The 223,367-nt window shown below is 62.3% G+C and carries 217 protein-coding genes, 3 tRNA genes and 3 pseudogenes (1 of these 223 running past the window's edge); 107 read left to right on the top strand and 116 right to left on the bottom strand.

Annotated features, from left to right (window positions below; translation table 11 throughout):
- The 5 genes from LXM55_RS21210 to LXM55_RS21190 form a co-directional block, all read left to right on the top strand.
- Positions 1-1,274 carry the 3' portion of a hypothetical protein gene (locus tag LXM55_RS21210; protein ID WP_233322173.1) on the top strand. It extends 112 nt beyond the left edge of the window, so only the last 1,274 of its 1,386 coding nucleotides appear in the window; the start codon falls outside the window, past its left edge; it ends in the stop codon at positions 1,272-1,274.
- 109 nt (positions 1,275-1,383) lie between these two features.
- Positions 1,384-1,884, top strand: coding sequence for a sigma-70 family RNA polymerase sigma factor (locus LXM55_RS21205; protein WP_233322172.1), 501 nt, complete (start codon positions 1,384-1,386; stop codon positions 1,882-1,884).
- A gap of 40 nt (positions 1,885-1,924) precedes the next feature.
- On the top strand, positions 1,925-2,902 hold the full coding sequence (locus tag LXM55_RS21200) for a FecR family protein (RefSeq protein ID WP_233322171.1): 978 nt from the start codon (positions 1,925-1,927) through the stop codon (positions 2,900-2,902).
- Positions 2,903-2,999: 97 nt separating this feature from the next.
- Positions 3,000-5,444: a TonB-dependent siderophore receptor gene (locus tag LXM55_RS21195; RefSeq protein ID WP_233322170.1), complete on the top strand. Its 2,445-nt coding sequence runs from the start codon at positions 3,000-3,002 to the stop codon at positions 5,442-5,444.
- 427 nt (positions 5,445-5,871) lie between these two features.
- Positions 5,872-6,261, top strand: coding sequence for a hypothetical protein (locus tag LXM55_RS21190; RefSeq protein WP_233322169.1), 390 nt, complete (start codon positions 5,872-5,874; stop codon positions 6,259-6,261).
- Positions 6,262-6,334: 73 nt separating this feature from the next.
- On the opposite strand, the gene LXM55_RS21185 is transcribed toward LXM55_RS21190, so the two are convergent.
- Positions 6,335-7,486 (bottom strand): MFS transporter, encoded by a 1,152-nt coding sequence (locus tag LXM55_RS21185; RefSeq protein ID WP_233322168.1) that lies wholly within the window; start codon positions 7,484-7,486, stop codon positions 6,335-6,337.
- Positions 7,487-7,718: 232 nt separating this feature from the next.
- Here LXM55_RS21185 and LXM55_RS21180 point away from each other — a divergent pair, with 232 nt between their 5' ends.
- On the top strand, positions 7,719-8,189 hold the full coding sequence (locus tag LXM55_RS21180) for an Lrp/AsnC family transcriptional regulator (RefSeq protein WP_060840234.1): 471 nt from the start codon (positions 7,719-7,721) through the stop codon (positions 8,187-8,189).
- 3 nt (positions 8,190-8,192) lie between these two features.
- On the opposite strand, the gene LXM55_RS21175 is transcribed toward LXM55_RS21180, so the two are convergent.
- The gene (locus tag LXM55_RS21175) at positions 8,193-9,083 is read right to left on the bottom strand and encodes a LysR family transcriptional regulator (RefSeq protein WP_233322167.1); all 891 of its coding nucleotides are present in this window, start codon (positions 9,081-9,083) and stop codon (positions 8,193-8,195) included.
- A 98-nt stretch (positions 9,084-9,181) separates the two neighbouring features.
- Between LXM55_RS21175 and LXM55_RS21170 the strand changes: the two genes are divergently transcribed.
- From LXM55_RS21170 to LXM55_RS21155, 4 genes are all read left to right on the top strand, one after another.
- Positions 9,182-10,180, top strand: a complete 999-nt coding sequence (locus LXM55_RS21170; protein WP_233322166.1) for a cyclase family protein — start codon at positions 9,182-9,184, stop codon at positions 10,178-10,180.
- A 32-nt stretch (positions 10,181-10,212) separates the two neighbouring features.
- Positions 10,213-10,647, top strand: a complete 435-nt coding sequence (locus LXM55_RS21165; RefSeq protein ID WP_233322165.1) for a RidA family protein — start codon at positions 10,213-10,215, stop codon at positions 10,645-10,647.
- A gap of 75 nt (positions 10,648-10,722) precedes the next feature.
- Positions 10,723-11,718, top strand: a complete 996-nt coding sequence (locus LXM55_RS21160) for a diaminopimelate epimerase (RefSeq protein ID WP_233322164.1) — start codon at positions 10,723-10,725, stop codon at positions 11,716-11,718.
- A gap of 109 nt (positions 11,719-11,827) precedes the next feature.
- The gene (locus LXM55_RS21155; protein WP_233322163.1) at positions 11,828-12,487 is read left to right on the top strand and encodes a hypothetical protein; all 660 of its coding nucleotides are present in this window, start codon (positions 11,828-11,830) and stop codon (positions 12,485-12,487) included.
- A gap of 12 nt (positions 12,488-12,499) precedes the next feature.
- Here LXM55_RS21155 and codA read toward each other — a convergent pair whose 3' ends face one another.
- The 15 genes from codA to LXM55_RS21080 all read right to left on the bottom strand — a co-directional run bounded on the left by codA (position 12,500) and on the right by LXM55_RS21080 (position 26,155).
- Entirely contained in the window at positions 12,500-13,756 is a 1,257-nt protein-coding gene (gene codA, locus LXM55_RS21150; RefSeq protein WP_233322162.1) for a cytosine deaminase, read from the bottom strand.
- A gap of 179 nt (positions 13,757-13,935) precedes the next feature.
- On the bottom strand, positions 13,936-15,207 hold the full coding sequence (codB, locus tag LXM55_RS21145) for a cytosine permease (protein WP_233322161.1): 1,272 nt from the start codon (positions 15,205-15,207) through the stop codon (positions 13,936-13,938).
- A 166-nt stretch (positions 15,208-15,373) separates the two neighbouring features.
- The gene (locus tag LXM55_RS21140) at positions 15,374-15,571 is read right to left on the bottom strand and encodes a helix-turn-helix transcriptional regulator (RefSeq protein WP_060840226.1); all 198 of its coding nucleotides are present in this window, start codon (positions 15,569-15,571) and stop codon (positions 15,374-15,376) included.
- On the bottom strand, positions 15,568-15,942 hold the full coding sequence (locus LXM55_RS21135) for a hypothetical protein (protein WP_233322160.1): 375 nt from the start codon (positions 15,940-15,942) through the stop codon (positions 15,568-15,570). Before LXM55_RS21135 ends, LXM55_RS21140 begins: the two co-directional genes overlap by 4 nt.
- Positions 15,943-16,027: 85 nt before the next feature.
- On the bottom strand, positions 16,028-16,651 hold the full coding sequence (locus LXM55_RS21130; protein WP_233322159.1) for an NUDIX hydrolase: 624 nt from the start codon (positions 16,649-16,651) through the stop codon (positions 16,028-16,030).
- Positions 16,652-16,752: 101 nt separating this feature from the next.
- Entirely contained in the window at positions 16,753-17,724 is a 972-nt protein-coding gene (locus LXM55_RS21125) for an oligopeptide/dipeptide ABC transporter ATP-binding protein (RefSeq protein ID WP_233322158.1), read from the bottom strand.
- The gene (locus LXM55_RS21120) at positions 17,721-18,716 is read right to left on the bottom strand and encodes an ABC transporter ATP-binding protein (protein WP_233322157.1); all 996 of its coding nucleotides are present in this window, start codon (positions 18,714-18,716) and stop codon (positions 17,721-17,723) included. Before LXM55_RS21120 ends, LXM55_RS21125 begins: the two co-directional genes overlap by 4 nt.
- Positions 18,713-19,612, bottom strand: a complete 900-nt coding sequence (gene ddpC / locus LXM55_RS21115) for a D,D-dipeptide ABC transporter permease (protein ID WP_233322156.1) — start codon at positions 19,610-19,612, stop codon at positions 18,713-18,715. Before ddpC ends, LXM55_RS21120 begins: the two co-directional genes overlap by 4 nt.
- 1 nt (position 19,613) lies before the next feature.
- Positions 19,614-20,630 carry an ABC transporter permease gene (locus LXM55_RS21110; RefSeq protein ID WP_233322155.1) on the bottom strand — a complete coding sequence of 339 codons (1,017 nt, stop codon included), beginning with the start codon at positions 20,628-20,630 and terminating at the stop codon, positions 19,614-19,616.
- 118 nt (positions 20,631-20,748) lie between these two features.
- Entirely contained in the window at positions 20,749-22,326 is a 1,578-nt protein-coding gene (locus tag LXM55_RS21105) for an ABC transporter substrate-binding protein (protein WP_233322154.1), read from the bottom strand.
- Positions 22,327-22,475: 149 nt separating this feature from the next.
- The gene (gene ddpX / locus LXM55_RS21100) at positions 22,476-23,033 is read right to left on the bottom strand and encodes a D-alanyl-D-alanine dipeptidase (protein ID WP_233322153.1); all 558 of its coding nucleotides are present in this window, start codon (positions 23,031-23,033) and stop codon (positions 22,476-22,478) included.
- A gap of 32 nt (positions 23,034-23,065) precedes the next feature.
- Positions 23,066-23,926 carry a MurR/RpiR family transcriptional regulator gene (locus LXM55_RS21095; protein WP_233322152.1) on the bottom strand — a complete coding sequence of 287 codons (861 nt, stop codon included), beginning with the start codon at positions 23,924-23,926 and terminating at the stop codon, positions 23,066-23,068.
- Positions 23,927-24,067: 141 nt separating this feature from the next.
- Positions 24,068-24,574: a nucleoside 2-deoxyribosyltransferase gene (locus LXM55_RS21090; protein ID WP_233322151.1), complete on the bottom strand. Its 507-nt coding sequence runs from the start codon at positions 24,572-24,574 to the stop codon at positions 24,068-24,070.
- Between the two features lie 15 nt (positions 24,575-24,589).
- A complete protein-coding gene (gene queD / locus LXM55_RS21085; protein ID WP_011062303.1) occupies positions 24,590-24,946 on the bottom strand; it encodes a 6-carboxytetrahydropterin synthase QueD in 357 nt (118 codons plus the stop codon).
- Positions 24,947-25,075: 129 nt separating this feature from the next.
- A complete protein-coding gene (locus LXM55_RS21080) occupies positions 25,076-26,155 on the bottom strand; it encodes a patatin-like phospholipase family protein (RefSeq protein WP_233322150.1) in 1,080 nt (359 codons plus the stop codon).
- A 162-nt stretch (positions 26,156-26,317) separates the two neighbouring features.
- On the opposite strand from LXM55_RS21080, the gene LXM55_RS21075 reads away from it, so the two are divergent.
- From LXM55_RS21075 to LXM55_RS21060, 4 genes are read left to right on the top strand one after another with little or no spacing between them, the layout of a single operon-like run.
- Entirely contained in the window at positions 26,318-26,626 is a 309-nt protein-coding gene (locus tag LXM55_RS21075; RefSeq protein ID WP_060840214.1) for a PepSY domain-containing protein, read from the top strand.
- Positions 26,626-26,943 (top strand): PepSY domain-containing protein, encoded by a 318-nt coding sequence (locus tag LXM55_RS21070; protein WP_233322149.1) that lies wholly within the window; start codon positions 26,626-26,628, stop codon positions 26,941-26,943. The genes LXM55_RS21075 and LXM55_RS21070 overlap by 1 nt, the downstream gene beginning before the upstream one ends.
- Positions 26,943-27,611: a response regulator transcription factor gene (locus LXM55_RS21065; RefSeq protein WP_233322148.1), complete on the top strand. Its 669-nt coding sequence runs from the start codon at positions 26,943-26,945 to the stop codon at positions 27,609-27,611. The genes LXM55_RS21070 and LXM55_RS21065 overlap by 1 nt, the downstream gene beginning before the upstream one ends.
- Entirely contained in the window at positions 27,608-28,921 is a 1,314-nt protein-coding gene (locus LXM55_RS21060; protein WP_233322147.1) for a sensor histidine kinase, read from the top strand. Before LXM55_RS21065 ends, LXM55_RS21060 begins: the two co-directional genes overlap by 4 nt.
- 166 nt (positions 28,922-29,087) lie before the next feature.
- Here LXM55_RS21060 and LXM55_RS32780 read toward each other — a convergent pair whose 3' ends face one another.
- On the bottom strand, positions 29,088-29,843 hold the full coding sequence (locus LXM55_RS32780; protein ID WP_442799778.1) for a methyl-accepting chemotaxis protein: 756 nt from the start codon (positions 29,841-29,843) through the stop codon (positions 29,088-29,090).
- A gap of 102 nt (positions 29,844-29,945) precedes the next feature.
- Positions 29,946-30,092, bottom strand: a pseudogene (locus tag LXM55_RS32775) (HAMP domain-containing protein); the annotation flags it as partial.
- Between the two features lie 1,480 nt (positions 30,093-31,572).
- Between LXM55_RS32775 and LXM55_RS21050 the strand changes: the two are divergent.
- The 3 genes and pseudogenes from LXM55_RS21050 (at position 31,573) to LXM55_RS32765 (ending at position 34,705) form a co-directional block, all read left to right on the top strand.
- Positions 31,573-32,889, top strand: coding sequence for a Na+/H+ antiporter family protein (locus LXM55_RS21050; protein WP_233322271.1), 1,317 nt, complete (start codon positions 31,573-31,575; stop codon positions 32,887-32,889).
- A 136-nt stretch (positions 32,890-33,025) separates the two neighbouring features.
- Positions 33,026-33,799 (top strand): annotated as a pseudogene (locus tag LXM55_RS32770) (cache domain-containing protein); the annotation flags it as partial.
- Between the two features lie 84 nt (positions 33,800-33,883).
- Positions 33,884-34,705: a methyl-accepting chemotaxis protein gene (locus LXM55_RS32765; protein ID WP_371920316.1), complete on the top strand. Its 822-nt coding sequence runs from the start codon at positions 33,884-33,886 to the stop codon at positions 34,703-34,705.
- 51 nt (positions 34,706-34,756) lie between these two features.
- Here the strand turns inward: LXM55_RS32765 and trhP are convergent, their stop codons facing one another.
- The 3 genes from trhP to LXM55_RS21030 form a co-directional block, all read right to left on the bottom strand.
- Positions 34,757-36,082, bottom strand: a complete 1,326-nt coding sequence (trhP, locus tag LXM55_RS21040; protein ID WP_233322144.1) for a prephenate-dependent tRNA uridine(34) hydroxylase TrhP — start codon at positions 36,080-36,082, stop codon at positions 34,757-34,759.
- Between the two features lie 320 nt (positions 36,083-36,402).
- Positions 36,403-36,597, bottom strand: a complete 195-nt coding sequence (locus LXM55_RS21035) for a hypothetical protein (RefSeq protein WP_011062291.1) — start codon at positions 36,595-36,597, stop codon at positions 36,403-36,405.
- Positions 36,598-37,149: 552 nt separating this feature from the next.
- Positions 37,150-37,512 (bottom strand): hypothetical protein, encoded by a 363-nt coding sequence (locus tag LXM55_RS21030; RefSeq protein WP_233322143.1) that lies wholly within the window; start codon positions 37,510-37,512, stop codon positions 37,150-37,152.
- A gap of 255 nt (positions 37,513-37,767) precedes the next feature.
- Between LXM55_RS21030 and LXM55_RS21025 the strand changes: the two genes are divergently transcribed.
- Positions 37,768-38,589: a shikimate 5-dehydrogenase gene (locus LXM55_RS21025; protein ID WP_233322142.1), complete on the top strand. Its 822-nt coding sequence runs from the start codon at positions 37,768-37,770 to the stop codon at positions 38,587-38,589.
- 101 nt (positions 38,590-38,690) lie between these two features.
- Here the strand turns inward: LXM55_RS21025 and LXM55_RS21020 are convergent, their stop codons facing one another.
- A complete protein-coding gene (locus LXM55_RS21020) occupies positions 38,691-39,341 on the bottom strand; it encodes a YceH family protein (protein ID WP_233322141.1) in 651 nt (216 codons plus the stop codon).
- 219 nt (positions 39,342-39,560) lie between these two features.
- Positions 39,561-42,080, bottom strand: a complete 2,520-nt coding sequence (locus LXM55_RS21015; RefSeq protein ID WP_233322140.1) for a flavin-containing monooxygenase — start codon at positions 42,078-42,080, stop codon at positions 39,561-39,563.
- A gap of 177 nt (positions 42,081-42,257) precedes the next feature.
- Here LXM55_RS21015 and LXM55_RS21010 point away from each other — a divergent pair, with 177 nt between their 5' ends.
- Complete coding sequence (locus tag LXM55_RS21010; protein ID WP_233322139.1) at positions 42,258-43,286, top strand: AraC family transcriptional regulator; 1,029 nt, start codon at positions 42,258-42,260, stop codon at positions 43,284-43,286.
- Between the two features lie 71 nt (positions 43,287-43,357).
- Positions 43,358-43,867 (top strand): DUF1993 domain-containing protein, encoded by a 510-nt coding sequence (locus LXM55_RS21005; RefSeq protein WP_047337329.1) that lies wholly within the window; start codon positions 43,358-43,360, stop codon positions 43,865-43,867.
- A gap of 64 nt (positions 43,868-43,931) precedes the next feature.
- Here LXM55_RS21005 and sstT read toward each other — a convergent pair whose 3' ends face one another.
- Positions 43,932-45,164: a serine/threonine transporter SstT gene (gene sstT, locus LXM55_RS21000; RefSeq protein WP_233322138.1), complete on the bottom strand. Its 1,233-nt coding sequence runs from the start codon at positions 45,162-45,164 to the stop codon at positions 43,932-43,934.
- A gap of 325 nt (positions 45,165-45,489) precedes the next feature.
- On the opposite strand from sstT, the gene LXM55_RS20995 reads away from it, so the two are divergent.
- Entirely contained in the window at positions 45,490-46,647 is a 1,158-nt protein-coding gene (locus LXM55_RS20995) for an MFS transporter (RefSeq protein ID WP_233322137.1), read from the top strand.
- Here the strand turns inward: LXM55_RS20995 and nhaR are convergent, their stop codons facing one another.
- On the bottom strand, positions 46,648-47,553 hold the full coding sequence (nhaR, locus tag LXM55_RS20990; protein ID WP_233322136.1) for a transcriptional activator NhaR: 906 nt from the start codon (positions 47,551-47,553) through the stop codon (positions 46,648-46,650).
- A 134-nt stretch (positions 47,554-47,687) separates the two neighbouring features.
- On the opposite strand from nhaR, the gene LXM55_RS20985 reads away from it, so the two are divergent.
- Positions 47,688-47,939 carry a hypothetical protein gene (locus tag LXM55_RS20985; protein ID WP_233322135.1) on the top strand — a complete coding sequence of 84 codons (252 nt, stop codon included), beginning with the start codon at positions 47,688-47,690 and terminating at the stop codon, positions 47,937-47,939.
- Between the two features lie 30 nt (positions 47,940-47,969).
- The gene (locus LXM55_RS20980; RefSeq protein ID WP_233322134.1) at positions 47,970-48,722 is read left to right on the top strand and encodes a TerC family protein; all 753 of its coding nucleotides are present in this window, start codon (positions 47,970-47,972) and stop codon (positions 48,720-48,722) included.
- 80 nt (positions 48,723-48,802) lie between these two features.
- Here LXM55_RS20980 and LXM55_RS20975 read toward each other — a convergent pair whose 3' ends face one another.
- Positions 48,803-48,970 (bottom strand): hypothetical protein, encoded by a 168-nt coding sequence (locus tag LXM55_RS20975; RefSeq protein WP_233322133.1) that lies wholly within the window; start codon positions 48,968-48,970, stop codon positions 48,803-48,805.
- 224 nt (positions 48,971-49,194) lie between these two features.
- Here LXM55_RS20975 and LXM55_RS20970 point away from each other — a divergent pair, with 224 nt between their 5' ends.
- Complete coding sequence (locus LXM55_RS20970) at positions 49,195-49,866, top strand: PA2778 family cysteine peptidase (RefSeq protein WP_233322132.1); 672 nt, start codon at positions 49,195-49,197, stop codon at positions 49,864-49,866.
- 54 nt (positions 49,867-49,920) lie between these two features.
- Here the strand turns inward: LXM55_RS20970 and pbpG are convergent, their stop codons facing one another.
- The 6 genes from pbpG to LXM55_RS20940 all read right to left on the bottom strand — a co-directional run bounded on the left by pbpG (position 49,921) and on the right by LXM55_RS20940 (position 55,299).
- A complete protein-coding gene (gene pbpG, locus LXM55_RS20965; protein WP_233322131.1) occupies positions 49,921-50,859 on the bottom strand; it encodes a D-alanyl-D-alanine endopeptidase in 939 nt (312 codons plus the stop codon).
- A 124-nt stretch (positions 50,860-50,983) separates the two neighbouring features.
- Complete coding sequence (locus LXM55_RS20960) at positions 50,984-52,186, bottom strand: tyrosine-type recombinase/integrase (RefSeq protein ID WP_233322130.1); 1,203 nt, start codon at positions 52,184-52,186, stop codon at positions 50,984-50,986.
- A 590-nt stretch (positions 52,187-52,776) separates the two neighbouring features.
- A complete protein-coding gene (locus tag LXM55_RS20955; RefSeq protein WP_233322129.1) occupies positions 52,777-53,163 on the bottom strand; it encodes an ASCH domain-containing protein in 387 nt (128 codons plus the stop codon).
- Between the two features lie 387 nt (positions 53,164-53,550).
- On the bottom strand, positions 53,551-54,519 hold the full coding sequence (locus LXM55_RS20950) for a DUF2971 domain-containing protein (protein ID WP_233322128.1): 969 nt from the start codon (positions 54,517-54,519) through the stop codon (positions 53,551-53,553).
- 94 nt (positions 54,520-54,613) lie between these two features.
- A complete protein-coding gene (locus LXM55_RS20945; RefSeq protein ID WP_233322127.1) occupies positions 54,614-54,949 on the bottom strand; it encodes a hypothetical protein in 336 nt (111 codons plus the stop codon).
- Positions 54,950-54,993: 44 nt separating this feature from the next.
- Positions 54,994-55,299 (bottom strand): hypothetical protein, encoded by a 306-nt coding sequence (locus LXM55_RS20940; protein ID WP_233322126.1) that lies wholly within the window; start codon positions 55,297-55,299, stop codon positions 54,994-54,996.
- 83 nt (positions 55,300-55,382) lie between these two features.
- Between LXM55_RS20940 and LXM55_RS20935 the strand changes: the two genes are divergently transcribed.
- Entirely contained in the window at positions 55,383-56,411 is a 1,029-nt protein-coding gene (locus LXM55_RS20935; RefSeq protein ID WP_233322125.1) for a hypothetical protein, read from the top strand.
- Positions 56,412-56,567: 156 nt separating this feature from the next.
- Here LXM55_RS20935 and LXM55_RS20930 read toward each other — a convergent pair whose 3' ends face one another.
- From LXM55_RS20930 to LXM55_RS20870, 13 genes are all read right to left on the bottom strand, one after another.
- On the bottom strand, positions 56,568-57,011 hold the full coding sequence (locus tag LXM55_RS20930) for a 3'-5' exonuclease (RefSeq protein WP_233322124.1): 444 nt from the start codon (positions 57,009-57,011) through the stop codon (positions 56,568-56,570).
- A 61-nt stretch (positions 57,012-57,072) separates the two neighbouring features.
- Positions 57,073-58,836 (bottom strand): AAA family ATPase, encoded by a 1,764-nt coding sequence (locus LXM55_RS20925; RefSeq protein WP_233322123.1) that lies wholly within the window; start codon positions 58,834-58,836, stop codon positions 57,073-57,075.
- Between the two features lie 6 nt (positions 58,837-58,842).
- A complete protein-coding gene (locus LXM55_RS32760; RefSeq protein WP_442799776.1) occupies positions 58,843-59,916 on the bottom strand; it encodes a DNA translocase FtsK in 1,074 nt (357 codons plus the stop codon).
- Positions 59,917-59,928: 12 nt separating this feature from the next.
- Positions 59,929-60,129 (bottom strand): hypothetical protein, encoded by a 201-nt coding sequence (locus LXM55_RS20915; RefSeq protein ID WP_233322122.1) that lies wholly within the window; start codon positions 60,127-60,129, stop codon positions 59,929-59,931.
- A gap of 6 nt (positions 60,130-60,135) precedes the next feature.
- Positions 60,136-61,086, bottom strand: coding sequence for a hypothetical protein (locus tag LXM55_RS20910; protein WP_233322121.1), 951 nt, complete (start codon positions 61,084-61,086; stop codon positions 60,136-60,138).
- Entirely contained in the window at positions 61,083-61,292 is a 210-nt protein-coding gene (locus LXM55_RS20905; RefSeq protein ID WP_233322120.1) for a hypothetical protein, read from the bottom strand. Before LXM55_RS20905 ends, LXM55_RS20910 begins: the two co-directional genes overlap by 4 nt.
- Positions 61,293-61,298: 6 nt before the next feature.
- Complete coding sequence (locus LXM55_RS20900) at positions 61,299-62,105, bottom strand: RecB family exonuclease (protein WP_233322119.1); 807 nt, start codon at positions 62,103-62,105, stop codon at positions 61,299-61,301.
- Positions 62,102-62,620, bottom strand: coding sequence for a zinc-finger-containing protein (locus LXM55_RS20895; protein WP_233322118.1), 519 nt, complete (start codon positions 62,618-62,620; stop codon positions 62,102-62,104). The genes LXM55_RS20900 and LXM55_RS20895 overlap by 4 nt, the downstream gene beginning before the upstream one ends.
- A gap of 123 nt (positions 62,621-62,743) precedes the next feature.
- Positions 62,744-62,920 carry a hypothetical protein gene (locus LXM55_RS20890; RefSeq protein ID WP_233322117.1) on the bottom strand — a complete coding sequence of 59 codons (177 nt, stop codon included), beginning with the start codon at positions 62,918-62,920 and terminating at the stop codon, positions 62,744-62,746.
- A complete protein-coding gene (locus tag LXM55_RS20885) occupies positions 62,917-63,066 on the bottom strand; it encodes a hypothetical protein (RefSeq protein ID WP_233322116.1) in 150 nt (49 codons plus the stop codon). The genes LXM55_RS20890 and LXM55_RS20885 overlap by 4 nt, the downstream gene beginning before the upstream one ends.
- Positions 63,056-63,193: a hypothetical protein gene (locus tag LXM55_RS20880; protein ID WP_233322115.1), complete on the bottom strand. Its 138-nt coding sequence runs from the start codon at positions 63,191-63,193 to the stop codon at positions 63,056-63,058. The genes LXM55_RS20885 and LXM55_RS20880 overlap by 11 nt, the downstream gene beginning before the upstream one ends.
- Entirely contained in the window at positions 63,190-63,432 is a 243-nt protein-coding gene (locus tag LXM55_RS20875; RefSeq protein WP_233322114.1) for a hypothetical protein, read from the bottom strand. The genes LXM55_RS20880 and LXM55_RS20875 overlap by 4 nt, the downstream gene beginning before the upstream one ends.
- A 258-nt stretch (positions 63,433-63,690) precedes the next feature.
- A complete protein-coding gene (locus LXM55_RS20870; RefSeq protein ID WP_233322113.1) occupies positions 63,691-63,858 on the bottom strand; it encodes a hypothetical protein in 168 nt (55 codons plus the stop codon).
- 458 nt (positions 63,859-64,316) lie between these two features.
- On the opposite strand from LXM55_RS20870, the gene LXM55_RS20865 reads away from it, so the two are divergent.
- On the top strand, positions 64,317-64,577 hold the full coding sequence (locus tag LXM55_RS20865; RefSeq protein WP_233322112.1) for a hypothetical protein: 261 nt from the start codon (positions 64,317-64,319) through the stop codon (positions 64,575-64,577).
- A 146-nt stretch (positions 64,578-64,723) separates the two neighbouring features.
- Here LXM55_RS20865 and LXM55_RS20860 read toward each other — a convergent pair whose 3' ends face one another.
- Entirely contained in the window at positions 64,724-65,218 is a 495-nt protein-coding gene (locus LXM55_RS20860; protein ID WP_233322111.1) for a hypothetical protein, read from the bottom strand.
- A complete protein-coding gene (locus tag LXM55_RS20855) occupies positions 65,197-65,889 on the bottom strand; it encodes a LexA family transcriptional regulator (protein WP_233322110.1) in 693 nt (230 codons plus the stop codon). Before LXM55_RS20855 ends, LXM55_RS20860 begins: the two co-directional genes overlap by 22 nt.
- A gap of 97 nt (positions 65,890-65,986) precedes the next feature.
- On the opposite strand from LXM55_RS20855, the gene LXM55_RS20850 reads away from it, so the two are divergent.
- From LXM55_RS20850 to LXM55_RS20710, 29 genes are all read left to right on the top strand, one after another.
- A complete protein-coding gene (locus LXM55_RS20850; protein ID WP_233322109.1) occupies positions 65,987-66,208 on the top strand; it encodes a transcriptional regulator in 222 nt (73 codons plus the stop codon).
- A 2-nt stretch (positions 66,209-66,210) separates the two neighbouring features.
- On the top strand, positions 66,211-66,525 hold the full coding sequence (locus LXM55_RS20845) for a CII family transcriptional regulator (RefSeq protein ID WP_233322108.1): 315 nt from the start codon (positions 66,211-66,213) through the stop codon (positions 66,523-66,525).
- 29 nt (positions 66,526-66,554) lie between these two features.
- The gene (locus tag LXM55_RS20840) at positions 66,555-67,430 is read left to right on the top strand and encodes a DnaT-like ssDNA-binding domain-containing protein (RefSeq protein WP_233322107.1); all 876 of its coding nucleotides are present in this window, start codon (positions 66,555-66,557) and stop codon (positions 67,428-67,430) included.
- The gene (locus LXM55_RS20835) at positions 67,387-67,998 is read left to right on the top strand and encodes a hypothetical protein (protein WP_233322106.1); all 612 of its coding nucleotides are present in this window, start codon (positions 67,387-67,389) and stop codon (positions 67,996-67,998) included. The genes LXM55_RS20840 and LXM55_RS20835 overlap by 44 nt, the downstream gene beginning before the upstream one ends.
- Entirely contained in the window at positions 67,991-68,434 is a 444-nt protein-coding gene (locus LXM55_RS20830; protein ID WP_233322105.1) for a RusA family crossover junction endodeoxyribonuclease, read from the top strand. Before LXM55_RS20835 ends, LXM55_RS20830 begins: the two co-directional genes overlap by 8 nt.
- A 31-nt stretch (positions 68,435-68,465) precedes the next feature.
- The gene (locus tag LXM55_RS20825) at positions 68,466-69,095 is read left to right on the top strand and encodes a hypothetical protein (protein ID WP_233322104.1); all 630 of its coding nucleotides are present in this window, start codon (positions 68,466-68,468) and stop codon (positions 69,093-69,095) included.
- A 54-nt stretch (positions 69,096-69,149) separates the two neighbouring features.
- Complete coding sequence (gvpU, locus tag LXM55_RS20820) at positions 69,150-69,524, top strand: gas vesicle accessory protein GvpU (RefSeq protein ID WP_233322103.1); 375 nt, start codon at positions 69,150-69,152, stop codon at positions 69,522-69,524.
- A gap of 174 nt (positions 69,525-69,698) precedes the next feature.
- Positions 69,699-69,983 (top strand): holin, encoded by a 285-nt coding sequence (locus LXM55_RS20815; protein WP_233322102.1) that lies wholly within the window; start codon positions 69,699-69,701, stop codon positions 69,981-69,983.
- Positions 69,980-70,507 carry a glycoside hydrolase family protein gene (locus LXM55_RS20810; protein WP_233322101.1) on the top strand — a complete coding sequence of 176 codons (528 nt, stop codon included), beginning with the start codon at positions 69,980-69,982 and terminating at the stop codon, positions 70,505-70,507. The genes LXM55_RS20815 and LXM55_RS20810 overlap by 4 nt, the downstream gene beginning before the upstream one ends.
- Positions 70,508-70,758: 251 nt before the next feature.
- Positions 70,759-71,268, top strand: a complete 510-nt coding sequence (locus tag LXM55_RS20805) for a DUF2829 domain-containing protein (RefSeq protein ID WP_233322100.1) — start codon at positions 70,759-70,761, stop codon at positions 71,266-71,268.
- A gap of 12 nt (positions 71,269-71,280) precedes the next feature.
- Positions 71,281-71,733 carry a lysis system i-spanin subunit Rz gene (locus LXM55_RS20800; RefSeq protein WP_233322099.1) on the top strand — a complete coding sequence of 151 codons (453 nt, stop codon included), beginning with the start codon at positions 71,281-71,283 and terminating at the stop codon, positions 71,731-71,733.
- 2 nt (positions 71,734-71,735) lie between these two features.
- Positions 71,736-71,975: a hypothetical protein gene (locus LXM55_RS20795; RefSeq protein ID WP_233322098.1), complete on the top strand. Its 240-nt coding sequence runs from the start codon at positions 71,736-71,738 to the stop codon at positions 71,973-71,975.
- A 15-nt stretch (positions 71,976-71,990) separates the two neighbouring features.
- Entirely contained in the window at positions 71,991-72,530 is a 540-nt protein-coding gene (locus LXM55_RS20790) for a terminase small subunit (protein ID WP_233322097.1), read from the top strand.
- Positions 72,502-74,010: a terminase gene (locus tag LXM55_RS20785; protein ID WP_233322096.1), complete on the top strand. Its 1,509-nt coding sequence runs from the start codon at positions 72,502-72,504 to the stop codon at positions 74,008-74,010. Before LXM55_RS20790 ends, LXM55_RS20785 begins: the two co-directional genes overlap by 29 nt.
- Positions 74,011-74,012: 2 nt before the next feature.
- Entirely contained in the window at positions 74,013-74,330 is a 318-nt protein-coding gene (locus tag LXM55_RS20780; protein WP_233322095.1) for a hypothetical protein, read from the top strand.
- Between the two features lies 1 nt (position 74,331).
- Positions 74,332-76,026: a portal protein gene (locus tag LXM55_RS20775; RefSeq protein WP_233322094.1), complete on the top strand. Its 1,695-nt coding sequence runs from the start codon at positions 74,332-74,334 to the stop codon at positions 76,024-76,026.
- Entirely contained in the window at positions 76,026-76,361 is a 336-nt protein-coding gene (locus LXM55_RS20770) for a Bbp19 family protein (RefSeq protein ID WP_233322093.1), read from the top strand. Before LXM55_RS20775 ends, LXM55_RS20770 begins: the two co-directional genes overlap by 1 nt.
- The gene (locus tag LXM55_RS20765) at positions 76,358-77,101 is read left to right on the top strand and encodes a hypothetical protein (RefSeq protein WP_233322092.1); all 744 of its coding nucleotides are present in this window, start codon (positions 76,358-76,360) and stop codon (positions 77,099-77,101) included. The genes LXM55_RS20770 and LXM55_RS20765 overlap by 4 nt, the downstream gene beginning before the upstream one ends.
- A 19-nt stretch (positions 77,102-77,120) precedes the next feature.
- Positions 77,121-78,113 carry a major capsid protein gene (locus tag LXM55_RS20760; protein ID WP_233322091.1) on the top strand — a complete coding sequence of 331 codons (993 nt, stop codon included), beginning with the start codon at positions 77,121-77,123 and terminating at the stop codon, positions 78,111-78,113.
- A gap of 35 nt (positions 78,114-78,148) precedes the next feature.
- Positions 78,149-78,589 carry a Bbp16 family capsid cement protein gene (locus tag LXM55_RS20755; protein WP_233322090.1) on the top strand — a complete coding sequence of 147 codons (441 nt, stop codon included), beginning with the start codon at positions 78,149-78,151 and terminating at the stop codon, positions 78,587-78,589.
- A gap of 10 nt (positions 78,590-78,599) precedes the next feature.
- Entirely contained in the window at positions 78,600-78,956 is a 357-nt protein-coding gene (locus LXM55_RS20750; RefSeq protein WP_233322089.1) for a hypothetical protein, read from the top strand.
- A gap of 59 nt (positions 78,957-79,015) precedes the next feature.
- A complete protein-coding gene (locus LXM55_RS20745; RefSeq protein WP_233322088.1) occupies positions 79,016-79,615 on the top strand; it encodes a hypothetical protein in 600 nt (199 codons plus the stop codon).
- Entirely contained in the window at positions 79,612-81,954 is a 2,343-nt protein-coding gene (locus LXM55_RS20740; protein WP_233322087.1) for a hypothetical protein, read from the top strand. The genes LXM55_RS20745 and LXM55_RS20740 overlap by 4 nt, the downstream gene beginning before the upstream one ends.
- Positions 81,941-82,408, top strand: a complete 468-nt coding sequence (locus tag LXM55_RS20735; protein ID WP_233322086.1) for a hypothetical protein — start codon at positions 81,941-81,943, stop codon at positions 82,406-82,408. The genes LXM55_RS20740 and LXM55_RS20735 overlap by 14 nt, the downstream gene beginning before the upstream one ends.
- 2 nt (positions 82,409-82,410) lie before the next feature.
- The gene (locus tag LXM55_RS20730) at positions 82,411-82,974 is read left to right on the top strand and encodes a virion core protein, T7 gp14 family (RefSeq protein ID WP_442799775.1); all 564 of its coding nucleotides are present in this window, start codon (positions 82,411-82,413) and stop codon (positions 82,972-82,974) included.
- Positions 82,975-82,983: 9 nt separating this feature from the next.
- Positions 82,984-85,020 (top strand): hypothetical protein, encoded by a 2,037-nt coding sequence (locus tag LXM55_RS20725; protein WP_233322084.1) that lies wholly within the window; start codon positions 82,984-82,986, stop codon positions 85,018-85,020.
- Positions 85,017-87,014, top strand: coding sequence for a hypothetical protein (locus tag LXM55_RS20720; RefSeq protein WP_233322083.1), 1,998 nt, complete (start codon positions 85,017-85,019; stop codon positions 87,012-87,014). The genes LXM55_RS20725 and LXM55_RS20720 overlap by 4 nt, the downstream gene beginning before the upstream one ends.
- Positions 87,011-89,563 carry a hypothetical protein gene (locus LXM55_RS20715; RefSeq protein WP_233322082.1) on the top strand — a complete coding sequence of 851 codons (2,553 nt, stop codon included), beginning with the start codon at positions 87,011-87,013 and terminating at the stop codon, positions 89,561-89,563. The genes LXM55_RS20720 and LXM55_RS20715 overlap by 4 nt, the downstream gene beginning before the upstream one ends.
- A gap of 131 nt (positions 89,564-89,694) precedes the next feature.
- On the top strand, positions 89,695-92,259 hold the full coding sequence (locus LXM55_RS20710) for a hypothetical protein (RefSeq protein ID WP_233322081.1): 2,565 nt from the start codon (positions 89,695-89,697) through the stop codon (positions 92,257-92,259).
- A 49-nt stretch (positions 92,260-92,308) separates the two neighbouring features.
- Here LXM55_RS20710 and LXM55_RS20705 read toward each other — a convergent pair whose 3' ends face one another.
- Together LXM55_RS20705 and folD are read right to left on the bottom strand one after the other, a co-directional pair.
- Complete coding sequence (locus LXM55_RS20705; protein WP_233322080.1) at positions 92,309-92,668, bottom strand: hypothetical protein; 360 nt, start codon at positions 92,666-92,668, stop codon at positions 92,309-92,311.
- 453 nt (positions 92,669-93,121) lie between these two features.
- Entirely contained in the window at positions 93,122-93,976 is an 855-nt protein-coding gene (gene folD, locus LXM55_RS20700) for a bifunctional methylenetetrahydrofolate dehydrogenase/methenyltetrahydrofolate cyclohydrolase FolD (protein ID WP_011062276.1), read from the bottom strand.
- Positions 93,977-94,256: 280 nt separating this feature from the next.
- On the opposite strand from folD, the gene LXM55_RS20695 reads away from it, so the two are divergent.
- From LXM55_RS20695 to LXM55_RS20655, 9 genes are all read left to right on the top strand, one after another.
- Positions 94,257-94,333, top strand: a tRNA-Arg gene (locus LXM55_RS20695).
- 32 nt (positions 94,334-94,365) lie between these two features.
- Positions 94,366-94,441: transfer RNA gene (locus LXM55_RS20690), tRNA-His, on the top strand.
- Between the two features lie 57 nt (positions 94,442-94,498).
- A tRNA-Leu gene (locus LXM55_RS20685) sits at positions 94,499-94,583 on the top strand.
- 410 nt (positions 94,584-94,993) lie between these two features.
- A complete protein-coding gene (gene tig, locus LXM55_RS20680; protein WP_233322079.1) occupies positions 94,994-96,304 on the top strand; it encodes a trigger factor in 1,311 nt (436 codons plus the stop codon).
- Positions 96,305-96,396: 92 nt separating this feature from the next.
- Positions 96,397-97,032: an ATP-dependent Clp endopeptidase proteolytic subunit ClpP gene (gene clpP, locus LXM55_RS20675; RefSeq protein ID WP_011062274.1), complete on the top strand. Its 636-nt coding sequence runs from the start codon at positions 96,397-96,399 to the stop codon at positions 97,030-97,032.
- A gap of 112 nt (positions 97,033-97,144) precedes the next feature.
- Positions 97,145-98,428 (top strand): ATP-dependent Clp protease ATP-binding subunit ClpX, encoded by a 1,284-nt coding sequence (clpX, locus tag LXM55_RS20670; RefSeq protein ID WP_102864651.1) that lies wholly within the window; start codon positions 97,145-97,147, stop codon positions 98,426-98,428.
- Between the two features lie 162 nt (positions 98,429-98,590).
- Positions 98,591-100,987 carry an endopeptidase La gene (gene lon / locus LXM55_RS20665; RefSeq protein WP_233322078.1) on the top strand — a complete coding sequence of 799 codons (2,397 nt, stop codon included), beginning with the start codon at positions 98,591-98,593 and terminating at the stop codon, positions 100,985-100,987.
- Between the two features lie 148 nt (positions 100,988-101,135).
- The gene (locus tag LXM55_RS20660; protein WP_011062271.1) at positions 101,136-101,408 is read left to right on the top strand and encodes an HU family DNA-binding protein; all 273 of its coding nucleotides are present in this window, start codon (positions 101,136-101,138) and stop codon (positions 101,406-101,408) included.
- Between the two features lie 226 nt (positions 101,409-101,634).
- Positions 101,635-103,506, top strand: coding sequence for a SurA N-terminal domain-containing protein (locus LXM55_RS20655; protein WP_233322077.1), 1,872 nt, complete (start codon positions 101,635-101,637; stop codon positions 103,504-103,506).
- A 67-nt stretch (positions 103,507-103,573) separates the two neighbouring features.
- Here LXM55_RS20655 and LXM55_RS20650 read toward each other — a convergent pair whose 3' ends face one another.
- Positions 103,574-104,539 carry an AraC family transcriptional regulator ligand-binding domain-containing protein gene (locus tag LXM55_RS20650; RefSeq protein ID WP_233322076.1) on the bottom strand — a complete coding sequence of 322 codons (966 nt, stop codon included), beginning with the start codon at positions 104,537-104,539 and terminating at the stop codon, positions 103,574-103,576.
- Between the two features lie 66 nt (positions 104,540-104,605).
- Between LXM55_RS20650 and LXM55_RS20645 the strand changes: the two genes are divergently transcribed.
- Positions 104,606-105,484 (top strand): sterol desaturase family protein, encoded by an 879-nt coding sequence (locus LXM55_RS20645; RefSeq protein WP_233322075.1) that lies wholly within the window; start codon positions 104,606-104,608, stop codon positions 105,482-105,484.
- A 48-nt stretch (positions 105,485-105,532) separates the two neighbouring features.
- On the opposite strand, the pseudogene LXM55_RS20640 reads toward LXM55_RS20645, so the two are convergent.
- Positions 105,533-106,738 (bottom strand): annotated as a pseudogene (locus tag LXM55_RS20640) (MFS transporter).
- 123 nt (positions 106,739-106,861) lie between these two features.
- Between LXM55_RS20640 and LXM55_RS20635 the strand changes: the two are divergent.
- Together LXM55_RS20635 and LXM55_RS20630 are read left to right on the top strand one after the other, a co-directional pair.
- Complete coding sequence (locus tag LXM55_RS20635) at positions 106,862-107,761, top strand: LysR family transcriptional regulator (protein ID WP_233322074.1); 900 nt, start codon at positions 106,862-106,864, stop codon at positions 107,759-107,761.
- Positions 107,762-107,853: 92 nt separating this feature from the next.
- On the top strand, positions 107,854-108,726 hold the full coding sequence (locus LXM55_RS20630) for a DUF2242 domain-containing protein (RefSeq protein WP_233322073.1): 873 nt from the start codon (positions 107,854-107,856) through the stop codon (positions 108,724-108,726).
- 5 nt (positions 108,727-108,731) lie between these two features.
- On the opposite strand, the gene aceE is transcribed toward LXM55_RS20630, so the two are convergent.
- Positions 108,732-111,407 carry a pyruvate dehydrogenase (acetyl-transferring), homodimeric type gene (gene aceE, locus LXM55_RS20625; protein ID WP_233322072.1) on the bottom strand — a complete coding sequence of 892 codons (2,676 nt, stop codon included), beginning with the start codon at positions 111,405-111,407 and terminating at the stop codon, positions 108,732-108,734.
- 159 nt (positions 111,408-111,566) lie between these two features.
- On the opposite strand from aceE, the gene LXM55_RS20620 reads away from it, so the two are divergent.
- Complete coding sequence (locus tag LXM55_RS20620; RefSeq protein ID WP_233322071.1) at positions 111,567-112,037, top strand: MarR family winged helix-turn-helix transcriptional regulator; 471 nt, start codon at positions 111,567-111,569, stop codon at positions 112,035-112,037.
- 11 nt (positions 112,038-112,048) lie between these two features.
- Here the strand turns inward: LXM55_RS20620 and LXM55_RS20615 are convergent, their stop codons facing one another.
- From LXM55_RS20615 to LXM55_RS20605, 3 genes are all read right to left on the bottom strand, one after another.
- A complete protein-coding gene (locus LXM55_RS20615) occupies positions 112,049-113,137 on the bottom strand; it encodes a transketolase-like TK C-terminal-containing protein (RefSeq protein WP_233322070.1) in 1,089 nt (362 codons plus the stop codon).
- Positions 113,138-113,507: 370 nt separating this feature from the next.
- On the bottom strand, positions 113,508-114,548 hold the full coding sequence (locus LXM55_RS20610) for an AraC family transcriptional regulator (protein WP_233322069.1): 1,041 nt from the start codon (positions 114,546-114,548) through the stop codon (positions 113,508-113,510).
- Positions 114,549-114,552: 4 nt separating this feature from the next.
- Positions 114,553-115,683 (bottom strand): carbon-nitrogen hydrolase family protein, encoded by a 1,131-nt coding sequence (locus LXM55_RS20605; protein ID WP_233322068.1) that lies wholly within the window; start codon positions 115,681-115,683, stop codon positions 114,553-114,555.
- Positions 115,684-115,893: 210 nt separating this feature from the next.
- Here LXM55_RS20605 and LXM55_RS20600 point away from each other — a divergent pair, with 210 nt between their 5' ends.
- Both LXM55_RS20600 and LXM55_RS20595 read left to right on the top strand, forming a co-directional pair.
- Positions 115,894-117,933, top strand: a complete 2,040-nt coding sequence (locus tag LXM55_RS20600) for an NADPH-dependent 2,4-dienoyl-CoA reductase (RefSeq protein ID WP_233322067.1) — start codon at positions 115,894-115,896, stop codon at positions 117,931-117,933.
- A gap of 75 nt (positions 117,934-118,008) precedes the next feature.
- Positions 118,009-118,938, top strand: a complete 930-nt coding sequence (locus LXM55_RS20595; protein WP_233322066.1) for a 1-aminocyclopropane-1-carboxylate deaminase/D-cysteine desulfhydrase — start codon at positions 118,009-118,011, stop codon at positions 118,936-118,938.
- On the opposite strand, the gene LXM55_RS20590 is transcribed toward LXM55_RS20595, so the two are convergent.
- The 3 genes from LXM55_RS20590 to LXM55_RS20580 all read right to left on the bottom strand — a co-directional run bounded on the left by LXM55_RS20590 (position 118,929) and on the right by LXM55_RS20580 (position 121,722).
- On the bottom strand, positions 118,929-119,483 hold the full coding sequence (locus LXM55_RS20590) for a cytochrome b (RefSeq protein WP_233322065.1): 555 nt from the start codon (positions 119,481-119,483) through the stop codon (positions 118,929-118,931). The genes LXM55_RS20595 and LXM55_RS20590 overlap by 10 nt on opposite strands.
- A 197-nt stretch (positions 119,484-119,680) precedes the next feature.
- Entirely contained in the window at positions 119,681-120,508 is an 828-nt protein-coding gene (gene phnX, locus LXM55_RS20585) for a phosphonoacetaldehyde hydrolase (RefSeq protein WP_233322064.1), read from the bottom strand.
- Between the two features lie 104 nt (positions 120,509-120,612).
- Positions 120,613-121,722, bottom strand: a complete 1,110-nt coding sequence (locus LXM55_RS20580; RefSeq protein ID WP_233322063.1) for a 2-aminoethylphosphonate--pyruvate transaminase — start codon at positions 121,720-121,722, stop codon at positions 120,613-120,615.
- A 110-nt stretch (positions 121,723-121,832) separates the two neighbouring features.
- Between LXM55_RS20580 and LXM55_RS20575 the strand changes: the two genes are divergently transcribed.
- Both LXM55_RS20575 and LXM55_RS20570 read left to right on the top strand, forming a co-directional pair.
- Complete coding sequence (locus LXM55_RS20575; protein ID WP_233322062.1) at positions 121,833-122,753, top strand: LysR substrate-binding domain-containing protein; 921 nt, start codon at positions 121,833-121,835, stop codon at positions 122,751-122,753.
- Between the two features lie 57 nt (positions 122,754-122,810).
- Positions 122,811-123,515 carry a YebC/PmpR family DNA-binding transcriptional regulator gene (locus tag LXM55_RS20570; protein WP_233322061.1) on the top strand — a complete coding sequence of 235 codons (705 nt, stop codon included), beginning with the start codon at positions 122,811-122,813 and terminating at the stop codon, positions 123,513-123,515.
- Positions 123,516-123,584: 69 nt separating this feature from the next.
- Here the strand turns inward: LXM55_RS20570 and LXM55_RS20565 are convergent, their stop codons facing one another.
- From LXM55_RS20565 to zapE, 4 genes are all read right to left on the bottom strand, one after another.
- Positions 123,585-124,898: a leucine-rich repeat-containing protein kinase family protein gene (locus tag LXM55_RS20565; protein ID WP_233322060.1), complete on the bottom strand. Its 1,314-nt coding sequence runs from the start codon at positions 124,896-124,898 to the stop codon at positions 123,585-123,587.
- Positions 124,899-124,995: 97 nt separating this feature from the next.
- Entirely contained in the window at positions 124,996-125,367 is a 372-nt protein-coding gene (locus LXM55_RS20560) for a hypothetical protein (protein ID WP_233322059.1), read from the bottom strand.
- On the bottom strand, positions 125,357-125,968 hold the full coding sequence (locus LXM55_RS20555) for a hypothetical protein (protein ID WP_233322058.1): 612 nt from the start codon (positions 125,966-125,968) through the stop codon (positions 125,357-125,359). The genes LXM55_RS20560 and LXM55_RS20555 overlap by 11 nt, the downstream gene beginning before the upstream one ends.
- 22 nt (positions 125,969-125,990) lie before the next feature.
- Positions 125,991-127,109, bottom strand: coding sequence for a cell division protein ZapE (gene zapE, locus LXM55_RS20550; RefSeq protein ID WP_233322057.1), 1,119 nt, complete (start codon positions 127,107-127,109; stop codon positions 125,991-125,993).
- 242 nt (positions 127,110-127,351) lie between these two features.
- Between zapE and LXM55_RS20545 the strand changes: the two genes are divergently transcribed.
- The 7 genes from LXM55_RS20545 (at position 127,352) to LXM55_RS20515 (ending at position 133,888) form a co-directional block, all read left to right on the top strand.
- Positions 127,352-127,852, top strand: a complete 501-nt coding sequence (locus LXM55_RS20545; RefSeq protein ID WP_233322056.1) for a Csu type fimbrial protein — start codon at positions 127,352-127,354, stop codon at positions 127,850-127,852.
- 102 nt (positions 127,853-127,954) lie between these two features.
- Entirely contained in the window at positions 127,955-128,491 is a 537-nt protein-coding gene (locus LXM55_RS20540; protein WP_233322270.1) for a Csu type fimbrial protein, read from the top strand.
- A gap of 19 nt (positions 128,492-128,510) precedes the next feature.
- The gene (locus LXM55_RS20535) at positions 128,511-129,047 is read left to right on the top strand and encodes a Csu type fimbrial protein (protein ID WP_233322055.1); all 537 of its coding nucleotides are present in this window, start codon (positions 128,511-128,513) and stop codon (positions 129,045-129,047) included.
- Positions 129,048-129,051: 4 nt separating this feature from the next.
- Positions 129,052-129,552 carry a Csu type fimbrial protein gene (locus LXM55_RS20530; RefSeq protein WP_233322054.1) on the top strand — a complete coding sequence of 167 codons (501 nt, stop codon included), beginning with the start codon at positions 129,052-129,054 and terminating at the stop codon, positions 129,550-129,552.
- Between the two features lie 67 nt (positions 129,553-129,619).
- Positions 129,620-130,390 (top strand): fimbrial biogenesis chaperone, encoded by a 771-nt coding sequence (locus LXM55_RS20525; RefSeq protein WP_233322269.1) that lies wholly within the window; start codon positions 129,620-129,622, stop codon positions 130,388-130,390.
- Positions 130,391-130,508: 118 nt separating this feature from the next.
- On the top strand, positions 130,509-132,866 hold the full coding sequence (locus tag LXM55_RS20520) for a fimbria/pilus outer membrane usher protein (protein WP_233322053.1): 2,358 nt from the start codon (positions 130,509-130,511) through the stop codon (positions 132,864-132,866).
- Between the two features lie 44 nt (positions 132,867-132,910).
- The gene (locus LXM55_RS20515; RefSeq protein ID WP_233322268.1) at positions 132,911-133,888 is read left to right on the top strand and encodes a Csu type fimbrial protein; all 978 of its coding nucleotides are present in this window, start codon (positions 132,911-132,913) and stop codon (positions 133,886-133,888) included.
- A gap of 33 nt (positions 133,889-133,921) precedes the next feature.
- Here LXM55_RS20515 and LXM55_RS20510 read toward each other — a convergent pair whose 3' ends face one another.
- Positions 133,922-135,142, bottom strand: a complete 1,221-nt coding sequence (locus LXM55_RS20510) for an MFS transporter (RefSeq protein WP_233322052.1) — start codon at positions 135,140-135,142, stop codon at positions 133,922-133,924.
- Positions 135,143-135,247: 105 nt separating this feature from the next.
- Here LXM55_RS20510 and LXM55_RS20505 point away from each other — a divergent pair, with 105 nt between their 5' ends.
- Positions 135,248-135,703, top strand: a complete 456-nt coding sequence (locus tag LXM55_RS20505; protein ID WP_233322051.1) for a winged helix-turn-helix transcriptional regulator — start codon at positions 135,248-135,250, stop codon at positions 135,701-135,703.
- 36 nt (positions 135,704-135,739) lie between these two features.
- Here the strand turns inward: LXM55_RS20505 and LXM55_RS20500 are convergent, their stop codons facing one another.
- Together LXM55_RS20500 and LXM55_RS20495 are read right to left on the bottom strand one after the other, a co-directional pair.
- The gene (locus LXM55_RS20500) at positions 135,740-136,894 is read right to left on the bottom strand and encodes a M14 family metallopeptidase (protein ID WP_233322050.1); all 1,155 of its coding nucleotides are present in this window, start codon (positions 136,892-136,894) and stop codon (positions 135,740-135,742) included.
- A 480-nt stretch (positions 136,895-137,374) separates the two neighbouring features.
- A complete protein-coding gene (locus tag LXM55_RS20495) occupies positions 137,375-137,722 on the bottom strand; it encodes a DUF6124 family protein (protein ID WP_233322049.1) in 348 nt (115 codons plus the stop codon).
- Positions 137,723-137,853: 131 nt separating this feature from the next.
- Between LXM55_RS20495 and LXM55_RS20490 the strand changes: the two genes are divergently transcribed.
- Positions 137,854-138,519 (top strand): LexA family protein, encoded by a 666-nt coding sequence (locus tag LXM55_RS20490; RefSeq protein WP_233322048.1) that lies wholly within the window; start codon positions 137,854-137,856, stop codon positions 138,517-138,519.
- A gap of 264 nt (positions 138,520-138,783) precedes the next feature.
- On the opposite strand, the gene LXM55_RS20485 is transcribed toward LXM55_RS20490, so the two are convergent.
- The 4 genes from LXM55_RS20485 to LXM55_RS20470 all read right to left on the bottom strand — a co-directional run bounded on the left by LXM55_RS20485 (position 138,784) and on the right by LXM55_RS20470 (position 144,437).
- Positions 138,784-140,730 (bottom strand): acetyl/propionyl/methylcrotonyl-CoA carboxylase subunit alpha, encoded by a 1,947-nt coding sequence (locus tag LXM55_RS20485; RefSeq protein WP_233322047.1) that lies wholly within the window; start codon positions 140,728-140,730, stop codon positions 138,784-138,786.
- On the bottom strand, positions 140,730-141,545 hold the full coding sequence (locus LXM55_RS20480; protein WP_233322046.1) for a gamma-carboxygeranoyl-CoA hydratase: 816 nt from the start codon (positions 141,543-141,545) through the stop codon (positions 140,730-140,732). The genes LXM55_RS20485 and LXM55_RS20480 overlap by 1 nt, the downstream gene beginning before the upstream one ends.
- Before the next feature lie 17 nt (positions 141,546-141,562).
- A complete protein-coding gene (locus LXM55_RS20475) occupies positions 141,563-143,167 on the bottom strand; it encodes a carboxyl transferase domain-containing protein (RefSeq protein WP_233322045.1) in 1,605 nt (534 codons plus the stop codon).
- A gap of 106 nt (positions 143,168-143,273) precedes the next feature.
- Positions 143,274-144,437, bottom strand: coding sequence for an isovaleryl-CoA dehydrogenase (locus tag LXM55_RS20470; RefSeq protein ID WP_233322044.1), 1,164 nt, complete (start codon positions 144,435-144,437; stop codon positions 143,274-143,276).
- Between the two features lie 228 nt (positions 144,438-144,665).
- On the opposite strand from LXM55_RS20470, the gene LXM55_RS20465 reads away from it, so the two are divergent.
- Entirely contained in the window at positions 144,666-146,369 is a 1,704-nt protein-coding gene (locus LXM55_RS20465; protein WP_233322043.1) for an AMP-binding protein, read from the top strand.
- 610 nt (positions 146,370-146,979) lie between these two features.
- On the opposite strand, the gene LXM55_RS20460 is transcribed toward LXM55_RS20465, so the two are convergent.
- From LXM55_RS20460 to LXM55_RS20450, 3 genes are all read right to left on the bottom strand, one after another.
- Positions 146,980-147,879 (bottom strand): hydroxymethylglutaryl-CoA lyase, encoded by a 900-nt coding sequence (locus LXM55_RS20460; protein ID WP_233322042.1) that lies wholly within the window; start codon positions 147,877-147,879, stop codon positions 146,980-146,982.
- Between the two features lie 64 nt (positions 147,880-147,943).
- Positions 147,944-148,348 (bottom strand): MerR family transcriptional regulator, encoded by a 405-nt coding sequence (locus LXM55_RS20455; RefSeq protein ID WP_233322041.1) that lies wholly within the window; start codon positions 148,346-148,348, stop codon positions 147,944-147,946.
- A 125-nt stretch (positions 148,349-148,473) separates the two neighbouring features.
- The gene (locus LXM55_RS20450) at positions 148,474-149,409 is read right to left on the bottom strand and encodes a LysR family transcriptional regulator (RefSeq protein WP_072452706.1); all 936 of its coding nucleotides are present in this window, start codon (positions 149,407-149,409) and stop codon (positions 148,474-148,476) included.
- 180 nt (positions 149,410-149,589) lie between these two features.
- On the opposite strand from LXM55_RS20450, the gene LXM55_RS20445 reads away from it, so the two are divergent.
- Positions 149,590-150,819, top strand: coding sequence for an acyl-CoA dehydrogenase (locus LXM55_RS20445; RefSeq protein ID WP_233322040.1), 1,230 nt, complete (start codon positions 149,590-149,592; stop codon positions 150,817-150,819).
- Between the two features lie 43 nt (positions 150,820-150,862).
- Here the strand turns inward: LXM55_RS20445 and LXM55_RS20440 are convergent, their stop codons facing one another.
- Positions 150,863-152,245, bottom strand: a complete 1,383-nt coding sequence (locus tag LXM55_RS20440; protein ID WP_233322039.1) for a substrate-binding domain-containing protein — start codon at positions 152,243-152,245, stop codon at positions 150,863-150,865.
- Positions 152,246-152,540: 295 nt separating this feature from the next.
- On the opposite strand from LXM55_RS20440, the gene LXM55_RS20435 reads away from it, so the two are divergent.
- Positions 152,541-152,873: a DUF1508 domain-containing protein gene (locus LXM55_RS20435; protein ID WP_233322038.1), complete on the top strand. Its 333-nt coding sequence runs from the start codon at positions 152,541-152,543 to the stop codon at positions 152,871-152,873.
- Between the two features lie 52 nt (positions 152,874-152,925).
- Here LXM55_RS20435 and xthA read toward each other — a convergent pair whose 3' ends face one another.
- Positions 152,926-153,738 carry an exodeoxyribonuclease III gene (gene xthA, locus LXM55_RS20430; protein ID WP_233322037.1) on the bottom strand — a complete coding sequence of 271 codons (813 nt, stop codon included), beginning with the start codon at positions 153,736-153,738 and terminating at the stop codon, positions 152,926-152,928.
- Positions 153,739-153,914: 176 nt separating this feature from the next.
- On the opposite strand from xthA, the gene LXM55_RS20425 reads away from it, so the two are divergent.
- The 7 genes from LXM55_RS20425 (at position 153,915) to LXM55_RS20395 (ending at position 164,986) form a co-directional block, all read left to right on the top strand.
- Positions 153,915-154,565: a GNAT family N-acetyltransferase gene (locus tag LXM55_RS20425; protein WP_233322036.1), complete on the top strand. Its 651-nt coding sequence runs from the start codon at positions 153,915-153,917 to the stop codon at positions 154,563-154,565.
- A 65-nt stretch (positions 154,566-154,630) separates the two neighbouring features.
- Complete coding sequence (locus LXM55_RS20420) at positions 154,631-156,358, top strand: autotransporter assembly complex protein TamA (RefSeq protein ID WP_233322035.1); 1,728 nt, start codon at positions 154,631-154,633, stop codon at positions 156,356-156,358.
- Positions 156,355-160,032, top strand: a complete 3,678-nt coding sequence (locus tag LXM55_RS20415) for a translocation/assembly module TamB domain-containing protein (protein ID WP_233322034.1) — start codon at positions 156,355-156,357, stop codon at positions 160,030-160,032. The genes LXM55_RS20420 and LXM55_RS20415 overlap by 4 nt, the downstream gene beginning before the upstream one ends.
- Before the next feature lie 201 nt (positions 160,033-160,233).
- Positions 160,234-160,707 carry a MarR family winged helix-turn-helix transcriptional regulator gene (locus tag LXM55_RS20410; RefSeq protein WP_233322033.1) on the top strand — a complete coding sequence of 158 codons (474 nt, stop codon included), beginning with the start codon at positions 160,234-160,236 and terminating at the stop codon, positions 160,705-160,707.
- Complete coding sequence (locus LXM55_RS20405; RefSeq protein WP_233322032.1) at positions 160,704-162,173, top strand: efflux transporter outer membrane subunit; 1,470 nt, start codon at positions 160,704-160,706, stop codon at positions 162,171-162,173. The genes LXM55_RS20410 and LXM55_RS20405 overlap by 4 nt, the downstream gene beginning before the upstream one ends.
- 15 nt (positions 162,174-162,188) lie before the next feature.
- The gene (locus tag LXM55_RS20400; RefSeq protein WP_233322031.1) at positions 162,189-163,388 is read left to right on the top strand and encodes an efflux RND transporter periplasmic adaptor subunit; all 1,200 of its coding nucleotides are present in this window, start codon (positions 162,189-162,191) and stop codon (positions 163,386-163,388) included.
- A 68-nt stretch (positions 163,389-163,456) separates the two neighbouring features.
- Positions 163,457-164,986: a DHA2 family efflux MFS transporter permease subunit gene (locus tag LXM55_RS20395; protein WP_233322030.1), complete on the top strand. Its 1,530-nt coding sequence runs from the start codon at positions 163,457-163,459 to the stop codon at positions 164,984-164,986.
- A 77-nt stretch (positions 164,987-165,063) separates the two neighbouring features.
- Here LXM55_RS20395 and lpxH read toward each other — a convergent pair whose 3' ends face one another.
- The gene (lpxH, locus tag LXM55_RS20390) at positions 165,064-165,816 is read right to left on the bottom strand and encodes a UDP-2,3-diacylglucosamine diphosphatase (RefSeq protein WP_233322029.1); all 753 of its coding nucleotides are present in this window, start codon (positions 165,814-165,816) and stop codon (positions 165,064-165,066) included.
- Positions 165,813-166,316, bottom strand: a complete 504-nt coding sequence (locus LXM55_RS20385) for a peptidylprolyl isomerase (RefSeq protein WP_060840144.1) — start codon at positions 166,314-166,316, stop codon at positions 165,813-165,815. Before LXM55_RS20385 ends, lpxH begins: the two co-directional genes overlap by 4 nt.
- 269 nt (positions 166,317-166,585) lie before the next feature.
- On the opposite strand from LXM55_RS20385, the gene LXM55_RS20380 reads away from it, so the two are divergent.
- Positions 166,586-168,283, top strand: coding sequence for a glutamine--tRNA ligase/YqeY domain fusion protein (locus LXM55_RS20380; RefSeq protein WP_233322028.1), 1,698 nt, complete (start codon positions 166,586-166,588; stop codon positions 168,281-168,283).
- 18 nt (positions 168,284-168,301) lie between these two features.
- Positions 168,302-169,684 (top strand): cysteine--tRNA ligase, encoded by a 1,383-nt coding sequence (cysS, locus tag LXM55_RS20375; RefSeq protein ID WP_233322027.1) that lies wholly within the window; start codon positions 168,302-168,304, stop codon positions 169,682-169,684.
- Between the two features lie 68 nt (positions 169,685-169,752).
- Here the strand turns inward: cysS and LXM55_RS20370 are convergent, their stop codons facing one another.
- The 24 genes from LXM55_RS20370 to LXM55_RS20255 all read right to left on the bottom strand — a co-directional run bounded on the left by LXM55_RS20370 (position 169,753) and on the right by LXM55_RS20255 (position 196,803).
- The gene (locus tag LXM55_RS20370) at positions 169,753-170,070 is read right to left on the bottom strand and encodes a helix-turn-helix domain-containing protein (protein WP_102864712.1); all 318 of its coding nucleotides are present in this window, start codon (positions 170,068-170,070) and stop codon (positions 169,753-169,755) included.
- Positions 170,057-170,407, bottom strand: coding sequence for a toxin (locus LXM55_RS20365; RefSeq protein ID WP_233322026.1), 351 nt, complete (start codon positions 170,405-170,407; stop codon positions 170,057-170,059). Before LXM55_RS20365 ends, LXM55_RS20370 begins: the two co-directional genes overlap by 14 nt.
- Before the next feature lie 237 nt (positions 170,408-170,644).
- Complete coding sequence (gene nuoN / locus LXM55_RS20360) at positions 170,645-172,108, bottom strand: NADH-quinone oxidoreductase subunit NuoN (protein WP_015636299.1); 1,464 nt, start codon at positions 172,106-172,108, stop codon at positions 170,645-170,647.
- Positions 172,109-172,115: 7 nt separating this feature from the next.
- On the bottom strand, positions 172,116-173,648 hold the full coding sequence (gene nuoM / locus LXM55_RS20355) for an NADH-quinone oxidoreductase subunit M (RefSeq protein ID WP_233322025.1): 1,533 nt from the start codon (positions 173,646-173,648) through the stop codon (positions 172,116-172,118).
- A 39-nt stretch (positions 173,649-173,687) separates the two neighbouring features.
- A complete protein-coding gene (gene nuoL / locus LXM55_RS20350) occupies positions 173,688-175,541 on the bottom strand; it encodes an NADH-quinone oxidoreductase subunit L (protein WP_233322024.1) in 1,854 nt (617 codons plus the stop codon).
- The gene (nuoK, locus tag LXM55_RS20345) at positions 175,538-175,861 is read right to left on the bottom strand and encodes an NADH-quinone oxidoreductase subunit NuoK (RefSeq protein WP_011062193.1); all 324 of its coding nucleotides are present in this window, start codon (positions 175,859-175,861) and stop codon (positions 175,538-175,540) included. Before nuoK ends, nuoL begins: the two co-directional genes overlap by 4 nt.
- A gap of 4 nt (positions 175,862-175,865) precedes the next feature.
- On the bottom strand, positions 175,866-176,366 hold the full coding sequence (gene nuoJ, locus LXM55_RS20340) for an NADH-quinone oxidoreductase subunit J (RefSeq protein WP_233322023.1): 501 nt from the start codon (positions 176,364-176,366) through the stop codon (positions 175,866-175,868).
- A 9-nt stretch (positions 176,367-176,375) separates the two neighbouring features.
- Positions 176,376-176,924 carry an NADH-quinone oxidoreductase subunit NuoI gene (gene nuoI / locus LXM55_RS20335; RefSeq protein WP_016964782.1) on the bottom strand — a complete coding sequence of 183 codons (549 nt, stop codon included), beginning with the start codon at positions 176,922-176,924 and terminating at the stop codon, positions 176,376-176,378.
- An 11-nt stretch (positions 176,925-176,935) separates the two neighbouring features.
- A complete protein-coding gene (nuoH, locus tag LXM55_RS20330) occupies positions 176,936-177,943 on the bottom strand; it encodes an NADH-quinone oxidoreductase subunit NuoH (protein ID WP_233322022.1) in 1,008 nt (335 codons plus the stop codon).
- Positions 177,940-180,654: an NADH-quinone oxidoreductase subunit NuoG gene (nuoG, locus tag LXM55_RS20325; RefSeq protein ID WP_233322021.1), complete on the bottom strand. Its 2,715-nt coding sequence runs from the start codon at positions 180,652-180,654 to the stop codon at positions 177,940-177,942. Before nuoG ends, nuoH begins: the two co-directional genes overlap by 4 nt.
- Before the next feature lie 137 nt (positions 180,655-180,791).
- Entirely contained in the window at positions 180,792-182,147 is a 1,356-nt protein-coding gene (gene nuoF / locus LXM55_RS20320) for an NADH-quinone oxidoreductase subunit NuoF (RefSeq protein ID WP_233322020.1), read from the bottom strand.
- On the bottom strand, positions 182,144-182,641 hold the full coding sequence (nuoE, locus tag LXM55_RS20315; protein WP_011062188.1) for an NADH-quinone oxidoreductase subunit NuoE: 498 nt from the start codon (positions 182,639-182,641) through the stop codon (positions 182,144-182,146). The genes nuoF and nuoE overlap by 4 nt, the downstream gene beginning before the upstream one ends.
- Positions 182,642-182,643: 2 nt before the next feature.
- Positions 182,644-184,425 (bottom strand): NADH-quinone oxidoreductase subunit C/D, encoded by a 1,782-nt coding sequence (gene nuoC, locus LXM55_RS20310; RefSeq protein ID WP_233322019.1) that lies wholly within the window; start codon positions 184,423-184,425, stop codon positions 182,644-182,646.
- A gap of 70 nt (positions 184,426-184,495) precedes the next feature.
- Positions 184,496-185,170, bottom strand: a complete 675-nt coding sequence (locus LXM55_RS20305) for a NuoB/complex I 20 kDa subunit family protein (protein WP_011062186.1) — start codon at positions 185,168-185,170, stop codon at positions 184,496-184,498.
- A gap of 10 nt (positions 185,171-185,180) precedes the next feature.
- The gene (locus LXM55_RS20300; RefSeq protein WP_011062185.1) at positions 185,181-185,594 is read right to left on the bottom strand and encodes an NADH-quinone oxidoreductase subunit A; all 414 of its coding nucleotides are present in this window, start codon (positions 185,592-185,594) and stop codon (positions 185,181-185,183) included.
- 621 nt (positions 185,595-186,215) lie between these two features.
- Positions 186,216-187,541: an isocitrate lyase gene (gene aceA, locus LXM55_RS20295; protein ID WP_011062184.1), complete on the bottom strand. Its 1,326-nt coding sequence runs from the start codon at positions 187,539-187,541 to the stop codon at positions 186,216-186,218.
- 514 nt (positions 187,542-188,055) lie between these two features.
- Positions 188,056-188,811, bottom strand: coding sequence for a secretin N-terminal domain-containing protein (locus LXM55_RS20290; protein WP_233322018.1), 756 nt, complete (start codon positions 188,809-188,811; stop codon positions 188,056-188,058).
- 178 nt (positions 188,812-188,989) lie between these two features.
- Positions 188,990-189,412, bottom strand: a complete 423-nt coding sequence (locus tag LXM55_RS20285) for a GNAT family N-acetyltransferase (RefSeq protein ID WP_233322017.1) — start codon at positions 189,410-189,412, stop codon at positions 188,990-188,992.
- Positions 189,405-190,571: a ribosomal protein uL16 3-hydroxylase gene (locus tag LXM55_RS20280; protein ID WP_233322016.1), complete on the bottom strand. Its 1,167-nt coding sequence runs from the start codon at positions 190,569-190,571 to the stop codon at positions 189,405-189,407. Before LXM55_RS20280 ends, LXM55_RS20285 begins: the two co-directional genes overlap by 8 nt.
- Before the next feature lie 83 nt (positions 190,572-190,654).
- Positions 190,655-192,025 (bottom strand): adenylosuccinate lyase, encoded by a 1,371-nt coding sequence (gene purB, locus LXM55_RS20275; RefSeq protein ID WP_019092906.1) that lies wholly within the window; start codon positions 192,023-192,025, stop codon positions 190,655-190,657.
- Positions 192,026-192,144: 119 nt separating this feature from the next.
- Positions 192,145-192,768: a high frequency lysogenization protein HflD gene (hflD, locus tag LXM55_RS20270; protein WP_011062179.1), complete on the bottom strand. Its 624-nt coding sequence runs from the start codon at positions 192,766-192,768 to the stop codon at positions 192,145-192,147.
- Positions 192,765-193,898, bottom strand: a complete 1,134-nt coding sequence (gene mnmA / locus LXM55_RS20265) for a tRNA 2-thiouridine(34) synthase MnmA (protein WP_108545747.1) — start codon at positions 193,896-193,898, stop codon at positions 192,765-192,767. The genes hflD and mnmA overlap by 4 nt, the downstream gene beginning before the upstream one ends.
- 71 nt (positions 193,899-193,969) lie before the next feature.
- Positions 193,970-194,416, bottom strand: a complete 447-nt coding sequence (locus LXM55_RS20260) for an NUDIX hydrolase (RefSeq protein ID WP_108545746.1) — start codon at positions 194,414-194,416, stop codon at positions 193,970-193,972.
- Between the two features lie 161 nt (positions 194,417-194,577).
- Positions 194,578-196,803: an NADP-dependent isocitrate dehydrogenase gene (locus LXM55_RS20255; RefSeq protein WP_108545745.1), complete on the bottom strand. Its 2,226-nt coding sequence runs from the start codon at positions 196,801-196,803 to the stop codon at positions 194,578-194,580.
- Positions 196,804-197,307: 504 nt separating this feature from the next.
- On the opposite strand from LXM55_RS20255, the gene icd reads away from it, so the two are divergent.
- A complete protein-coding gene (gene icd, locus LXM55_RS20250; RefSeq protein WP_011062175.1) occupies positions 197,308-198,564 on the top strand; it encodes an NADP-dependent isocitrate dehydrogenase in 1,257 nt (418 codons plus the stop codon).
- A 79-nt stretch (positions 198,565-198,643) separates the two neighbouring features.
- On the opposite strand, the gene cspD is transcribed toward icd, so the two are convergent.
- Positions 198,644-198,907 carry a cold shock domain-containing protein CspD gene (gene cspD / locus LXM55_RS20245; protein ID WP_325169906.1) on the bottom strand — a complete coding sequence of 88 codons (264 nt, stop codon included), beginning with the start codon at positions 198,905-198,907 and terminating at the stop codon, positions 198,644-198,646.
- Positions 198,908-199,125: 218 nt separating this feature from the next.
- Between cspD and clpS the strand changes: the two genes are divergently transcribed.
- Positions 199,126-199,488, top strand: coding sequence for an ATP-dependent Clp protease adapter ClpS (gene clpS / locus LXM55_RS20240; RefSeq protein ID WP_011062173.1), 363 nt, complete (start codon positions 199,126-199,128; stop codon positions 199,486-199,488).
- Between the two features lie 29 nt (positions 199,489-199,517).
- Positions 199,518-201,788 carry an ATP-dependent Clp protease ATP-binding subunit ClpA gene (gene clpA / locus LXM55_RS20235; RefSeq protein WP_233322015.1) on the top strand — a complete coding sequence of 757 codons (2,271 nt, stop codon included), beginning with the start codon at positions 199,518-199,520 and terminating at the stop codon, positions 201,786-201,788.
- A 126-nt stretch (positions 201,789-201,914) separates the two neighbouring features.
- Here the strand turns inward: clpA and infA are convergent, their stop codons facing one another.
- From infA to trxB, 4 genes are all read right to left on the bottom strand, one after another.
- Positions 201,915-202,133: a translation initiation factor IF-1 gene (infA, locus tag LXM55_RS20230; protein WP_002553999.1), complete on the bottom strand. Its 219-nt coding sequence runs from the start codon at positions 202,131-202,133 to the stop codon at positions 201,915-201,917.
- A 100-nt stretch (positions 202,134-202,233) separates the two neighbouring features.
- Complete coding sequence (locus LXM55_RS20225; RefSeq protein WP_233322014.1) at positions 202,234-202,941, bottom strand: arginyltransferase; 708 nt, start codon at positions 202,939-202,941, stop codon at positions 202,234-202,236.
- Between the two features lie 58 nt (positions 202,942-202,999).
- Positions 203,000-203,680: a leucyl/phenylalanyl-tRNA--protein transferase gene (aat, locus tag LXM55_RS20220; RefSeq protein WP_233322013.1), complete on the bottom strand. Its 681-nt coding sequence runs from the start codon at positions 203,678-203,680 to the stop codon at positions 203,000-203,002.
- A 72-nt stretch (positions 203,681-203,752) separates the two neighbouring features.
- Positions 203,753-204,703, bottom strand: coding sequence for a thioredoxin-disulfide reductase (gene trxB, locus LXM55_RS20215; RefSeq protein ID WP_233322012.1), 951 nt, complete (start codon positions 204,701-204,703; stop codon positions 203,753-203,755).
- A 295-nt stretch (positions 204,704-204,998) separates the two neighbouring features.
- Here trxB and LXM55_RS20210 point away from each other — a divergent pair, with 295 nt between their 5' ends.
- From LXM55_RS20210 to cysG, 6 genes are all read left to right on the top strand, one after another.
- Positions 204,999-207,407: a DNA translocase FtsK gene (locus LXM55_RS20210; RefSeq protein ID WP_233322011.1), complete on the top strand. Its 2,409-nt coding sequence runs from the start codon at positions 204,999-205,001 to the stop codon at positions 207,405-207,407.
- A 67-nt stretch (positions 207,408-207,474) separates the two neighbouring features.
- Positions 207,475-208,098, top strand: a complete 624-nt coding sequence (gene lolA / locus LXM55_RS20205; RefSeq protein WP_011062167.1) for an outer membrane lipoprotein chaperone LolA — start codon at positions 207,475-207,477, stop codon at positions 208,096-208,098.
- Positions 208,099-208,131: 33 nt separating this feature from the next.
- On the top strand, positions 208,132-209,457 hold the full coding sequence (locus LXM55_RS20200) for a replication-associated recombination protein A (RefSeq protein ID WP_233322010.1): 1,326 nt from the start codon (positions 208,132-208,134) through the stop codon (positions 209,455-209,457).
- A complete protein-coding gene (crcB, locus tag LXM55_RS20195; protein WP_011062165.1) occupies positions 209,454-209,828 on the top strand; it encodes a fluoride efflux transporter CrcB in 375 nt (124 codons plus the stop codon). Before LXM55_RS20200 ends, crcB begins: the two co-directional genes overlap by 4 nt.
- A gap of 16 nt (positions 209,829-209,844) precedes the next feature.
- Entirely contained in the window at positions 209,845-211,125 is a 1,281-nt protein-coding gene (gene serS / locus LXM55_RS20190; protein ID WP_233322009.1) for a serine--tRNA ligase, read from the top strand.
- Positions 211,126-212,520, top strand: a complete 1,395-nt coding sequence (gene cysG, locus LXM55_RS20185; protein WP_233322008.1) for a siroheme synthase CysG — start codon at positions 211,126-211,128, stop codon at positions 212,518-212,520.
- Between the two features lie 70 nt (positions 212,521-212,590).
- Here cysG and LXM55_RS20180 read toward each other — a convergent pair whose 3' ends face one another.
- The 6 genes from LXM55_RS20180 to tusD form a co-directional block, all read right to left on the bottom strand.
- Positions 212,591-213,592 (bottom strand): glutathione S-transferase family protein, encoded by a 1,002-nt coding sequence (locus tag LXM55_RS20180; RefSeq protein ID WP_233322007.1) that lies wholly within the window; start codon positions 213,590-213,592, stop codon positions 212,591-212,593.
- An 88-nt stretch (positions 213,593-213,680) separates the two neighbouring features.
- A complete protein-coding gene (locus LXM55_RS20175; RefSeq protein ID WP_233322006.1) occupies positions 213,681-214,682 on the bottom strand; it encodes a glycosyl transferase family protein in 1,002 nt (333 codons plus the stop codon).
- Positions 214,679-215,014 carry a TusE/DsrC/DsvC family sulfur relay protein gene (locus LXM55_RS20170; protein WP_233322005.1) on the bottom strand — a complete coding sequence of 112 codons (336 nt, stop codon included), beginning with the start codon at positions 215,012-215,014 and terminating at the stop codon, positions 214,679-214,681. Before LXM55_RS20170 ends, LXM55_RS20175 begins: the two co-directional genes overlap by 4 nt.
- Entirely contained in the window at positions 215,011-215,307 is a 297-nt protein-coding gene (gene tusB, locus LXM55_RS20165; protein WP_233322004.1) for a sulfurtransferase complex subunit TusB, read from the bottom strand. The genes LXM55_RS20170 and tusB overlap by 4 nt, the downstream gene beginning before the upstream one ends.
- Complete coding sequence (tusC, locus tag LXM55_RS20160; protein WP_233322003.1) at positions 215,307-215,669, bottom strand: sulfurtransferase complex subunit TusC; 363 nt, start codon at positions 215,667-215,669, stop codon at positions 215,307-215,309. The genes tusB and tusC overlap by 1 nt, the downstream gene beginning before the upstream one ends.
- Before the next feature lies 1 nt (position 215,670).
- A complete protein-coding gene (gene tusD / locus LXM55_RS20155; protein WP_233322267.1) occupies positions 215,671-216,063 on the bottom strand; it encodes a sulfurtransferase complex subunit TusD in 393 nt (130 codons plus the stop codon).
- A 186-nt stretch (positions 216,064-216,249) separates the two neighbouring features.
- On the opposite strand from tusD, the gene LXM55_RS20150 reads away from it, so the two are divergent.
- Positions 216,250-216,999, top strand: coding sequence for an SDR family oxidoreductase (locus tag LXM55_RS20150; RefSeq protein ID WP_233322002.1), 750 nt, complete (start codon positions 216,250-216,252; stop codon positions 216,997-216,999).
- A 12-nt stretch (positions 217,000-217,011) separates the two neighbouring features.
- On the opposite strand, the gene LXM55_RS20145 is transcribed toward LXM55_RS20150, so the two are convergent.
- The 4 genes from LXM55_RS20145 to LXM55_RS20130 all read right to left on the bottom strand — a co-directional run bounded on the left by LXM55_RS20145 (position 217,012) and on the right by LXM55_RS20130 (position 219,590).
- Complete coding sequence (locus LXM55_RS20145; RefSeq protein ID WP_233322001.1) at positions 217,012-217,716, bottom strand: YoaK family protein; 705 nt, start codon at positions 217,714-217,716, stop codon at positions 217,012-217,014.
- A gap of 48 nt (positions 217,717-217,764) precedes the next feature.
- A complete protein-coding gene (locus LXM55_RS20140; RefSeq protein ID WP_233322000.1) occupies positions 217,765-218,094 on the bottom strand; it encodes a DUF6388 family protein in 330 nt (109 codons plus the stop codon).
- Between the two features lie 60 nt (positions 218,095-218,154).
- A complete protein-coding gene (locus LXM55_RS20135; protein WP_233321999.1) occupies positions 218,155-218,610 on the bottom strand; it encodes an RDD family protein in 456 nt (151 codons plus the stop codon).
- A 71-nt stretch (positions 218,611-218,681) separates the two neighbouring features.
- A complete protein-coding gene (locus tag LXM55_RS20130) occupies positions 218,682-219,590 on the bottom strand; it encodes a LysR family transcriptional regulator (protein ID WP_233321998.1) in 909 nt (302 codons plus the stop codon).
- 125 nt (positions 219,591-219,715) lie between these two features.
- On the opposite strand from LXM55_RS20130, the gene LXM55_RS20125 reads away from it, so the two are divergent.
- The 4 genes from LXM55_RS20125 (at position 219,716) to LXM55_RS20110 (ending at position 223,239) form a co-directional block, all read left to right on the top strand.
- Positions 219,716-220,864, top strand: coding sequence for a muconate cycloisomerase family protein (locus tag LXM55_RS20125; RefSeq protein WP_180988469.1), 1,149 nt, complete (start codon positions 219,716-219,718; stop codon positions 220,862-220,864).
- A gap of 10 nt (positions 220,865-220,874) precedes the next feature.
- Complete coding sequence (catC, locus tag LXM55_RS20120) at positions 220,875-221,165, top strand: muconolactone Delta-isomerase (RefSeq protein WP_011062149.1); 291 nt, start codon at positions 220,875-220,877, stop codon at positions 221,163-221,165.
- Between the two features lie 51 nt (positions 221,166-221,216).
- On the top strand, positions 221,217-222,146 hold the full coding sequence (catA, locus tag LXM55_RS20115) for a catechol 1,2-dioxygenase (protein ID WP_233321997.1): 930 nt from the start codon (positions 221,217-221,219) through the stop codon (positions 222,144-222,146).
- Positions 222,147-222,282: 136 nt separating this feature from the next.
- A complete protein-coding gene (locus tag LXM55_RS20110; protein WP_233321996.1) occupies positions 222,283-223,239 on the top strand; it encodes an AraC family transcriptional regulator in 957 nt (318 codons plus the stop codon).
- The last annotated feature ends 128 nt before the right edge of the window (positions 223,240-223,367 follow it).

Raw genomic sequence — 223,367 nt, 5'->3', positions numbered from 1 at the left:
ACTGGGCAACTGAAGATTTCCAAACCATGGAGTTCCTGTCAAAACGAGTCGAAATCTCTGGCCGTATTCATGAGAGCTACCATGAGACAGGAGGGCGAACCTCTGAGGCTCGTGTATCCCAGGAGCTCTTGCCAGTAGCATTGCTTTTGCTGCTCAAGGACTGCAGGCGTCTATCGAATGATGGCAGGCCTACCGATGCGGCAAAGAGACTCAATGCACTGCTCAAGCTTCTGGATTACCTGGACAGAGAAAAGGTTAGCCTGGATGAGAAGCTGGCCGTTTTCATCAACACTGAAGCCGAACACCTGCTCGAAAACTTTCCCCGTGCCGACAACCTGTCCAGCGACGCACCTCCAGGGGAGACCAACGGCAGCACGACAGACACCCTTCCTCTGACTGTTCTGTTCTGGGAGGGGCCCATCGCACGGGCCTACCTGGCAACCTTGAAAAACATGGGGTTGAAGATCTACAAGATAATTCACCTTGTCTCAAAGAATGATTTGTCGAGCAAGAAACCCGTTGGGCGCTTTCTTCCAGGAGCGGTGAGATTGGTCTATGCGCAGTCCAGGCAAAAGAACAGCATTCATCACTGGTCAAAAGTGCTTCAACGGACGGAAACAGCTTTGTACCAAGGCATAAGAGACGTCGTTGAACGCGGGTTGGACTTTTCACAGAGCGTAATCGACGATGCACTTGCTCTCAACGACCTGAATGAATACTCGTCGGACGTGGAAACACTGATGATCAGCGATCTTAAGGATGAGGCACTATACGACCGACTATCTAGACTGCCTGCGCTAACGCAGATTCTATTTACAGGCGGTGGAATCATTCCCAAGAGCCTGCTGCAGCTCGATGCACTCAAGTTTATTCACGTACACCCGGGCTACCTGCCAGACATACGGGGTGCGGATTGCGCTCTGTGGTCCCACCTTATAAAAGGTCGGACATCGGCGACGTGCTTCTACATGGCCCCCGGCATTGATGATGGCGACGTCATTTTCGCAAGCTATCTACCGCCCTTGCACTTCCCAACCTCGATAGCCGGCACCCACCTTAAGACACTCTACCGGGCTACATATGCGTTCTTTGATCCATGGATACGTGCGTGCATATTGCGAAGAGCAGTTCTGCTGACCCAGGGATTCACATGTGTTGAAGCCCGCCCACAAACAGAACAAGACAGCGTTACCTATCACTTCATGCACGAGCAGATTCAAAGAGTTGCATTCTCGCGACTGTTCTCGGGCACTGTAAATGTGGTGGTCAACTAGTTCCGGGCACTGCGTTGAGTTTTTCTTCGGCCGCCGCTGGTAGCGAGTCCATTGCCGATATTAATGCGAAGCATTACTATTCGAGCTTCCACTTTCCCAGCATCCCGCGATGACCGCCAAGCCGCCCCGCAGACCAGGCTTTTTCGAGCACTACGAAGAGTTGATCGGCACCTGGACCCGGCGCTTGCGCAATCGTCAGCAGGCCGAGGACCTGGCTCACGACACCTTTGTGCGGGTGCTGGAGTCCGATGCCGCCAAGGTCCAGCAGCCGCGGGCCTACCTGCATCAGACCGCGCGCAATATCGCCGTGGATGCCTTTCGCCGGGAAGACCGGCGCGGCGCCCTGGAGCCGCAGGAGGTGCACCTTGGCGAGTCGCCCAGCGGCGATCCGGAGCACTTCATGCACGCCATCCAGTTGGCCGACTCCATCGAGCGGGCGCTTGCCGAGTTGCCGCTCAACTGTCGCAAGGTGTTTGTCTGGCAGAAGATCGAGGGCCTGACCCAGGCCGAGATCGCCGAGCGCCTGGGGCTTTCAAAAAACATGGTGGAAAAGTATATGATCCGCACCCTGCGCCATCTGCGCGACCGTCTGGACGGGGCGGCGTCATGACTCGCGGAGCTTCTTCACCTTCTGCCACACAGGAATCTGCATGATGGACAGCCGCGATTGCGCTTGCGGGCAGACCAGGGTTCGCGATGACGCGGCGCAATGGTTCGTGCGGCTGCAAGAGCCCGACCTGAGCCAGGAGCAACAGCAGGACTTTGCCCGGTGGCTGGCCGAGCACCCGCAGCATGAACATGAAATGCAACTGCTCGACGCCCTGTGGGCCGCCAGCGACCTGCTGCCCAAGGTGCGCCTGCAAGCGCTGTGCGCGGGGGCGCCGGCCGGGAGCACGCGGCGCCCGCTGCTGCGCTACGGGCTGGTGGCCAGCCTGGCGGCCCTGGCCCTCGGCTTGTTCAGCGGCCTGGATCGGCCGGCCGCCTACAGCGCTGAGTTCTCCACGGCGTTCGGCGAGCGTCGGCATGTGGCGCTGCCGGACGGCTCGCAAATCGATCTCAACAGTCACAGTCGGTTGCGGGTGCGCTATGAGGCGCAGCAGCGGCTGATCGAACTGGTGGCTGGCGAAGCGCTGTTCAGCGTCGAGCACGATACGGAGCGGCCCTTTGTGGTGGCGGCCGGCGCGGGCAAGGTGACGGTGACCGGCACCCGTTTCGATGTGCGCCGCGAGGCCGCCGAGACTCGGGTGGCGGTGACCCAGGGCCGGGTCAAGGTCCAGGGCCGCGACGCTGCGGCAGACGACTTCATCAGCCTGACCCCGGGCCAGGGCAGCCATATCGATGAGCATGGCCAGGTGGCCGCGGCCTATGCGGTGAACCCCGAGGAACTCACGGCCTGGCGTAGCGGCAAGCTGGTGTTCAACAACGCGCGTCTGGCGGATGTGGTGGCCGAAGTCTCGCGCTATCGTGAACAACCCTTGCGGGTGGCCAGCGCCGCGGTGGGCGATTTGCGCCTGACCAGCGTGTTCAAGTCCGACGATACTCAGGCCCTGCTCAAGGCCTTGCCGAGCATCCTGCCGGTGACGGTGCGGACCCATGCCGACGGCAGCCAGGAAATTTTTCCTCGGTAGATTCAGGTTTTTTTTCAGTACAGCGTCTTCCTGTTCAACTGCAACTGGTTTGCATTAACAGACGCACCCTTGTGTGATCGACAGGACTGCCGCCCCCGTGAAAAAACTCGCCCTTGTTTGTGCCGTATCTCCGTTGCCCGCCCGCCGCTGGCTGCCCCTGGCTCTGGCCCTGGCGGTCAGCGCCGCCTTGCCCCAGGCCTATGCGGCGCCCGCCGTCGGGGCCATTCATATCCAGGCCCAGCCCTTGGGCCAGGCCCTGAGCCAGCTGGGTTTGCAGACCTCGTTGCAGCTATTCTTCAGCCCCGAGCTGGTGGCCGGCAAGCAGGCGCCGGCGGTGGACGGCAACCTGTCCGCGGAACAGGCGCTAGGCCAGTTGCTGCAGGGCAGTGGCCTGCAATACCGCATCGAAGGCAGTTCGGTGACCCTGAGTCCGGCGCCGGCCGCCAACGCCGGTACCCTGCAACTGGATACCAGCAATGTCAGCGTGGTGGGTGACTGGCTCGGTGATGCCGATGCCGAAAAGGTGCAGAACCACCCAGGAGCGCGCACGGTGATCCGCCGCGAGGCCATGGTCGAGCAGGGCGCGATGAACGTCGGCGACGTGCTGCGCCGGGTGCCGGGGGTGCAGGTGCAGGATGCCAACGGCACTGGCGGCAGCGATATCGCCCTCAATGTCGGCGTGCGCGGCCTGACCTCGCGCCTGTCGCCGCGCTCCACGGTGCTGATCGACGGCGTGCCGGCGGCCTTCGCCCCCTATGGCCAGCCGCAGCTGTCGATGGCGCCGATTTCCTCGGGCAACCTGGACAGCATCGATGTGGTGCGCGGCGCCGGCTCGGTGCGCTACGGGCCGCAGAACGTCGGCGGGGTGATCAACTTCGTCACCCGGGCAATCCCGGATAAAGCCACCGGGGAAATCGGCACCACCCTGGAAACCTCCCAGCACGGCGGCTGGAAGCATATCGACACGACCTTCCTCGGCGGCACTGCGGACAACGGCCTGGGGGTGGCGCTGCTGTATTCCGGAGTCAATGGCAACGGCTACCGCCAGCGCAACAATGGCAACGATATCGACGACGTGATGCTCAAGACCCATTGGACGCCGACGGATCAGGACGATTTCTCGCTGAATTTCCACTACTACGACGCCACTGCCGATATGCCCGGCGGCCTGACCCAGAAGCAGTACGACGCCAGCCCATATGACTCGGACCGTGACTGGGACAACTTCAGTGGCCGGCGCAAGGATGTGTCCTTCAAGTACCAGCGCCAGGTCGATGAGCGAACCCAGTTCGAAGTCCTGACCTACTACTCCGACAGCTTCCGTGGCAGCAACATTGCCGCCCGCGACCAGAAGACCCTGGTGTCCTACCCGCGCACCTACTACAGCTTCGGCATCGAACCGCGGGTGTCCCATGTGTTCGACCTGGGGCCTACTACCCAGGAAGTCAGCCTGGGTTATCGCTACCTGAAGGAAGGCATGCATGAAGAGGCCAGTCGCCTGGCCCTGGTCAACGACCAGCCGGTGGTGCGCCCGGGTTCCGACGGCCATGTGTATCAGGACCGTACCGGCGGCACCGAGGCCAATGCCTACTACATCGACGACAAGATCGATGTCGGCAACTGGACCATCACCCCGGGGATTCGCTTCGAGGACATCAGCACCAACTGGCACGACCGGCCGGTGCGCGGCACCAATGGCGTGCGGGTGCAGGAGAAGCGCCGCAGCATCGACAGCAACGAAGCGCTGCCGGCCCTGAGCGTGATGTATCACCTGTCCGATGCCTGGAAGCTGTTCGCCAACTACGAGACTTCCTTTGGCAGCCTGCAGTACTTCCAGCTGGGCCAGGGCGGCAATGGCGACCAGACCGCCGACGGCCTGAACCCGGAAAAGGCCAAGACCTACGAGGTCGGCACTCGCTACAACGATGATGTGTGGGGCGGTGAGGTGACGCTGTTCTACATCGACTTCGACGACGAGCTGCAATACATCAGCAACGATGTGGGCTGGACCAACCTGGGCGCCACTCAGCACCGGGGCCTGGAAACTTCCCTGCACTACAACCTGGGAGCCCTGGACCCGCGCCTCGACGGGCTGACCGCGAATGCCGGCTTCACTTACACCCGGGCCAGCTATGAAGGCGAGATTCCTGGCTTCAAGGGCCGTGACCTGCCGTTCTATTCGCGTCAGGTGGCGACCCTCGGCTTGCGTTACGACATCGACCGCTGGACCTACAACATCGACGCCTTTGCCCAGTCCAGGCAGCGTGCGCCGGGAACCGGGATCAATGCCGATGGCAGTTTCAATGGCAACTACATCACGGCCGGCAGTGCCGATGGCCAGTACGGCGATATGCCGGGTTATGTGCTGTGGAATATCCGCGGGGGTTACGACTTTGGTTCGCAGCTGTCGAACCTGAAGCTGGGGGCCGGGGTGAAAAACGTTTTCGACCGGCAGTATTTCACTCGTTCCAGTGACAATAACTCGGGGATTTATGTGGGGGCGCCGCGGACGTTCTTCGTCCAGGCCAGTGTGGGGTTCTAGGGGGCAGCTCCAAGCGGCAAGCTATCAGCCGCAAGCCGCAAGCCGCAAGTCGCAAGCCGCAAGCCGCAAGCCGCAAGCTTGGAGCTTATCGCTTGAAGCTTGCGCGGGGTTTGGTCGCTTTCTTTTGTAAGGCAAATCCGAGAAACTGCGGGCCGCTTGAATGCGCCTGGTGGGCGGGCTAGGGTGCCTGGGTCATCGCCAAATCGATGACTCGGATGTGCAAGTCCGAACTCTGCAAAGGCGCACAAGCGATCAGCACTGATTGGTCGTTTTCATGTCCGCTGCGTTATGGCGGCCGTGCGCGGGAGATCTTCGGATCTGCCGGGTGTCCTTGCAGACTCGGTCTTGCACACCTGCGTACGGCTGCCACCCTTATTCGTGTGCAAGCGAACGGTGTCGGCTCCTTTTATCTGTAAGGAGTTTGACCATGAAAAAGATCGTTCCCGATCCACCTACTTCCTATCGCGATCCCCAGCTCAAGGCCGCCAATGCTTCCGTGCGTGAAGCGCTGGCCCGGCATCCATTGGACCTGGCGATGTTCCAGTTCAAGACCACGGCCCAGGTCGTTGCTCTCGACTCGCTGTTCAGCGTGCGCCCGGATGTGGGCGTCGAGGAGGCGCTGGTGCATGTGGCGTTGCTGCTCAAATGCGCGGAGGAGGTCAGTGATGAAATCACCCGGCAGGGCAGTGGCCTGGAGACTGGGTTGATCTGGTCCATGGTGCATTCGGTGGAGATGGCGCGGGCGGTGGTGGAGGCGTTGCTTGATGGCGCTCCGGGAGACGCTGTTGGCCTGGGTTCTGCGGCGTTGTTGGAGTAGGGGCAGGAAGATCAAAGGCCACAGTCACAGCTGCAAGCTGCAAGCCGCAAGCCGCAAGTTTGGAGCTTGGCGCTTACAGCTTGAGCACCTTGCCGCTGGCGGCCACTGCCAGCAGCAGCACGGCGATCAGGCCGAAGGCCGCGCTCAGGCTGCTGCCATGGGCAATGAAACCGATCACCGCGGGGCCGGCAAGGATGCCGGCATAGCCCAGGGTGGTGATGGCCGGTACGGCGATGCTTTCCGGCATGACCTGCTGTTTGCCCACGGCGCTGTAGAGCACCGGCACGATGTTCGAGCAACCCGCGCCCACCAGGGCATAGCCCAACAGCGCCGCTTCCCAGGCCGGGGCCAGGGTTGCCAGCAGCAGGCCGGCGGCGGCGGTGCTGCCGCCGATGACGATCACCCGGCGCGCGCCCAGGCGATGGACGATGGCATCGCCGGTCAGGCGGCCCAGGGTCATGGTCAGGGCAAAGGCGGCGTAACCCAGGCCGGCGTAGGCTGCATCCAGGTCGCGCTCGGCGGTGAGAAACACGGCGCTCCAGTCCAGCACCGCGCCCTCGGCGAGGAATACCACGAAGCACAGGCAGCCGATGAACAGCACCACGCCATGGGGCACGGCAAAGGCCGGGCCCGAGCTCTGGCTGCCATAGGGCAGCATGTGCGGCGCGGCCTTGAGCAGCGCCAGCAGCGTCAGGACGATCACCACCAGGGTCGCGCCCAGCGGCGACAGGCCGAGGCCGAGCAAGGCGCTGACCCCCGCGGCGCCGACGATCCCGCCCAGGCTGAACAGCCCGTGAAAGCCCGACATCATGGTCTTGCCGCTGGCCCGTTCGACGATCACCGCTTGCAGGTTGACCGTGGAGTCCACGCCGCCTAGGCCCGCGCCGAACATGAACAGCGCCGCCATCAGCAGCGGGATCGAGCTCAGGGTCGCCAGCAGCGGCAGGGCCAGGCAGATCAGCAAGGTGCCACCGGCCATCACCCGGCGGCAGCCGAAGCGCCCGGCCAGGGCCCCGGCAATCGGCATCGCCAGGATCGAACCCACCCCCAGGCACAACAGCAGCAGGCCCAGGGTGGCTTCGTCGAGCCCGGCCCGAGCCTTGGCGTAGGGCACCAGCGGGGCCCAGGCGGCAATGCCGAAACCGGCGATGAAAAAGGCGATGCGGGTGGACATCTGTTCGAGGCGGCCGGGGGTGGCCTGTATGTGGGTGTTGCTGGCAGTCATAAAAATCCTTGGCGATGAAACTCGCTGCCGGCCACCTGATGCCCCCATGGCGTGATGGCGGCCGGGTCGGGGATTGTGACAAATCCAGCCAGTGAAGGTTGCAGTAATCGCCACGGCGCTGCGCCAGGGCCGGAAATAATAGTGCGCAAGCCGGCGCGTTGTTTCGCATAATCGGCCGCTTTGCACAAAAACATTGCAGCGCGTGCCGTCCGTCTCCGGAGTTTTCCTGCCCATGAATGCCAGTCTCGACGCCTATGACCTGAAGTTGCTCGCCGAGCTGCAGCGTGACGCCAGCACCGCGCAAAGCGAGCTCGGGCTGCGGGTCAACCTGTCCACCGCCGCGGTCAACCGGCGGCTCAAGCGTCTCAGCGACGAGGGCGTGATCGAGCGCTACAGCGCCATCGTGGCTCCCGATGCCCTGGGGCACGAGCTGAGCATCATCGTCGAGGTGGAAGTGGAGAGTGAGCGCATCGACCAGATCGACGCGCTCAAGCGCAGTTTCCAGGCCTGCCCCCAGGTCCAGCAGTGCTACTACGTGGCCGGCGAGTGCGACTTCGTGCTGATTTTCTGCGTGCGCAACATGGCCCAGTACACCCAGCTGACCCGCGAGCTGTTCTTCGACAACGCCAACGTCAAGCGCTTCAAGACCCTGGTGGCGATGAACCGGGTCAAGGTCGGCCTGGACGTGCCTACGTCCGGCTGAGGTTCAGGGCGCCTGCAGCGCTTGCACGAGAAAATCCACGAACACCCGGACCTTCTGCGACAGGTGGCGCTGGCTGGGGTACAGCGCATAGATATGACGCTCGGCCAAGTGCTGCTCCGGCAGCACCCGCAGCAGCTGGCCGCTGTCCAGCAACGGTTGGGCGACGAACCCGGGCAGCGCGCCGATGCCCAGGCCGGCCACCAGCATGTCGGCCAGCAACAGGCTGTTGTCCGCGGAGAAATGCACCGGCAGCTCCAGCCGGGTCTGGCCTTCGGGGCCTTGCAGTTGCCAGCGCCCCGGGTGTTCCGCCAGCCGGTAGGCCAGGCAGCGATGCTGATGCAGGTCGGCAATGCTCGCCGGCGTGCCGACTTCTTGCAGATAGCCCGGCGCGGCGCAGATGAGCTGTTCCACTTGCCCCAGGTGGCGGGCGATCAGCGACGAATCGTCCAGTTGCCGGCGAATCCGCAACGAGACGTCGAAGCCTTCGCCCACCACGTCCAGCACCTGGTCGTTGAGGGTCAGGTCCACCTGCAATTGCGGGTAGCGCTGCATGAAGGCCACGAGGATCGGCGACAGCACCTTGAGCCCGAAGGACAGCGGTGCATTGACCCGCAGGCGCCCGCCGGGTTCGTGCAGGCCGGCCTGGGTGGCCCGTTCCAGGGCGTCCAGCTCGTCGAGCAGGTGGCAGCATTCGCTGAAGTAGCGCTGCCCGGCCTCCGACAGGCTCATGCGCCGGGTGGTGCGCAGGATCAACAGGCTGCCCAGGCGTTCTTCCAGCTGGCGCACCTGTTTGCTCACCGCCGCCGTGGACTGCCCGAGGTCGGCGGCGGCCTGGCTGAAGCTGGAACGCTCCGCCACCCGGCGAAAGGTGCGCATGGCCATCAGCACGTCCATATTGTTTCTCCTGGGTTGAATATGTATCCACGAAACCGCTGATTATCTCTGATCGAGCACTCAATACCATGGCCACTTCATTTCACAGGAGTGTTGTCATGGCTCATCGCGCAATGTCGAAGATGGTTTCCGGGGTGTTGGCCCTGTCCCTGCTCAGTGGCCTGTGCAACGCCGCCACGGCGTCCCGGCCCGAGGTGGGCATCAGCCCCTGGGGGCCCAGGGACGAGATCGGTCGCCTGAACCTGATCACCCCCGAGTCCCGGGCGGCGATCATGGCCCGGGTCAGTGGCGCGCAGGCCTATGACCTGGCGGTGGACTACTTCGTCGGCATGCCCAGCTGGCAGGCCGCCGGCGACCCGCCGTACCAGATGTGGATGACCCACACCCCCCACGGCAACGTGATCGCCGACCCGATGCAGGTCGGTGAACCGATGAACCAGCACGTCAGCTACAGCGGTTCGGCGGTGTCGATGTACGCCCACATGGGCACCCATATCGATGCCCTCAACCACTTCGGCCTCAACGGCAAGATCTGGAACGGCTACCGCGCCGACCAGCACCTGGGGGACCGCGGCTGGAACGTCACCGGCGCGGAAAAACTGCCGCCGATCATTGCCCGCGGGGTGCTGATCGATGTCGCCGCGGCCAAGGGCCTGGAGCAATTGGCGGACAGCTACCGGGTGACCCGCGCCGACTTGCAGCAGGCCCTGGCCCGGCAGAACGTGGCCCTGGAAAAAGGCGATGTGGTGCTGATCCGCACCGGGCGCATGCGCGACTTCGACAATGCCCAGCGCTACATGGCCAACCCGCCGGGGCTGAGCCTGGACGCGGCCCGGTTTCTGGTGGAAGAGGGCGGCGCCATGGTGGTGGGGGCCGACAACCTGAGCTTTGAAACCTTCCCCTCCGAGGTCGAGGGCAACTACCTGCCGCTGCACACCTACCTGCTGGCCATGCAGGGCGCGCCGATCATGGAGCTGGTCAACCTGGAAGGCCTGTCCCGGGACAAGGTGTACCAGTTCGCTTTTATCGGGGCTTCACTGAAACTGCGCGGTGCGGACGCAGCGCCGATCCGCCCCATGGCCTTGCCCATTCGCTGAGTTGGCGGATGGCTTTTCTTCAGGAGATCACTATGTCCACCCAGCCTTCATCCCTGCCCGTGCTGGCGCTGTCCAACCCGGCCGGGCTCTATGACCCCAGCGCCAACGGTTATTCCCATGTGGCGCAAGTGGCCGCCGGTGCCCGCCTGGTGTTCGTCGCCGGGCAGGGCGGCGAGACCGCCGATGGCCAATTGTCGGCGGACTTTGCCACCCAGGTGCGCCAGGCCCTGGCCAACCTGCAGACTGCCCTGGCCAGCGCCAGCGCCGGCGCCGAGGTCGGCCAGGTGGCCAAGCTCACGGTGCTGATTGTCGACCACAGCCAAGAGCGGCTGGTGATCTTTGGTCGGCAGTTGCAACAGCTGTGGGGGGCTGCGCCGACCCCGGCCTGCACCCTGATCCCGGTGCCGCGCCTGGCCCTGGACGGCATGCTGTTCGAAATCGAGGCGATCGCTGCCTTGCCGTCCTGAGCCTGAGTTCCCCTCTGGTGGAGCCGCTGCATTCTCCGTAATGTCAGCGGCTCGGTTTTTTCTGGAGGCGGTGTCATGGCGGCGTTCTACGATGCACGGGGCAATATCTATGGGGTGGTGACGCCCGCTGCGCTGCGTGGCCTGGGCGTTGCCTTGCCCGGCAGCGCGGCCCAGGCGGCCCGGGACCGGCGCCTGTGGGCCGAACAGGCGATCGCCGCGCTCTGCGACTGGGCCCCGGGCACCCGGCCAGCCGGGGCCAAGGCCCACCGCAGCGACGGTCTGCTGGTGGGGCCGTTCCAGGCTCAGGCGCCGTTCGACCTGTTAATCGTCAACACCGACGGCACCCTGGCCGAGCGCAGCGGCAATGGCCTGACGATCTTTTCCCAGGCCCTGGCCGAACAGGGGCTGCTGGCAACCCAGGGGCCGACGCTGTTGCAGGTGCATCACGATCAAGCCACGGGCGCCTCGCCGGTGGCCACGCGGGTGGAGCCGGCGCAGGTGGCGGGGCAGCAGGGTTTCTGGCTGGATCTGGGCCAGCCGTCCTTCGGGCCCGAGGCGGTTGCGGCGATCGGTGTCGAGGCCGTGACTTTCAACGGTCGCGAGCTGAGCCGGGTGGCGCCGTTGCAGGCGCTGAACCCGCTGTGGGAGCACAGCCAGTTCGTGCGCATCGGCAACCCCCACTGCGTGACGCTGGTGGAAGAGGCCGATGCCTTGCCGAGCAACCCGCAGATGCTCGCGGCGCCGCTGGCCGAAGGGCTGACCGCTACGGCTTTTGCCTTGCCCCTGGGCAGCGGCGAGCCGTGCCCGGCGGGGGTCAACCTGCAGTGGGCGACGCGCGAGTCGGCGCAGCGCATCGTCGCCCGGGTGTTCGAGCGTGGCGAAGGACCGACCGCCTCGTCGGGCACCAGCGCCAGCGCTGTGGCTTGCGCGGCGTGGCGGGTGGGCTGGGTCAAGGCTGGCGAGGTGCAGGTGGTGATGCCCGGCGGCACCGCGCCGTTGCTGTTGCAAGAGCGCGACGGCGTGTTGACCCGGGTGAGTCTGTTCGGCACGGCGCTGGCGCTGGCTGAGTAAGGGCGGTGCCTATGCGGTGGCGGCGTGCAAAACGCCTGGCATTTCTATAGCGTGGCGGCAGTCGCGGCTCATCTCCCGCTACAGCCCACCTCTCTGGAAAGGATTCGACATGCAAAAAGGAATGCCCCGCCGAGCCTTGCTCAAAGGCTCGGTTATGGCTCTGGGGGCTTTAGTCGCTGGCAGCCTTGGCGGTTGCCTGACCAGCCAGCTGTACGAAAGCCGCGCCAGCAATGAGGTCTATACGGAAACCGTGAGCCAGTTCTATATCACGGCGGACGCGCAGAGCTTTGTCATCCTGGGCAAGAAGTACCACTACTTCGTGGTGGTCGATCCTGAATTGCTCAAGGCTATCCAGTCGGACCTGCACGGAAAAATGCAGGCCGAGTTTTCGCAGATCCTCATCAATGCGGGGCAGAACCTGGACGGTAACCTGCTCCTGAGAATTCCCGGGTTGGACCAGCTCGACGCCCAGCAGATCGAGGCAGCCAAGGCCTTGGGTTTCGTGGTGGAGAGGTCGCAGAACGCCCTGTTGCACAGCTATGCCATTCGCGGCAGCCGCTTTAAGTCCAAGCGGGATATCAGCGCCTATCAGGCCAACCCGTTGAACAGCACCTACACCTTGCAGTTCTCGGCGTACCGCGAGAAGAGCAAGGTCGGCCAGGTGCTGCTGACGCCGGTGACCCTCACCGCAGACGGCGTATTGACGATCCTCGCCCTGCCGCTGTTGCCGGTGGCGTTCATGGCGGCCCAGCCGTTTCGGGTCAAGTAAGCATCACCACCGTCAGTCGCCGGCCAGTTGCACCTGGGCCATCTGCCGTTGCATCAGCACCTTGCCGTGGCGGATCGAATACAGCGGCAGGCCTTGGCTGCGGATCATTTCGTAATCGCTGTCGGCCGAGAGGATCAGCAGGTTCGCCGGCCGACCTTCCTCAAGGCCGTAGCCCTCGCCCAGGGCCAGGGCCTTGGCGCTGTTGTCGGTGACCAGGTCCAGGGCGTTCTGCAGGTTGCGGTAGCCGAGCATGTGGCAGATGTGCAGGCCGGCTTCGAGCACCCGCAGGATGTTGCCGTTACCCAGGGGGTACCAGGGGTCGACAATCGAGTCCTGGCCGAAGCACACGTTCATTCCGGCTTCCAGCAGCTCGTTGACCCGGGTCACGCCGCGGCGTTTCGGGAAGCTGTCGAAGCGCCCCTGCAGGTGGATGCTTTCGGTGGGGCAGGAGACGAAGCTGATGCCCGAGTGCCCGAGCAGGCGGAACAGCTTGGCGCAGTAGGCGTTGTCGTAGGAGCCCATGGCGGTGGTGTGGCTGGCGCTGACCCGTGAGCCCATGCCACGGCTGCGGGCTTCTTCGGCCAGCACTTCGAGAAAGCGCGAGTGCGGGTCGTCGGTTTCGTCGCAGTGCACGTCCACCAGGCAACCCGTGCGTTCGGCCAGGTCCATGAGGAACTTCACCGAGCTCACGCCCTGGTCGCGGGTGTATTCGAAGTGCGGAATGCCGCCCACCACGTCGGCGCCCAGGCGGATGGCTTCTTCCATCAGTTCGCGACCGTTGCGAAACGATTCGATGCCCTCCTGGGGGAAGGCGACGATCTGCATATCGACCAGGTGCCCGGTCTGTTCGCGCACCTCGAGCATGGCCTTGAGGGCGGTGAGGTCGGGGTCGGTGACGTCGACGTGGGTGCGCACGTGCTGGATGCCGTGGGCGGCCAGGGCGCGAAGGGTCTTGTGGGCGCGGGCGCGGGTGTCTTCGGCGGTGATGGTGGCCTTGCGTTCACCCCAGCATTCGATGCCTTCGAACAGGGTGCCGCTCATGTTCCAGCGCGGCTCGCCGGCGGTGAGGGTGGCGTCCAGGTGAATGTGCGGTTCGACGAAGGGCGGCACCACCAGGTTGCCGCCGGCATCCAGGTGCTCGGGGCCGAAGGCCGGCGCGGCGGTGGGGGCGTCCGGGCCTTGCAGGACAATGCGGGCGATGCGGCCGTTTTCCAGGTGCAGTTGGTGCAGACCTTCACGGTGGCGCAGGCGGGCGTTGGTGATCAGCATCGGAGCGTTTCCTCGGGTCAGGCAATCAGCGTTCAGCCGTGGGATCTGGGCGCTGGCCCTTGCCCCACGGTCGTTGGGCTGTCCTTGCGCCGGCCGCGACAGGGCCGGTGGGAGGGACAGGGAGTTTCGTGACCGGGCCATGATAGACCCGGAACGCGTCGAGTAAGCAAGGCGCGGGTTCAGCCCCGAGCCTCGGCGGTGGCGGGCGAGCGGGCGCCCAGCCAGGCGCTGAGGAGGATATAGCTCAGGCTTGCGACGGCGATGCCCACCAGCGGTGCGACCCAGGGCGAGCAGAACGCCGCCAGGGTGCCCAGGCCGTAGGCGAGCAGGCCGGGCCAGTTCCAGGCGGGCAGCTGGCTGTCGGCCAGACGCGGGTAGCGGCCGCGCCAGCGGTAGAAGAAGTCGGCCATGATCACCCCGCCAATTGGCGGGATCACCGTGCCCAGCAGGATCAGGTAGGGCACCAGCAGGTCGTACATGCCGAGCATCGCCAGCAGGGTGCCGATCAGCGCGCCCACCAGGGTCACGGTCTTGCGCCGCTGGGTGCGCAGCAGGTTGCAGCCGGCCACCGCGAAGTTGTAGATGGTGTTGTCCTGGGTGCTCCAGATGTTCAACAGCAGCATGGCCATGGCGGCCGTGGCAAAGCCTTGCAGCAACAGCACTTCGACCACGTCCGGCTGCTGGTAGACGATGGCGCCGTAGGCGCCGATCAGCACCATCAGGCCATTGCCGATGAAGAAACCGATCAGGCTGGCGCTCACCGCCACCCGTGCCGAGCGGGAGAAACGGGTCCAGTTGGTGGCCTGGGTGGCGCCGCTGACAAAGGTGCCGAACACCAGGGTGATGGCGCTGGACAGGTCCAGGCTGGCGCTTGGCGTGACCCCCAGCAAACCGTCGAGGCCGCCGATCTGCCGGGTGGCCACCCACATCGACAGCACCAGCAGCAGGCCCATGGCCGGCACCGCGATCCACGACAGGATCTCCAGGCCGCGATACCCGACGTAGGCGGTGGCGCAGAAGGCCATGCCGAACAGCAGCATCAACCCCAGCACCGCGCCCGGATCGAGTTGGAAGTACTTGCCCAGCACCACCGCGGCGGTGGCGGTGCCCCAGGCGTACCAGCCGACCTGGGTCAGGCCGAGGATCAGGTCACTGAGCTTGCTGCCCCGTTCACCGAAGCAGAAGCGCCCCATCAGCACCGTGTTCAGCCCGCTCTTGAAGGCGATGTAGCCCAGGCTCGCGGCGTAGATCCCCAGCAGCAGGTTGCCGAGGACAATCACCGCCAGCAGGGTGGTGAAGTCGAACGCCACCCCCAGCTTGCCGCCGGCGAACATGGTGGCGGTGAAGAAGGTGAAACCCAGCAGCACCATGGCCATGGAGGCCAGGCCCTTGCGGGCGTGCTGCGGAACTTCGCTCAAGGGGTAGTCGTTGCCGGGTTCGTGCTGGGTCATGGGCCTGTCCCTGGTCGCAGTGGTGCCTCGCTGTTGCAGGCGCCGTGCCAAACGGGCCGCCGGAGCGGGTGCCCCAGCAGTTATAGCCGATGCCTGCGGGCCTGCCCCGGCTGCAGGCCGCGCCGGGGCGAAAATGGTGCACGGGCGCACTGCCTCGTGGCCGGGGTCAGTCCTGGTCGGGGTTGAAGATGCTTTCGATAGGCATCTGGAAGGCCCGGGCGATCTTGAACGCCAGGGGCAGGCTGGGGTCGTAGCGCCCGGTCTCGATGGCATTCACCGTCTGCCGGGACACCTCAAGCCGGGTGGCCAGCTCGGCCTGGGACCAGCCTTTGAGGGTGCGCAATTCGCGCAGTTGGTTGTTCATCGGTAGCGCCGCCAGCCGACCACCGTGGCCAGGGCCCAGACCAGGCCCATCACTGGCCACACGTAGAACATCGAGAGCCGGGGCAGGCCGGCGGTTTCCAGGAAGCCGTAGCTGAAGGTGATCAGCGCGGTGCAGACAAAGGACAGCCCCAGGGCTTCGAGCTGGATGCGCCGGGCCAGTTCGTCCATGCGCCGCAACTGGCGCACCACCGCCAGGGCCATGGCCACCATGGGGATCACCGGCACCAGGGCCAGGGTGATCTTGCCCGGGCCCGGGCTCATGTCAGCCAGCCAGTGGCTGCTCAAAATCACACAGGCGATATAGGCCAGCAAGGCCAGGCTGAATTCCCCGAAATAGCGTTTGGTGCCCATGGGCGATCTCCTTGAGTAAAGTGTCCTTTACATTAGGTGGGGCGATTTTTCATGTCAAGGGTACTTTACATTGACCGCGTCATGCTCAGTCGAACAGGGCCACGCTGCGCCGGCCTTCGTGGAAGTCGAAAGCCTCCTGGATATCCCGTTCCACGGTGCGGCCCTGGGACAGCGGCGGCAATTGGTCCGGGGCGAAGAACGCCGCGTCGCTGGTTTCGCTACCGGCCACCGGGGCCTCGGCGTCTTGCCGTTCACAGAGAAAGTACAGCTTGTAGAAGTCTCGGTGATCCGGCTTGTAGGGGCCCTTGGCCTTGTGCCGCAGGCCGTACAGCTGGCGCACCGAGACCTGGAGCCCGGCTTCCTCGTGGATTTCCTTGATGATGTTCTGCGCCGCCGACAGGCCCACATCGGCATAGCCCCCGGGCAGGGCCCAGAGGCCGTCGTGCTGCTCGCGCACCAGGAGGATCTTGCCGTCCTCGATCAGCGCGCCGCGCACTTCGACCATCGGCGTCGAGTAGCGCTGGGCAAAGTCCGAGACCAGATCGGTGATGCGCTCCACGGGCACGTTGCCCAATTGCGCGAGCATGTCGTGGGCAATGTCGGCGACTTCCTGGTAGCGCTCGCGATCATGCACGTCCCGGCAAAAATGCAGGCCGGTGGAGGCGATGGCTTGCAGGCGTTTGGCGTGGGTCAGCCAGCTGCTTTCCATGAGAGAGGTTCCTGCGACGTCAGAGAGAAGGCGCTTGTTTTAAGCCCTTGGCGCGCAGGGAGCAAGCACCACGCCGTGGCCGGCGGCGTGGTGCCGGTGGATCACCCTGCGAGGTCTTGCCGATGGCAACGCACTTGCTGCGCCGCGTTGCCCAGCAACGGTTGCGGCTGTTCGCAGCCCGAGCCACGGCGGTTGCAGCGGTCGAAGAAGAAACAGCCGCTGGGCAGCTTGCGGTTGCCCGGCAGTTCGGTGGGCGCCGAGACCTGGCTGTCCGCCAGGGGCGCGCCGAGGCGTGGCACCGCATCCAGCAGCAGTTGGGTGTAGGGATGGCGCGGCCGCTCCAGCACTTGCTCGGCGCTGCCCAGTTCGACGATCTGCCCCAGGTACATCACCGCCACTCGGTCGGCCATGTGCCGCACCACCGAGACGTTGTGCGAGATCAGCACGAAGGTCAGGCCGCGGCTGCGCTGCAGGTCCGCCAGCAGGTTGAGGATCTGCGCCTGCACCGAGATGTCCAGGGCCGAGGTCGGTTCATCGAGGACGATGATGTCCGGGTTCGACGCCAGGGCCCGGGCAATGGCGATGCGCTGGCGCTGGCCGCCGGAGAACTGGTGCGGGTAGCGCTCCAGGTATTCGCTGCGGATGCCCACCTGCTGCGCGACCTTGGCGGCGATCTCGCGCATCTGCGCGGCCGGGGTATTGCCCAGGGCGAACAGCGGCTCGGTGATGATCTTCCAGATCGGCAGGCGCGGGTCGAGGGACGATTGCGGGTCCTGGAACACGATCTGCACATGGCTGTGGCGTTCGCGGTCGCTGGCGTAGGCCCAGCGCAGGTCGCCGCTGCTGGGCTTGACCAGGCCCATCAGCAGTTGCGCCAGGGTGCTCTTGCCGCAGCCGGATTCGCCAACGATGCCCAGGGTTTCCCCGGGGCGCAGTTCCAGGTCGATGCCGTTCAGCGCGTGGGCGAAGGCCCGGGGCCGGCCCAGCCAGTCATTGCTCAGGGGGAAGCGTACCTGCACGTCGTTGAGGCGCAGCAGCGGCGCGTTGCCGGTTTGCGAGGCGGTGGCGGTCATTGGGCGGACTCCGGGGCGGCCAGCCAGCAGGCACTCTTGCGCTGCTCGCCGGCGTTGATCGAATGCAGCGGCGGCCGTTGGGCACACAGCGCCATGGCCTGGCTGCAGCGCTCGCGGAAGGTACAGCCGCCGGGCAGGTGGGCAAGGTTCGGCACCTGCCCGGGAATGGTCAGCAGCGGCGCGCCGGGAGTGACTTGTTCCGGCAGGCCGCTGAGCAGGCCGCGGGTGTAGGGATGCTGCGGGTCGAGCATGACCTGGGCGGTGCTGCCTTGCTCCACCACGGCGCCGGTGTACATCACGTAGACCCGGTCGCAGAACTGCGAGACCACCGCCATGTCGTGGGTGATCAGGAGGATCGCGGTGCCCCGTTGCCGGGCCTTCTCGCGCAGCAACAGCAGCACCTGGCGTTGCACCGTGACGTCCAGGGCAGTGGTCGGTTCGTCGGCGATCAGCAGTTGCGGGTCGCAGGAGAACGCCAGGGCGATCATCACCCGCTGGCGCATGCCGCCGGACAGCTCGAACGGGTAGGCCTGCAGCACCTGCTCGGGGTCGGCGATGTGCATGTCGCGCAGCAGGTCGATGGCCTTGGCCCGGGCCTGGTCCTGGCTCAGGCGCTGGTGATGGATGATCACGTCGAGCATCTGCCGGCCGATGCGCCGGGTCGGGTTGAGGGCGGTCATCGGCTCCTGGAAGATCATCGCCGCGTCGCGACCACGGATCTGCAGCAGCTGTTTTTCCGGGGTGGCGAGCATGTCGCGGCCCAGCAGCGAGAGGCTGCCGGAGGTGATGCGGTAGCTGCGCTCGGGCAGCAGGCGCAGGCTGAGCATGGCGGTCACTGACTTGCCCGAGCCGGACTCGCCGACCACGCCGACGATCTCCCCCGGGTTGACGTGCAGCGACACGCCGTTGAGGGCCTGCACATTGCTGCGGTAGGCGGGGAATTCCAGGCTCAGGTTATCGATGTTGAGAACGGCGGATGAACTCATGGTCATTTTCCCTGTTGCCGTGGGTCGAGCAGGTCACGGATGCCGTCACCCAGCAGGTTGAAACCGGTGGCGGTGAACAGGATCGCCAGCCCGGGAAAGGTCGAGTACCACCAGTTGTCGAGGATGAAGTTGCGCCCGGTGGCCACCATCGCCCCCCATTCGGCGGTGGGCTGCTGCGCGCCCAGGCCAATGAAGCCCAGGGCCGAGGCCATGAGGATAGCGCTGCCGATGTCCAGGCTCAGTTGCACCAGCAGCGGCGGCATGGCGTTGCGCCCCACGTGCCAGCTGACGATGTGCCAGCGCCCGGCGCCGTAGGTCTGGGCGGCCTTGACGTAGCCCATCTGGCGGATGCTCAGGGCCTGGCCCCGGGCCAGGCGCACGTAGAACGGAATGCGCACCAGGGTGATCGCCAGCATGGCGTTGAACAGGCTCGGGCCCAGGGCGGCGGCCAGGGCCATGATCAGTACCAGCGACGGCACCGAGAGCATGATGTCCATCAGGCGCATGATCAGGCTGTCGAAGCGCCCGCCGATGATCCCCGACAGGCAGCCCAAGAGGCCCCCGGCCAGGCACGAGGCGAAGGCCACGAACAGGCCCACGCCCACCGACTGGCGGCTGCCGTGGAGCACCCGGCTGAACAGGTCGCGGCCGACTTCGTCGGTGCCGAACCAGTGGCTGGCGCTGGGGGCGGCCAGGCGCTCGGCGAGGTTCAGGGCGTTGGGGTCATGGCTTGACAGCCAGGGGGCGAAGGCCATGCACAGCAGCACCAGCAGGGTCATGCACAGCCCGGCGATGGTCAGCGGGCTTTGCCGCACGCGGTAGCCCAGGTAGGCCAGGCGCGCGCGCCAGCCGTTGGCCTGGGCCACGGGCACCGGCAGGGGAATGTTCAAGGGAGCGGACATCTCAATTTACCTCGCCAATGCGCGGGTCGATCACCCGGTACAACAGGTCGATCGCCATGTTCAGCAGCACATAAATGAACGACACCAGGATGGCGAAGCCCATCACCGCCGGGAAATCCAGGGCCTGGATCGACTTCACCACGTAGGCGCCCATGCCTGGCCAGGCGAACACGGTTTCAGTCAGCACCGCGCCGTACAGCAGGTCGCCCAGGGTCAGGCCGAGCACCGTCACCGAGGGGATCAGCGCGTTGGGCAGGGCGTGGCGCAAAATCACCGCCCAGCGCGACAGGCCATAGGCCCGGGCGGTGCGGATGTAGTCCTCGCCGAGCTGGTCGAGCATCGCCGAGCGGATCTGCCGCGCCACCACCCCGAGGTTGACGAAGCCCAGGGTCACCGCCGGCAGGATCAGGTGCTGCAGGGCATTGAAAAACAGCGGGATGTCCCCGGCCAGCAACGCGTCGATCAGGTAGAAGCCGCTGATCGTCGGTGGCGGTTCCAGGCCCTCGTCCAGGCGCCCGCTGCCGGGCAGCCAGCCGAGGTGGCCGTAGAACAGCACGATCAGCCCCAGCCCCAGCCAGAACGCGGGGGTGGATATGCCGGTGACCGCCAGGGTGCGGGCGATCTGGTCGATGAAGCGGTTGTGGTAGACCGCCGACAGCACCCCCAGCGGCACGCCCACCAGCACCGACAGCAGCAGGGCGGCCAGGGCCAGTTCCAGGGTCGCCGGGAAGAAGCTCTGCAGGTCTTCCAGCACCGGGCGGCTGGTGCGGATCGAGGTGCCCAGGTCGCCGTGCAGCAGGTCGAGCATGTAGCGCCCGTACTGCTGGTACAGCGGCAGGTCCAGGCCCAGCTGGTGGCGGATGTTCTGCACGATGGCATCGCTGGCCCGGTCGCCGGCGATCAGCCGCGCCGGGTCACCGGGAATCAGGTGCGAGATGGTGAAGGTAATCAGCGAAACCCCGACCACGACCAGCAACAGGCCGAGCAGGCGTTTGCGCAACATATTCAGGAAGGCCATGAGGCAACCTCGTTAACGCTTGACGAACGGCGGGGGCAACAGCGGCGCCCCACCGGGGACACGGCAACCCGGCGCCGACCCGGTTCAGGGGCCGGCGACCGGGGGGGAACGGCCGGTCCTACTTGCTGATTTCAGCGATGTTGAACACCTGTTCCAGCATCGGATGGAACACGTAGCCCTTCACCGAATCACGCATCGGCAGGCTGTAGTTCTTCTGATACAGGTAGGCGTAGACGTTGTCCTTGAGGACGATCTTCTGCGCCTTCTGGTACAGCTCGATGCGCTTGGCGGTGTCGTTGGTGGCCGCCGCCTCGCGGATCAGGCCGTCGACTTCGGGGTTGCTGTAGAACGAGCGGTTGCCCGGCAAGCCCTGCAGGCTGGAGTCGAACCAGAAGTTCATGAACATGTAGGGGTCGGCGAAGTCCGGGCTCCAGGAGCCGATGGCCACGTCGTAGTCACCCTTGCCGACCCGTTCACGCATGGTGGCGTTGGCCAGTTTTTCCATCTTCAGGTTGATGCCCAGCGGCGCCAGGCCTGCTTGCAGGGTCAGGCCGATGGATTCCCAGTTGGCGTCCTTGTCCGAGTACAGGTAGGTCAGGTTGCTGATCTTCTGCGGGACCTTGGCCAGGCTGGCCTTGGCGCCGTCGAGGTTCTGCTGCATCAGCGGCAGGCTCGGGTCGTGGGCCCACATGCCGTCGGGGATCGGCCCGTTCATCAGCTTGGCCTGGCCCTTGAGGATGCCGTCGACGATGCCCTTGTAGTCGATGGCCTGGACCAGCGCCTGACGCGCCTCGACGTTGTTCAGCGGCGCGCGCTGGTTGTTCAGGTACAGGTAGTTGACCCGCAGCGAGGGGAAGGCCTGGATCACGATTCCGGACTTGCCGGCCAGGGTGCCGAGCTGGTCTTCGGGCATGTCCTCGATGATGTCCAGGTCGCCGCGTTCCAGTTGCAGGCGGCGCACCGAGGCTTCGCTGATGATCTTGATCACCACCTTGTTCAGGCTCGGCTTGGGGCCGGCGTAATAGCTGTTGGGCTCCAGCGTCAGTGCCTGGCCCTTCTGCCAGTTGCTCAGGCGGAAGGCCCCGGAGCCGGCGGTGTGGGTCGACAGGTAGGCGTTGACGTCCTCGCCCTTGTTGGCAACGTCCGGGTTGATGATGCCGCCGCCGTTGTGGGCCAGGGTGTAGAGGAAGGGCGCGTAGGGTTTTTTCAGGGTGAAGCGCACGGTCAGCGGGTCGACCACGGCCACGCTCATGTCATCCGGGAAGGCCCCGGACGGGCCTTGCTTGAGCTGCATCAGGCGGTCGAAGGAGAACTTCACCGCGGCCGCGTCCACCGGCTTGCCGTCATCGAACTGGTTGCCGGGCTTGAGCTTGAAGTCCCAGGTCAGGTTGTCGGCGGAGGTGCTCCAGCTTTCGGCCAGGTCGCCCTGGACTTCGGTGCTGCCCTTGCCGTTCTCGACCTTGTAGGTCACCAGCTTCTGATAGGCCGGGTAGGTCACGGCCCAGTCGTTGTTGTCGATGGTCACGGCCGGGTCGAGGGTCTGCGGGTCGGCGGCCTTGCCGATCATCAGGGTGTCCTTGGGCGCGGCGGCGCTGGCCGCCTGCCACGTGCCCAGGCTCAGGGCGGCGCACAGCAGCGACAGGGCGACACGGGTGGACAGACGCACATCAGGGTTATTGCGCAGATTGGGGGTCATGCCGGTTTCCTTGATCATTCGATGTTGGGAAGTTCGTCAGGTTTTTTATAAAAGCTATAACCGGGCAGTTGGAGCTGAAGCGGTGTTGCAGTACGACCGGCTTGGGGCAGTGGGCTGCCTGTTGTTGTGGCCGGCTGGGGAACGGGACATCAGTGTTCGAAGGGCTGGTCGTGCTCCTGGATCAGGGGGAAATCCTCGGCGTTGGGCAGCTCGTAGTGCCACCACTCGGTGGGAATCGCCTCGAAGCCGGCGCTGAGCATGATCCCCAGCAGCAGCAGGCGATTGCGCTGCACCTGGGGCGGCAGGTCGCTGTAGAACTGGTGCGACTTGGGCTCCATGGCGTCGAAGGCGGTGCCCATGTCCAGCGCCTGGCCGGTTTCATCCACCAGGGTCAGGTCCACCGCCACGCCGCGGGTGTGGTGCGAGCCCAGGCGCGGGTCGCGCACGTAGTCCGGGTCGGGCAGGGCCTGCCACAGCAGCTGCTGGGCGTAGGCCGGGCGGTAGGCGTCGTAGATGCGCAGGCCCAGGCCGGCCATGCGCGCCAGCTGGCTGGCCTTGTACAGGCAGGCGGCGGCGTCCTTGTGCAGCAGGCAGCGGGCGTTGCGGTAGATCACCTGGCCGGCCAGGTTGTCGGCGCTGGCGTAGACCAGGTCGATTTCCAGTTGGTGGCGCTGGGCGTCGATTTCGACAAGGGGGCTGTTGTTCACTCACTCACTCCATCTTGGGACAGGCTTGAAGGTCAGGATTCGAACTGGCCGAAGGCTTCCTGCAACGCTCGGTTCTTCGCCAGGCGTTCATCCAGGCGCTCGCCATAGCCCTCGGCCACCGCGGACACCATCAGGTTGAACAGGCAGGTCAGCGGCGCCAGGGAATCCCAGAACTGGCCGACATCGGTTTTCAGTTGCAGCAGGTCCAGCGGGTAGTCCCGGGCCCAGGGGCATTGCAGGTCGGTGACCAGGGCCAGGGGCAGGGCGTTGGCGTTGGCCACTTCGCAGAAGGTCTGGGTGATGGCGGAGTAGGCGCGAAAGTCGGAAATGATCGCGTAGGGCTTGGCGAAGCCCGAGTTCAGGGTTTCCGCGTAGATGCCCGACAGGCCGTCGACGTAATAGACCTTGGGCCGGATGTATTCCAGGTGGCTGTGGAAGGCGTTGAGGATGCCCCGGGTGGACTGGATGCCGATGATGAACACCGCGTCGGCCTCGACGATCTGCCGCACGATCGCGGCGAAGGCCGGGCTGCGGGCCAGGCCGTAGACGTGCTGGATGGCCTCGATCTCGCGGTGCATGGAGCGTTCCAGGGCGTCGTCCTGATGGGCTTCGCTGCGAAAGGCGCCGAGCCGGTCGGTGATCAGCCAGGAGGCCGGGGCATCGCCGCGCAGGCCTTGCTTGACGTCATCCAGGTTGCGGTAGCCCAGCGAGCGCAGGAAGCGCCCCACGGAAATGCCCGTGGTGCCGGCTTGCTGGGCGATGCTGTCGGCGGTCTCGAAGGGCAGCTGCTGGAGGTTGGCCAACAGGTAGGTGGCGATGCGCTTGCCGGTCGGCGTCAGGCTTGCAAACTGCTGTTCCAGGGTGACTTGGAAACTGTTCTTGTCCATGGCCATCTCGCAAGGCGTTCGCGGAAAATGTTATCGATGTTTCATTTTTGTGATTGGTGTTAGAAACATAACATCGTCCTTCGCGGCAAAACAAGGCTTTTGTGGTGCTGTGTCGTTTTCCGCAAGAAGTGTCGCGGTTGGTGGTTTTCAGCGAGGTGGGGCGGGGCTGTTCAACCAGTGGCCGAGGTCGATGATGGCGCTTTCCACGGTGCGGCTGCGGCCGCTCCAGGTGCAGGCCAGCATCAGGTTGCGCGGCAGGTTGAAGTCTTCCACCGCAAAGCCCTGGGCATCGCGGCCCTGGGCGTCGTGGGGCACCTGCTGGCGCAGGGTCGCGGGGCCGCTGAAGTAGGCCCACACCGGCTTGCCCAGGGCAATGGCTGCACCCACTTCGAAGGCGGTGCCGGAGTCCGGCTCCAGGCCGCGAAAGTCGTTGAGGTTGGCCAGCAGGGCGTCGCAGTCGCGGAGCATGGCCAGGTTCTGCTGGCAGATCCACTGCGCCGTGGCTTCTGGCGAGAGGTTCTGCGGGGCCTGGTTATCCAGGGGAAACAGACCGTGCAGGCCTTGGGCGCTGCACAGTTGCTTGAGGTATTCGCCATGGGCCGGGGCATCGTGGCGGAACACGTCGAAGCCGGCGAGGTAGATGCGTGGCGGCATGGGCAGTGGCTGGGCTTATTCGCCGCGGTAGATGCAGCCGCTGGTGCAGGTTTCGTGGATGCGGATCGCCGAGAGCTCCGGCAGCAGCGGCTTGAGCTCGTTCCAGATCCACTTGGCCAGGACTTCGCTGGTGGGGTTTTCCAGGCCGGGGATGTCGTTCAGGTAGTTGTGGTCCAGGCGCTCGTACAGCGGCTTGAAGATCGCCTTGATTTCCGAGAAGTCGCGGATCCAGCCGGTGTGCGCGTCGACCTCGCCACTGAGGTGGATCGCCACCTTGAACGAGTGGCCATGCAGGCGGCCGCACTTGTGGCCTTCGGGCACGAAGGGCAGGCGATGGGCGGATTCGAAGGTAAATTCTTTGAAGATTTCCACAGTGTCGGTCAGCTCTGTCAGGTGGCGTCGCCCGCGGGCGAGTTGAGGCAGGCGGCGAGTTTATCAGCTTGGCTCCCGGGCTGCGGAAAAACCCTGACTAAAGGGTCAGTCCGCCCCGCCGGTGCGTCTCTAGAGGCTTTGCAGGCGTTCGCCCAGGCGGTTCTGCGCCGCCAGTTCGAGGAACTCGTCGCCCAGGCGCCGGCTTTCGTCCATGGCGCTGCGCCAGTATTTTTGCCGGCTGGCGTCGTCGCCCATGAAGCGCTTGAAGTCGTTGCGGTCCGGCAGCTTGGCGTAGGGCAGGCGCGCCAGGTATTCCTTCGACGGCGCCAGCAGCAGGACGTCGCGCAGGCGTTCGGGGCTGGCCCGGCGCCAGGGCAGGGTCTTGTCGAACCAGCCGGGGATCACCCGGTCGGTGAAGTGCGGGTAGAGCACGATGTCGCTGCCGCTGTAGGGCAGGTCCAGGTGGTAGTCCAGCAGGCCGCCGTCGCGGAAGGTGCCGGTGCCGGCCCCGGGCAGTTCGCGCACGCCCTGCATGACCATCGGGATCGAGCCCGAGGCCAGCAGCGCCTGGCGCAGGTTGCCGCGATCCAGGGGCACGAAGCGCGAGGGAAAGTCCTCCAGCGCCTGCAGCGGCGGGGCCAGGCGCGGGTCGTGCAGCACCAGGCGCTCGAAGTGCCGCGACAGCCGCGCGCGGCCCCGCAGGTTGTCGGCGATCACCGAGGACAGGCCCAGGCCGAGGCGCCCGCGATGGTCGTCGGCGAGCAGGCCGTGGCTTTTGACCACCATGATGTTGAGCCGGTAGTGAGGGTTGTCGAGGATCGCGGCGTCGCGGCCATCGAGCAGGTCGTCGAGCATGCGCTGCGAGCTCTGGCTGATCTGCGCCATGCTCACGCCCTTGGCGAAGCTCTGGGCGTTGTACAGCTGGCCCAGGCGGCGGATGCCTTCGGCGGCGTCCGGCAGGCAGGCGCTGGCGAAGCGCCAGGAACCCACCGAGGCGCCGATCAGCGAGCGTTCGCGGGGCGCGGCGGGCAGCCATTCACCGAACAGCGCCAGGTCCAGGCCCTGAATGCCCAGGGCCTTGGGCCCGCCGGCGGCGCCGGGCAGGGTGCCGACTTCGCTGGGGTGCAGGCCTTGCTGGCGGATGCGCGCCAGGGCGCGGGGGCCGGCCTTGAGGGTCAGGGCGGGAAACTTGATATGGATGGCGGTCATACCGGGCTCACTCTTGAATCAGCCGCGCAGTATAGAGAACCTGGCTGGCGTGGGCCGAATGAAAGATGTGTCAGGCCCATGATGGCGATTCAGTTTCAATTAAGTTGCCTTGGGTATCGTCTGCGGCATCGGCCATTTGGCCAGCGACTTTGGAGAACTGCCATGAAAACCCTGACCGCGCTGTTCAGCGCCAGCCTGATCGCCCTGACCGCCAGCCTGGCCCATGCCCGCGACCTGGGCCCCGACGAAGCCCTGCGGCTGCGCGACGCTGGTACCATTGTGTCCTTTGAAAAACTCAATGCCACGGCCCTGTCCCGGCATCCTGGGGCGAGCATCAGTGAAACCGAGCTGGAAGAGGAGTACGGCAAGTACATCTACCAGGTTGAACTGCGCGACCCGCAGGGGCTGGAATGGGACCTGGAACTGGACGCGGTGAGCGGCCAGGTACTCAAGGATCATCAGGACACCTAATGAACTGGACTCTGCGCACCGTCGGCAGCCGTGCCGCCCTGGCGTTGCTGCTGTTCTGCTCCCTGGCCCTGGCCCGCGACCTGGACCAGGACGAGGCCCTGCGCCTGCGCCAGCAAGGGGTGATCCTGCCCCTGGAACAGTTGCTCAAGCAGGCCATGGACCGCTACCCCGGGGCCAAGCTGCTGGAAGCCGAGCTGGAAGAAAAACACGATGTGTACATCTATGAAGTCGAGCTCTTGACCGTGGACGGCGTGGTCCGCGAGCTGGACCTGGACGCCGCCACCGGGCGCCTGTTGAAAGATGAGGAAGACGACTGATGCGCCTGCTTGTGGTGGAAGATCATGTACCCCTGGCCGATGAACTGCTCGAAGGCCTGAAGCTGCAGGGCTACGCCGTGGACTGGCTGGCCGATGGCCGCGACGCGCTGTACCAGGGCGCCAGCGAACCCTACGACCTGATCATTCTCGACCTGGGCCTGCCCGGGGTGCCGGGCCTGGACGTATTGCGCCAGTGGCGCGCGGACGGGTTGGCGACCCCGGTGCTGATTCTCACCGCCCGCGGTTCCTGGGCCGAGCGCATCGAGGGCCTCAAGGCCGGTGCCGACGACTACCTGAGCAAACCCTTTCATCCGGAAGAGCTGCACCTGCGGGTCCAGGCCCTGCTGCGCCGTTCCCACGGCCAGGCCAACCAGCAGACCCTGCAGGCCGCCGGGCTGCACCTGGATGAGGGCCGCCAGTGCGTGGTGCGCGATGGCCAGGATGTGCTGCTGACCGCCGCCGAGTTTCGCCTGCTGCGCTATTTCATGCTGCACCCGCAGCAGATCCTGTCCAAAAGCCACTTGGCCGAACACCTCTACGACGGTGAAACCGAGCGCGACTCCAACGTCCTCGAAGTCCACGTCAACCACCTGCGGCGCAAGCTCGGCCGCGAGGTGATCGAAACCCGCCGCGGCCAGGGCTACCTGTTCGGCGGGACTGATTCGTGAGGTCGATCCAGCGGCGCCTGAGCCTGGGCCTGATCACGGTGATGCTGGTGGTCGGCCTGGTGCTGGCGCAGACCAGTCTGTGGCTGTTCGAAATGGGCCTGCAACGCTACCTGGAAGCCGGCCTGCGCAACGACAGCGAGAGCCTGCTGCTGGCCCTGGTGCGTGGCCCCCAGGGCTTGCAGCTGGATGAGCGGCGCCTGTCGCCGGCCTATCAGCGGCCGTTTTCCGGGCATTACTTTCGTATCGATTTTGCCGATGTGCACTGGCGTTCCCGTTCCCTGTGGGACCAGGAGCTGCCGCAGCTGGAGCGCGCCGGCCTGCAAGGCAACCTGCAACTGGGGCCCGAGGGCCAGCAACTGCTGGTGTTGCGCAGCGACTACAAGCGCCTGGGCCAGTCCATTTCCATCAGCGTGGCCCAGGACTACACCCCGGTGCGTGAAAGCTTCCAGCGCATGCGCCAGATCGGCCTCGGGCTGGGGCTGGCCGGGTTGCTGCTGATCCTGCTGCTGCAACGCCTGACCGTGCGCCGGGCCCTGCGGCCCCTGGAAACCGCGCGCGAGCAGATCGCCCAGTTGCAGCAGGGCCAGCGCTCGCAGCTCGATGCCCAGGTGCCGGTGGAACTGGAGCCTTTGGTGGCGCAGATCAACCACCTGCTGGCGCATACCGAAGACAGCCTCAACCGTTCCCGCAATGCCCTGGGCAACCTTGGCCATGCCCTGAAAACACCGCTGGCAGTGCTCCTGAGCCTGGCGTCGGGGCCCAGGCTCGACGGCCACCCCGAGCTGCGCAGGATTCTCCAGGAACAGCTGGAGCAGGTGCAGCAGCGTCTCAACCGTGAGCTCAATCGGGCGCGGCTGGCTGGGGATGCGCTGCCGGGGGCGCTGTTCGAGTGCGACACCGAACTGCCGGGCTTGCTGGCGACCCTGAACATGATCCATGGCCAGCACCTGGACCTGAGCTACCAGGCGCCGCCGGGGTTGCGCCTGCCCTGGGACCGCGAGGACCTGCTGGAGCTCTTGGGCAACCTGCTGGACAACGCCTGCAAATGGGCGGATGCGCAGGTGCGCCTGAGCGTCGAGGAGCGCGCCCAGGGCTATTGCCTGAGGGTGGATGACGACGGCCCGGGCATTCCCGAGGCACGGCGGGCGGAGGTGTTCAGTCGCGGTACCCGGCTGGATGAACAGACCGATGGCCATGGGCTGGGCCTGGGCATCGTGCGCGACATCGTCGACGCCTGTGGCGGCCGCCTGAGCCTGGGGGAAAGCGAGTGGGGCGGCTTGCGGGTGGAGATCGAGCTGCCCAAGCGCTGAACTCGGCCGGCGCTCGACCTTCGAACCTTGGAGGCCTCTATATCTTGGCGGCCCTGCGTGCCGTTCGCAGCCTGCGGCAGCGGCTACACCATTGGTTTGGTGCCGGTGTAGCCGTTGCCGAGCCATGGCGAGGCTGCGACAAGGCCCGAAGGGCCTTCGGACAGGGTCAGACGCGGAACTGATCCATCAGGCGCTGTTGCTGGTTGGCCAGGCTGTTGAGCGACTGGCTGACCCGCGCCGACTCGTTGGCCTGTTCCGACAGCGACTCGGTGACATCGCGAATGGTCGCCACGTTGCTGTTGATCTCTTCGGCCACCGCGCTCTGCTGTTCGGCGGCGCTGGCGATCTGCAGGTTCATGTCGCTGATCACGGTCACCGCATCGCCGATCTGGCGCAGGGCGGTGACCGCCTGCCCGACTTGCTCGACGCTGCCCTGGGCCTGGCGATGGCTGTTGTTCATCGAGCCCACCACGTCTCGGGTGCCGTTTTGCAGCTGCTCGATCACCTGGCGGGTTTCTTCCACCGATGCCTGGGTGCGCTGGGCCAGGTTGCGCACTTCATCGGCCACCACCGCAAAGCCGCGCCCGGCTTCCCCGGCACGGGCCGCCTCGATGGCCGCGTTCAGCGCCAGCAGGTTGGTCTGTTCGGCGATGGCGCGGATCACTTCCAGTACCGAACCGATCTGCTCGCTGTTGCTGGCCAGGCCTTCGACCTGGGTCATGGCGGTGCTCATGTCGGCGGCCAGCAGGTCGATGCTGCGGGTGGTGTGGTCGATCACGCTCAGGCCCTGCTGCGTGGCCTGGTCGGCGTCCCGTGCCGCCTGGGCGGCCTGGGCCGCACTGCGGGCGACGTCCTGGGCGGTGGCGCTCATTTCATGGGAAGCGGTAGCCACCTGGTCGACCTGGCGGTATTGCTGTTCCATGCCGGCGCTGGTCTGGGTGGCGATCGCCGAAGACTGGTCGGCGGTGCCGCGGGCGTCCTGCACCGAGCGCTTCACCTCGGCGATGATCGGTTGCAGCTTGTCGAGGAAGCGGTTGAACCAGCCGGCCAGCTGGCCCAGCTCGTCCTGCTTGTCGTAGGCCAGGCGCCGGGTCAGGTCGCCTTCGCCGCTGGCGATGTCTTCGAGCATGTGGGCCACGCCGAGGATCGGCCGGGTCACGCTGCGGGCCATCAGCCACACCAGCAGCAGGCCGACCACCGCGGCCAGCAGGCCGAGGCCGAGTTCGATCAGGGTGCCGCTGTTGTTGCGCGCGTCGAGCTCGCTCTTCAGCGCTTCGGCAGGGCCCACCAGGACCTTTTCCGGCACGTCCAGCAGCACGCCCCAGGCCTTGCCGCCGGGAATCGGGGTGAAGGGGGCCAGCACCTTGAGCTCGTTGTTGCTGTGCAGGCTCTGGGTCTGGGTGCTGCTGGACAGCAGGCGCAGCAGTTCGGCGCCGTTGGCCGTGTCGACACTGTCCAGGCGCTGGCTGAGCTTGCTGGCGTCCGGGCTGTAGCCGGCCAGCAGGCCCACCGGGCTCAGGATGCTGACGTTGGTCTGGCCGGCATAGAGGCGCTTGCTGGCGTTCTGGCTGACCGCCTGGAGGCTGTTGAGGTTGATGTCCACCGACAGCGAGGCGATGACTTTGCCGTTCACCAGCAGCGGGAAGACGATGCTGGTCATCAGCACCTTCTGGCCGTCGATGTCATAGAAGTAGGGTTCGATCACGCAGGGCTTGAGGGTGCTGCGCGGGCAGGTGAACCAGGCATTGGCCGGCTGGCCGCTGGGGCCGGTGCGGGTGTCGCTCATGTCGCTTTCCGGCAGCGACATGGCGGTCAGCTTGCCGGGGGTGGGCTGCGACCAGTACAGGGCGAAGCGACCCTTTTCGTTGCTGCCCAGCTCGCCCTGGCCGCTGAACAATTCGTCCTTGCCATCCAGGGCGTTGGCTTCGAACACCAGGGACAGGCCCAGCAGGTCGGGGTTGGCCTGCAGCGCCGACTTGACCTGGCGGGTCAGGTCCTCACGCAGGTCGAAGGCGTCGAGGAAGCGCTTTTCCGCCTGTTCGCGCAGGAACAGCACCTGGCGCGAGAAGCCGTGGCCGTACTGGTAGGCGTCCATGAACTGCTGGCGGATCCCCAGCGCCTGGACTTCACCCTGGGCCTCGATCCGCGCCTGGGCGGCTTCGTTGAGCATCTCCATGCTCGAGGCCTTCACCAGCTCGGAGTTGTGCTCCATGCGATACAGCGAAAGCCCCACCAACAGCGACACGATGCCCAACAGGCAGAGTCCGGCCAGCAGGGTGATCTTCCATTGGATGGAAAGTTGTCTGAGCGACATGGAGACGTCCTTTATTCGATAAATATCTGAGACTTTGCACTGTAGCGGCCGACGAACGGTGTTCTTTAAACGCTTGTTCGAAATAAACCGCGAAGCTTTGGGGCTGCTGCGCCGCCCAGCGGGAGCAAGCTCCCTCGCCACGGGGAGGGTGTGGGGCTTGGGAGCTTCGCTGGCATGGGGCTCGACAGGAGCCGGGTTTTGACAAGCCGGGCCTGCTGCTGCAAAGTGCGCGCCCCTAATAAGAACCTCTTTCATTTCGATGTCGGCAGCCCGCTGCCTTCCGGTCGGTCACAGGCTTTTGCGCCATTTTTGCTGGTGCAGTAATGAGGTAACGATGATTAACGCAGTAATTGCCGCGGTTGGCGTGATGTTGGTGCTCAGCCTGTCCCGCGTGCATGTAGTGATTGCCCTGATCGTTGGCGCGCTGGTGGGCGGCCTGACCGGCGGCCTGGGTATCGAGGCCACGCTCAAGGCGTTCAACAGTGGCCTGGGCGGCGGTGCCACCGTGGCCATGTCCTATGCCTTGCTCGGCGCGTTCGCCGTGGCCATCGCCAAATCCGGGCTGGCCCACGCCCTGGCGGACAAGATCCTGGTGCTGGTGGATCGCCAGGACGCCCACGGGGGTGGTCAGGTCAAGTGGCTGCTGATCGGCCTGCTGTGGGTGGTGGCGATTGCCTCGCAGAACATCCTGCCGATCCACATTGCCTTCATTCCGCTGCTGGTGCCGCCGCTGCTGTATGTGCTGACCAAGCTGCAATTGGACCGGCGGCTGATCGCCTGCGTCATCACCTTTGGCCTGATCACCCCCTACATGTTCCTGCCGGTCGGCTTTGGCAACATCTTCCTCAACGAGATCCTCCTGGCCAACGTGGCCCGCAGCGGGGTCGACATCAGTCAGGTCAACGTCACTCACGCCATGGGCATTCCGGCCCTGGGCATGCTTTGCGGTTTGCTGCTGGCCTTTGTCAGCTACCGCAAGAAGCGCGTGTATGACCTGGACCGGATCGAGAAGGTCGAGCAGGTGGCGGTGCAGTACAACCCGCGGACCTTGCTGGTGGCGGCGGTGGCCATCGTCGCTGCGTTCGTGATCCAGCTGCTGCTGGACTCGATGATTATCGGCGCATTGTGCGGGTTTCTGATTTTCTCGGTGTCGGGCATCGTGCGCTGGCGCGAGACCGACGACCTGTTCACCGAAGGCATGAAGATGATGGCCATGATCGGCTTCATCATGATCGCCGCCTCGGGCTTTGCCGAAGTGATGAAGGCCACCGGCGAGGTCAACTCGCTGGTCCAGGCCTCGGCGGCGTGGATCGGCCACAGCAAGGGCGTGGGCGCCTTGCTGATGTTGCTGGTGGGGCTGCTGGTGACCATGGGCATCGGCTCGTCGTTTTCCACGGTGCCGATCCTTGCGGCGATCTTCGTGCCGTTGTGCGTGCAGTTGGGCTTCAGCCCGCTGGCGATCGTCTGCATCGTGGGCACCGCCGGGGCGCTGGGTGACGCGGGCTCGCCGGCCTCGGACTCGACCCTGGGGCCGACCTCGGGCCTGAACATCGATGGCCAGCACCACCATATCTGGGACACCGTGGTCCCGACCTTCCTGCACTACAACCTGCCACTGCTGGCCTTCGGCTGGGTGGCCGCCATGGTCCTCTGATCATCTCGCGCTCGTAGTAGCCGGGGGGTGTTGCAGGCGCCGGCAAGCCGGCTGCTACGGGTTCAGGCTCAACTTTTGTTTTGGCGTGCCGCTAACGCGGATATCACGCCAATAAAAAACCAAGAGTGAGCCCACTATGCGCTTGAGCCTGAAGGCCAAAGTCCTGTCCCTGGCAGTCCTCCCGGTACTGTTGTTCGCCCTGGTGATCAGCCTGAGCACGGTGTTCATGCTGCGCCAGCAGGCGCAGAAGGAAGTCGAGGAAACCCGTCATCGGCTGCTGGGTGAGGCCAAGGCCACGCTGCAGAGCTATGTCGAAGTGGCCCTGAACACGGTCAAGCCACTGTACGACGCGGCGGCACCAGGGGATCAGGCGGCCCGGGCCGAGGTGGTCAAGCTGCTGTCGAACATCAGCTACGGCAAGGACGGCTACTTCTTCGGCTACGACTCCGAGACCGTGCGCCTGTTCAAGGGCAACAGCCCGGACGGCGTGGGCAAGAGCTTCAAGGACAACCGCGACCCCAACGGGGTCTACGTCAACCGCGAGCTGGTGCGCGTGGGCAAGGACGGCAGCCACTACGTGCAGTACAGCTCGACCCAGCCGGGCAGCGATGTGCTGGTGCCCAAGCTGGGCTACACCGAGTACCTGCCCAAGTGGGACATGGTGCTGGGCACCTCGGTCAACCTCGACGGCATCGACGCCCAGGTGGCGGCGGTGGAGAACAGCGTCAACCAGCGCATGGAAGGCATGGTCCTGAGCATTCTCGGGATCGCCGCGGTGGTGCTGCTGGTGATCGCGGGCCTGGGCATTCTGGTGGCCAACACCATGTTGCGGCCGCTGAACCTGATGAAGGCCAACCTGGATGACATCGCCGCCGGTGAGGGCGACCTGACCCGCCGCCTGGCGATCACCAGCCAGGACGAGCTGGGGCAACTGGCCGGTTCGTTCAACCGCTTTGTCGACAAGATCCACAGCCTGGTGCGGCAGATCACCGAGATGACCGGGCAGCTCACCGAGCTGGTGACCCAGGTGTCGGATCAGGCGCACCGTTCCGAGCAGGCCATGGAACGCCAGCGCCACGAGACCGATCAGGTGGCCACGGCGATCAATGAAATGTCGTCCGCCGCCCAGGAAGTGGCGCGCAGTGCCCAGGGCGCGGCGGTGGCGGCGCAGCAGACCGATGAAGAAGGCCAGGCGGCCAAGCGCGTGGTGGACGGCAGCATCCAGCAGATCCATTCCCTGGTCAGTGATATTCGCAACAGCGGCACTTCCCTGGACAGCCTGCAGCAGGACGTGTCGTCGATTGTCAGCGTGCTGGACGTGATCCGCTCGATTGCCGAACAGACCAACCTGCTGGCGCTCAACGCCGCCATCGAAGCGGCCCGGGCCGGGGAGGCCGGGCGCGGTTTTGCCGTGGTCGCCGACGAAGTGCGGGCCCTGGCCAGCCGCACCCAGCAGAGCACCCAGGAAATCCAGGGCATGATCGACCGTCTGCAGCAGGGCACCCGGGTGGCGGTGGACGCCATGCGCCGCTCCAGCGACGCCGGCGACGGTACCTCGGTCAAGGCCAACGAGGCCGGGGCTTCGCTGGACACCATGGCCCAGCTGATCGGCACCATCAATTCAATGAACGCGCAGATTGCCAGCGCTGCCGAAGAGCAGACTGCGGTGGCCGAAGAGATCAACCGCAGCGTGCATCAGATCGCCGTGGCGGTGGACAGCGTGGCCGATGAAACCCAGCGCGGGGCCCAGACGTCCCGCAGCCTGGCGGACCTGGGCCAGCGCCTGGGTCGATTGGTGGGGCAGTTCCGCATCTGACCCTGTGGCCGCTGCCGGGCCGGCGAGGTGGTCCGGCAGCGGCGAGGCGTATCAGTCGTTGATGTCGCGCATCAGCAGGGCGAAGCGCAGGTCCACTTGATCGGGGATCGGCAGGTACACCGTGTGGCCATCGCCCGGGGCGACTTCGATGGCTTCGCCCTTGGCGTTCTGCAGTTCGTGCAGGTCGAAGTGGAAGTTGCCCTTGGGGGTCATCAGTTCCATGTGGTTGCCCACGGCAAAACGGTTCTTCACCTTGACTTCGGCCAGGCGGTCACGGCGTTCGCCGGTCAGTTCGCCGACGAACTGCTGGCGCTCCGACACCGAGCTGCCGTTCTGGTAGTTCTGGTACTCGTCATGCACATGGCGCCGCAGGAAGCCTTCGGTGTAGCCGCGCTGGGCCAGGGACTCCAGGTCGTTCATCAGGCTGCGGTCGAACTCGCGCCCGGCCGCCGCGTCGTCGATCGCCCGGCGATACACCTGGGTGGTGCGCGCGCAGTAGAAGTGCGACTTGGTCCGGCCTTCGATTTTCAGTGAGTGCACGCCCATGCGGGTCAGGCGCTCCACGTGCTGCACCGCCCGCAGGTCCTTGGCGTTCATGATGTAGGTGCCGTGCTCGTCCTCGAAGGCTGGCATCAGCTCGTCCGGGCGGTTGGCTTCCTGCAGCAGGAACACCTGCTCGGTAGGGGCGCCCAGGCCCAGGGTCGGCTCCGGCTGGAAGGTCTGGACGATTTCCCCCAGGTCATTCTCGGTGGCTTGCTCGGCCTTGTATTTCCAGCGGCAGGCGTTGGTGCAGGTGCCCTGGTTGGCGTCGCGCTTGTTCATGTAGCCCGACAGCAGGCAGCGCCCGGAGTAGGCCATGCACAGCGCGCCGTGGACGAAGACTTCCAGCTCCATGGCCGGCACTTGCTGGCGGATTTCCTCGATCTCTTCCAGGGACAGTTCCCGGGACAGGATGATCCGCGTCAGACCCTGCTGCTGCCAGAATTCGGCGCTGGCCCAGTTCACCGTGTTGGCCTGCACCGAGAGGTGGATCGGCATGTGCGGGAAGTGCCGGCGCACCAGCATGATCAGGCCCGGGTCGGACATGATCAGCGCGTCCGGGGCCATGTCGATGACCGGTTGCAGGTCCTTGAGGAAGGTCTTGAGCTTGGCGTTGTGCGGGGCGATGTTGACCACCACGTAGAAACGCTTGCCCTGGGCCTGGGCCTCGCGAATGCCGAGGGCCAGGTTGGCGTGGTCGAATTCGTTGTTGCGCACCCGCAGGCTGTAGCGCGGCTGGCCGGCGTACACCGCATCGGCGCCGTAGGCGAAGGCGTAGCGCATGTTCTTCAGGGTGCCGGCGGGAGCCAGGAGTTCGGGTTTGGCGAGGAGCGTCATGGGGCTGTCGGTCGCAAAAGGTCGCGAGGGTAAGCCAGTGCGCCGGCGCATTCATTGATCTGGGTCTATGCCGCGTGCAGAAAAAACAGCACTTGGCGCCGCGGCTGCGGACTAAACCCGAGGACGCCGAGTTCACGACGGCTTTGTCATCGCTCCTTGAGCGATGCGAGGACGGCACTGCCGATGACGGACATGATCTGGACCTTGGGCATGGCAACCTCCTCGATTGGCGAGGGGTTACCTTACAAAGCCCCAAGTGCTACGAAAAATCACCCCATCCGAAAGTGGACATTGAGGCCAGTGCTACCGGCAGCGCTTGCTCAGTCCACCACCTGGTCGAGCATGTGCAGCACTTCCTGCTCGTTGAGCAGGCCCTTGCGCACCAGGTTCTGGGCCAGCAGCGAGAGGAACTTGGCGCTGCGGTGGCCTTCGAGGTGCTTGAGTTCGGTCAGGGCGTCATACACCCGGCTAGAGGTGCAGAGGCCGGCGACGCGGTGCGGGTTTTGCGTGGGCATGGGTTCGTCCTTGTTGTTATGGGCCAGGGGCGAGCGGACTGTGTCGATCTTGTCGTCCTTGAATGACACAAACATGACAGTTGCATGTTGCTCACGACGGCCGAGGGATCAGCACACTATTGCCGGATTTAAAGGCAAATACTGTTCCAGGCACGACATTATCCTGAATGATTCAGACATTCGAGTGATGGCAAAATGCAACAAGCCCCGCTTTGGGGGCGTAATGCTGTTCACTTAAGCGGCCGGACGAGCGGGGGGGCTTGTTGTAGTGACAAGGCCTGTTGTGGCGAGGGAGCTTGCTCCCGCTCGGCCGCGTAGCGGTCGTAAAACCTGCCGGCGCGGTTTACCAGGCTCACCGCGTGGACGCTACTGGGGGCGCTGCGCACCCCAGCGGGAGCAAGCTCCCTCGCCACAGGGTAATGCTCGTCTCTTTTGGGGTGGCAGCGAAGCCCAGGAAAAACGGCGCTTGCTCATCTTGAGGAAGCGCCGTTTTTGTTAAGTGAACAGCATTACGCTTTGGGGGCGGGGCCTGTGGTTTGATTCCGTTGCCTGTTACCAGCGGCCGGGACCTGGGCCGTAGTAGTAATGCGGGTGGCCGTAGTAGCCGCGAGGCGGCCCGTAGTACACCGGTGCCGGGCGGTAGTAGACCGGCTGCTGCACGTAGACCGGTGCCGACTGGTAGTAGACCGGTGGTGGTGGCGCGGCATACACCGGCTGCGGTTGCACATAGACCGGTGCCTGCTGCACATAGACCGGACGATCCTGGCTGGAGATCACCGAACCCACTACGGCAGCGCCGACAACAGCACCCAACGCGGCGGGCCCGACCCAGCCACCACCACCGTGGGCTGAAGCCTGGCCTGCGACAGCGAGTGCACCTATGAGCAAGGCTATCTTGGGGATTTTGGAGATCATGGTTTTTCCTCGGTTCAACCCCTGCGTTTATGGTCTGCACCAGACTCAAGAACTGACGCGGGGATACTTCTAAGACAGCGCTCCTGGCGAAATCTGCACAGCCGCTGAGTAAATATTGTGTAAGGTCTGTACCGGTCTCTTTACCGTCATCCCTGGGCGGTCGAGCGGGCCGGTGCACCCGCGTCGATATGATCAGGCCAAGCGGGGTATCAGACCAATCCCGTCCATCCGAAAGTGCCGAACGAGGAAAACACTATGCAAATGAACCCCAACAAAGACACTCAGCTGTGCATGTCCTTGTCCGGGCGTCCGGGGAATTTCGGCCTGCGCTTTCACAATCACCTGTACGAGCAACTGGGCCTGAATTTCTACTACAAGGCCTTCAGCAGCCAGGATCTGCCTGGCGCGGTTCGCGGGATTCGCGCACTGGGCATCCGCGGTTGCGGTGTGTCCATGCCGTTCAAGGAAGACTGCATCGCCCTGGTGGACGAACTGGATGCGTCGGCCAGGGCCATTGCCTCGATCAACACCATCGTCAACACCGACGGCCATCTGAAGGCCTACAACACCGATTACATCGCGGTGGCCCAGTTGCTGGCCGAGCACCAAGTGCCACGGCAATCGAGCTTCGCCCTGCTCGGCAGCGGCGGCATGGCCAAGGCGGTGGCCAGCGCCTTGCGTGATGGTGGTTATGCCAACGGGGTGATCGTGGCCCGCAACGAAGTGGCCGGGCGCGCCCTGGCCGGCGCCCTGGGTTATGAATGGCAGGCAGCGCTGGGCAGCCTGCGCCCGCAGATGCTGATCAATGTCACCCCGATTGGCATGGATGGCGGGCCGCAAGCGCAGCAGCTGGCGTTCGACGTCGAAGCCATCGCCGCGGCGCAAACGGTGTTCGACGTGGTGGCGGTGCCGCCGCAGACGCCATTGATCCTGCGGGCTATGGCCGAGGGCAAGCAGGTCATTACCGGGCTGGAGGTGATTGCCATCCAGGCGCTGGAGCAGTTTGTGCTGTATACCGGCGTGCGCCCGAGCGAGGAGCAGTTCCGCAAGGCCGTGGCCTTCGCCCGGGCCTTGTAGCCGCTGCCGCAGGCTGCGATCGACCCCGAAGGAGGCGCCGCCCTTTGGGGGCGCCGAAGGCCCTTCGGCCCTGTCGCAAGCGGCGACTGCGGCGACAGGGATCAGCCTTCGAGCTGGGCCAGACGCTCTTCCAGGGCGGCGATCCGGGCTTCCAGTTCTTCGATGCGTTCCACGGAAACCGCGCCGCCCGTGCTGCGTTCCGCCGGGTTGCCGCGGGCGGCGAGGATCGCTTCGATGTCTGCCGGGTCGCCCAGGGCGTGGGTGTAGCGGTCTTCGCGCTGCCCGGCCTGACGCGGGATGTGCAGGGCCAGGCCCCGGGCGATCAGACGTTCGAGCTGGTGCAGGACCTGTTCACTGTCTTCGAAATCATGCATGCGCCCGCTGCGGGTCAGCAGTTCATTGACTGTCTGCGGGCCGCGCAGAAACATCAGGCCGCACAGGATCAACTGCGCCGGTACCAGTTCCAGGGCCTTGTCCAGGCGCTGTTCCCAGCGGTCGGCGCGGCTGCCCATCACCAGCCGGGTGAAACCCCGGGCTTCGAGGGCGCGCAGGCTTTGCCCGACCTGGCCCTGGGTCAGGTTCATCACCGGTTCGCGGCTGGTTTTCTGGTTGCAGGCGATCACCAGGGCATTGAGGGTCAGGGGATAGGTTTCCGGGTTGGTGGCCTGCTTTTCGATCAACGAACCCAGGATGCGGATATCGGTACTGCTCAAGCGCAGTTCTTCGCCTGGGGTGTCGTGCTCGCTGCTCATAAGTGCTGGTCCCTTGGTCACTGATGGGTGGGTCGTGAAAAACCGCAACCGGGCGCTGGATAGCCCCGGCGGTTTTTCCGTGGCCCGGTGGGCCACCTTGGAGGGGCTCTGTTTTACCTTCAGAACCGGGATCTTGCCATCAGAACTTGACGCCACTCGGACAAACGCCGGCGTTGCCGCCGCGCCCCCGCCCGGGTGTTTCGGGCGAGGGCGGCCTGTTCAGCTCGGTTGCGGATCTGTTGCAGGCCGTGTCGCTTGCGTCGAACCCGTGGCCTGCGGGGGCTCGCCCGATGCCGCCAGGCATTGGCGGCTGAAGCGGGCGAGGCCGAGCAGGGCGTTCCTGGCGGAGCGCAGGGAGAACGCCTGCAATTGGAAGACGTGCCAGCGGCCCTCATGGATTTCCAGCTGGCAGCTCACCCCGGCCTGCCTGGCGCGCTCGGCAAGGCGAACGGAGTCGGACAGCAGCAGCTCCTGGTCGCCCACCTGGATCAGCATCGGCGGCAGGCCTCGCAGGTCTGCTTCCAACGGGCGCTGCAACAGCGTTTGCGCCGGCGCTGCGTAGGCCTTGAGGGCTTGTTCCAGCCAGTCGCGGCGGATCATCGGGTCGGCCTCCTGGCGCGATTGCATGCTGGCGCCGGCCAGGTCCGGGTCGGTGACCGGCGACAGCAGCATCATCCCGGCGGCAACCGCGTCGCCACGTTCCTTCAAGGCCAGGGCCACGGCCAACGCCAGGGCGCCACCAGCGGAATCACCGGCTATCAGCAACTGGTCTGTCGGGCAGCCCTGGGCGCGGATCGCCCCATGGCAGGCCAGGCAATCGTCCAGCGCGGCGGGGTAGGGGTGTTCGGGGGCCAGGCGGTAGTCCGGTACCCACACGGCGCAGCCACTGTCCCGGGCCAGGCGGCTGGTGATGCTGTAGTGGGAGCGCGGGCTGCCCAGGCAGAAGGCGCCACCGTGCAGGTAGAGAATCACCCCCTTGGCCGCTCCGGCCGCGGGTTCGACTATCTGCACCTGCAGCTCGCCCAGGTGCAGGTGCCGGCGGCTGACACCCAGGCAGCCGGGCATCAGCCATGACAGCCGGTCGACGATCCGGCGCTGGGCCTCCAGGGCCCGTGGCGGGCCGATCAGGGCCCTGAAGCTGGCCCGCAGAAAGAATCGCAGGATGGCCGCGCTACCCCGCTCCAAAACATCCCTGGGGGCGGCCACCCGTTGCCCGTGGCAGGCCGGCGACTGGGCGTCCAGCGGGCTGGACAAGCGATAGGCCGCCAGCCCGGCATAGCGCGCCAGCCAGCGATAGGACCAGGTGAAGCCCGGCCAGTTGGTGCTGTTGTGCCCTCGTTCGTCGACGTACCAGCTCTTGCAGCCGCTCCACACCGAAGTGGTCAGGCGGCGCTGGATGCGCAGTTGAAAGCGCTGGTGGCGGTGTTCGTCCACTTCCAGCTGGCGGGCGCCGCTGTCCAGCAGCGCCTGGCGGGCCTGCATGACGTGGGAGATCTGGCTTTCCAGCATATGGATGATGGAGTTGTGGCCCAGGTTGGTGTTGGGCCCGTAGAGCATGAAGAAGTTGGGGAAGCCCGGCACGCTGATGCCCAGGTAAGCCGCCGCGCCGCCTTGCCAGGCCTGGTTCAGGTCAAGCCCGTCGCGGCCGCTGATGCGCATCGGCGAGAGGAACTCGGTGGCGGCGAAACCGGTGCCATGGATGATCGCGTCGACGGTGTGCTGCTGGTCGTCGAGGGTCTCGATGCCGTGCTCGGTGATCCGCCGGATGCCCTCGGTCACCAGGTGTACGTGGGGTTGGTCGAAGGTCTTGAGGTAGTCGTTGGACAGCAGGATGCGCTTGCAGCCGATGGGGTAGTCCGGGGTCATCTGCCGGCGCAGTTCGGGGCTGGCGACCGAGGCGCGCAGCAGCTTCTGGAACGGGCCGCCGACCACCCACTTGGTCAGGCCCTGCAGGCGCGTGAAGCCCAGTGCCCGGGATTCGAAGTGCAGGTAGTGGGCCGCACGCACCAGCTTCATCCTCCAGGGTTGGCGTTGGAAGCGCTGCTTTTCCTCGGCGCTGTAGGGGCGATCAGCCTTGGGCATGATGTAGGCCGGTGAGCGCTGGAAGACCTTGAGTTCGGCCACCTGCGGGGCCACTTCCGGGACGAATTGGATGGCCGAGGCACCGGTGCCGATCACCGCCACTCGCTTGCCGGCCAGCGGGTATTGGTGGTCCCAGTGGGCGGAATGGAAGACCTGGCCCTGGAAGCTGTCCATGCCCGGCAGGTTGGGCAGGGCCGGGCGGCTCAACTGGCCGGTGGCGCTGATCAGCAGGCGAGCCACATGCTGCTGGCCATGGGCGCAGGTGACGCGCCAGCAGGCATTGGCGGCGTCGAATTGGGCATGCCGCACTTCACTGTCGAAGTGGATATGCGGCTTGAGGCCATAGGCATCGGCGCAGTGTTGCAGGTAGCCGTGGATTTCTGCCTGGGGGGCGAACACCCGGGACCAGTGCGGGTTGGGCTCGAAGGAAAACGAATACAGGTGCGAAGGCACGTCGCAGGCGGCGCCCGGGTAGTGGTTGTCACGCCAGACACCGCCTACGTCCTGGCCTTTTTCGAGGATGACGAAGCGGCTGACACCGGCTTTGCGCAAGGCAATCGCCATGCCCAGGCCGCCGAAGCCGCTGCCGATGATGATCGCCTCCAGCGGCGTCGCCGAGTGGGGTTGCGGGTATGTAGCGGGTGCGAATTCACGCATGACGACCTCGTTGTTATTGTTGTGCGGCGCAGGGTTGATGCTCCCGGGGCCACTGCCCTGTGTCTGTGGTGCGACCCCGATCAGTGAAGCATGCGGGGAATAACCCGTGGACCCCATGCTGCAACGGGACAAGTGCTTTAGTATTTGGGCCAATGCATTGCCTGGTGAGTCGCACCCATGAGCATTCAGTCATTTACCCGAGGGCCGTCCAGCGCCCAGCTGCTACTGAGTTTTGGCCGTGACCAGGGCGTGTCGCCAAGGCGCTTGCTGGCGGGCACCGGCCTTGGCCTGGAGCAACTGCAGGACCCCAACAGCCTGCTGCTGGCCGCTCAGGAGCTGCGCTTGGCCAGCAACCTGCTGGCGGCGCTGGGGCACCCGCAAGGCCTGGGATACGAAGTGGGTGCGCGCTATCACTTTTCCACCTACGGCCTGTTCGGTTATGGCCTGATCAGCAGTGCCACCCCGGCGGATGCCCTGGCCCTGGCCTTGCGTTTCCTGCCGCTGACTTACGCCTTCGCTGGCATCGGCTATCGACTGGAGGGTGGGCTGGGCGTGCTGAGCTTCAGCTTGCCGCCAGTCAAGGACTTGGCCCTGGGCGAGTTTCTGTTGCAACGGGACATGGCCGCCGCCGCGGTACTGATGCAAGAGATCGTCGGCGCCGATTTCCAGTTGAGCCGCTTCACGCGTGCCGGGGCTTGCCCCACGGGCATGGCGCAGGCGGCCAGGGGGCAGATTCTGGGGTTGCGTCCGGCCTACCAGGGTGGCGCCGACAGCCTGGCGTTTGCCGCACATTTCCTCGACCGGCCGTTGCCCCAGGCCAACCCCCTGACCGTGGCGATGTGTGAGCAGATGTGTGCGCAATTGCTGGCGCGGCGCCTGGCCCACCAGGGGGTCGCCGCGCGGGTGCGCCAGCAGCTCGACGGTTTGCCGGCCGGGGTGATGCCGTGTCTGCCAAGCCTGGCCCGCCTGAACCACACCAGCGTGCGTAGCTTGAAGCGCCGCTTGCAGGAGGAGGGCACCACGTACCGCCAGTTGCTGGCCCAGCAACGCAGCGCTCGGGCCCTGGAACTGCTTGGCGAGACGGCGCTGAGCCTGACGCAGATCGCCGAACGGCTGGGCTTCAGTGACTTGTCGAGTTTCTCCCAGAGTTTCAAGCGCTGGTTCGGCGTGGCCCCCAGCGCCTATCGCCAGGACCGCCCTGGATAAACCCACCGGGTGGGCCCTGTGCCGCTATAATCGCGGCTTGTTGTTTTCCCGCCATCCCAGTCGAGACTGTCATGACTATTTCCCTGTACGCCGCTTCCGTTCCTGTCTTCAAGCAAATGCTCAATGCCCTGAGCGATGTCCTGCACAAGGCCGAAGCCCACGCCACGGCGAAGAACATCGAGCCGAACGCCCTGTTGCAGGCGCGCCTGTACCCGGACATGTTCCCGCTGGTGCGTCAGGTGCAGATCGCCGTGGATTTCGCCAAGGGCGTTTCGGCGCGCCTGGCCGAGGTCGAGCTGCCCAAGTACGACGACACTGAAACCACCTTCGCCGACTTGCAGGCGTTGATCGCCAAGGTCCTGGCCTTTATCGACGGCCTCCAGCCGGCGCAGATCGATGGCAAGGAAGGCATCGAGATCGTGACCCGTCCGGGCACGCCGAAAGAGAAGCGCTTCAGCGGCCAGTCCTACCTGCTGACCTACGGCCTGCCGCAGTTCTTCTTCCACGTCACCACCACCTACGCGATCCTGCGTCACAACGGCGTGGAAGTGGGCAAGCGCGATTACATGGGCGCGTTCTAAAACCCCAGGTGATAAAAAAGCCCGGCCAGGTTGACCCTGGCCGGGCTTTTTAGTGGACGCAGGATCAGGCTGCGGCTTGCGCCTTGTCTTCCTGGGCCATGCACGCGGCGGCCGTGAAGAGTACGTCGGTGGAGGAGTTCAGCGCGGTTTCCGCCGAGTCCTGCAGCACGCCGATGATGAAACCCACGGCGACCACCTGCATGGCGATCTCGCTGGGAATGCCGAACAGGCTGCACGCCAGGGGAATCAGCAGCAGCGAGCCGCCGGCCACGCCGGAGGCGCCACAGGCACAGATGGCCGCGACCACGCTGAGCAGCACCGCGGTCGGCAGGTCCACGGCTATGCCCAGGGTGTGCACGGCGGCCAGGGTCAGCACGGTGATGGTGATCGCCGCGCCGGCCATGTTGATGGTGGCACCCAGCGGGATCGACACCGAGTAAGTGTCTTCATGCAGGCCCAGGCGCTTGCTCAGTTCCAGGTTGACCGGAATGTTGGCGGCCGAGCTGCGGGTGAAGAAGGCGGTGATGCCGCTCTCGCGCAGGCAGGTCAGCACCAGCGGGAAGGGGTTGCGGCGGATTTTCCAGAACACGATCAGCGGGTTCATCACCAGGGCCACGAACAGCATGCAGCCGATCAATACCGCCAGCAGGTGCAGGTAGCCGAGCAGGGCGTCGAAGCCCGAGGTGGCCAGGGTCGAGGCCACCAGGCCGAAGATCCCCAGGGGCGCGAAGCGGATCACCACACGCACGATGACGGTCACCCCGTTGGACAGGTCGTCGAGCACGGTGCGGGTGGTCTCGCCGGCATGGCGGATGGCCACGCCCATGCCGATGGCCCAGGCCAGGATGCCGATGAAGTTGGCGTTCATCAGGGCGCTGACCGGGTTGTCCACCACGCTCAGCAGCAGGCTTTGCAGCACCTCGGTGATACCGCCGGGCGCGCTGATGGCCACGTCGTGGGTGGACAGCACCAGGGCGGAAGGGAACAGGCTGCTGGCGATCACTGCGACCACGGCGGCGGCGAAGGTGCCCAGCAGGTAGAGCACCAGGATCGGCCGGATATGGGTTTCCTGGCCGTGCTTGTGGTTGGCGATGGAGGCCATGACCAGCACGAACACCAGGATCGGTGCCACGGCCTTGAGCGCCGAGACAAAGACCTTGCCGATAAAGGTGGTGGATTTCGCCACCTCGGGTGCCAGCAGTGCCAGGGCGATGCCGGCAATCAGGCCGATGACGATCTGCGTGACCAGGCTGAGGCGTTTGAGGGACTGCAGAAAGGAAGGAGGTGAAGCGCTCATAGCGGTATCTCTGTTTTTTTTTAATGTGCGGAGCCTGCCGGTCGCCAGCGACGGTGGTTGAGCCGGCAGGCACAGACGCAGTCTGAAAAGGCGACGGGCGATCGAGACGTTGGACAGGCAGACGAACTCGACAGGGCCTGTTTTTAGCAGGGAGCGGACTTTATCACAGCGGGCCGGGCTTACCGCGTCGATGTGACGATCTGCCACTTGCCTCTTCAGGGTTGCACGCAGCCATGGCCACTCTGTTAAGATTCGCCATCCCCTTTTCCATTCAGTCAGCGGGCCCTTCGGGCTGTCGCTGCTGTCGTTGTTGCTGGAGTTCTGCATGCTGTTGCCCATCCTGCTGTTGTCGGCCGCGGGTTTTACCGTGCTGACCACGGAATTCATCATTGTCGGCCTGTTGCCGTCGATTGCCCGCGACTTGCAGGTCAGCGTGTCCCAGGCTGGGCTGCTGGTGACCCTGTTCGCCTTCACCGTTGCTGCCTTCGGGCCATTCCTGACGGCGTACTTCGCGCGTTTTCCACGCAAGAAGCTGTTTATCAGCGTGCTGGTGATGTTCGGCCTGGCCAATACCCTGGCGGCGCTGGCGCCGAATATCTGGGTGATGTCCCTGGCGCGGTTGGTGCCGGCCCTGGGGTTGCCGGTGTTCTGGGCCCTGGCCAGCGAGACCGCGGTGGACATTGTCGGGCCGGACTACGCCGGGCGGGCGATTGCCAAGATCGGCTTCGGCATTGTCTGCGCCACGGTGTTCGGGATTCCCGTGGGCACCCTGATCGCTGATGCGTTCGGCTGGCGCAGCGCCTTCGGTATCCTCGCGGTGGTGGCCTTCGCCAAGGCCCTGTTGCTGTTCATCTACCTGCCCCAGACCCGTTCGCACAACGAGCAGGTAAGCCTGCGCGCGCAGTTTCGCATCCTGCGCAGCCCGCTGATGCAGGGGCATGTGCTGCTGTCGATCCTGGTGTTCAGCGGCATGTTCACGGCCTACACCTACCTGGCGGACATTCTCGAGCGCCTGGCCGGGTTCGACGGCACGCTGGTGGGCTGGTGCCTGATGGGCTTCGGCGCAGTGGGTTTGATCGGCAACTCCCTGGGCGGCCGGGCGGTGGACCGTCACCCGTTGATCGCTTCCATGGTGTTCTGCGCCCTGATGATCGGCGGCATGGTCGCGCTGGTGCCGAGCATCCATTCGACCCTGGGGCTGGCGGCGGCCATGGCCATCTGGGGCGTGACCCAGGCGGCGATGTTCCTGGTCAGCCATGTGCGCCTGATCAAGGCCGCGCCACAAGCGCCGGCCTTCGCCGCGTCGTTGAACATTGCCGGGGCCAACCTGGGGATTGGCCTGGGGGCGATGGTCGGCGGTCGGGTGATCGATACCCTGGGCCTGGGCAGCCTTGGGTTCGCGGCCTCGGGTTTCATTCTGCTGTCGATTGCCCTGGCGCTGTTGCTGATGAAGTTGAAAGCACCAAGCGTCTGCGCTTCCTGATCAGTGCTGGAGCGGGGTGAACAATTCCCGCCGCGCCCCTTCGGTAATGGCCACGATGCCCGGGTGCTTGACCTTGCGCTCCACGGAAATGGCGTAGAACGACTCGGCCACGGCATCGGTCTGGCCAATCAACTGCACCCCGTACTGCTGCCTGACTTCGTCGGCAATCACGCTGGGGGCGATGAAGATCCCACTGCCGGATTGGCCGAACGCCTGCATCAGGGCGCTGTCGTCGAATTCACCGATGATCCGTGGCTGTAGCTGTTGTTCGGCGAACCAGCGCAACAAGCGGCTGCGCACCACGGTTTCCTGTCCGGGAATCAGCAGCGGCGCGCCGTGCAGGCCGCGAGGAAAGTCGGCGCCGTGCAGCCGAGCCAGTTCCGCGGTGGCGAAGAAACTGATGCCACATTCCCCGAGTTTCTGGCTGTAGCCCTTGATGTCCAGGTGCGAGGGCATCGGGCTGTCGGAAATCACCAGGTCCAGGCGCTGGATGGCCAGATCGGCCAGCAGGCGTTCGAGCTTGTCTTCGCGGCAGGTCAGGCGGATCGGTTCGCTGAGCTCCATGGTCGGGGCGATCAGGCGGTAGACGATGGACTTGGGCACCACATCCGCCACGCCGACACGGAACTGGATCTGCTGTTCGTCGGGGCGCGCGCGGAGCATGGCTTCCAGTTCGCCGCCGAGTTGGAACATCTGCTCGGCGTAGGGCAGGGTCTGACGCCCGGCTTCGGTCAACTCCAACTGGCGGCCGACCCGGCGAAACAGTTCGATGCCGTAGGTCTGTTCCAGCAGGCTGATCTGCCCGCTGATGGTCTGTGGGGTCAGGTTGAGTTGCTCGCAGGCGCGGACGATGCTGCCGGTCTTGGCCACAACCCAGAAATAGTGCAGTTGGCGGTAGTTGAGCATGGGGGCATTCAGTTCGTAAAAACCGAAGTATAACTGCTAAAAAAACGAATTTTCCTGAAGTATCGAGCTCCTTAGAATGCCTCGCTATCGCCGGGGCCCTGCTGGGCCCCGTTCGTTCTATCGAGGAATACGGCATGTCATTCAAAACCTTGGGCGCAGCATCGCTGCTGGCCCTGTCTATGCTGGCCCTGGCGGGTTGTGACCAGGCGGAAAAAAGCGCTCAACAGATGCTGGGCAAGGCGGCGGAGTCGGCCAAGCAGGCGATCGACGACACCCACAAGGCGGCGGAACAGGCGCTCAGCGATGCCACGCAAAGCGTGACGGGCAAGGAAAAACCAGAAGACGACAGCGAGAAGCCACAAGCGCCGGCGTCCCAGGAAATCTGATCTTTCATCCAACCGAGTCAGGATTGACCCATGGAATACCTTTTACAGCTCGCTGCAAGCCCTACCGCCTGGGTCGCCCTGGCCACCCTGGTGGTGATGGAGATCGTGCTTGGCATCGACAACCTGATCTTTATCTCCATCCTCACCAACAAGTTGCCGGAAAAGCATCGGGCCAAGGCGCGGCGCATCGGTATCGGCATGGCCCTGTTCCTGCGCCTGGCGTTGCTCAGCACCATTGCCTTCATCGTCCAGCTCACCGAGCCGGTGATTGAAGTGATGGGGCAGAGCTTCTCCTGGAAAGACATGATCCTGATTGCCGGTGGCCTGTTCCTGGTGTGGAAAGCCACCACGGAAATCCACCACAGCATGGATCCCGAGCCTGAGCAGGCGAAGACCGAGACCCCGGGCGTGGCCATCGGCTTTGCTGCGGCGATCGGCCAGATCCTGTTGCTGGACATGGTGTTCTCCATCGACAGCATCATTACGGCGGTGGGCATGACCGAGCACTTGCCGATCATGATCATTGCCGTGGTGGTGTCGGTGCTGGTGATGCTGCTGGCTGCCGAGCCGCTGGCCAAGTTCATCAACGACAACCCGACCGTGGTGATGCTGGCCCTTGGCTTCTTGATCATGATCGGCATGACCCTGATCGCCGAAGGCTTCGGCGCCCATGTGCCCAAGGGCTATGTGTATGCGGCGATGGCGTTCTCGGCGGCCATCGAGAGCCTCAACATGCTGGCTCGCCGGGCCCGGCAGAAGCGTCAGGCACGCCACGACGCCTGATTTGCAGCCACGGCAAGCGGCCGCCTGTACTCGCTGGAGTCAGGCGGCCGTGTTGTTTTTGAACGAAGGAAAACCCCAGGTCAGTGGGCGGGGGCAGGACGCCGCGTGGTCTTTTCCGCCTTGGTCACGGGGGCTGGCTGCCGGGGCTGATGGTGGCGGCGGGTGATGCGCAGCACGCCCCAGAGCATCGCGGCGGCTACTGCCAGCCAGCCGAGGATCAGCAGCAGGATGGTGGTTGTCAGGCTCATCAGTGCCTCCTTTATGCCCGGTTCGGGGCATACACGCTTAACAATCGACAGTCTAGTAGCCGGTGTGTTTCAAGCTATTGACCAATAGTCGAGAGCCTTCGAACACTTCGCTCTATGGTTTTCAATTAACTGCCGCCTAACGCTATACCCTGGCCTGCGAGCGCCCTATTATCAGGGCCCCAGCCGGGAGTGGGTCGTCCGGCGTCTGAATAGAGAGCAAGAGAGTGCGGGTATTTCCTCGATTTCGAGCGGCGCTGCTGGCCAGTGCCTGTGTCTTGAGCCTGGCCGGTTGTGCCGGCAGTGTGCAGCCGGAGATCCAGCGTCTGCCGGAGCGGGTGGAACTCAACAGCGTGCCGTTTTTCCGTGGGGAGATGTATCAGAGCGGTCCTGGCGCTCTGGCCAGCATGTTGTCGCAGCAGGGCGTGGTGATCACGCCCGGTTTGCTCGACAAGCCCTTGCACTTGCCTGGTGGCGAGGCCCAGTTGCAGCACAACATGCAGAATCTGGCGCGGGAATACGGCATGGTCGTCTACCCCCTGGATAACCAGCTTTCGGCGCTGTTGACCCAGGTGGCGGCGGGTTACCCGGTGCTGGTGCGCTTTACCGAGGGGGCGACGTTCTGGGCCGAGCCGCGTTATGCGGTGCTGGCCGGTTATAACCGCGCCAAGCAAACGGTGCTGTTGCGCGGAGCGAAAAGCCGCCGGCAATTGATGAGCTTCAGTGGGTTCGAGTCATCCTGGAAGAGTGCCGGAAGCTTTGCCGTATTGATTCAGGCACCGAACCAGTTGCCGGCCCAGGTCGATCGCCAACGCTGGTTGAAGGCCGCCAATGAGCTGGCCCAGGCTGGCCAGGAGCAGGCCGCAGCCAGAGCGAGCAAGGCACTCGATAGCCATTGAGGGCTGTACAGACAACAACGGCGCCCATGGGCGCCGTTGTTGTTTGACCGAGTATCAGTGTGATGCCTGGGGAGCGGCGATCTGATGGTTCTTCAGATTCTTGTCGGCCTTGTAGCGCAGGGCGACGTCCGGTACCGAGCCGCTTTTGCCGGTTTCGACCCAATTGCGGATCCGGCTGGCATCGGCAAAGTGGGTGTATTTGCCAAAGGCATCGAGAATCACCAGGGCTACCGGGCGATTGCCCATGCTGGTAACCAGCACCAGGCAGTGGCCAGCCTGGTTGGTGAAGCCGGTCTTGGTGATCTTGATGTCCCATTTTTCCTTGTTGACCAGGTGGTCGGTGTTACGGAAACCCAGGGTGTAGTTGGGTTTGCGAAACGCCACGGTCTTTTCCTTGGTGGTACTCAACTCGCTGAGCAGTGGGTATTTGCGTGAGGCTACCAACAGCTTGCTCAGGTCGCGGGCGGTGGAAACGTTGTGGATCGACAGGCCCGTGGGTTCCACGTAGCGCGTGTGAGTCATGCCCAGGGACTTGGCCTTGGCGTTCATTGCCGCGATAAAGGCCGCGTAGCCGCCCGGGTAGTGGTGGGCCAGGCTGGCGGCGGCACGGTTTTCCGAGGACATCAGGGCAATCAGCAGTGTGTCCCGGCGGCTCAGTTCGCTGTTGAGCTTGACCCGGGAGAACACGCCCTTCATTTCCGGGGTGTCGCTGATGTTCATGGAAATGTATTCGTTCAGGGGCAGCTTGGCGTCCAGCACCACCATGGCGGTCATCAGCTTGGTCACCGAGGCGATGGGCACCACCACGTCCGGGTTGCTGGAATAGATGACTTTATTGGTTTGCAGATCCAGCAGCAGGGCGCTGCCGGAAGCGATATGCAGTTGTGAGGTGTCTCTTGGCGCCGCGGTGGTTTCGCTGGCGTCGACGCTGTGCGCGATCAAGGTGCCGGACACAGCAAACAACAAGCTGAGGATGGAGAGACGAATTTTCACGCGGGCGGACTCGATAAAGTATGGATATGCCGTTTGGCAACGGGCTTTTTTGGAAAAACGTTACATTTTATGAATATGGACGAGAAACTTGCTAGATGCCTTTAAATACAGGGCGAAACTATATTTATTTTTCACCCTGTACCAATTTCGTACCAATTCTGCTTTCGAGCTTCCCGAGTTCGGTCCAATCCGTTGTTGAGCTCAGCCAGCGAGCATAAGTCGAGAGCAACACCTGAACGCTATGCCCGAGCTGGCCGGCAATGAACGCAGGGTTCATGCCTGACATAAGGCACATCGTAGCGTAGGTGTGGCGGCAGTTGTATTGGTTGCGGGCCTTTATTTTCAAGGCCTCCAGCGCTTTTGCGAAGTGCCCAGATGTGGTGGTTGGTCCCTTAATGAAAGGGGAACTGCCGGATGGCTGGAACACGTAGGGCGATGACTTGCGTACTCGGCGCCGGTCGCTGTCTCTGTCCTGGGCAATTTCTTGCGCCTTGGCCAGGGCATTCATGGCGCGGGAGTTCAGCATTACTGTCCTCGCGTATTTGGTTTTCGTGCGTTCCTCAACGACTCCCCTCACAACAATCCGACAGACGTGCGCTGTCTTGGCCGCCAGGTCGATCTCGTCCCAGCGCAAGCCGAGCAGCTCTCCGGTCCGCATGCCGCTGTAGAAAGCGAATTCGAAGTAAGCCGCGTAGATTCTGGTCACCGGCCGGGTAAAGTTCGCGTACATCCATTCAATGACCGCATCGGCTTCTTCCGAGGTGAAGGGGTCGACGATCTTTTTCTTTCTTGCGGGCAACTTGATTGACGTCGCCGGATTGCGCGCAACGACCTCATCCTGCACCGCAGTATTGAACAAGGCATTCACCCGGGAGATAGCGGCGCGCTTCACCCCTGGGCTTGTCCAGTCTGTGGCCGCAATGATCTTCCGCAGGGCCATGGGGGTAATGTCGTTCATGGGGATGCCAGCAAGCGCCGGCATCCAGTAAAGGTTGAGTGTGCCCTTGTAGTTATCCCGGGTGCCCTTTACCACTTCCCGGCTGTCGAGCCAGGTCTGCGCGTACTCCCCGAACGTGACGACCCCTGACTCAGTTGTCGCCACGTAGCTGGAGTTAGGAAACAGCTCTGCATATTTCTCGTCGCTCAGGGCTCCGTGCTTGGCCAGGCTGATTACGTGAGCACGGAGGTCGGTGGCGGCCTTGATCCCCTTGGCCGTTTGAGGGTAGGGGAGTGTTTCGCAACGCCGGCGCTTCCAAGTGAATCGAATTCGGATTGAATCACCAGCGAATTCAACTCCTGTGGGCAGTCCCATTGGCTTTCTTGCCATGCCTCGTATCTCCTGATGCTGTAAAAAATTCGGTTGTCGATCTTGTTCCAGACGCCTTCGGGGATGATCCCGCGGGCCCGCTTGCTTTCGAGTGCTCGGGGGGTGGTGCCAACGAGTTGCGCCATGCGCTTCTCGGGCACTTTGTCGAAGGGGTACGTTTCGGGTAGTTCGTCTTTCTCGGACATGTGCCTATCCCGCCCGCAGAGCTGCAGGCTTTCCGATTGTTGAGTGGGGTGTTTCAGATGGTGCTGATTTGCCCTGGCGTTGCGCCGTGGCACTGTTCGTGCGTTCGCCCGGTCTAGGCCTTTCCATCCAAGTCCTGGCCACCGGGCCGGGCGGACTCTTCACTTCTTGCGCCTGCAGATCATCCGCAGCGCACGCGCGGTGAGTGGAAGGTCTGTGGACGAGTCGGGCGCATCGCCTCGCGATACAGCGTCCACATATCGTCCCAGGCCTCTTGCATTGTCGAGCCCTGGCCGGTGCAGCCCATGCGTCGGCACCACCAGGATCCGTTCCAATAGGTCATGCGTGCTTTCATGGTCTTGGCCCCGTGTAGATGTTCCATGCGAGGTAGAGCAGGGCGGGGAGGATCATGGCGTAACCCCCTGGACGTCGAAGAATCCCAGGCGCCCCTTGTACGGCGTGAATGCCAGCGGCTTCGGATAACGCAGCAGGAATCCCTTCTGCCCCATGTACCAGGGTGATTCGCTGTGATCGACGCTATCGACCAGCTCGACAGAGCCAACGATGCCGCCGAGCAATAGCTCATTGATTGGCGGGATCTCTGCCGGGTGCTTGATCAAGCCAGCCTCCAGGGCGAACGAAACAGCTTCAGCCCACTGCTTGCGAGTACAGCCTGCCGAGGCATGGACAAGGAACCGGCCGCGGTACTTGGTGTGCCAGCTGCGGTTCTCGACGTCTTTGCTGCCGTGAATGATCAGCCACGCCCAGGGCTGGCGAATTGAAAGTGCTTTCATGGCTGCACCTCCTCAATGTCTCGGCGCACTTCGCAGTACAGCTCAACGTGTCCGCAGGGATTGCTCCAGCTGTCTACTGCAAGCTGCCGGCTTCCATCCCAGCTCATAGATGTGAATGGTTCGCCGCGTGGCGCACCGCATTCACGGCACACCCATGGGAGCGTCACGGTGATTGAGTCGAGGCCGCCGTGCTGCTCACGGGCCGGGATGGTTACCGTTCTTTCTTCAGGCATGACTTCGTCCTTGGCCGCTATAGCGGCTGACTTGAATGTGGGGGAGGGGTGAGGTTTTTACGGGCGGAGTACTAATGTACTCCTTTCGAGGATCTTACTAATTCTTGTAGTTGCTGGTCTGTATCCAGTACTTCAGTCAGTAATGGGAGAAGCCTTATGTATTCGAAAGCCACTTATTCAGGTTTATATCAGGAATAATGCTGAATGAAGTGTTGGACATTTTCATTCGAATCAAGGGTATCTCCAGCTCGGTGCAAACGTTTTCTAGCTTACTTAGATTGTCCGGACTAATTTTAACTCCTGCGTATACTCGTACTGCTTTTGGCACTAGGCATGCCTGAGGTTTACTCATAAAATTGTTAGAGAATACGAGCCTCCATTCCTTCTCGTATGCCCAGTCTGAGGATTTTGTTAATACTGGAAGTACGATGGAGAGAGGGTTTGCTTTGTTAATGTCTATTCCATTTATGAAGTCGGAATGGTCATGCAGTAGTTCGCTATAAAATACTGGATATAAAAATCTCGTAATTAAAGACTCTGGGCCAAGTGTTGTAAAATCATATTCTATGCAGAAGCCAGTATGATAGCTGGCATAATGAGCCCACATTAATGTGGATTTTTCGGATTCACTAAATGAGCATACCTTTGAAAGGTCTTTTGTCTTATCTGAAAACTGCCCGATCATCACATTGTTGTAATCCTCAATTGCCGAAATAAGTTCCTCTGCTAATTTTTCTTCTAAAATACTCTCTTTAACGAGAAATCTTATAGCGCTTGCCATTGGGTCATCTGTGCTCAGGAACTTTAGGAACTCGACTTCTTGAGTTTCTTTGCTTATGCCCAGCTCGTCATAAAGTGCAGCAATGCCCGACATGGAAGGGTTAACTTTGTTTAAGTTAGCTGTAAGGGCGCAGTCGTATGGGTCGTTAAAATTTTGAGGTGAGTTCATCCATACTGTGTTTTCTACAAGGTTTTTAATGGAGTTGTCTTTTTTGTCGAACTCTCTGTACTTAAAAAGTTGTTTGGGGATGTTGCCAAATTTCAATAGAAATCCCGAGTTTATGTCGTCGAGCTCAATATAGGGGCCAAGCATTTTTTGTTTGAATTCTTCTTTCCAGTCCATGGCGACTACCTTGTGTTTGTTTGCTCCATGTTATATCAGATATTTTGGTCATTGGTTGACGCCCTGTGGATCTTGGCCTTGCGGCGAAGGGCGGTCATGGCGCGTAGTCCTTCAACAACTGATTGCCGATCTTGGTGATTGCCGCGCGGATACGTGCCCCGGTGCGCTGGATGTCGCGGCGCTCGTCCATCAGGCGTGCAGTTGCCATGTAGCCGCAGTCCTCCTCGTCGTGATCCTTGTCTGGCTCGCACTGTTCGATAGCGTGAACCCAGCCGCGCCAGACGATCACCTGGCCCATGTTCAGGTCGTGAATATCTGGATCGCTCCAGTAGCGCTCGCGGTAGGGCTTCAGGTCGAAGTAGGCGCCATCAGCATCGTTCTGCACCTGCTTGATAGCCTTGCCGTTCTCAAACAGCTTTGTTCGGTACATGGCGTAAGCCACGGCCAGTTCTGTTAACCGGTCTGCATGCGTTTTCATCCTGCCCCCTTCAACAGATCAATGACGATCTTCACGCCGCTGGCCACGCTGGGCGGTTGCTGCACGGCGTAGGTGGTCAGGTTGCGGATGATCTTCTCCACCACCTGGGGCCGGCGGATATCGGCGCCTGCGGACTGCACAACGTCCACGGCGTACCGCTTGCCCTCCAGTTCCATGACGCGGTTGATAGGGCCGGTGATGTTGATCTCCGGCAGCGGCTGGTTGGCCTGGATCGGTGGGAGCAGGGCAGGCGCTGGCTTTTCGCGGGCATGGTCAAGCGGTCTCTGTGCTGTTGAGGTCATAAGGGTTCCTCGCTGGCTGGCGTGATATGGTTTGTACGGAGTAATAATGTCTTCAATATTGCTAGTTGTAGCGGGAGAGATACATGCTTAAGGAAGCGTTAAAGTCGCTGTATAAACAGGAGTTTTTATCTCTAGAAATAATTGAATCTATGCTTCGTGGAAGAGATTTTGAATTTAAGCCATTTTCATTTGGTGAAGTTGATGGTTTTTTAGTTGAGGGGATGGGCGAAAGTGCATTTCTCCCGGCACGTAGTGTCTCTTATATGAATGCTCGACGAGGGCGTGTGACTGGATGTCAAGAGAGGGCTTTGACTAAAAAAATCCCACTTCCACTTTTTATAGGTGAAGGGGAGTTGGTTAGTAAAATACATGAAATTAGTCGTTCCAATGATGCTGCTGCCGATGATTGGCTTGTCGAGATTTTTACTCCTGCGATCGCTTCCGTTTATCTGCTTAGATATTTTGAGAAAAGCCACGCGCTGGGGCCCTATCTCCAGATCATTTACGAAAGCCTAGAGGCTTATTTTATTGAGCTGGATCACGTGGCTATCATGTCTTTGTTACCAGTTATCGAAGGTGGGCTGAGGAATGTTCAGGAGCTAACCTTGGGGCATTCCGATGCAAATGTTAAAACAGCAGAGTTTGCTAGCAGGCTTGGTGACATGATCGTTAAACATGGAGAAAATTGTGCGAAAAGTATTCTAATTTATCCTGGATCATCGGGGCCGTCCGATGTTCAGATAAATTTTTTCACTCACGTAAATCCCCAGTGCGATGTAATGAATGCGTTTAGGATTTTCTTTAAGGAGGTTCTTTATCGTCCTAGTAATAGCGCCTCAGATGGTTTTAATCGGCATTTGATTCTTCATTTGCTTAAAAATGATTTTGCTTCGCCGGCTAACTATGTGAGGGTCTTCCTTCTCCTATCACATATTACGTTCTGTGAACGGCTGAATAACTCCTCGATACCAATGTTGTGGCCAGGGTCTGATAACGACTCGATACGTGTGGCGAAATATTTTAGAGAGCTTTCAGAAAAAGTTGGCCAGCCGAGAAGTTACATGTGGCGACCTGGAACCCCGCTCCCTCCTGAGCCTGTTCCTGGTCAGTAGCACAATTAATTCATCGCAAAATAAACGCGGGCGCAGGCCTCGGCGTCAGGGCGGGCACGGTGGCCGCCGATCAGTTCTTCACCCGTGAAGTGCAACAGGGCCTCGGCAACCGTTGGCTGCTTGAACTGGCGGCCCCGGCCTGCGGCGATCATCTTTTCAGTGGGGGGGGCACTTCACCAGGTTGGTGCTGTTCTGGCAGGTGCAGTACTTCGGCCCGGCCTTGAACTCTTCGGCCACCACGTCGCCGAAGAAGCGTTTCAGGCCAATGCGCAGGATGCGGTCGTCGAACGAGACGTTATGCGCTACGCGCAGGCCGGCCCGCCGCCAGATATCCATGAAGCGTTCCAGGGCCAGGCCTTCGTCGATACCGTGTACCAAGGCCATGGCATCGTCGATGCCGTGAATTACCGATACTTCGTTTGGGATGGTCCAACCGTCTGGCCGCACCATGGCTTCGAACGAGTCCACCAGCGCCCCCTCGGGCGTGTAGAGCAGGGCGCAGATGTCCACGATGTGGGGTTGATCGGGGTGATTGCTGGGATCTTTGAACTTGGGGAGGCCGGTGGTTTCGGTGTCGAAGACGCAAATCAGGTCGGACATTGGTTTTCTCCAGGCGAAAAGAAGGCGCCCGTAGGCGCCGTGTGGTGTGCGTGGGAAGCAGTCAGCTGGCTTTCTGCAGTTGCTGGTCGCCGCCGGCTATGCCGTTTTCGATCCAGACCGCATTGATTTCTGGCGGCAGCTTGGCGGGCTTCTCTTTCAAGGTGCCGCAGACAATGGCGCTGTCGAGGGTGCCGGCCTTGTTGGCCGCCATCAGCAGGCGGAAGAGCTGGCCGCGCGCCGGCAGGGGCGGCGGGTCCAGCACGTCGAAGCGGTCGAGAACCAGGAAGCGCAGGCCTGAATGCTCTGCGATGGCCAGGGCCAGCAGGGCGTCGACACGCCAGCGCTCCGACTCCGACAGCAGCGTGTAGGTGCGCCCGCCGGCGGTGATCGCCATGTCGGCGGTGATCTGTACCAGCGGCCAGCCGGCAACATGTGACCCCTTGGCCAAGCTGTCGTTGAAGGGCTTCAAGGCGCCGGCCAGGATCTCGCCCGGGATGCCATCGGGCGCCAGCAGGTCGGCAATCAGGGTCCAGGCCTTGAGGTCGGCATGATGGCCGGCGGCGTCTGCCGCCTTCTGCGTGGCGGTGGTGACCAGGTCGAGGCGTTCGCGCATGGCTTCGACCTTGGCGTGGGCGGTGTCTCGTAGCTTGCGCTGCACCTGTATTGCGTCCTCCACCCGCTTGAGCATTGCGTCGGTCACCGGCTCGCCGGCGGACTTGTCCAGGGCGGCCAGGTCACGGCCGGCCTGTTCGGACTCTGTGACCGCCTTCTGGTCGTTGACCTGGGTGCGGGCCAGCAGGCTGTAGGCCTCGTTCGCTTTCTTGAGTTCCACCTGGGCGGTGGCCAGCTTGGCCGCGTCGGCGGTCTTGCCTTTGAACAGCTCCACCAGGCGCCCGACAACCTTGAGCTTGACGTGGCAGCTCGGACACTCACAGGGGCTTTCGCCGTTATAGGCTTGCACCTGCACTTCGGCCTCGCTGACCTTGGATCTCCAGCCTTCCAGCTCCTTGTTGGTGGCTTCAAGCTTGGCCTTGCGCCGCTCCAGTTGGGAGAAGGTTTCTTGCAGTTGGGCCTTTCGGGTTTCGTGGGTTGCAGCGGCATCGCGCCGGGCATGCAGGCCGCCCAGATGCTGATCACCCTTGCCGATTTCCTCGACTGCTTTGGCGTGGTCCGCCTGGGCCTGGGCCAGGTCGTCCTGGGTGACCTCGGGGGCGCCGTCTGGCAGTGCGGGGATGGTGACGATCCAGCCTTCGGCCTTCTCGCTGCCGTAGTTCTCGCCGGTGGTTGCCTTCCAGGCACCGCGGCTTTCGCTGGTGTATGCCTTGGCCTGGTCCTGCGCCGCTGCGAAGCCGCTCAACAGCAACGGCTTGATTTTATCGACCTTGCCGGCGTCGGCGCCCTTTGCCAGCAACTTGTCGACCACAACCTGGGGTTTGCTGCTGGATTTGGTCAGGGCGAACAGCATTTTTCGGCGGGCCTTGTCGTCCAGGGCAGCGAAGGTGGCCGGGCGCAGTACAAAGGGCAGGTACTCGTCGCCTGTGGCGGTGGTGTGGTCGCCTTTGCCGGCCGGCAGGGAGTAGCTGCTGGCCACATTGTCGTGGCTGACGATGATCTGGGCCTTGTCCTTGCCATCGGTGATCAGCTGCTTGTAGTCCTTCTTCAAGGCCACCCGCGCCTGGCCACCCAGCGCCAGGTTGATTGCTTCCTGCAGGCTGGACTTTCCGGCGCCGTTCGGGCCGGCCACCAGAGTGATAGGGGCGTACAGATCCAGGTTCGCCAGGCGCAGGCCCTGGAAGTTCTCGATGAAAAGATGATTCAGGCGCATGGCGGCTTACTCCAGGGTGAGGTCTTCGAGCTTGGCGAGGACCGTATAGGTGTTGTCGATCGATGCTTCGCCCTCGGCTTCCAGGGTGATCACCTCGTTATCAACCAGGCGCAGCAGCAGGGTGGTGGCTTGGTCGCTGTCGATGGCGAGTCGGCGCTGCAGCCAGGCGACGTCGACCGTTTGCGCGTGCAGGACCACCAGCTGCGCGGCGTCCTCATAGCTGAACTCGCCGAACTCCTTGCCGAACTGCTGATCATGCTCGGCGAAGGCTTCGCCGTGCTGCTCTGGGGCGTGCTCCAGGTCCACCTGTTCAGGCTGGTCAATGTCCGTGGCATCTGCAGCAGGCGCCGGGCTCTGTACCAGCACCTCGCGGCCGCCGTTGCTGTCCACCGGCGAGACGATGCCCTGGGCTTCCATCCAATCCAGCATGCGGGCAGCGCGGTTGTAGCCGACTTTCAGGTGGCGCTGGACGGCTGAAATGCTGGGGCGCCGGCTATCCAGCACGAACGCCACGGCCTCGCTGTACAGCGGGTCCTGGTCATGGCCAACAAATACCGGTTCATGTTCGCCGTCGGGCTCGTCTGGGTCGTTCCGGCGCTGGTCGAACAGGCTGCCGGTCAGCTCGCTGCTGTGCAGCGGCAGGTCGCGCTGGTCGCGGTCGGGCTGGATGAAGTCCAGGCCATCGGAATAATCGTCGGGAGCCATAACCAGCAGGCAAATGCGGCCTGCGCTGTCGATCAGGTCGTGCCGGTTTGGGTCCTTGGCGTCGACAATCGACGTCAAGGTCAGCTGCTTGGAGTTGAACTTGACCTCTTTCATGGTGACTTCGATTGTCGAGACGTTGCGCGAGCTGATGATGGAGATCGCGTTATGCGCTGCTTTCTCTGCCGCTTCGGTCAGGCGGTCGATGACTTCCTGCTGCTGGCCTTCGTTCAACTTGCCGTATGGCGAGTGCAGGTTTTTCAGCTCAAACAGGCCGGCATTTACCAGGTCATGCACCAGCAGTTCATGGGCCAGGTAGGACGGCTCAACACCTGCCAGCTTGGCGCGATCAATGATTGCCTTGTGTTCCATGTTCATTCGGGGACTTCCTCAGGATTTAGCGATGCGCTCAAGCGTCAGCTTTTGCGCCGGGCTCAGGTGGGTGTGGGCGCCGTAGCGCGCGAAGTTGGCCCGCATGTCTTGGGTGAATTCCAATTCCCAGGCGCCGCTGGCGTGAAGCTCAGCGGCTGCGAGTAGGGTTGTGAATTCCTCAATGCGGTCGTAGATCTCGACGACTGATTGAGCGGCCATGGCGGGTTACTCGAATGCCAGATCGTCGGGCAGATCTGCATCAGCTGTTGCGGATTCAGCCGGGTCCGTTGCGGTTTCGGCTGGTTTCGTTTCAGCTTCCCGGGCATCCGGAACGATTTCGGCGTCAGCCACTTCATCGTCATCCTGATCAGGGATTGGCGGAGCTGCCTGGTTCTGTAGGTCGTCCAGGCTCACAGTGAAGTTGCCCGAGCCATCAGGTTTAGCGTCGATGAAGTCGTGCACCTCCTCGGCGCTTTGCAGACCCATCAGCAGTTCAGGCGCGTACAGACGGCCGAAGAAGCTCGCGCAGCGATAGCGCAACATCAGCTCGGGAATGGTCTGCCACTTGCTACCTTTCTTCGTCAGCCACCCCTCATCTAGGGCCATCTGGATAGACACGACCGGAGACTCTAGGCGCTCGCCTGTCTCTTTCTCAATGGCCCAGGCCATACAGGTCTGGTGACGAACTTTGATCGTCTTCGTGACCTCTTGGGGCCGATTCTTGCCGTTGTTGCCTGGAACCCATTCGGTGACTTTGTACGGCACTTCGATTGCTTCGCCTGGCTCGCTGAGCACGAAACGCAGTGATGAGTACCGGCCGCAGCTGTTGATCGACGCGATGATGAATGCGCTGGACCAGCTCGGGCGCCCCTCGATGATGTGCAGGTTCTGCATGATCATCAGCGGGTCAGCGTTCATACGCTGGGCCATGTTCAGCGCTACAGCGCAGTTCGCAATCCCGGCCGAGTTCTTCTCGTAGCTGGTGACCTGGCCACCTTGCTTGATTTCTTTGTACGCGCGGTATGCCACCGGCACCATGGTGGAGCTGCTGAGCATGTTGGAGACACGCAGCAACTGATCGAACCCGCCGCTGGTTAGGAAACTCATTGGCATGTCGGCTTTGGGCTTGGCTACAGCGCTGGTCTGCATCTGCGCCAGGGTGGTGGGCTGAGTCATGGCTTTGCCCTCCGGGCTTCGTTGTAGTCGTTTTCTGTGGCTGTCTGGACCAGGCGGCGGTCTTCGATCTTTTTCTTCGGGTCTTCGTACAGCTTGACCTGGGCCTGGTAGAACCGCTCGCGGTCCCAAACGCGGTGGTGGTTGATGACCGTTCGATGTTTTCCGGTTGGATCAATGAGGCGCACGTAGAAGTCTTGGGCATTCATGGGCTGTTACTCGTGGTAGGGGCAGGTGGACCAGCGCGGGCAGTACTTCGCCGAGCAGGTGAAACTCTGGGGGTTAGGGGGGAACAGGCCGGTGCGGAGCATTTCGGCGCCGATCTGGATCAGCCCGGGGAATTCCTCGGTGCCGACCATCATTTGCTTGGCGCCGATGATTTCGCCGATGCCGGTTTCTGGCTTGCCCTTCGTCTTCAACCCGATGATGTGGGCCGGGGCGGTGATGGGCTCGCCCGTGGTGTGCTCGTAGAGGATTTCGTAGGTGCCGATCTGCGGGGCATGGCCCTTGGTCTTCGCGACCCCCTGGCTGACCGCGGCGCCGCCGGTCTTCACGTCGGCGATGCCCACACCGTTGCCCGTCTTGCAGATCCGTGCCCGGTCGAGCTGGCCCGTCAGTTGGATGATCACGCCACCGCCGCAATCAATCTCCAACGGCTTGGTGGTCAGCTCCACGGCCTGGAACTCATAGCGGGGGCTGATCTCGTTGCAGTAGCGCGTGTGCAGCTGCAGGCCCGTGGCTTCGGCCTGGGCTAGGGTGATATCGGATCCGCGCCAGTCGACGTCGTGTTCAGGATTACGCAGCGTGTGCAGCAACAGCTCGGCGGTATCGAAGGCCGACAGGTTGCTGCCGTTGATCCGCGCCGCATCGAATGCGGCGGTACTGGCGTGAATGGCGGTGCCCAGCTGGGCCCGGGGGCTGCTGGGGGACCGGTGCCCGAGGATGTGCGTGTATTCCCAGGCATAACCGCAATTGAACAGCGAGCCCCAGGAAGAGGCCCGAACCTTGATTGGCGGGTTCATGCTTTCGCCCTCGCCCTGGAAAAGGCCTTGCCCATGCTGGTGCTGGTCGTCAGGTCCTCGACGCAGTGCCCCATGGCCAGCGCGCATTCGTCTTGGTCGAACCAACCGAAGTGGCATTGCCCGACAGGAATGCCCATTTTTCCGGCCAGCCACTCATAGGCGAGCGACCGGGTGAACCCGCGCCGCTCCTTGACTTTGTGGAACATGTCTTTGCTCAGGTTCCGGTCCTTGCGCAGCTGCGCGGTGGCCAGGGTGCCCAGGGGAATATCGGTGGAGGGGTGCAGGCCCACGCAGGCGCCGCAGTCTTCGCAGCGGTAGGCATACGGCCACTCGCCGAACTCTCTGCCGTAGATCCTGCTGTTGTTGATCAGCTCGACATGGCCGGCGCAGTAGCGGCAGCTGGTGGGCACCGGGAGCGGGTTCTTTACGCGCTTCAATGCGCGCCGGCTGACATGCGGTAGCGGGGCAGGCGCAACAAGGCGCCCGGGGCTGCTGGCCCGAGAGTCGATGTTCATGGAGGAGGTCCTATTGCGTGATGCGATCGGCCAGGGCACCGGCGAGCATCAGGAGAGAGAAAAGGAGTAGGGCGGGGAGGGCGCCGCGCCAGATCAGCAGGCGGCGGGCGCGCTGGCGGGCGCTCACGTTTCCACCTCAAGGCTGAGCAGTCGCTCGCCAAGCGTGATTCGCGCCGCGACCTTCTCCCGGTCCACGCCGGTTACGTCGGCGATCTGGCCCAGGGTCAACCCCTGTTGCCGAAGGCGCGCACAGCGCTTGGCGGCGGCTTGCTGGCGCTTCTTGGCGCCTTCACCGCTCATTGCATCCTCGCGATCAACATGCCGCGGCGAATGTCCACACGCAGCGGCCGAGGCAGATCGGCGACCAAAGAAAAGCCCCGCGATTGCAGGGCCTTGATGATTGCTTTGCGATTGGCGGCGATGATCGCCACGCAGTTACCGGTCATAGCGGCGCTCCAGCATGATCTGGCGTTCATCTGAGCCGTAGTCGCCCAGCAGGACCAGTTCGTTTTCGGGTTCTTCTGGCTCGTCCGTTTCGTCTGGTGGATCCAGCCACATGTCGTAGGCGCTCATGCCGCGGCCATCCGCTGATCCCGACAGAGCCTGGCCACGCAGTTGCTGCGGACCGAACTGATGCGGCTATGCATCAGGGTCGCCTCGGAGTGGGTGATATCGCCGCAAAGCAGGGCGTAGCTGACCATGCCGGCGGCATAGCAGAGTTCCGACTCAGTGCCCGCCAGGTCGTTGGCGGGCATTTCCAGCACTTTGCGTAGCTGTTCGACGAACAGGTTTTTCGCATTCTTGTTGAACATGGCGGGCCTCCAGTCACGTGGGTGCTTCAAATACAGCCGGATGCACTCAGGCCTCCCGCCGGTTGCCGATGGGCGCGGGGGTGAGTGCATTCGGGTGGATTCGGGGAAAGGGAGGTAGCCGGCGCGTGATACACAATCGAATCAGTCGGTATTTCACCGCTCGGCGCCGGCTACCAGGTTGATGCAGGTGTCCCGCATGCGCGGGGTTGGCTTCCGCATCCGTCTGCCCACTCGCTGGAATGGGCAGAGGTGATGCACTTAATAACCAGCCCAAGCGCACAGGGCCTGGAAGTCGTAAAACCTTTTTGGCTCCGTCCACACTGGGTCATCGCTTCGAACATCGACGCCGAGATTGCCCTCAGCGTCCATGCAGCCCATCAGTGCCCAGTCGTGTTGCAGAGCCCATTCAAGTTGTTGTTGAGTCATGGCTGTTGCTCCGGTTGTTTTCCCAATGCACCCGGGTAACCAGGTGCATCAGTGAAAACTCCTTGCCGGCCGGCGATCAGCTACTGGCTACGTTCTCGCCGGCCTTCTTCGTGTTGTTCCTCCAGCCGCGGGCCTTTCGGCTTGTTCTCCCGCTGGATAACTGCTTCTGGCGCTTTACGCTGCACGCCCGGGTCAGTTGCCAACCCTCTGAACCGTTGAGGCCGGTTCATCGCTGCCTTGTTGCCGCCGGTGGTGATCCGGCAAAGGTGATGCGGTGGAGCTAAAGAGCGGTGGCTTTCGCCGGGTTCTGTGTTGCGTTGGTGAGGCAAAAATAAGCCAATGCCTAATTTATGGCAATAGTCATTGCCTAATTATTTTGCTGGAGACGAAAAAAAGCCCGCTCAGTTGCGGGCTGTGTGGCGTAGGATCGGCTCAGAGAAAGCGATCAGGAGGCTGTGGTGAAGAGGATTCGAGATGATGGGTTCATGATGGGGTGGGAGCAAGCTGCCGTGCAGATGGCGCTTTCTGATGATGGGTTGTTTGTGCTGTCACTGGTAGGCGAGGTGCGCTGTAACTTCCAGATCACTGCTGAGGGCTTCAAACTTCTGGTTGGAAAGCCGCAGGATCTGGCGGTTGCGCTGCTTTCACTTACGGGTGAGGAGCCAACCAGACTGCTCGCACGCTTCGCAGCCTTTGCCGGAACAGCCCGGACAGAGTGACCAGTCATCTTCGTTCAAGGCGCTACTGATGGTGCCCTGGCATCGCTTTCGATCGTAGACCCTCCAGCAGTGCAGCCCATACTGGGCAGGACTGAACGTGTATTGCCTGCACTTGGTACAGAAGCCGCTGGGTGGCTGTTTCATGCTCAGACAGGCTCCGGCGTCAGTCCTTTGGGGAATTCTTCGTATCCATAAGTACGGGGAAATTGCCCTGTAACGCGGTAAACATCAACTGACGCTCCTGCTACATGCGGCATTCCCCTAGAAAGTTCTCGCCACATGACTCTGGCCGTTCCCCTAAGTTCATGTCTCGCTCCGACGCGCATGGTGTGCAACCAAACCATTGCTGCAGCTGCATCACTCATAGAGCGGGATTTCTGATATTCGGAGATCATTCCGCGCAAAATCAAAATCGGCGTTGGATCGATGGGGACGGTAACAATAGGGTCCATCAGCATCTTGCCTTCGTCTTCCAGGGTGTTTCGCATGTGAGTTGCTACCGCTAGAAGCAGGCCAATCTCGGCACCATCCATAGCGGCCAACTGATCAACAAAGCTTTGCATTTCTCGCTTCTGGGTTCGAAGAGCCCAACGGTCAAACCATCTCGAAAATACGCCCATCAGAACTTCCTCACGTTCCATGCAGAAAGCACCCGCGCCTGAATATGCACACGCTCCAGGCGTTCACCTTCGATAATGATGGGCGGATAGACGGGGTTGTCGGAAATCATCCTGAGTGCGCCGTCTGTCATGCGCTGTAGCCGTTTTATGAACAGGTCACCGTCCATTGTAAAAACGTAGATGGCATCGGTGCGAATCTCGGTGATTCCCCGGTCGACCAGGAGTGAGTCGCCATTGTTGAATGTGCCAGCCATGCTATCGCCATCGCCGGTGATGATCGCTAGGTTCTCAATACTCGAGTAGCTCAGACCCTGGCCGCGAAGCCAGTCCAGGTGGATTGTGATACTTCGAACCGTGTCGAAGTGTTCCGGTGGCTGTTTTCCTGGCCCCATCGATGCAGCTACATCCAGGTGCCGTATGGTCAGTACCGACGGCATATTCTGGTCGCTGCTCGCAGTGAGCGCCCCACTATCGACCATCCAGTTCCCCAGGCCCCAGTGCTCTAGCGGGACGGCATCGGAAAAGTAATCGATCAGCTGCATCAGCTTTCCCTTATCGATACGCCCCTCTTTCACCCATCCCTGGACAGACGGAGGCTTCACGCCAAATCGTTTGGCGAGCTCCACTTTTGACACATTTTTGGCGCGACGAGCGGACTCGATAGCGGCGCCTAATTCTTTACCTGTAAGCATTGCCTAATTAAGCCTTTCGCTAGTTTGAGTAGGCAATGACTTGTACTAAATTAGCCAATGCCTTATTTTTGCTCCGTCACTCACGGAGAAACCCCCCATGAAACCAGCAGAGGCAGCTCTTGCAGCGGCCAAAATCATTGGTAGTCAGGCCGAAATGGCCCGCCTGCTCGACGTAAAGCCGCCCACTGTTAGTCAGTGGTGCTCGGGGGAGCGTCCAATTCCGGCGGCTCGGGCCGTTCAGATCGAAACCCTTACCCAAGGTCAGATCAAACGCGAAAGCCTTTGCCCTGGTTTTCCTTGGGCCAGTGCGGCGGCCTGACCATGAGCGCGGACAAATTAAGCTCCGAACAGGCCTCAAGGGCACGCGAGTTCGAAGCCCTGTTCTTGACCCGACTTTTGTCGGTGGGCCAGAAGAACCTGGCGACTTCAGTCGACTTGAGCGAGTCGGCTATTTCCAACTGGAAGAAAGAGGGAATCATCGAGCGCTTCTGCAAGGCGCTGGCGGTTCTCGATCTCCAGATGGTCCCGCAGTCGGCCATCGTCACGAACGCGGACTATCTGCGCTCGCTTGAAACCCTGGCAGAGCTTGGGCTCAAGGCCGAGAAGAAGCGGCCGGGCCCGTTGGGGTGGGACTGACCATGGATTGGCTCAGGCTCTGGCACGACATGCCCAACGACCCCAAATGGCGGACCATCGCCCGCGTATCGGCACAGCCAATTGCCCTGGTTCAGGCCATGTATGTGCATCTGCTCGTTGATGCGTCACGAAATGTCACGCGTGGTCACGTGACAGTCACGAAAGAGGACATTGCGTCAGCTTTGGACGTGACAGACGAACAGGTCGAATCGGTTTTCGAAGCCATGCAGGGCCGTGTTCTGGATGGTGACTACGTCACTGGCTGGAGCAAGCGACAGCCCAAGCGCGAAGACACTGGAAGCTCTGAAAGCGGTGCCAAATCAGCTGCCCAGCGGAAAAGGGAGCAGCGCGAGCGCCAGAAATCGGCCCAGGAAAAGGAAGAAGGTCACGACGAGTCACGCAAGGTCACGGGAAGTCACGACAGATTAGATAAGAGAAGAGTAGATAAAGAAACACCACCACCACCGCGCGAGGACTTTCCGGATTCGCGCTGCAAGTTCGCCATGCACGAACACTGGGAGCCCGACGCGAAGTCATTCGCCGCGGTGCTGACCCTCAACGGCCTTTCGGGCCAGGTCTTCGATCAAGACCAATTCCTCGAATTCAAATCCTTCTGGATCGCTTCCCCAGACGATCACCGAACCCAGGCCAAGTGGGAGCACGCGCTCGCCCAGCACCTGAAGCGCGGTATGCGCAGCGACCAAGCAAGCGGGAGAAACGCCAATGCTACCCAGCAACCCCCATCGCGAAATGCCCAAGACCATCAAGGCCATGGTGCCCAAGGTGGCCACCAACGACCTGCTAAGCCGGGCCCCCTCTCTGCTCCAGACCGTGTCCGCGCCGCAATCGAAGCCCGAGAGAATGCCGCAAGCGCTGATGGACAAGCTCTGGATCAAGATGGCTGAGTTCTACGGGCACCGCTGGACGTCGAGCTTTGGTGTGATCGCAGATCCGGACCACACCTGGTCCAAGGTCCTGCAGGGGATCACTGGTGCGCAGCTCGCCAACGGCTTGAACACCCTGGTAGAGAAGGGGGCAGAGTTCGATTGGCCGCCGCCTGCGAACGTCTTCCGGGAAATGTGCCAACAGGTCAAAGGCTTGCCGAGTACGGCCCAGGCCTGGGACGAAGCCCTGCGCGGTACGTACACCCACAAGGCCGTTGACGTCGCCGCCGAAGCCACCAGCAAGTTTGACCTGAGTACCGCGAATCACGGCGACAAAGCCCTGTTCCAGCGCTTCGAGCGCAACTACGCAATCGTCATGCGCCGCGCACAGACAGGCCAGCCCCTGGAAGGGCGTATCGCCAAGGGCATCACCCACGACAGCATGCGTCCACGCGAACAGATCCAGCTGGAGCAATCCCAGGCCGAGGCTGACCGCATCGTCGAAATCCTGGAGATCCCGAAGGACCCCAAGGCCTGCCGCGCCATGCTGCTGGCCAAGCTCGGTATCAGGAGGGGCACCCATGTCTGATCACAAACCCGTTTCGTTCGTCGTGCCTGGGGAAGCTGTGGGGAAGGGCAGGCCCAGGGTTTCCACCATCGGCGGCCATGCCCGTATGTTCACGCCGAAGAAGACCGCCAACTACGAATCGCTTATTGCCGTAGCTGCGCAGCAGGCCATGCAGGGCCGCGAGCTGATCACCGGCCCAGTGCTGGTGGAACTGAAAATCGCCGTGGGCATTGCCGTGTCCTGGTCGAAGAAGAAAACCGCTGCAGCACTGGCGGGCCAGGTCATGCCGACGAAAAAGCCCGACGCCGACAACGTGCTGAAAGCGATCTGCGATGGGATCAACGGGATCGTTTTCAAGGATGACGTGCAGGTCGTCAACGTCTCCATGAGCAAGCGCTTTGCCGAAAAGCCTGGCGTCTCGGTCCGTGTGGTGCCGCTGGAGGGCCTGCCATCGTGAACTACGCAAAACTACGCGGTAAGGGGTGGCCATGAGACTGACCAGCGCACGGATGGCCTGGCACGATTGCTACTACACGCCATGGGACAGCGTCATGCACCACGGCCTGGAGGGGGCGAAGCTGGGGAAGCGCGGCTACGTGGCGAACGAAACACGGCCTGAGCGTTGGGAGAACCTGGGCAGGTGCGCCCACATGGCCATTGCCGGCCGGGTGCAGAACGCTATCGCCAGCCTGCCGCTGGAGTACCAGGCATTCGGGCACCACCTGTACGCCCCGGTGATAACCACCGAACAGTCGAATGCGTGGGAAGAGGCCGCCCACGGACTGCTGGCCGGCGGTGTTGATCTGGCGCTACGTGAGCGGGGCGAGAAGCGGCGGTGTTTGGACTACAGCCGGGAATACTACGTCGCCCGGGGCGTCCTGGTGCGCTACCGCCACATGGTCCAGGGGGGCATGGGCGCCAACCCCGACCCGATGGCAAACCCGTGGGTGTTCCGCGGCTGGCTGGCCGACCACCACGGTGTCGAGCTGGACAGCCGCAACTGGACCCGCAACTGGGGCTGGCTGGTGCAACTGATGTTCGATACGCTCGGCGAGATCGATCGGCTTGTGCTTGCTCCAGTCGGGCGCGTTCTGATCGAGGAGAGGGAGGCCGCTTGATTGTTTGGTTACCAGCCCTTAGCCAAGCGGTAATTCAATTTCTAGGAGAGAAACGTGAAAGATCCATTCTTGGCGACATTGGTAAAAACTGTTCATGATCATAGTTTGTCGTTCGGTATAACCCTTATCACTCAAGGTGGTGTGATATCTGGCCATCTGATCTCGACGAAGGAGTACTTCGAAGATTTCTCCAACTCAATTGCCAATGCTTGGCCTGGCGGTCCCAGTGAGGACGTGCGTTCAGGCTTTGCCGCATGGAGCGAGTTCCGGAAGGCGGACGACGCTGGGCATGATGAGTTCATCCATCTGAAAAACGCTCGATATGTCTACGGCAATCAGCTGGTGCCGAACGGAAAAATTGGCATCTTGTGGCGCGGGAAGTTGTCCGAGGTTACTGGATTCTCGCTGGGTGCATGCGAAGTGAGTTGACACCGATGTGCGGGTTTTGGCATGATTTCTCCACGGTGTGAAGTCGCACCCGAAACCCAGAAACCCGCCTAGAGCGGGTTTTTTGTTGCCCAAATTTCAATCCTGAGCCCTGCCATCGTGCAGGGCTTTTTCGTTTCTGGAGGCCCCATGAAAGCCCCAGCCAGGAGTTCACAAATGCCCAACCCTGCACCAGAGGGACTTTTTGAGGTGGTGGGTGCATCCGTCGCGAACAAGGGCATGATCGCCGGCGGCGCTGCCGGTTTCATCGGTTGGATATCACAGGTCAACTGGATCGGGATTTCTGGCGTGGCGGTTGCCGTGCTCGGCCTGCTGATCAATCTCTACTTCCAGGTGCGCAAGGACCGGCGGGAATCCGCAGAGCGCGAGGCACGAGAGCTTCGGGAGTCAGCCGAAAGTGCCGCCCGCATCGAAATGTACCGCTCTCGGTGTGACGTATGAGCCCGCAACTGCGCCAGCGCATCGCCGTGGGCCTGCTGAGCCTGAGCGCTGCTGGCTTCGGAGCCTGGAAGGTCAGCGAGGGGTTCACCGACCACGCCGTGATCCCTACGAAAGGCGACGTGCCCACCCTGGGCTACGGCTCCACGCGCTGGGAGGACGGCACCGCGGTCAAGATGACCGACACAATCACCCGGCCCCGGGCCGAGATCCTGGCCCGGAACCTGAACAGCCAGGCGGAAAAGGAGTTCGCCGCCAGCCTGCCGGGCGTGAAGCTCTACCAGGAAGAGTTCGACGTGTATCTCGACTTCGTCGGCCAGTACGGGATCGGCACCTGGCGCAAGGGTTCCCCGCGGCGGTACCTGCTGGAAGGCAACTACGTCGGCGCATGCGAGGCGCTACTGCTGTACCGGTTCGCCGCCGGCTACGACTGCAGCACCAAGATCAACGGCAAGCCCAACAACCGCTGTTGGGGTGTCTGGCAGCGGCAGCTTGAGCGCCACGCCAAGTGCCTATCCGTCCAATAACCCGAGGGCAACACAATGAACACTATCTCCGTAGGCCGTTTGTTCATCGCCAAATGCGGCCAAGCTGCTGGCGCCCCGCTGGTTGATCGCGGAGTCACCAACGAACGTGGCGATCTTGGCGGTCGACGTGGTCGGTGCTTCGTTGTTCGCCCGCCGTTCGCCCACAACAGACCGTGCCGCGCCATCGCTATCGGCTGGTGGGGCAAGTGCAAGGCCGCTCAGTAACCAATCACAACCCCGGAGCACTACCCATGAGCAAACAATTCATTGGCACCAAGATCGTCTTGGCGCTGGCCATGACGCGCCTGGCCTACAACGAGTACCGCGGCTGGACGCTGCCAGCGGACGAGAATGGCGCGGACGATGGCTACCTGGTCGAGTACACGGACGGCGGCGCGCCCAACCACCCAGCCCATGGTGGCTACATCAGCTGGTCGCCTAAGGCACAGTTTGACGCGGCCTATCGGCCTACCAATGGCCTCAGCTTCGGCCTCGCCATCGAAGCATTGAAGCTTGGCAAGCGCGTTGCGCGTGCTGGCTGGAACGGTAAAGGCATGTGGCTGGTGTTGGTCCCAGGCACACCAAGCGCCCAGCTGCGCGAGGGTACGCCGTACCGCGAGGCTCTGGGCTTGGCTGAATGCGAGATCTTGCCGCATATCGACATGTGGACCACCAACGCCGACGGCCGTCGGGCCATGCTCCCCGGCTGGCTTGCCTCGCAGACCGACATGCTTGCCGATGACTGGCAAGTGATCGCCTGATCGGTGGCCACCATGATCCGGTATCTGATCGCCGCCCTGGTGGCCTGCCTGTTCCTGATCTACGGCGGATGGCAGCGCATCCAGGCCCAGGCCGTTGCACTCGATGCTGCAACAGCGCGCAACACGCAACTTGAAGCCGCCGCCGCTTCCCGCCGCAACACCCAGCGCCTGCTGGCCCAGCTCGACACCGAACACACCCAGGAGCGCGAACGTGCGAACCAGACCAATGCAGGCCTTCTTGCTGCTGTCGCTGCTGGCGAGCGCCGGCTGTCAGTCCCAGCCCGTTGCCCCTCTGTGCGAACCGCCGCCGGCGCCACCGGCTTGGATGCTGCAGAAGCGCGAGCCGAACTTAACCCAGCGGCTGCTGAACGAATTGTCCGAATCGCCAACGACGGCGACGACGCAGTAAGGGCTCTGGCCGGCCTGCAGGACTACGTCAGCCGCTTCTGTCTAAAAGGAAACTGAATATGACCCAGAAAAACTTCAAAGTCCGCTCTTTCGAGGAAGTCATCGATATCACCGCAGAGCGAATGGCGCTTGTCGGGGACGGGGTGCGCTTCTTCATCGGCGAGCGTGTCACCTCGGCGTTCTCCCGTTACCTCTGGATTCAGGAACAGACCCCAGCACCTGAGCCAGTTGCTCCGACCGAACCAGTCGAGCCAGAACCTGTGCCAGAGCCGAAAGCTGATCCGGCCGACGCAACCTAAGGAGAATCACCACCTATGGCCCTGACAGCAAAGCAGCAGGCATTCGTCGCCGAGTATTTGCTCGACCTGAATGCTACCCAGGCGGCTATCAGGGCCGGCTATGCCAAGCGCGGGGCCAAGGACCAGGCCTGGCAGAACATGCAGAACCCCGAGATCTTGGCAGCCATCAAGGCGGCAATGGAGGCTCGGAACAAGCGCACGCAGGTAGACGCAGACTATGTGCTGCACCGGCTTACCGAGATCGACCAGATGGACGTTCTGGACATTCTCGACGACGACATGTCGGTCAAGCCGCTTTCGAAGTGGCCCAAGGTCTGGCGCCAGTACCTGGCGGGCTTCGATCTTGCCGAGATGTTCGAAGGGCAGGGCAAAGACAGGTCAATGGTCGGCATCCTGAAAAAGCTGAAATGGCCTGACAAGGTCAGGAACCTGGAGCTGCTGGGCAAGCACGTCAATGTGAATGCCTTCCGCGACCAGGTGGCGGTCGACGTCAGCCTCACCCTTTCGGAACGGATGGCAAAGGCCAGTGAACGCGCCCGCAAAAATCGATCTTGAGCAGCAGCTGGTCGAGGACATTCTAAGATTCGCCGACGACCCCCTGGGGTATGTCTGGTACGCCTTCCCCTGGGGGGAGCCGGGCACCGAGCTGGCGAACAAGGCCGGCCCCAGGCAGTGGCAGATCGATGTTCTGGACTCAATCGGCAAGAAGATCCGGGCAGGGGCTCAGGACCTGGGCGAGATCATCCTCGAAGCTGTGGCCAGTGGTCACGGCATCGGTAAATCGGCGCTGGTGTCCTGGATCATCAAATGGGCGCTGGATACGAAGGTTGATACCCGCGGCGTGGTCACGGCCAACACCGAGACGCAGTTGCGCACCAAGACCTGGCCCGAGGTCGCGAAGTGGAACCGGCTATCGATCACCAGCCACTGGTTCCGGCTCACCGCTACGGCGCTGATCAGCACTGACCCAGAGCACGAAAAGAACTGGCGCGTAGACGCCGTGCCATGGTCGGAAACCAACACCGAAGCGTTCGCCGGCCTTCACAACGAGGGCAAACGCATCCTGCTGGTGTTCGACGAGGCATCGGCCATTGCAGACCTGGTGTGGGAGGTAGCCGAAGGGGCCCTGACGGACGAGGGCACGGAAATCATCTGGACGGCCTTCGGCAACCCGACAAAGACCACCGGACGTTTCCGGGAGTGCTTCACCAAGTATGGCCACCGCTGGACGCACCGCCAGGTCGACAGCCGCACGGTCGACGGCACCAACAAAACGCAGATCGCCAAGTGGTTGGAAGACTACGGCGAGGACAGCGACTTTTTCCGCATCCGTGTACGCGGCATGTTCCCGAGGGCTTCCGACTTGCAATTGATCCCAACCGACTGGGTCGCCGAGGCGATGCGGCGTGATCCCGTCTATGGCATGGACGACGCCCTGGTCTGCGGTATCGATATCGCCCGTGGCGGCGCCGACAACAACGTGATCAGGTTCCGCCGCGGCCTCGACTCCAAGTCGATTCCAACGATCAAGATCCCCGGCAGCGAAACCCGGAACACCACGCTGTTCATCGCCAAGGTCTGCACGGTGGTGCAGGAGCACCGGCCGGACGCGGTGTTTGTGGACTCCACGGGGGTAGGTGGTCCAGTGGCCGACCAACTGCGCCGGCTGATGCCTGGCGCGGTGATCATCGATATCAACTTCGCCAGTGCGGCCCCGGACCGGCACTACGCGAACATGCGGACCTATATGTGGTGGCAGATGCGCGAAGGCATCCGCGCCGGCCTGGCGCTGGACGTGTGCACGGAGCTTGAGGCCGAACTGACGTCGCCGGAGTACGCCCACAACACCAGCGACCAGATCCAGCTGGAGAAGAAGGCCGATATCAAAAAGCGCCTGGGGATCTCGCCAGACGACGCCGACGCGCTGGCCCTTACCTACGCAATGCCGGTGATGAAAAGCCAATTCACCAGCGCCGGAGGCGGCCGCGGTAGCGAGCTGGAATCCGACTACGACCCATACGCCCAGGAGGCATAAACATGTGCGGTAGCGCCCTCAATAAGATCATTAAACCGATCCACAAAATCAGTGACCCGCTGGACCTGTTCAAGAAGGCCGGCCTGCCGACCTCGTTGGATTTGATCCAGGACGAGCCCAAGGCCGCTGCGGCAATCGCAGAGACTACGGGTAGCACAGCTGCAGCCCCTACCACTTCTAGCGACTCGGTCCAGGCAGCGGTCGAGGCCGAGCGCCGCCGCCGGCTTGCCCAGTCCGGCCAGAACTCCACAATTCTGACGGGGTCCGCCGGCCTGCTGGGCAATGCCAGCACCAGCCAGAAAACCCTGCTGGGGGTGTAAGTTGGCCGACTCCCTCCGCGAGCGTCTGGAGAAGACGAACGCCCGGCTACGGAACGAGCGGGACAGCAACTGGCTCTCGGAGTGGCGCGACCTGGGCGACTTCATGAGCCCGCGCTCTGGCCGTTGGTCCAGTACCGACACCAACAACGGCAGGCGGCGTGATCAGAAGATCATCAACCCGCAGGCCACGTTCGCCGCAAGGACGCTCGGCGCCGGGATGCATACGGGGATGACGAACCCCGCATCCCCCTGGGTGAAGTTCGGGCCGCCGGACCCTGGCATGGCCGAGTTCGCTCCGGTCAAAGCCTGGTTGTACTCGGTCGAGAAGGCCATGCGCGAAGTCATGGCTAGGTCGAACCTGTACAGCGTATTGCCGAACCGCTACTCGGAAGAGGGCGTGTTTGGTACTGCGCCCATGGTGGTACTGCCAGATGAACAGGATCTGATCCGCGCCTACCCCCTGGCGGTCGGTAGCTACATGCTGGCCAACAACAGCCGCAACCAGGTGGACACGCTGCACCGTGACTATCGGATGACGGCCCGCCAGATGGCGCAGCAGTTCGGCGAAGCTGCGTTGAGCCCAACGGCTCGCAATGTCCTGAGCAACAACCCAGAGGCCTGGATTGACATTGTCCACGCGGTTGAGCCAAACGATATGCGCGAGCCCGGCCGCCAGGACAACACCAACATGGCCTTCCGCTCCGTGTACTGGGAGAAGGGCAGCGATAAAGACTCGGTGCTGCGGCAGTCAGGGTTCAAGACCTTCCCATGCATGGCCCCGCGCTGGGACGTGCTGGGTGAGGACGTCTATGGCACTGGCCCTGGGTCGATTTGCATCGGCTCCACCAAGGCTGTGCAACTGATGGAGCGCCGCAAGGCCGAAATGATAGAGAAGGGGGTGCGCCCGCCGATGGGGGCCCCTGTGAGCCTCAAAGGGCAGCGAGCATCAATTCTGCCTGGTGGTATCACCTACCTGAACGATCAGCAGCTCGGGGCCAAGTTTGAGCCGCTTTACATGGTTAACCCGGCCTGGATCACCCAGCTGCGGGGCGAGATCCAGGCGGACAGCAGCATCATCGATACCGCGTTTTTCGTCGATCTGTTCCTGATGATCAGCCAGATGGACAGCGTCCGGACGGCCTACGAAATCGCAACACGCAAGGAAGAGAAGTTGCTGATGCTGGGCCCGGTGCTGGAGCGCCAGACCGATGACCTGCTGGACCCGCTCGTCGATATGGTTTTCAACCAGATGCTGGAGCAGTCCATTCCGCGCTGGATGGGGCTTCTGCCCGGGGCGCCGCTGATCCCGCCGCCGCCCAAGGAGCTGCAAACCCTTGAGCTGCGTGTCGAGTTCACCAGCATCCTGGCCCAGGCCCAGAAAGCTATTGGGGTGTCGAGCATTGAGCGTGCGATTGGCTTCGCCGGCACGGTGGCCACCACAACCCAGAGCACCCAACCCCTGGACCTGCTCGACGCTGACGAGGCCATGCGCCAGTACTTCGACCTTATCGGTGTGCCGCCAACCCTGGTCCGTGCTGACGACATGGTGGCCGAGATCCGCCAGCAGCGCGCCGAGGCGGAACAGCAGGCGGCAATTCAGCAACAACTCGGTAGCGCTATCGAAGGCGCGCAGTTGCTGAGCCAGACCGATACCAGCGGCAACAACGCGCTGACCCAGCTCGCGGGGGCTCTCTGATGGACCAGCAGGACGAGCAGCAGCAACGCGAGCAGACCCTGGCCGAGCAGATCGCTCGGGCGCAGGAGATCGCCGACTTTCGCTGGCTGATGAACGATCCCCGCGGCCGCCGCTTCATGTGGCGATCGATGGGGCGCTGTCGAGTGTTTCAGCCCTCAATCGGCCCGACCGATGCCGCAACGAACTTCAACGAAGGCCAACGCAATGTTGGCCTTTTTCTTTTGGGTGAGATCAACGAGCTCTGTCCGGCGCTGTTCTCCGTGATGGCTGCGGAAAACGCCCAGCAACCAGTAGAGGAACCACCAATGAACTACGCACAGGAGGCTGATCAATGAATCGCCTGATGATGAAAATGATGGGCTTTGGGGTGATGAACGAGGCCGGGGCTGATGGTGCTCCCGGTGGTGGCGCGGTCCCGGCTGCTGCACCTGCACCCGCTGGCGAGGCAGCCCCAGCGCCAGCCGCGCCGGCGGCGGATACGACGCTGCTGGGCCAGGCTGCACCAGCCGCTGACCCTGCCGCCCAGGCCGCTCAGCAGACCCCTGAACAGAAAGCAGAAGCCGAGGCCGCAGCGCAGAAGCTGGCGGACGAGAAGGCGGCCAACAGCGCGCCGGAGGCCTACGCCGACTTCACGTTGCCAGAAGGCTACGAGATGGACGGGGAAATTCTTGAGTCGTTCAAGGGCCTGGCCAAGGAACTGAACGTTTCCCAGGACAAGGCCCAGAAGTTCATCGACTTGCAGACCCAGCTCGCCACCAAGCAGGCAGAGGCTTACCAGGCAGCGGTCGTTGCCCAGGGACAACAGTGGGCGGCCGAGATCAAGAACGACCCCCAGCTGGGCGGCGAGAACTACGACAAGAGCGTCGCCAGCGCTGTGAAGGTCATTCAGGCCTTCGGTGACAAATCCCTTTCCCACCTTTTGAACGAGTCCGGCCTGGGCAATCACCCGGCGCTGTTCAAGTTCTGCCATCGCATCAGCGCGGCTATCTCGGAAGACAAGTTCGTCATGCCAGGCAGCCAAACCACCACCGGCCGCAAATCGAACGAAGAAGTGTTCTACGGCGGCAACTCTTAATTCATTGGAGTAACAACGCATGGCTATCAAAGTAAACACCGCCGTCACCTTGGCGGACTGGGCAAAGCGTCAAGACCCAGACAACAAACAGGCTCGCATCGTCGAGATGCTGACCCAGACCAACGAAATCCTCACTGACATGCTTTGGCTGGAAGGTAACCTGCCAACCGGTCACCGCACCACCGCACGCACCGGCCTACCCAAAGGCACCTGGCGGGCACTGAACGGCGGTATCGCCACCGGAAAATCCACTACTGCCCAGATTGATGAAACCTGCGCAATGCTGGAAAACCTTGGTGTAGTCGATGAGGCGCTGGCCAATCTGAACGGGAACACTGCCGCTTTCCGGCTTTCGGAAAACTCGGCTTTCATCGAAGGTATGAACCAGGACATGGCCACCGGCCTGTTCTACAACAACGACGCTCTTGCCCCTGCCCAGTTCTTGGGCATGGCGCCGCGCTACAGCGACAGCACTGCGAAGAACGGCCAGAACATCATCAAGATGGGGGGGGCAGGTTCTGACAACACGTCGATCTGGCTGATCGTTTGGGGCGACCAATGTGTTCACGGCATTTATCCGAAGGGTTCGAAAGCTGGCATTGAACACAACGACATGGGTATCGAGCTCGTGGACGACGAAACCGGCAAGAAATTCCGCGCCTATCGCGACCACTACAAGTGGGTTCCCGGTATTGCTCTGCGTGACTGGCGTTATGCCGTACGCGTTTGCAACATCGATGTTTCCGATCTGATCGCCGACACCGATGGTTCCAGTGTGAAGATCATCGAGGCGATGATCCGCGCGGTTCACCGCATTCCAAACCTGAAAATGGGCCGCGCTGCGTTCTACATGAACCGCACCATTGCCGAGTGCCTGGATATCCAGGCGATGAACAAGAAAAACGTCCAGCTCAAGATTCAAGAGTACGACGGCGAGTTCATCACCAGCCTGCGTGGGGTGCCATTCCGCACCGTTGACGCCCTTCTCAACACCGAAGCACCAGTGGTTTAAGGCTGCTGGTAACTGGTTCATTGGAGACCAAAAACATGATCACCGACAAACTGAACACGTTCAGCGAAGCGCAGGACGTTACCGCTACGGCGGCATCAACTGACGTTATTGACCTGGGCCCGCTGACCCACGGAAACATCCGTCGCGATATCGGCGCGGGCGAGCCGATCTATCTGGTAGTGGCAACCCTGGTTGCTGCTGCTGCCGCTGGCGCCGCCACCACCAACATCCAGTTGCAGACCAGCGACGACAACAGCGCCTGGGTCACGCTGTTCGATTCTGGCCCGCTGGCCCTGGCCAACTTGAATGCCGGAGCTCGTCCGGTTCAGGTCGCCGTTCCCCGCGGCGTCCGTCGCTACCTTCGTGTGAACTACGTAATCGGCACTGGCCCACTCACTGCTGGTCGATTCTGGGCTGGCCTGGTCAAGGACGTTCAGGACAACATCAAGTACGCCTCTGGCTCTGTGATTCTGTAAGGGGAAGACCATGCAAGTTACTGCAAAAGCGCGCGGCTACTACGGTGGCGGCATCAAAGAGATTGGCGAAACCTTCAACATCGCCAAACCGGAACACCTGGGCAGTTGGATGCAGCCAGGCAAAGAACTGCCAGAGGCTGTTGAGCAGAAGTACACCGGCTATGTGGCAGCACGCGGCGCGGCGGGTAAGTTCGTCGTCAAGGACGCAGCGGGCCAGATGGTTGGCGCGTTCACCGGCAACAAGGCGGAAGCGGAGGCAGAAGCGGATCGCCTGAATGCCGGTGGCGAGCTCAACCCACCACCAGCCTCTGACGCGCCTCCACCTGGTGGCGGTGACCAGGACGACGACAACGGGCCAGACGCCTGACCCATAGCAACAACCCTCTAGGGCCCTTCGGGGCCCTTTTTCTTTTCTGAGGTTTCCTCATGCCAAGCGATATCGAGATCTGCAACATCGCATTGTCACGAGTTGCGGTTACCCAGCCTATCGCGTCGTTTACTGAGCACAGCAAGCTTGCCGAGCTCTGTCGTACCTTCTACGCGCAGTTGCGGGAGCAGGTGCTCCAGGACTTCCCCTGGCCCTTTGCTGGGGCCCATGTGGCGCTGGCTGATGTTGGGAGCCCGGCGCCGGGCTGGCGCTTCAGATATCGCTACCCAGCCAACTGCCTATTTATCCGGGGGATCGTCAGCCCGTCCTGGCGCAACGCTCCAACCAGTGACGCCGAGATCCCTTTTCAAGTTGGCTATGACGCTGGTGGGCGGGTAATCCATACGGACCAGGCCGACGCATCGGTGCGTTACACATTCAAGGTCGAGGATCCGACCCATTTCGCCCCGCTATTTGTCGATGCTCTGGCGTGGCGTTTAGCAATGGAACTTGCGTTACCAGTTAGCTCGAAGCCTGAGTACAGGGCCTTCTGTGAGCAGGAGTATCAGAAGGCGCTGACGGTGGCCGAGGGCGCAGCATTCCGCGAGTCGCAGGACGGCCCCGAGCCCGAATCGGAGTTTGTGGCGGTGCGCTCATGACTTCTGTTCTGCAACCAACCTTTGCCGCCGGCGAGCTTTCGCCGTCGGCCAGCGCGCGAACCGACATAGCCCGCTATTTCACAGGCTTGAAGCTGTGCCGAAACTTCATGGTGATGCCATACGGCGGCGTCCGAAACCGCCCTGGCACGCGCTTTGTCTGCGAGGTGAAGGACTCGACGAAGAAGTGCCGAATCATCCCGTTCCAGTTCAACGATGTGCAAACGTACATTCTGGAGTTCGGCGACCTGAACATGCGGGTGATCAAGGACGGCGGGCAGGTGCTGTACAGTTCCGGCCCGAATGCTGGGCAACCGTTTGAGCTGGCTGTGCCTTATACACAGGCCGACCTGGGCCCGCTGAACTTCACGCAGTCGGCTGACGTGATGACCTTCGCGCACCCAGGCTACAAGCCGCGCGAGCTCAGTCGTCTTGCCCACGACAACTGGACCACTGCCGAGCTTAGCCTGGCGCCGCGGATCGTGGCGCCGGCATCCGCGACCGCTACCAGCCTGGGCGGCTCCGGGGTCCAACAGTCCTGGCGATACCAGATCACCGCGGTCCTCGACGATGGCAACACCATCGATGAGTCGTTGCCAGTGACCTCCAACGCGATCAACGTTTTCGCGGACACGATGGCCGCGACGGTCGTCTGGCCTGCGGTGGCTGGGGCCAGCTACTACATCGTCTACAAGGACAACGCCGGCGCCGGCATCTATGGCTTCATCGGCCGGGCCACGGCGCTGACCTTCACCGACCGAAATGTCACTGCCACGAAAACCGACACCCCACCGAACGGCAATGACCCCTTCGTCGGCACCGGTAACTATCCTGGCGCCGTCGGCTACTACCAGCAGCGCCTGGTGTTCGCCGGCAGCGACAACAAGCCGCAAACCGTCTGGCTGAGCAAAACCGGGCTGTTCAAGAACTTCGGCTTCTCCACGCCGAATAAGGATGACGACGCGATCACCTTCACCATTGCCAGCAAGGAGGTGAACCGCATGCGGCACCTGCTGGGGCTGAAACGGCTGCTGGGGCTCACGTCTGGCGGGGAGTGGAATTTTACCGGGGCGGATTCAGGCCTGAGTGCGAAAACCATCCGTGCCGACCAGGAAGGCTACGACGGTTCATCTACTGTTCCACCAGTGGTGGTGGGCAACAGCGCGGTGTACCTGCAGGCCCGTGGCAATCGCGTGTCGTCGTTTGGTTACTCGCTTGATGCTGATGGGTTCAAGGCAACAGACCTGACCATTTTCAGCGCTCACCTGTTCAGGGGGCGCGAGCTCACGAATGTGGCGTATCAGAAAATCCCCGACTCAATCGTCTGGTATGTCCGGGATGACGGCAAGCTACTGGGCCTGACGTATCTGCCCGAGCAGCAGCTGGTGGGGTGGCATTGGCACGACACTGATGGGTTCGTCGAGTCCATCGCTTGCATCCCGGAAGGGCAGGAGGACGCCCTTTACATGGTGGTCCGCCGAACGATAGGCGGGGTACAGCGGCGCTACATTGAACGCATGGCCAGCCGCCAGGTCGAGGCCGTAGAAGAGGCATTTTTTGTCGATTCAGGCCTGACCTACGACGGTCGCAACAAAGACGATGCAAAGTCCCTGACGTTGACGGGCGGGACTTCCTGGAACTATCCCGAGGCGGTGACGCTCACGGCAGTGGGGCACGCCCCTTTTTCCACCAGCAGCGTGGGCAATCGCTATTCACTCACCAGGGTTATCGAGGAATACGACAGCGACCCGGCCACCAGCATCGTGCGTGTTGAGGTTGTGGCTTACGTCAGCCCCACGGTGGTGACCGCCAAGCTGCTGATTGTCTGCCCCGAGGAACTGCGGGGGTTCTCCACCAGCACCTGGGCCCGGCAGGTGAAGGTTCTTTCCGGACTGGACCACCTGGAAGGCAAAAAGGTGTCCGTCCTGGCAGACGGTAGCGTTCATCCACAGCGTGTGGTGTCGGACGGATTAATCTCCCTGCAGGAGTACGCAGGTATTGCACACGTTGGCCTTCCGTACCTGTCGGACATGGAGACGCTCGATATCGAGAACCGCGACGCCCGGGAAACCTTGCTTGATAAGAAAATCGCCGTCACCTCGTTGACGATCCTGGTCGAGACCTCGCGGGGTATTTTCGCGGGAGCTGATAAAAAACACCTCTACGAGTACAAGCCGAGCCGCGATAACTACGAACTGCCCATTGAGCTGCTGACCGGCCAGGCGGCGGTGACGATCGGCAACGACTGGAGCGGCAAAGGCCGGATCTTCATCAGGCAGGCTGACCCGCTGCCGCTCACGGTGCTGGCGGTGATTCCAGAGGTGACCTATGGCGGAAGCTGAAGTGTTGCCGGTATCCGTGGACGATATCGCCGAGATCCTGCCGTTCGTCCGCCAGGCTGATATCGACGAGATCAGCGAGGCCCTGGGCGTGCCCATGGAACGGGCGCTATATGACGCCATCACCGGCAGCCTGAACGCCCGAAAGATCGTCGCTGGCGGCAAGGTCGTGGCCGTCTTCGGGGACGCGGTCTACAGCGTTCTGGGCTCGGTCGGCGTTCCCTGGCTGATCAGTACCGTGCATGTCGAGCAGCACGCCCGGGCCTTCCTCAAGGTCTGCAAGCCCGAGGTGCAGGGAATGCTGACCCGCCATCACCACCTTCTGAACTACGTCGACGCCCGCAACACAGCCGCCATCCGGTGGCTGCGGTGGCTCGGCTTCCACTTTTCACCGGCCGCCCCATACGGCGCGCGGCGGTTCAAGTTCCATAAATTCACACTGAGTCGTGGGGAATAACTATGTGCTGGATGGCAGCAATTCCAATCGGCATGGCCCTGGTTGGCGGCCTGATGCAGGCGAAGGGTGCCCAGGAAAGCGGCGCCTATCAGTCCGACTTGCTCGGGCAGAACGCCGCATTCAAGCGGCGGGCGGCCGATGAAACCATTTTCGCAGGCGATACCAGCGCCGACTGGCAGCGTGTCCGGACAGGGCAGGCCGTGGGCACCCAGCGAACTGCCCAGGCCGGCAATGGCATCGACGTGAACAGCGGCAGTGCAGCCCAGCTGCAGGATGACACCGCGATGATCGGCGAGCTGGACGCCCTGACCATCCAGAACAACGCAGCCCGCGAGGCTTACGGCTATCGCGTCCAGGCAGAGCAGGATCTGCAGAACGCCAAGCAGATCAAGAAAAACGCCAAGTCGGCAGCCATGGGTTCAATCCTGGGCGGGCTTGGCAGTGCCTTTGGGTCGTTTGCCGGCGGCGGTGGTGGTTTCGGAGGTGCCGGCGGCGCCGGTGCGGGAACGAGGGTTGCACAAGCGGGTGGCACTGGTCGCCTGAACTACAACCAGGCTCTGGCTTAAGGGGGAGATATGCCACGGGTTCCAACTTATGACACGGCCCAGGTCGAGCAGCAGCCTGGCCGGGCAATTCACCTTCAGGGTGTTACGCCTGATACTTACTCGCCGATTGCTCAAGGTGTGCAGAGCTTTCAGCGCGGCGCGCAGATCATGGTCAACAGGGAGCGGGAGCGTGTCGACACCGCGGCGGTGATGGACGCCGACAACCAGCTGACCAAGTGGCAGCAGCAGGCCATGTTCGGAGAGCAGGGCGTCTATACCCGCAAGGGGCAGAACGCCCTGAACATCACCAACCAGACGTTGGAGCAGTTCGAACAGGCCCAGCAGGAGGTCGCCAAGAGCCTGACAACTGATCAGCAGCGCGCGCGGTATGCGCAGATCGTGGCCAGCCGGCGTAACTCCATTTCCAACGACCTGAACCGGTACGAGTACAACGAGCGCCAGAGCTATTTCGGGCAGGTCGAGCAGGGGCAGCTCGAAACGTCGATGCAGGGGGCGGCCCTGGACTACCAGGACCCGGCCAAGATCCAGGCCTACCGGTCGAAGACCGACGCAGTGCTGGCCAGCAGGGCCGAGCGTCTCGGGTTGTCGCCGGAGGCCGCACAGGCAGAAAAGCTGAAATACAACAGTGCGCTCGTATCCGGTGTGCTGCAACGCCAAGCGACTACTGACCCTTACGCCGCACAAAAGAGCCTCAAGCAATATGAAAGCTCAATGACTGCCAATGACCTTGTGCGGATCGGAGGCATGATTGAGGGTAGGGTCGACCGGTTGCAGCAGAAGGCTGAGATGGCACAGCTACGTGCTGAAGCCAAGGCTGAAAGGACTCTGGGAAAGATCAATGCCCAGATATCGAGTGGCATCCCTGCTACCGATGAAATGTGGAAGCAGTGGGGGATCCAGGTCCGTGGCACGCCTGCTCAGGCTGAGTTCAATGAACTGATTAAGCAGGAAGCGGACACTCAGAAAATCCTGCGCCTGCCGATCGATGAGCAAATAGCGGCAATCAATGCCAAGACAGCCAAGCTGCAAAAAGATGGCGGCACCATTGCCGATGCCACGAATCTGAACCGGCTTTCCAGGGCCGTCGATGCCTCGGCGAAGATGATGGCCGAATCGCCAATGGACTATTTTCAACAGCGACTGGGTGGTGATATTGCCCCCGTGGACCTGAACTCGCCTGACCTTGGGGTGGTACTCAATGACCGAGTATCAGCCATCCAAGGCATGCAGCAGAAATTTGGTCCGACCGTCGCAATGAAGCCGCTTCTGCCACAAGAGGCCAAGCAGATCAGTGCCCAGCTCGCGGAAATGTCCCCGGAACAACAGATTCAGTTGTTTGCCACCCTGCACGCGGCTATGGGCGATGACAAAGCCTATTCCGGTGCCATGCAGCAGATTGCCCCCGACTCACCAATACGCGCTCTTACCGGCCTGTTGGCGGGTAAGCAGCGCTCGATGATCACAAACACCAATTGGTTCAAACCCGATGATGTGGTCACCAGCGGCGATGTAGCCAAGACCATGGCCCTGGGCGAATCGATCCTGAACAAATCCAAGGCAGAGAAGGGCCGGGACGGTGGCGGAAAATTCCCGATCCCCGAGCAGAACGACTTCAATCTGGCACTCGACAAGCAGCTTGGCGCCGTTTTCGCTGGCCAGCCGCAGTCCTATGCTCTGGCTGCCCAGGCCGTGAAGTCGTATTACACCGGCGCTGCGGCCGAGGCCGGAGACGTATCGGGAAAGATCAACAATACCCTGATGAAGAAGGCGATCAAGGCATCAGTAGGCGAAGTGGTTGAGTTCAACGGTGGTAAAACCTTGGCGCCCTGGGGAATGCCTGAAGACACATTCCGCGATATGGCCACCGAGCGCCTGGTCGGGACGATGAAAGCCCAAGGTATGAGTGAGACAGATATAACCATGGCAAGCGCACTGACCCTACGCCAATACAAGGACGGCGTTTACTTCGTGATGCAAGGCCAGCAGTTCAAGTACGGCGCCGATGGCAAGCCTATGACCATCACCATCGACGGAGGTGGCCAGTGAGCTTCATCACCGACCTGGCTTTCAATGACCAGCGTGCACTGGAGCAGGAAGCGCTTTCGAACCCGGCAGTTCAGCCCGTCGAGCCGAGATTCTGGGATGGTGGACTGGATGCCATTAGTGAGGGTTTGGTGCGCGGTGGGTTCGAAACGGCTGCAGCTGTCGAGTCCGGATTCAACAATCTATGGATCTCTGGGCTTGAGGCTGCATCCGACCTGCTCCTGCCGGAGCCACGCTTTGGCGGAGCGCCTGATGTGACATCTGCCGAGCGTGGCCGCCTTCAGGATCAGGCCATCGCCAACGCCGAGATGATCAAGGATCTGCGCCCTGCGCCGGAGACGAGTGGCATCGCCGCGCAGGTGCTGGGCGAGTTGGCAGCTGTGGTGCCCCGCACAATTGCCGGGACGCTCGCCGGCGGTACGGTCGGCGGCGCTATTGCGGCCGGCGCGCCGGCGGGGTACAGCGGCACTGTCGTCGCTGAGTCGGAAGGGATCGACCCTGGTACTGCTGCCGCCAAGGGCGCTATTGATGCTCTGACCTATGGTGCTGGAGCCCTGATCCCAGCTGCTCGCATTTTCGGCAACCTGGGTGGTGACGCCGTGGCAACCGTCGGCGCCAACGTTGGCCTGGGTATTGTCTCGCGCGGCGGCACTTCTGCTCTTCTGGAGTCGCGGGGCTACCATCAGCAGGCACAGCAGTACCGGGCACTGGACGGAACCGGCCTGCTGATTGATGCCGTGCTGGGTGGCGCATTCTGGGGCATCGGTCGCGGTCTTGGCCGACCCCATGCATCACCGGAAGCAATCGACGCCGCTCTGGCCGGCAACAACGGTACCCATGCCCAGCACGGAACCGCGCCTGGCGCTCCGGTTGATGCCGCATCCAGCGCCGCCCACCAGAATGCCCTGGACCTCGCAATTCAGCAGATGTCGCGCGGAGAGCCAGTCAATGTCGCCGGCGCCATTGACGATGCAGTCTTTATCCGCTCCGACCGTATCGGGCCGGAAGAGAACGTAACTCGCCAGCAGGCTGAACAGGAAGTTTTTGCCGAGACCCGGGCCGAGCTTGAGCCTGTGGCGGCAGCAGGCCTACCGAATGTTCGCGACCTGCGTGCCGAGCGTGCTGAGCTGGGGCGCACCATCGAAAGCCTGGATCGCCAGCACGGCGCTGCCGGCGACAGCTATAGAGACGCAGCCAAGGCATTCCAGCAGCAGCGCATGACGCGTAAGCAGGCTGAGCGAGCCGCTCGTGACAGCATTGCTCAGCAGAAACAGGAGATTGAGCAGCAGCAGGCCTCTGCTCGTATGCGCGTTGACGAGATAGACCTGTTGCTGGACGGCAATCGTGCTGCCGAGCGAGCCGGCGCCGAACTGGCGGCCATGGCCCGCGGTGAGACTCCGGTTCGGCTTGAGGGTCAAGTGCGGCAGCGCGCGGACCAGATCGGCGGTGCATTCAAGCGCACAGCGCTGGCCAGCAGCGTGGCACCTGATCACGGGTTGGCGCTGAACCGCCTGGCCGGTCAGGAGATCCAGCGCCTGTTGCGCGAGGCTGGACATCCTTTGGATGACGCAGACATCCAGGTTCCGGTTCGAGACGCCGAGACGCCCCCCGTAACGCCGCCGGCTAGAGCCGAAACAGTTGACGCCGAAAGCAGCGCACCAAGGGCGGAAACTGAAACAGTAGCGCTTGATGACGTTCCAGCTCCGGTTGACGAAACACAGCCTGCGCCGTCGGCGCCGCGCGCTACTGATGATACTTCTGCTCTGGCAGACCCTCTTGCCGGTATCGATGGCGAGCTGCCGGCTCTAGTCGATTCAATCGTGAGCGGCGAGCGCGACATTCAACTGCCGACCGGGGCTCTCGATGCAGATGGCAACCCCGTGACTGTATCCGCTCGCGAGCTTCTCGCCGAAGCTGACGCCGATATCGCCCGCGCAAACAACGACTCCAAGGGCTTCCTCGCGGCCGCCCTGTGTTCCCTGAGGTTTGGTGAATGAAACAGCAATGCATCCAGGCGGTACAGCAGGCCATCGGCCGAGCGCTCAACCAGCCAGAAATCAAGGACATCGAAGGGCGCATCAGGCGAAACATGCGCCAGCTCGCTCAAAGCGACCCGGCATGGCAGACCAAGACCACAGCTGATCGCCTGACCGAAGCCGCCAATTCAGCAGCGAAGGAACTGAAGGCCGAGGCAGCGAAGAAGAAGCAGCGCGTAGCCCTGACGATCCTGGCCCACGACCGCGTGCAGAACATCATGGCGCAGTTCCCAGACGACCCGCTCAAGGCCCTTGACCGCATGCTGGCATTTTCATCTGATGGCCCTGGCATCTTCTCGATTGAGTCGGCAGCGAATGGGATTCGCGCCGAAGCCTTGGGCAGCATGGTCGATGCTATCGATTTCACCAGGGGCAAGATGATGGGCTTGTTCGCCGATCCGGAAAAAAGCCGCGCCCTGGTGCAGGAACTCCATAGAGAGAGCAGTGGTGTTCCCGAGGCGAAGGTGGTGGCCAAGCAGTTCCATGACGTCGTTGAAAGACTACGCCAGCGGTTCAACCGAGCCGGCGGTGATGTCGGCCGGCTCGATGACTGGTCCGTCCCACGCAGCCACGGCCAGTTGAAGGCCGCCAGAAATAAGGATGCCTGGATTGCCGACCACGTCGCCTGGGCGAATCGCGGCAAGTACATGAATGAAGACGGCAGCCGCATGACGGATGCCGAACTGAAGGAATTCTTCACTCACGCCCACGAGACGGTGGCCACCGGTGGCGTAAACAAGATCATGCCTGGTCGGTTCGCCGGAAATTCGGCCAGGGCGAACCGTGGAAGCGAGTCGCGCCAGATCCACTACAAGGATGCCGACGCCTATATGCAGGCCCAGGCCAAGTACGGCGACCGCAACCTGATGGAACTGATGCTTGGTCATATCGATCGCGCCGCCAGGGATATCGCCCTGCTCGAAACATTGGGCCCGAATCCGAACAACGCCATGCGGTTCCATACCGAAACCGCCTACAAGCAGGTGGTTTTAGCCAAGCCTGAGAGGTTAAAAGCCCTGGATAAGCAGGTGCGCAGGCTGGAAAACCTTTACACAGAAGTGGCTGGCACGCGCGAACCTCCGGCATCGGCACGTATGGCCAATGCCTTCGACACCTACCGCGCGACCAACGTGGCCGGCAAACTTGGCTCGGCGGTGATCACCGGCCTGAGTGATCAAGGCACCATTGCCATAACCTCTAGGATCAATGGAATGCCGGTGATGAAGGTGTTCGCCAATGAAGCGCGGATGCTGAACCCAGCCGACGCCAGCCACCGCCGTATCGCCATGCGCGCCGGCCTGGGCATCGACCAACTGATCGGTAGCTTGAGTCGGTGGGGAACTGATGGTCTAGGAGTTGATAGCGAGATTGCCGGCCGAACCGCAAAATACTCGCAAACTGCCGCCACAAAGATCCTGCAGTTGTCCGGCATGAACGCGATCGATGGCGGCAACCGCCGCGCGTTTGGTGCCGTCATGATGGACGTGACCGGTGACCTTACCCGGCGCTTTGATTCGCTGGCGGCGCTTGAGGCGGGCGACCGAAAGATTATGCAGTCACGCGGTATCACCGATCAGGACTGGTCTGTGTGGCGCCTTGCCCAGCCGGAAGACTGGCGTGGCGCTGGTGACCAGGTGTTGACAGCCGGCAGTATCTACCGCATCGCTGATGCGGATCTGGCGCCACTGGTTGGGAAACTCGGCGTATCTGCCAGCAGGCTAAGGGAGCAGGCTGCCACCAAGCTGCTGGGGGTTGTCCTTGACGAAACGAGTATGGCGATACCTGCGCCAGGCGCTCGTGAGCGTGCCTTCATGCACGGCAACAACAAGCGGGGAGAGTGGGGCGGCGAGCTTATGCGTAGCTTCTGGCAGTTCAAGTCCTTCCCGGTCTCGATGATTATCAAGCACTTCAAGCGCGCATTGGCGCAGGAGACCGGCTGGGGCAAAGCTGGGTACACCGCCGCGCTCTTCGCCACCACTACGGTGCTGGGGGCGATTGCCCTGCAAATCAACGAAATTGCCAGCGGACGTGACCCCAAGAACATGCTGGATGATGAAGTTGGAGGTGTTCCTGGCCTGCGTTTCGGCTTGGCCGCCATGCTCAAAGGGGGCGCTCTGTCGCTTTACGGTGACTTTCTGTTCTCCAATACCACCCAGGGCGGAACATCCGCATTGGCTGCTATCGGTGGGCCGCTAGCCGGTGACGCGGAAACCTTGCTCAGTCTGCGTGGAATTACCGCGGACGCAGTGTTGGACGACAAAGACCCATCGACTATTGGCGCGCGCCTACTCCAACTGGGTAAAGGGCACATTCCTGGTGCAAATCTTTGGTACACCAAGGCCGCCACCGACCACATGATTTTTCACCAATTGCAGGAATACTTTTCCCCCGGCTACCTGCGCCGTATGGAGCGTCGAGCCCAGCGTGAATTTGGTCAGAGTTACTGGTGGGAGCCTGGGGAAATGTCTCCATCAAGGCTGCCGGACCTGGGCGCCGCTGGCGGTAGATAGGTTAGGAGTTCCTGGTGCGGCCATCGCAGAGCTATTTGGACCCTTTGGACATAGCCCGCTAACCAGATAAACCCCAATGGGCCCCGCCATGTGCGGGGCTTTTTTTTGCCCAAAGAAAGGGAGCTATTACCGTGACAGTCAACACTATCAGCAGCATTGCTGAATTTGATACCAATGGGGTTACCACCAATTACCCGTTCTATTTCAAGTTCCTGGTCAACGAAGATCTGGTTGTAACGTATGTAGATCCCGCTGGTGTCAGCAGCATCCTTACCCTCGGCACACAGTACACGGTCCATGGTGCTGGCAATGATGAGGGCGGTGAGGTGGTCACTGCCATGGTTCTGGCTGGTCCGGGAAAGCTGGTCGTCTCCAGGGAAATGGACGCCTACCAGCAAACGTCGCTACGCAACCAGGGTAAGTTCCTGGCTGAAATCCATGAAGACGCCTTCGACAAGCTGACCATGTTGATTCAGCAGGGTCTCACCACCTTCACTAGGGCGCTTACCCGACCGTTTGGACGTGACTACTTCTTCGCTGAAGGCCGACGTATTGCCAGCGTGAAAGACCCTGTTGAAGACCAGGACGCGGCCACGAAAAAGTCCGTCGAGACCTATGTCTCGGGAATTCTTGAGACGGGGCAGGGGCCAGTCAATAACTCGGCGAACGTGCTTTATGTCGATCCATACAGTGTTCCGCATATTGTGCAGGACATGTCCGGACCGAACGGCGGGCGACTGATCGGCCACCGAGGTCGTGACCTGGGCCGGAAAGCCGAAGAAGTCATTAGCATTCAGGACTTCGCAGGTGCCGTGGATGACTTCAATGGCACGACCGGTACCAACTGCTACGCGGCTTTGCAGGCGATCTTCGCTGCATATCCAGGTGGTGCGCGAGTACGGTTTCCCAAGACAAGCACCGGGCGCTACCTGATCAACGGCGGCCAATTCGCAACCCTGGCCGGCTTTGTCTGGGATCCGGACCCTGGTGTCACCATCCACCAAGTGGGCCTGCCATCGCCAATGATTGCATCAGGTGTGAAATCTACCCGCCAGTTGCCAATCCGCCTGGCTGATCAGGGGTTTACCTTCTATTTGGGGCCGCGCGCTTACAGCAACATTGTGGAGAAGAGCGGCTTCATGTCGCTTGCAGACGGCGAAGCCCCCGAATTGGTCAATGTCAACATGAACTTGACCAATAACAACCGCATTTCATGGCCTGATGGCCCTGTTACTCCAGTGACGCCGGCCACCGTGTCACCTGATGCCATTGTCTGGCAGCCAGTCTCGAACAGTGCATTTGTGTTGACGAGTAAACCAGTTCGGCCAGGCAGTGAGATCACGGCCTACATGAGCGTTCCCACTTTTGGCGGCATCCTGATCGCCGGCGTGATAACCGATGCAGGGTTCTCGATCGTTCGCCAAGACGCAAGCGGTGGACAGATCCAGACGGCAGTGAAGTCTGGCACAAACCCTATCGTGGAGAGTCTGGGGATCAGCAATTTCATGACTGGCCGCGACAGCTATAGGTTTTCTCTAGGCCTGATGTCTGTGCGCATCCACTCCTACCGCTCCTACTCTGTACTGATCAATGGCGTGGAATTGATCCGCGTTCGGGATGCTGGCGGCGTGATCTTGCAGGCCGGCTTTGGGGGTGGCTTTGCGTCAAACACTGAAAGCCTCTCGATTGCTGGCATGAGCATCGCGCAGAAAGTCCGGGTGATGGGCAAGCAGCCTCTGCGGATCGTGGTGCTGGGTGACTCGACTGGCGATCCAGCTGTTCCATGCGCCTACACCGACTACATGCGGCAGTACATTTCCGGTATAGGTGGTGCGCAGATTGTCGAGCTTCGCAACCTTGCCGTGTCTGGTGAAACTAGCAGCCAGCAGTTGACGCGCTTCCTCGCTGAGGACATCAGCGGCTTCGACTACTGCATTCCTCTCATCGGTGTGAACGATATCCAGCTGAGCCAGGCGCCCTCGGTTCTGACTGCGAACATCGGGCAGATCATCGACAAGTGCAATGCCAACCGTGTGATTCCAATTGTCGGCATTCCGACGATGTTTTATGGCTCTGCGGACGCTGCGCTCTACGGCAACATCGGACAAGCCACAACGAATAGCACCGGAGGATCTCCTACAAGGGCCACATTGTTGCGCTTCCTGGCAACTCGTGGCGTGACGGTGTTCCGGACGCTCGAGCATATGGGGGGCATTTTCCCGCAACTGCTCGGCTACCCCGACAACGCACCAGTAGTGATGGACAACGTTCACCCAGATGACTATGGCCGCATGCTGATGGGATACGGCGCGGCCCGGGCAATAATTGCTGATATGCAGCCACTGCCAGAGAAGACAATCCCGGCCCGCGCTGTGCCGGCAGCTTGGATTGTCTCGCCACAGGGGGCAACGCAGGTTCCGCAATATGCTGTGCAAGCCGACATGTTTTCGATGATCGGCGTGATATCCGTGATAACTGACCCGCTGCCAAACACAGCTACCATCATCAACTTGCCCGAGATGTTCTGCCCGGCGACAGAACTTATGTTCTCGGTGCCAATCGCGCCTTCGTCAGGGGTGCCGAGCGGCAACGCATTCGTGATCGTGAAGCCAACGGGTGTTGTTCAGGTATACGGCGTAAGCAATGGGACAAGATTCATCTACTTGAGCAGTGTTCGGTATCCCATTGCTGGGTAGCATGGCGTGTGAGCTGGCCTACGACAACATCGCCGGCAAACCATGATCGCTAACGTATCCTGGCCGATGGCGGTATCTGCCGGCGCAGATCCTCGTTCGCCCGGTCCTTGCTCCGAACACTCAGCTCAAGGTCGCTGACCTTTTTCCGCAACGATGCAGCTTCTCCGGCCTTTTCACGCACGCGGGCTCGGGCCTCGTCGCGGTCCCTCTCGGTCTGGGCCTGCATGTTGACCAGCTTGTAGATGTTTTCCCGGGCTGCGCGCAGCTGCAGGTTCAGCTCCGCAACTTCATTTTCCAGCAGCAGGATGTGCTGCTTGCAGGTTTCCAGGGGCGTGGGAATGCCCAGCCAATCGGCTGTGTCGTCTTCGGTGTGCACGGTACTACCTCGAATCCAGTGCTGTATGCGCATACAGTAATCGAGGCTTGGGCGGGGCGCGATTTGCGCCGACGAACTGTAGAGGGGGAGGGCTGGTGTGAGGTCGGCAGAACGCCGGGGGCGGGAAAACTGGTTGTACCAGTTTCTGTACCACGGGGAGGGTTGGGTGGGTGCTTGGTGCGTGGCGGTGGTGGGTAGAACCCCAGGAAACGCTGGGGTTTATCCCGCTGCGACCCGCTGGAAGCCGCAGAAAACATCTTATGAATATAGCTGAAGAACTGTCGAATGTTCTTCGGTGGTCAGCCGAAAGCCCTTAAAAACAAAGAAAAAACACGCTTTTTTCCTGAGCGGTAGGCCTCTGCGCAGCATAGGGCAGAAAGGCGTTCGCGGGCTAAGAGTCCGGGGCGATAAAGGCCCGCGCGAGACTGCAATTACAGAATAAAAAAACCCGCCAATGGCGGGTTTTCTGTTGTCGCGGCAGGCCACTCAGCTGTGCAGTGATTCGGCTGCGTACAGTGTGTTTTCCAGCAGGCAGGCACGGGTCATGGGGCCGACGCCGCCGGGTACCGGGGTGATCCAGCCGGCGCGGGGCAGGGCGGTTTCGTACACCACGTCGCCGACGAGCTTGCCGTCATCCTGGCGATTGATGCCGACGTCAATGACGATCGCGCCTTCCTTGATCCACTCGCCTTTGACCAGGCCCGGCTTGCCGGCGGCCACGACCACCAGGTCGGCTCGGCCGACATGGCCTGCCAGGTCCTTGGTGAAACGGTGGGTCACGGTCACGGTGCAACCGGCCAGTAGCAGTTCCATGGCCATCGGGCGACCGACGATATTGGAAGCGCCGACGACCACAGCATCCATGCCGTACAGGTCGGCACCGGTGCTTTCCAGAAGTGTCATGATGCCTTTGGGGGTGCAGGGGCGCAGCAGGGGGATGCGTTGGGCCAGGCGACCGACGTTATAAGGATGGAAACCATCCACGTCTTTATCTGGACGAATGCGTTCCAGTAATAGAGAAGCGTCCAGGTGCTCGGGAAGCGGCAACTGCAGCAGGACGCCATCGATGTTCGGGTCATCGTTGAGGCGGTCGATCAAGCCGGCCAGGTCCTCTTGAGTGGTGTTGGCGGGCAAGTCATAGGCTTGAGAAAGGAAGCCGACCTCTTCGCAGTCTTTACGCTTGTGCGAGACATAAACTTGAGAGGCCGGGTCGCTGCCGACCAGAATCACCGCGAGGCCTGGAGTACGCAGGCCTTGCTGGCGACGCTCGGCGACGCGTTTGGCGATCTGCTGGCGCAGGCTAGCGGCGATCGCTTTGCCGTCGATTAGTTGTGCAGTCATGACGCGTGATTAACCATCGAGAGGGAGAGAAAAAGAGAACGTATTCTCGCATGTCGGAACGTGAGGGCAAAGGCGCTTGGTCTGCAAATTCCCCTAACCCCTTTAATTAAATGAATTTTTTTCAAAAAAGAGTTGACGACCTGCCGGACCGTCTATAACATTCGTCGCACTTGTCGGGCACAGCCTAGCACTGGTTAAGAAGGTCGGGCAGAGTTGATGTTTAACTCGTAACGACTGAAAGCAATTAGTTTGTAATCGTTAAAGAATACAGATTAATAAGGCGCCCGTAGCTCAGCTGGATAGAGCATCCGCCTTCTAAGCGGATGGTCGCAGGTTCGAGTCCTGCCGGGTGCGCCATTAGGCAGCTTTGGCACAAGTAACGCAATATGGTGGGCGTAGCTCAGTTGGTAGAGCACAGGATTGTGACTCCTGTTGTCGTGGGTTCGATCCCCATCGTCCACCCCATATTCGAAGAAGGCGCCAGATTAACAGTCTGGCGCCTTTGCTTTAAAAGTTAGTCAAGCGGACGTGGTGGAATTGGTAGACACACTGGATTTAGGTTCCAGCGCCGCAAGGTGTAAGAGTTCGAGTCTCTTCGTCCGCACCAATAAAGTAGCTAGTTAATAGCAGATAACGGCGCAGCACCTGAAAAGGGCTGCGCCGTTTTCGTTTCTGGATTCGATACTTTGGCGTTGCCGCGTCTCATGGGCTTGTCGAGTGACAAAATGCTGCCCTTTGGTCGTTGAGGGTTCCGGATTTCAGCTATTGATGGGTGTTTGTCAGGGTGTGCCAAGCGACTCCCTCTATATATAGAGGGGTTGATGCAGGGCCCCTGGTTTGGTTCGCAATATTTGCTCTCATGGCGAGGTTCAATCCTTTGTTCCCGCCTTCACATTGCCGGCGGTTTTTTACCCGTTTCCAGCAGGGTGACTTCTTGAGTTTGACCCTCTAGAATGCATGCCCTTGATTCTGGGGTCGGAAAACGGCCGGCTAACGTCTGTGCAACGAGGAATATCCATGCAAGTTTCTGTTGAAAATACTTCTGCTCTTGAGCGCCGCATGAGCATCACCGTGCCGGCTGAGCGCATCGAGAGCCAGGTCAACAAGCGTCTGCAGCAGACTGCCCAAAAGGCCAAGATTCCAGGCTTCCGTCCTGGCAAGGTTCCAATGAGCGTGATCCGTCAGCGTTATGAGGCTGATGCGCGTCAAGAAGCAGTGGGTGATGTGATCCAGGCTTCCTTTTATGAAGCGGTTGTCGAGCAGAAGCTGAACCCTGCCGGCGCTCCTTCGGTCGAGCCTAAAGTGCTGGAGAAGGGCAAGGATCTGGAATACGTTGCCACTTTTGAAGTGTTCCCCGAGTTCACTGTTGCTGGTTTCGAAAACATCGCTGTTGAGCGTCTGAGCGCTGATGTGGCTGATGCCGATCTGGACAACATGCTGGAAATCCTGCGCAAGCAGAACGTACGTTTTGAGGCGGTGGATCGCGCTGCACAAAACGACGACCAGCTGAATATCGACTTCGTAGGCAAGGTCGATGGTGAGGCTTTCGCTGGCGGTTCGGCCAAGGGCACCCAGTTGGTGCTGGGTTCGGGTCGCATGATTCCTGGTTTCGAAGATGGTCTGATTGGTGCTAAAGCCGGCGAAGAACGTGTTCTGAACCTGACTTTCCCTGAGAACTATCAGAACCTGGATCTGGCTAACAAGGCTGCTGAGTTCACTGTTACCGTTAACAGTGTTTCCGAGCCTAAGCTGCCAGAGCTGACCGAAGAGTTCTTCGCTCAGTTCGGTATCAAAGAAGCTGGCCTGGAAGGTTTCCGCGCTGAAGTTCGCAAGAACATGGAGCGCGAACTGCGTCAGGCCATCAAGTCCAAGGTGAAAAATCAGGTAATGGACGGTCTGCTGGCCTCCAACCCGATCGAAGTGCCGAAGGCGCTGCTGGACAACGAAGTTAACCGTCTGCGCGTTCAGGCTGTCCAGCAATTCGGTGGCAACATCAAGCCGGATCAACTGCCTGCGGAGCTGTTCGAAGAGCAAGCCAAGCGTCGTGTAGTGCTGGGTCTGATCGTTGCTGAAGTTGTTAAGCAATTCGATCTGAAGCCTGATGAAGACCGCGTTCGCGAGCTGATCCAGGAAATGGCTTCGGCTTACCAAGAGCCTGAGCAGGTCGTCTCCTGGTACTACAAGAACGAGCAGCAACTGAACGAAGTCCGTTCGGTTGTGCTGGAAGAACAAGTTGTGGATACTGTTCTGCAGAAAGCTAGCGTGACCGACAAATCGGTCTCTTACGAAGAAGCGGTCAAACCGGTAGAAGCACCTCAAGCCGACTGATTTTCTTCTCGTTCGAAGCACACACCATAAGCCAGCCTTCGCGCTGGCTTATGCGTATTCAAGACGTGACTATTTGGGAGTGACTGCAGAGCATGTTCCGTAATTCGTATATTCAGCAGAACTCTGATATCCAGGCCGCAGGCGGTCTGGTCCCGATGGTTGTCGAGCAGTCTGCTCGTGGCGAGCGCGCCTACGACATTTACTCGCGCCTCCTCAAGGAGCGAGTGATCTTTCTGGTGGGTCCTGTAGAAGACTACATGGCCAACCTGATCTGTGCGCAACTGCTATTCCTTGAAGCGGAAAACCCGGACAAGGACATCCATCTCTATATCAACTCCCCGGGCGGTTCGGTGACCGCTGGCATGTCGATCTACGACACCATGCAGTTCATCAAGCCTAACGTTTCAACCACCTGTATTGGTCAGGCATGCAGCATGGGCGCGTTCTTGCTGACAGCTGGTGCCCCTGGCAAGCGTTTCTGTCTGCCAAACTCCCGAGTGATGATTCATCAGCCACTGGGCGGTTTCCAGGGCCAGGCATCGGATATCGAAATCCATGCCAAGGAAATCCTCTTCATCCGTGAGCGTCTCAACACGCTGATGGCCAAGCATAGCGGGCGCACTCTGGAAGAAATCGAACGCGATACCAATCGCGATAACTTCATGAGCGCCGAAGCAGCGCGTGAGTACGGGTTGATCGATGAAGTGATCAACCAACGCCCCGCTTAAAATAAGCAGCTCAAAATAGGCTTGGTCGGTTGTTCTGATCAGTGGCGGGCTTGAAAAAGCCCGCAATAGCCTTCATCTTGTGTTGCAAGCCTATCGGATTTGGATCGAACGAATGACTGACACCCGCAACGGCGAGGACAACGGCAAACTGCTTTATTGCTCCTTCTGTGGCAAAAGCCAGCATGAAGTACGCAAATTGATTGCCGGCCCCTCGGTCTTTATCTGCGACGAGTGCGTCGACTTGTGCAATGACATCATCCGTGAGGAGGTGCAGGAAGCACAGGCCGAGAGCAGCGCGCATAAATTGCCTTCGCCTAAAGAAATCAGCGGCATCCTTGATCAATACGTGATTGGTCAGGAGCGTGCAAAAAAGGTTCTAGCGGTAGCGGTGTACAACCACTACAAGCGTCTGAACCAGCGTGACAAGAAGAGTGACGACGTCGAACTTGGCAAGAGCAACATCTTGCTGATCGGCCCTACAGGTTCGGGTAAGACGCTGCTGGCGGAAACCCTGGCTCGTCTATTGAATGTGCCGTTCACGATTGCCGATGCCACCACCCTGACCGAAGCTGGTTATGTGGGTGAGGACGTCGAGAACATCATTCAGAAGTTGCTGCAGAAGTGCGATTACGACGTAGAGAAAGCCCAGATGGGCATTGTCTATATCGATGAGATCGATAAGATCTCCCGCAAGTCTGACAACCCTTCGATTACCCGGGATGTTTCCGGTGAAGGCGTTCAGCAAGCCCTGTTGAAGTTGATTGAAGGCACGGTTGCTTCCGTTCCGCCACAAGGTGGTCGCAAGCACCCGCAGCAGGAATTCCTGCAAGTTGATACTCGCAATATCCTGTTCATCTGCGGTGGCGCGTTCTCCGGGCTGGAAAAGGTTATTCAAAACCGCTCTACCCGCGGCGGCATTGGTTTCAATGCTGAAGTGCGCAGCAAGGAAGAGGGCAAGAAGGTTGGCGAATCCCTGCGTGAAGTCGAACCTGACGATCTGGTCAAGTTCGGTCTGATCCCGGAGTTTGTTGGCCGTCTGCCAGTGCTGGCGACCCTGGATGAGCTGGACGAAGCTGCATTGATTCAGATCCTCACCGAACCGAAGAATGCCTTGACCAAGCAGTACGCCAAGTTGTTCGAGATGGAAGGTGTTGATCTGGAGTTCCGTACCGATGCGCTGAAGTCGGTCGCCAAGCGGGCACTTGAACGCAAGACCGGTGCTCGTGGTCTGCGCTCGATTCTTGAAGGTGTTCTGCTCGACACTATGTATGAAATCCCCTCGCAGTCCGAGGTGAGTAAAGTAGTGATCGACGAAAGCGTTATTGAAGGCAAGTCCCAGCCACTGTACATCTATGAGAACAGTGAGCCGACGGCCAAGGCGGCGCCAGACGCGTAAGCGTCGCGCCGTTGGAATGAAAGAAGGGGCCTTCGGGCCCCTTTGTCTTTAGCGCCTTAAAGTGCTGTCTTTAAGCTTGTTTTTTTTCCAGGCAGCCCCCATCTTGGTTTCAAGCTTACTTCCATCTGTTTACGGCCGTACGGCCGCCGTAGAGGCGAAATCATGAAGACAACCATCGAATTGCCTCTCCTGCCATTGCGTGATGTCGTGGTTTATCCGCACATGGTTATCCCGCTGTTCGTGGGGCGCGAGAAGTCGATTGAAGCCCTCGAGGCAGCGATGACGGGCGACAAGCAGATTCTTCTGCTGGCACAGAGAAACCCTGCTGATGATGATCCCGGTGAAGATGCACTCTATCGCGTAGGTACCATTGCGACTGTCCTGCAGTTGCTCAAGTTGCCTGATGGCACCGTCAAGGTGTTGGTTGAAGGTGAGCAGCGTGGCGCTGTTGAACGCTTCAGCGAAGTTGATGGTCACTGCCGTGCCGAAGTCTCCCTGATTGACGAAGTCGATGCTCCTGATCGTGAGTCGGAAGTGTTTGTTCGCAGTCTGCTGTCCCAGTTCGAGCAATATGTGCAACTGGGCAAAAAAGTTCCTGCCGAGGTGTTGTCCTCCCTCAACAGCATCGACGAGCCAAGCCGCCTGGTGGATACCATGGCTGCGCATATGGCGTTGAAGATCGAGCAGAAGCAGGAAATTCTCGAAATCATTGATCTGTCTGCTCGGGTTGAGCATGTCCTGGCGTTGCTGGACGCCGAGATCGACCTGCTGCAGGTGGAAAAACGCATTCGTGGCCGCGTCAAGAAACAAATGGAACGCAGCCAGCGCGAGTACTACCTGAATGAGCAGATGAAGGCCATTCAGAAAGAGTTGGGCGATGGTGACGAAGGCCACAACGAAATCGAAGAGCTGAAAAAGCGCATTGATGCCGCTGGCCTACCAAAAGACGCAATGACCAAGGCACAGGCTGAGCTGAACAAGCTCAAGCAGATGTCGCCAATGTCTGCCGAAGCCACAGTGGTGCGCTCTTATATCGACTGGCTGGTTCAGGTGCCTTGGAAGGCCCAGAGCAAAGTCCGTCTCGACCTCGCGCGCGCCGAAGATATCCTCGATGCCGACCACTATGGCCTGGAGGAGGTCAAGGAACGGATTCTCGAATACCTCGCAGTGCAAAAGCGTGTGAAGAAAATTCGTGGCCCGGTGTTGTGCCTGGTAGGTCCTCCTGGGGTGGGTAAAACTTCCCTGGCGGAGTCGATTGCCAACGCCACCAACCGCAAGTTCGTACGCATGGCCCTGGGCGGTGTGCGTGATGAGGCGGAAATCCGTGGGCATCGTCGGACTTATATCGGTTCGATGCCGGGAAGATTGATTCAAAAGATGACAAAGGTTGGGGTGCGCAACCCGCTGTTCCTGCTCGATGAAATCGACAAGATGGGCAGCGATATGCGCGGTGACCCGGCTTCGGCATTGCTCGAGGTGCTGGATCCCGAGCAGAACCACAATTTCAACGATCACTACCTGGAAGTCGATTACGACCTGTCCGATGTGATGTTCCTCTGCACCTCCAACTCGATGAATATTCCGCCAGCTCTGCTGGATCGGATGGAGGTGATTCGTCTGCCTGGCTACACAGAGGACGAAAAGATCAACATCGCGGTCAAGTACCTGTCGCCCAAACAGATTCAGGCCAATGGCTTGAAGAAAGGCGAGCTGGAATTTGATCCGGACGCCATCCGCGACATCATTCGCTATTACACCCGCGAAGCCGGTGTACGGGGCTTGGAGCGGCAGATTGCCAAGGTTTGCCGCAAGGCGGTGAAAGAGCACGCGATGGAAAAACGCTTCTCGGTCAAGGTCACTTCCGACCTGCTGGAGCACTTCCTTGGTGTGCGTAAATTCCGCTACGGCCTGGCTGAGCAGCAGGATCAGATCGGTCAGGTGACCGGCTTGGCATGGACTCAGGTGGGCGGCGAGCTGCTGACCATCGAAGCCGCCGTGGTTCCGGGCAAGGGGCAGTTGATCAAGACTGGCTCCCTGGGCGATGTCATGGTCGAATCGATCACTGCCGCATTGACCGTGGTGCGCAGCCGGGCCAAGAGCCTGGGCATTCCCCTGGACTTCCACGAGAAGCGCGACACCCACATTCACATGCCGGAAGGGGCGACTCCGAAGGACGGTCCTAGCGCTGGCGTAGGTATGTGCACGGCCTTGGTTTCGGCGCTGACCGGTATTCCGGTGCGGGCTGATGTGGCGATGACGGGTGAGATCACGCTACGTGGTCAAGTGTTGGCCATCGGTGGTTTGAAAGAGAAATTACTCGCCGCTCATCGGGGGGGAATCAAGACCGTGATCATTCCGGAAGAGAATGTTCGCGATTTGAAAGAAATTCCTGACAACATCAAGCAAGATCTGCAGATTAAACCCGTTAAATGGATTGACGAAGTCCTGCAAATTGCGCTGCAATACGCGCCGGAGCCCTTGCCGGATGTGGCTCCCGAGATAGTTGCAAAGGACGAAAAACGCGAGTCTGACTCTAAGGAAAGAATTAGCACGCATTAGTACGCATTAGCCTGGGGGGCTTCCTTGACAGCTTTTTAGAGCCCTTGTTATAAAGCGGCTCTTAAGTGTCTGTAGGCCATTCAGCACTCGTTTTTGCTTTCACCAAAAAACTTAGAATCATACTCATAGATATATAAGGGGACTTAGAGTGAACAAGTCGGAACTGATTGATGCTATCGCTGCATCTGCTGATCTCCCGAAAGCTGCTGCTGGCCGTGCGCTGGACGCAGTAATCGAATCCGTTACTGGCGCTCTGAAGGCCGGTGACTCTGTGGTACTGGTTGGTTTCGGGACTTTCTCCGTAACTGATCGTCCAGCGCGTATCGGTCGTAACCCACAGACCGGCAAGACTCTGGAAATCGCTGCTGCTAAAAAGCCAGGTTTCAAAGCCGGTAAAGCACTGAAAGAAGCTGTTAACTAAGTTTCTTCAGGGTCTTTGCCCATCCGGGTCGGGGTCATGCCTGATCTGGCAGCGGGGCGCCAGTCGACCGGTCTATCACCGGTTCACGCCGAGGGTCGCAAGTTTCACCTTCGTCCGCTCCGCCAGTTACGAGAAGGCGCATCCTCGGATGCGCCTTTCTTCTATCCGGACTCTACCCACGCTCCACGGTTGCTCAAATTGAAGTACAACCGTTTCTGGGGGACGCATGCTGCAGAATATCAGGGACAATTCACAAGGCTGGATTGCCAAAACCATCATCGGGGTCATCGTCGCGCTGCTGGCGCTGACCGGTTTCGATGCCATTTTCAAGGCCACTACCCATAACCAGGACGCGGCCAAGGTCAACGGCGAGGAGATCACTCAGAACGAGTTGAGCCAGGCCGTCGACATGCAACGTCGTCAGTTGATGCAACAGTTGGGCAAAGACTTCGATGCCTCCCTGCTGGATGAAAAAATGCTGCGCGAAGCAGCCCTCAAAGGCTTGATCGACCGCAAGCTGTTGCTGCAAGGCGCACAGGATTCCAAGTTCGCGTTCTCCGAAGGCGCTCTGGACCAGGTGATTCTGCAGACACCGGAATTCCAGGTTGATGGCAAGTTCAGCCCCGAGCGTTTCGACCAGGTGATCCGTCAACTGGGTTACACCCGTCTGCAATTTCGCCAGATGCTGACTCAGGAAATGCTGATCGGCCAGGTGCGTGCAGGCATCGCTGGCAGCGGTTTTGTCACCGACGCTCAAGTGCTGGCATTTGCTCGTCTGGAAAAACAGACCCGCGACTTCGCTTCCCTGACCGTCAAGGCCGACCCGGCAGCCGTCAAGCTGACCGACGAAGAGGTCAAGGCCTACTACGACCAGCACGCCAAGGAGTTCATGACTCCTGATCAGGTGGTGATTGATTACATCGAATTGAAGAAGGCTGCCTTCTTCGATCAGGTCAGCGTCAAGGACGAAGACCTGCAAGCGCTGTATCAGAAAGAAATCGCCAACCTGTCCGAGCAGCGCCGTGCCGCGCACATCCTCATTGAAGTCAATGACAAGGTGAACGAGGCCCAGGCCAAGGCCAAGATCGAAGAGATTCAGGCACGTCTGGCCAAGGGCGAAAGCTTCGAGGCGCTGGCCAAGGAGTTCTCCCAGGACCCAGGTTCGGCCAGCAACGGCGGCGACCTTGGTTTTGCCGGTCCTGGCGTCTATGACCCAGCTTTCGAGAAAGCCTTGTACGCGTTGAACAAGGACCAGGTGTCGGCGCCGGTGCGTAGCGATTTCGGTTTCCACCTGATCAAGCTGTTGGGGGTCGAAGCGCCAGAAGTACCAAGCTTTGCCAGCCTCAAGGGCAAGCTGACCCGCGATCTGAAGACCCAGCAGGTCGAGCAGCGTTTCGTCGAGGCCACCAAGCAACTGGAAGACTCGTCGTTCGAAGCTTCCGATCTGGCGCAACCGGCCCAGGACCTGAAGCTGACCGTCCACACTTCCGCGCCGTTCGGTCGTGAAGGGGGAGATGGCATCACCGCTAACCGTGCCGTGGTGCAAGCCGCGTTCAGCACCGAAGTCCTCGACGAGGGTGCCAACAGCACCGCCATCGAACTGGACCCGGAAACCATCGTGGTATTGCGTGCCAAGGAGCACCGCAAGCCTGAGCAACTGCCGCTGGAAAGCGTTGCCAGTGCCATTCGCACGCAGCTGGCCAAAGAGCACGCCAGTGCCGCGGCCAAGACCAAGGCTGAAGAGTTGATTGCCAGCCTGCGTGATGGCAAGGCCGCGCTGAACAAGCCGGTGGATGGCCAGGACTGGAAGGTGGCGCACGCCGTGACGCGTGGCCAGGACGGTATTGATCCGACTGTGTTGCAGGCGTTGTTCCGCATGACCAAGCCTGAGTCCAAGGACAAGCCGACCTTCACCAGCGTGACCCTGCCTAACGGCAACCTGCTGGTGCTGCAGCTCAATGGCGTCAACGAAGCGGCCGCGCCGACCGAGGAAGAGAAGGCGCAATACCGTCGCTTCCTGGCCTCGCGCGTTGGGCAGCAAGACTTTGCCGCCTACCGCAAGCAGCTGGAAAGCCAGGCGGACATCAAGCGTTACTGATGCCTGATCCGCCGTGTTGAAAAGACCCCGGCCACCATGCCGGGGTTTTTTTTGGCCTGGATAAACCTCAGGTGCTGGCGGCTTTCCAGCGCTTGCGCGCATGCAGATAGGCCGCCTGATCGTTGTAGCCCAGCTGCAGCGCGATCTGCGCCCGGGATTCGCCTTGCAGTTCCAGGTGCATTTCCAGTTCGGCGCGGGTCTGGTCCAGCAGCTGGCGAAAACTCAGCCCTTGTTCCTCCAGGCGTCGCCTTAGCGTGCGGGGGCTTTGATGCAGATGAGCACACAGGACTTCCAGGGTCGCTGACTGGCCGGCCATCAGTGCCTGGCGACAGGCCACCGCCACTTTGGCAGCCCAGCCACTGTGCCGTTGGTGCAGGGCCACCCGCCGATCCAGTTCCTGGCTCAGCAGTTCGAGCATGCCGGCGTGCCGGGTCTGCAGTGGCAGTTGCAGGCATTGCGGGGCGAAATAGATGCGGTTGGCCGGGCAATCGAACTCGATTCGGTCGCCGAACCAATGCCGGTATTGCGCGTGATACGCAGGGCGCGAATGGCTGAAGCAGGCCCGTACCGGCTGAAGCGCAAGGCCGGTCCCTCGTCGCAGTTGAGTGATGGACATGACGCCATAGTGTTCGATCAAGTAGCGGCTCAATTCCAGCGAGGTGTCGATGTGGACTTCAACACCGGACCCCTGGGCATCCGTCACCCGTTGCACGCGGTCGGTATCCGAGCCCAACGGCGCGTAGCGCACCCAGAACGCCATGGCCGCGGCGACATCCGGGCAGTAGAGGCTGGCGTGGGCGATCACGTGCCAGTCCTGGGGTGTGAAGCGCTCGAACAGTTTGAGGCCGATGGCCGGTTCCAGCGCCGCCGCAGCGCGCCACAGCTGTTCCAGGTGCAGCAGGTTGTAGTCCTGGTGAGTGCCGACGCTCTGGTCATCGATAAAGCGTTGCAGGACTTCGCCGAGGCGTCCTCGGTGAAAGCGCGGGGCCACCCGGTTGGCCGGATCTCGCTGGATTCTGTCCATTTCGCGCATAGAGAGGGCTGCCTGGCTGATCTCTAATGGTCGGGCGTTGCCCATAAGGATAAGAGCGAGAATGCCATGAACCACGATCTGCTGACCAACAACCCGCTGGTGATCGTTTCGGCGATCTTTGGGTTTTTCGTCCTCCTGGAAATAGCCTGTTCGGCCTTTCGCCAACCCCGTGGCCAGCGCCGCGATGTGTTGATCGAGGCGGTGGGCTCAAGCCTGTTACTCGGCGTGACCTTTCCCCTGGTGATGTGGGCCAGTGCTGCGCTCATGGGCCTGGCGCTGCCGCAAGCCAAGGGCATGCTGGCGCAGACGCACTGGGTGCTGGGCCTGCTGTTGTTCCTGGTCTTCGATGACATGACCCAGTACTGGTGGCACCGCTTGACCCATCGCCTGCCGGCGCTGTATGCCCTGCATCGCGCCCACCATTCGGCGCCCTACATGAGCATCCGCATCGTCTACCGCAACAACAGTTTCTATTACCTGTTGATGCCCGGGATCTGGTTCTCCGGGGTGCTGATCTACCTGGGGCTGGCGCCGGTCTATTACGGTTACCTGATACTCAAGATGACGGTGATCTTCGCCGCGCACAGCAGCGTGGCCTGGGACGACAAGCTGTACCGCATCGGTTTTCTACGGCCGCTGATGTGGCTGGTGGAGCGGGTATTTTCCACTCCGTCGACCCATTCGGCCCACCACGGTTTGAGTGCTGAGGATGGCGTGACCCACTACAAGGGCAACTTCGGCAATTTGCTGTTCCTCTGGGATGTGCTGTTTGGCACTGCGCAGATCACTCGGCGCCGGCCCGCGACCTTCGGTATCGAGCACTTGGCGCCGGTGAGCTGGAAGGAAGAGCTGTTCTGGCCGCTGGTACGCAGTCGCCGAGCCCGCTCCGAGGCGCCCTCCAAGGTGGACGCGGCGTTGCGGACCGACTCTTCGGCAGAAGGCTAGACCTGGCATGTAGCGGTGTCGCGAGTCCCCTGGCCGCCAGTGCCAGGGTCAGGGGCGGACGGGAAAACCCTGCTGCCGAGCGTGCACCGCCACCATCAGGCTCATCAGCAACAGGGCGGCAATCACCCAGGGGAAGGTCGCCACTCCCGGTCCTTGCAGCAGTAAAGCGCCACCCAGGCCTCCGCCGGCAATCGCCAGGTTCCATAGGGTGACCAGCATCGACTGCGCAGTGTCCGCGTGCTCGCCTGCAGCCTTGGCCAATGCGGTTTGCAACAGGGTGGCCATGCCACCGAAGGACAGCCCCCAGATAGCGGTCGCTCCATAGATCGCCGTTGGCCAGTCACCCAGCAGCCCCAGCATCAGGGTCGAGCCGATGAACAGCAGGCAACTGACCAGCACCAGCTCACGCAGCTATCGATCGATCAGCAGCCCCACCAGCCAGATGCTCAGCAATGCGGCCAGGCCGAATACCAGCAATACCCGCTCGATCTGTTCGCCGAGCCCGGCTGGTTGTAGGAAGGGCGCGATGTAGGTGTAGAGAATGTTGTGCCCCAACACATAGGCAAAGGTCACGAACAACACGGGGCGGATCCCCGGCAAGGTCAGGACCCGGCCCAGCGACAGGCGCTTTTGCGTGCGCAGCCCGGGGAAGTCCGGCACCTGTACCAGCACCCAGCCGATCAGCGCCAGGGTCAGCAGGGTCATGACGGCGAAGCTCATGCGCCAGCCCAGCAGGCTGCCCAGCCAGGTCCCGGCAGGCATGCCCACCGACAAGGCCAGCGGTGCGCCGAGCATGGCCAGGGTAATCGCCCGGCCCTGCAGGTGTGGCGCCACCATGCGGCTGGCGTAGCCCGCCAGCAACGCCCACAGCAGGCCGGCGAAGACTCCGGCGCACAGGCGTGCCAGCAGAATCAGGCGGTAGTCGCTGGAAAGGGCGGTGACGCTGTTGACCAGCGCGAAGCCGCCGATGGCGATCAACAGCAGCGGGCGCCGCCGCCAGCCCTGGGTGAGGAGAATCAGCGGAATGGCTGCCAGCAGCGACCCCAAGGCGTATACGGTCACCAATTGGCCGATCAGCGCCGCCGAGACGCCCAGGCCGGCACTCATCTGCGGCAGCAGGCCGGCAGGCAGGGTCTCGGTCATCAAGGTGATGAACCCGGCAGTCGCCAGGGCCAGCAGGCCGCCGACAGGCAGGCGTTCGCGGGGTTCGGCAGGCGCTTGCAACAGTTCGCAGGCATTGACGGTATTGCTCATGTAGAGGCCCCGATAGGTTGGCTTGAAAGAGAGGGGCCTAGCGTAGGGCGCTGTGCATGGCGGAAAAATAGGCTAAGGTTCCGAACTTATCGGACATAGAAGTCCTTAATTTCGGGGTGCACTATGGATTGGCTCGGCAGTATTCCGGTGTTCATGCAGGTGGCGGAAACCCGCAGTTTCACCGAGGCGGGGCGCCTTCTGGGGGTATCCTCCTCGGCGGTTGGCAAAAGTATCGCGCGTCTGGAGGAGCGTCTGGAGACCCGTCTGTTCCATCGCACCACTCGCAGTATCAGCCTGACCGCCGAAGGTGCCGGTTTCCTCGAGCGCTGCCGCAGGATCGCAGCCGAGGTCGAGGCCGCCGAGTTCCAGCTGTGTGATTCTTCCAGTGCGCCGGTGGGCAAGTTGCGGATCAGTGCGCCGCAGGTCCATGGCCTGTTGATGCCGGTGCTGGCGGAGTTCATGCAGCGCTACCCGCAGATCGAGCTGGACGTCGACCTCTCCGATCGCATGGTGGATGTGGTGGAGGAGGGCTTCGATCTGGTGGTGCGCACCGGCCACCCCAAGGACTCGCGGCTCCTGGCTCGCCAGCTCGGGCGTTTTCGCATGCTGCTGGTGGGCAGCCCCGGGTACTTTCAGCAGCGCGGAGTGCCGCAAACCCCGCAGGACCTGCGTGAGCATGCCTGCCTGCGGCACACCTTTCACCACACCGGCAAACTCGAAGCCTGGCCGTTCAAGGCCCAGGCCGACTCGCCGGAGCCGGTGCTGCCGACCCGTCTGACCAGCAGTTCCATCGAGGCGGTGGAGCACGCTGCGTGCAGTGGGCTGGGAGTGGCCTGCCTGCCGGATTTCATGGTCCAGGCGGCAGTGCGTCGCGGCGAGTTGCAAACCGTACTCGACGACTATCTGGAACACAACGGCGCCTTCTGGGTGCTGTGGCCATCGAGCCGGCATGCAGCGGCCAAGTTGCGAGTGCTGATCGAGCACTTGAGCGAACGACTTTTTCCGGCAAACAGCGGTCAGTAGACTGACGTGAAATTTATGCCATCAATTACCCGCGCTGCGCGAGGTTGATCTGTTGCACAATACGCGCCGGAGCGTTTTCCTCAGGATTCTCGATGTTTAAATCATTTCATCTGCGCGCCACGGCCGGGGTGTTGCTGCTGACTGCGGTAGCCGGCTGTTCGTCGCACAAGACCGCGATCTACGAGCATGAAAGCTTCGATGATTCCGGCACTTTTTCGCGCAATTACCCGGTGAGCGATGCGGCCTCCTGCGAGGCCGCGCGGCGTGCCCTGTTGAGCCAGGGCTACATCATCACCAGCAACGACCCGAAGCTGGTCAGCGGCCACAAGAGCTTCCAGCAGACCGGTGAGACCCACCTGGAAATCAGCTTCAACGTGGTCTGCGCCCGGGACGGCAGCGGCGACCAGCGCTCGACGGTATTCGCCAACGCCCTGCAGGATCGCTATGCGCTAAAAAAGGTCAACAACTCGGCCAGCCTGGGGGTTGGGGTGCTGGGCTCGGTCTCGATGCCGATCGGTTCCACCGACGATTCGATGGTCAAGGTGGCCAGCGAGACGGTGTCCTCGGCGAAGTTCTATGAGCGCTACTTCGCTCTGGTGGAACTGTTCCTGCCGCCGGAGGCGAAGAAGGCTGCGCATATCGAAGAGAAGCCCAAGGCCGACCTCGGGGTTCCCGAAAGCAAGCCCGAGCCGCAAGCCAAGCCGGAGCCTAAGCCGGAACCCAAGCCCGAGCCCAAGTCCTTGCAGCCAGTGATCGAGCCTGCACCGGTGGCGGCGCCGACACCTGTTGCTGAACCGGAGCCTACGGTCTCGCAACCGCTGGCACCGCCAGCCGAAGCCGCACCGATCGTACCGGCCGCCAGCAGTGAGCCGGCCGCGGCCAGCGAAACCATCACGCCACCACCGGCCAGCCACCTGCCGCCGCCGAGCGAACCGATTCCGGCCCTGCCGAGCAGCGGGCGCTAAGGCGCCTACACCGAGGTCGGGTCGACTTTTTCAGTGTCGATCCGATACCGGCTCAAGGCATCGCTGACCTGGCTGTAGGGAATTTCCCCGTCATCGGCCAGGGCTTTCAACGCTGCCAGGGCGATGAAGTGCCGGTCCACTTCAAAAAACGTTCGCAGGTTCTCCCGGGTATCGGACTGGCCGAAACCGTCGGTACCCAAGGCCACAAAACGCCGTCCCTCGACGAAGGGGCGGATCTGGTCGGCGAACAGTTTCATGTAGTCAGTGGCCACCACCAGCGGGCCTGGATAGCCCTCCAGGCATTGCTCGACATAGGCCGCTCGCCGGGGCTCCTGCGGGTGCAGCAGGCTCCAGCGTTGCGCCGCCTGGCCCTGGCGGCGCAGTTCGGTGAGGCTGGTGGCGCTCCAGATGTCGCTGTGCACGCCGAAGTCCTGCTCCAGCAATTGTGCAGCGGCGATCACCTCGCGCAGGATCGAGCCGCTGCCCATCAGTTGCACCCGGGGGGCCTCGGCGCCCTTGGCGCTGCTTGAGCTGAAGCGGTACAAGCCCTTGAGAATGCCTTCACGAGCCCCTTCGGGCATGGCCGGTTGCGGATAGTTTTCGTTGAGCAGGGTGATGTAGTAGTACACGTCCTCTTGCTGGACATACATGCGCCGCAGGCCTTCGTGGATGATCACCGCCAGTTCGTAGGCGAAGGTCGGGTCGTAGGCAATGCAGCAAGGGATCACCGAGGCGAGGATATGGCTATGGCCGTCGTCATGCTGCAAGCCTTCGCCCATCAGGGTGGTGCGCCCGGACGTGGCGCCCAGCAGAAACCCCCGGGCCCGTGCATCCCCCGCGGCCCAGGCCAGGTCGCCGACTCGCTGGAAGCCGAACATCGAATAGAAGATGTAGAAGGGCAGGGTCATGACCTGGTGATTGCTGTAGGAGGTGCTGGCGGCGATCCATGAGGCAATGGCCCCGGATTCGTTCAGGCCTTCCTGCATGATCTGGCCGTCCTTGCTCTCCTTGTAGTAGCTCAGTTGCCCGGCATCCTGCGGGGTATAGAGCTGGCCCACCGCCGAATGAATGCCGATCTGGCGGAACAGGCTTTCCATGCCGAAGGTGCGGGATTCGTCAGGCACGATCGGCACCACGAGCTTGCCGATCTGCGGGTCCTTGAGCAGGGTGCCGAGGATCCGCACAAAGGCCATGGTGGTGGAGATCGCTCGCTCGCCGGTGTCTTTAAGCTGGCTGGCGAAAGCCTCCAGGGCCGGGATCTGCAGCGGCGCGCAGTCGTTGTAGCGCGCCGGCACATAACCGCCCAGGTGGTTGCGGCGGGCTGCGAAGTAATGGGCTTCCGTGCTCTCCGGTGCGGGCTTGAGGTAGGGCATCTCGGCGAGCTGGGCGTCGCTGACCGGCAGTTCGAAGCGGTCGCGGAACGTCTTGACCGCATCCGCGCCCATCTTCTTCAACTGGTGGTTGATGTTCTGTCCTTCGCCGGCATCGCCCATGCCGAAACCCTTGACGGTTTTCGCCAGGACCACGGTCGGCCGACCGCTATGGCGCATGGCGGCGGCATAGGCGTTATAGACCTTGAGCGGGTCGTGGCCGCCCCGGGACAGCTTCCAGATCTGCTCGTCGGACAGGTCGGTCACCAGCTCCAGCAGTTGCGGGTACTTGCCGAAGAAATGCTCGCGCACGTAGGCGCCGTTCTGCGATTTGTAGTTCTGGTAGTCGCCGTCCACGCATTCCATCATGCGCTGGCGCAGCAGGCCGCTGCGGTCCTTCTCCAGCAGCGCGTCCCAGCCGCTGCCCCAGATCACCTTGATCACGTTCCAGCCGGCGGCGCGGTACAGGCTCTCGAACTCCTGAATGACCTTGGCGTTGCCGCGCACCGGGCCGTCGAGGCGTTGCAGGTTGCAGTTGACGACGAAGATCAGGTTGTCGAGTTTCTCCCGGCCGGCCAGGGAAATCGCCGCCAGGGATTCGGGCTGGTCCATCTCGCCGTCGCCGAGGAAGGCCCATACTTTGCGCCCCTGGTGCTGCTTGAGCCCGCGCAGTTCCAGGTAGCGCATGAAGCGCGCCTGGTAGGCCGCGGTGATCGGCCCCAGGCCCATGGACACGGTAGGAAACTGCCAGAAGTCCGGCATCAACCTGGGGTGCGGATAGGAGGAAATGCCCTGGCCGTCGACTTCGCGGCGGAAGTTGTCGAGCTGCGCCGCGCTGATGCGGCCTTCCAGGTAGGCGCGACCGTAGATGCCCGGGGACGAGTGACCCTGGATGTACACCATGTCGCCGTCGAAGTGGTCGCTGCGACCGCGGAAGAAATGGTCGAAGCCGACATCGTAGAGCACGGCCGCCGATGCGTAGGTGGCAATGTGGCCGCCGACGCCGGAATGCTTGCCCGCGCGCAGCACCATGGCCATGGCGTTCCAGCGGATCATCGCGTTGAGCTTGCGCTCGCTCTCCAGGTCGCCGGGGTAGGGCAACTGCCGCTCGGGGGCGATGGTGTTGATATAGGGCGTGGTCACCCGGCCATGGAAATCGCCGTGGCGGGCCACGTCGAAATCCAGCAACTGGTCGATCAGGTAATGGGCCCGCGGGCGACCTTCCACCGTCAGCACAGACTCCAGGGAGTCGAGCCATTCACGGGTTTCCTGGGGATCGTTGTCGAGGGTGGCAGTGTTGTTCTGGGTCATACCTGGCTCCGTGTTGGGCGGGTTCCAGCGCGCGGATTCTTGTGGAATCGAAGGTCGTCTGGTGCTGGGAAAAGTAATTGCAATTGCAACTACATGACCGAATTTATCCTGGCATGCGCTACTATTGCAACCCTTCTTCAAACCCTCGGATGGTGTGGCATGTCTTCAAAAGAGCCCGATGTCTGGTTCCGTTTTGTCAGGGCTCACAGGACGGTGATCCGCGAAATCGAGCGACGCCTGGCCCAGGCCGGGCTGCCGGCCTATGCCTGGTACGACGCCCTGTGGGGCCTGGAAAGCGGTGCCGAAGGCACCCGGCGCATGCACGAATTGGCCGATGTGCTGGCGATCGAACGCTACAACCTCACGCGCCTGGTGGACCGCCTGGAAAAAGACGGCCTGGTGCAGCGTTCGCGCTGTGAAGGGGATGGTCGCGCGGCCTTTGTCAGCATCACCGACGAAGGGCGAAAACTGCGCAAGAAGATGTGGAAAATCTACGAAAGCACAGTGGCCGAGCTGTTTCTCTCGCAATTCGATGCCGAGCAGAAGCACGCCTTTGCCGATGCCCTGGAGCGCACCGCGGCCCTGGCCCGGGCCGCAGCCAATGGTGCCGAGGCGCGCTCCAGGAACTGAGCCGATTGCCGTCATGGCAAGCCGTAGGTCCGCATTGCCTGTTCCACACATTGCCGGGGCAGTTGCCCGGTGTCTGCCAGGCTCTTGAGGGCGAGGACGGCGATCCAGCGCGCTTCAGGGCAGCGGCCGCGACGCGGGTCGCGGACAGCATCGAAGGAGTCGCTGCCCAAGGCCACCAGCTCGACCTGCAAGTGGGGGCGCAGTTGTTCGGCCACTGCCTGGCCGTAGCCGGTCACCGCAATCACCGGTGCCGAGCCGCCCGCCAGGCAGCGTTGCAGGTGTGAATCACGTTTTGCTTCAGCAGGGTGCAGGCGGTTCCAGCGTTGCGCCGCTGCCGCCTCGCGAGCCAGGCGGGTGTAGCTGGGGCAACTCCACAGCTGGCTGGCCACGGACCAATCGCGCTCCAGCAGGTCCGCCGCCGCCCTGACCTGGGCAAACGCCCGGCCGGCGCCGAGCAGGCGCACCCGTTTATCCCTTGTCGGTGCTCCGATGTCCGCCACTTTGTACATGCCTTGCAGGGCGGCGTGCTTCTGCTCCGGCGCCAGCTCCAGGTGCAGTTCATGGTCATGCAGGGCCAGGTAGTAGAAGCCGGGCTGGCCTTCGATATACAGACGCTGCAGGGCTTCGAGAACGATCGCCTCGGCTTCTGCACCGGTGGCTGGGTCGAACGGCAGGCAGTGCGGGTTATGCGCTAGCCACAATGCCAGCGACGGGTCGGCGCCCTTGGGCCAGGGTGACGCCTGGGTTTCGCTGTCGTTGCACAGGATGCCCCGCGCCGCGGTCTCGGCGCTGACCGCGCACAGCTGCGCCGAAGAGCTGGAGCGGTGCAGGTAGAGCAGGGGCCTTTCAGTGGTGTCGGTCGAGAACCAGAGCGGCCAGGCGCTGATCCGGGTGCTTCGCGGCTGAGCGCCATGGCTGCGTACCACCCAGGCCTGGCGCGCGGTGCGCCGGTCCAGCTCCAGGGTATTGGCCATTTCCAGCACCGTGTTCAGCGGCGAGCCGCCGGGGTTGTGGGCGCGCCTGAGCAGCTCCAGGCAGGCCTGGGCCGCCTGCTGCGCGGGAGCCACGGTGCGAGTGGAGAAAAGTGACGATGGATTCATGCTTGGCGCCGTCCGCAAAGGGTTCGGCGGCTACCCTAACGGATTTGGCGATTTTGTTGCAATTACAATCATTGCAATTGCAATCATGGATGAGGACTAAATTCCTCATGGCCTGTTACGTTTTAATTGCAGAAATCCTGACCTTGGGGGTAGTATTTTTTCTGTCATCCCGGCACTTTATGCTGGTCCCAGCGGTCATTAGGCACAGGGTTATTCAACAGGGTTATTCAACAGGGTTATTCAACAACGGAAAAAGGAGTCCGCCATGGACGATTACCAAGAGGAACTGCTGGAGTATCAAGCTTTCGAGCTGGATCCTCTGGAACCAGCAGAAGACGCCACCGAGCTGTAACGCCGGTGGCGTTTTTTTTTAGCCGAACTGCCGGTGGCTGCGGCGAAACTCTCCCGGGGTCTGGTCATTCCAGCGCTTGAACGCTCGTTGAAACGCCTCGGCTGAGGCAAAGCCCAACAGATAGGCAATTTCACCGAACGCCAGTTCGGTATCGCGGATGTAGGTCATGGCCAGGTCGCGACGGGTGTCGTTGAGAATCGCCCGAAACTGCGTCCCTTCTTCCGCCAGCTTGCGCCGCAAGGTCCAGGTCGGCAGCTTCAGGCGCGTTGCCACTTCTTCCAGGTCCGGTTCGCGGCCGCCATTGAGCAACGGCCCGAGCATTTGAATGATGCGCTCGCGCAGGCTGCGAGTGCGGGTCAGTTGCTCCAGTTCCCTTTCGCACAACTGCAGCAGATGCCGCCAGGTACTCGGGCAATGTTCCGGGTTGCGCAAACCGAGGCTGGCCTGGCTCAGGCGCAGTTGATTCTGCTCGACGCCAAATTGGATGGGCGTGGGGCCAAGCACAGCGTAGGCGTCGTGATAGTCCGGGCGCTCGAACTCGATATCGATCTGTTCCGCGTGGATCGCCTGAGCAGCGACGCTGGACAGCTGTTGCAGCCAGCCGGAGATGATCGAGTCCACCACAAAGCGGTTGTAGGCGTTGTAGGGGCTGATGGAGTAGAAGCGCAGCCAAGCGCCGTTGGCATCCTCGTGAAAGCTCGACTGGCCGCGATAGTTGGAGCCGTACAAGGCTTCGAACCGGGTCAGGCAACGAGCGGCTTCGCGCACGTTGGGGGCTTGGGCGGCCGTCACTCCTGCCAGGCCGGCCTGGCTCAGGCGGCTCAGGCGGCCCATGCGCAAGCCCAGCGCCGGGTCGCCAGTCAGTTGGATTGCCCCATGACCCAGGCGCATGTAACGCGGGATCGACAGCCGCGCCCCGGCTTGCGCCAGGCGCGCGGCGTCCAGTGCGTACTGTTCCAGCAGGGGGCTCGGGTCCTGCCCGTGGCTGCGGACCGCGTCGATCAGGCTGTGGACGAAGCCCACCGACAAGTCTCCCAGGCGCATCGGTGGGGTTTTCATGGGCTTACAACCAGATGTTCAGCAGCCGGGCGCCGCGGTTGCCCTGGTCGGCAAAGGTCTGGCCGTTGCTGTTGATGAAACTCTGGCCGCTGCTGCGCTGATCCCAGAACTGGCCGCGCAGGAACACGCTGACCCCGGCGCTGGCCAGGCTGCTGGGCGCGCGTGCAGTGAGGGTCAGGCGATGCCAGGCTTCACCCTCGCTGACTTCCTCGGGCTTGAGGCTGACTTCAGAGGGCGTGGCGATGCTCTTGTAGCCGCGCCAGGGTTTGTCCCAGCCGTCGCGGCCCATGACAAAGGCCGGCACCGCCACCAGCTGGACGCCCTGGTCGTTGAGCTTGCGGTAGTTGTCGGGGTACCAGCTGTCGCTGCCGATCAACACGCCGAGGCGCCCGGCGGGGGTGTCGATTACCCGCAGGTCCTTGCCGCTGTCGCCTTTTACGTAGCCGCTTTCGGCATAGGTCGGGTAGATCTGCCGCTGAGGCTGCCCCATGGGCTGGCCATTGCTGTCGAACACCAGGCTGCTGTTGTACAGGGCGCCATGGCCGACCTGCAGGTTGCCCTGGCTGACACTGGGCTCCGGCAGGATGATCGTGCCAGCCACCAGGGTCACGTGGAACTCCTTGGCCAGGCCGCCGAACAGCAACTGATAGTCCTTGGCCATCTTCTTCGCCTTCATGCGCAGGTACGCATCGTCCAGGCGGCTTTTACCCTGGGCGCCGATCAGCGCCTTGAGAAACGGTAGCGGGTTGCTCACCGCCAGCCAGTTCATCGCCTCTTTCAGCGAGGTGGCCTGGTACAGCTCATTTTTTTCGCCAGCCACCAGCAGCCAGGTGCCGACATGTTCCGGCAGCACGACGATGGTCTTGTCATTGACCAGGCCCTTGTCACGGGCTTGCTGCAAGTAGGCCGCGAGCTTGCGATGCAGGCGTTCGATGCTCTGGTAGTCGGTGGGGAACAGTTCGGGTTGAATCGCCAGCAGATTGCCGTGTTCGGCCGGCACACCCTGATCCACCGCGAGCTGGATACGCAGGTCCGACAGGTAGTGCGCCCCCGGACGGTCGCGGGTCCAGAGTGCGTAGCTGGTGATCGAGGCAAGCAATGCCAGGGTGAGGGTGATGTAGAGAAGTTTGCGCATGGGAAAACAGTCAGCGGCCGTGTGCTGGGTTCGCCGACTAGGGTAGGGCGCGGGTCGGCGATTGCCAAGGGGGCGCTGCGCGTTTTAATCATTAAGTTGTCAGTTACGGTCATTGAGCGCTGGGTACTGTGCTCTTAGTCTGTGCAGCACTACTGATGGAAGCCGCAGAGCTTCCGCATTTTCCGTGATTGCCCGATCTGGAGTGACACCATGGCTGGAGCACCTTACCCGCATTTGCTGGCCCCCCTCGACCTGGGTTTCACCACCCTGCGCAACCGCACCCTGATGGGGTCCATGCACACTGGTCTGGAAGAAAAACCCGGCGGTTTCGAGCGCATGGCGGCGTATTTTGCCGAGCGTGCCCGGGGCGGCGTGGGCCTGATGGTCACCGGCGGCATTGGCCCCAACGATGAGGGCGGGGTGTATTCCGGCGCCGCCAAGCTGACCACCGAAGAAGAGGCGCTCAAGCACCAGATCGTGACCCGCGCGGTGCATGAAGCCGGCGGCAAGATCTGCATGCAGATCCTCCACGCCGGGCGCTACGCCTACAGCCCCAAGCAGGTGGCGCCCAGCGCGATCCAGGCGCCGATCAACCCGTTCAAGCCCAAGGAGCTGGACGAGGAAGGCATCGAGAAGCAGATCCGCGACTTCGTCACTTGCTCGACCCTGGCGCAGAAGGCCGAATACGACGGCGTCGAGATCATGGGCTCGGAAGGGTATTTCATTAACCAGTTCCTGGCGGCCCACACTAACCACCGTACCGATCGCTGGGGCGGCAGCTATGAAAACCGCATGCGCCTGCCAGTGGAAATCGTCCGCCGGGTGCGTGAGGCGGTAGGCCCGAACTTCATCATCATTTTCCGCCTGTCGATGCTCGACCTGGTGGAAGGCGGCAGCACCTGGGAAGAGATCGTACAGCTGGCCAAAGCCATCGAAGGCGCTGGCGCGACCCTCATCAACACCGGCATCGGCTGGCACGAAGCGCGGATCCCGACCATCGCCACCAAGGTGCCGCGGGCCGCGTTCAGCAAGGTCACGGCCAAGCTGCGGGGTTCGGTGAGCATTCCGCTGATCACCACCAACCGCATCAATACCCCGGAAGTCGCCGAGCAGATCCTCGCCGAGGGCGATGCCGACATGGTCTCCATGGCCCGGCCGTTCCTGGCCGACCCGGATTTCGTCAACAAGGCCGCTGAAGGCCGCGCCGACGAGATCAACACCTGCATCGGCTGCAACCAGGCCTGCCTGGACCACACCTTCGGCGGCAAGCTCACCAGTTGCCTGGTCAACCCTCGGGCCTGCCACGAGACCGAGCTGAACTACCTGCCGGTCAAGCAGATCAAGAAGATTGCCGTGGTCGGTGCTGGCCCGGCGGGCCTTTCCGCCGCCACCGTGGCCGCCGAGCGCGGGCATCAGGTCACCCTGTTCGACTCCGCCAGCGAAATTGGCGGCCAGTTCAACGTCGCCAAGCGGGTGCCGGGCAAGGAGGAGTTCTACGAAACCCTGCGCTACTTCAAGCGCAAATTGCAGACCACGCATGTCGAGCTGTGCCTCGATACCCGGGTGGATGTGGCGCAACTGGTGGCCGGTGGCTTCGATGAAATCATCCTGGCCACCGGCATTGCCCCGCGCACACCGGCGATCCCCGGGGTTGAGCACCCGAAGGTCCTCAGCTACCTGGACGTGCTGCTGCAACGCAAGCCGGTGGGCAAGAGCGTGGCGGTGATCGGGGCGGGCGGCATCGGCTTCGACGTTTCCGAGTTCCTCGTGCACCAGGGCGTGGCCACCAGCCAGGACCGCGAAGCGTTCTGGAAGGAGTGGGGCATCGATACCCAGCTCCAGGCCCGTGGTGGCGTGGCTGGAATCAAGGCCGAGCCCCATGCGCCGGCGCGCCAGGTGTTCCTGTTGCAACGCAAGAAATCCAAGGTCGGCGACGGCCTGGGCAAGACCACCGGCTGGATTCACCGCACCGGGCTGAAGAACAAGCAGGTGCAGATGCTCAACAGCGTCGAGTACCTGAAGATCGACGACGCGGGCCTGCACATCCGTATCGGCGAAGCGGGTGAGCCCCAGGTGCTGGCGGTGGACAACATCGTCATCTGTGCCGGTCAGGACCCGCTGCGCGAGCTGCAGGATGGCCTGCTGGCGGCGGGGCAGAACGTGCACCTGATTGGCGGTGCCGATGTGGCCGCCGAGCTGGACGCCAAGCGCGCCATCAACCAGGGTTCGCGTCTGGCGGCCGAGCTGTAACGCCCAGGGGGGGGGCAGTCTGCCAGCGTTTCGGGCTGGTAGACTGCGCTCCCTTCTTTGCCGAACCCGCTACCGATGTCTTTCCCCGAATCCTTCGACTGGTTACCCCACGCCCCGCTGCAACGGCTGGAGCTGGACTGGCTGTCCCGGGCCGGGGTCGAGGTGGCGGTATTGCGCCTGGACCTGATCGATCCGCTGATCAGCGGCAACAAGTGGTTCAAGCTCACCGAGCACCTGGCGACGGCCCGCAGCCTGGGCGCTCAAGGGGTTATCAGCCTGGGGGGCGCCCACTCCAATCATCTGCATGCGCTGGCCGCCGCCGGTCGGCGTTTTGCCTTTCCCACGGTCGGGCTGTTGCGCGGCCATCCGCAAGACACCCCGACGGTCCTCGACCTGCAAGCGTTTGGCATGCACCTGCACTGGCTGGGCTACGCCGGTTACCGGGAGCGCCACGCGCCCGGCTTCTGGGCCGAGTGGCAGGCGCGCTACCCCGGGCTGCACCCGGTGCCGGAGGGCGGAGGCGGGCTGGCGGGCGCTTCAGGCTGCCGCGTGTTGCGCGAACAGGTGCAAAAACAGTTGCCCGCCCTGGGCTGGAGCGATTATCACGGCTGGTGGCTGGCCGTGGGCACCGGCACCACCCTGGCCGGCCTGGTGCTGGCGGAGGCCGGGGCGCGCCCGGTGTATGGCGCCTTGGCGGTGCCCGAGGATCATGGGGTGGCGCAGCAGGTCGAGGGCATATTGCAGGAGGCTGGGCAAGGCCGCGGCGGCTATGAGCTGCTGGACAGCAGCCGCGGTGGTTTTGCCAAGGTCGACGAGCCGCTGCGCAGGTTTGTCCGGCTCACCGAACAGCAATGCGCGCTACCGTTGGAGCCGTTGTACACCGGCAAGGCCTTGCTGGCCTTGCAGGAGCAGGTGATGGCCGGGCGTTTTGCCCCCGGATGCCGATTGATCTTCGTGCACACTGGCGGCCTGCAGGGCCGCCGCGGGTTGTTGGCTCAGGCCTGACCGCGCTGGCGCCACATGCGTTGCAGGGTGTTGTCGCGCATCACGTAGTGGTGATACAGCCCGGCCAGGGCATGCAGCCCGATCAGCCAGTAACCGAGGCTGCCCAGCAACTCGTGCCAGCCCTGGAACTGCTTGGCCAGGGCCTTGTTCTCTTGCACCAGCAGCGGCAGGTCGAGGCCGTAGAACATCACCTGATGGCCTTTGGCGCTGGTGGTCAGCCAGCCGAGGATCGGCATGGTGATCATGAACAGGTACAGGGCCCAGTGCATCAGGGTCGACAGCAGCCGCTGCCACGGCGGCGGTGGTGGCAGGATCTTCGGCGCCACGCCCTGGGCGCGGGCGAACAGACGCAGCCAGACCAGCGCAAACACGGTCAGGCCGAGCATGAAGTGGGCTTCGACAATCAGCGTGCGACCACCACTGCCCTTGGGAAAGATGCCGCGAAATTCGATACAGGCGTAAACCACTGCCAGGAGCACCAGCATCAACCAGTGCAGGGTGATCGTCATGGTGCTGTAGCGGGACTCAGTGTTTTTCCAGGGCATACGGGACATCCTCGGTCATCAGGTCTGAAGCCTCCGTTCTTGAGCGACGGAGTGCTTTAACTGTAATCGGCTTTGTGCCGGTCTGCCTGGGCGGGCGGCAGCTTTTATTCCATTCCCCGATGCTCTGGCCCGCGGCGCAGGCAAAAAAACGGCGGCCCCGAAGGCACCGCCGTTCTGGCCCTGTGGCAGAAGGCGAATCAGTGGCCCTGAGGCATTTCCCCCCGGGCCAGGCGCTGGTTGATGTCGGCAATCACCGCGGGCAGGTCGGCGATGGTGTCGATCATGTAATGCGGGCGCGAGCCCTCGAACAGCGCGTGGATGCGCTGGCGCTCGCTGGCCAGGGTGTCGCAGGGCAGGGCCCGGTAGGCCTCATAGGCCAGGCCCAGGGCGTTGCCCGAGCAGGTCAGCGCCACGGTCCACATGCCGGCGCGGCGGCCTTCGAGAATGCCTGGCACGGTGTCGTCGATTTTCACGCAGGCGGCGACATCGTCGATGCCCAGAGCGATCACGTTGGCCAGGGCCTGGGCCGGCCAGGGGCGGCCGTTGGGCACTTCGTCGGTGGCCACCACGTGGTCGGCGACGTAGCCGTTGGTCGCGGCCAGGGCCACCACCTTGTCCATCACCTGCTTGGGGTAACCGGAGCAGGAACCGATCTTGATCCCTTGCCCGCGCAACTGGGTGATCACTTCCAGGGCACCGGGAATCAGTGCCGAATGCTCGGCGATCTTCTCGATCTGCAACGGCATGAAGCGCTCATAGATGGCGGTGACGTCGGCGTCGGTCGGGGTGCGGCCGAAGACTTGGCGGTAGCGTTCGGCCACCTCCGGCAGGTTGCACAGGGTACGGATATGGTCCCATTTGCCCATGCCCATGGGGCCGCGGGCTTCTTCGATGGAGACCTGGACATCGAACTCGGCGAAGGCTTCGACAAAGATCTGGGTCGGGGCGAAGGAGCCGAAGTCGACCACGGTGCCGGCCCAGTCGAGGATGGCGGCTTGCAGCTGGGTGGGGTTGCTGTAGTTCATGGTTGCAGTGCCTGTTGCAGGGGCGAGCGTGCTCGCGAAAAAAGGTTCGGGGATCGCGGCGCCTGATTCGCGAGCAAGCTCGCTCCTACAGGGGCGCGGGGGCGTTAGAGGTCGAGGACTTGCATCTCCCGCAGGACTTCGCCGATGGCGCTCACCGCGGCTTGCATGCCGTGGCGGTCGACATGGCCGATGCAGCCCACGCGGAAGGTGTCGACCTGGGTCAGCTTGCCCGGGTAGAGGATGAAACCCTTGGCCTTGACCCGTTCGTAGAACTCCTTGAACTGGTAGCGCGGGTCTTTCGGCGCGTGGAAGGTGACGATGATCGGCGCCTGGATCGCCTCCGGCAGAAAGCTCTGCAGGCCCAGTTCGCCCATGCCTTGCAGCAGCGCCCGGCAGTTGTCGGCGTAGCGGGCGTGGCGCGCCGGCAGGCCGCCTTGCTCGTTGTATTGCAGCAGGGCTTCGTGCAGTGCGGCCACCACGTGGGTCGGCGGGGTGAAGCGCCACTGGCCGGTCCTGGCCATGTAGCCGTGCTGGTCGTGCAGGTCCATGGCCAGGGAGTGGGCATTGCCGGCGGCTTGGGCCAGGGAGTGTTTGTCGGCCAGGACAAAGCCCATGCCGGGCACGCCTTCCAGGCATTTGCCGGAGGCGGCGATCAGCGCGTCGAAGGGGATGTGCCGGGCATCGATGGGCAGAGCGCCAAAGGAACTCATGGCGTCGATGATCAGGCGCTTGCCGTGGTCGGCCACCACCCGGGCGATCTCCGGCAGTGGGTTGAGGATGCCGGTGCTGGTTTCGCAGTGGATCAGCGCCACGTGGCTGATGGCGCGGTCGGCCTGGAGCAGGCGCTTGACGTCGGTGGCGGTGGTGGGCTGGTCTTCGGCGGTTTCGAAGGTGCTGAAATCTCGGCCGAGCACTTCGCAGATCTTCGCCAGGCGCTTGCCGTAGGCGCCGTTGATCAGCACCAGGACCTTGCCCTCGCGCGGCACCAGGGTGCCGATGGCCGCTTCCACGGCGAACGTGCCGCTGCCTTGCAGGGGCACGCAGTGGTGGCTGTCGGCGCCGTTGGCGATGGCCAGCAGTTGTTGGCACAGGCTGGCGGTCAGTTGGTTGAAGCGCTCATCCCATGAACCCCAGTCCACCAGCATCGCCTGGCGGGTGCGGGCGGAGGTGGTCAGGGGCCCGGGGGTCAGCAGGAGGGGCTCGGTGATGCGCATGCGGTGTCCTCGAAAAAGTGGGGATGACGCTACGGGGACTAAATTGCAGTTTGCCTTGTCATCAATCAAATTGTTTGTTGTTATGCCAGCCATCAGTGAGGCCGATAGATATGAACCTGTTTCAACTGCGCGCATTCGACGCCGTGGCCCGGGAAGGCAGCTTTACCCGCGCCGCCGCGCGGCTGTTCATCAGCCAGCCGGCCGTCACCGGGCATATCAAGGCCCTGGAAGAGCATTACCAGATCACCTTGCTGCGGCGCACCGCGCGCCGGGTGGAGCTGACCGAAGAGGGCACCCAGCTGGCGGCCATTACCCGGGCCATGTTCGGCCTGGCGCAAGAGGCCCAGGCCATGCTCGAAGCCAACCGGCAACTGCTGACCGGGCGCCTGGAAGTGGCGGCCGACGGCCCGCATCTGGTCATGCCGATGCTCGCCAGTCTGCGGGCGCAGTATCCGGGGGTGACGGTCAACCTGCGCCTGGGCAATGCCCAGGAAACCCTGGCCGCGCTGTTGTCCGAGCACGCTGACGTGGCGCTGCTGACCGAGGTCGAGCCGCGCAAGGGCCTGCACCTGCAAAGCCTGGGCGAGTCGCGGGTCTGTGCCCTGGTGCCCGAAGCTCACCCCTGGCTGGCCCTGGCCGACGGTATCGCCATCGAGCAACTGGACCAGGTGATCATGGTGCTGCGCGAACCCAGTTCGATCACCCGCCGTACCTTCGATGAAGCCTGCGCGCTGGCCAAGGTCCAGCCACGGGTGCTGCTGGAGCTGGACAGCCGCGAAGCGGTGACCGAGGCGGTGGCGGCGCAATTGGGGGTGGGGGTCGTCAGCTCGGCGGAAGTCGGCCACGACCCGCGGGTGCGAACCGTGCCGATTCGCGGCGCGGGCCTGGTCAACCGGCACATGCTCGGCTGCATCGAGCGGCGCCGCGAGCTGCGGTTGATTCAGGCATTCCTGAACCTGGCCCCGGCTGAACCTGTCGCGGCTGCAGCCGGCACTGACTTTTTGGTCGATCAGGGCCTTGAGGACGTATAAACTTGCCCATCGCGTCGGCCAAATCCAACTCGACGCCATAGATCAAGAGAGTGAGTAATGGGCGCACAGTGGAAGGTTAAACACAAAGAAGCGGCAGCCAACGCCAAGGGCAAGATTTTCGGCAAGCTGGTGAAAGAGATCACCATCGCCGCACGTAACGGCGCTGACGTCGCCACCAACGCCCACCTGCGGCTGGTGGTGGAACAGGCGAAAAAGGCTTCGATGCCGCGTGAGACCCTTGAGCGTGCCATCAAGAAAGGCTCGGGCCAGCTCGGCGAGACCGTGCAGTACCACCGCGTGACCTACGAAGGTTTTGCCCCGCACCAGGTGCCGCTGATCGTTGAATGCGTGACCGACAACATCAACCGCACCGTGGCGGAAATCCGCGTGGCCTTCCGCAAGGGCCAGATGGGCGCTTCGGGTTCGGTGTCCTGGGATTTCAACCACGTGGGCATGATCGAAGCCTCGCCGGACAGCCCGGACGCCGATCCGGAACTGGCCGCCATCGAAGCCGGTGCCCAGGATTTCGAGCCGGGGGAGGAGGGCGCGACCCTGTTCCTGACCGAGCCTGCGGACCTCGACGCGGTGCAGAAGGCCTTGCCCGAGCAGGGGTTCACCGTGTTGTCGGCCAAGCTCGGCTACCAGCCGAAGAACCCGGTCAGCGGCCTGAGCGATGAGCAGATGGCTGAAGTCGAAGCCTTCCTCGAAGGCCTGGACAACCATGACGACGTGCAGGACATGTTCGTCGGCCTGGCGGGTTAAGCCGCCATTCGCCGGCCAGCCGGCTCCTACCTGATTGTGGTGTAGGCGCCGTCTGGCCTTTGAGGCTTTTTAGAGCCCCGCCAACTCCTCGCAGATCCGGGCAAAATCCGGTCGCGCCAGTACCTCTGGCTGACAGCAGCGCTGCACCAGCGCCGTCAGTTTCTGTTGTTGCCCCAGGCTCAGCGAACCATCCCCACGCTCCAGCAGTTCTTCCAGCAAGATGCCGAAGGCCCGCACTTCCAGGCGTTGCAGCGCCCGGCTTTGCTCGGTGTCGTCCTGGGCATGGAAGGATGCCGCGCCGAAATCCCCCAGCAGGCAGTCGCCCTGTGCATTCCACAAGGTGTTGTGGCCATAGAGGTCGCCATGGGTAATGCCCTGCGCGTGCAGGTGCGCGCCCACCGAGGCCATGCCCCGGGCGATGCCCAGGGTCACGTCGGCGTTGAAGCAGGCGTTGTCCGGGTAGATGTCCCGGGAGCAGGAGTCCAGGCTCGGCAGCGCCGCCAGGTTGGCAAAGCGTGTGTCGATCAATTGCATCACCAAGCCGTTCTGCCCTTGGGGATGATCCAGGACCCGGCCTTCGACGCGGATCAGGTTCGGGTGCAGCCCGGCGCTGATGCAGGCGTTCATTTCGTGCAGCGGCGAGCCGTCGCTGGTCATCTCGCCCTTGTACAGCTTGACCGCCACCGCGCGCGGCGGTTGCCCGGCGGGTTGCCACTGGGCCTGGTGAATCACCCCCGAGGCGCCTTCGCCCAGGCGCTGTTGCAGGGTCAGTTCGCTCCAGGGAATGCTCGGCGTGGAGGCCAGCGCCGTGGCGTCGGCTTCCGACTCCAGCGGGTTGCCGGCGTAGGCCAGCCAGGTCAGGCGCGGCAGGGCCAGGAGGAACGGTGGCAGTTCGCTCAGGTGGTTGGCGGCGATCCGCAGCAGCTCCAGGCGATGGCACTGGCTCAGGCTCTCGGGCAGCCGGGTCAGGCGGTTGCCGGAGAGCATGAGCTTTTGCAGCAGCGGACGGTTACCCAGCTCTTGCGGCAACTCGCTGATGCAGTTGTCGGTGAGGATCAGCCAGCGCAACTGCGGCGGCAGCGCGGCGGCCGGCACCCGCTCGATGCGGTTGGCCTTGAAGCCGATCATGCTCAGTTGCGCGCATTGGCCGACGCAGGCCGGCACTTCGCGAAACTGATTGTCCGAGCAGAACAGGATGCGCAGGCGGCCGAGCCGATGCAGGTCGTCGGGCAGGCTGCTCAGGGCATTGCCGCTGAGGTTGAGGATTTCCAGGGAGTCGGCGAGATCGAAGATCTCCCGGGGGAACTCGGTCAGTCCACAGGACAGGTCCAGGCGCTTGATTCCGGCCAGCTGGCCGGCCCGCAGTTGGGCAAGGGTATCCATGAACAGCGTCAACACTCGAAAGAAGGAGAAGGGCGGGGAGGATAAAGCAGATCGGCCGGTTTTGCTGCCTAAGCGGTGGGTTGTCCCAGGGCGAGGGTTACTGGGTTTCCAGTAGCCTGAAGGTCAGGGCGGCCTGCTGGTGTTGTTCCCTGTAGTCGGCAATCAGCGTGAGCTCGGTCTTCTGGCCTTTGGACCACAGCTGGCAGGCCACTCTCAGGGTGTGCGGATCGGCCTGCAGCGGGTAGATGTCCAGGGCGACCCTGCCGGTGCGGTCCGCTTGGCTGGCGATCTCACAAGGAGGCATCGCCAGGTGCGCAAGCTGCTCCCCCGAGTACTCCAGCTCTTCGGTGATTTCCTCATACATGGCCGGGCTGACGCCAAACGCCGATAACCCTGCCGGGTTTCCATCCTGCAGGGCCCGCAAAAGGCCAGCGGCCAGTCGATAGAGCTCATCGCGATCAAATGGCATCGTGTAGCGCTCCGAGCAGCCTGCGAAATGCACCCGGTTGCCTGGCGTTGCGGGCCTCTTTGCGCATCGACGACAGGCTGTGGTGCTCAAAGGTGTGCTTGACCGACCGGGTGGCGGCCTGGCCCAGCGGGTTGCTGGAGTCGAAGTCGCTCTCCAGGGTTGCCACCTGATAGGCGCCCTTGTGGCTCCATTGGTTGAAACGCATGACATGCCGGTCATTGAGGATCACGGCGCCTTCTTTCTTGTCGTCCGAGAAATACCAGGCCAGGTTCGGGCGGGTGCCCTTGCCTTGTTGTTCCAGACGTTTGCAGTGCCTGAGCAAAGAGGCAAGGCGTACGCCGCGAACAATGCTGAAGCCACTGCCCAGCCGTTGCTGGTTGAAGAAGTAGCACTTGAGGATCACTTCCTGCGCTCGTCGGTGGTAAGCCGTCGCGTGGCTTTTTTCGTAGAAGTGAAAGTCCGTCGGATCGCCGATCAGTTCATAGCCCTTTGCCGCGAGTTCGTCGGCAGAGAACGCCTCCAGGCCGAACAGCTGCGAATGTTCGAGCGTTGAGTCGTGCAGGTGCTGCTCAAAGAGCTCGAAAAAGGTGATGGGTAACATTTTCCTACCTGCCTGTGGCGGTTCAGCCCAGTGCATGTTCGGGGCCGACTTCCTGCAGCTGCCCGAGGCGGCTGCGGGTTCGCGCCAGGTCAATGGCATGGCCGCCCAGGCTTTCAGCCAGGGGCCGTTGGCCGATCAGCAGCAGGCGCTTGTCCTGGTCGTAGAGCACGTCGATCAGGTTGATGAAGCGCTGCTGGGCGGCGATCGAGCACTCTGCGAGCTTCGGCAGTTCATCGATGATCCAGGTGTCGAACTGGCGGCTCAGTTCCAGGTAGTCCATGACCGCCGTGGGCTGCTCGCACAGGTCGTTGAATTCGAAGCGGATGCTGCGTTGCTGGATCTGTCGGGTGGTCAACTGGCGGCTGCCAACCTGCAGCTGTGTGGCCTGCGCGTGGCGTTCGGGCAGCTTGAGTGCCTGGCGCTGGGCCGCGGTGCCGGGCCAGACATACTGCCCCCGGGTGAAAACCTGCTGCGCGTGGGTTTGCGCGTGGCTGCGGTAGTCCTCGGCGCCACCGACCTCCATGACCTGCATGCGCGCATTGATCAGCTCGATCACCGGCTTGAAGCGGGCGTGGTACAGCGGGTTGGGCAGCAGGCCTTCGGGGGCGTAGTTGGAGGTCACCAGCAGCACGATGCCGCGCTTGAACAAGGCCTTGAACAGCCGGCTGATGAGCATGGCGTCGCCGATGTCGTGGACATGGAACTCATCGAAGCACAGCACCCGGCACTGGCTGAGCAGCTCGTCCAGGGTGGTTTCCAGGGCGTCGTCCTGTTGCTGGTGACGAAATATGCCCTGGTGCAGTTGAGTGAAGAAGTCATGGAAGTGCAGGCGCTGCTTTTCGGCGATGGGCAGGGCGCGGAAGAAACCGTCCAGCAGCCAGCTCTTGCCCCGGCCCACGGCGCCATACAGGTACAGGCTCGGCGCCTGGGGCGTGGCCTGCTGCAGGGCCTCGGCCAGGTGTCCCATGCTGTCTATCACCCGCCGTTGGCCATGGCTCAGGGTGTAACCCAGCTCCAGGGCCTTGTGGTGAAAGTAGTCGTGGATCAGCGCGCTGGCGCCGCTCGGGCGGCGCGAGGTCCTGGCGAACAGGCGACGCCAGGGAGATCGAGTCTGTGCAGGTGCTGGCGGTAAAGCGGCCAATGATGATTACCCCGATGGTTCCAGGCCGCTCACCTTAAAAGCGGCGCGCCAATTTAACCAATAGAAAATGCCCCGGCCAGTTATCTCGAAAAGGCATGGCTGCGCCCGGCCTTGCGAACGGAGTCATTGTCCGGGCAATTAATACGCTAACTGGCGGTTTCCCCGCAGGTTGCTAACCTCACTTCAGCAAATGCTTCTCACAAGGGATTGAGGCCTTGAATGGATATAAGGGGGTGGCAGTCATGAGCGCCTTGCTTTGCGCGACGGCAGGCGCCGCGGACTTGCAGGTGCAGGTCCGGGTCGATGTGCTGCGTGGCTGCCAGTTGGTCGGCCAACAGCGCGAGGCTGGGATCGAGTCGCTCGGCACCCTGGATTTCGGCAGCACCGCGCGCCTGGACGACCCGGCCGGGCCCCTGTCGGCGGCCTTGCCCAGCGGCCGCCAGCCGCGCCTGGAATGCAACCCCGATACCCCCTATCAGATGCGCATCGACGGCGGCCTGCACGGCGGCGTTGGCGAGGTCCGTTACCTGGCCAGCAACACTCAAGCGGGCAAGCCCATTCCCTATCGTCTTTACCAGGACCCGGCCCGGCGGATTCCGCTGCCGGTGAATGTGCCGGTCAGCGGGCGGGTGCCGGACTCCGGTACGGTGGACCTGCCCTTGTACGGGCGTATCGAACCCATGGCCGAGATTCCCCGGGCCGGGGGGTATTCCGATGTCGTGAAAGTGACCCTGGCCTGGTAGGGCCGGGGCATGCAGGTTGCGCCGAGTATCGGGGCGGGGCAGGGGCAGCTGTTCGCGGTGAACGGCTCATGTGGGGGGGCTGATGGAGCTGGGATGGCTGCAATGAAAGGCAGGACCTGGACGATCGTTGCCCTGGGGTCGCTGTGTCTGCTGGCTGACGATGCGCAGGCCGCGATCAGTGGGCAGATCCAGGCACGCCTGGTGATCACCGCCGCCTGCCAGGTCAGCAGCGGTGGCGACCCGGCCGTCAAGCCGATCGGCGATGCGGGCATGCTCAACTTCGGCCAGCAGGGCCCGACCTGGGTCGCGCCGATCAAGGCCAGCCTCACCGACAGTGCCGAAGGCCCGTTGCAGGTGGCCTGCAACACCTCGGTCACGGGCTTCACGGTGACCATCAATGGTGGCCTCAACGGTGACGGTACGACCCGACGCTTGAGCAACGGCCGCCAGACGATTCCCTATCGATTGTTCGTCGATGCTTCCGGTAGCGACAGCTACAGCATCGGTCAGCAGCGCAATTTCGCAGTGAGCAACGGCAGACGGATTCCCATTCCGGTGTTCGGCTCGGTGGTCGCGAATACCCGCGCGGTTCCGGCAGGGGTCTACACCGACACCCTGACCATCACGCTGGATTGGTAACCATGAGAGGACGCACATCATGCACGCGCTTGTATCCAGAATCGGCTGGCCCTTGCTGGGGCTGGTCATGGCTTCAACGGCCAATGCCGCCACCACGGTCACCGGGCAGATCAGCTCGACCCTGATCCTCACCAGCAGCTGTCAGGTCAACGGCGTCGGCGGCAGCACCGGCCTGAACTTCGGGGCCTTGAACTTCGGCACCACCAACAGCCTGTTCACCACGGCCACCGGCCAGGTGCTGGGCGGTGGCGGCGGTGCACTGTCGATCCTTTGCTCCAGTGGCACCACGCCGAGCCTGACCATCCAGGGCGGGGCCAACGACGGCAAGTCCACCGGCGGCACCCGGGCGCTGTTCGATGGGGTGGCCAACTACGTGCCCTACGACCTGTACACCGACTCCGGGCATTCGCAGATCGTGGCGATCAACGGCGTGATCAACCTGGCGCCCAGCACCGGGGTGGCGCAGACCGTGAACCTCTATGGCCAGGCGGTGGGCAAGGCCGGCCTGCCCGCCGGCACCTACACCGACACGGTGTCCGTGCAGCTGACCTTCTGATGCCATGGCCAGCCACGCGTGTACGCTGGTGCTGGTGGCCTGTGCCGGTGCCTGGCCGGCCTGGATCGCGGCGGCCACCAGCCAGAGTTTTCAGGTCAGTGCCACCATCACCGCCGGTTGCCTGGTGGTGGGCGGCGTCAGCAACTACGGCAGCCTGGCCTTTGGCAGCCAGTCGGCGCTGTCCACCAGCACGGTCAAGGTGGCGCTCACCGGGGGCGTGCAGCTGCAGTGCACGCCGGGGGTGACCCTGAACATGACGGTCGACGGCGGCCAGTACAACAGCAGTGGGCGGCACATGCAGCTCAATAGCGGCAGTGCCCGGGTGGCCTATCAGTTGTACAGCGATGCGGCCTACAGCCAGAGCCTGGGCATCAGCCAGAGCGTGGCGGTGGCTTACAGCGATGCCAATAACATCAGCCTGCCGATCTACGGGCAGGTGCAGTTGCCGGGCAATCAGCCTGGGGGGACGTACAGCGATGTGCTGCAGGTGCAGCTGTCGTGGTAATGGGGCGAATCAACAACCAGCCGGCAGGCGTACAAGGAGTAGCAGTATGCATTTACTTTTGCGGGGCATGCGGGGGGCCGGTTATCTGATCCTGGTGGGGCTGTTGTCGGCCGTGCCCAGGGTCCAGGCCGCCAGTTCGATACTGATCTGGCCGATCGACCCGGTCCTTGAGGCCGATCAACAGGCTAGCGCGTTATGGCTGGAAAACCGTGGCACCGAGACCGCCAACCTGCAGATCCGGGTGTTTGCCTGGAGCCAGAGCGGTTTCGCCGACCAATACCAGAACCAGCGCGATGTCATCGGCAGCCCGCCGGTGGCGAAGATCGAGCCTGGCCAGAAGCAGTTGGTGCGCCTGACCCGGACCCGCGACATCCCGCCGGGGCAGGAGCTGGCGTACCGGATCATCATTGACGAGATTCCCTCGGCCAAGCCCGTCACTCCCCAAGGCGATGCCAAGAGCGCGGCGGCGATTCGCTTCCAGATGCGTTATTCGGTGCCGCTGTTCGCCTATGGCCCCGGGCTCTGGAGCAAGGAGGATACCTCCCGCCCGCGCGACCCCAAGGGGGCCGGGGTGGCGGATTTGAGCTGGCGCAAGGTGGCGGTGGACGGCAAGGGCTTTTTCGAGCTGCGCAACCAGGGAGCGGTGCATGCCCGCCTGACCGATGTGGCCTTCAAGCAGGGCGCGCAGACCCGGCCGGTGGCCCCGGGATTGCTGGGTTACGTACTGCCTGGCGCGGTGATGCGCTGGCCGTTGCCTGACCCCCTGGCGGCCGAGTCGACCTTGCAGTTGCGGGTCAACGGAGCTGCGCAGGTGCAGAACCTGGCCCCTTCACACTGACCCAGGTGCGCAGCGCGGTTGCCTGCCAGGCAGCCAGCGGCAAAGGTATGGACGGATGTGAGCGCGGTGGCGCATCCGCCTCGGGATGGAGATGTCCATAGATGGACGTGAGCCCGCAATGAGCCAGGACCCGGCTCGTCGTTTTCGCTGGTTGCAAGGGGTGGCGGCCGGCTTCTGCGGCCTGATGCTCAGCGCAGAGGCGTCGGCCGGGGAATTGCCGCCACCGCCCAGCAGCCTGGAGTCGATGGCTGATGCGCAGTTGTTTCTGGAGCTGGTGATCAATCAGATGAACACGGGGAAAGTGGTCGCGGTGGAGCAGCGTTCCGGCCGGCTGTTCATGTCGACGCAGGCGCTGCGTGAAAGCGCAGTCAAGCTGCCCGAGGGCCTGGGCGCCGAGGTCGACCTCGACAGCCTGCAGGGCCTGCACAGCGATTACGACAGCCAGGGCCAGCGGCTGTTGCTCGATGTGCCGCCGGACTGGCTGCCGGAGCAGTTCATCGGCAGCCGCCAGGCTTACCCGCGAACCCCGGCCCTGAGCAGCTTCGGTGGCGTGCTCAACTACGATCTGTACCTCAACGACACCGATGACGGCGGCAGCTACCTGGCGGCCTGGAACGAGGTGCGGCTGTTCGACTCCTGGGGCACGCTGTCCAACACCGGGCAGTACCGCCAGACCCTGTCCGGGGTTGAAAGCCGCTCACTGAGCAACGGCTACCGGCGTTACGACACCACCTGGCGCTTTTCCGACGACGAACGCCTGTTGACCTATGAAGCCGGTGACGTGATCAGTGGCGCCTTGCCCTGGAGCAACTCGGTGCGCCTGGGCGGGCTGCAGTTGTCCCGGGATTTTTCGGTGCGCCCGGACCTGGTGACCTATCCCTTGCCGCAATTTGCCGGGGAGGCGGCGGTGCCGTCTTCGGTGGACCTGTTCATCAATGGCTACAAATCCAGCAGCAGCGACGTGCAGCCGGGGCCCTACACCCTGACCAACATTCCCTTTATCAACGGTGCGGGCGAGGCGGTGGTGGTCACCACCGATGCGCTCGGCCGGCAGGTGTCGACCACGGTGCCGTTCTACGTCACCAGCACCCTGCTGCAGAAGGGCCTGACGGATTTCTCGGTGGCCGCGGGGACGCTGCGCCGGGACTACACGCTGCGCGACTTCGGTTATGGCCCCGGGGTGACCTCCGGCAGCCTGCGCTACGGCCTGAGCGACAGCCTGACCCTGGAAGGCCACGCCGAAGCCTCGGACTCGCTGACCCTGGGCGGGCTCGGTGGCAACCTGCGGCTGGGGCAGTTCGGGGTCATCAACACCGCTGTCAGCCAGAGCCGTTTTGACGGCAGCGGCGGCCAGCAACTGAGTGTCGGCTACCAGTACAGCAGCCAGCGCTACAGCGTCGCCTACCAGCGGGTGCAGCGGCGCGACCAGTATGCCGACCTGACGGTGATCGACAGCCCCTACACCAGCCTCAGCCAGCGCAGCGAGCAACTGACCCTGAGCCTCAACCTGGAGCGTTTCGGCAGCCTGGGAGCCGGCTACTTCGATGTGCGCGCCGCCGATTCGACCCGCACCCGGCTGTTGAACCTGACCTGGAGCAAGCCGCTGTGGCACAACAGCAGCTTCTACCTGTCGGCCAACCGCGAGATAGGTGACAGCCACTGGGCCATGCAGGCGCAACTGGTGATTCCCTTCGACCTGCACGGCAGCCTGAGCCTGAGCAACGAGCGCAGCAAGGCCGGGGAAAACCGCCAGCGGGTCAACTTCAGCCGTTCGGTGCCGATCGAGGGCGGGGTCGGCTACAACCTCGGCTACGCTACCGGCGATGGCGCTGACTATCGCCAGGCCGACGTCACCTGGCGTCTGCAGTCGGTGCGCCTGCAGGCCGGGGTCTATGGCACCCGCGACGCCGAAACCCGCTGGGCCGATGCCAGCGGCTCGCTGGTGTGGATGGACCGTCAGGTGTTCGCCGCCAACCGCATCGACGATGCGTTCGTGGTGATCAGCACCGATGGCTACAAGGACATCCCGGTGCGCTATGAAAACCAGCTGGTGGGCCACACCGACAAGAACGGCCATCTGCTGGTGCCCTGGAGCAGCGCCTATTACCGCGGCAAATACGAGATCGACCCGCTGAACCTGCCGGCCAACGTGCAGAGCCCGAATGTCGAGCAGCGCGTGGCCGTGCGGCGTGGCAGTGGCTACCTGCTGGAGTTTCCGCTGACCCGGATCATCGCCGCCAGCGTGGTGCTGGTGGACGCTCAGCAGCGCGAGTTGGCCCTGGGCAGCAACGTGACCCATGAGCAGAGCGGGGCGCGGGCGGTGGTTGGCTGGGATGGCCTGGTCTATCTGGAGAACCTTTCGGCGCACAACACCCTGCAAGTGGAGCTGGCCGATGGCAAGGCCTGCCGGGTGCAGTTCGACATGGATCTGCAACAGCAGCAGGTGCCGTTGATCGGCCCGCTGGTCTGTCAGTAGCGGCGGTATCACCTGGCAAAGGAGTGCGGGACGTGGACAGGTTCATGGGATGGCGACAGGCACTGCTGGGGCTGCTGGCGAGCGTGATGGCGCTGACGGCCCAGGCGTTGTGCACGACGGTTTCGACCTCGCCGGCGGGCTTCGGCACCGTCAGTTCGATCCTGGTGCGCACCACCTCGCAGCCGGCTTCCACCACCAATGCCGGGCTTAGCTGCACCGGCTCGCTGTTGAGCGTTCTGGCCAGCAACGATCACTTCTACGCCACCATCACCTCCAGCACCAGCGGCATGGTCGGGCCCACCGGCGATGTCATCAGCTACACCCTGTACGCCAACAACAGCACCAGCTACCCGATCACGCGCGGGGTGCAGTTCGACTTCGCCCGCAACTCGATCATCGACCTGCTGGGGCTGCTCGGCAGCCCGACCGTGGCCAAGACGGTGCCGATCTACCTGGGCACGCTGACTGGCAGTAACGTCGCGGCGGGCATCTACACCGAGAACCTGAGCATCTTCTGGAGCTGGAACTATTGCGCCGGGATCGGCGCCCTGGGGGCCTGCCTGGGCCGCGACATCGGCAGCGGCACCCAGAGCCTGACCGTCAACATGACGGTGTCCAACGACTGCGTGATCACCGCGCCGAACATCAGCTTCGGCAGCGCGCCGGTGATCAGCGCCTTTGCCACGGTGACCGGGCAGACCATCAACCTGGCCTGCACCAAGGGCAGCGCCTACACCGTGGGCTTGAGCGACGGCCAGCACCCGGTGAGCGCAGGCGGGCGGCGGCAGATGATTTCCGGCAGCAACTACCTGGCCTACGACATCTTCAAAAGTGCCGGCAATACCCGTTGGGGCAGTGTCGGCAGTGCCCGGCGCTCCAGTACCGATGCCGAAGTGAACCCGGGTAACGGCCTGGGCACCGGCAGCCAGGTCTTCAACTACAACGCCAGGATCTACACCGACCAGAGCACCCCGCCGGCCGGCACCTATGTCGACAACGTGGTGCTGGACGTGGGCTTCTGAGCGGCTACCGGGTGATTTTCGGCGGTGCCCGGTTCAGGTGGCGCAACGGACCCTGGCCGGCGCCTTGCCCGGGGCCAGGCTCCACAGCCAGTACGCCAGTGCCGCGGCGTTGATGCTGGCGCCGAGCAGGCAGACGCCGATCCAGCCGGCCCAGGCATAGGTGGCGGTGGCGGCGATGGAGCCGGCGGCGCTGCCCAGGGAATAGAACAGCATGTAGCCAGCAGCCAGGCGGCTCTGGGCTTCGGGGCGCACGCTGTAGATCAGGCTCTGGCTGGTGACGTGCACGGCCTGCAGGCCCAGGTCGAAGCTGATCACCCCGAACAGCAGGGCCCACAGCGATGACTGGGTAAAGGCGATGGGTAACCAGGACAACAGCATCAGCCCCAGGGCCAGGCCGCTGGTCCACTGTGCCAGGCCGCGGTCGGCCAGGTGCCCGGCCCGTGCCGCACCCAGGGCACCCGCCGCGCCGGCGAGGCCGAACAGGCCGATCTCGGTGTGCGACAAGGACAGCGGCGGGGCGCTCAACGGCAGCACCAGCGGCGTCCACAGCACGGTGCCGGCGGCGAAGATCAGCATCGCCAGCACGGCCCGGTCCCGCAGCACTTTCTCCTCCCTGAACAGCTGCAGCAACGAGCCGAGCAATTGCCCGTAACCCTGGCTGGCACGCGGTTGTTCGTGGCTGGGCAGGGCTTGCCACAGGGCCGCGGCCACCAGCAGGGTCAGGCCGGCGGACAGCAGATAGACCGAGCGCCAGCCGGCCAGGTCAGCCATGGTGCCGGCCACGGTGCGGGCCAGCAGGATGCCGACCACCACGCCGCTGGTGACCACGCCCACCGTGCGGCCACGCTGGGCCGCCGGGGCGAGGTGGGCGGCGTAGGCCACCAGCACCTGGGTCACCACCGCCAGCAGGCCAATGCTTGCCATGCCCAGCAGCAGCCAGCCACTGCTGGGTGCCAGGGCCACGGTGAGCAGGGCCAGCACCGAGAGCAGGGTCTGGATCACGATCAGCCTGCGTCGGTTGAACAGGTCACCCAGGGGGACCAGCAACAGCAGGCCAAGGCCGTAGCCGACCTGGGTCAGGGTGATGACGATGCCCACGGTGGCCGGTGCCAGGTTGAAGCTTCGAGCCATGGCATCCAGCAATGGTTGGGCGTAGTAGACATTGCCCACCGCCAGGCCGCAGGCGATGGCGAACAACAGCAGCACTCTTGTCGAAAGCTGGGAGGCAGCAGGGGCAGAGGGGGGGTGTGACATGTTGGGCTCCGTTTTTATGGTTTCATAATGAAACCAGTTGTACGGTAAAGATCGTGGTTTTATATTGCAACCACTTTTCAGTGGTCCGATCGGAGAATGCCCAGCATGGTTAAACGCACCAGCCTGCAAGATGCCGAGTGCCCGGTTGCCCGTTCACTGGATGCCATTGGCGACTGGTGGTCGTTGCTGATCGTGCGTGATGCCTTTGATGGGATCTGCCGTTTTGGCGAGTTCCAGCGCAACCTCGGCATGGCCAAGAACATCCTCGCCACCCGTCTGCGGACCCTGGTGGAGCACGGTGTGTTGGAGGTCGTGCCGGCGTCCGATGGCAGCGCCTACCAGGAATACGTGCTGACGGAAAAGGGCAAGGGCCTGTTTCCCTTGATCATTGGCTTGCGCCAATGGGGCGAGGCGTTTTTCTACCAGGAAGGCGAAGCGCACTCGCGGATGGTCGACCGGGAAACCGGGCAACCGCTGCGTGCGCTGGAGTTGCGTGCGGCGGATGGGCGTTTGCTGGGGCCTGAAGATTGCCGACGGGTGCCGGCCGGGGAGCAGGGCTGATGGCTGCGCAACGGGCTGCGCAGCCGTCAGGCAGGGTCAGCGCAGGTGGTCCACCAGGTCGGCCAGGGTGCTCAGGACATCCTTGCCCAGTTGCATGGAGCGCTTGCCGGACCAGCCGGTGAGCGGGTTGGGGTTATCGTCGTGGTCCTTGAACGGCATTTCCAGGGTCAATGCCAGGCAGTCGTACTGCTCCCCGACGGCGTTGCAGGCCAGGGTCATGTTGGCTTGCCCGGGGTTGTCACGGGTGTAGCCGTGGGTGGTCTGGAAATCCCGGGTCTGGTGTTTCAGGTGGCGGCGAAAATGCTCTTCGAGCTTCTCCAGGCGCGGGGTGTAGCCCGGGTTGCCTTCGCAGCCGGCGGTGAACACGTGGGGAATCTCCTCATCGCCGTGCACGTCGAGAAACAGGTCGACGCCGTATTGCTCCATCTGCTGCTGGACGAACAGCACTTCCGGGCTGAGTTCCTGGCTGGCGTTCTGCCAGGCGCGGTTCAGGTCCTGGCCCTGGGCGTTGGTGCGCAGGTGGCCGTGGAATGCGCCGTCCGGGTTCATGTTCGGCACCAGGTACAGGTCGGCCTTGGCCAGCAATGCATTGAGTTCCGAGTCTTCGTGATGGAACAGGCGCTCGATCACGCCCTCCATGAACCATTCGGCCATGTGTTCGCCGGGATGCTGCTGGGCAATGATCCAGATCTTGCGTCGGCCGGGGGCGCCGCTGCCCTTGCGCAGTAGCTGGATGTCCCGGCCTTCGACGCTTTTGCCCACTGCCAGCAACTCGGTGCCGGCCTTGGTCAGGGCCTGGTCGATCAGCCAGTCATGGCGGCCGCGGCTGTAGGGTTCGAAGTAGGCGAACCAGGCGTGGGTCTGGCTGGCTTCGAGGTTGAAGCGCAGGGCGTCGCCTTCGAAGATTGTCGGTACGCGAAACCAGTTCACATGGTCGTAGGACGCAACCGCCTGATAGCCGGTCCAGGCCTTGTTGTAGGAGGATTGGCTGGCGTTGGTCAGGCGAAACCAGTGCTCCTGGCCTACGTGCAGGCCACTGACCTTGAAGTGAAACCACTGGAAGTGCGGGCTGCGCGTATCCGGACGGATGGCCAGCAGCGCCTGCAAGGGATTGCTGATGTCCAGCACTTCGATGTTGCCGCTATCGAAGTCAGCAGAAACTTGAAAAGTAGTGTGATTGCCCACGGTCATAATCGGTTCCTTAGCAGGATTGTTATGACCGCTACTCTACACACAAGGGGGGGTAAAAGAAGGGGGGGCGTCGTCCTTGACGCAGGCCAAGCTTAGTGGCTATGCGATTGATTCTCAAGCGCTACTTTTTTCGTTCCGAGGCTTTACGACGGGCGTTCTCTTGCAAAAAGACATTCTTTTGCTATCATCGCCGCCATTATTTTTTAGCGACACCCACAGTCTTCATTAGCCTGAAGCCAAGCCAGAAAAACTGGCAAAAAAAAAGACCCGGCAAAAAGCCGGGTCAAAAACCGTGATTAGCCTGATGAGGAGATAATCCAAAGGTCCGACCTAAGGTCCTTTGGGCTATCGACTGATCTCGCGATCAGTTGCTTGCAATAATAATCATTATCATTTGCAAGTCAAATGTTTTTCCCCGCCTTATGGAAATTTTTTTTCCACTCCCGTTGTTGATCGCGCGCCCAGCCGCGCGCAAAGACTTCAGCTCGATTCACAGCGCTGGCTTTCCAGGGACCTGTCCACCAGGGCCTTGGCCAGATCGATCATGTGCACCACTGAAAATGCCAGGTCACGGCTAGCGCCTCGCAGATTGTCCGCTGCGTCATAGGCGGTGGCCGCTGCGCAGCGCAGCAGATCGGAGGCGTGGATCATGGCTTCCTCGCGGCTCAGGCTGCGCCTGATCTCGAAGAACTTCTCTTCCTTTTCCGTTCCGGCAACGTTTGGTTTCAGGTAGTAGTCCATCGCGCGTCGTGCCGCGTGGCTGTCCTTGAGTGAGTTCAACGTGGCATCAGTATCGTATTCCGACACATCCTTGCGACTTGTATTCATGAAGTGGTCTGTCCTGTTTGAGAAAGGAAAGAGGGGTAAAGCGATATTAGTACGCATTGTAATTGTGACGAAATTTCAAATACTACAAGTTGTGTGTTGAGGCGAGAAATACACAACGTATTGTTCAGCCCATGGACAAATGGATCGAGTTGGTCAAAGCCAACATGAAAGGCCGCAAGGTCACACAGGAAAAGCTCGCTGAGCGTCTGGGCATGTCTCAAGGGGGCATCGGTCACTGGTTGAGCAAGCGTCGCCAACCGAAGATCGAAGACATGAACCGAGTGCTGGAAGAGATCGGCATGGGCTTTCTTGAAGTCGCCCTGGTGGTCCGCGAGAAACCCATGCTCGGTGATGACGGCGAACCCCTGGTGGATGAGCCTTCCCTGCAGCACAAGTACAACCCGTACTTCCGGTACCCGGTCAGTGATTGGCGGATTGCCGGGGAAGTTCGCGAAAATGGCCAATCGGCCTATGTGCCCGAGCGTTATGAACTGTCCGATTATCAGGCACAGGGGGCCGCCTTCTGGTTGTTGGTGGTCGGTGACGCGATGATCGCGCCAAGCGGCCTGAGCATCAGCCAGGGCATGCTGATCCTGGTGGACCCGGCCGTTGCTGCCGAGCCTGGGAAGTTGCTGGTCGTGCAGTGTCCCGGGAATGACGAGGCGATCTTCCGCAAGTTGGTACAAGAGGGCGGTCAGCGTTATCTGGTACCACTCAATCCTACTTATCCGAAGATGCTCTACAGCGATGAGTGCCGGGTTATTGGTGTAGTCGTACAAGCAACTGCGAAGTTTTAACTAACGGCCAAGCCCTTTCTTACCTCCCATGTAGGAAAGGCGGCAGTTTAAACCGATGCAGTTATCCCTCTTCTGCCAATTCACGGCGCAGGTTTCATGCCTGTGCCACGCATCTTTCTTTCCGTATTGAAGACTTCGCTTTGCGATTGGCCCGATCGTTGGCGCAGTCAACGCAGGCTTGGCTGGAACTTGATATCGACCTGATGCTGACAGGGCCGCCTCCGGGCCCCGAAGGGCCGGAGATGGCTACTGCCTTGCCGACGTTTATTCCAACTCCACCAACGCACTGCCTTCGCTGACCATTTCGCCTTCCTGGCAGTACAGCGCCTTGATGATCCCGGCCTGGGGCGCGCGGATGCTGTGCTCCATCTTCATCGCTTCCAGTACCACCAATTGCGCACCAGCTTCGACGCTTTGCCCGACGCTGACCAGCACCCGCACGATGCTGCCGTTCATGGGGGCCGTGAGCCCGCCATGCTGGCTGTGGCTGGCATCGGCCGCGGCAATCGGGTCGTAGGCGGTGATGCTGTGCATGTCGCCCTGCCAGTGCAGGTACAGGGTTTCGCCACGGCGAATGGCGCGGTGTTCACGACGCAGCCCCTGTTGTTCGACCCACAGCTGTTCGCCTTGCAACTGAAAGGCGCAGGTGGGAGCCCCGAGACTGATAGCCCGGTCCTGCCCGGCGCAGCTCAGGTGCAGGCTGGTTTGCGCTGGCAGGCCGCTGCGCCAGCCGTTGACCGCCGACCAAGGCGATTGCGGATCGTCGCTGCGCGTCCGCTGCGGCTGGCTTTGAGCAAAGGCCTGGGCCGCCGCGTGCCAGAAATCCGTACTGAGTTCGCTCGGCGCTGGCAGTAATTGCTCCTGATAGCGTGGGATAAATCCGGTATCCAGTTGCGCCTCGGCGAATGCCGGATGGGCAATGATGCGCCGTAGGAACGCCAGGTTGGTTTTCAGGCCACCGATGGCGAACTCGTCGAGCATGCTCAACAGGCGCAGGCGCGCCTGCTCGCGGTCCTCGCCCCAGGCGATCAACTTGCCCAGCATCGGGTCGTAGAAGGGCGAAACGCTATCGCCTTCCTCGACGCCGCTGTCCACCCGCCGCCCCGGGCCAGCGGCGGATTCGCGATACAGCTCAAGGCGCCCGGTGGCCGGAAGAAAGTCGTTGGCGGGATCTTCAGCGTACAGCCGCACTTCGATCGCATGCCCGCGTAGGGGCACTTGTTCCTGGCTGATGGGCAGGGCTTCACCTCGTGCCACACGGATCTGCCAGGCCACCAGGTCGAGGCCGGTGATGGCCTCGGTGACCGGATGTTCCACCTGCAATCGGGTGTTCATTTCCATGAAGAAGAATTCGCCGCGGGCATCGAGGAGAAACTCCACAGTGCCCGCGCCCACATAGCCGATAGCCTGGGCCGCGCGCACCGCGGCTTCGCCCATGGCCTTGCGCAGCTCGGGGCTGAGGCCCGGAGCGGGGGCTTCCTCGACCACCTTTTGGTGGCGGCGCTGGATCGAGCAGTCCCGTTCGTTGAGGTACAGGCAGTTGCCGTGCTGGTCGGCGAACACCTGGATCTCCACGTGCCGCGGCTTGAGCAGGTACTTTTCCACCAGCATTCGCGAGTCGCCGAAGGACGACTGGGCTTCGCGCTGGGCCGAGGCCAGGGCTTCGGCCAGTTGGCTGACGTCCTCGACGACTTTCATGCCTTTGCCGCCCCCCCCGGCGGTGGCCTTGAGCAGCACCGGGTAGCCAATGCGTTCGGCGGCGGCACGGAAGGTTTCCAGGTCCTGGGCTTCACCGTGATAGCCCGGCACCAGGGGCACACCGGCGGTTTCCATCAGCGCCTTGGCCGCCGACTTGCTGCCCATGGCATCGATGGCCGAGGCGGGCGGGCCGAGGAAAATCAGCCCGGCGGCCTCAATGGCCCGAGCGAAACCGGCGTTTTCCGAGAGAAAGCCATAACCGGGATGGATGGCCTGGGCGCCGCTGGCCCGGGCGGCAGCAATCAGCTTGTCGATCTGCAGGTAACTGTCGGCGGCCTTGCTGCCCCCCAGGTCCACGCGGATATCCGCTTCGCGGCTGTGCCGGGCGTCACGGTCGGTAGCGCTGTGCACGGCCACGGTGGTCAGGCCCAGGGCTTTGGCGGTGCGCATCACCCGGCAGGCGATTTCACCGCGGTTGGCCACCAGCAGGGTGTCTAGAACAGGGGCGCTCATCAACGGGACTCCTTGGACGTGGTCTCGGCCTGCCAGCTGGGCGGGCGTTTTTCCAGGAACGCCCGCAGGCCTTCCTGGCCTTCAGCGCTGACCCGGATGCGGGCGATGGCGTTTTCGCAGTAGCGACGCAGGGCGGTGGTCAGGGCGCCATTGCCCACTTCCCGCAGCAGGTCCTTGCTGGCGCGCATGGCCTGAGGGCTGTTGAGCAGCAGGTTGTCGACCCAATGCTCGACCTGCTGATCCAGCTCGGCAGCCGGGTAGCTCTCTGCCAGCAAGCCGATTTCCCGTGCACGCTGGCCGCCGAAACGTTCGGCGGTGAGGGCATAGCGTCGGGCCGCCCGTTCGCCGATGGCCTGCACCACGAATGGGCTGATGACCGCCGGTGCCAGGCCAATACGGACTTCCGACAGGCAGAACTGGGCATCGTCGGAACCGATCGCCATGTCGCAGCAACTGATCAGGCCCAGGGCGCCGCCGAAGGCCGCGCCTTGCACCACGGCCAGGGTCGGGATCTTCAACTTGGCCAGGTTGTACATCAGCTCCGCCAGTTCGCGGGCGTCGTCGAGGTTGGTGTGGTAGTCGAGCGCGGCCGATTGCTGCATCCAGGCCAGGTCGGCACCGGCGCTGAAATGCCGGCCGCGTCCGCGCAGCAGGAGGAAACGCAAGCTCGGGTCGCCTTGCACCTGATCCAGGGCGAGGATCAGTTCACGGATCATTTCGGCGTTGAAGGCGTTGTTCTTGTCTTCGCGGCTGAGCCACAGGGTGGCGAAGCCTCGAGGGTCGCGCAGCAGTTCCAGGGTATTGAAGTCGCTCATGTTCTTCTCGCGCAGGATTACATGCGGAACACGCCGAAGCGGCTCTGTTCGATGGGGGCGTTGAGGGCGGCGGACAGGGCCAGGGCCAGTACGTCACGGGTTTGCGCCGGGTCGATGACGCCGTCGTCCCAGAGTCGCGCACTGGAGTAATACGGGTGCCCCTGATGCTCGTACTGGTCGAGGATCGGCTGCTTGATCTGGGCTTCCTGGGCGGCGTCGAAGCTGTGCCCGCCGCGCTCTGCCTGTTCGCGCTTGACTTGCACCAGCACCCCGGCGGCCTGTTCAGCGCCCATCACGCCAATCCGCGCGTTGGGCCACATCCACAAGAAGCGTGGGTCATAGGCGCGGCCGCACATGCCGTAGTTACCGGCGCCAAAACTGCCGCCGATGATCACCGTGAACTTCGGCACCTGGGCGCAGGCCACGGCGGTCACCAGCTTGGCGCCGTGCTTGGCGATGCCGCCGGCTTCGTATTTCTGCCCGACCATGAAACCGGTGATGTTCTGCAGGAACAGCAGCGGAATCCCGCGCTGGCAGGCCAGTTCGATGAAGTGCGCACCTTTTTGTGCGGCTTCGGCGAAGAGGATGCCGTTGTTGGCGAGAATGGCCACCGGGTAACCGTGCAGGTGAGCGAAACCGCAGACCAGGGTGGTGCCGAACAGGGCCTTGAACTCATCGAAGACCGAGCCGTCCACCAGGCGGGCAATGATTTCGCGTACATCGAAAGGCTGCTTGGGGTCGGCCGGCACCACGCCGTAGAGTTCGTCGCGGGCGTAGAGCGGGGCAATGGGCGTGCGTTGTTGCAACTGGCCCTGTTTGTGCCAATTGAGGTTGGCCACGCTGCGTCGAGCCAGGGCCAGGGCGTGTTCGTCGCTTTCCGCGTAGTGGTCGGCGACCCCGGAAACCTTGCAGTGCACGTCGGCGCCGCCGAGGTCTTCGGCGCTCACCACTTCGCCGGTGGCGGCTTTTACCAGGGGCGGGCCGGCGAGAAAGATGGTGGCCTGCTCCCGGACCATGATGGCCTCGTCGGCCATGGCCGGCACGTAGGCGCCACCGGCGGTGCAGGAGCCCATGACCACGGCAATCTGCGGGATGCCCTGGGCGCTCATGTTGGCCTGGTTGAAGAAGATTCGCCCGAAGTGCTCGCGGTCCGGGAACACTTCGTCCTGGCGCGGCAGGTTGGCACCGCCAGAGTCCACTAGGTAGATGCAGGGCAGGCGGTTCTGCTGGGCGATGGTTTGCGCGCGCAGGTGTTTTTTCACGGTCAGCGGATAGTAGGAGCCGCCTTTCACCGTGGCGTCGTTGGCCACGATCATGCATTCGACGCCTTCCACCCGGCCGATCCCAGCGATCACACCGGCAGCGGGTACGTCTTCGCCGTAGACCTCGTAGGCGGCCAGGGCGCTGATTTCAAGGAACGGCGAGCCGGGGTCGAGCAGACGGTTGATCCGCTCCCGGGGCAGCAGCTTGCCCCGTGAGGTGTGGCGCTCCTGGGCCTTGGCGCCGCCGCCTTGCTGGACCTGGGCGAGCAGGCTGTGCAAGGCGTCGACCTGGGCCAGCATGCTGGCAGCGTTCTGCGCGAACTCGGGTGATTTCGGGTTGAGCTGAGACTTCACAATCATCGGGGCTCCCAGCGCAGCTCGAAGCCATAAGCTTCAAGCTGCAAGAGTAAGTCGGTGTTACGGCAGTTGTGGCTTGCCGCTTGTAGCTCGCAACGTGCGGCTGCTCTTACTTGGTTTCGTTGAACAGTTCGCGACCGATCAGCATGCGACGGATCTCGCTGGTGCCGGCACCGATCTCGTAGAGCTTGGCGTCACGCAGCAGGCGGCCGGCGGGGAATTCATTGATGTAGCCGTTGCCACCGAGGATCTGGATCGCGTCGAGGGCCATCTGCGTCGCGCGCTCGGCGCTGTAGAGAATCACCCCGGCGGCGTCCTTGCGGGTGGTTTCGCCGCGCTCGCAGGCCTGTGCCACCGCATACAGGTAGGCGCGGCTGGCGTTGAGCTGGGTGTACATGTCGGCGATCTTGCCCTGGATCAGCTGGAATTCACCGATGCTCTGGCCGAACTGCTTGCGGTCGTGGATATAGGGCACCACCAGGTCCATGCAAGCCTGCATGATCCCGGTCGGGCCGCCGGAGAGCACCACGCGCTCGTAGTCGAGGCCGCTCATCAGGACTTTGACGCCACCATTGAGCACACCGAGGATGTTTTCCTCCGGTACTTCCACATCATCGAAGAACAGCTCGCAGGTGTTGGAGCCGCGCATGCCCAGCTTGTCGAACTTGTTGCTGCGGCTGAAGCCCTTCCAGTCGCGCTCGACGATGAAGGCGGTGATGCCGTGGGGGCCTTTCTCCAGGTCGGTCTTGGCGTAGATCACATAGGTGTTGGCGTCGGGGCCGTTGGTGATCCAGGTCTTGCTGCCGTTGAGCACGAAGCGGTCGCCGCGCTTGTCGGCCCGCAGCTTCATCGACACCACGTCGGAGCCGGCGTTGGGCTCGCTCATGGCCAGGGCACCGATGTGCTCGCCGCTGATCAGCTTGGGCAGGTACTTGCTCTTCTGCTCGTGGTTGCCGTTGCGGTTGATCTGGTTCACGCAGAGGTTGGAGTGCGCGCCGTAGGACAGGGCCACCGAAGCCGAGCCGCGGCTGATCTCTTCCATGGCCACCACGTGGGCCAGGTAGCCCAGGCCAGCGCCGCCGTACTCTTCCGGCACGGTGATGCCCAAGAGGCCCATGTCACCGAATTTGCGCCACATGTCAGCAGGGAACAGGTTGTCGACATCGATCTGGGCGGCCCGTGGAGCCAGTTCCGCCTTGACGAAGGCCTGGACCTGTTGGCGCAGCATGTCGATGGTTTCACCGAGGGCGAAGTTCAGGGTCGGGTAACTCATGGCGGGGCACCTTCAAACTTGTTTTTATCGAGGGAATAGGATGTCGAGAACGGCGCGGCCCGCCTCTCACCTTTACGTTAACGTAAACCTGCGACCGATGGCTGTCAATCGCCCTTTACGTAAACGTCAACTTGCGCCAGAGTAGCGAGGCTTTCGATTGGAGCCAGGCTTTTTCGCACCATCGGCCAGGCTCCTGAACACCCACTAATAAAGACAATAGGGGTCGTCATGGAACACTCGGGTTTCCAGCCGGATCGCAGTTACACCCGTGGTACGCAAGACAAGCCGTTACTGGCGCTGACCATCGGCCAGGCTTTCGATAACACCGTCGCCGCCTATCCTCAGGGCGAGGCCCTGGTGGTGCGCCACCAGCAGCTGCGTTACACCTGGCAGCAACTGCGCGAGACGGTCGACCTGCATGCCCGGGCGTTGCTGGCCCTGGGGCTGAAGACCGGCGATCGCCTGGGGATCTGGGCCCCCAACTGCGCCCAGTGGTGCATCGCACAATTCGCCAGCGCCAAGATCGGCGTGATCCTGGTGAACATCAATCCGGCTTATCGCAGTGCCGAACTGGAATATGTGCTCAAACAGTCCGGCTGCCAGTGGCTGATCTGTGCCGGCGCCTTCAAGACCTCCGACTACCACGGCATGTTGCAGGGGCTGATCCCCGAATTGGCGGAGCAATCCATCGGTCAACTGCACAGCGAACGCCTGCCGGAACTGCGCGGCGTGATCAGCCTGGATGCACAGCCGCCGTCGGGCTTCCTGCCCTGGTCGCAGTTTTCGGCGTTGGCTAAAGGCGCCACTGCCGAGCAGTTGCGGGCGCGTCAGGACGGCCTGGATTTCGACCAACCGGTGAATATCCAGTACACCTCCGGCACCACCGGGTTTCCCAAGGGCGCGACCCTGAGCCACTACAACATCCTCAACAACGGTTACATGGTGGGCGAGAGCCTTGGCCTGACGGCGGCGGACCGATTGGTGATCCCGGTGCCGCTGTACCACTGCTTCGGCATGGTCATGGGCAACCTGGGTTGCGTGACCCACGGCACCACCATGATCTATCCCAACGATGCTTTTGATCCGCTGCTGACCTTGACTGCAGTGGCCGAAGAGCGCGCTACCGGCCTGTACGGCGTGCCCACGATGTTTATCGCCATGCTCGATCAGCCTCAGCGAGGCGAGTTCGACTTGTCGAGCCTGCGCACCGGGATCATGGCCGGGGCCACTTGCCCGATCGAGGTGATGCGCCGGGTGATCAGCGACATGCACATGAGCGAAGTGCAGATCGCCTACGGCATGACTGAAACCAGCCCGGTGTCGTTGCAGACCGGGCCGGATGATGATCTGGAATTGCGCGTTACCACGGTGGGCCGGACCCAGCCGCACCTGGAGAGCAAGATCATCGATGAGGCCGGCAATGTAGTGCCGCGAGGCACCATTGGTGAACTGTGCACCCGGGGTTACAGCGTCATGCTTGGCTATTGGAACAACCCTCAGGGCACCCGCGAATCCCTCGACCAGGCTGGCTGGATGCACACCGGTGACCTGGCGACCATGAACGAGCAGGGTTATGTGTGCATCGCCGGGCGCAACAAGGACATGATCATTCGCGGGGGGGAAAACATTTACCCGCGCGAGCTGGAGGAGTTCTTCTTCACCCATCCTGCGGTGGCCGATGTGCAGGTAATCGGCATCCCCTGCGACAGGTACGGCGAGGAGATCGTCGCCTGGATCAAGTTCCACCCCGGCCATTCGGCCAATGAGCTGGAGCTGCAGACCTGGTGCAAGGAGCGTATCGCCCACTTCAAGACGCCGCGTTACTTCAAGTTCGTTGAAGAGTTTCCGATGACCGTGACCGGCAAGATCCAGAAGTTCCGCATGCGCGAGATCAGCATCGAGGAGTTGCACGAGCGCATCGCCAGGGGGTGACCACAGATAGAGCGTGCATCGGCCACGGTGCACGCTTTATGGGCAGGAAAGCTGAATGACAGAAAGCACAAAGGGGAGCCGAAGCTCCCCTTTAATTTGTCGTTGCGTGCTCTTTTTTTATTATTGAGGGGCGGTCTATTGTTGTTTTTGGCAACCGTTGCCCTTTACCGCTGTTTTTGGCGATCCCCATCCGGGATCAAGAGCAAACGTATTTTTTTGAGCGCTGATTCAATGTGTCGCCAGGGCGATCCAACCAGTTCGGGAGCTACCTCAGGGTAGTTTTATTGTTCTCTGACCGGTTGCGGGTGGCTCTTGCAAGCCCTCCTGCACACTGCACCTTCTCCAAAAAAATCTGTTAGCTGCGTCTCTGCCGTGTTGTTTTTGTTATCTCAGAGTCGTTACGTCTTATTTTTATTAGGTTTGCTGCTTTTTATTCTTGTTATGCCATAGAGATAGCAGAAGCCGTGCCAACTTTTTAAAATCCTTTAAAATCAATGGCTTGATGTTTTCGTAGGACAATCTGTGGCACAAGAAAATCGACAAACTGTTTCCGTGTTACTCGTTCCCGCCCCAGATCAGAGTGGCCGGTAACACCCGGCCGCACATTGTCTCAACCGGCGTTACGCGCCTTGGCTACGCGGGAACCCGTAGGGCGCCCCAGCACGTTGCAGATCTGTCGGCCGGCGTCGATCAGGCGGTCCATGTCGATACCGGTATGAATCCCCAGGCCGTTGAGCAGGTAGAGCACGTCTTCGGTGGCGACGTTGCCGCTGGCGCCCTTGGCATAAGGGCAGCCGCCGAGCCCGGCGATCGAGCTGTCGAACACCGCAATGCCCTCCAGCAGGCTGGCGTAGACGTTGGCCAGGGCCTGGCCATAGGTGTCGTGGAAGTGCCCGGCGAGTTTTTCCCGCGGCACCTGGGCGCCTACCACCTCGAACATGCGGCGGGTGGCGCCGGCGGTGCCGGTGCCAATGGTGTCACCCAGGGAGACCTCGTAGCAGCCCATGGCATATAGCTCGCGGGCGACCAGGGCGACTTGCTCTGGAGCCACTTCGCCTTCATAGGGGCAGCCCAGTACACAGGACACGTAGCCGCGTACGCTGATCCCGTGCTGTTGGGCTGCGTCCATGATCGGTACGAAACGCTCCAGGCTTTCGCGGATGGAGCAATTGATGTTGCGCTGGGAGAAGGCTTCCGAGGCGGCGGCGAACACGGCCACTTCCTTGACGCCCGCCGCCAGGGCGTCCTCGAAACCCCGCAGGTTCGGCGCCAGCGCACCGTAGACCACCCCGGGCTTGCGCTGGATGCGGGCAAAGACCTCGGCCGAGCCGGCCATCTGCGGCACCCACTTGGGCGAGACGAAACTGCCGACTTCTATATAGCCCAGGCCGGCAGCGGTCAGGGCATCCACCAAGTGCACCTTGTCCTCGACGCTGATGGGTTGGGCTTCATTCTGCAGGCCGTCGCGAGGGCCGACTTCGATCAGGCGTACATGGCTGGGGAGTGACATTCAGGTTCACCTTCTTATCAATGAGGGGGTGGATGCCGGCGCTGGGGCGCGGGTGTCCCGATGATTATTGGGCCGTGCTTTGCTGATTCTGGATGGTCTGTTCCAGGGCCTGGGTGCAGCGCTCTTCGGCGGTGTCCAGTTCCAGTTTCATCTGCTCGATGTCGAGCAACTGCTGTTCGAGCTGTTCGCGGCGCTCGGCGATTTTCGCCAGCATGCTGTGCAACTGCTTCAGGTTGCCGCTGCTCGGGTCGTAGAGCTCGATCAGTTCGCGGCATTCCGCCAGGGAAAAGCCGATGCGCTTGCCGCGCAGGATCAGTTTCAGGCTGACCTTGTCCCGAGGCGAGTAGATGCGCTCCTGGCCACGGCGCTCGGGGGCCAGAAGGCCTTGCTCTTCGTAGAAACGGATGGCTCGGGTGGTGATGTCGAGCTCGCGAGCGAGGTCGGAAATGCTGTAGGTCTGGCTGCTCATGGAGGCGCTCAAGATGGGGCTTGGCGCTAAGCTAAAGGCAGGTTTACGTATACGTCAAGCAGTCCGAGCCGATCCCGTTCGCCGGCAAGCCGGCTCCTGCAGTGAAGGCTTGCCGGCGAGGGGGGTCAGGCTGTCTGCTGGTCGAGCTTCTTTTCGTAAGCCGTGACCTGCTGGCAGAGCTCGATCATCTGCTCGCGCATCCAGCGGTTGGCCGGGTCCTGGTCGGTGCTTTCGTGCCAATAGAGGTGGGTTTCCACGGGCGGCACGTCGTTGACCGGCAAATTGAATGCATGCAGTTCGTGGCGGCGGGCAAAGCGTTCCGGCACGGTCATGACCATGTCGGTCTGCTGCAATACCTGGGAGGCCATCAGGTAATGCTGGGAGCGCAGGGCGATCTTGCGCTGGATGCCCATCTTGCCCAGGGCCAGGTCGACGTGCCCAAGGCCGCTGCGACGGCTGGAGATATGGATGTGGGTCAGCGACAGGTAGTCATCCAGGCTGAACTTTTCCTTGCCCGCCAGCGGGTGGCCCTTGCGCATGGCGCACACGTAGCGGTCTTCCATCAGCTTGACGTGACGGACCTGCGGGTCGGTATTGAGCGGTGCGTCGACGGCGAAGTCCAGGCGCCCGGCCGCCAGTTCCTTGGTGGTTTCCCGGCGCTTGGAGAGAAAGCTCTCGATGATCACCGTCGGGGCCAGGCGCCGCAGGCGCTGGAACAGCGGAGGCAGGATCACGGCTTCGGTGAGGTCGGTCATGCTGATGCGGTACGTCTTGACTGCTTGCAGGGGGTTGAAAATCCGACTTTCCTGTACTGAAACCCGCAGCAGCGACAGGGCGTTGCGCACCGGGCCGATGATGTTCTGCGCCATGGGCGTGGGCACCATGCCCTGGGCGGTGCGCACGAACAGCGGGTCGTTGAAGGTCTCACGCAACCGCGCCAGGGCGTTGGACACCGCTGGCTGAGTGATGCCGACGATCTGCCCGGCGCGGGTCAGGTTGGCTTCGGTGTAGATCGCATCGAAAACGATGAAGAGGTTGAGGTCGACCTTGCTCAGATTCATGGCGCTGCACTCTTATTGTTAGGGCCTGTGGAAGGGGCTCGGAAGCCTTCGGAATCAGCCGATCATATATCGGTGATGAATGTTAATACACGCCGAGAATAGGCTAGGTAAATTTTCGTAGCTGATCTAGCATCGATTTCAGTCCCCCAACACCCGTTCTTCACAAAGGTAGAACTGCCCATGGAATTCGCCTATTCCCCCAAGGTTCAGGAACTGCGTGAGCGCGTCACCGCGTTCATGGATGCCTATGTTTATCCGGCTGAAGCGGTCTTCGAGCGCCAGGTTGCCGAAGGCGATCGCTGGCAACCGACCGCCATCATGGAAGAGCTGAAACTCAAGGCCAAGGCTGAAGGTCTGTGGAATTTGTTTCTGCCTGAGTCGGAACTGGGCGCTGGCCTGAGCAACCTTGAATATGCACCCCTGGCGGAAATCATGGGCCGTTCGCTGCTGGGCCCCGAGCCTTTCAATTGCTCGGCGCCGGACACCGGGAATATGGAAGTGCTGGTGCGCTATGCCAGCGAAGAGCAGAAACAGCGCTGGCTGGAACCGCTGCTGCGCGGTGAGATCCGTTCCGCCTTCGCCATGACCGAGCCGGATGTGGCCTCGTCCGATGCCACCAACATGGCGGCCCGTGCCGTGCGCGAGGGCGATCAGTGGGTGATCAACGGCAAGAAGTGGTGGACCTCGGGCGCCTGCGATCCGCGCTGCAAGATCCTGATCTTCATGGGCCTGAGCAACCCCGATGCGCCGCGCCACCAGCAGCACTCGATGATCCTGGTGCCGGTGGATACCCCCGGGGTGAAGATTGTTCGTCCATTGCCGGTGTTCGGCTACGACGATGCGCCACATGGTCATGCCGAAGTGCTGTTCGACAACGTCCGCGTGCCCTACGAGAACGTGCTGCTGGGGGAGGGCCGTGGTTTCGAGATTGCCCAGGGTCGCCTTGGCCCGGGTCGGATCCACCACTGCATGCGCTCCATCGGCATGGCCGAGCGGGCCCTGGAACTGATGTGCAAGCGTTCGGTGAACCGCACCGCGTTTGGCAAGCCGCTGGCGCGCCTGGGCGGCAACATCGACAAGATCGCCGACTCGCGGATGGAAATCGACATGGCCCGGCTGCTGACGCTGAAGGCCGCATACATGATGGACACCGTGGGCAACAAGGTGGCCAAGAGCGAGATTGCCCAGATCAAGGTGGTGGCGCCGAACGTGGCCCTGCGGGTGATCGACCGGGCGATCCAGATGCACGGCGGGGCCGGGGTTTCCAACGACTTCCCGCTGGCCTACATGTATGCGATGCAGCGCACCCTGCGCCTGGCCGACGGCCCGGATGAAGTGCACCGTGCGGCGATCGGCAAGTACGAGATCGGCAAATATGTGCCCAAAGAGCTGATGCGCGGCGGGCATTGAGGGGCATGCAGCCGGCCTGTTCGACGGCAGGCCGGTCAATGGTTCAGTAGACCCAGACTTCCACGCGGCGGTTCTTGATCCGCCCCTCGTCGGCGCTGTTGGCCGCTACCGGCAGCTCGGCGCCGAAACCGCGAATCTCGCGAAATACCACGCCGCTCTTCACCAGTTCCCGGCGCACCGCCATGGCCCGCAGCTTGGACAGCAGCGCCGCGCGCGCCGGGTCATCCTTGGGGTCGCCAAAACCGGCCAGGGTTACCTGGCGGTTCATCTTGTCGTGCTGGCGCAGGTAGTCAAGGACTCGGTTGAGGTCCTGGCGGGCCTTGTTGTCCAGGCTGGCGCTGCCTTCCTCAAAACGAAAGTTGACCGTCAGGCGTTGTGCCTGGCGGGTCAGCGCCTGGTAAGCCTCGGGCATCTGTGGGCTGGGAACAACGCGCATGGCCTGCACGGTCTGGGCGATAAAACCGTTGGCTGCGACGATGGCCTGGCCTTTGGCGCTCTGGGCGAAACTCACCAGGGCATCGGCCCAGGGATTCTGCCCATTGGGCGGCAGGTACAGGTACAGGCGCCGTGATAGCGGGTAATCCTCGGTGGCGATCAGGCTGTTGAGTGGCAGCATCGGCTGCGAGTCACCGTCGACGATGGCCACCGCCTTGGCTTGGCGCACATAGGGCAGGCCGATGAAACCGATGCCCTGCGGGTCGTGACTGACGGCGTCGGACAGCTGCTCGCTGGATTCGAAACGCTTGGCGCTGGCGCTCAGGGTCTTGCCGCGATGGCTGAGCACCAGTTCCTTGAAGGTGTCGTAGGTGCCGGACTGGTCATCCCGGGCGTAGAGGTGCACCGCGCCGCCCACGCCGCCCAGCTCTTCCCAGGTCTTGGTTTCGCCGCTGAACAGCCGGGCCAATTGTTCGGTGTTGAGTTGGTTCAGCGGGTTGTGCGGATGCAGGATGATTGCCAGCCCATCAATGGCGATCACCTGCTCGGCGCTGGGGCTTTTCAGGTCACCGAGGCTTTCAAGGTCCACCAGTTCACTGTCCTTGATCGGTCGCGAAGCGGCGGCCAGGTCGGCCCGGGCGGTTTTCAGGGCGGTAAAGCCGGTGCTCGAGCCATGGGCGGCGACGTCCACTCGCACGGGGCGGCCCTGGGTAGTTTGCCCCACTACCTGTTGTTCATTGTCGCGGCCACTGGCGGCGATCCTGATGTCACGCACCCCCTGTTCCTCCATCAACCCCTTGACCAGCGCCGGGCCCAGCCGAGCGCCAATGGTGTTGGAGCCCTGGATGCGCAGCACCGGCGTGTTGTCCGGGGCCAGGGGCAGAGCGGCGAATACCGACCAGGGCAGGGCGTAGCAAACGAAGCCGATGAGAAACAGGCTGATGGTTCGACACCAGATATCTCGTTCGCTGACGGTGGAAACGCGGGGCATGGCGGCACTGGCCTTCTATATAGAGGGAGAGGAGGTAAGTGCTGGCGAGATTAAGTCAGGGAGGTGACAGGGATGTGACGGACGGCCTTTTCCGAAGAGAAATGGCGAAAGTCCTACAGCATAAATAGCTGTTTTCTCTAGATTTTTTGAGATGTGTCCTAAAGACCGACCTCGGAACGGCGCGTAGAGTGGGCAACTTTGTCTGGCGGGGATTGGGGCGACTGCCAACGCGTCGTCCCCGCGGATGCCTCGGCAGTGTTGAGCTGCTATTTCGTAGTGTGCAAAGGAGTTACAAATGAGTGCCTGGTTCGAGCTGAAGCAGTATGGCAGTGGTGCATGCAGATTCTTGCTGAAGACAAAGGAGGCGCAGACCATGCTTCAAAGCGACCGATACCCTTGCCGGGACAGTGCCGAGGCGGCTCTCGGCCTGTTCCGCGCACACTGCGCTTCCCCGGAACGTTACGTCAAGAAAATTTCGTCGGGCGGCAAACCTTTTTTCAAGCTCAAGTCCGGTAAGGAAGTGATTCTGGTCAGCCACTTGTACGATTCGGAAGCCACACTCGACAGCGCCATCAGCGCTATCGCCAGTGCGGGTACCACGGAGCGGGTCGAGCACGTGCAGCTGTAACCGCGAAGTAAAAAAAAGCCCATCGGCAGATGGGCTTTTTTGTGCCTGTCGATCAGCCCAGTTCGAGCCAGATCGGCGCATGGTCCGAAGGTTTTTCCATGCCCCGCAGTTCATAGTCGACCCCCGCGTCCTTGACCCGTGGCAGCAACCCCTGAGAGGCCATGATCAGGTCGATGCGCAGGCCGCGCTTGGGCTCATCCTCGAAGCCGCGGCTGCGGTAGTCGAACCAACTGAAGCGGTCGTTCACCTCGGGGTTCAGGTGACGGAAGCTGTCCACCAGGCCCCAGTTCTTCAGGCGGGCCATCCACTCCCGCTCTTCCGGCAGGAAGCTGCATTTGCCGGTCTTCAGCCAACGCTTGGCGTTGTCGGCGCCGATGCCGATGTCGCAATCTTCCGGTGAAATGTTCACATCACCCATGACTACCAGGGGCTGGTCGTTGCTGAAGCGGCTTTCCAGCAGGTGCTGCAGGTCCTGGTAGAAGCGCTGCTTGGCCGGGAACTTGGTGGGGTGGTCGCGGCTTTCGCCCTGGGGGAAGTAACCGTTCATGATGGTCACCGGCGTGCCGTCGGCATCGGCGAAAGTGCCCCAGATGAAGCGCCGCTGAGCGTCTTCGTCATCGCCCTCGAAGCCTTTGTGCAAGGCCAGCGGCGCCTGGCGCGAGAGCAGAGCTACACCGTAATGGCCCTTCTGGCCGTGGTAATGCACGTGGTAACCCAGGGACTGGACGTCGGCGAGGGGAAACTGTTCGTCGGCGACCTTGGTTTCCTGCAGGCCGATCACGTCCGGCTGATGTTTGTCGATCAGCGCCGCCAGCTGATGGGGGCGGGCGCGCAGCCCGTTGATATTGAACGAGACGATCTTCATGGTCGGCGGTCCTGGCAAAACAGCGATGCTAGCTGACAACGCCCGGGTCGACCAGCGTGGCGGCGTGGCAGATGCACTGCTAATGTCCCTTGAGCGCGGGAACGATCAGCGGCGCGCAGGGCTCGTAATAACAGGAGCGCGGCCATTTGAGCCGGGTCCAGGGGAGAGTGACCGTCATGCCTGATTCCTCCAATGTCATCGCCGATATTCACCAACTCGACAGCGGCTATTCCCGCGAAGCGCGGTCGTTGCTGTACCAGGCCTACCGCCATGAGCCGACGTTCGGCTTCATTTTCGAATCCGAGCGCCCAGGCTACGAACAGCGGGTCCGGGCCACGGTGCGGGAACTGGTGAAGCAGCATTTTCTGCAAGACCTGCCGGCCATCGGCCTGCTGGTCAATGACCGACTGATCGGCATTGCCCTGATCGCACCGCCGCAGCGGCGCCTGGGCATTACCGAAAGTTGGGCCTGGCGGTTGCGCATGGTGCTCAGCACCGGCTTTCGCTGCACCCAGCGCTACCTGGAATACCATCAGGCGGTGCAGGCCTGCCTGCCCAATGATGCGGTCCATGTGTTGCCGCTGCTGGGGGTGCACCCGCAGTTCCAGGGCCAGCATTTCGGCGAACAGTTGCTGGCAGCGGTCCATAACTGGTGCGCCGCGGATGAACATTCCCAGGGCGTGGTGCTGGACACCGGCAATCCGCGTTACCTGGAGTTCTATAAGCGCCAGGGCTATGAAGAGGTGGGTGAGATTGCAGTCGGGCCGGTGCGCGAGCATGTATTTTTTCACCCCAACCCGCAGTACTTACAAAGAGCAACAGCCTGATATAGAACTTTCCGTGCACTTGAGCGCTCTATCGCCCTCCCAAGCTCGTGATAGCATCCGCGCCTATGAAGTTTCCAGGAAGATTTACCAGCGGCTTTTTGCTGTTGTTCACAAGCTGTGCGGCGCTGGCGCAGAGCGAATTGGATGTCAGGGTCAAGCCCGCCAATGACGAGTTGAAGGCCAATGTGGAAGGCTACATTGGCAGTGTCGGCGATCGCGATGAAGAAGCCTTGTTGCGGTTCAGCAGGGGCGCTGAAGAGCAGGCGAAGAAAGCTGCCCAGGCCCTGGGCTACTACCAGCCGCATATCGAGAGCGAAGTGCGCGGCGGTGACAAACCGCGTCTGTTGTTGCGTATCGATCCCGGGGAACCGGTGCATCTGCGCAATGTGACGGTCCGGGTCGAAGGCCCTGCGGCTTCCCTCAAGTCTTTTCGTACTCCTACCAGCGACCAGCTCAAGCCTGGCGCGGTGCTCAATCATGGCCATTACGAAGACGCCAAGCGCCTGATCCAGAATCAGGCTTCGCGCTATGGGTTTTTCAGCGGGCGTTTTACCCGTCAGCAACTGTCGGTCGACCCGCAAGCCGGGGTAGCGGATATCGAACTGATCTATGACAGCGGCCCGCGCTATGCCCTGGGCAAGGTCAGCTTTACCGGCGATTCACTGTTCGATGAGGACCTGCTGCGGCGCATGGTGCCGTTCAAGGCCGGCGCGCCCTATGACTCCGAACTGATTGCCGAGCTCAACCAGGCCCTGCAATCAAGCGGCTATTTCGAAGGCATACGGGTGGACGCCGCGCCCACCGCCGCCGAACACGAGGTGATCCCGGTAGCGGTCCAGCTGGAAACCCGCAAGCCTCGGACCATGGGGCTCGGCCTGGGCTACTCCACCGACGTGGGGCCGCGGGTCAAGGCCAACTGGACCCGGCACTGGGTCAACCCCCAGGGCCACAGTTATGGGTGGGAAACGGAAGTGTCGGCGCCCCGGCAGAACGTTGGCCTGTGGTACGACATTCCGCTGGACCCGCCCCTGACCGACAAGCTGCGGTTTGCCGGCGGTTACCAGAATGAAGAGATTGCCGGCACCGACACCTTGAGCAAATTGCTCACCGTCGGTCCCGAGTGGCACAGCAAGTTGCCCAGCGGCTGGCAGCGCGTGGTGTCGCTGAAGTATCAACGAGAGGAATACCGTCTTGGGGATGACTCGGGCCTGAGTAACCTGCTGATGCCCGGCCTGACTTATTCCTACCTGCGCAGCGACAACCGTATTGATCCGCACAACGGCTATCGCATTCAGTTCGACACCAAGCTGGCCAAGGAAGACCTCGGTTCCGACACCAACCTGCTATATGGCACGGTGCTGCTCAAAGGCCTGACCACGGTCTGGGACAATCATCGATTCCTCGGGCGGGTGCAGTTCGGCGGCAGCGCCACCAACGGTTACAAGTCGATTCCGCCCTCCTTGCGCTTCTTTGCCGGTGGCGACCAGAGCGTTCGCGGTTACGACTATCAGACCCTGTCGCCGGAGAACTCCGAAGGCGATCGCATCGGCGGCCGCTACATGGTGGCCGGCAGTGTCGAATACCAGTATTCGATCGCCGAGAAGTGGCGGATCGCAACCTTTGTCGACCAGGGCAACTCGTTCAACAAGCTGGAACTGCCGAATCTCAAGACCGGCGTCGGGGTTGGCGTGCGCTGGGTTTCGCCGGTTGGCCCGATCCGGGTCGACCTGGCCCACGCGATGAATGATGACGGCGGTATTCGTTTGCACTTTTCCATGGGGCCAGAGCTGTGAAGCGTGGTTTGAAGGTAACGCTGCTGGCGGTCCTTGCGCTGGTGATCCTGATCATCCTGGCCGTGACTACGGTGCTGGGAACCCAGGCCGGCAGTCGCTGGGCCCTGGCGCGGGTGCCGGGGCTGACCCTGGAGCATTTCGATGGCCGCCTCGGCGGCCAGTGGAGCGCCGACCATCTGCTTTGGCAACAGGGTGACAATCGGGTCGAGCTCAGCCTCGTGAAGTTCGCCTGGTCCCCCGCCTGCCTGCTGCGCCGGACCCTGTGCATCGACCAGTTGCAGGCCGAGCAGGTCAGCCTGCAGTTCCCGCCCGCTGCCGAAGCTGAAACAGGTTCAGGCCCCATCAGCCTGCCGGAGCTGAAACTGCCACTGGCCATCGAACTGGGCCAGGTGCAGGTCGGCAGCCTGCTGTTCAACGGCAGCGAACAGCTCAAGGGCTTGCAACTGGCGGCGCACTGGACCGCGCAAGGCTTGCAGATCGACTCGCTGCGGCTGCAGCGTGATGACTTGAGCCTGGACCTGTCCGGGCTGTTGCAACCTGCTGGCGACTGGCCGTTGACCGTCCAGGGCAACCTCGGCTTGCCTGCGCCCGGTGGCGGTCCCTGGTCCCTGGCGCTGAAGGTGGAAGGCGACCTGCTCAAGACCCTGAAACTGCATGCCGACAGCAGCGGCTACCTGCAAGGGCAATTGAGCGGCCAATTGCAGCCATTGGCGGAGAGTCTGCCGGCTCAGGTGCGGATCACCGCCGATGGTTTCAAGGCCAGCGCCGATCTGCCGGACACCCTGCAGCTGGATCAGCTGGAACTGACCGGTAACGGTGACCTGAAAAGCGGCTACCAGTTGGCTGGCAAGGCCAGCCTGCCAGCGGAGCAGGGGCCGGTGGCCCTGGTGCTGCAGGGCAAGGTCGACGCCAAGGGCGCGCGGATTGCCGCGCTGGACCTGAATGCCAGCGACAAGCAGCACCTCAAGCTCAGCGGGCAACTGGACTGGAGCGAAGGTTTTTCCGCAGAGGCCAAGCTCGCCTGGCTGGATTTCCCCTGGCACCGCCTGTATCCGCTGATCGAAGAGCCGGCCGTGCGGGTCCGCAGCTTCGAGGCCGAGGTGGCTTATCGCGACGGCAATTACCTGGGCAACTTCAAGGGTGACCTGGATGGCCCGGCCGGCGCGTTCAGCCTGAGCAGCCCGTTCAGTGGCGACCTGACGAAAATCTACCTGCCACAGTTCAAGCTGGCGGCGGGCCAGGGCAAGGCCGAAGGCCACCTGAACCTGCAGTTCGCCGACGGCATTGCCTGGGATACCGCCCTCGACCTGTCGGCCATCAACCCGGCGTATTGGCTCGCAGAGCTGCCGGGAACCCTGGCCGGGCCGTTGCGCAGCCAGGGCGAAATGAAAAACCAGCAACTCAAGCTCAATGCCAATCTCGACCTCAAGGGGCGTTTGCGCGGGCAGGCGGCGGTCTTGCAGGCCAAGGCCGAGGGGGCGGGAGAACAATGGAACCTGAGCGCGCTGGATATCCGCCTGGGGGACAACCGCATCAACGGCTCCGGCAGCCTGCAACAGAAAATTGCCGGCCAGTTGGAGATCAAGATGCCGCGCCTGGGTCAGCTCTGGCCCGAGTTGCGCGGGCAGCTCAATGGGCGGCTCGACCTGGCTGGCACCCTCAAGGCGCCACAGGGCAAGCTGGACCTGGCCGGTCAGCAGTTGGCCTTTGCCGATAACCGCTTGCAGAACCTCAAGCTGGACGCCGTCCTGGACAATACGCAAAAGGCCCAGTTGGACCTCAAGGGCAGCGGGATCCAGCTGGGCGACACTCAGTTGGGCACCCTGACGCTGGCAGGCCAGGGCGACATCAAGAAACAGAAGCTGCAACTGGACCTGCAAGGGCCGCTGTTGAAACTGGCCCTGGGCCTGGATGGCGCGTTGGACCAGGGCAACTGGCGCGGGCGCTTGGCCAGCGGTGAGGTGCAGACCGGCGGCCAGGACTGGAAGCTGCAAAACCCGGCCAAGCTGGAGCGTTTGGCCAACGGCACGCTCAACTTTGGCGCCCACTGCTGGGCCAGTGGCGACGCCAGCCTGTGTGGCGAAGACCAGCGGTTGATGCCTGATCCGAAACTGCGCTACCACCTCAAGCGTTTCCCGATCGACAGCCTGGCCCAGTGGCTGCCCAAGGATTTCGCCTGGAAGGGCATTCTCAATGCCGATGTACAACTGGACCTGCCGGCCAGCGGGCCCCGGGGCCAGGTCATGCTGGACGCCAGCGCTGGCACGCTGCGAGTCAAGGACAAGGATCAGTGGCTGGATTTCCCCTACCAGACCCTGAAACTCGACGCGCGCCTGGCCCCACGGCGCATCGATACGCAGTTGCAGTTCGAAGGCGGCAAGCTGGGGCAGTTGATGGTGCAGGCGCAGATCAACCCGCTGCCGAAGAACAAACCGTTGTCCGGCGAATTCCGCCTCAGTGGCCTGGATCTGTCCGTGGCCCGGCCGTTCGTGCCGATGGTGGAAAAACTCAGCGGCAACTTGAATGGCAGCGGCCGGCTCTCCGGCGGTTTGCTGGCCCCTCAGGTCAACGGCAACCTGCAGCTCAGTGGCGGGCAGGTGTCCGGTTCCGAGCTGCCCACCAGCCTCGAAGATTTGCAGCTCACGGCGCAGATTGTCGGTGAAAGCGTGCGCCTCGATGGTGGCTGGAAAAGCGGCAAGGCCGGGCAGGGCAGCCTCAGCGGCAACATTGCCTGGGGCCGGGCATTGCTGGTGGACCTGAGCCTCAAGGGCGCGCAGTTGCCGGTCACGGTCGAGCCCTATGCCGCGCTGGAAGTGGCGCCGGACCTGAAGATCTCGCTGCAGGACGACAAACTGGCAATCGCCGGCAAGGTGCTGATCCCCAAGGGCCAGATCACCGTGCGTGAACTGCCGCCGTCCACGGTCAAGGTGTCCGATGACACGGTCATCGTCGGCCAGCAGACCGAAGACGGCCAAAAGCCCATGGCCATGGCGATGGACATCGATGTGGAGGTTGGCCGGGACAAGCTTGCGTTTGCCGGGTTCGGCCTCACCGCCAATCTGCAGGGCCATGTGCACATCGGCGACAACATGGATACCCGCGGCGAGCTGTGGCTCAACGACGGTCGCTACCGGGCCTACGGCCAGCGCCTGACCGTGCGCCGGGCGCGCCTGCTGTTTGCCGGGCCTATCGACCAGCCGTACCTGGATATCGAGGCGGTGCGCCAGACCGATGATGTGATCGCTGGTATCCGCCTGAGCGGCAGCGCCGAGCAACCGGCGACGCAGATATTCTCCGAGCCGGCCATGAGCCAGGAGCAGGCGTTGTCCTATCTGGTGCTGGGGCGGCCACTGAGCTCCACGGGTGAAGACAACAACATGCTGGCCCAGGCGGCTCTCGGGTTGGGGCTGATGGGCAGCTCGGAGCTGACCGGAGGCATCGCCAAGAACCTGGGGATCCAGGACTTCCAGCTCGATACCCAGGGCAGTGGCAACAACACCAGCGTGGTGGCCAGTGGCGCGATCTCCGAGAAGCTCAGCCTGCGCTACGGCGTCGGGGTCTTTGAGCCGGCCAGCACCATCGCCTTGCGCTACAAGCTGAGCAAGAAGGTCTACCTGGAAGCGGCCAGCGGCTTTGCCAGCTCCCTGGATATCTTCTACAAGCGCGACTTCTGAGTCCCACCTGCGGGGGCCGCCCGGCCCCCGTGCATCTTCCCCATCTCTTGCGCAACCCAGCTCGACAGCGGCTCTCGGGCGGTCGCGCTGCACCGTTTATCAAGCAAGTAGAGAGCGTGCTAATTATTGCGTTGACATTGGCTGCCTAGGCAGTAACATCTCGACACACACTCTCTGCCTAGGCAGCTAATTGGTGCTCAGATGAAGCATTTCCACCCGGACGATTTTCACAATTGCCACCTTGGACTGTTGTTGGGGCGAGCGGCCTTGCTCAAGGACCGGATCATCGACACCCACATGGAACCCCATGGCATCACCGCCGCGCAGTTCAAGGTGCTGATCATCATGGCCCAGTTCGGCGTCGACACTCCGGCCGAGCTGTGCCGCCACCTGTCCCTGGACAGCGGTTCGATGACACGCATGCTCGATCGCCTGGAACAGAAGGATTTCCTTGCCCGCCGGCGTTCCGAAGGTGACCGGCGCCAGGTGCAGCTGGTGCTCACGGAGGAGGGGCAAAAGCTCGCCGATCGGCTGCCGCAGATCGGCGCCGACGCGATGAACGAACTGGCCGGTGCCATTACCCCGCAGGAACTGCGGACCCTGGAACAGATCCTCAAGAAAATTTTGCTGGCAGCCGGTGACCCGATCACCGTCCTGCGGGTAGGTGATAAATGAGCAGTAAACCCTTGCGTATGCGCGTCAGCCTGGTGCTGCTGGCCATGAGCCTGGCCGGTTGTGCCAACTACAGCGGCCTTGTGACCTCCGGCGTCAGCCTTGAGGCGAAAAGCCTCAAGGCCGGGCAATCCCTCAATGGCGTGAGGCTTTCGCCGGCGGCCTGGCCGCAAAGTGATTGGTGGCGAAGCCTTGGCGACAGCCAGCTGGACGGCCTGATCCAGGAAGCCCTGCGTGACAGCCCGGACATGCAGATCGCCAGCGCTCGAGCCCATCAGGCCAGCGCCGCGGCTTATGCGGCGGATGCCGAGCGGATGCCGACCCTGGACGCCAGTGCCGGGATCAGCCGTTCGCGCCTGGCCCGTGATCAGGACCCGTTAGGGCAGGGCGGTGCTTATTCCACGGTGCGCAACATCGGCGCCAGCTTCAATTACAACTTCGATCTCTGGGGAGGCCAGCGTGCCGCCTGGGAAGCCGCACTGGGCCAGGCCCGAGCGGCAGAAATCGACCGCCAGGCCGCCAGCCTGACCCTGGCCGCCGATGTCGCCCGGGCCTACAGCGACCTGGGCCGCGCCCACATCGTGCATGACCTGGCCGACGAGGACCTCAAGCGCACCCGGCAGATGCTCGACCTGAGCCAGCGCCGCCTGGGCGCCGGGATCGACAGCCAGTACCAGTACCAACAGACCGAAAGCCTCGAAGCCAGCTCCCAGGCCAGCCTGATCGACGCCGAGAAGCAGTTGCAGAGCGCCAAGATCGCCCTCGCGGTATTGCTCGGCAAAGGCCCGGACCGCGCCGACGACATCAGCCGGCCCAAGGTGCTGCAAGCCAGCGCCGTGGCGCTGCCTTCGATCTTGCCCGCCGAGCTGCTGGGGCGGCGCCCCGACCTGGTGGCGGCCCGCTGGCGGGTGGAGGCGGCGAGCAAGAACATCGACGCCAGCAAGACCCGCTTCTATCCCAACCTCAACCTGAGCGCCAGCGCCGGCGCCGAGTCGTTGCTGGGGGACGCGATGTTCGGTTCCGCCAGCCGCTTCTTCAGCATCGCCCCGACCGTTTCGCTGCCGATTTTCGACGGCGGCCGTCTGCGCGCCAGCCTGGATGCCCGGGACGCCGACTACGACCTGGCGGTGGCGCAGTACAACAAGACCCTGGTCACGGCCCTGGGCGATGTCGCCGACAGCATTTCCCAGCTGCGCGATATCGGCCGGCAGATCGCGGCCCAGCAGCATGCCACCGACATTGCCCAGGACTCCTACAACACCGTGATGCAGCGCTACGGCTCCGGCATCGGCAACTACCTGGATGTGCTGAGCATCGAGCAGCAACTGCTGCAGGCCCAGCGCCAGCTGGCCACGCTGAATGCCCAGCAGATCGACCTGTCGATCCAACTGATGCAGGCACTGGGGGGCGGCTTCAACGCCCAGAACCTGGCCTCCGCCAGCCCGACCTCCGCCCCGCAGACCAAATAATTCGAGGTATTTGTCATGGCTACTGCCGACACTCAAGCAACTGAAAACACCCAGGACGCCAGCAACTCCCGCAAGCGCAAAGTCATGCTGCTGGGACTGGCGGCCATCGTCGTACTCGGCGGCCTGGGCGTGTTCGCCTGGCATGAACTGTACGGGCGCTGGAATGAAAACACCGATGACGCCTATGTGAACGGCAACGTGGTGGAGATCACCCCGCTGGTCACCGGCACTGTCGTCAGCATCGGCGCCGATGATGGCGACCTGGTGCATGAAGGCCAGGTACTGGTCAATTTCGACCCCAACGATGCCCAGGTCGGCCTGCAGAGCGCCGAGGCCAATCTGGCCCGGACTGTGCGTCAGGTGCGCGGCCTGTACAGCAACGTCGATGGCATGCGTGCCCAGGTGGCGGCGCAGAAGGCCGCGGTGCAGAAAGCCCAGGAGAACTTCAGCCGCCGCAAGAATCTGGCCGCCAGCGGGGCGATTTCCCAGGAAGAACTGTCCCACGCCCGGGATGACCTGACCTCGGCGCAGAATGCTCTGGCCAATGCCCAGCAACAGCTCAACACCACCAATGCCCTGGTGGACGACACAGTGGTTTCCAACCACCCGGACGTGCAGGCCGCCGCCGCGCAATTGCGTCAGGCCTACCTGACCAATGCCCGCAGCACCCTGATTGCGCCGGTCACCGGTTATGTGGCCAAGCGCACCGTGCAGTTGGGCCAGCGGGTTCAGCCGGGTACGGCGTTGATGGCGGTGATCCCGCTGGATCAGTTGTGGATCGACGCCAACTTCAAGGAAACCCAGCTGCGGGACATGCGCATCGGCCAGCCGGTGGACATTGAGGCGGACATCTACGGCAGCGACGTGAAATACAGTGGCACCGTTGACAGCCTCGGTGCAGGCACCGGCAGCGCCTTTGCCCTGCTGCCGGCGCAGAACGCCACCGGCAACTGGATCAAGATCGTGCAGCGGGTGCCGGTGCGCATCCACGTCAATGCCGAAGAGCTGGCCAAGCACCCGCTGCGGGTCGGTCTGTCAACGGTGGTCAACGTCAACCTGCGGGACCAGAGCGGCCCGGTGCTGGCCCAGCAGCCCGCGCAGAAGGCTTCCTTCAGCACCAACGTCTACGACCGTCAGTTGGGTGAAGCCGATACCCTGATCGCTCGCCTGATCCACGACAACAGCGCTGCCATCGGCAAGACCGCCCAGCGCTGATTCGCCAATCCGTCAACCGCGGCCTCTGCTAGAGGCCGCGGTGCCAGCCTAGTTCCAAAGGATTTGCGATGAGCAATAACGCGTCTTTCACGCCTCCCAGCCTGCTGCTCAGCACCATCGGCCTGTCCCTGGCGACCTTCATGCAGGTGCTCGACACCACCATTGCCAACGTGGCGCTGCCGACCATTTCCGGCAACCTCGGGGTGAGTTCGGAGCAGGGCACCTGGGTCATTACCTCGTTTGCCGTGAGCAACGCCATTGCCTTGCCGCTGACTGGCTGGCTGAGCCGGCGTTTCGGCGAAGTGAAGCTGTTTATCTGGGCCACCCTGCTGTTCGTGCTGGCCTCGTTTCTCTGCGGTATTTCCACCTCGATGCCCGAGCTCGTTGGCTTTCGGGTGCTGCAAGGGGTGGTGGCGGGCCCGCTGTATCCGATGACCCAGACCTTGCTGATTGCGGTCTACCCGCCGGCGAAGAGGGGCATGGCCCTGGCGTTGCTGGCGATGGTCACGGTGGTGGCGCCGATTGCCGGGCCGATCCTCGGTGGCTGGATCACCGACAGCTACAGCTGGCCGTGGATCTTCTTCATCAACGTGCCGATTGGTCTGTTTGCTGCCTGGGTGGTGCAGCAGCAATTGAAGGCACGGCCGGTGGTCACCAGCCGCCAGCCGATGGACTACATCGGTTTGTTGAGCCTGATCGTCGGGGTCGGTGCCTTGCAGATCGTCCTCGACAAGGGCAACGACCTGGACTGGTTCGAGTCCAATTTCATCATCCTTGGCACGCTGATCTCGGTGATTGCCCTGGCGGTGTTCGTGATCTGGGAGATGACCGACCGGCACCCGGTGGTCAACTTGCGGCTGTTCGCCCATCGCAACTTCCGCATCGGCACCATTGTGCTGGTGGGCGGTTATGCCGGGTTCTTCGGGATCAACCTGATCCTGCCGCAATGGTTGCAGACGCAGATGGGCTATACCGCCACCTGGGCCGGCCTGGCAGTGGCGCCGATCGGCATCCTGCCGGTGCTGATGTCACCCTTTGTCGGCAAGTACGCGCACAAGTTCGACCTGCGCCTGCTGGCCGGGCTGGCGTTCCTGGCCATTGGCCTGAGCTGCTTCATGCGTGCCGGTTTCACCAATGAGGTGGACTTCCAGCACATCGCCCTGGTGCAGTTGTTCATGGGAATTGGTGTGGCCCTGTTCTTCATGCCGACCCTGAGCATCCTGATGTCCGATCTGCCGCCGCACCAGATCGCCGACGGCGCTGGCCTGGCGACCTTCCTGCGGACCCTGGGGGGCAGTTTTGCGGCGTCGCTGACGACCTGGATCTGGATCCGCCGGGCCGATCAGCACCATGCCTACATGAGCGAGAGCATGAGCATCTTCGATCCGGTCACCCGTGATGCGCTGAATAATCTTGGCGGTGCGGGTAGCAAGGCTTACGCACAACTGGATCAAGTTCTGACCAGCCAGGCGTACATGCTTTCGACCGTGGACTATTTCACCCTGCTGGGCTGGGGGTTCATGGGCCTGATTCTGCTGGTGTGGCTGGCCAAGCCTCCCTTTGCCGCCAAGGCCGGGCCGGCTTCGGCAGGGCATTGATGCCCTTTGCCGACAAACCAGCCCCTACGACCACCGATTCCCTGTAGGGGCTGGCTTGCCGGCGCAAGACGCGAAGCTCAAGGCGAGCCGGGCAATGCCAACTGCGCGGGTACGAAATCGAACGCAGCCAGTTGGAAACCCTGCTCGTCCACCTGTAACGCCCATCCCTGACGGTCCCAGTCGCCCAGCACAATGCGCTTGGCGGCTTGCTCGCCAATCTGCAACTTGTGAATCGCCGGGCGGTGAGTGTGGCCGTGAACCAGGGTGCCGACCCCATGTTCGCGCATGACCCGCGGTATTTCGTCCGGGGTCACGTCGACAATGTCGTTGGCCTTCATGCGGGTCTGAGTCCGGCTTTCGTTGCGCAGTTTGCGTGCCAGCTTGCGTCGGGTGCCCAGCGGCAGGTGGCGCAGAATCCACAGGCTCAGCGGGTTGCGCAGGTAGCGGCGCATGCGCATGTAGGCCTCGTCGCGGGTGCACAGGCTGTCACCGTGCATCAGCAATACCGGTTCGCCGTAAAAGTCGACGACGCTGGGATCCTTGAGCAGAGTAGCGCCGGCCGCTTTGCAAAAGGCTTGGCCAAGCATGAAATCGCGATTGCCGTGCATGAGGAAAACCTTCGTACCGCTGTCGCTCAGTTCCCGCAGTGCCTGGCAAATGGAAAGTTGGTAGGGGGTCATGGCATCGTCGCCGATCCATACCTCGAAAAAGTCCCCGAGGATGTACAGCGCCTCGGCGGCGCGGGCGCGCCCGCCGAGTAAATCCAGAAACGCCCGGGTAATGTCCGGGCGTTCCTCTTCCAGATGCAAATCTGAAATCAGCAGTATCACTCAATGATCTCGGCTTTCTCGATGATCACGTCTTCTGCGGGTACGTCCTGGTGGCCGGCTTTCATGGTGGTGGCCACGCCTTTGATCTTGTCGACCACTTCGGTGCCGGCGATCACTTTACCGAATACTGCGTAGCCCCAGCCTTGAACGGTCTTGCCGCTGTGGTTGAGGAAGCTGTTGTCGGCAACGTTGATGAAGAACTGCGCGGAAGCCGAATGCGGCTCCATGGTGCGGGCCATGGCGACGGTGTACTTGTCGTTGGAAAGGCCGTTGTCCGCTTCGTTCTGGATGCTTGGACGCTTGTCTTTCTTTTCTTTCATGCCAGGTTCGAAACCGCCACCCTGGATCATGAAGTTACCGATGACGCGGTGAAATACGGTGTTTTCATAGTGACCGGCTTTCACGTATTCGACGAAGTTGGCCACGGTCAACGGGGCTTTCTCGGCATTCAGTTCCAGCACGATCTCGCCGTGGTTGGTGGTCAGTTTGACTTGGGTCATGGTCGGTACTCTTTATAAGGAAAGCGTTTTCAAGAAAATCCTGGGCCTCGGGGCACGCGTGCAACCCGAACCGGTTTGGCCATCTTGCAGCCAAGGAGCGCAGTTTAGCGTGACAGCCGCGAATTTCGAGGCTGTTTTTTTACTTGCCTGCCATTAATAGCCGCAGTTTTAAAGCTGCGCTCTGTCAGGCGCTTGACAGCATCGGCTATGATATCCGTTTTGATTTGTCAGGCCGCACCCGGCCGCGCACTTGTACGTTCAAGGATCCTATGAGCAAGCCCACTGTCGACCCTACCTCGAATTCCAAGACTGGACCGGCCGTACCGGTCAACTTCCTGCGCCCGATCATCCAGGCGGACCTGGACTCGGGTAAGCACACACAGATCGTGACCCGCTTCCCGCCGGAGCCCAACGGCTACCTGCACATCGGTCATGCTAAGTCGATCTGCGTGAACTTCGGTCTGGCCCAGGAATTCGGCGGCGTCACGCACCTGCGTTTCGACGACACCAACCCGGCCAAGGAAGACCAGGAATACATCGACGCCATCGAAAGCGACGTCAAGTGGCTGGGTTTTGAATGGTCCGGCGAAGTGCGTTATGCCTCGCAGTACTTCGACCAGTTGCACGACTGGGCCGTGGAGCTGATCAAGGCGGGCAAGGCCTATGTCTGCGACCTGACTCCCGAACAAGCCAAGGAATACCGCGGCAGCCTCACCGAGCCTGGCAAGAACAGCCCGTTCCGCGAGCGTTCGGTGGAAGAGAACCTGGACTGGTTCGCCCGCATGCGCGCCGGCGAGTTCCCGGACGGCGCACGGGTGCTGCGCGCCAAGATCGACATGGCCTCGCCGAACATGAACCTGCGCGACCCGATCATGTACCGCATCCGTCACGCTCATCACCACCAGACCGGTGACAAGTGGTGCATCTACCCCAACTACGACTTCACCCACGGTCAGTCGGACGCCATCGAAGGCATCACGCACTCGATCTGCACCCTGGAGTTCGAAAGCCATCGTCCGCTGTACGAATGGTTCCTGGAGAACCTGCCGGTGCCGGCCAACCCGCGCCAGTATGAGTTCAGCCGCCTGAACCTGAACTACACCATCACCAGCAAGCGCAAGCTCAAGCAACTGGTGGACGAGCAGCACGTCAATGGCTGGGACGACCCGCGCATGTCGACCCTGTCGGGCTTCCGTCGTCGTGGCTACACGCCGAAATCCATCCGCAACTTCTGCGAAATGGTCGGCACCAACCGTTCCGACGGCATCGTCGACTTCGGCATGCTGGAATTCAGCATCCGTGACGACCTGGATCACAGCGCCCCGCGCGCCATGTGCGTGCTGCGCCCGTTGAAGGTCGTGATCACCAACTACCCGGAAGGCCAGGTCGAGAACCTCGAACTGCCGCGCCACCCGAAAGAAGACATGGGTGTGCGGGTGCTGCCGTTCGCCCGTGAAATCTACATCGACCGTGACGACTTCATGGAAGAGCCGCCAAAAGGCTACAAGCGCCTGGAACCGGCTGGTGAAGTGCGTCTGCGTGGCAGCTACGTGATCCGTGCCGATGAAGCGATCAAGGATGCCGACGGCAACATCGTCGAACTGCGCTGCTCGTATGATCCGGACACCCTGGGCAAGAACCCTGAAGGCCGCAAGGTCAAGGGCGTGATCCACTGGGTGCCGGCCGCTGCCAGCGTCGAGTGCGAAGTGCGTCTGTACGATCGTCTGTTCCGTTCTCCGAACCCGGAGAAGGCCGAGGACAGCGCCAGTTTCCTCGACAACATCAACCCTGATTCCCTGCAAGTGCTCACTGGTTGTCGTGCCGAACCCTCGCTGGGCAACGCACAGCCGGAAGACCGTTTCCAGTTCGAGCGCGAAGGCTACTTCTGCGCGGATATCAAGGACTCGAAACCAGGTGCTCCGGTATTCAACCGTACCGTGACCCTGCGCGACTCCTGGGGTCAGTGATTCAGTCAAGGAACTAACGTGCTAACGATCTACAACACGCTCACCAAGAGCAAAGAAGTCTTCAAGCCGCTGGATGGCAACAAGGTGCGCATGTACGTGTGCGGCATGACCGTGTACGACTACTGCCACCTGGGGCACGGCCGCAGCATGGTGGCCTTCGACCTGATTACCCGCTGGCTGCGTTTCAGCGGGTATGACCTGACGTATGTGCGCAACATCACCGACATCGAAGACAAGATCATCAACCGGGCCAAGGAGAACGGCGAGCCGTTCAATGTCCTGACCGAACGCATGATCACGGCGATGCACGAGGATGAAGCGCGCCTCAACATCCTCAAGCCGGACATGGAGCCGCGTGCCACGGATCATATTCCGGGCATGCTGAAGATGATCCAGACCCTGATCGACAAGGGGTACGCTTATGCCCCGGGCAATGGCGACGTGTACTACCGCGTCGGCAAGTTCATGGGCTATGGCAAGCTGTCGCGCAAGAAGATCGAAGACCTGCGCATCGGCGCGCGGATCGAAGTCGACGAGTCGAAGCAGGACCCACTGGACTTCGTTCTGTGGAAAGGCACCAAGCCGGGCGAGCCAAGCTGGCCATCGCCTTGGGGTGACGGTCGTCCGGGCTGGCATATCGAGTGCTCGGTGATGTCCACCTGCTGCCTGGGCGAGACCTTCGACATTCATGGCGGCGGCAGCGACCTCGAGTTCCCGCACCACGAGAACGAGATTGCCCAGAGCGAGGCGGCGACCGGCAAGCCCTACGCCAATGCCTGGATGCACTGCGGCATGATCCGCATCAATGGCGAGAAGATGTCCAAGTCCTTGAACAACTTCTTCACCATTCGCGACGTGCTCGACAAGTACCATCCGGAAGTGGTGCGTTACCTGCTGGTGGCCAGCCACTACCGCAGCGCCATCAACTACTCGGAAGACAACCTCAAGGACGCCAAGGGCGCGCTGGAGCGTTTCTACCATGCGCTCAAGGGGCTGCCGAAAGTGGCGCCGGCCGGTGGCGAAGCCTTCGTCGAACGTTTCACCCAGGTGATGAACGACGACTTCGGTACTCCGGAAGCCTGTGCCGTGTTGTTCGAGATGGTGCGTGAGATCAACCGCCTGCGCGAGAGCGATGTCGAGGTGGCGGCCGGTCTGGCTGCGCGCTTGAAAGAGCTGGCCAGCGTGCTGGGCGTGCTGCAACTGGAAGCCGATGACTTCCTGCAGGCCGGTGCCGAAGGCCGGGTTGATGCGGCAGAAGTCGAGGCGCTGATCCAGGCTCGTCTGGCGGCCCGTGCCAACAAGGACTGGGCCGAGTCCGACCGTATCCGCGACCAGATCACCGCCATGGGCGTGATCCTGGAAGACGGCAAGGGCGGTACGACCTGGCGCCTGGCTGACTAAGCCTGCGTTCGCTGCAACAAGAAACCCGCCTGGTGCGGGTTTTTTGTTGCCCTTCGAACAGTGCCGTATCAGGCCAGCGAGGCGAGGCGCTCCACCGTGTCGGGGTAGCGTTCCACCAGGCGCATCAGCGTCGTGGCCTGGGCATTGGGCGTAGCGCGGCCCTGTTCCCAGTTTTCCAGGGTGCGGGTGTTGGTGCGCAGGTACATGGCGAATACCGAGCGCGAGAGGTTGAGTTGCTGGCGGATGTTCATCACCTCGGTGGCGGTGATGGGGGGCAGCTTGTCGAGTTTCACTTTATGGCTGCGCAGGGTGATCTTGCCCTGGCGTTCCTGGGTGAGGGCGTCGATGCCTTCTACCAGTTCGGAAAAGATGTCACGTTTGGTCATGTCTTCTGGCCTCGATTTCACGTTCCAGCAGTTGTTTGAGCTGTTGTCGCTGCTGCGGTAGCAGGTCGTCCATCTGCTCTTTGTCGAACAAGGTGAAGAGCCAGAACTGCGCCCCTCCGGACCACCAGTAAAAAATCACCCTCAGCCCGCCACGCTTGCCCTTGTTGCGTCGCTCATCGACGAAACGCATCTTGCGCAAGCCGCCAGTGCCCTGAATCAGCACCCCCGCGTGCGGGTGGCGCAGCAACTCGATCTGCAGTTCGCAGAACAACTCGTCGTCAAGGAAGTCCGTTCGGTATCGCCCAAATGCCGGCAGTTCGATAAACAGAGCATTCATTTTGTACGCTTCCTGCGTATAGGCTGGATGGCTCCACAGCTTTGGTCAAGTGCCGCTGGGCGCCGCGTTTGATCTGGCAACAGTTTATGCCGGCAGCCTTTGGCTGAATGTCGGACCAGGCCGATGCAGCAGGAAGGGCAATTCCGAGTTTCACGGGGAAGAGGGGAGGGCAGGGGTCAGAAACGCAAAACGGCACCCGAAGGTGCCGTTCTGTGTGTTGCGCTGAAGCTTAAGCGATCAACCGGCCAGGCCCGAGTGCTGGACCAGGGTCAGCAGCGGCTGTGGGTACACGCCGAGGAAGAATGCCAGGACCGCGATGGCCAGCAGCATGACGCCACCGGCTTTCTGTTCCCAGTGCAGTTGGGCATCGACGCGGCGCAGGTTCGGCTCGATCAGGTACAGGGTGACCATCACGCGCAGGTAGTAGAAGACGCCGATGGCGCTGCCCATGACCAGGGAACCTACCAGCCACCATTGGTGCGCTTCGACACCGGTAGCGATGATGTAGAACTTGCCGATGAAGCCCGCGGTCAGCGGGATGCCGGCCAGGGACAGCATCATCACGGTGAGCACGGCGGTCAGGTACGGACGGCGCCAGAACAGGCCGCGGTACTCGTACAACGCGTCAGCGTCACGGCCTTTGTACGGCGAGGACATTAGGGTGATCACGCCGAAGGCGCCAAGGCTGGTGATCACGTAGGTGACCAGGTACACGCCGATGGCTTCCATGGCCAGGCCCTTGCTTGCCACCAGGGCGATCAGCAGGTAACCGAAGTGAGCGATGGACGAGTAACCCAGCAGACGCTTGAGGTTGCTCTGGGTCAGCGCCAACAGGTTGCCCACCAGGATCGAGGCAATGGCGATCACGGTCAGCACGTTGCTCAGGACGCCGCTGCTGGCCACTGGCGAGAGCTGGAACAGACGCACCAGCACCGCGAACACCGCCACCTTGCTGGCGGTTGCCAGGAAGGCGGCCACCGGGGCCGGGGCGCCTTCGTAGACGTCCGGGGTCCACAGGTGGAACGGAACCAGCGACAGCTTGAAGGCCAGGCCGATCAGCATCATGCCCAGGCCCAGTTGTGCCAGCGGGCTTGGCAGCCCGGTGGCGGCCAGGGCCTGGCCGATACCGCTGAAGCTCAGGCTGCCGGCTTCGGCGTAGAGCAGGGCCATGCCGAACAACAGGAAGCCCGAACCGGCGGCCGACAGCACCATGTACTTGATGCCGGCTTCCAGGGAGCGCTTGTTGAAGAAGGCGTAGGCCACCAAGCCGTAGACAGGTACCGAGAGCAGTTCCAGGCCGATGAACAGGCCGGCCAGGTTCTGCGCGCTGACCAGTACCAGGCCGCCAGCGGCGGCCAGCAGGATCAGCAGGTACAGCTCTTCACGGTTGCCCGGGTAACCGCTGCTGCCGTCGCCCAGGTAGGCGTGGGCCAGGGTGACGCAGGCCAGGGTGGCTACCAGGATCAGGGCCATGTACAGGCAGGCGAACTGGTCGATCTGCAACAGCGGGGTGACCGCCAGGGGTGCCACTTTCAGCACCGGGAAGATCGACAGCAATGCCAGGTTCAGACCCGCCACCGACAGCAGGAAGGTCTGTGCGTGGTTGCGCCGCCAGGCGATCGCCAGCATCACCACCACAAGGGTGGCGCTGGTGATCAGCAGCGGCGCCAGGGCTATAAAGTGTTGAATCGTAAAGTCCATAGCGCTCTTACCGGGCCGAAGCGAGTTGAGTGAAGGCGGTGCTGAGCCATTGCTGCACGCCATGCATGGTGGCGGCAGAGGTATCGAGGAACGGTTGCGGGTAGACGCCGATGTAGATCAGCAGCACCGCCAGTCCCAGCACCATGATCAGTTCGCGAGCATCCATGCCGTGCAGCACCGCGTCCGACTTGGACGGGCCGAAGTAGGCACGGTGGATCATGATCAGCGAGTAGACCGAACCGAACACCAGGCCCGAAGTCGCGATCGCGGTGATCCATGGAGCGCTGACGAAAGTACCGATCAGGATCAGGAACTCGCCGACGAAGTTGCCGGTGCCCGGCAGGCCCAGGGACGCGGCCGCGAAGAACAGGCTGATGGCCGGCAGGTAGGCGATACGCGACCACAGGCCGCCCATTTCGCGCATGTCGCGGGTGTGGGTGCGTTCGTACAACTGGCCGCTGAGGATAAACAGCGCGGCTGCCGAAACACCGTGGGCCAGCATCTGGATCACCGCGCCCTGCAGGGCCTGCTGGCTGCCGGAGTAGATCCCGATCAGCACGAAGCCCATGTGGGAAACGCTGGAGAAGGCGATCAGGCGCTTGATGTCGGTTTGCGCGAAGGCCAGGAAGGCACCGTAGAAGATCCCGATCAGGCCCAGGGTCATGGCGATCGGTGCGAACTCTGCCGAGGCGTTGGGGAACAGTGGCAGGGCAAAACGCAGCAGGCCGTAGGCCGCTGTCTTCAGCAGGATGCCCGCCAGGTCCACGGAGCCGGCGGTCGGTGCCTGGGCGTGAGCGTCAGGCAGCCAGGAGTGGAACGGCACCACGGGCAGCTTCACCGCGAAGGCGATGAAGAAGCCGAGCATCAGGATGTACTCGGTGGCGGTGGACATCTTGGTCTTCAGCAACTGGGCGTAATCGAAGGTGATGACCCCGGTGTTGTTGAAGTTGACCAGCACCAGACCCAGGATCGCCACCAGCATGATCAGGCCGGAAGCCTGAGTGAAGATGAAGAACTTGGTCGCCGCGTAGATCCGGGTTTTCTTGCCGTCTGCCGAGCTGTGACCCCAGAGCGCGATGAGGAAGTACATCGGCACCAGCATCATTTCCCAGAAGAAGAAGAACATGAACAGGTCCAGCGCCAGGAACACGCCGACCACGCCGCCCAGGATCCACATCAGGTTCAGGTGGAAGAAGCCCACGTGGCGCTGGATCTCTTTCCAGGAGCAGAGTACCGAGAGGATACCCAGCAGACCGGTCAGCAGGATCATCAGCAGCGACAGGCCGTCGAGGGCCAGGTGCACGTTGATGCCGAAGCGCTCAATCCACTGGTGCTTGAACTCCAGGGCCCAAGTCGGATCGACGCCAGGCGCCGGAGCATATGAATAGTTACCGTGGGCCCACAGCCAGAGGCCGAGGGCGAGTTCCAGGGTCATGGTCAACAGCGCAATCCAGCGGGGGAGGGTGGCGCCGAAGCGCTCACCCAGCCAGCACAGCAGGCCGCCGATGAAGGGGATCAGGATTAGCCAAGGCAGAATCATGACGGGCTCAATTCCTTTCGCAAGTTCGCAAGGTTCATATCAGACCGCTACCAGCACAATGGCGCCGATGACCAGCACGGCACCGGCTGCCATCGAGGCGGCGTACCAACGCAGTTGACCCGTCTCGGTACGGCTCAGGGTGTTGTGACCCCCTTTGGCCATACGCGGGATCAAACCGATGGTCTGATCGAGCGGGTCCTTGCGCAGTACATGGCTGATGGCCAGGTATGGCTTGACGAACAGTTTGTCGTAGATCCAGTCGAAGCCCCAGGCGGCGAACCACCAGGCCGAGAGCAGACGCCCGATGCCGCTGTTGGCGATGGCGGTCACAACGCGACGCTTGCCAAGGAACAACAGGGCGGCCAGCAGGATACCGGCCAGGGCGATGGCGCCCGAAGCGATTTCCAGGCTGTGCTTGGCTTCGCCACCGGCATGGCCGGCGCTCAGCGGCAGTACACCATGCAGGGGCGGAGTGATCATCGCGCCGATCCCGGTGGACAGCACGATCAGCACCACCAGCGGCAGCCAGTGGGAGATCCCGTGGCCGGCATGGGCTTCGGTCTTGGCTTCACCGTGGAAGGTGATGAAGATCAGGCGGAAGGTGTACAGCGAGGTCATGAACGCACCCACCAGGCCGGCGTACAGCAGGCCATGGTTGCCGCTGGCGAAGGCTTCCCAGAGGATCTCGTCCTTGGAGTAGAAGCCCGCGGTCACCAGCGGCAGGGCCGCGAGGGCCGCGCCGCCAACGATGAAGCTGGCGTAGGCCAGAGGCAGCTTCTTCCACAGACCGCCCATCTTGAAGATGTTCTGCTCGTGGTGGCAGGCAACGATCACCGCACCGGAAGCGAGGAACAGCAGGGCCTTGAAGAAGGCGTGGGTCATCAGGTGGAAGATCGCGCCGTCCCAGGCGCCAACGCCCAGGGCCAGGAACATGTAGCCGATCTGGCTCATGGTGGAGTAGGCGAGGATGCGCTTGATGTCGGTCTGCACCAGCGCGGCGAAGCCGGCCAGTACCAGGGTCACGCCGCCTACCAGGCCCACCAGGTGCAGGATTTCCGGCGCCAGGGTGAACAGGCCGTGAGTACGGGCGATCAGGTAGACACCGGCGGTTACCATGGTCGCGGCGTGGATCAGTGCCGAAACCGGGGTAGGGCCAGCCATGGCGTCCGCCAGCCAGGTCTGCAGTGGCAGTTGCGCGGATTTACCCACGGCGCCACCCAGCAGCATCAGGGTCGCCAGGGTGATCCAGAAGTCGCCGGCCTGGAATTTCTGCGGTGCCAGCACCAGCAGTTCCTGGACGTTCAGCGTGCCCACCTGCTGGAACAGGATGAACAGGCCGATGGCCATGAACACGTCGCCGATCCGGGTGACGATAAAGGCCTTGAGCGCGGCGTTACCGTTGTTGCGGTTGCTGTAGTAGAAACCGATCAACAGGTAGCTGCACAGGCCCACGCCTTCCCAACCGAAGTACAGGAACAGCAGGTTATCGCCCAGGACCAGGAACAGCATGCTGGCGATAAACAGGTTGGTGTAGGCGAAGAAGCGCGAGTAGCCGGCTTCACCACGCATGTACCAGGACGCGAACAGGTGGATCAGGAAGCCCACGCCCACCACCACACCCAGCATGGTCACGGACAGGCCATCCAGGTACAGGGCGAAGTTCGGCGCGAAACCGTCCACCGACATCCACTGCCACAACACCTGGGTGTAGTGGCCATCCGCTGGTGGCGCGACGTTGAATTGCCAGATCACGTAGGCCGCAACGATGGCCGAGAGGCCAATGGAGCCGACACCGATCAGGGCCGAGAGGTTTTCCGAGAGGCGTCCACGGGAGAACGACAGCAACAGGAAACCGATCAGGGGGAATACGAAAGTCAGAAAGAGAAGGTTCATCCGCGCATCTCGCTGGCTGCATCGATATCGAGAGTGTGGAAGCGGCGGTACAGCTGCAGCAGGATCGCCAGGCCAATACTGGCCTCGGCGGCTGCCAGGCTGATCACCAGGATGAACATCACTTGTCCATCCGGCTGCGCCCAACGGGCGCCCGCAACGATGAAGGCCAATGCCGAGGCGTTCATCATCACTTCCAGGCTCATCAACACGAAGAGGATGTTACGGCGGACCATCAGGCCGACCAGGCCGAGGCAGAACAGGATGCCGGCAACCGCCAGGCCATGTTCCATTGGGATAGTACCGAGAGAGATAGTAGGCATCGTATTACTCCTTCGCCTCGTTGCGGCCCAAGTGGAACGCCGTGACGGCTGCGGCGAGCAGCAGCATCGAGGCGAGTTCGACCACCAGCAGGTAAGGGCCGAACAGGCTGATGCCCACGGCCTTGGCGCCGACGGTGGTTTGACCGATGCCGGCACCGCTCTGGTGGCTGAACAGTACGTACAGCAGTTCAGCCAGCAGCAGCGCGGCAAGAATCACCGGGCCGATCCAGATGCCGGGCGTGAGCCAGATGCGCTCTTGCTGAGCCGCGGCCGGGCCGAGGTTCAGCATCATCACCACGAACACGAACAGCACCATGATGGCGCCGGCGTAGGCGATCACTTCCAGGGCGCCGGCAAACGGCGCGCCGAGGCTGAAGAAGGTCATGGCCACGGCGATCAACGAAATGATCAGGTAGAGCAGGGCGTGCACAGGGTTGGTGTTGGTGACCACGCGCAGCGTGGAAACAACGGCAACACCTGATGCGAAATAGAAAGCGAATTCCATCGTTCTTCCTTAAGGCAGCAAGCTCTTCACGTTGATCGGCTCGGCTTCGTTCTGCGCGGAGCCTTTTGGCTTACCGGCAATGGCCATACCTGCAACACGATAGAAGTTGTAGTCAGGGTTCTTTCCGGGACCGGAGATCAAGAGATCTTCTTTCTCGTAAACCAGGTCCTGACGTTTGAACTCGGCCATCTCGAAATCCGGTGTCAGCTGGATCGCGGTGGTCGGGCAGGCTTCCTCGCAGAGGCCGCAGAAAATGCAGCGCGAGAAGTTGATGCGGAAGAACTCCGGGTACCAGCGACCGTCTTCCGTTTCAGCTTTCTGCAGCGAGATGCAACCCACCGGGCAGGCCACGGCGCACAGGTTGCAGGCAACGCAACGTTCTTCGCCGTCGGGGTCGCGAGTCAGGACGATACGGCCACGGTAGCGTGGCGGCAGGTACACCGGCTCTTCGGGGTATTGCAGGGTGTCGCGCTTGCGAAAGCCATGGCCGAAGACCATGACCAGGCTGCGCAACTGGGTACCAGTACCCTTAACGATGTCGCCAATATATTTGAACATGGGTCAAATCCTCACTGAACCGCGCCCGCAGGCGTGTTCAACAACACAACCGCAGCGGTCACCAGCAAATTGATCAGGGTCAGCGGCAGGCAGAATTTCCAGCTGAAGTCCATCACCTGGTCATAGCGCGGGCGCGGGATAGAGGCGCGCAGCAGGATGAACAGCATGATGAAGAACGCGGTCTTCAGGGCGAACCAGACGAAGGACAGTTGCGGCAGGATGCCGAACGGACCGTGCCAGCCACCGAAGAACAGGGTGACCAGCAGTGCCGAGATCAAGATGATGCCGATGTACTCGCCAACGAAGAACATGCCCCATTTCATGCCGGCGTATTCAATGTGGTAACCGTCGGCCAGTTCCTGTTCCGCTTCCGGCTGGTCGAACGGGTGACGGTGAGTCACGGCCACGCCAGCGATGAAGAAGGTACAGAAGCCGAAGAACTGCGGAATGATGAACCACAGGTTCTGCGCCTGGTACTCGACGATGTCGCGCATGTTGAACGAACCAACCTGAGCCACGATGCCCATCAGCGCCAGGCCCATGAACACTTCGTAGGACACGGTCTGCGCCGAGGCCCGCAAGCTGCCCAGCAGGGCGAACTTGTTGTTACTCGACCAGCCGGCGAACAGCACCGCGTAGACCGACAGGCCGGCCATGGCGAAGAAGAACAGCAGGCCGATGTTCAGGTCCGCGACGCCCCAGGTCGGGGTGATCGGGATGATCGCGAAGGCGATCAGCAGGGCGGACATGGCGACCACCGGTGCCAGGGTGAAGATCACCTTGTCGGCAAACGGTGGCGTCCAGTCTTCCTTGAAGAACATCTTCAGCATGTCGGCGGCGATCTGGAACATGCCGAACGGGCCAACGCGGTTCGGACCGTAACGGTCCTGCCACCAGCCCAGCAGGCGACGTTCGACGAAGCTCAGCAGCGCACCGGCGACCACCACGGCCAGCAGGATCACGATGGCCTTGACGACCGTCAGGATCACGTCGATCACTTCAGGGGTAAACCAACTCATTGCGCCGCCTCCTGCAGACCGTCAACGGATTTGCCAAAGATTGCCGGCGGAATGCCCGCCAGACCGGCAGGCAGGCCCACCAGGCCAGCGCCCAGTTCTTCGTTGATGCGCAGTGGCAGACGCAGGGTCTGGCCGGCTACGTTCACGGCGAGCAGGGCTCCGTCGTTGACGCCCAGGCGATCGGCTTCGGACTTGGCCAGGGCCACGTAGGCAGCCGGAATGCGTTCCTGCACCGGAGCGGCTTTCGAAGAGTTCTCTTCGCTGCCGAACAGGTGGTAGAACGGCACCGCTTGCCAGGTGCCCTGAGCCGGAGAGAAGGCCCGCGGTACGCTGGCGAACCAGTTGAGGCGGTCGCCCTGGCTTTCGATCAGGCGTGTACCCGGGTCACCGGCACGCAGGTGGCCGCCGACTTCGTCCTGGAACTTGTTCCAGGCTTGCGGCGAGTTCCAGCCCGGAGACCAGGCGAATGGCACTTGCGAGCGCGGTTCGGCGGAGCCCGAGTAACCTTCCATGGAGTAGGCGAAGGCGGTATCCGGGTCTTGCGAGGTACGCGGTTCGTGCACGCTCTGGTTGGCGCGCATGGCGGTACGGCCGCTGTAGCGCAGCGGTTCGCGGGCCAGTTTCAGGCCTTTGATGCGGAATGCTGCGGAAGGTGCGGCATCGACGATGCTGGCCAGTTGCGGGGTGCTCGCGGCGCAGGCGGCGGTCACGTGGTCCAGCTGGGTCCAGTCCACTGGCTTGTTCAGCAGGGTACTGCGCAGGGCATGCAGCCAGCGCCAACCTTCGTGGACCATGATGCTGGCGTCCAGGTAGGTCGGGTCGAAGACCTGGAAGAAGCGCTGGGCACGACCTTCCTGGCTGACCAGGGTGCCGTCGCCTTCGGCGAAGCTGGCCGCCGACAGCACCAGGTGCGCGCGCTCGACGGTGGCGGTTTGTTGATGATCGGCCACGATCACCACCTTGGCTGCATTCAGCGCCGCGTCCACCTTGGCTGCGTCGGTGCGGGTGTACAGGTCGTTTTCCAGCACCACGATGGCGTCGGCTTTTCCGTCGACTACCGCTTGCAGGGCAGCGTCCAGGGATTCGCCGCCGAGCATGGCCAGGCCGAGGCTGTTGGCTTCTGGAACGATCAGGCTGATGGAGCCGGCTTTGTCGCGCAGCTTCAACGCCTTGGCGATGTTGGCTGCTGCTTCGATCAGCGCCTTGGAACCCAGCGAAGTGCCGGAAATGATCAGTGGGCGCTTGGCCGCCAGCAGGGCGTCGGCAATGCGCTTGGCCAGTTCCAGGGCTTCGTTGTCCAGGCCTTCCACCGCAGGGGCGCTGGCGTCGATGGCGTGGGCCACGGCGAAACCGATGCGCGCCAGGTCGTCGGGAGCGGCGTGTACACACTCCTCGGCCACGTCGTCGAGCTTGGTTTCAGCGAGGCTGGCGATGAACAACGGGTTCAGCGCGTGCTGGCCGATGTTCTTCACCGCGGCGTCGAGCCAAGGCTGGACGCGCATGGCATCGGCCATTTCCTCGGCCTTGCCCTTGACCGACTGGCGCAGGGCCAGGGCCATGCGGGCAGCGGTCTGGGTCAGGTCTTCGCCAAGGACGAAGATCGCATCGTGGTCTTCGATCTCGCGCATGTTCGGAACGGGCAGCGGGCTGTCGTTCAGCACCTGCAGAACCAGGTGGATACGCTCCAGCTCGGACGCTTCGATACCGGAGTAGAAGTGCTCGGCACCTACCAGCTCACGCAACGCGTAGTTGCTTTCCAGGCTGGCGCGAGGCGAGCCGATACCCACGATGTTGCGACCGCGCAGCAGGTCGGCGGCCTGGTCCAGGGCCTGGTCCAGGGTCAGCTGGGTGCCATCGGCCAGGCGTGGCTGGCGTGGACGGTCCTTGCGGTTGACGTAGCCATAACCGAAGCGGCCACGGTCGCAGAGGAAGTACTGGTTTACCGAGCCGTTGAAGCGGTTCTCGATGCGGCGCAGTTCGCCGTAGCGCTCGCCCGGGGAGATGTTGCAGCCGCTGGAGCAGCCATGGCAGATGCTCGGCGAGAACTGCATGTCCCACTTGCGGTTGTAGCGTTCGGAGTGAGTCTTGTCGGTGAACACACCGGTCGGGCAGACCTCGGTGAGGTTGCCGGAGAACTCGCTTTCCAGGGTGCCGTCTTCAACGCGACCGAAGTACACGTTGTCGTGGGCGCCGTAGACACCCAGGTCGGTGCCGCCGGCGTAGTCCTTGTAGAAGCGTACGCAGCGGTAGCAGGCGATGCAGCGGTTCATCTCGTGGGAAATGAACGGGCCGAGGTCCTGGTTCTGGTGGGTGCGCTTGGTGAAGCGATAACGGCGCTCGTTGTGGCCGGTCATCACCGTCATGTCTTGCAGGTGGCAGTGGCCGCCTTCCTCGCACACCGGGCAGTCGTGCGGGTGGTTGGTCATCAGCCATTCGACCACACTGGCGCGGAACGCCTTGGATTCTTCATCGTCGATGGAGATCCAGGTGTTGTCGGTGGCCGGGGTCATGCAGGACATGACGATACGACCACGGGTGTCGTTCTCGTCGGTGTATTGCTTGACCGCGCATTGGCGACAGGCACCGACGCTACCGAGAGCGGGGTGCCAGCAGAAATAAGGAATGTCGAGGCCTAGTGACAGACAAGCCTGTAACAGGTTGTCCGCCCCATCGACTTCGAGCGCTTTGCCGTCTACGTGGATAGTGGCCATGGTTCAAAGTTCTTCGTTGGCCCGGTGTCAGCGGGCGTGGCTAATGGAATCTTGTTATGCGTGCGAATCAACACAGCCGTTCACGGCGTCATCGCACGTCGAGCGCAGGGCACGGACCCTGCGCCCTCATTTAAGCGTTACGCGCCGACTACGATCGGTCGGGCCAGAGGCGGGACGGCGGCGCTGGTGGGCGCGATGCCGGCTTCGAACTCTGGACGGAAATACTTGATGGCACTGCCCAAAGGCTCCACGGCACCCGGTGCGTGAGCACAGAAGGTCTTGCCTGGGCCAAGGAAACCCACCAGACCCAGCAGGGTCTCGATGTCGCCTTGCTGGCCCTGGCCTTTTTCCAGGGCCATCAACAGCTTGACGCTCCATGGCAGGCCGTCGCGGCACGGGGTGCAGAAGCCACAGGATTCACGGGCGAAGAACTGCTCCATGTTGCGCAGCAGCGACACCATGTTGATGCTGTCGTCCACCGCCATGGCCAGGCCGGTACCCATGCGGGTGCCCACTTTGGCGATGCCGCCGGCATACATTTGCGCGTCCAGGTGTTCCGGCAGTAGGAAGCCGGTACCGGCGCCGCCGGGCTGCCAGCACTTGAGCTTGTAGCCATCGCGCATGCCGCCGGCGTAGTCCTCGAACAGCTCGCGCGCGGTCACGCCGAAGGGCAGCTCCCACAGGCCAGGGTTCTTCACTTTGCCGGAGAAGCCCATCAGCTTGGTGCCGTGGTCTTCACTGCCTTCGCGGGCCAGGGATTTGTACCACTCCACGCCGTCGCCGATGATCGCCGGCACGTTGCACAGGGTCTCGACGTTGTTCACGCAAGTCGGCTTGCCCCACACGCCTACGGCGGCAGGGAAGGGCGGCTTGGAACGTGGGTTGGCACGACGGCCTTCCAGGGAGTTGATCAGTGCGGTTTCTTCACCGCAGATGTAGCGTCCGGCACCGGTGTGCACGAACAGCTCGAAATCGAAACCGCTGCCCAGGATGTTCTTGCCCAAAAGGCCAGCAGCCTTGGCTTCTTCCACCGCGCGCCGCAGGTGCTTGGCGGCGGTGGTGTATTCGCCGCGCAGGAAGATGTAGCCACGGTAGGTCTTCAGTGCGCGGGCACTGATCAGCATGCCTTCGATCAGCAGATGGGGCAGTTGCTCCATCAGCATGCGGTCTTTCCAGGTGTTGGGTTCCATTTCGTCCGCGTTGCACAGCAGGTAGCGGATGTTCATGGATTCGTCTTTGGGCATCAGGCCCCACTTCACGCCGGTGGGGAAGCCCGCACCGCCGCGACCCTTGAGGCCGGCATCCTTCACGGTCTGGACGATATCGTCCTGAGACAGGTCGGCGAAGGCCTTGCGAGCTGCCGCATAGCCATTCTTGGCCTGGTACTCGTCGAGCCATACCGGCTCGCCGTCGTCGCGCAAGCGCCAGGTCAGGGGGTGGGTTTCTGCGGTGCGCGCAATGCGGTTCGCAGGGCCGAAAGAGGTCAGGGTCATACGTAGCCCTCCAACAGTTTGGCCACGCCAGCAGGCTGTACGTCGCCGAAAGTGTCGTCGTCGATCATCAGCGCCGGGGCCTTGTCGCAGTTGCCCAGGCAGCACACCGGCAGCAGGGTGAAGCGGCCGTCGGCGGTGGTCTGGCCGAGGCCAATGCCCAGCTCGCTCTGGATCTGGCTGACCACGGACTCGTGGCCGCCGATGTAGCAGACCATGCTGTCGCAGACGCGAATGATGTGGCGCCCCACTGGCTGGCGGAAGATCTGGCTGTAGAACGTTGCCACGCCTTCAACGTCGCTGGCGGGGATGCCGAGGATTTCGCCGATGGCGTAGACCGCGCCGTCAGGCACCCAGCCACGTTCCTTCTGGACGATCTTTAGGGCTTCGATCGACGCCGCGCGCGGGTCTTCGTAGTGATGCATCTCGTGCTCGATGGCCGAGCGCTCGGTTTCGCTCAGGGCGAAACGGTCTGTCTGGATAAGCGTGCTGTTCATGCTTAGCGGTCCACGTCGGCCATAACGAAGTCGATACTACCCAGGTACGCGATCAAGTCCGCGACCATGCTGCCGCGGATCACCGAAGGGATCTGCTGCAGGTGGGCGAAGCTTGGGGTACGGATCCGGGTGCGGTAGCTCATGGTGCCGCCATCGCTCGTCAGGTAATAACTGTTGATGCCCTTGGTCGCTTCGATCATCTGGAAGGATTCGTTGGCCGGCATGACCGGGCCCCACGAAACTTGCAGGAAGTGCGTGATCAAGGTTTCGATGTGCTGCAGGGTGCGCTCTTTCGGCGGCGGCGTGGTCAGCGGGTGATCCGCCTTGTACGGGCCTTCCGGCATGTTGCGCAGGCACTGGTCGATGATCTTGATGCTCTGGCGCATCTCCTCGACGCGAACCATGCAGCGGTCATAGGCGTCGCCGTTGGCGGCCAGCGGGACTTCGAATTCGAAGTTCTCGTAGCCGGAGTAGGGGCGCGCTTTACGCAGGTCGAAATCGCAACCGGTGGAACGCAAGCCGGCACCGGTGACGCCCCATTCCAGGGCTTCCTTGGTGTTGTAGGCGGCGACACCGATGGTCCGGCCCTTGAGGATGCTGTTCTGCAAGGCAGCCTTGGTGTATTCGTCGAGGCGCTTGGGCAGCCATTCGACGAAGTCCTTGACCAGCTTTTCCCAGCCGCGGGGCAGATCGTGGGCGACGCCGCCGATGCGGTACCAGGCCGGGTGTAGGCGGAAACCGGTGATGGCTTCGATCACGGTGTAGGCGCGCTGACGGTCGGTGAAGGTGAAGAACACCGGGGTCATGGCGCCAACGTCCTGGATGTAGGTGCCCAGGAACAGCAGGTGGCTGGTGATGCGGAAGAACTCGGCCATCATGATGCGGATGACGTCGACCTTCTCTGGCACCTTGATGCCGGCCAGCTTCTCGACCGACAGCACGTAAGGCAGGTTGTTCATCACCCCGCCCAGGTAGTCGATACGGTCGGTGTAGGGGATGAAACTGTGCCAGGACTGACGCTCGGCCATCTTCTCGGCACCGCGGTGGTGGTAGCCGATGTCCGGTACGCAGTCGACGATCTCTTCGCCGTCCAGCTGCAGGATGATACGGAAGGCACCGTGGGCCGAAGGGTGGTTCGGGCCCAGGTTGAGGAACATGTAGTCCTCGTTGGCGCCGGAACGCTTCATGCCCCAGTCTTCCGGACGGAAGCGCGCGGCTTCCTCTTCCAGCTGCTGCTTGGCCAGGTTCAGGCTGAACGGATCGAACTCGGTGGCACGGGCTGGGAAGTCCTTGCGCAGCGGGTGACCTTCCCAGGTCGGCGGCATCATGATCCGCGAGAGGTGAGGGTGGCCGGCAAAGTCGATGCCGAACATGTCCCAGACTTCACGCTCGTACCAGTTGGCGTTGGGCCAGATGCCCGTCACGGTGGGCAGGCTGAGGTCGCCTTCGCTGAGGGCCACCTTGATCATCACGTCGCTGTTACGTTCGATCGACAGCAAGTGGTAGAACACGCTGAAGTCGGCACCTGGCAGGCCCTGGCGCTTGGTGCGCAGGCGTTCGTCCACGCCATGCAGGTCATAGAGCATGACGTACGGCTTGGGCAGGTTGCGCAGGAAAGTCAGGACTTCAACGAGTTTGGAGCGGGTAACCCACAGCACCGGCATGCCGGTGCGGGTGGCTTGGGCGGTGAACGCCTCGGGGCCAAAACGGTTATTGAGTTCGACGACCACATCCTGGTCGTCAGCCTTATAAGGCGGGATGTACAGAACACTGCCTGTAGTCATGGTTTTTTATCGCTTTCGGTCAACGTAAAGAGTGAAGCCAGGTTCGTTTCTGGGTCAGAACAGAACTGGATCAGACTTCGTCAGGGCTGCGCAGGTTGGTGACCTGAATACGCTGTTCGCGGCGCTGCTCCTTTTGCGACGGCATTTCGGCGCGGTACACGCCTTGATCACCGACGACCCAGGAAAGTGGGCGACGCTCCTGGCCAATGGATTCTTGCAAGAGCATCAGGCCTTGCAGGAACGCTTCGGGGCGGGGCGGGCAGCCAGGTACGTAGACGTCCACGGGCAGGAACTTGTCCACCCCCTGAACTACCGAGTAGATGTCGTACATGCCGCCGGAGTTGGCGCACGAACCCATGGAGATAACCCATTTAGGCTCGAGCATTTGCTCATAGAGACGCTGGATGATCGGCGCCATCTTGATGAAGCAGGTACCGGCGATAACCATGAAGTCCGCCTGACGCGGCGATGCCCGGATAACCTCGGCGCCAAAGCGCGCGATGTCGTGGGGCGCCGTGAAGGCGGTGGTCATTTCCACGTAGCAGCAGGACAGGCCGAAGTTGTACGGCCACAGGGAGTTTTTACGCCCCCAGTTGACCGCGCCGCTCAGCACGTCTTCCAGCTTGCCCATGAAGATGTTTTTGTGGACCTGATCCTCTAACGGATCGGAAACGGTTTCCCGTTCGCCGATCGGGTACTGATCGTTAGGAGCATCGGGGTCGATCCTGGTGAGATTGTATTGCATCGCCAAAGCCTCATTGTTTTAGCTTCGCCTGCCGCTTACGACGACCTTCCGGAGCCCAGTCAAGAGCCCCCACTCGCCAAAGGTAGACAAGACCTGCCAACAGAATTGCTATGAAAACGAGAGCTTCGACGAATCCGGTCCAGCCGCTTTCGCGGACGGACACAGACCATGCAAAGAGAAAGAGGGCTTCGATATCGAAGATCACGAAGAGCATCGCGACCAGATAGAATTTGGCTGAGAGCCGCAAGCGGGCGCCACCGGTAGGTAGCATGCCGGACTCGAACGGTTCGTTTTTGCTGCGGCCCCAGGCTTTTGACCCGAGGAGGCTGGAGACGCCGAGCATGAAGGCGCAAAGGCCGACAACACCCAGAAGGAAAATGGCAAAGCCCCAGTTGTGGGCCATGAGTCCTGTCGCTTCGGGCATGCTGGTAATCCTTAACAGAGAGCAAGAGTCTCTGAGCTTGATAAAGAAATAAAGCAGTGACGATATGTCGCAGCGCAATCAATCGCGCTGATTTTATGGCTAAACACCGGGCAAGTAAAATTTCTAAAGCGAAATTGTTTATCGTAATAAGGACATAGCTCACCCCTGTAGCCCCGTAAGCCGCAGCCTGCGGGCATTAGGGGAGGTTTTGTTAATTATGTTTTGTCCCTGCTGTAACGAAAGTTACAGCCTCTAAATGATAATCAATATTATTTGGAGGTTGTTTTAATCTGCTTTCCTTCGTGGGGTGGGAAAGTTGCTTGTTATATCTCTGTTACTGCAAGTAGCAGGGGCGCACCTTTTAACCTGTTTCACTTCGGGTGACACCGCTCTGGATCAATATTTCGTCGGCTTTTTTTGGCGGCACCGGCTTGCCGGCGAATGTTGTGAAGGCGGAAGGGGCGGGGATTGCACACAGCCCATTTCGCCAGCACGCCGGCTCCTGCGGGAAGGGCGGGCAAAAAAAACGCCCCGAACCAGTCGGGGCGTCAGTTTCACAGCAATGCGGTTGTTTTTTACCGGGCCCGCATTGGCCGCTCGATCAAGGCGCGAGGCCTGGAATCAATGGAACTGCTCTTCTTCGGTGGAGCCGGTCAGAGCGGTTACCGAGGACGAGCCACCCTGGATCACGGTGGTCATGTCGTCGAAGTAGCCGGTGCCCACTTCCTGCTGGTGAGCCACGAAGGTGTAGCCTTTGGCGGCGTCAGCGAACTCTTGCTCTTGCAGTTTCACGTAGGCAGTCATGTCATTGCGGGCGTAGTCGTGCGCCAGGTTGAACATGCTGTGCCACATGTTGTGAATGCCCGCCAGGGTGATGAACTGGTGCTTGTAACCCATGGCGGACAGTTCGCGCTGGAACTTGGCGATGGTCGCGTCGTCCAGGTTTTTCTTCCAGTTGAAGGAAGGCGAGCAGTTGTACGACAGGATCTGGTCCGGGTATTCCTTCTTGATCGCTTCAGCGAAGCGACGGGCTTCGTCCAGGTCCGGCTTGGCGGTTTCGCACCAGATCAGGTCGGCGTACGGAGCGTAAGCCAGGCCGCGGGCGATTGCCTGGTCCAGGCCGGCTTTCACTTTGTAGAAGCCTTCCTGGGTACGGGTGCCAGTCACGAATGGCTGGTCGTACGGGTCGCAGTCGGAAGTCAGCAGGTCGGCAGCGTTGGCGTCGGTACGGGCCAGGATGATGGTCGGTACACCGGCAACGTCGGCCGCCAGGCGGGCAGCGGTCAGCTTCTGTACGGCTTCCTGGGTGGGTACCAGTACTTTGCCGCCCATATGGCCGCATTTCTTCACGGAAGCCAGTTGGTCTTCGAAGTGAACGCCAGCGGCGCCTGCTTCGATCATGCTCTTCATCAGCTCGTAGGCGTTCAGAACGCCGCCGAAACCGGCTTCAGCGTCGGCCACGATAGGGGCGAAGTAGTCGATGTAGCCGTCGTCGCCCGGGTTCTTGCCGGCTTTCCACTGGATCTGGTCGGCACGACGGAACGAGTTGTTGATGCGCTTGACCACGGTTGGAACCGAGTCCACCGGGTACAGCGACTGGTCGGGGTACATGGATTCTGCGGAGTTGTTGTCCGCAGCCACTTGCCAGCCCGACAGGTAGATAGCCTGGATACCGGCTTTGACCTGTTGTACAGCCTGGCCGCCGGTCAGGGCGCCCATGCAGTTGACGAAATCTTTATCAGGACGGAAGGACGGCTTGGCACCTTGGGTGACCAGGTTCCAGAGCTTCTCGGCGCCCATGCGTGCCAGGGTGTGCTCGGGTTGAACCGAGCCACGCAGACGGACCACGTCGGCAGCGGAGTAGGTGCGAGTCACGCCTTTCCAGCGCGGGTTTTCAGCCCAGTCTTTTTCAAGGGCTGCAATTTGCTGTTCGCGTGTCAGTGCCATGGAGATAAACCTCGTCGCGTCTTGTGTAAAAAGTCGTTCTTGGTTGGAAAATTCCGGCTCCGCCGATCACGCCTCGTAACGTTGCGTGGAAGGCTGCTCGCTGACCAGGAAGCTTAGGTGGTCAAGTCGGGTCTGACGGGGATGGCGACGGGTGAACGATGGACTCGAGGGGAAAAGTGAGCAGGTGAAGGCGAGCTGCGGGCGCATTCGGGCGTCGTGGGCCTTGGTACGTTCCATCAGTGTGTTGCCGATCTACCTAATTACGCTTCCGTCCCTCGGGACAACTTCGTTCCAGTCGCAATCTCGTCAAACACACCTTGTGGGCGGTACAGACACGAATCGGCTCAGGTGGGTAGGTTAGAGCGACGATCCGAAGGCCCTTGCCAGGGCCCCTGATTAGCGGGAGCGAGGCCATCATGCCCGCGGTTTTTTGGCTCGTCAAATGTTTTGTAGTGCTTTTTTTGTGGCACTACATCTTTGGTCTAATACGACTAATCAGTCAGTTTTTGGTGCTTTAGTCCAGGGCGTCGACCTTGACCCGCAAGGTCATGTCATCCCGACCTTGAGTCGAGTAGCTGCGGCCCGGGCCCTGCTTGTCGGCCTGAGTCTGGCGATTCACTCCGGCCAGGGTGATCCACTCGCCGAGGCGCCCGCTGACCGTTGTGTCGGTGCTTTGCACGTTCACTACATCGGGGCGTTCCTGGCTCATGCGGTCACGGTTGGTGCTGATGCTCAGGTGCACGGTCTCGCCGGTAACGCTGGCGGTGACGTAGAACCCCTGGGTGACATTGCGGTACTGGGTCTGGTTCTGCAGGCGCCCGTAGGGGTCGGTCTGGGTGGTGGTCAGGGGGACGCTCTGGCCGACCTGGATCAATGCCGGCACGCCTTCGCTGGCCTGGACTTGCTGGATGCCGCCGTCGCGGCTCTCGGTGCTGCGATTGATGATGCGCGTTTGCGGCACGCCGTTGACCGAATAACCCTGGTTGTCCTGGAAGTTGTTTTCATTGGTGTCGACGGTGATCAGCAGGCGCTTGGCCGCGGTATCCAGTTGCGCAATGAACGCCCGCAGTTCGGCGATCTTGCCCGGCTCGGCGTTCACGATCAGTTGGTTGCCATAGGCGCTGACCTTGCCGTCCTTGCCAAGAAAGTTCTGCGCCACCGGCAGCAGGTCGGCACTGGTGCGGTTGTTGAGGGGCACGATCTCGGTGGCGGCCATGACCGAACAGCTGAAGGTCAGCAGCAGCGTCGTGAGCAAGGTGCGTAGGGACATATCCGTTATCTCCGCGAGTAGCTGGCGTAAAGCCCTGAGTTTGACACTTTGTCGGCTTTGGGTGGGGCAAGTTGAATCGCGCATGGCAAAACGCCCCGGCATCCTGGTCTCCAGCTTAGTTGCCGGAAGAGGGATGACGGGGCGTTTTAGCGGGTCGTTACCGCGCGCGACAAGTCGCTCAGGCGCCGCGAACCATGTCGACGTGAGGAATGCCTGCTTCGAGGAATTCTTCGCTGACGATGGCGAAGCCCAGGCGCTCGTAGAACGCCGTGGCCTGGACCTGGGCACTGAGCATCTGCTGCTTCAGGCCGCGCTTCTCGGCTTCATCGATCACGGCGCGCATCAGCGCATCGCCGACCTTCAGGCCGCGCCAGTCCTTGAGCACCGAAACACGACCCACATGGCCGTCAGGCAGCAGGCGTGCGGTGCCGATAGGGAAGTCGCCCTCGAAAGCCAGGAAGTGCACGGCGCTGTCGTCGTCGGCATCCCATTCCAGCTCGGGCGGAACCGATTGCTCGGCAATGAACACTGCTTCACGGATGCGCCGGATCTCGGCGTTGTCCTTTTGCCAGTCTGCGACACGTACGTGAATCTTATTCATCGGCAAACCCCAGGCTCCCTTGCTTGACCAGTTCACACAACAGGCCGCGCCCATCGTCATCCGCCAGCCAGTGGCCGAGGTTGTCGATATGCAGGGCATCGGCGGCGCAAATCATTTTCAGCAGCTCGCGCAGTTTACCGGGAAGCAGGCGGCTTTGGCCGCTGGCGAACAGCAGCAGGTCTTCATCCACTTCCGACCAGGCCAGGCGCGCGCTCGGGTTGCGGATCAGGATCGCGCCCTGTTCCAGGCTGCCCAGCAGGTCGTCTTCTTCCAGTTCCGGGCCGACCACCAGTTCCGGGTAGCGGGGCTCGGTCATGAACTGGCCGAACCAGGTCAACAGCAGGCGCTCGTCGCTCATGTGCTCGGCGAGCAAGCTCTTGAGACGGTCGAGGGCGTCCTGCTGGATCTGGTGCGGGTCGCTGGCCGGCTGTACGTCGGCGTCGGTGTAGCGATCCTCGTCCGGCAGGAACTGGCCGAGGAAGTCGGTGAAGTGGGTCAGTACTTCAGCGGCGCTTGGGGCGCGGAAGCCGACCGAGTAGGTCATGCAGTCATTCATCGCAACGCCGTAGTGGGCCAGGCGCGGTGGCAGGTAGAGCATGTCGCCGGGCTCCAGGACCCAGCTTTCGGTCTCTTCGAATTCGGCGAGGATGCGCAGGTCCGCGTGCTGCAGCAGCGGGCTCTCGGAGTCGCACATCTGGCCGATCTTCCAGTTGCGCTTGCCGTGGCCTTGCAGCAGGAACACGTCGTAGTTGTCGAAGTGCGGGCCGACATTGCCGCCAGGCGCGGCGAAGCTGATCATCACGTCGTCGATGCGCCAGCTCGGCAGGAAGCGGAAGTGCTCCAGCAGTTCGGCGACTTCCGGGACGAACTGATCCACGGCCTGCACCAGCAAGGTCCAGTCGCGCTCCGGCAGCTTGCTGAACTCGTCTTCGGCGAATGGGCCGCGGCGCAATTCCCATGGGCGCTCGCCGTTCTCGATCACCAGGCGCGATTCGACTTCTTCTTCCAGGGCCAGGCCGGCCAGTTCGTCGGGTTCGATCGGGCTTTCGAAGTCAGGCAGGGCCTGACGGATCAGCAGGGGCTTCTTCTGCCAGTAGTCACGCAGAAATTCCCGTGCAGTGATGCCGCCCAGAAGTTGAAGAGGAATGTCAGGATTCATGTGTAACCTATTGAAAAAATGTACTTTTCTAGCAGGAATAAAAACGCCCGGCGCGGCCGGGCGTCAAAAGGTCGAGCAGTCGGTCAGATGCGCTTGGCCTGGGCTGCAGCATTACCGATGTAGCTGGCCGGGGTGAGCTGCTTGAGCTCGGCCTTGGCCGCGGCGGGCATGTCCAGCCCGTCGATGAAAGTCTGCAACGCTTCTGGGCTGATGCCCTTGCCGCGGGTCAGTTCTTTGAGTTTTTCGTAAGGGTTTTCGATGTTGTAGCGACGCATCACGGTCTGGATCGGCTCGGCCAGCACTTCCCAGCAAGCGTCCAGGTCTTCAGCGATCTTCTGGGCATTGAGCTCCAGCTTGCTGATGCCCTTGAGGCTGGCTTCATAGGCGATCACGCTGTGAGCGAAGCCCACGCCCAGGTTGCGCAGCACGGTGGAGTCGGTCAGGTCACGCTGCCAGCGGGAAATCGGCAGCTTGCTCGCCAGGTGCTGGAACAGCGCGTTGGCGATTCCCAGGTTGCCTTCGGAGTTCTCGAAGTCGATCGGGTTGACCTTGTGCGGCATGGTCGAGGAACCGATTTCGCCGGCAATGGTGCGCTGCTTGAAGTAGCCCAGGGAGATGTAGCCCCAGATATCGCGATCGAAGTCGATCAGGATGGTGTTGAAGCGGGCGATGGCATCGAACAGCTCGGCGATGTAGTCGTGCGGCTCGATCTGCGTGGTGTAGGGGTTGAAGGCTAGGCCCAGCTCGTCTTCGATGAAGGCGCGGGCATTGGCTTCCCAGTCGATGTCCGGGTAGGCCGAGAGGTGGGCGTTGTAGTTGCCCACGGCGCCGTTGATCTTGCCCAGCAGTGGCACGGCGGCGACCTGAGCGATCTGGCGCTCCAGGCGGTACACGACGTTGGCCAGTTCCTTGCCCAGGGTGGTCGGCGAGGCCGGCTGACCATGGGTGCGCGACAGCATCGGCACTTCGGCGAAGCGGATCGCCAGTTCGCGGATGGCGTTGGCGGTCTGGCGCATCAGCGGCAGCATCACTTCATCACGGCCTTCGCGCAGCATCAGGGCGTGGGACAGGTTGTTGATGTCCTCGCTGGTGCAGGCGAAGTGGATGAATTCACTGACGTTGGCCAGCTCAGGCAGCTTGGCGGCTTGTTCCTTGAGCAGGTACTCGATGGCCTTGACGTCGTGGTTGGTGGTGCGCTCGATCTCTTTGACGCGCTCGGCATGCTCCAGCGAGAAGTTCTCTGCCAGGGCATTGAGGACGGCGTTGGCTTCGGCAGAGAACGCCGGCACTTCGCTGATGGCGCTGTGGGCGGCCAGGCGCTGGAGCCAGCGCACTTCAACGAGGACGCGAGCACGGATCAGGCCGTATTCGCTGAAAATGGGGCGCAGGGCCTGGGTTTTGCCGGCGTAGCGGCCGTCAACAGGGGAAACCGCAGTGAGCGAAGAGAGCTGCATGGGGTGTTCTCGGACAGTCGGGCAACGAAATGGGGCGCGTATCATACATGAAAATATCCGCCGGTCCGTTGCCAACTGACCGGCGTCTTACGCGCAGCTCTTGAAAAGTCAGGCGCAGCTCAGCTGCTGCGCATCAACGGATAAAGTTCTTTAAGCAATTTGCGCCGGCTGATCACCAGTTGCCAGCGATGGCCGCCCAGCTGGCGCCACAGGCGCGCCGAGCGAATGCCGGCGAGCAACAGCGCGCGGATCTTCGAGGCATTGCTCGGCTGCTGCAGGTTGCGCATGTCGCCGTGCACCTGGATGCGCTGGCGCAGGGTGCTCAAGGTGTCCTGGTACAGCCCGCCGCACGCGGCGATGACGTTTTCGTGGGCCGGGCCGAAGTGTTCGACCTGGGACTGGATCTGCGGCAGACGCTTGCCGATGGTTTCCAGGAGGTCGTCGCGCTTGGCCAGCTGGCGCTCCAGGCCGAGCATCGACAGCGCGTAGCGCAAAGGCTCGCGTTGCAGGGTGCTGGGGTCGCGTTCCAGGGCGCCGATCAGGGCGCGATAGCCTTCGCGCAGGTTGATGTCGTCGCCGCCGTAGACTTCCAGGGTGTCCTTCGGGTCGCGGATCAGCAGGCTGCCGAGCATGCAGCTCAAGGCTGCCTCGCTGACCTGGCCGGTCTTGGCGATGCGGTCCACCAGCACCGCTGCGAGGAATACACCGCCCAGCGCCGTCAGTTGCTCCTGAATCGGGCTCATGGGCGGACGTCCTTGCTGCTCCAGGGTTCGGCCACTTCGATCACGCCGCCGCCGAGGCAGATTTCACCGTCGTAGAACACCACGGACTGGCCGGGAGTCACCGCGCGCTGCGGATCGTCGAAGGTGGCGCGGTAGCCGTTGGCGGTCCGCTCCAGGGTGCAGGGCTGGTCGCTCTGGCGGTAGCGCACCTTGGCGGTCAGGCGCCGTGGCTGGCTCAGGTCGATGGGGTTGACCCAATAGATGTCGGAAGCCAGCAGGGCGCGGGAGAACAGCCACGGATGGTCGTTGCCCTGGCCGACGATCAGCTCGTTGTGCTCCAGGTCCTTGATCAGCACGTACCACGGTTCTTCGCCGGCGTCTTTCAGGCCGCCGATGCCCAGGCCCTGGCGCTGGCCGATGGTGTGGTACATCAGGCCGTGGTGGCGGCCGATGACTTCACCTTCGGTAGTCTTGATCTCGCCGGGCTGGGCCGGCAGGTATTGCTTGAGGAAGTCGCTGAAGCGCCGCTCACCGATAAAGCAGATGCCGGTGGAGTCTTTCTTCTTGGCGGTGGCCAGGTCATGTTTCTCGGCGATGGCGCGCACTTCGGGTTTTTCCAGCTCGCCTACCGGGAACAGGGTCTTGGCGATCTGCTCGCCGCCCACGGCGTGCAGGAAGTAGCTCTGGTCCTTGTTCGGGTCCAGGCCCTTGAGCAGTTCGGTGCGGCCGTCGATGTCGCGGCGGCGTACATAGTGGCCGGTAGCGATCAGGTCGGCACCGAGCATCATGGCGTAGTCGAGGAACGCCTTGAACTTGATTTCGCGGTTGCACAGGATGTCCGGGTTCGGCGTGCGGCCGGCCTTGTATTCGGCCAGGAAGTGCTCGAACACGTTGTCCCAGTACTCGGCGGCGAAGTTGGCGGTGTGCAGCTTGATGCCAAGTTTGTCGCACACGGCCTGGGCGTCGGCCAGGTCATCCATGGCGGTGCAGTATTCGGTGCCGTCGTCTTCCTCCCAGTTCTTCATGAACAGGCCTTCCACCTGGTATCCCTGTTCCATTAGCAGGAGGGCGGAAACGGAAGAATCCACGCCGCCGGACATGCCGACAATGACGCGTTTCTTTTGGGTGTCAGAAGAGGCTGGATCACGCATAGGAATTCAACGGGTGTCTTGAAAAAGGACGCGATTCTAACAGGCTGAGGCCTGCAAGGCTAAAACTGCGGTTAAAGCATTGGTCGGATCAGCGCCAGGCTGTGCAGCTGGCCGTCCAGGTAATCGTCCAGGCATTGCAGGATCAGCTCGCTGCGCCAGTGGGCGCGCTGTTCCAGCAGTTGCTCGCGGCTCAGCCAGCGCGGGCCGATGATGCCGTCATCCAGCTGATAGTCCGGATGATGGCGCAGCGCTTTGGCGGCAAAGCACACGCGCTGGTAGGTCACGCCGTTGCTGGGGGCGGTGTACAGGTAGATGCCGACCACGCCGGTCAACTCCACGTCCCAGCCGGTTTCCTCCAGGGTTTCGCGGATGGCCGCCTGGAGCAGACTTTCATTGGCATCCAGGTGCCCGGCGGGCTGGTTGAGCACGGCGTGTTCGCCCGAGTACTCCTCGACGAACAGGAAGCGGCCCTGGTCCTCGACGATGGTGGCGACAGTGATATGGGGTTGCCATTCCATAAAGGCACTCCTTTATAAGGGGGAAGCATTGTAGGAGCCGGCTTGCCGGCGAAGCGAGCGCCGCATGTCCGGCGTAGAGGCGTTCACCGGCAAGCAGGCTCCTAGTGGGCCCAGAAGCACAAACCCCGGCGCTAGGCCGGGGTTTGTGTGTTCGCTCGTGCTTACACCAGCGCAGCGATGGCCGCGTTGAGGGTGGCGCTCGGGCGCATGGCCTTGCTCACCAGCTCAGGGTTGGCGCTGTAGTAGCCGCCGATGTCCACGGGCTTGCCCTGTACGGCGTTGAGCTCGGCGACGATGGTCGCTTCGTTCTCGGTCAGGGTCTTGGCCAGAGGGCTGAACTGCGCTTGCAGGGCAGCGTCCTCGGTCTGGGCGGCCAGGGCTTGTGCCCAGTACAGCGCCAGGTAGAAGTGGCTGCCGCGGTTGTCGATGTTGCCGACTTTGCGCGATGGCGACTTGTTGTTGTCGAGGAACTGGCCGGTGGCCTGGTCCAGGGTCTTGGCCAGTACCAGGGCTTTCGGGTTGTTGTAGGTGTTGCCCAGGTGCTCCAGGGAGGCGGCCAGGGCCAGGAACTCACCCAGGGAATCCCAGCGCAGGAAGTTCTCTTCCAGCAGCTGTTGCACATGCTTCGGAGCCGAACCGCCGGCGCCGGTTTCGAACAGGCCACCACCATTCATCAGCGGCACGATCGACAGCATCTTGGCGCTGGTGCCCAGCTCCATGATCGGGAACAGGTCGGTCAGGTAGTCGCGCAGCACGTTGCCGGTCACCGAGATGGTGTCCTTGCCGTCGCGGGTGCGGGCCAGGGTGAACTTCATGGCTTCGACCGGGGACATGATGCGGATGTCCAGATCGCTGGTGTCGTGATCCTTCAGGTAGGCCTGAACTTTCTCGATCATCACGCCGTCGTGGGCGCGCATCGGGTCCAGCCAGAAAATCGCCGGGGTGCTGCTGGCACGGGCACGGTTGACGGCGAGCTTGACCCAGTCCTGGATCGGCGCGTCCTTGGTCTGGCACATGCGGAAGATGTCGCCGGCTTCGACTTTCTGCTCCAGCAGCAGCTTGCCTTGGCTGTCGGTCACGCGAACCACGCCGTCAGCCTTGATTTCGAAGGTCTTGTCGTGGGAGCCGTATTCTTCGGCTTTTTTCGCCATCAGGCCGACGTTTGGCACGCTGCCCATGGTGGTCGGATCGAACGCGCCATTGGCTTTGCAGTCTTCGATTACGGCCTGGTAGATGGTGGCGTAGCAACGGTCCGGGATCACGGCCTTGGTGTCGTGCAGTTGGCCGTCGGTGCCCCACATCTTACCGGAGTCACGGATCATGGCCGGCATCGAGGCGTCGACGATCACGTCGCTCGGTACGTGCAGGTTGGTGATGCCTTTGTCGGAGTTGACCATGGCCAGGGCAGGGCGTGCAGCGTAGACCGCCTGGATGTCGGCTTCGATCGCGGCTTGCTGCTCGGCTGGCAGGGCCTTGATGCGGGCGTACAGGTCGCCAATGCCGTTGTTCAGGTTGAAGCCGATTTCCTGCAGCACGGCGGCGTGCTTGCTCAGGGCGTCCTGATAGAACTCGGCAACGATCTGGCCGAACATGATCGGGTCGGAGACCTTCATCATGGTGGCCTTGAGGTGCACAGACAGCAGTACGCCTTGTTTCTTGGCGTCTTCGATTTCAGCGGCGATGAAGGCGCGCAGGGCCTTTTTGCTCATCACGGCGCAGTCGAGGATCTCACCAGCTTGCACGGTGGTCTTTTGTTTCAGGACGGTGGCGGTGCCGTCTTGGGCGATCAGCTCGATCTTGACGCTGTCTGCGGCTTCGATCAGGGCGGCTTTTTCGCTGCCGTAGAAGTCGCCGTTGCTCATGTGGGCAACGTGAGACTTGGAGTCCTTGGCCCAGGCGCCCATCTTGTGCGGGTGCTTGCGCGCGTAGTTCTTCACCGACAGCGGAGCGCGGCGGTCGGAGTTGCCTTCACGCAGGACCGGGTTCACGGCGCTGCCCTTGACCTTGTCGTAACGCGCCTTGGCGTCTTTGTCGGCGTCGCTGGTCACGGTTTCCGGGTAGTCCGGCAGGGCGTAGCCCTGGGCCTGCAGTTCCTTGATCGCGGCTTGCAGTTGCGGTACCGAGGCGCTGATGTTCGGCAGCTTGATGATGTTGGCTTCTGGAGTGACCGCCAGTTCGCCCAGTTCGGCGAGGTGGTCCGGTACCGCTTTGGCACCCAACTGCTCAGGGAAGCTGGCGAGGATGCGGCCGGCCAGGGAGATGTCGCGGGTTTCCACGGCGATATCAGCCGAAGCGGTGAAGGCTTCTACGATAGGCAGCAGGGAATAGGTGGCGAGGGCCGGGGCTTCGTCGGTGAAGGTGTAGATGATCTTCGAGCGGGTGGGCATATTCGGATTAACTCTCTTCTTTGCTAAAGCGTGCGCAGAAACTCGAGGTGCGCCGGGTAAGCGCTTTCGTTCAAAGGTCATCCATGAGCCGAATGTCGAGGTTTCTTCGCGGTGATGTTGGGTGCATCAGTCGAGCGTCAAGCGGGTGGGTTGCGGTAACAACCCGGCTTTGGGCGGCCATTCTCGGCTTGTTTTATCGGTAGCAGAGCATTCGGCCGTCGTGACTCTGTGGTCAGCGGCGGCATTATACATAGGTAGCTAGCAAAACGCCGATGCTTCATAGGCGCCGGTTCTCGTCCATTGGTCTAAAGGTCGCAGGCGGGGTGCAGGCGTAGAGTCATTCGGGGTGCTCGACTTTGGCACTTTTCCCTTTGCATTCAGGCTTGTAGGCCGCGAACCATGCAGCTTTCACGGCATATGGGTGGAACATGAGGTTCCCGTCCAGATTCAACTGGGGTACGCTCGAACGCAGCCAGATGTTCAATCCACACAACGGAGTTCAGCATGGGATACAAGAAGATTCAGGTTCCAGCAGTCGGCGACAAAATCACCGTCAACGCAGACCATTCTCTCAATGTTCCTAACAACCCGATTATTCCTTTCATCGAAGGCGACGGTATTGGTGTTGATATCAGCCCGGTTATGATCAAGGTTGTCGATGCTGCGGTTAAGAAGGCTTACGGCGGCGAACGCAAGATTTCCTGGATGGAAGTGTATGCCGGGGAAAAAGCGACTCAAGTGTACGACCAGGACACCTGGCTTCCTCAGGAAACCCTGGATGCGGTGAAGGATTACGTGGTTTCCATCAAGGGCCCGCTGACCACGCCGGTCGGTGGCGGCATCCGCTCTCTGAACGTGGCCCTGCGTCAGCAACTCGACCTCTATGTCTGCCTGCGCCCGGTGCGTTGGTTCGAAGGTGTGCCTAGCCCGGTGAAAAAGCCGGGTGATGTGGACATGACCATCTTCCGTGAAAACTCCGAAGACATTTACGCTGGCATCGAGTGGAAGGCCGGTTCGGCAGAAGCCACCAAGGTCATCAAGTTCCTCAAGGAGGAGATGGGGGTCACCAAGATCCGTTTCGACGAAAACTGCGGCATTGGCGTCAAGCCGGTTTCCCTGCAGGGCACCAAGCGTCTGGCGCGCAAGGCGCTGCAGTATGTAGTGGATAACGATCGTGACTCGCTGACCATCGTGCACAAAGGCAACATCATGAAGTTCACCGAAGGTGCCTTCAAGGAATGGGCCTATGAAGTGGCGGCCGAAGAGTTCGGTGCGACCCTGCTGGACGGTGGTCCTTGGATGCAGTTCAAGAACCCGAAAACCGGCAAGAATGTCATTGTCAAGGATGCCATCGCCGATGCCATGCTCCAGCAGATCCTGCTGCGTCCGGCTGAATACGATGTGATCGCTACCCTCAACCTCAACGGTGACTACCTGTCCGACGCCCTGGCGGCGGAGGTGGGGGGTATCGGTATTGCTCCAGGTGCCAACCTGTCCGATACCGTGGCCATGTTCGAGGCGACCCACGGTACCGCGCCCAAGTATGCCGGCAAGGACCAGGTCAACCCGGGCTCGCTGATCCTTTCAGCAGAGATGATGCTGCGCCACATGGGCTGGACCGAAGCGGCCGATCTGATCATCAAGGGCACCAATGGCGCGATCTCGGCCAAGACCGTGACTTATGACTTCGAACGCCTGATGGACGGTGCAACCCTGCTGTCCTCCTCGGCCTTCGGTGATGCGTTGATCTCGCACATGTAAGCTGCGCTGCGCACAAAGCAAACCGGCCGACTCAATCCCTTGAGTCGGCCGGTTTTTTTATGACTGGATGTTGGTTCGATCAGCTCAGTGCGCTTTCGGGCTGGGCCTGGGCGGTCACGATTTCGCCGGGCACCTTCAAGGCGCTGATTTTGATCGCATGCAAGCCCTTGGGCCCCTGGATGATCTCGAAGCTCACAGCCTGTCCGGCTTTCAAGGTCTTGTAGCCATCCATATCGATGGCCGAGTAATGGGCAAACAGATCGTCAGTCTTGCCCTCCTCATTAATAAAGCCATAACCCTTGGCATTGTTGAACCACTTGACCTTACCGCTAGCCATACTCATATCCCTCTGCAACAGACTCCATCACTGGAGTATCATCCAGTTCATCCGCCGCCAAACTTGGTAAAAAGATTGACGCCGCGGACGTTTATTACCCAATGTGGGCCCTATTGGTTGTAACACCGTTTTGCCGATAGTCAAGGTGACCCGGCGGTCGGAGTTGAAATCCTTCCAGGGCGCCCCCACCACTGTATTTGCACAACTGACGAACCTTTCTTTCCATGCATGCAATCAGCCAGATTCGACTAACATTCAATCAGGATCGCCCGGACTTGCACGACGACGATTCCGCTGGCTTGGCGGTGCAGGAGGCTAAGCCTGCTCTCCAGGCGCCGCCGATGTACAAGGTGGTTTTGTTCAACGATGACTACACGCCGATGGATTTCGTCGTCGAAGTGCTCGAGATGTTTTTTAACCTGAATCGCGAGCTGGCGACCAAGGTCATGCTGGCCGTCCATACCGAAGGGCGGGCAGTGTGTGGATTGTTTACCCGCGACATCGCCGAGACCAAGGCCATGCAGGTCAACCAGTACGCCCGGGAAAGCCAGCATCCGCTACTCTGTGAAATCGAGAAGGACGGTTAACGCCGACCACTTGGGTATGAGGTGAAGCTATGTTAAACCGCGAGCTCGAAGTCACCCTCAATCTCGCCTTCAAGGAGGCCCGTTCGAAGCGTCATGAGTTCATGACCGTCGAGCATCTCCTGTTGGCTCTTTTGGATAATGAGGCCGCCGCCACCGTTTTACGTGCCTGCGGAGCAAACCTCGACAAACTCAAGCATGATCTGCAGGAGTTCATCGACTCCACCACGCCGCTGATTCCCGTGCATGACGAGGATCGCGAAACTCAGCCAACCCTGGGTTTCCAGCGTGTATTGCAACGTGCTGTCTTTCACGTACAGAGCTCGGGCAAGCGTGAAGTCACTGGCGCCAATGTGCTGGTGGCGATCTTCAGTGAGCAGGAGAGTCAGGCGGTGTTCCTGCTGAAACAGCAGAGCGTTGCCCGTATCGACGTGGTCAACTACATCGCCCATGGCATCTCCAAGGTGCCAGGGCATGGCGATCATTCTGAAGGTGAACAGGATATGCAGGACGAGGAGGGTGGTGAGTCGTCTTCTTCGGGGAATCCGCTGGATGCCTATGCCAGCAACCTCAATGAGCTGGCCCGTCAGGGGCGCATTGATCCGCTGGTAGGGCGTGAGCAGGAAGTCGAGCGCGTAGCGCAGATCCTGGCTCGTCGGCGTAAGAACAACCCGCTGCTGGTGGGTGAGGCGGGTGTGGGCAAGACCGCGATTGCCGAAGGACTGGCCAAGCGCATTGTCGACAATCAAGTGCCGGACCTGCTGACTAACAGTGTTGTCTACTCGCTGGATCTCGGGGCGCTGCTGGCTGGTACCAAGTACCGCGGCGATTTCGAGAAGCGTTTCAAGGCGCTGCTGGGCGAATTGAAAAAGCGCCCTCAGGCGATCCTGTTCATCGATGAAATCCATACCATCATCGGTGCCGGTGCGGCATCCGGCGGGGTGATGGATGCCTCGAATCTGCTCAAGCCGCTGCTGTCTTCGGGTGATATCCGTTGCATCGGTTCGACTACGTTCCAGGAGTTTCGCGGTATTTTCGAGAAGGACCGGGCTTTGGCGCGGCGCTTCCAGAAAGTCGATGTGTCCGAACCTTCGGTTGAAGACACCATCGGTATCCTGCGTGGCCTCAAGGGCCGTTTCGAGCAGCATCACAGCATCGAATACAGTGACGAAGCCCTGCGCGCCGCGGCTGAACTGGCGTCGCGCTACATCAATGACCGGCATATGCCGGACAAGGCCATCGACGTCATTGATGAGGCAGGCGCCTATCAGCGTCTGCAGCCAGCCGAGAAGCGTGTGAAGCGCATCGAGGTGGCTCAGGTGGAAGACATCGTGGCGAAAATTGCCCGGATTCCACCAAAACACGTCACCAGTTCCGATAAAGAGCTGCTGCGCAATCTTGAGCGCGATCTCAAGTTGACGGTGTTTGGCCAGGATGCGGCGATCGATTCGCTGTCCACGGCGATCAAGCTGTCCCGTGCAGGCTTGAAGTCGCCCGACAAACCGGTCGGCTCCTTCCTGTTCGCTGGTCCTACCGGTGTCGGCAAGACCGAGGCGGCCCGGCAGTTGGCCAAGGCCATGGGGATCGAGCTGGTGCGCTTCGACATGTCCGAGTACATGGAGCGGCATACCGTATCGCGCTTGATCGGTGCGCCTCCCGGCTACGTCGGTTTCGACCAGGGTGGCTTGCTGACCGAGGCAATCACCAAGCAACCGCATTGCGTATTGCTGCTCGACGAAATCGAGAAGGCCCATCCGGAAGTCTTCAACCTGCTGCTGCAGGTGATGGATCACGGCACCCTGACCGACAACAACGGGCGCAAGGCAGACTTCCGCAACGTGATCATCATCATGACCACCAACGCCGGTGCTGAAACTGCGGCGCGAGCCTCTATCGGTTTCACTCATCAGGATCACTCTTCCGATGCCATGGAAGTGATCAAGAAGAGCTTCACGCCGGAGTTCCGCAACCGTCTGGACACCATTATCCAGTTCGGTCGCCTGAGCCACGAAGTGATCAAGAGCGTGGTGGACAAGTTCCTTACCGAGCTTCAAGCGCAGTTGGAAGACAAGCGCGTGCAGCTGGAAGTGACCGATGCCGCTCGCAGCTGGCTGGCTGCCGGTGGTTACGACGTCGCCATGGGCGCGCGCCCAATGGCACGTTTGATCCAGGACAAGATCAAGCGTCCGCTGGCCGAGGAGATCCTGTTTGGCGAATTGTCCGATCATGGCGGTGTAGTACACATCGACATCAAGGATGGCGAGTTGACCTTCGATTTCGAGACCACGGCGGAAATGGCTTGATGGCCGCGTAACGCAGCAGTACCGCCAAAGGCACCGGAGGGTGCCTTTGTGCTATCTGGCGGTTGAAAATTTTTTTGCAGACGAACAAAAACGCCCGGCATAACCGGGCGTCTTGTATTGACTTGCTTAGCGAGCGCGGTAAGTGATGCGCCCTTTGCTCAAGTCATAGGGCGTCAGCTCGACGCGCACTTTGTCACCGGTAAGAATACGAATGTAGTTCTTGCGCATCTTGCCGGAAATATGCGCGGTTACGACGTGCCCATTTTCCAACTCCACACGAAACATGGTGTTGGGCAGGGTGTCGACGACAGTGCCTTCCATTTCGAAGCTGTCTTCTTTCGACATGCAGTAAAGCCCTCGGTGTCCAATGAATGGCCCGGTGCAACTGCGCCAGGCAAAAGCGGCGTGCATTGTGCCCGAAAAGTGGGGTTCAAGCCAAGACCTTCTAGTTCAGGATCACCCATCTCTGATTAACCAGCAGCTCTATGGGGCGATATTGGGTCTTGTAGTTCATCTTTTTGCAGTTTTTGATCCAGTAGCCCAGGTACAGCGCGTCCAGTCCCAGGCGCAGGGTTTCGCCAATTTGCCAGAGGATCGCAAAGCGCCCCAGGCTGCGGCGTTCTTCGTCGGGCTCGTAGAAGGTGTAGACCGCTGACAGGCCATTGGGCAGCAGGTCGGTGACGGCCACTGCCAACAGGCGGCCGTCCAGGCGGAATTCGTAGAAGCGCGAGAAGGGCAGGTCGCGAACCAGGAAGGTCGAGAACTGATCGCGGCTGGGCGGGAACATATCGCCGTCGGCGTGGCGTTGTTCGATATAGCGTTGGTAGAGCTCGAAATATTCTTCGCTGAAGCAGGGCTTGGCGGCTGTTACGGTCAAGTCACTGTTGCGCTTGAGAATGCGCTTTTGCTGGCGATTGGGCAGGAACTGCGCGGCGGGAATGCGTGCCGGCACGCAAGCGTTGCAGTTCTGGCAGTGCGGCCGATACAGATGGTCACCGCTGCGGCGAAAGCCCATTTCCGACAGGTCGGCGTAGACATGCACGTCCATCGGCTGGCTGGGGTCGAGGAACAAGGTGGTCGCCTGTTCGTCGGGCAGGTAGCTGCAAGAGTGGGGTTGGGTGGCATAAAACTTCAGGCGCGCCAACTCGGTCATGAGTCAACCCTCGGAGTAAGCTTTGCAATTAAGTGTAAGCCACCACCGGCAAACCCGCCTAGGAAACCCATGTGGCGCGGCTCGGCAGGTCCAGGTGGTGTTTCAGGTAGCCCGCAAACTCTGGCCGGGAAATCGATCGGGCGCCGAGGCTTTGCAGGTGCTCAGTGGGCATCTGGCAGTCGATCAGCACGAATCCCCACGTCTTGAGGTGCTCCACCAGGGTCGCGAAGCCGACTTTCGAGGCATTGTCGGCGCGGCTGAACATTGATTCGCCAAAAAAAAGCTGCCCCATGGCCAGCCCATACAAGCCGCCGACCAGGCGGCCTTGGTCCCAGACTTCCACCGAATGGGCGTAGCCACGTTGATGCAGTTGCAGATAGGCGTGTTGCATCGCCTCGCTGATCCAGGTGCCGTCGGCGTAGGCCCGGGGGGCCGCGCAGGCGTTGATGACGGCGGCAAAGTCCTGGTCGAAGGTCACCTGATAGCGCTGCTTGCGCAGCAGTTTGCCCAGGCTGCGGGACACATGCAGTTCGTCCGGAAACAGCACCGTGCGCGGGTCCGGGGACCACCAGAGAATCGGCTGTCCCTCGGAAAACCAGGGAAAGCAGCCATGGCGATAAGCCTGGACCAGGCGCTCGGCGGACAAGTCTCCGCCTGCGGCCAGCAAGCCGTTGGGCACGCGCATGGCTTTTTCCAGGGGGGGGAAGTCGAGTGTGTTGCGTTGTAACCAGGTCAGCATGGCATCCAGACTTGCGGCAGGGGAGGGTGGTGGCGAGCCATGGCTGGCCCGCCACAAGCGTAGGGCGAGGGATTAGTTGTCGTCGAGGAATTTTTCCGCATCCAGGGCCGCCATGCAGCCGGCGCCGGCGGAAGTGATGGCTTGGCGGTAGACGTGATCGGCCACGTCGCCGGCGGCGAAGACTCCCGCGATGCCAGTGGCGGTGGCGTTGCCTTCGCTGCCGCCGCGGACCAGCAGATAGCCGTCGCGCATTTCCAATTGCCCCTGAAACAAATCGGTATTGGGCTTGTGGCCGATGGCGATAAATACTCCGGCCAGCGCCAGATCCTTGGTCTGTTCGCTGTGGCTGTCCTTGAGGCGGGCGCCGGTCACGCCGCTGGCATCCCCCAGCACTTCGTCCAGGTGCTGGTTCCAGTGCAGGCGGATGTTGCCGTTGGCCGCCTTGTCGAACAGCTTGTCCTGGAGGATTTTCTCCGCTCGCAGCTTGTCGCGGCGATGCACCAGGTGCACTTCTTTGGCGATATTCGACAGATACAGTGCTTCCTCCACAGCGGTGTTGCCGCCGCCGACCACCGCCACCACCTGGTTGCGGTAGAAAAAGCCGTCGCACGTGGCGCAGGCGGATACCCCCTTGCCGGCGAAGGCCTCCTCGGAGGGCAGGCCCAGGTACTGCGCCGATGCGCCGGTGGCGATGATCAGCGCATCACAGCTGTAGGTGCCGCTGTCGCCGATGAGGATAAACGGCCGCTGTTGCAACTGTGCGGTGTGGATGTGGTCATAGACGATCTCGGTGTCGAAGCGTTCGGCGTGTTTCTGCATGCGTTCCATCAGCACCGGGCCGGTCAGGCCTTCCACGTCACCGGGCCAGTTGTCGACTTCGGTGGTGGTGGTCAATTGACCGCCGGCTTGCAGGCCGGTGATGACCGTTGGTTTGAGGTTGGCTCGGGCGGCGTAAACGGCAGCGCTGTAACCGGCAGGGCCGGAGCCCAGAATGATCAGGCGTGAATGCTTCGCTTGGTTCATAAAAACACCTCATAAGCCTTTGTCACAAAAGAGAATGCATGCTCCAATTGAACAGCGTGTAACACGCAGTTGGCTATGCTGATCGGACGGTTCCGACGTGGCACGGCGTGAACAAACCCGTACAATACGACGCTGTACCGGGTTTATTCAGAATTGCACTGTTTCAGAAGCAAGGGGCAGAGTGTTAAAAGTAGCCCCAGTTACGCCGGTCAACTTTATTTACCTGCTCGGATTGAGCAGTATCTTGTAGTCAATCACCCGTTGGACGCGCCCTTGGCGCAGGAAAAGACGCGTTTTGAAGAAATCCACCGCAGCACCTAAACCTGTTGTTCCGCTCTGGCGTCAGCAATTGCACTACCGGCTCAAGGAAGGTGCGTTGATCGCCATTGGAGCCCTGTGCCTGTTCTTGATGATGGCACTTCTGACCTACGGGAAAGATGATCCGGGCTGGAGTCATAACAGCAAGATTGACGACGTGCAGAACTTCGGCGGTCCCGCCGGTTCCTACAGCGCCGATATCCTGTTTATGGTGTTGGGTTACTTCGCCTATATATTTCCGTTGTTGTTGGCGATCAAGACTTACCAGATCTTTCGTCAGCGCCATGAACCCTGGCAGTGGAGCGGCTGGCTGTTTTCCTGGCGGCTGATCGGCCTGGTGTTTCTGGTGCTGTCCGGCGCGGCGCTGGCGCATATCCACTTCCATGCCGCCACGGGCCTTCCGGCCGGTGCCGGTGGCGCCCTGGGCGAAAGCCTGGGCGACCTGGCCAAGAATGCCCTGAACGTGCAGGGCAGTACCCTGATGTTCATCGCCCTGTTCCTGTTTGGCCTGACGGTGTTCACCGACCTGTCCTGGTTCAAGGTCATGGACGTTACCGGCAAGATCACCCTCGACCTGTTCGAACTGTTCCAGGGCGCCGCCAACCGCTGGTGGGATGCGCGAGTGGAACGCAAGCAGCTGGTGGCGCAACTGCGTGAAGTGGATGCCCGGGTCGATGAAGTGGTCACCCCGAACGTTGCCGACAAACGCGAGCAGGCCAAGGTCAAGGAGCGCCTTATCGAGCGCGAGCAGGCCTTGAGCAAGCACATGTCCGAGCGCGAGAAACAGGTGCCGCCGGTCATCACCCCGGTGGTCACCAAGGCGCCGGAGCCGAGCAAGCGCGTGCAGAAAGAGAAGCAGGTGCCGCTGTTCGTCGACAGCGCGGTGGAAGGCACCTTGCCGCCGATCTCGATTCTTGACCCGGCAGAAAAGAAGCAGCTGAACTATTCCCCGGAATCCCTGGCCGCCGTCGGTCACCTGTTGGAAATCAAACTCAAGGAATTCGGCGTCGAGGTTGCGGTGGATTCGATCCACCCGGGCCCGGTGATTACCCGTTACGAAATCCAGCCAGCGGCGGGGGTGAAAGTCAGCCGTATCGCCAACCTGGCCAAGGACCTGGCTCGCTCCCTGGCGGTGACCAGCGTGCGCGTGGTGGAAGTGATTCCCGGCAAGACCACCGTGGGCATCGAGATTCCCAACGAAGACCGGCAGATCGTGCGCTTCTCCGAAGTGCTCTCGACCCCGGAATACGACAACTTCAAATCCCCGGTCACCCTGGCCCTGGGCCACGATATCGGCGGCAAGCCGATCATCACCGACCTGGCGAAAATGCCTCACCTGCTGGTGGCCGGTACTACCGGTTCCGGTAAGTCGGTGGGGGTCAACGCGATGATCCTGTCGATCCTGTTCAAGTCCGGCCCGGAAGACGCCAAGCTGATCATGATCGACCCGAAGATGCTCGAACTGTCGATCTACGAAGGCATCCCGCACCTGCTGTGCCCGGTGGTCACCGACATGAAGGACGCGGCCAACGCCCTGCGCTGGAGCGTGGCGGAGATGGAGCGGCGCTACAAGCTCATGGCCAAGATGGGCGTGCGCAACCTCTCGGGCTTCAACGCCAAGGTCAAGGAAGCCATCGACGCCGGCACACCGCTGGCCGATCCGCTGTACAACCGCGAAAGCATCCACGACGAAGCGCCGCTGCTGACCAAGTTGCCGACCATCGTCGTGGTGGTGGACGAATTCGCCGACATGATGATGATCGTCGGCAAGAAGGTCGAAGAACTGATCGCACGTATCGCCCAGAAGGCCCGGGCCGCCGGTATCCACCTGATCCTCGCGACCCAGCGGCCGTCGGTGGACGTGATCACCGGCCTGATCAAGGCCAACATCCCGACCCGCATGGCGTTCCAGGTGTCGAGCAAGATCGACTCGCGGACCATCATCGACCAGGGCGGCGCCGAACAACTGCTGGGTCACGGTGACATGCTCTACATGCCGCCGGGCACCAGCCTGCCGATCCGTGTCCACGGCGCCTTCGTCTCCGACGATGAAGTACACCGTGTGGTGGAGGCCTGGAAGCTGCGCGGCGCGCCGGAATACAACGACGACATCCTCAACGGTGTCGAAGAGGCGGGCAGTGGTTTCGAAGGCAGCAGCGGCGGTGGCGACGGTGATGATCCGGAAGCCGACGCGTTGTACGACGAAGCCGTGCAGTTCGTCCTGGAAAGCCGCCGGGCCTCGATCTCGGCGGTACAGCGCAAGCTGAAGATTGGCTACAACCGTGCCGCCCGGATGATCGAGGCCATGGAAATGGCCGGGGTGGTGACGGCGATGAACACCAACGGCTCCCGCGAAGTGCTGGCGCCGGGCCCGATGCGCGACTGATCCCGTTTCGTTTTCAGCGGCGTGATGCCACGCCGCTCGTATGCCCATCCAATTTATGAGGAATTCCATGCGCCTGATTCGCATGTTGCTGCTGCCGGTACTGGCTGTGACCACCCTGTCGGCTCACGCCGACCCCAAAGACGTGGCGCGCCTGACCCAGTTGCTGGAAAAATCCCAGACCCTGACCGCGCGTTTCTCCCAGCTGACCCTGGACGGCAGCGGCACCCAATTGCAGGAAACCGCTGGCGAGATGTCGCTGCAGCGTCCTGGCCTGTTCTACTGGCACACCGATGCGCCGCAAGAGCAACTGATGGTTTCCGATGGCCAGAAAGTCTCGCTGTGGGACCCGGACCTGGAGCAGGTGACCATCAAGAAGCTCGACCAGCGCCTGACCCAGACCCCAGCCCTGCTGCTGTCCGGTGACGTGTCGAAAATCAGCGAAAGCTTCGACATCACTTCCAAGGAAGCCGGTGGCGTGATGGACTTCACCCTCAAGCCGAAAACCCGCGACACCCTGTTCGACAGCCTGCGCCTGTCGTTTCGCAACGGGATGATCAACGACATGCAGTTGATCGACAGCGTCGGCCAGCGCACCAATATCCTGTTCACCGGGGTCAAGGCCAACGAAGCGATCCCGGCGTCCAAGTTCAAGTTCGACATCCCCAAGGGTGCCGATGTGATCCAAGAGTAAGCAGCCGCAGCCGCAAGGTTTCGAAGGTAGTCCATGGACCTGTTTCGTAGTGCCCCGATCGCCCAGCCACTGGCCGCACGCTTGCGTGCCACCAACCTGGACGAGTACGTCGGTCAGCAGCACCTGCTGGCCCGGGGCAAGCCGCTGCGCGAGGCCCTGGAGCAGGGCACCCTGCATTCGATGATCTTCTGGGGCCCGCCCGGGGTCGGCAAGACCACCCTGGCGCGGCTGTTGGCGGAAGTCTCGGACGCCCACTTCGAAACCGTCTCGGCGGTGCTGGCCGGGGTCAAGGAGATCCGCCAGGCGGTGGAAATCGCCAAGCAGCAGGCCGGGCAATACGGGCGGCGGACCATTCTGTTTGTCGATGAAGTGCATCGCTTCAACAAGTCCCAGCAGGATGCCTTCCTGCCCTACGTGGAAGACGGCACGCTGATCTTTATCGGTGCCACCACGGAAAACCCGTCCTTCGAGCTCAACAACGCCTTGCTCTCCCGAGCGCGGGTGTATGTGCTCAAGAGCCTGGATGAAGCGGCCCTCGGCAGCCTGGTACAGCGCGCCCTGACTGAAGAGCGGGGGCTGGGCAAGCGCCAGTTGAGCCTCAGCGACGAAGGCTTCCAGATGCTGCTGTCGGCGGCCGATGGCGATGGCCGGCGCATGCTCAACCTGCTGGAAAACGCCTCGGACCTGGCCGAAGACGGTGGCGAGATCGGCGTTGATCTGCTGCAAAGCCTGCTGGGCGATACCCGCCGGCGTTTCGACAAGGGTGGCGAAGCCTTCTACGACCAGATATCCGCGTTGCACAAATCGGTGCGCGGCTCCAACCCCGACGGCGCCCTGTACTGGTTTGCGCGCATGCTCGACGGCGGCTGCGACCCGCTGTACCTGGCCCGGCGCGTGGTGCGCATGGCCAGCGAGGACATCGGCAACGCCGACCCCCGGGCGCTGAGCCTGTGCCTGGCGGCCTGGGACGTGCAAGAGCGCCTGGGCAGCCCCGAGGGCGAGCTGGCGGTGGCGCAGGCCATCACCTACCTGGCTTGCGCGCCGAAGAGCAACGCCGTGTACATGGGCTTCAAGGCCGCCATGCGCGCCGCTGCCGAGCACGGTTCGCTGGAAGTGCCGATCCACCTGCGCAATGCCCCGACCAAGCTGATGAAGCAGTTGGGTTATGGCGACGAATACCGCTATGCCCATGACGAGCCGGATGCCTACGCCGCCGGCGAAGACTATTTCCCCGAAGAGCTGGAGCCTTTGCCGCTCTACCAGCCGGTGCCCCGTGGCCTGGAGCTGAAGATCGGCGAGAAGCTCAAGCACCTGGCTGCCCTGGACCGGGCCAGCCCCCTGCAGCGGAGAAAACCTTGATCCCCCTGATCCTTGCAGTCTCCGCTGGCGGCGTGGCTGGCACCCTGTTGCGCTTTGCCACCGGCAACTGGATCAACGCCAATTGGCCGCGGCACTTCTATACCGCGACGCTGGCCGTTAATATCGTGGGCTGCCTGCTGATCGGCGTGTTGTACGGGCTGTTCCTGGTCCGTCCGGAGGTGCCGATCGAAGTGCGTGCCGGATTGATAGTGGGCTTCCTCGGTGGCCTGACGACTTTTTCATCCTTTTCACTGGATACCGTGCGTCTGCTGGAAAGCGGACAAGTGGCGCTGGCCCTGGGCTACGCGGCACTGAGTGTATTCGGCGGGCTGCTTGCTACCTGGGCCGGCCTGTCCTTGACCAAACTTTGATAAACGAGAGAACGACATGCTCGATTCCAAACTGTTACGTAGCAACCTCCAGGACGTAGCGGATCGTCTGGCATCCCGTGGCTTTGCCCTGGATGTGGCACGCATCGAAGCGCTGGAAGAACAGCGCAAGACCGTGCAGACCCGCACCGAGCAACTGCAGGCTGAACGTAACGCGCGCTCCAAGTCCATCGGCCAGGCCAAGCAACGCGGCGAAGACATCGCCCCGCTGATGGCCGACGTTGAGCGCATGGGGAACGAGCTGAGCACTGGCAAGGTCGAGCTGGAAAACATCCAGAACGAACTGGATTCGATCCTGTTCGGCATTCCCAACCTGCCTCACGAATCGGTGCCAGTGGGCGAAGACGAAGACGGCAACGTCGAAGTGCGCCGCTGGGGCACCCCAACTGCCTTCGATTTCCCGATCAAGGACCACGTGGCCCTGGGCGAAACCCATGGCTGGCTGGACTTTGAAACCGCCGCCAAGCTGTCCGGCGCGCGCTTCGCCCTGCTGCGCGGCCCGATTGCCCGTCTGCACCGCGCCCTGGCGCAGTTCATGATCAACCTGCACACCGGCGAGCACGGCTACGAAGAGGCCTACACCCCGTACCTGGTGCAGGCCCCGGCCCTGGTGGGCACCAGCCAGTTGCCGAAATTCGAGGAAGACCTGTTCAAGATCACTCGCGAAGGCGAGGCCGATCTGTACCTGATCCCGACTGCCGAAGTGTCGCTGACCAACATCGTCGCGGGCGAGATTCTCGACGCCAAGCAACTGCCGCTGAAGTTCGTCGCTCACACGCCGTGCTTTCGCAGTGAAGCCGGTGCCTCGGGCCGCGACACCCGCGGCATGATCCGCCAGCACCAGTTCGACAAGGTCGAGATGGTCCAGGTGGTCGAGCCGTCGACTTCCATGCAAGCCCTGGAAGGCCTGACTGCCAACGCCGAGAAAGTCCTGCAACTGCTGCAACTGCCGTACCGCGTACTGGCCCTGTGCACCGGCGACATGGGCTTCAGCGCGGTCAAGACCTACGACCTGGAAGTCTGGGTACCGAGCCAGGACAAATACCGCGAGATTTCGTCGTGCTCCAACTGCGGCGACTTCCAGGCCCGGCGCATGCAGGCGCGTTTCCGCAACCCAGAAACCGGCAAGCCGGAGCTGGTGCACACCCTCAACGGTTCCGGCCTGGCCGTGGGCCGCACCCTGGTGGCGGTGCTGGAGAACTACCAGCAGGCCGACGGTTCGATCCGCGTGCCGGACGTGCTGAAGCCGTACATGGGTGGTCTTGAGGTCATCGGCTAAATGGAATATCTGCCGCTGTTTCACAACCTTCGCGGCAGTCGTGTGTTGGTGGTCGGTGGAGGGGAGATTGCCTTGCGCAAATCCCGTCTGCTGGCCGATGCCGGTGCGCAGCTGCGGGTGGTCGCACCTGAAATAGAAGCGCAATTGCAGGAGCTGATCGTCGCCAGCGGCGGTGAGTCCCTGCTGCGTGGGTATGTCGAGGCAGACCTCGACGGCTGCACCCTGATCATCGCCGCCACCGACGACGAATCCCTGAATGCCCAGGTCTCCGCCGATGCCCATCGGCGTTGCGTCCCGGTCAACGTGGTGGACGCGCCGGCCCTGTGCAGCGTGATCTTCCCCGCCATCGTCGACCGTTCACCGCTGGTCATCGCGGTTTCCAGCGGCGGCGATGCGCCGGTGCTGGCGCGGTTGATCCGGGCCAAGCTGGAAACCTGGATTCCTTCCACCTACGGCCAGTTGGCCGGGTTGGCGGCGCGTTTCCGGGCCCAGGTCAAAGGCCTGTTTCCGGATGTGCAGCAGCGCCGGGCGTTCTGGGAGGACGTGTTCCAGGGCCCTATCGCTGATCGTCAGTTGGCGGGGCAGGGGGCGGAAGCCGAACGTCTGTTGCAGGCCAAGATTGCCGGCAAGGCGCCCCATGCGCCGGGCGAGGTGTATCTGGTCGGCGCGGGCCCGGGTGATCCGGACCTGCTGACTTTCCGCGCCCTGCGCCTGATGCAGCAGGCCGACGTGGTGCTCTACGACCGTCTGGTGGCGCCGGCGATTCTCGAACTGTGCCGCCGCGACGCCGAACGCATCTACGTCGGCAAGCGTCGCGCCGATCACGCCGTGCCCCAGGAACAGATCAACCAGCAACTGGTGACCCTGGCCCAGCAAGGCAAGCGTGTGGTGCGGCTCAAGGGGGGCGATCCGTTCATCTTTGGCCGGGGCGGCGAAGAGATCGAAGAGCTGGCGGCCCACGGCATTCCGTTCCAGGTGGTGCCGGGGATTACCGCGGCCAGCGGTTGCTCGGCCTATGCCGGTATTCCCCTGACTCACCGCGACTACGCGCAATCGGTGCGTTTCGTCACCGGGCATCTCAAGGACGGCACCAGCAACCTGCCCTGGAGCGACCTGGTGGCGCCCGCCCAGACCCTGGTGTTCTACATGGGGCTGGTGGGCTTGCCGACCATCTGCGAGCAACTGATCAAGCACGGTCGCGGCGCCGACACTCCGGCAGCGCTGGTTCAGCAGGGCACCACCAGCAACCAGCGCGTCTTCACCGGTACCCTGGCCAACCTGCCGGCGCTGGTGGCGGAGCACGAAGTGCACGCGCCGACCCTGGTGATCGTTGGTGAAGTGGTCCAGCTGCGCGAGAAGCTGGCCTGGTTCGAAGGCGCCCAGTCCGAGGTCTGAATGCTTCGCCGGCAAGCCGGTTCCTACACACCCCACGGTTGTAGGAGCTGGCTTGCCAGCGAAAGCGTCCTCAATCCCTGCACCAAACCCCTAGTCCGCTCAACCGCTGCCGATCATGGCCGCGGTTGAAATCCTGCAACGGCCCCTTTGGCACGATCCCGGTCGGATTGATGGTGCGATGGCTGGCATAGTAGTGCCCCTTGATATGGGCAAAATCCACGGTCTCGGCAATTCCCGGCCACTGGTACAGCTCCCGCAGCCAGTTCGACAGGTTCGGGTAATCGGCCATCCGCCGCAGGTTGCACTTGAAGTGGCCGTGGTACACCGCATCGAAACGGATCAGCGTGGTGAACAGCCGCACATCGGCTTCGCTCAGGTACTCGCCGGCCAGGTAGCGCTGCTTGTCCAGCAGAGTCTCCAGTTCATCCAGTTCGGCGAACACATCATCGAACGCCGCCTCGTAGGCCTGTTGTGAAGTGGCAAACCCGGCGCGGTACACGCCATTGTTCAGCGCGGGGTAGATGCGTGCGTTGAGTTCATCGATGCGTGCGCGCAGTGGCTGCGGGTAGAAGTCCAGATCATTGCCGGTCAGGCCGTCGAAGGCGCTGTTGAACATGCGGATGATCTCCGCCGACTCGTTGCTGACGATGCGCTGTTGCTGCTTGTCCCACAGCACCGGCACGGTGACGCGGCCGGTGTAGTCGGCGCTGTCGGCGGTGTAGCGCTGGTGCATGAAGTCAAAGTGATCCAGCGCATCGCCGCTGGAGCCGTAGGCGCTGTCGAAGGTCCAGCCGTTCTCGCGCATCAGCCAGCTGACCACCGAGACGTCGATCAACTGCTCCAGGCCCTTGAGCTTGCGCAGGATCAGCGTGCGGTGGGCCCAGGGGCAGGCCAGGGAGACATACAGGTGGTAGCGCCCGGCCTCGGCGGCAAAGCCGCCTTCGCCGCTGGGGCCCGGGCGGCCATCGGCGGTGACCCAGTGACGGCGTTGCGCCTGCTCCCGTTGGAAGGCGCCGTCCTTGCCGCTTTCGTACCACTGGTCGTGCCAGCGCCCATCGATCAGCAAACCCATGGAGTGCTCCTCAGCTATTGTGCGTTGGAGTGCAGTCTATGCCGCTGGGTTCGAACAAAAAGCGCAAAGCGTGGGCGGTTTTGATCGATTAAATCGATCTGTCACGGGCCGCCCAATACTGTTCGGCCAGCGCGAACGCCTGTTCCCGAGGCGTGCCCAAACCGCGCAAGGCCAGGGCCATGGTCGCCAGCAGGGCCAGTTGTGGGTAGCTGTCTTGCACCTCGCCACGCCACAGCGCCTTGAGGTGCTCGGGGTCCAGGCTTGCCGGTTTCACATGGCGTTGCGCCGACAGCGCCGGCCATTCCTCGTCCCAACTGACGCCGCCGGTGCTGCCGTACAGATGGCTGGTGGTGTCCGGGTTGATCTCGATCTCGCCGCCATCGCCCTTGATCACGATCACGTTGTCCCCCAGCAGGCCGCTGGCATCGCGGTGCACCGCCTGGTAACCGGGGTGGAAGATGCTCTGCAGGCCGCAACGGGCGCCCAGGGGGTTGAGCAGGCGCGCCAGGGAGTGGATCGGCGAGCGCAGGCCGAGGATGTTGCGCAAATCGATCATGCGCTGCAATTGCGGCGCCCAGTCGCCCAGGGGCATGAAGGCCAGGTTGTCCTGGTCCAGCGCGCGGCCGACCGCCTGCCAGTCACGGCACAGGGGAATCCCCAGGGGCTCCAGCAACTGCTCGGTGTACAGGCGCCCGGCGGTGTGGGCGCCGCCACCGTGGAGCAGGATGCGCACGCCGTTCTGCGCCAGGCACTTGGCCGCCAGCAGGTACCAGGGCAGGTGGCGCTTCTTGCCGGCGTAGGTCGGCCAGTCGAGGTCCAGCGGGATCGCCGGGGCGTTCAGGCGCTGGCGCAAGGCCTCGGTGAAGCCCGCCAGTTCCTCCGGGCTTTCTTCCTTGTGCCGCAGCAGCATGAGGAAGGCGCCGAGCTGGGTGTCCTCGACCTTGTCGTCCAGCAGCATGCCCATGGCCTCCCGGGCTTCTTCCCGGGTCAGGTTGCGCGCGCCGCGCTTGCCCTTGCCGAGAATTCGCACGAACTGGGCGAAGGGATGCTCTTGCGGGGTCTGGGTGAGCAGGGGGGCGAAATCGTTCATAGGCAATTGGTCGGCTTCGGCAGGCCCGCCAGCTTGGCGGCAAGTTTGGCGGGAGTGCCCTTGAACAGTCGGTTCAGGTGCAGGCTGTTGCCCTTGTCCGGGCCCAGCTTGAGAGCGGTGTACTTGATCAGCGGGCGGGTGGCCGGGGACAGCTGGAACTCCTTGTAGAAGCCTTGCAGCAGTTCGAGGATTTCCCAGTGCTCCGCGCTGAGTTCAAGCGCTTCGTTGGCGGCCAGGGCCTGCGCCACCTCGGCGGACCAGTCGTCGAGGTTGACCAGGTAACCGTCCTTGTCCAGCTCAATGGCGCGGGCGCCCACAGTCAGGGTACTCATAGCCAGGTGTTGACCTTGTCATGCTGAATCGACAATTCGACGAAGCCCGGGTAGTCCACCGCGCGGGCCCACGCCGGCAGGGCCAGGCCGCGAGCGTTCAGGTCTTCTTCCAGCACATACAGATTCAGGCCGCTGCGGGCGCCCAGTTCGGCGTAAACGGCCGTGTTCGGCTGCAGGGCATAGGCGGCGTCACCGCACAGCAGCAGGCCGTCGGTGCTGCCCAGCAGGCGCAGGCAACTGCTCAGGCGGGTGTCGGTGAAGGGCGAGTGGGACAACACATGCAAGGTCGACATCAGAGGGTAATCACCTGGTCAAAACGGTCGATGATCCCGGCCAGCTCCGGGGCGTCCAGCAGCTGTACCGCGTCAAGGCCCAGGGCCGCCGGGTCGAGGCCGCGGGCCTTGACGCTGGCGCTGCAGGCGAACAGCTCGTCGACGCCGAACAGCGACAGTGCCTGCAGGTTGGCGCTCAGGTCTTTCTGGCGCAGCAGCGAAGCCTGTTGCCCGCGCGCCAGTTGCAGCACGCCATCGTCGAGAAACAGCAGGCCGATGGGCAGGTCGAAGGCGCCGCCGGCCAGGACGATGTCCAGGGCCTCCCGGGCCCCGGGGCCGGACCACGGCGCCTGACGGCTGATCAGCAACAGGGATTTGGCCATTTCACGCCCCTCCAAAACAGATCAGGCGGTCGGCGGCCTGCACCGCGTCATGCAACTGGCCGAGCCCCGACAGTTCCCAGGGCGCCTCGACGTTCACCGCCGCGCGCTGATAGCGCTGGGCTTCGTCGGCGTTCAGCATGCCCCGGCGCAGGGCCGCAGCGATGCACACCACGCCATCGAGCTGATGCTGGCCGACAAATTCGCGCCATTCCCGGGGCAGGTCCTGTTCGTCCTGGGGCGTGACGACGCTGTTGGCAGCGTTGTACACGCCGTCCTGATAGAAAAACAGCCGGACAATCTCGTGCCCGCCCGCCAGCGCCGCCTGGGCGAACAGCAGGGCGCGGCGCGAGGAAGGCGCGTGAGCGGCAGAGAACAGGGCGATGGCGAACTTCATGACGGACTCGATGGATAAAACTGCGGCCATGATAAAGCTTTCTCCGTGGATCGGCTAAACCCCTTTCGCCCCGAAGGCTCTGGCTCGGCAAGCCCAGGACATATCGGGTAAAGCTTTGCCTGGCCCCAAACCCTGGGACGAGGGATAGACTCGCGCCTTCAATCAACCTGGGACAAGGAGCAAGGGATGATGGATCTGAATTCGGCGGTCGTAGTGGTCACGGGGGCGGGAAGGGGATTGGGCGCAGCGCTGGCCATCAGCCTGGCGGACCTGGGTTGCAAGTTGATTCTCTGTGGGCGCAACCCCGAGGCCCTGGTTCGAGTCAGCGCCGCCATCGAGGCGCGCACCGGCAGCCCCGCTGATCACGTAGTGGTGGACCTGGCCAACAGCGACAGCGTCAAGGCCGCTCTGGCGGAAATCCACGTGCGCCATCCCCAGGTGGATATCCTGATCAACAACGGCGCCATGTGGCTGGAAGCCAGTGAACAGCCCCACAGCGCCGCCGAGGTCACAGGCGTGATCGATGCGGCCCTGACTGGCACTTTCCTGCTGACCCAGGGCCTGCTGCCGATGCTCAAGACTTCCAAGCGCCCGGACATCGTCACCATCGGCTCCATCAGCGGTTTGCCCAATGCACCGCTGCACAGCGTGTCGCTGCCGTTCTATGCGGCCAAGCACGGGCAACTGGCCCTGGCCGACGGCCTGCGGCAAATGCTCAAGGGCACGCCGGTGCGTTCGCTCTGCGTGCATCCGCCGTACCTGGAAGACATCTCGCCGCTGGACGAGGCCTGGCAGCAGGTCCCGGCACGGCAGAAGGGCGAGCAGGGCACCAACCGCGATGTGGTGGAAGCGCTGGTCTTCGCCCTGACCCGGCCGCGGCACATCAGCCTGTCGTCGATCGTCATCGATACCGACAGCGGCGGTCTGTTCGACTGATGGCGGCGCAAGTCAGCGGGTCTTGTAGCCCAGTTGCCAGCGGCGCGGAATCTTCAATGACGCGATGCCCAGCAAGGCGGCAAACAACCCGCTGACATACAGCGCCTTGAGCCCCAGGTGCTGTTCCAGCAGGGCCCCCAGCACCGCTCCGGCGAACATCCCGCTCCACGGCACCAGTTGCACCCGCCAGCCGTTGCGCCGTTCGCCGAGCACCCAGCGCCCCAGCCCGCGGCCAAAGCGCGACAGGGCCCCGGTGACGTAGGTCAGGCCGATGGGCAGGCCGTTCACTTCTTCCACCGCGGCGTTGAGCATGCCCATGGCGATGATCGCCGCCACCAGGGCCGGCAATTGCTGCTCGAAGGGCCAGGCGGCGGAGGCGCAGAGCAACGCGCCAATGCTCAGCAGCAAGGGCAGGGCACGGTGCCCGGCTAGGCGGCTGACCACCACGCCCAGGGCGTTACCGACGACAAATGTCGCCACCAGAAGCAGCAGGCGCAGCACCAGGCCCAGCTCGCCATCGCTGATGGCCACCGCCATGCGCGTGGTGTTGCCGCTCATGAAAGACACGAAATCGCCGGTGGCCATGAAGCCGATGGCGTCGGTCATCCCGGCCAGTACGGACAGGCAGGCCACCAGCCCGAGGCCGACCCGCCCGCGCCATTTCTGCGTGTGCTGCAGGGCGGCGCTGGCCGATTGCGTGGAAGTCGAAGGCAACATCGTCGGTTCTCCTGAACAGGGACTGCGGGGGACGCGTGCGAGTCAAGGCTAGGGGGCGAGATGATGCAGGGCGCAATAGTCATCCCACGGCATGCCAGCCATTTCCGCCACCTCCTTGTGCACCTCAAGGCGCTGGGCGTGGAAGTCCTCCGGGCTGGCGGCAGTCAGTTGCAGGCTCAACTCCCAGGCGAACAGCCCCAGGCGCTCGGCTTCGGCCTCGAAGGCTTCATGCAGGCGCTCGGCGCGGTACTGCGCCGGGGTTTCGCCCCGGGCCCGGGCTTCCAGAGGGTTGAGGTGGTCCAGCTGTTCACGCAGCTCGGGGCGCTGTTCGAGGAACGTGCCCAGGGCCTGTTCATGCGGGTGTTGATCGATGGCCATGAAGGCTCCCGGAAAAGCGCCATGCCAAGGCGCGAGATTGAATGGATGACTGGTAGAGGCTCAAGGCAGGTCTGGCTGAGCGGCCATCAAGCCACGTAGCCGCGCCAGGTCCTTGTGCGGGATGACATAGGTGCGCGCCAGCCGGTCGCCGATGCGCTGGCCGCGGCTCGATTCGCAGCAGATCAGCAGGGTCACCGGGCTGATGGCGGCTTCAAAGGGGCGGGTGGCCGAGCGGATCAGCACCTGCAACAGCGAGGGTGGCTGGCCGATGCCATTGATCACTTGCAGGCCGCACAGGGCTTTGCCGACGGTGTAGCCACGCAACAGGTATTCGCCGAGGGGAAAATACAGGCACCAGGTCACCAACAGGCTCCAGCTGGAAAATAGCATCAGCTCCGGGTATTGGAGCTTCTCGGCCAATCGGCACAGGACAAACCACAGCAGCAGTATCAGCATGCTGTCGGCCAGGTAAGCCAGAATGCGCCGGATGATCAGCCCGGCTCTCGATACTTCCATGCACTGCCCCAAAGACTACGCCCTGTATTGAACGGCATATTGTAAGGCCTAACGCCTCGGCCGTTTGGCTTTCAGTTGATGGAAGGTTCTTCGCGACCGATTTCGGCCCGTAGCTGGGCGATCAGGTGCAGGCAGTGGGTAAGGCCCGGTGACGGCTCGCCGACCCGGCGGCTGAGGATGATCGGCGAGGTGGCCGCGGTTTCCAGCAAGGGGCAAAAACCGATGTCGTCGCGGTGCAGCACCTGCACCGAGGCCGGCACCAGGGTGACGCCGATGCCGGCGCCCACCAGGCCGATGGCGGTCTGCAATTCGTTGGTCCACTGGGCGATCTTCAGGTTCAGGCCGCGGGCGTTGAACAGTGCGATCACGTGGTCGGCGTAGCTCGGGCGCGGGTTGGCCGGATAGAGCACGAAGGGCTCGTTGGCCAGTTGCTCAAGCGTCAGTGCCTGCCCCAGCAAGGGGTGGCCGGCGGGCAGGGCGACCACCAGCCGGTCCTCGGTCAGCACCCTTTGCACGATGGCCGGGTCGTCGATGTGAATCCGCCCGAAGCCGATATCGATGCGCCCGGCCTTCAAGGCTTCCACCTGTTGCAGGGTGGTCATTTCCGACAGCCCCAGTTCCAGCTCCAGGGTTTCGTTGCTGCGCAGGCGGCGGATCAGTTGCGGCAGCACGCCGTACAGGGTCGAAGGGGCAAAGCCGATGCCCAGCCAGGTCTTGTGCCCCAGGCCGATGCGCCGGGTGTTGTCGCAGACCTTGCCCAACTGCTCCAGCACCCGGTTGGAGTGCTCATAGAAAAACCGCCCGGCGGCGGTCAGGCGCAGCGGCCGGCCACGCTCCAGCAACAGCACCCCCAACTCGTCTTCCAGTTGCTGGATCTGCCGGCTCAAGGGCGGCTGGGCGATGTGCAGGCGCTCGGCGGCACGGGTGAAATTGAGGGTTTCCCCCAGCACCTGGAAATAGCGCAGATGACGCAGTTCCATGACAGCTCCCCAGTGGTGATGTGCATACCTTAAAGGTATCAAGCCAGACCAATTCTATATTGGAACCCCGGAAAAAGCCGGGACAGAATCGAGCGCAGAACTTCAAGAACCTGACGGGTATGGACATGCACGCTTCTGCCATTGAATCGATCGAAACGATCATCGTCGATCTGCCGACCATTCGCCCCCACAAGCTGGCCATGCACACCATGCAGAACCAGACCCTGGTGCTGATCCGCCTGCGCTGCGCCGACGGCATCGAAGGCCTGGGCGAATCCACCACCATCGGCGGCCTGGCCTATGGCAACGAAAGCCCGGACAGCATCAAGACCAACATCGACCGCTTCTTCACCCCGCTACTGATCGGTCAGGACGCCAGCAACATCAACGCCGCCATGCTGCGCCTGGAGCAGAGCATCCGCGGCAACACCTTCGCCAAGTCCGGGATCGAAAGCGCCTTGCTCGACGCCCAGGGCAAGCGCCTTGGGCTGCCGGTCAGCGAGCTGCTGGGCGGCCGCGTGCGCGATGCGCTGCCCGTGGCCTGGACCCTGGCCAGCGGCGACACCGCCAAGGACATCGCCGAAGCCGAGAAAATGCTCGACCTGCGCCGCCACCGGATCTTTAAACTGAAGATCGGTGCCGGTGAAGTGGACCGCGACCTGGCCCACGTGATCGCCATCAAGAAGGCCCTGGGCGACCGCGCCAGCGTGCGCGTCGACGTCAACCAGGCCTGGGACGAAGCCGTGGCCCTGCGCGCCTGCCGCATCCTCGGCGGCAATGGCATCGACCTGATCGAACAACCGATTTCGCGCAACAACCGCGCCGGCATGGTGCGCCTGAATGCCAGCAGCCCGGCGCCGATCATGGCCGACGAATCCATCGAATGCGTGGAAGACGCCTTCAACCTGGCCCGGGAAGGCGCGGCCTCGGTGTTCGCCCTGAAGATCGCCAAGAACGGCGGGCCCCGCGCCACCTTGCGCACTGCGGCAATCGCCGAAGCGGCGGGCATCGGCCTGTACGGCGGCACCATGCTCGAAGGCGGCATCGGCACCCTGGCCTCGGCCCACGCCTTCCTGACCCTGAACAAACTGAGCTGGGACACCGAGCTGTTCGGCCCGCTGCTGCTGACCGAGGACATCCTCGCCGAGGCGCCGGTGTACCGGGATTTCCACCTGCATGTCTCACGGGCGCCGGGCCTCGGCCTGAGCCTGGACGAAGAGCGCCTGGCGTTCTTCCGTCGCGACAAAACCACCCCCGTGCTGCATCACACCTGAGGAGGGCTGCATGCTATTCCACGTGAAAATGACCGTGAACCTGCCGGTCGACATGAACCCCGAGCGCGCCGCGCAACTGAAGGCCGATGAAAAGGCCCTGGCCCAGCGCCTGCAGGCCGAAGGCAAGTGGCGCCACCTGTGGCGCATTGCCGGGCTGTACGCCAACTACAGCGTGTTTGACGTCGACAGCGTGCAGGAACTGCACGACACCCTGATGCAATTACCGCTGTACCCGTACATGGCCATCGAAGTTGACGCCATGTGCAGGCATCCTTCGTCCATTCATGAGGATGACCGCTGAGTTAGCTCCAGCCCGTTCACCACTCTAATAAATACAAGATGAGGATTAATCATGAACGTCAGAATTTCCCACACTGCCAGTGCCCAGCAGTTTCTTGAAGAAGCCAGCGGCCAGTTCACCGAAGGCGGCAACCCCCGGGCGAAGGCCATCATCTACCGCATCCTGCGTGACTCGGTGAACATCATCGAAGACCTGCAGGTGACCCCGGAAGAGTTCTGGAAAGCGGTCAACTACCTCAACGTCCTGGGCGCTCGCCAGGAAGCCGGGCTGCTGGCCGCGGGCCTGGGCCTGGAGCATTACCTGGATCTGCTGATGGACGCCGCCGACGAACAGGTGGGCAAGACCGGCGGCACCCCGCGCACCATCGAAGGCCCGCTGTACGTGGCCGGCGCGCCGCTGAGCCAGGGTGAAGCGCGCCTGGACGACGGTCTCGATCCGGGCGTGGTGCTGTTCATGCGCGGCCAGGTCCGCAACACCGCCGGCGAGCCCCTGGCCGGCGCCATCGTCGATGTCTGGCACGCCAACACCGGCGGCACCTATTCCTACTTCGACGGCAGCCAGTCGGAATTCAACCTGCGCCGGCGCATCGTCACCGACGCCGAGGGCCGCTATCGCTTTCGCAGCATCGTGCCGTCCGGCTACGGCTGCCCGCCGGACGGCCCGACCCAGCAACTGCTGGACCAACTGGGCCGCCATGGCCAGCGCCCGGCGCACATCCACTTCTTCATCTCGGCCGATGACCATCGTCACCTGACTACCCAGATCAACCTGGATGGCGACCAGTACCTGCACGATGACTTCGCCTACGCCACTCGCGACGAGCTGATTGCCCAGATCACCTTCAGCGAAGACCAGGCCCGGGCCAAGGCCCTGGGGGTCAGCGGGCGCTTTGCCGAGATCGAGTTTGACTTCACCCTGCAGTCTTCGGCCCAGCCGGAAGAACAGCAGCGCCACGAGCGGGTCCGCGCCCTGGAAGACTGAAGCGCCGACCCTGCTTGACCCGGCCACGGAGCACCGACCCAGGTGCCCGTGGCTTTTGCCGTTATGCCTGGCCTGACGAGACTGCGTTGCGTGCCTGAAACGCAGACCTGATAAGAACCATCAGAGTGACCCGATCATGCAAATGCATCTGTTGAGTGAGCGCAGTAGCGTGTTTGTTCAAGCCGATCCCTATGCCGTATCCGGTTACGTCAACCAGCACGTGGGCAGCCACTGCATCCGCCTGCCGCGTGCCGGCCACCCGCAGGCCAGCCTGCAGCACCGTGCCCTGGCCAGCCTGGACCTGTGCAGCATCAGCTACGGCGGCAGCGTGCGCGTCACCTCGCCGGCGCTGGAAAGCATCTACCACCTGCAAGTGCTGCTGCGTGGCCACTGCCTGTGGCGCGGCCCGGGCCAGGAACACTACTTCGCCCCGGGGGAGCTGCTGCTGATCAACCCCGACGACCCGGTGGACCTGACCTATTCCGACGACTGCGAAAAATTCATCATCAAGATTCCCACCCACCTGCTGGAAGCCGCCTGCCAGGAACAGCGCTGGCAGTACCCGGGGCAGGGCGTGCGCTTTCTGCGCCAGCGCTACCAACTGCAGGAGCTGGAAGGTTTCATCCCCTTGCTGAGCCTGCTGTGCCAGGAAGCCGAAGCCCTGGAAAGCATGCCCAAGGTCCAGGAGCACTACGCGCACATCCTGGTGGGCAAACTGCTGGGGCTGATGCAGACCAACGTGCAGCGCGGAGCCCTGGGCGCCTCGGCGGCGACCTTCGAACGCATTGCCGACTACATCGAACGCAACCTCCAGCACGACATCGGCTGCGAAGAACTGGCGCAGCAGGCGCGCATGAGCCTGCGTTCGCTGTATGCGCTGTTCGAACGCAACGCCCGCACCTCGCCGAAGAGTTACATCCGCCAGAAGAAACTGCAGCGGGTGCACGCCTGCCTCAGCGACCCGCACAGCCCGGTGCGCAACGTCACCGAACTGGCCCTGGACTTCGGCTTCCTGCACCTGGGCCGCTTCGCCCAGAGCTACCGCCAGCAATACGGCGAACTGCCCTCCGACACCCTCAAGCGCCGGCACTGACCGGCTCGCCCCGCTATGGGCATCCGTTCCGACCTGTGCCTAGCGATCACCCGGCAGACCTTCGGCGTCCTCGGGATCCCTGCGTCTCCTGCGGAGCCGTTCGCAGCCTGCGGCAGCGGCTACACCCC

The organism is Pseudomonas sp. Au-Pse12, from assembly GCF_021341665.1.
Classification (GTDB): Bacteria; Pseudomonadota; Gammaproteobacteria; order Pseudomonadales; family Pseudomonadaceae; genus Aquipseudomonas.
Note: the sequence above shows the minus strand (reverse complement) of the source record. Positions and strands in the feature narration are given on the sequence as shown.

Excerpts from the sequence above, each read along its gene's own strand:
- LXM55_RS21205 (WP_233322172.1), top strand. The coding sequence starts at position 1,384 with ATGACCGCCAAGCCGCCCCGCAGACCAGGCTTTTTCGAGCACTACGAA.
- LXM55_RS21200 (WP_233322171.1), top strand. The coding sequence starts at position 1,925 with ATGATGGACAGCCGCGATTGCGCTTGCGGGCAGACCAGGGTTCGCGAT.
- LXM55_RS21190 (WP_233322169.1), top strand. The coding sequence starts at position 5,872 with ATGAAAAAGATCGTTCCCGATCCACCTACTTCCTATCGCGATCCCCAG.
- LXM55_RS21185 (WP_233322168.1), bottom strand. The coding sequence starts at position 7,486 with ATGACTGCCAGCAACACCCACATACAGGCCACCCCCGGCCGCCTCGAA.
- LXM55_RS21180 (WP_060840234.1), top strand. The coding sequence starts at position 7,719 with ATGAATGCCAGTCTCGACGCCTATGACCTGAAGTTGCTCGCCGAGCTG.
- LXM55_RS21175 (WP_233322167.1), bottom strand. The coding sequence starts at position 9,083 with ATGGACGTGCTGATGGCCATGCGCACCTTTCGCCGGGTGGCGGAGCGT.
- LXM55_RS21170 (WP_233322166.1), top strand. The coding sequence starts at position 9,182 with ATGGCTCATCGCGCAATGTCGAAGATGGTTTCCGGGGTGTTGGCCCTG.
- LXM55_RS21165 (WP_233322165.1), top strand. The coding sequence starts at position 10,213 with ATGTCCACCCAGCCTTCATCCCTGCCCGTGCTGGCGCTGTCCAACCCG.
- LXM55_RS21160 (WP_233322164.1), top strand. The coding sequence starts at position 10,723 with ATGGCGGCGTTCTACGATGCACGGGGCAATATCTATGGGGTGGTGACG.
- LXM55_RS21155 (WP_233322163.1), top strand. The coding sequence starts at position 11,828 with ATGCAAAAAGGAATGCCCCGCCGAGCCTTGCTCAAAGGCTCGGTTATG.
- codA (WP_233322162.1), bottom strand. The coding sequence starts at position 13,756 with ATGCTGATCACCAACGCCCGCCTGCGCCACCGTGAAGGTCTGCACCAA.
- codB (WP_233322161.1), bottom strand. The coding sequence starts at position 15,207 with ATGACCCAGCACGAACCCGGCAACGACTACCCCTTGAGCGAAGTTCCG.
- LXM55_RS21140 (WP_060840226.1), bottom strand. The coding sequence starts at position 15,571 with ATGAACAACCAACTGCGCGAATTGCGCACCCTCAAAGGCTGGTCCCAG.
- LXM55_RS21135 (WP_233322160.1), bottom strand. The coding sequence starts at position 15,942 with ATGGGCACCAAACGCTATTTCGGGGAATTCAGCCTGGCCTTGCTGGCC.
- LXM55_RS21130 (WP_233322159.1), bottom strand. The coding sequence starts at position 16,651 with ATGGAAAGCAGCTGGCTGACCCACGCCAAACGCCTGCAAGCCATCGCC.
- LXM55_RS21125 (WP_233322158.1), bottom strand. The coding sequence starts at position 17,724 with ATGACCGCCACCGCCTCGCAAACCGGCAACGCGCCGCTGCTGCGCCTC.
- LXM55_RS21120 (WP_233322157.1), bottom strand. The coding sequence starts at position 18,716 with ATGACCATGAGTTCATCCGCCGTTCTCAACATCGATAACCTGAGCCTG.
- ddpC (WP_233322156.1), bottom strand. The coding sequence starts at position 19,612 with ATGTCCGCTCCCTTGAACATTCCCCTGCCGGTGCCCGTGGCCCAGGCC.
- LXM55_RS21110 (WP_233322155.1), bottom strand. The coding sequence starts at position 20,630 with ATGGCCTTCCTGAATATGTTGCGCAAACGCCTGCTCGGCCTGTTGCTG.
- LXM55_RS21105 (WP_233322154.1), bottom strand. The coding sequence starts at position 22,326 with ATGACCCCCAATCTGCGCAATAACCCTGATGTGCGTCTGTCCACCCGT.
- LXM55_RS21095 (WP_233322152.1), bottom strand. The coding sequence starts at position 23,926 with ATGGCCATGGACAAGAACAGTTTCCAAGTCACCCTGGAACAGCAGTTT.
- LXM55_RS21090 (WP_233322151.1), bottom strand. The coding sequence starts at position 24,574 with ATGCCGCCACGCATCTACCTCGCCGGCTTCGACGTGTTCCGCCACGAT.
- LXM55_RS21080 (WP_233322150.1), bottom strand. The coding sequence starts at position 26,155 with ATGACCGCCATCCATATCAAGTTTCCCGCCCTGACCCTCAAGGCCGGC.
- LXM55_RS21075 (WP_060840214.1), top strand. The coding sequence starts at position 26,318 with ATGAAAACCCTGACCGCGCTGTTCAGCGCCAGCCTGATCGCCCTGACC.
- LXM55_RS21070 (WP_233322149.1), top strand. The coding sequence starts at position 26,626 with ATGAACTGGACTCTGCGCACCGTCGGCAGCCGTGCCGCCCTGGCGTTG.
- LXM55_RS21065 (WP_233322148.1), top strand. The coding sequence starts at position 26,943 with ATGCGCCTGCTTGTGGTGGAAGATCATGTACCCCTGGCCGATGAACTG.
- LXM55_RS32780 (WP_442799778.1), bottom strand. The coding sequence starts at position 29,843 with ATGGAACAGCAATACCGCCAGGTCGACCAGGTGGCTACCGCTTCCCAT.
- LXM55_RS32765 (WP_371920316.1), top strand. The coding sequence starts at position 33,884 with ATGACCGGGCAGCTCACCGAGCTGGTGACCCAGGTGTCGGATCAGGCG.
- trhP (WP_233322144.1), bottom strand. The coding sequence starts at position 36,082 with ATGACGCTCCTCGCCAAACCCGAACTCCTGGCTCCCGCCGGCACCCTG.
- LXM55_RS21035 (WP_011062291.1), bottom strand. The coding sequence starts at position 36,597 with ATGCCCACGCAAAACCCGCACCGCGTCGCCGGCCTCTGCACCTCTAGC.
- LXM55_RS21030 (WP_233322143.1), bottom strand. The coding sequence starts at position 37,512 with ATGATCTCCAAAATCCCCAAGATAGCCTTGCTCATAGGTGCACTCGCT.
- LXM55_RS21025 (WP_233322142.1), top strand. The coding sequence starts at position 37,768 with ATGCAAATGAACCCCAACAAAGACACTCAGCTGTGCATGTCCTTGTCC.
- LXM55_RS21020 (WP_233322141.1), bottom strand. The coding sequence starts at position 39,341 with ATGAGCAGCGAGCACGACACCCCAGGCGAAGAACTGCGCTTGAGCAGT.
- LXM55_RS21015 (WP_233322140.1), bottom strand. The coding sequence starts at position 42,080 with ATGCGTGAATTCGCACCCGCTACATACCCGCAACCCCACTCGGCGACG.
- LXM55_RS21010 (WP_233322139.1), top strand. The coding sequence starts at position 42,258 with ATGAGCATTCAGTCATTTACCCGAGGGCCGTCCAGCGCCCAGCTGCTA.
- LXM55_RS21005 (WP_047337329.1), top strand. The coding sequence starts at position 43,358 with ATGACTATTTCCCTGTACGCCGCTTCCGTTCCTGTCTTCAAGCAAATG.
- sstT (WP_233322138.1), bottom strand. The coding sequence starts at position 45,164 with ATGAGCGCTTCACCTCCTTCCTTTCTGCAGTCCCTCAAACGCCTCAGC.
- LXM55_RS20995 (WP_233322137.1), top strand. The coding sequence starts at position 45,490 with ATGCTGTTGCCCATCCTGCTGTTGTCGGCCGCGGGTTTTACCGTGCTG.
- nhaR (WP_233322136.1), bottom strand. The coding sequence starts at position 47,553 with ATGCTCAACTACCGCCAACTGCACTATTTCTGGGTTGTGGCCAAGACC.
- LXM55_RS20985 (WP_233322135.1), top strand. The coding sequence starts at position 47,688 with ATGTCATTCAAAACCTTGGGCGCAGCATCGCTGCTGGCCCTGTCTATG.
- LXM55_RS20980 (WP_233322134.1), top strand. The coding sequence starts at position 47,970 with ATGGAATACCTTTTACAGCTCGCTGCAAGCCCTACCGCCTGGGTCGCC.
- LXM55_RS20975 (WP_233322133.1), bottom strand. The coding sequence starts at position 48,970 with ATGAGCCTGACAACCACCATCCTGCTGCTGATCCTCGGCTGGCTGGCA.
- LXM55_RS20960 (WP_233322130.1), bottom strand. The coding sequence starts at position 52,186 with ATGGCAAGAAAGCCAATGGGACTGCCCACAGGAGTTGAATTCGCTGGT.
- LXM55_RS20955 (WP_233322129.1), bottom strand. The coding sequence starts at position 53,163 with ATGAAAGCACTTTCAATTCGCCAGCCCTGGGCGTGGCTGATCATTCAC.
- LXM55_RS20950 (WP_233322128.1), bottom strand. The coding sequence starts at position 54,519 with ATGGACTGGAAAGAAGAATTCAAACAAAAAATGCTTGGCCCCTATATT.
- LXM55_RS20945 (WP_233322127.1), bottom strand. The coding sequence starts at position 54,949 with ATGTACCGAACAAAGCTGTTTGAGAACGGCAAGGCTATCAAGCAGGTG.
- LXM55_RS20940 (WP_233322126.1), bottom strand. The coding sequence starts at position 55,299 with ATGACCTCAACAGCACAGAGACCGCTTGACCATGCCCGCGAAAAGCCA.
- LXM55_RS20935 (WP_233322125.1), top strand. The coding sequence starts at position 55,383 with ATGCTTAAGGAAGCGTTAAAGTCGCTGTATAAACAGGAGTTTTTATCT.
- LXM55_RS20930 (WP_233322124.1), bottom strand. The coding sequence starts at position 57,011 with ATGTCCGACCTGATTTGCGTCTTCGACACCGAAACCACCGGCCTCCCC.
- LXM55_RS20925 (WP_233322123.1), bottom strand. The coding sequence starts at position 58,836 with ATGCGCCTGAATCATCTTTTCATCGAGAACTTCCAGGGCCTGCGCCTG.
- LXM55_RS32760 (WP_442799776.1), bottom strand. The coding sequence starts at position 59,916 with ATGAACATGGAACACAAGGCAATCATTGATCGCGCCAAGCTGGCAGGT.
- LXM55_RS20915 (WP_233322122.1), bottom strand. The coding sequence starts at position 60,129 with ATGGCCGCTCAATCAGTCGTCGAGATCTACGACCGCATTGAGGAATTC.
- LXM55_RS20910 (WP_233322121.1), bottom strand. The coding sequence starts at position 61,086 with ATGACTCAGCCCACCACCCTGGCGCAGATGCAGACCAGCGCTGTAGCC.
- LXM55_RS20905 (WP_233322120.1), bottom strand. The coding sequence starts at position 61,292 with ATGAATGCCCAAGACTTCTACGTGCGCCTCATTGATCCAACCGGAAAA.
- LXM55_RS20900 (WP_233322119.1), bottom strand. The coding sequence starts at position 62,105 with ATGAACCCGCCAATCAAGGTTCGGGCCTCTTCCTGGGGCTCGCTGTTC.
- LXM55_RS20895 (WP_233322118.1), bottom strand. The coding sequence starts at position 62,620 with ATGAACATCGACTCTCGGGCCAGCAGCCCCGGGCGCCTTGTTGCGCCT.
- LXM55_RS20890 (WP_233322117.1), bottom strand. The coding sequence starts at position 62,920 with ATGAGCGGTGAAGGCGCCAAGAAGCGCCAGCAAGCCGCCGCCAAGCGC.
- LXM55_RS20885 (WP_233322116.1), bottom strand. The coding sequence starts at position 63,066 with ATGACCGGTAACTGCGTGGCGATCATCGCCGCCAATCGCAAAGCAATC.
- LXM55_RS20880 (WP_233322115.1), bottom strand. The coding sequence starts at position 63,193 with ATGAGCGCCTACGACATGTGGCTGGATCCACCAGACGAAACGGACGAG.
- LXM55_RS20875 (WP_233322114.1), bottom strand. The coding sequence starts at position 63,432 with ATGTTCAACAAGAATGCGAAAAACCTGTTCGTCGAACAGCTACGCAAA.
- LXM55_RS20870 (WP_233322113.1), bottom strand. The coding sequence starts at position 63,858 with ATGACTCAACAACAACTTGAATGGGCTCTGCAACACGACTGGGCACTG.
- LXM55_RS20860 (WP_233322111.1), bottom strand. The coding sequence starts at position 65,218 with ATGGAACGTGAGGAAGTTCTGATGGGCGTATTTTCGAGATGGTTTGAC.
- LXM55_RS20855 (WP_233322110.1), bottom strand. The coding sequence starts at position 65,889 with ATGCTTACAGGTAAAGAATTAGGCGCCGCTATCGAGTCCGCTCGTCGC.
- LXM55_RS20850 (WP_233322109.1), top strand. The coding sequence starts at position 65,987 with ATGAAACCAGCAGAGGCAGCTCTTGCAGCGGCCAAAATCATTGGTAGT.
- LXM55_RS20845 (WP_233322108.1), top strand. The coding sequence starts at position 66,211 with ATGAGCGCGGACAAATTAAGCTCCGAACAGGCCTCAAGGGCACGCGAG.
- LXM55_RS20840 (WP_233322107.1), top strand. The coding sequence starts at position 66,555 with ATGCCCAACGACCCCAAATGGCGGACCATCGCCCGCGTATCGGCACAG.
- LXM55_RS20835 (WP_233322106.1), top strand. The coding sequence starts at position 67,387 with ATGCCGCAAGCGCTGATGGACAAGCTCTGGATCAAGATGGCTGAGTTC.
- LXM55_RS20830 (WP_233322105.1), top strand. The coding sequence starts at position 67,991 with ATGTCTGATCACAAACCCGTTTCGTTCGTCGTGCCTGGGGAAGCTGTG.
- LXM55_RS20825 (WP_233322104.1), top strand. The coding sequence starts at position 68,466 with ATGAGACTGACCAGCGCACGGATGGCCTGGCACGATTGCTACTACACG.
- LXM55_RS20815 (WP_233322102.1), top strand. The coding sequence starts at position 69,699 with ATGCCCAACCCTGCACCAGAGGGACTTTTTGAGGTGGTGGGTGCATCC.
- LXM55_RS20810 (WP_233322101.1), top strand. The coding sequence starts at position 69,980 with ATGAGCCCGCAACTGCGCCAGCGCATCGCCGTGGGCCTGCTGAGCCTG.
- LXM55_RS20805 (WP_233322100.1), top strand. The coding sequence starts at position 70,759 with ATGAGCAAACAATTCATTGGCACCAAGATCGTCTTGGCGCTGGCCATG.
- LXM55_RS20800 (WP_233322099.1), top strand. The coding sequence starts at position 71,281 with ATGATCCGGTATCTGATCGCCGCCCTGGTGGCCTGCCTGTTCCTGATC.
- LXM55_RS20795 (WP_233322098.1), top strand. The coding sequence starts at position 71,736 with ATGACCCAGAAAAACTTCAAAGTCCGCTCTTTCGAGGAAGTCATCGAT.
- LXM55_RS20790 (WP_233322097.1), top strand. The coding sequence starts at position 71,991 with ATGGCCCTGACAGCAAAGCAGCAGGCATTCGTCGCCGAGTATTTGCTC.
- LXM55_RS20780 (WP_233322095.1), top strand. The coding sequence starts at position 74,013 with ATGTGCGGTAGCGCCCTCAATAAGATCATTAAACCGATCCACAAAATC.
- LXM55_RS20770 (WP_233322093.1), top strand. The coding sequence starts at position 76,026 with ATGGACCAGCAGGACGAGCAGCAGCAACGCGAGCAGACCCTGGCCGAG.
- LXM55_RS20765 (WP_233322092.1), top strand. The coding sequence starts at position 76,358 with ATGAATCGCCTGATGATGAAAATGATGGGCTTTGGGGTGATGAACGAG.
- LXM55_RS20760 (WP_233322091.1), top strand. The coding sequence starts at position 77,121 with ATGGCTATCAAAGTAAACACCGCCGTCACCTTGGCGGACTGGGCAAAG.
- LXM55_RS20755 (WP_233322090.1), top strand. The coding sequence starts at position 78,149 with ATGATCACCGACAAACTGAACACGTTCAGCGAAGCGCAGGACGTTACC.
- LXM55_RS20750 (WP_233322089.1), top strand. The coding sequence starts at position 78,600 with ATGCAAGTTACTGCAAAAGCGCGCGGCTACTACGGTGGCGGCATCAAA.
- LXM55_RS20745 (WP_233322088.1), top strand. The coding sequence starts at position 79,016 with ATGCCAAGCGATATCGAGATCTGCAACATCGCATTGTCACGAGTTGCG.
- LXM55_RS20740 (WP_233322087.1), top strand. The coding sequence starts at position 79,612 with ATGACTTCTGTTCTGCAACCAACCTTTGCCGCCGGCGAGCTTTCGCCG.
- LXM55_RS20735 (WP_233322086.1), top strand. The coding sequence starts at position 81,941 with ATGGCGGAAGCTGAAGTGTTGCCGGTATCCGTGGACGATATCGCCGAG.
- LXM55_RS20730 (WP_442799775.1), top strand. The coding sequence starts at position 82,411 with ATGTGCTGGATGGCAGCAATTCCAATCGGCATGGCCCTGGTTGGCGGC.
- LXM55_RS20725 (WP_233322084.1), top strand. The coding sequence starts at position 82,984 with ATGCCACGGGTTCCAACTTATGACACGGCCCAGGTCGAGCAGCAGCCT.
- LXM55_RS20715 (WP_233322082.1), top strand. The coding sequence starts at position 87,011 with ATGAAACAGCAATGCATCCAGGCGGTACAGCAGGCCATCGGCCGAGCG.
- LXM55_RS20705 (WP_233322080.1), bottom strand. The coding sequence starts at position 92,668 with ATGCGCATACAGCACTGGATTCGAGGTAGTACCGTGCACACCGAAGAC.
- folD (WP_011062276.1), bottom strand. The coding sequence starts at position 93,976 with ATGACTGCACAACTAATCGACGGCAAAGCGATCGCCGCTAGCCTGCGC.
- tig (WP_233322079.1), top strand. The coding sequence starts at position 94,994 with ATGCAAGTTTCTGTTGAAAATACTTCTGCTCTTGAGCGCCGCATGAGC.
- clpP (WP_011062274.1), top strand. The coding sequence starts at position 96,397 with ATGTTCCGTAATTCGTATATTCAGCAGAACTCTGATATCCAGGCCGCA.
- clpX (WP_102864651.1), top strand. The coding sequence starts at position 97,145 with ATGACTGACACCCGCAACGGCGAGGACAACGGCAAACTGCTTTATTGC.
- lon (WP_233322078.1), top strand. The coding sequence starts at position 98,591 with ATGAAGACAACCATCGAATTGCCTCTCCTGCCATTGCGTGATGTCGTG.
- LXM55_RS20655 (WP_233322077.1), top strand. The coding sequence starts at position 101,635 with ATGCTGCAGAATATCAGGGACAATTCACAAGGCTGGATTGCCAAAACC.
- LXM55_RS20650 (WP_233322076.1), bottom strand. The coding sequence starts at position 104,539 with ATGCGCGAAATGGACAGAATCCAGCGAGATCCGGCCAACCGGGTGGCC.
- LXM55_RS20645 (WP_233322075.1), top strand. The coding sequence starts at position 104,606 with ATGAACCACGATCTGCTGACCAACAACCCGCTGGTGATCGTTTCGGCG.
- LXM55_RS20635 (WP_233322074.1), top strand. The coding sequence starts at position 106,862 with ATGGATTGGCTCGGCAGTATTCCGGTGTTCATGCAGGTGGCGGAAACC.
- LXM55_RS20630 (WP_233322073.1), top strand. The coding sequence starts at position 107,854 with ATGTTTAAATCATTTCATCTGCGCGCCACGGCCGGGGTGTTGCTGCTG.
- aceE (WP_233322072.1), bottom strand. The coding sequence starts at position 111,407 with ATGACCCAGAACAACACTGCCACCCTCGACAACGATCCCCAGGAAACC.
- LXM55_RS20620 (WP_233322071.1), top strand. The coding sequence starts at position 111,567 with ATGTCTTCAAAAGAGCCCGATGTCTGGTTCCGTTTTGTCAGGGCTCAC.
- LXM55_RS20615 (WP_233322070.1), bottom strand. The coding sequence starts at position 113,137 with ATGAATCCATCGTCACTTTTCTCCACTCGCACCGTGGCTCCCGCGCAG.
- LXM55_RS20610 (WP_233322069.1), bottom strand. The coding sequence starts at position 114,548 with ATGAAAACCCCACCGATGCGCCTGGGAGACTTGTCGGTGGGCTTCGTC.
- LXM55_RS20605 (WP_233322068.1), bottom strand. The coding sequence starts at position 115,683 with ATGCGCAAACTTCTCTACATCACCCTCACCCTGGCATTGCTTGCCTCG.
- LXM55_RS20600 (WP_233322067.1), top strand. The coding sequence starts at position 115,894 with ATGGCTGGAGCACCTTACCCGCATTTGCTGGCCCCCCTCGACCTGGGT.
- LXM55_RS20595 (WP_233322066.1), top strand. The coding sequence starts at position 118,009 with ATGTCTTTCCCCGAATCCTTCGACTGGTTACCCCACGCCCCGCTGCAA.
- LXM55_RS20590 (WP_233322065.1), bottom strand. The coding sequence starts at position 119,483 with ATGCCCTGGAAAAACACTGAGTCCCGCTACAGCACCATGACGATCACC.
- phnX (WP_233322064.1), bottom strand. The coding sequence starts at position 120,508 with ATGAACTACAGCAACCCCACCCAGCTGCAAGCCGCCATCCTCGACTGG.
- LXM55_RS20580 (WP_233322063.1), bottom strand. The coding sequence starts at position 121,722 with ATGCGCATCACCGAGCCCCTCCTGCTGACCCCCGGGCCCCTGACCACC.
- LXM55_RS20575 (WP_233322062.1), top strand. The coding sequence starts at position 121,833 with ATGAACCTGTTTCAACTGCGCGCATTCGACGCCGTGGCCCGGGAAGGC.
- LXM55_RS20570 (WP_233322061.1), top strand. The coding sequence starts at position 122,811 with ATGGGCGCACAGTGGAAGGTTAAACACAAAGAAGCGGCAGCCAACGCC.
- LXM55_RS20565 (WP_233322060.1), bottom strand. The coding sequence starts at position 124,898 with ATGGATACCCTTGCCCAACTGCGGGCCGGCCAGCTGGCCGGAATCAAG.
- LXM55_RS20560 (WP_233322059.1), bottom strand. The coding sequence starts at position 125,367 with ATGCCATTTGATCGCGATGAGCTCTATCGACTGGCCGCTGGCCTTTTG.
- LXM55_RS20555 (WP_233322058.1), bottom strand. The coding sequence starts at position 125,968 with ATGTTACCCATCACCTTTTTCGAGCTCTTTGAGCAGCACCTGCACGAC.
- LXM55_RS20545 (WP_233322056.1), top strand. The coding sequence starts at position 127,352 with ATGAGCGCCTTGCTTTGCGCGACGGCAGGCGCCGCGGACTTGCAGGTG.
- LXM55_RS20540 (WP_233322270.1), top strand. The coding sequence starts at position 127,955 with ATGAAAGGCAGGACCTGGACGATCGTTGCCCTGGGGTCGCTGTGTCTG.
- LXM55_RS20535 (WP_233322055.1), top strand. The coding sequence starts at position 128,511 with ATGCACGCGCTTGTATCCAGAATCGGCTGGCCCTTGCTGGGGCTGGTC.
- LXM55_RS20530 (WP_233322054.1), top strand. The coding sequence starts at position 129,052 with ATGGCCAGCCACGCGTGTACGCTGGTGCTGGTGGCCTGTGCCGGTGCC.
- LXM55_RS20525 (WP_233322269.1), top strand. The coding sequence starts at position 129,620 with ATGCGGGGGGCCGGTTATCTGATCCTGGTGGGGCTGTTGTCGGCCGTG.
- LXM55_RS20520 (WP_233322053.1), top strand. The coding sequence starts at position 130,509 with ATGAGCCAGGACCCGGCTCGTCGTTTTCGCTGGTTGCAAGGGGTGGCG.
- LXM55_RS20515 (WP_233322268.1), top strand. The coding sequence starts at position 132,911 with ATGGGATGGCGACAGGCACTGCTGGGGCTGCTGGCGAGCGTGATGGCG.
- LXM55_RS20510 (WP_233322052.1), bottom strand. The coding sequence starts at position 135,142 with ATGTCACACCCCCCCTCTGCCCCTGCTGCCTCCCAGCTTTCGACAAGA.
- LXM55_RS20505 (WP_233322051.1), top strand. The coding sequence starts at position 135,248 with ATGGTTAAACGCACCAGCCTGCAAGATGCCGAGTGCCCGGTTGCCCGT.
- LXM55_RS20500 (WP_233322050.1), bottom strand. The coding sequence starts at position 136,894 with ATGACCGTGGGCAATCACACTACTTTTCAAGTTTCTGCTGACTTCGAT.
- LXM55_RS20495 (WP_233322049.1), bottom strand. The coding sequence starts at position 137,722 with ATGAATACAAGTCGCAAGGATGTGTCGGAATACGATACTGATGCCACG.
- LXM55_RS20490 (WP_233322048.1), top strand. The coding sequence starts at position 137,854 with ATGGACAAATGGATCGAGTTGGTCAAAGCCAACATGAAAGGCCGCAAG.
- LXM55_RS20485 (WP_233322047.1), bottom strand. The coding sequence starts at position 140,730 with ATGAGCGCCCCTGTTCTAGACACCCTGCTGGTGGCCAACCGCGGTGAA.
- LXM55_RS20480 (WP_233322046.1), bottom strand. The coding sequence starts at position 141,545 with ATGAGCGACTTCAATACCCTGGAACTGCTGCGCGACCCTCGAGGCTTC.
- LXM55_RS20475 (WP_233322045.1), bottom strand. The coding sequence starts at position 143,167 with ATGATTGTGAAGTCTCAGCTCAACCCGAAATCACCCGAGTTCGCGCAG.
- LXM55_RS20470 (WP_233322044.1), bottom strand. The coding sequence starts at position 144,437 with ATGAGTTACCCGACCCTGAACTTCGCCCTCGGTGAAACCATCGACATG.
- LXM55_RS20465 (WP_233322043.1), top strand. The coding sequence starts at position 144,666 with ATGGAACACTCGGGTTTCCAGCCGGATCGCAGTTACACCCGTGGTACG.
- LXM55_RS20460 (WP_233322042.1), bottom strand. The coding sequence starts at position 147,879 with ATGTCACTCCCCAGCCATGTACGCCTGATCGAAGTCGGCCCTCGCGAC.
- LXM55_RS20455 (WP_233322041.1), bottom strand. The coding sequence starts at position 148,348 with ATGAGCAGCCAGACCTACAGCATTTCCGACCTCGCTCGCGAGCTCGAC.
- LXM55_RS20450 (WP_072452706.1), bottom strand. The coding sequence starts at position 149,409 with ATGAATCTGAGCAAGGTCGACCTCAACCTCTTCATCGTTTTCGATGCG.
- LXM55_RS20445 (WP_233322040.1), top strand. The coding sequence starts at position 149,590 with ATGGAATTCGCCTATTCCCCCAAGGTTCAGGAACTGCGTGAGCGCGTC.
- LXM55_RS20440 (WP_233322039.1), bottom strand. The coding sequence starts at position 152,245 with ATGCCCCGCGTTTCCACCGTCAGCGAACGAGATATCTGGTGTCGAACC.
- LXM55_RS20435 (WP_233322038.1), top strand. The coding sequence starts at position 152,541 with ATGAGTGCCTGGTTCGAGCTGAAGCAGTATGGCAGTGGTGCATGCAGA.
- xthA (WP_233322037.1), bottom strand. The coding sequence starts at position 153,738 with ATGAAGATCGTCTCGTTCAATATCAACGGGCTGCGCGCCCGCCCCCAT.
- LXM55_RS20425 (WP_233322036.1), top strand. The coding sequence starts at position 153,915 with ATGCCTGATTCCTCCAATGTCATCGCCGATATTCACCAACTCGACAGC.
- LXM55_RS20420 (WP_233322035.1), top strand. The coding sequence starts at position 154,631 with ATGAAGTTTCCAGGAAGATTTACCAGCGGCTTTTTGCTGTTGTTCACA.
- LXM55_RS20410 (WP_233322033.1), top strand. The coding sequence starts at position 160,234 with ATGAAGCATTTCCACCCGGACGATTTTCACAATTGCCACCTTGGACTG.
- LXM55_RS20405 (WP_233322032.1), top strand. The coding sequence starts at position 160,704 with ATGAGCAGTAAACCCTTGCGTATGCGCGTCAGCCTGGTGCTGCTGGCC.
- LXM55_RS20400 (WP_233322031.1), top strand. The coding sequence starts at position 162,189 with ATGGCTACTGCCGACACTCAAGCAACTGAAAACACCCAGGACGCCAGC.
- LXM55_RS20395 (WP_233322030.1), top strand. The coding sequence starts at position 163,457 with ATGAGCAATAACGCGTCTTTCACGCCTCCCAGCCTGCTGCTCAGCACC.
- LXM55_RS20385 (WP_060840144.1), bottom strand. The coding sequence starts at position 166,316 with ATGACCCAAGTCAAACTGACCACCAACCACGGCGAGATCGTGCTGGAA.
- LXM55_RS20380 (WP_233322028.1), top strand. The coding sequence starts at position 166,586 with ATGAGCAAGCCCACTGTCGACCCTACCTCGAATTCCAAGACTGGACCG.
- LXM55_RS20370 (WP_102864712.1), bottom strand. The coding sequence starts at position 170,070 with ATGACCAAACGTGACATCTTTTCCGAACTGGTAGAAGGCATCGACGCC.
- LXM55_RS20365 (WP_233322026.1), bottom strand. The coding sequence starts at position 170,407 with ATGAATGCTCTGTTTATCGAACTGCCGGCATTTGGGCGATACCGAACG.
- nuoN (WP_015636299.1), bottom strand. The coding sequence starts at position 172,108 with ATGGACTTTACGATTCAACACTTTATAGCCCTGGCGCCGCTGCTGATC.
- nuoM (WP_233322025.1), bottom strand. The coding sequence starts at position 173,648 with ATGATTCTGCCTTGGCTAATCCTGATCCCCTTCATCGGCGGCCTGCTG.
- nuoL (WP_233322024.1), bottom strand. The coding sequence starts at position 175,541 with ATGAACCTTCTCTTTCTGACTTTCGTATTCCCCCTGATCGGTTTCCTG.
- nuoK (WP_011062193.1), bottom strand. The coding sequence starts at position 175,861 with ATGCCTACTATCTCTCTCGGTACTATCCCAATGGAACATGGCCTGGCG.
- nuoJ (WP_233322023.1), bottom strand. The coding sequence starts at position 176,366 with ATGGAATTCGCTTTCTATTTCGCATCAGGTGTTGCCGTTGTTTCCACG.
- nuoI (WP_016964782.1), bottom strand. The coding sequence starts at position 176,924 with ATGTTCAAATATATTGGCGACATCGTTAAGGGTACTGGTACCCAGTTG.
- nuoH (WP_233322022.1), bottom strand. The coding sequence starts at position 177,943 with ATGAGTTGGTTTACCCCTGAAGTGATCGACGTGATCCTGACGGTCGTC.
- nuoG (WP_233322021.1), bottom strand. The coding sequence starts at position 180,654 with ATGGCCACTATCCACGTAGACGGCAAAGCGCTCGAAGTCGATGGGGCG.
- nuoF (WP_233322020.1), bottom strand. The coding sequence starts at position 182,147 with ATGACCCTGACCTCTTTCGGCCCTGCGAACCGCATTGCGCGCACCGCA.
- nuoE (WP_011062188.1), bottom strand. The coding sequence starts at position 182,641 with ATGAACAGCACGCTTATCCAGACAGACCGTTTCGCCCTGAGCGAAACC.
- nuoC (WP_233322019.1), bottom strand. The coding sequence starts at position 184,425 with ATGACTACAGGCAGTGTTCTGTACATCCCGCCTTATAAGGCTGACGAC.
- LXM55_RS20305 (WP_011062186.1), bottom strand. The coding sequence starts at position 185,170 with ATGCAATACAATCTCACCAGGATCGACCCCGATGCTCCTAACGATCAG.
- LXM55_RS20300 (WP_011062185.1), bottom strand. The coding sequence starts at position 185,594 with ATGCCCGAAGCGACAGGACTCATGGCCCACAACTGGGGCTTTGCCATT.
- aceA (WP_011062184.1), bottom strand. The coding sequence starts at position 187,541 with ATGGCACTGACACGCGAACAGCAAATTGCAGCCCTTGAAAAAGACTGG.
- LXM55_RS20290 (WP_233322018.1), bottom strand. The coding sequence starts at position 188,811 with ATGTCCCTACGCACCTTGCTCACGACGCTGCTGCTGACCTTCAGCTGT.
- LXM55_RS20285 (WP_233322017.1), bottom strand. The coding sequence starts at position 189,412 with ATGAATAAGATTCACGTACGTGTCGCAGACTGGCAAAAGGACAACGCC.
- LXM55_RS20280 (WP_233322016.1), bottom strand. The coding sequence starts at position 190,571 with ATGAATCCTGACATTCCTCTTCAACTTCTGGGCGGCATCACTGCACGG.
- purB (WP_019092906.1), bottom strand. The coding sequence starts at position 192,025 with ATGCAGCTCTCTTCGCTCACTGCGGTTTCCCCTGTTGACGGCCGCTAC.
- hflD (WP_011062179.1), bottom strand. The coding sequence starts at position 192,768 with ATGAGCCCGATTCAGGAGCAACTGACGGCGCTGGGCGGTGTATTCCTC.
- mnmA (WP_108545747.1), bottom strand. The coding sequence starts at position 193,898 with ATGCGTGATCCAGCCTCTTCTGACACCCAAAAGAAACGCGTCATTGTC.
- LXM55_RS20260 (WP_108545746.1), bottom strand. The coding sequence starts at position 194,416 with ATGGAATGGCAACCCCATATCACTGTCGCCACCATCGTCGAGGACCAG.
- LXM55_RS20255 (WP_108545745.1), bottom strand. The coding sequence starts at position 196,803 with ATGCCCACCCGCTCGAAGATCATCTACACCTTCACCGACGAAGCCCCG.
- icd (WP_011062175.1), top strand. The coding sequence starts at position 197,308 with ATGGGATACAAGAAGATTCAGGTTCCAGCAGTCGGCGACAAAATCACC.
- cspD (WP_325169906.1), bottom strand. The coding sequence starts at position 198,907 with ATGAGTATGGCTAGCGGTAAGGTCAAGTGGTTCAACAATGCCAAGGGT.
- clpS (WP_011062173.1), top strand. The coding sequence starts at position 199,126 with ATGCATGCAATCAGCCAGATTCGACTAACATTCAATCAGGATCGCCCG.
- clpA (WP_233322015.1), top strand. The coding sequence starts at position 199,518 with ATGTTAAACCGCGAGCTCGAAGTCACCCTCAATCTCGCCTTCAAGGAG.
- infA (WP_002553999.1), bottom strand. The coding sequence starts at position 202,133 with ATGTCGAAAGAAGACAGCTTCGAAATGGAAGGCACTGTCGTCGACACC.
- LXM55_RS20225 (WP_233322014.1), bottom strand. The coding sequence starts at position 202,941 with ATGACCGAGTTGGCGCGCCTGAAGTTTTATGCCACCCAACCCCACTCT.
- aat (WP_233322013.1), bottom strand. The coding sequence starts at position 203,680 with ATGCTGACCTGGTTACAACGCAACACACTCGACTTCCCCCCCCTGGAA.
- trxB (WP_233322012.1), bottom strand. The coding sequence starts at position 204,703 with ATGAACCAAGCGAAGCATTCACGCCTGATCATTCTGGGCTCCGGCCCT.
- lolA (WP_011062167.1), top strand. The coding sequence starts at position 207,475 with ATGCGCCTGATTCGCATGTTGCTGCTGCCGGTACTGGCTGTGACCACC.
- LXM55_RS20200 (WP_233322010.1), top strand. The coding sequence starts at position 208,132 with ATGGACCTGTTTCGTAGTGCCCCGATCGCCCAGCCACTGGCCGCACGC.
- serS (WP_233322009.1), top strand. The coding sequence starts at position 209,845 with ATGCTCGATTCCAAACTGTTACGTAGCAACCTCCAGGACGTAGCGGAT.
- cysG (WP_233322008.1), top strand. The coding sequence starts at position 211,126 with ATGGAATATCTGCCGCTGTTTCACAACCTTCGCGGCAGTCGTGTGTTG.
- LXM55_RS20180 (WP_233322007.1), bottom strand. The coding sequence starts at position 213,592 with ATGGGTTTGCTGATCGATGGGCGCTGGCACGACCAGTGGTACGAAAGC.
- LXM55_RS20175 (WP_233322006.1), bottom strand. The coding sequence starts at position 214,682 with ATGAACGATTTCGCCCCCCTGCTCACCCAGACCCCGCAAGAGCATCCC.
- LXM55_RS20170 (WP_233322005.1), bottom strand. The coding sequence starts at position 215,014 with ATGAGTACCCTGACTGTGGGCGCCCGCGCCATTGAGCTGGACAAGGAC.
- tusB (WP_233322004.1), bottom strand. The coding sequence starts at position 215,307 with ATGTCGACCTTGCATGTGTTGTCCCACTCGCCCTTCACCGACACCCGC.
- tusC (WP_233322003.1), bottom strand. The coding sequence starts at position 215,669 with ATGGCCAAATCCCTGTTGCTGATCAGCCGTCAGGCGCCGTGGTCCGGC.
- tusD (WP_233322267.1), bottom strand. The coding sequence starts at position 216,063 with ATGAAGTTCGCCATCGCCCTGTTCTCTGCCGCTCACGCGCCTTCCTCG.
- LXM55_RS20150 (WP_233322002.1), top strand. The coding sequence starts at position 216,250 with ATGATGGATCTGAATTCGGCGGTCGTAGTGGTCACGGGGGCGGGAAGG.
- LXM55_RS20145 (WP_233322001.1), bottom strand. The coding sequence starts at position 217,716 with ATGTTGCCTTCGACTTCCACGCAATCGGCCAGCGCCGCCCTGCAGCAC.
- LXM55_RS20140 (WP_233322000.1), bottom strand. The coding sequence starts at position 218,094 with ATGGCCATCGATCAACACCCGCATGAACAGGCCCTGGGCACGTTCCTC.
- LXM55_RS20135 (WP_233321999.1), bottom strand. The coding sequence starts at position 218,610 with ATGGAAGTATCGAGAGCCGGGCTGATCATCCGGCGCATTCTGGCTTAC.
- LXM55_RS20130 (WP_233321998.1), bottom strand. The coding sequence starts at position 219,590 with ATGGAACTGCGTCATCTGCGCTATTTCCAGGTGCTGGGGGAAACCCTC.
- LXM55_RS20125 (WP_180988469.1), top strand. The coding sequence starts at position 219,716 with ATGCACGCTTCTGCCATTGAATCGATCGAAACGATCATCGTCGATCTG.
- catC (WP_011062149.1), top strand. The coding sequence starts at position 220,875 with ATGCTATTCCACGTGAAAATGACCGTGAACCTGCCGGTCGACATGAAC.
- catA (WP_233321997.1), top strand. The coding sequence starts at position 221,217 with ATGAACGTCAGAATTTCCCACACTGCCAGTGCCCAGCAGTTTCTTGAA.
- LXM55_RS20110 (WP_233321996.1), top strand. The coding sequence starts at position 222,283 with ATGCAAATGCATCTGTTGAGTGAGCGCAGTAGCGTGTTTGTTCAAGCC.